This is a genomic window from Nocardioides ferulae (genome assembly GCF_003660455.1).
In the GTDB taxonomy this organism is placed as follows: domain Bacteria; phylum Actinomycetota; class Actinomycetes; order Propionibacteriales; family Nocardioidaceae; genus Nocardioides; species Nocardioides ferulae.
The window spans coordinates 1-224,833 of record NZ_QZVR01000007.1 but is presented as its reverse complement, the minus strand read 5'-3'; the positions used below and the strand labels follow the sequence as shown (position 1 = coordinate 224,833).

The 224,833-nt window shown below is 72.5% G+C and carries 217 protein-coding genes, 4 tRNA genes, 1 other RNA gene and 1 pseudogene (1 of these 223 cut by a window edge); 142 read left to right on the top strand and 81 right to left on the bottom strand.

Features of this window, described 5'->3' with window-relative positions; genetic code table 11:
* Window positions 1-707: the 5' portion of a GNAT family N-acetyltransferase gene (locus D6B71_RS11185; protein WP_121254987.1), read on the bottom strand. 286 nt of this gene lie to the left of the window's left edge; 707 of the gene's 993 nt are visible here — the first part of the coding sequence; its start codon is at window positions 705-707; its stop codon lies off the left edge, out of view.
* Window positions 708-766: 59 nt separating this feature from the next.
* On the opposite strand from D6B71_RS11185, the gene fdxA reads away from it, so the two are divergent.
* A complete protein-coding gene (fdxA, locus tag D6B71_RS11180; protein ID WP_121254985.1) occupies window positions 767-1,096 on the top strand; it encodes a ferredoxin in 330 nt (109 codons plus the stop codon).
* A 5-nt stretch (window positions 1,097-1,101) separates the two neighbouring features.
* Entirely contained in the window at window positions 1,102-2,223 is a 1,122-nt protein-coding gene (dapC, locus tag D6B71_RS11175; protein ID WP_121254983.1) for a succinyldiaminopimelate transaminase, read from the top strand.
* Here the strand turns inward: dapC and D6B71_RS11170 are convergent.
* Window positions 2,213-3,364 carry an AI-2E family transporter gene (locus D6B71_RS11170; protein ID WP_164519624.1) on the bottom strand — a complete coding sequence of 384 codons (1,152 nt, stop codon included), beginning with the start codon at window positions 3,362-3,364 and terminating at the stop codon, window positions 2,213-2,215. The two genes, dapC and D6B71_RS11170, sit on opposite strands and share 11 nt — an antisense overlap.
* A gap of 70 nt (window positions 3,365-3,434) precedes the next feature.
* Between D6B71_RS11170 and D6B71_RS11165 the strand changes: the two genes are divergently transcribed.
* Both D6B71_RS11165 and D6B71_RS11160 read left to right on the top strand, forming a co-directional pair.
* Window positions 3,435-3,896 carry a nucleotidyltransferase domain-containing protein gene (locus D6B71_RS11165; RefSeq protein ID WP_206051685.1) on the top strand — a complete coding sequence of 154 codons (462 nt, stop codon included), beginning with the start codon at window positions 3,435-3,437 and terminating at the stop codon, window positions 3,894-3,896.
* Entirely contained in the window at window positions 3,893-4,252 is a 360-nt protein-coding gene (locus D6B71_RS11160) for a HepT-like ribonuclease domain-containing protein (protein ID WP_121254978.1), read from the top strand. The genes D6B71_RS11165 and D6B71_RS11160 overlap by 4 nt, the downstream gene beginning before the upstream one ends.
* A gap of 62 nt (window positions 4,253-4,314) precedes the next feature.
* Here D6B71_RS11160 and D6B71_RS11155 read toward each other — a convergent pair whose 3' ends face one another.
* Window positions 4,315-4,587: a GlsB/YeaQ/YmgE family stress response membrane protein gene (locus tag D6B71_RS11155; RefSeq protein ID WP_240641312.1), complete on the bottom strand. Its 273-nt coding sequence runs from the start codon at window positions 4,585-4,587 to the stop codon at window positions 4,315-4,317.
* Between the two features lie 117 nt (window positions 4,588-4,704).
* On the opposite strand from D6B71_RS11155, the gene D6B71_RS22475 reads away from it, so the two are divergent.
* Window positions 4,705-4,947: an LPXTG cell wall anchor domain-containing protein gene (locus tag D6B71_RS22475; RefSeq protein ID WP_126688242.1), complete on the top strand. Its 243-nt coding sequence runs from the start codon at window positions 4,705-4,707 to the stop codon at window positions 4,945-4,947.
* Window positions 4,948-4,991: 44 nt separating this feature from the next.
* Here D6B71_RS22475 and D6B71_RS11150 read toward each other — a convergent pair whose 3' ends face one another.
* The 4 genes from D6B71_RS11150 to D6B71_RS11135 are packed head-to-tail and all read right to left on the bottom strand — an operon-like array spanning window position 4,992 to window position 7,590.
* Window positions 4,992-5,954 (bottom strand): VldE C-terminal domain-containing protein, encoded by a 963-nt coding sequence (locus D6B71_RS11150; protein ID WP_121254976.1) that lies wholly within the window; start codon window positions 5,952-5,954, stop codon window positions 4,992-4,994.
* A gap of 53 nt (window positions 5,955-6,007) precedes the next feature.
* Window positions 6,008-6,973: a 2,3,4,5-tetrahydropyridine-2,6-dicarboxylate N-succinyltransferase gene (dapD, locus tag D6B71_RS11145; RefSeq protein ID WP_121254974.1), complete on the bottom strand. Its 966-nt coding sequence runs from the start codon at window positions 6,971-6,973 to the stop codon at window positions 6,008-6,010.
* A 57-nt stretch (window positions 6,974-7,030) separates the two neighbouring features.
* Window positions 7,031-7,396: a PIN domain-containing protein gene (locus D6B71_RS11140; RefSeq protein ID WP_121254972.1), complete on the bottom strand. Its 366-nt coding sequence runs from the start codon at window positions 7,394-7,396 to the stop codon at window positions 7,031-7,033.
* Window positions 7,393-7,590, bottom strand: coding sequence for a type II toxin-antitoxin system VapB family antitoxin (locus D6B71_RS11135; RefSeq protein ID WP_121254970.1), 198 nt, complete (start codon window positions 7,588-7,590; stop codon window positions 7,393-7,395). Before D6B71_RS11135 ends, D6B71_RS11140 begins: the two co-directional genes overlap by 4 nt.
* Before the next feature lie 138 nt (window positions 7,591-7,728).
* On the opposite strand from D6B71_RS11135, the gene D6B71_RS11130 reads away from it, so the two are divergent.
* The gene (locus D6B71_RS11130) at window positions 7,729-8,643 is read left to right on the top strand and encodes a hypothetical protein (protein WP_126688241.1); all 915 of its coding nucleotides are present in this window, start codon (window positions 7,729-7,731) and stop codon (window positions 8,641-8,643) included.
* Window positions 8,644-8,929: 286 nt separating this feature from the next.
* Window positions 8,930-12,238, top strand: coding sequence for an isoleucine--tRNA ligase (ileS, locus tag D6B71_RS11125; protein ID WP_121254966.1), 3,309 nt, complete (start codon window positions 8,930-8,932; stop codon window positions 12,236-12,238).
* Window positions 12,239-12,311: 73 nt separating this feature from the next.
* Here ileS and D6B71_RS11120 read toward each other — a convergent pair whose 3' ends face one another.
* Together D6B71_RS11120 and D6B71_RS11115 are read right to left on the bottom strand one after the other, a co-directional pair.
* Window positions 12,312-13,343 carry a CARDB domain-containing protein gene (locus D6B71_RS11120; protein WP_121254964.1) on the bottom strand — a complete coding sequence of 344 codons (1,032 nt, stop codon included), beginning with the start codon at window positions 13,341-13,343 and terminating at the stop codon, window positions 12,312-12,314.
* Window positions 13,344-13,347: 4 nt separating this feature from the next.
* On the bottom strand, window positions 13,348-14,391 hold the full coding sequence (locus tag D6B71_RS11115) for a CARDB domain-containing protein (RefSeq protein WP_121254962.1): 1,044 nt from the start codon (window positions 14,389-14,391) through the stop codon (window positions 13,348-13,350).
* A 380-nt stretch (window positions 14,392-14,771) separates the two neighbouring features.
* On the opposite strand from D6B71_RS11115, the gene D6B71_RS11110 reads away from it, so the two are divergent.
* The 6 genes from D6B71_RS11110 (at window position 14,772) to D6B71_RS11085 (ending at window position 19,377) form a co-directional block, all read left to right on the top strand.
* The gene (locus tag D6B71_RS11110; protein WP_121254960.1) at window positions 14,772-15,761 is read left to right on the top strand and encodes a PDDEXK family nuclease; all 990 of its coding nucleotides are present in this window, start codon (window positions 14,772-14,774) and stop codon (window positions 15,759-15,761) included.
* Window positions 15,762-15,868: 107 nt separating this feature from the next.
* A complete protein-coding gene (gene dapE / locus D6B71_RS11105) occupies window positions 15,869-16,939 on the top strand; it encodes a succinyl-diaminopimelate desuccinylase (RefSeq protein ID WP_121254958.1) in 1,071 nt (356 codons plus the stop codon).
* 8 nt (window positions 16,940-16,947) lie between these two features.
* Window positions 16,948-17,718 (top strand): LOG family protein, encoded by a 771-nt coding sequence (locus tag D6B71_RS11100; RefSeq protein WP_121254956.1) that lies wholly within the window; start codon window positions 16,948-16,950, stop codon window positions 17,716-17,718.
* Complete coding sequence (locus D6B71_RS11095; protein ID WP_121254954.1) at window positions 17,718-18,029, top strand: DivIVA domain-containing protein; 312 nt, start codon at window positions 17,718-17,720, stop codon at window positions 18,027-18,029. The genes D6B71_RS11100 and D6B71_RS11095 overlap by 1 nt, the downstream gene beginning before the upstream one ends.
* A gap of 15 nt (window positions 18,030-18,044) precedes the next feature.
* Window positions 18,045-18,470, top strand: coding sequence for a hypothetical protein (locus D6B71_RS11090; RefSeq protein ID WP_121254952.1), 426 nt, complete (start codon window positions 18,045-18,047; stop codon window positions 18,468-18,470).
* A gap of 1 nt (window position 18,471) precedes the next feature.
* Window positions 18,472-19,377 carry a M14 family zinc carboxypeptidase gene (locus tag D6B71_RS11085; RefSeq protein ID WP_121254950.1) on the top strand — a complete coding sequence of 302 codons (906 nt, stop codon included), beginning with the start codon at window positions 18,472-18,474 and terminating at the stop codon, window positions 19,375-19,377.
* A 28-nt stretch (window positions 19,378-19,405) separates the two neighbouring features.
* Here the strand turns inward: D6B71_RS11085 and D6B71_RS11080 are convergent, their stop codons facing one another.
* A complete protein-coding gene (locus D6B71_RS11080; RefSeq protein WP_121254948.1) occupies window positions 19,406-20,221 on the bottom strand; it encodes an enoyl-CoA hydratase/isomerase family protein in 816 nt (271 codons plus the stop codon).
* A gap of 138 nt (window positions 20,222-20,359) precedes the next feature.
* On the opposite strand from D6B71_RS11080, the gene D6B71_RS11075 reads away from it, so the two are divergent.
* From D6B71_RS11075 to D6B71_RS11065, 3 genes are read left to right on the top strand one after another with little or no spacing between them, the layout of a single operon-like run.
* Complete coding sequence (locus D6B71_RS11075; RefSeq protein WP_082574674.1) at window positions 20,360-20,527, top strand: DUF3117 domain-containing protein; 168 nt, start codon at window positions 20,360-20,362, stop codon at window positions 20,525-20,527.
* A gap of 5 nt (window positions 20,528-20,532) precedes the next feature.
* Entirely contained in the window at window positions 20,533-22,089 is a 1,557-nt protein-coding gene (locus D6B71_RS11070; RefSeq protein ID WP_121254946.1) for a leucyl aminopeptidase family protein, read from the top strand.
* 26 nt (window positions 22,090-22,115) lie between these two features.
* Window positions 22,116-22,457: a hypothetical protein gene (locus tag D6B71_RS11065; RefSeq protein ID WP_121254944.1), complete on the top strand. Its 342-nt coding sequence runs from the start codon at window positions 22,116-22,118 to the stop codon at window positions 22,455-22,457.
* Window positions 22,458-22,467: 10 nt separating this feature from the next.
* Here D6B71_RS11065 and D6B71_RS11060 read toward each other — a convergent pair whose 3' ends face one another.
* Window positions 22,468-23,121 (bottom strand): O-methyltransferase, encoded by a 654-nt coding sequence (locus D6B71_RS11060; protein WP_476739133.1) that lies wholly within the window; start codon window positions 23,119-23,121, stop codon window positions 22,468-22,470.
* A 211-nt stretch (window positions 23,122-23,332) separates the two neighbouring features.
* On the opposite strand from D6B71_RS11060, the gene sigE reads away from it, so the two are divergent.
* The 3 genes from sigE (at window position 23,333) to D6B71_RS11045 (ending at window position 25,763) form a co-directional block, all read left to right on the top strand.
* On the top strand, window positions 23,333-23,974 hold the full coding sequence (sigE, locus tag D6B71_RS11055; protein WP_121254940.1) for an RNA polymerase sigma factor SigE: 642 nt from the start codon (window positions 23,333-23,335) through the stop codon (window positions 23,972-23,974).
* Window positions 23,971-24,438: an anti-sigma factor family protein gene (locus D6B71_RS11050; protein ID WP_121254938.1), complete on the top strand. Its 468-nt coding sequence runs from the start codon at window positions 23,971-23,973 to the stop codon at window positions 24,436-24,438. Before sigE ends, D6B71_RS11050 begins: the two co-directional genes overlap by 4 nt.
* Window positions 24,439-24,665: 227 nt before the next feature.
* Window positions 24,666-25,763: a S1C family serine protease gene (locus D6B71_RS11045; protein WP_121254936.1), complete on the top strand. Its 1,098-nt coding sequence runs from the start codon at window positions 24,666-24,668 to the stop codon at window positions 25,761-25,763.
* A gap of 9 nt (window positions 25,764-25,772) precedes the next feature.
* Here D6B71_RS11045 and D6B71_RS11040 read toward each other — a convergent pair whose 3' ends face one another.
* Window positions 25,773-26,015: a helix-turn-helix domain-containing protein gene (locus D6B71_RS11040; protein WP_121254934.1), complete on the bottom strand. Its 243-nt coding sequence runs from the start codon at window positions 26,013-26,015 to the stop codon at window positions 25,773-25,775.
* Between the two features lie 100 nt (window positions 26,016-26,115).
* On the opposite strand from D6B71_RS11040, the gene D6B71_RS11035 reads away from it, so the two are divergent.
* Together D6B71_RS11035 and D6B71_RS11030 are read left to right on the top strand one after the other, a co-directional pair.
* On the top strand, window positions 26,116-26,835 hold the full coding sequence (locus tag D6B71_RS11035) for a CpaB family protein (RefSeq protein WP_126688239.1): 720 nt from the start codon (window positions 26,116-26,118) through the stop codon (window positions 26,833-26,835).
* 31 nt (window positions 26,836-26,866) lie between these two features.
* Window positions 26,867-28,174 carry a CpaE/TadZ family protein gene (locus D6B71_RS11030; protein WP_121254930.1) on the top strand — a complete coding sequence of 436 codons (1,308 nt, stop codon included), beginning with the start codon at window positions 26,867-26,869 and terminating at the stop codon, window positions 28,172-28,174.
* Here the strand turns inward: D6B71_RS11030 and D6B71_RS11025 are convergent.
* Entirely contained in the window at window positions 28,137-29,516 is a 1,380-nt protein-coding gene (locus tag D6B71_RS11025) for a hypothetical protein (protein ID WP_240641311.1), read from the bottom strand. The two genes, D6B71_RS11030 and D6B71_RS11025, sit on opposite strands and share 38 nt — an antisense overlap.
* Before the next feature lie 10 nt (window positions 29,517-29,526).
* Entirely contained in the window at window positions 29,527-29,886 is a 360-nt protein-coding gene (locus D6B71_RS11020; RefSeq protein ID WP_121254929.1) for a cupredoxin domain-containing protein, read from the bottom strand.
* A 171-nt stretch (window positions 29,887-30,057) separates the two neighbouring features.
* Between D6B71_RS11020 and D6B71_RS11015 the strand changes: the two genes are divergently transcribed.
* The 4 genes from D6B71_RS11015 (at window position 30,058) to D6B71_RS22745 (ending at window position 33,851) form a co-directional block, all read left to right on the top strand.
* Window positions 30,058-31,521: a WS/DGAT/MGAT family O-acyltransferase gene (locus tag D6B71_RS11015; RefSeq protein WP_121254927.1), complete on the top strand. Its 1,464-nt coding sequence runs from the start codon at window positions 30,058-30,060 to the stop codon at window positions 31,519-31,521.
* Window positions 31,518-31,922, top strand: coding sequence for a DUF6912 family protein (locus tag D6B71_RS11010; RefSeq protein ID WP_206051683.1), 405 nt, complete (start codon window positions 31,518-31,520; stop codon window positions 31,920-31,922). The genes D6B71_RS11015 and D6B71_RS11010 overlap by 4 nt, the downstream gene beginning before the upstream one ends.
* Window positions 31,923-31,968: 46 nt before the next feature.
* Window positions 31,969-33,597, top strand: coding sequence for an L-glutamate gamma-semialdehyde dehydrogenase (gene pruA, locus D6B71_RS11005; RefSeq protein ID WP_121254923.1), 1,629 nt, complete (start codon window positions 31,969-31,971; stop codon window positions 33,595-33,597).
* Between the two features lie 77 nt (window positions 33,598-33,674).
* Entirely contained in the window at window positions 33,675-33,851 is a 177-nt protein-coding gene (locus tag D6B71_RS22745; RefSeq protein WP_164519623.1) for a hypothetical protein, read from the top strand.
* Here the strand turns inward: D6B71_RS22745 and D6B71_RS11000 are convergent.
* Window positions 33,848-34,330, bottom strand: a complete 483-nt coding sequence (locus tag D6B71_RS11000) for a DUF2505 domain-containing protein (RefSeq protein WP_121254921.1) — start codon at window positions 34,328-34,330, stop codon at window positions 33,848-33,850. The two genes, D6B71_RS22745 and D6B71_RS11000, sit on opposite strands and share 4 nt — an antisense overlap.
* Before the next feature lies 1 nt (window position 34,331).
* Window positions 34,332-34,814: a DUF2505 domain-containing protein gene (locus D6B71_RS10995; protein ID WP_121254920.1), complete on the bottom strand. Its 483-nt coding sequence runs from the start codon at window positions 34,812-34,814 to the stop codon at window positions 34,332-34,334.
* A gap of 39 nt (window positions 34,815-34,853) precedes the next feature.
* Here D6B71_RS10995 and D6B71_RS10990 point away from each other — a divergent pair, with 39 nt between their 5' ends.
* Genes D6B71_RS10990 through D6B71_RS10975 form a run of 4 tightly spaced genes read left to right on the top strand, consistent with a single transcriptional unit; the run spans window position 34,854 to window position 41,957 of the window.
* Entirely contained in the window at window positions 34,854-35,660 is an 807-nt protein-coding gene (locus tag D6B71_RS10990) for a tryptophan 2,3-dioxygenase family protein (RefSeq protein ID WP_121254918.1), read from the top strand.
* Between the two features lie 35 nt (window positions 35,661-35,695).
* Window positions 35,696-40,594 carry an NAD-glutamate dehydrogenase gene (locus D6B71_RS10985; protein ID WP_121254916.1) on the top strand — a complete coding sequence of 1,633 codons (4,899 nt, stop codon included), beginning with the start codon at window positions 35,696-35,698 and terminating at the stop codon, window positions 40,592-40,594.
* Window positions 40,591-41,181, top strand: coding sequence for a DUF2238 domain-containing protein (locus D6B71_RS10980; RefSeq protein ID WP_206051682.1), 591 nt, complete (start codon window positions 40,591-40,593; stop codon window positions 41,179-41,181). Before D6B71_RS10985 ends, D6B71_RS10980 begins: the two co-directional genes overlap by 4 nt.
* A complete protein-coding gene (locus tag D6B71_RS10975; RefSeq protein ID WP_121254914.1) occupies window positions 41,178-41,957 on the top strand; it encodes a glycosyltransferase family 2 protein in 780 nt (259 codons plus the stop codon). The genes D6B71_RS10980 and D6B71_RS10975 overlap by 4 nt, the downstream gene beginning before the upstream one ends.
* Window positions 41,958-41,967: 10 nt before the next feature.
* Here D6B71_RS10975 and D6B71_RS10970 read toward each other — a convergent pair whose 3' ends face one another.
* From D6B71_RS10970 to idi, 7 genes are read right to left on the bottom strand one after another with little or no spacing between them, the layout of a single operon-like run.
* On the bottom strand, window positions 41,968-42,858 hold the full coding sequence (locus D6B71_RS10970; RefSeq protein WP_121254912.1) for a prenyltransferase: 891 nt from the start codon (window positions 42,856-42,858) through the stop codon (window positions 41,968-41,970).
* The gene (locus D6B71_RS10965; RefSeq protein WP_121254910.1) at window positions 42,855-43,160 is read right to left on the bottom strand and encodes a lycopene cyclase domain-containing protein; all 306 of its coding nucleotides are present in this window, start codon (window positions 43,158-43,160) and stop codon (window positions 42,855-42,857) included. The genes D6B71_RS10970 and D6B71_RS10965 overlap by 4 nt, the downstream gene beginning before the upstream one ends.
* Window positions 43,157-43,510, bottom strand: a complete 354-nt coding sequence (locus D6B71_RS10960) for a lycopene cyclase domain-containing protein (protein WP_121254909.1) — start codon at window positions 43,508-43,510, stop codon at window positions 43,157-43,159. Before D6B71_RS10960 ends, D6B71_RS10965 begins: the two co-directional genes overlap by 4 nt.
* Window positions 43,507-45,168, bottom strand: coding sequence for a phytoene desaturase family protein (gene crtI / locus D6B71_RS23110; RefSeq protein ID WP_206051681.1), 1,662 nt, complete (start codon window positions 45,166-45,168; stop codon window positions 43,507-43,509). Before crtI ends, D6B71_RS10960 begins: the two co-directional genes overlap by 4 nt.
* Window positions 45,165-46,082 carry a phytoene/squalene synthase family protein gene (locus D6B71_RS23105; RefSeq protein ID WP_206051680.1) on the bottom strand — a complete coding sequence of 306 codons (918 nt, stop codon included), beginning with the start codon at window positions 46,080-46,082 and terminating at the stop codon, window positions 45,165-45,167. The genes crtI and D6B71_RS23105 overlap by 4 nt, the downstream gene beginning before the upstream one ends.
* Complete coding sequence (locus D6B71_RS10950; protein ID WP_121254907.1) at window positions 46,079-47,158, bottom strand: polyprenyl synthetase family protein; 1,080 nt, start codon at window positions 47,156-47,158, stop codon at window positions 46,079-46,081. Before D6B71_RS10950 ends, D6B71_RS23105 begins: the two co-directional genes overlap by 4 nt.
* Window positions 47,155-47,781, bottom strand: a complete 627-nt coding sequence (idi, locus tag D6B71_RS10945; protein ID WP_121255108.1) for an isopentenyl-diphosphate Delta-isomerase — start codon at window positions 47,779-47,781, stop codon at window positions 47,155-47,157. The genes D6B71_RS10950 and idi overlap by 4 nt, the downstream gene beginning before the upstream one ends.
* Before the next feature lie 83 nt (window positions 47,782-47,864).
* Between idi and D6B71_RS10940 the strand changes: the two genes are divergently transcribed.
* From D6B71_RS10940 to D6B71_RS10915, 6 genes are all read left to right on the top strand, one after another.
* Window positions 47,865-48,380, top strand: coding sequence for a MarR family winged helix-turn-helix transcriptional regulator (locus tag D6B71_RS10940; protein ID WP_121254905.1), 516 nt, complete (start codon window positions 47,865-47,867; stop codon window positions 48,378-48,380).
* 156 nt (window positions 48,381-48,536) lie between these two features.
* A complete protein-coding gene (locus tag D6B71_RS10935; protein ID WP_126688238.1) occupies window positions 48,537-49,400 on the top strand; it encodes a hypothetical protein in 864 nt (287 codons plus the stop codon).
* A gap of 20 nt (window positions 49,401-49,420) precedes the next feature.
* Window positions 49,421-50,842: an amidase gene (locus D6B71_RS10930; protein ID WP_121254901.1), complete on the top strand. Its 1,422-nt coding sequence runs from the start codon at window positions 49,421-49,423 to the stop codon at window positions 50,840-50,842.
* A 21-nt stretch (window positions 50,843-50,863) separates the two neighbouring features.
* Window positions 50,864-51,763, top strand: a complete 900-nt coding sequence (locus tag D6B71_RS10925) for an ABC transporter ATP-binding protein (protein WP_206051679.1) — start codon at window positions 50,864-50,866, stop codon at window positions 51,761-51,763.
* Window positions 51,760-52,869, top strand: coding sequence for an ABC transporter permease (locus tag D6B71_RS10920; protein WP_206051678.1), 1,110 nt, complete (start codon window positions 51,760-51,762; stop codon window positions 52,867-52,869). Before D6B71_RS10925 ends, D6B71_RS10920 begins: the two co-directional genes overlap by 4 nt.
* Window positions 52,866-53,795 carry an SDR family NAD(P)-dependent oxidoreductase gene (locus D6B71_RS10915; protein ID WP_240641310.1) on the top strand — a complete coding sequence of 310 codons (930 nt, stop codon included), beginning with the start codon at window positions 52,866-52,868 and terminating at the stop codon, window positions 53,793-53,795. Before D6B71_RS10920 ends, D6B71_RS10915 begins: the two co-directional genes overlap by 4 nt.
* Here the strand turns inward: D6B71_RS10915 and D6B71_RS10910 are convergent.
* Both D6B71_RS10910 and ku read right to left on the bottom strand, forming a co-directional pair.
* Window positions 53,761-54,549 (bottom strand): VOC family protein, encoded by a 789-nt coding sequence (locus tag D6B71_RS10910; RefSeq protein ID WP_121254900.1) that lies wholly within the window; start codon window positions 54,547-54,549, stop codon window positions 53,761-53,763. The genes D6B71_RS10915 and D6B71_RS10910 overlap by 35 nt on opposite strands.
* Before the next feature lie 88 nt (window positions 54,550-54,637).
* Entirely contained in the window at window positions 54,638-55,621 is a 984-nt protein-coding gene (gene ku / locus D6B71_RS10905; protein WP_121254898.1) for a non-homologous end joining protein Ku, read from the bottom strand.
* A gap of 117 nt (window positions 55,622-55,738) precedes the next feature.
* On the opposite strand from ku, the gene ligD (D6B71_RS10900) reads away from it, so the two are divergent.
* The 7 genes from ligD (D6B71_RS10900) (at window position 55,739) to D6B71_RS10870 (ending at window position 61,541) form a co-directional block, all read left to right on the top strand.
* A complete protein-coding gene (ligD, locus tag D6B71_RS10900) occupies window positions 55,739-56,650 on the top strand; it encodes a non-homologous end-joining DNA ligase (protein WP_121254896.1) in 912 nt (303 codons plus the stop codon).
* Window positions 56,650-57,552 (top strand): non-homologous end-joining DNA ligase, encoded by a 903-nt coding sequence (gene ligD / locus D6B71_RS10895; protein WP_121254894.1) that lies wholly within the window; start codon window positions 56,650-56,652, stop codon window positions 57,550-57,552. Before ligD (D6B71_RS10900) ends, ligD (D6B71_RS10895) begins: the two co-directional genes overlap by 1 nt.
* 134 nt (window positions 57,553-57,686) lie before the next feature.
* Window positions 57,687-58,181 (top strand): hypothetical protein, encoded by a 495-nt coding sequence (locus D6B71_RS22740; RefSeq protein ID WP_164519621.1) that lies wholly within the window; start codon window positions 57,687-57,689, stop codon window positions 58,179-58,181.
* 285 nt (window positions 58,182-58,466) lie between these two features.
* The gene (locus D6B71_RS10885) at window positions 58,467-59,024 is read left to right on the top strand and encodes a S24/S26 family peptidase (RefSeq protein WP_121254892.1); all 558 of its coding nucleotides are present in this window, start codon (window positions 58,467-58,469) and stop codon (window positions 59,022-59,024) included.
* Window positions 59,025-59,071: 47 nt separating this feature from the next.
* Window positions 59,072-59,761 (top strand): response regulator transcription factor, encoded by a 690-nt coding sequence (locus D6B71_RS10880; protein ID WP_121254890.1) that lies wholly within the window; start codon window positions 59,072-59,074, stop codon window positions 59,759-59,761.
* Window positions 59,754-60,959, top strand: coding sequence for a sensor histidine kinase (locus D6B71_RS10875; protein ID WP_121254887.1), 1,206 nt, complete (start codon window positions 59,754-59,756; stop codon window positions 60,957-60,959). Before D6B71_RS10880 ends, D6B71_RS10875 begins: the two co-directional genes overlap by 8 nt.
* 102 nt (window positions 60,960-61,061) lie before the next feature.
* Window positions 61,062-61,541, top strand: a complete 480-nt coding sequence (locus tag D6B71_RS10870; protein WP_164519620.1) for a CAP domain-containing protein — start codon at window positions 61,062-61,064, stop codon at window positions 61,539-61,541.
* Here D6B71_RS10870 and D6B71_RS10865 read toward each other — a convergent pair.
* Window positions 61,520-62,152: a TetR/AcrR family transcriptional regulator gene (locus D6B71_RS10865; protein WP_121254883.1), complete on the bottom strand. Its 633-nt coding sequence runs from the start codon at window positions 62,150-62,152 to the stop codon at window positions 61,520-61,522. The two genes, D6B71_RS10870 and D6B71_RS10865, sit on opposite strands and share 22 nt — an antisense overlap.
* A gap of 49 nt (window positions 62,153-62,201) precedes the next feature.
* Window positions 62,202-62,804, bottom strand: a complete 603-nt coding sequence (locus D6B71_RS10860; RefSeq protein ID WP_126688237.1) for a hypothetical protein — start codon at window positions 62,802-62,804, stop codon at window positions 62,202-62,204.
* A 112-nt stretch (window positions 62,805-62,916) separates the two neighbouring features.
* Between D6B71_RS10860 and D6B71_RS10855 the strand changes: the two genes are divergently transcribed.
* Window positions 62,917-63,795, top strand: a complete 879-nt coding sequence (locus D6B71_RS10855; protein WP_121254879.1) for an oxygenase MpaB family protein — start codon at window positions 62,917-62,919, stop codon at window positions 63,793-63,795.
* Between the two features lie 89 nt (window positions 63,796-63,884).
* Entirely contained in the window at window positions 63,885-64,394 is a 510-nt protein-coding gene (locus tag D6B71_RS10850; RefSeq protein WP_126688236.1) for a hypothetical protein, read from the top strand.
* A gap of 91 nt (window positions 64,395-64,485) precedes the next feature.
* Here D6B71_RS10850 and D6B71_RS10845 read toward each other — a convergent pair whose 3' ends face one another.
* Window positions 64,486-66,420 carry a glycoside hydrolase family 9 protein gene (locus D6B71_RS10845; protein ID WP_164519619.1) on the bottom strand — a complete coding sequence of 645 codons (1,935 nt, stop codon included), beginning with the start codon at window positions 66,418-66,420 and terminating at the stop codon, window positions 64,486-64,488.
* A gap of 307 nt (window positions 66,421-66,727) precedes the next feature.
* Between D6B71_RS10845 and D6B71_RS10835 the strand changes: the two genes are divergently transcribed.
* The 10 genes from D6B71_RS10835 to D6B71_RS10790 all read left to right on the top strand — a co-directional run bounded on the left by D6B71_RS10835 (window position 66,728) and on the right by D6B71_RS10790 (window position 74,450).
* The gene (locus tag D6B71_RS10835; protein ID WP_164519618.1) at window positions 66,728-68,149 is read left to right on the top strand and encodes a hypothetical protein; all 1,422 of its coding nucleotides are present in this window, start codon (window positions 66,728-66,730) and stop codon (window positions 68,147-68,149) included.
* A 68-nt stretch (window positions 68,150-68,217) separates the two neighbouring features.
* The gene (locus D6B71_RS10830) at window positions 68,218-69,063 is read left to right on the top strand and encodes an HAD-IIA family hydrolase (protein WP_121254869.1); all 846 of its coding nucleotides are present in this window, start codon (window positions 68,218-68,220) and stop codon (window positions 69,061-69,063) included.
* Between the two features lie 256 nt (window positions 69,064-69,319).
* On the top strand, window positions 69,320-70,558 hold the full coding sequence (locus D6B71_RS10825) for a TadA family conjugal transfer-associated ATPase (RefSeq protein WP_240641309.1): 1,239 nt from the start codon (window positions 69,320-69,322) through the stop codon (window positions 70,556-70,558).
* The gene (locus D6B71_RS10820; protein WP_121254865.1) at window positions 70,558-71,412 is read left to right on the top strand and encodes a type II secretion system F family protein; all 855 of its coding nucleotides are present in this window, start codon (window positions 70,558-70,560) and stop codon (window positions 71,410-71,412) included. The genes D6B71_RS10825 and D6B71_RS10820 overlap by 1 nt, the downstream gene beginning before the upstream one ends.
* A complete protein-coding gene (locus D6B71_RS10815) occupies window positions 71,409-72,350 on the top strand; it encodes a type II secretion system F family protein (protein WP_121254864.1) in 942 nt (313 codons plus the stop codon). The genes D6B71_RS10820 and D6B71_RS10815 overlap by 4 nt, the downstream gene beginning before the upstream one ends.
* 41 nt (window positions 72,351-72,391) lie before the next feature.
* Window positions 72,392-72,601 carry a hypothetical protein gene (locus D6B71_RS10810; RefSeq protein ID WP_121254862.1) on the top strand — a complete coding sequence of 70 codons (210 nt, stop codon included), beginning with the start codon at window positions 72,392-72,394 and terminating at the stop codon, window positions 72,599-72,601.
* Window positions 72,601-72,981 (top strand): TadE family protein, encoded by a 381-nt coding sequence (locus tag D6B71_RS10805; RefSeq protein ID WP_121254860.1) that lies wholly within the window; start codon window positions 72,601-72,603, stop codon window positions 72,979-72,981. Before D6B71_RS10810 ends, D6B71_RS10805 begins: the two co-directional genes overlap by 1 nt.
* Window positions 72,978-73,454, top strand: a complete 477-nt coding sequence (locus D6B71_RS10800) for a hypothetical protein (RefSeq protein ID WP_121254858.1) — start codon at window positions 72,978-72,980, stop codon at window positions 73,452-73,454. Before D6B71_RS10805 ends, D6B71_RS10800 begins: the two co-directional genes overlap by 4 nt.
* The gene (locus D6B71_RS10795; protein WP_121254856.1) at window positions 73,441-73,914 is read left to right on the top strand and encodes a pilus assembly protein TadG-related protein; all 474 of its coding nucleotides are present in this window, start codon (window positions 73,441-73,443) and stop codon (window positions 73,912-73,914) included. Before D6B71_RS10800 ends, D6B71_RS10795 begins: the two co-directional genes overlap by 14 nt.
* 47 nt (window positions 73,915-73,961) lie before the next feature.
* Window positions 73,962-74,450 (top strand): GNAT family N-acetyltransferase, encoded by a 489-nt coding sequence (locus D6B71_RS10790; RefSeq protein ID WP_121254854.1) that lies wholly within the window; start codon window positions 73,962-73,964, stop codon window positions 74,448-74,450.
* Window positions 74,451-74,483: 33 nt separating this feature from the next.
* On the opposite strand, the gene D6B71_RS10785 is transcribed toward D6B71_RS10790, so the two are convergent.
* Window positions 74,484-75,218, bottom strand: coding sequence for an AIM24 family protein (locus D6B71_RS10785; protein ID WP_121254853.1), 735 nt, complete (start codon window positions 75,216-75,218; stop codon window positions 74,484-74,486).
* Window positions 75,219-75,359: 141 nt separating this feature from the next.
* On the opposite strand from D6B71_RS10785, the gene D6B71_RS10780 reads away from it, so the two are divergent.
* Both D6B71_RS10780 and D6B71_RS10775 read left to right on the top strand, forming a co-directional pair.
* Entirely contained in the window at window positions 75,360-75,821 is a 462-nt protein-coding gene (locus D6B71_RS10780; protein ID WP_121254851.1) for a hypothetical protein, read from the top strand.
* 37 nt (window positions 75,822-75,858) lie between these two features.
* The gene (locus tag D6B71_RS10775; protein WP_121254848.1) at window positions 75,859-77,166 is read left to right on the top strand and encodes a cation:proton antiporter; all 1,308 of its coding nucleotides are present in this window, start codon (window positions 75,859-75,861) and stop codon (window positions 77,164-77,166) included.
* On the opposite strand, the gene D6B71_RS10770 is transcribed toward D6B71_RS10775, so the two are convergent.
* A complete protein-coding gene (locus tag D6B71_RS10770) occupies window positions 77,163-78,020 on the bottom strand; it encodes an SGNH/GDSL hydrolase family protein (protein WP_121255100.1) in 858 nt (285 codons plus the stop codon). The two genes, D6B71_RS10775 and D6B71_RS10770, sit on opposite strands and share 4 nt — an antisense overlap.
* A gap of 186 nt (window positions 78,021-78,206) precedes the next feature.
* Between D6B71_RS10770 and mptB the strand changes: the two genes are divergently transcribed.
* Window positions 78,207-79,673: a polyprenol phosphomannose-dependent alpha 1,6 mannosyltransferase MptB gene (mptB, locus tag D6B71_RS10765; RefSeq protein ID WP_121254847.1), complete on the top strand. Its 1,467-nt coding sequence runs from the start codon at window positions 78,207-78,209 to the stop codon at window positions 79,671-79,673.
* On the opposite strand, the gene D6B71_RS10760 is transcribed toward mptB, so the two are convergent.
* Together D6B71_RS10760 and D6B71_RS10755 are read right to left on the bottom strand one after the other, a co-directional pair.
* Window positions 79,628-80,755 (bottom strand): glycosyltransferase, encoded by a 1,128-nt coding sequence (locus tag D6B71_RS10760; RefSeq protein ID WP_121255098.1) that lies wholly within the window; start codon window positions 80,753-80,755, stop codon window positions 79,628-79,630. The genes mptB and D6B71_RS10760 overlap by 46 nt on opposite strands.
* A gap of 30 nt (window positions 80,756-80,785) precedes the next feature.
* On the bottom strand, window positions 80,786-81,916 hold the full coding sequence (locus D6B71_RS10755; protein ID WP_121254845.1) for a glycosyltransferase family 4 protein: 1,131 nt from the start codon (window positions 81,914-81,916) through the stop codon (window positions 80,786-80,788).
* A 150-nt stretch (window positions 81,917-82,066) separates the two neighbouring features.
* Between D6B71_RS10755 and prfB the strand changes: the two genes are divergently transcribed.
* Complete coding sequence (prfB, locus tag D6B71_RS10750; protein ID WP_121254843.1) at window positions 82,067-83,185, top strand: peptide chain release factor 2; 1,119 nt, start codon at window positions 82,067-82,069, stop codon at window positions 83,183-83,185.
* Here the strand turns inward: prfB and D6B71_RS10745 are convergent.
* The gene (locus D6B71_RS10745; protein WP_121254841.1) at window positions 83,182-83,802 is read right to left on the bottom strand and encodes a hypothetical protein; all 621 of its coding nucleotides are present in this window, start codon (window positions 83,800-83,802) and stop codon (window positions 83,182-83,184) included. The two genes, prfB and D6B71_RS10745, sit on opposite strands and share 4 nt — an antisense overlap.
* A gap of 107 nt (window positions 83,803-83,909) precedes the next feature.
* Between D6B71_RS10745 and ftsE the strand changes: the two genes are divergently transcribed.
* The 5 genes from ftsE to D6B71_RS10720 all read left to right on the top strand — a co-directional run bounded on the left by ftsE (window position 83,910) and on the right by D6B71_RS10720 (window position 88,367).
* Entirely contained in the window at window positions 83,910-84,599 is a 690-nt protein-coding gene (ftsE, locus tag D6B71_RS10740) for a cell division ATP-binding protein FtsE (RefSeq protein ID WP_121254839.1), read from the top strand.
* A gap of 80 nt (window positions 84,600-84,679) precedes the next feature.
* Window positions 84,680-85,585, top strand: coding sequence for a permease-like cell division protein FtsX (ftsX, locus tag D6B71_RS10735; RefSeq protein WP_121254837.1), 906 nt, complete (start codon window positions 84,680-84,682; stop codon window positions 85,583-85,585).
* A 55-nt stretch (window positions 85,586-85,640) separates the two neighbouring features.
* Window positions 85,641-86,894, top strand: coding sequence for a M23 family metallopeptidase (locus D6B71_RS10730; protein WP_121254836.1), 1,254 nt, complete (start codon window positions 85,641-85,643; stop codon window positions 86,892-86,894).
* A gap of 50 nt (window positions 86,895-86,944) precedes the next feature.
* Window positions 86,945-87,424 (top strand): SsrA-binding protein SmpB, encoded by a 480-nt coding sequence (gene smpB, locus D6B71_RS10725; RefSeq protein WP_121254834.1) that lies wholly within the window; start codon window positions 86,945-86,947, stop codon window positions 87,422-87,424.
* Window positions 87,417-88,367 carry an amidohydrolase family protein gene (locus D6B71_RS10720; protein ID WP_240641308.1) on the top strand — a complete coding sequence of 317 codons (951 nt, stop codon included), beginning with the start codon at window positions 87,417-87,419 and terminating at the stop codon, window positions 88,365-88,367. Before smpB ends, D6B71_RS10720 begins: the two co-directional genes overlap by 8 nt.
* A 3-nt stretch (window positions 88,368-88,370) precedes the next feature.
* Here the strand turns inward: D6B71_RS10720 and D6B71_RS10715 are convergent, their stop codons facing one another.
* Window positions 88,371-88,688 (bottom strand): hypothetical protein, encoded by a 318-nt coding sequence (locus tag D6B71_RS10715; protein WP_121254832.1) that lies wholly within the window; start codon window positions 88,686-88,688, stop codon window positions 88,371-88,373.
* 141 nt (window positions 88,689-88,829) lie between these two features.
* Window positions 88,830-90,101, bottom strand: a complete 1,272-nt coding sequence (locus D6B71_RS10710; RefSeq protein ID WP_121254830.1) for an HNH endonuclease signature motif containing protein — start codon at window positions 90,099-90,101, stop codon at window positions 88,830-88,832.
* A 207-nt stretch (window positions 90,102-90,308) separates the two neighbouring features.
* Here D6B71_RS10710 and D6B71_RS10705 point away from each other — a divergent pair, with 207 nt between their 5' ends.
* Together D6B71_RS10705 and ssrA are read left to right on the top strand one after the other, a co-directional pair.
* Window positions 90,309-90,815 carry a hypothetical protein gene (locus D6B71_RS10705; protein WP_121254828.1) on the top strand — a complete coding sequence of 169 codons (507 nt, stop codon included), beginning with the start codon at window positions 90,309-90,311 and terminating at the stop codon, window positions 90,813-90,815.
* 89 nt (window positions 90,816-90,904) lie between these two features.
* Window positions 90,905-91,274, top strand: a transfer-messenger RNA (tmRNA) gene (gene ssrA / locus D6B71_RS10700).
* A 140-nt stretch (window positions 91,275-91,414) separates the two neighbouring features.
* On the opposite strand, the gene D6B71_RS10695 is transcribed toward ssrA, so the two are convergent.
* Both D6B71_RS10695 and D6B71_RS10690 read right to left on the bottom strand, forming a co-directional pair.
* Window positions 91,415-93,382 carry a transposase gene (locus tag D6B71_RS10695; RefSeq protein ID WP_121254826.1) on the bottom strand — a complete coding sequence of 656 codons (1,968 nt, stop codon included), beginning with the start codon at window positions 93,380-93,382 and terminating at the stop codon, window positions 91,415-91,417.
* A 132-nt stretch (window positions 93,383-93,514) separates the two neighbouring features.
* Window positions 93,515-95,572 (bottom strand): hypothetical protein, encoded by a 2,058-nt coding sequence (locus D6B71_RS10690; RefSeq protein WP_126688235.1) that lies wholly within the window; start codon window positions 95,570-95,572, stop codon window positions 93,515-93,517.
* Between the two features lie 202 nt (window positions 95,573-95,774).
* Between D6B71_RS10690 and D6B71_RS10685 the strand changes: the two genes are divergently transcribed.
* The 7 genes from D6B71_RS10685 (at window position 95,775) to D6B71_RS10655 (ending at window position 105,435) form a co-directional block, all read left to right on the top strand.
* Window positions 95,775-96,179: a hypothetical protein gene (locus D6B71_RS10685; RefSeq protein WP_121254822.1), complete on the top strand. Its 405-nt coding sequence runs from the start codon at window positions 95,775-95,777 to the stop codon at window positions 96,177-96,179.
* 373 nt (window positions 96,180-96,552) lie between these two features.
* Complete coding sequence (locus D6B71_RS10680; RefSeq protein WP_121254820.1) at window positions 96,553-98,298, top strand: type I restriction-modification system subunit M; 1,746 nt, start codon at window positions 96,553-96,555, stop codon at window positions 98,296-98,298.
* Complete coding sequence (locus tag D6B71_RS10675) at window positions 98,295-99,476, top strand: restriction endonuclease subunit S (protein ID WP_121254818.1); 1,182 nt, start codon at window positions 98,295-98,297, stop codon at window positions 99,474-99,476. The genes D6B71_RS10680 and D6B71_RS10675 overlap by 4 nt, the downstream gene beginning before the upstream one ends.
* A complete protein-coding gene (locus tag D6B71_RS10670) occupies window positions 99,476-100,435 on the top strand; it encodes a DUF4268 domain-containing protein (RefSeq protein ID WP_121254816.1) in 960 nt (319 codons plus the stop codon). The genes D6B71_RS10675 and D6B71_RS10670 overlap by 1 nt, the downstream gene beginning before the upstream one ends.
* Complete coding sequence (locus D6B71_RS10665) at window positions 100,435-103,563, top strand: type I restriction endonuclease subunit R (protein WP_121254814.1); 3,129 nt, start codon at window positions 100,435-100,437, stop codon at window positions 103,561-103,563. The genes D6B71_RS10670 and D6B71_RS10665 overlap by 1 nt, the downstream gene beginning before the upstream one ends.
* Before the next feature lie 241 nt (window positions 103,564-103,804).
* Window positions 103,805-104,932: a hypothetical protein gene (locus tag D6B71_RS10660; RefSeq protein WP_126688234.1), complete on the top strand. Its 1,128-nt coding sequence runs from the start codon at window positions 103,805-103,807 to the stop codon at window positions 104,930-104,932.
* A gap of 95 nt (window positions 104,933-105,027) precedes the next feature.
* A complete protein-coding gene (locus D6B71_RS10655; RefSeq protein ID WP_121254811.1) occupies window positions 105,028-105,435 on the top strand; it encodes a hypothetical protein in 408 nt (135 codons plus the stop codon).
* 358 nt (window positions 105,436-105,793) lie between these two features.
* Here D6B71_RS10655 and D6B71_RS10650 read toward each other — a convergent pair whose 3' ends face one another.
* On the bottom strand, window positions 105,794-107,473 hold the full coding sequence (locus tag D6B71_RS10650) for a formate--tetrahydrofolate ligase (RefSeq protein WP_121254809.1): 1,680 nt from the start codon (window positions 107,471-107,473) through the stop codon (window positions 105,794-105,796).
* 338 nt (window positions 107,474-107,811) lie between these two features.
* On the opposite strand from D6B71_RS10650, the gene D6B71_RS10645 reads away from it, so the two are divergent.
* Window positions 107,812-109,473 carry an FAD-dependent oxidoreductase gene (locus D6B71_RS10645; protein WP_121254807.1) on the top strand — a complete coding sequence of 554 codons (1,662 nt, stop codon included), beginning with the start codon at window positions 107,812-107,814 and terminating at the stop codon, window positions 109,471-109,473.
* 26 nt (window positions 109,474-109,499) lie between these two features.
* Here D6B71_RS10645 and D6B71_RS10640 read toward each other — a convergent pair whose 3' ends face one another.
* Window positions 109,500-110,375, bottom strand: coding sequence for an AraC family transcriptional regulator (locus tag D6B71_RS10640; RefSeq protein WP_121254804.1), 876 nt, complete (start codon window positions 110,373-110,375; stop codon window positions 109,500-109,502).
* Between the two features lie 519 nt (window positions 110,376-110,894).
* Here D6B71_RS10640 and D6B71_RS10635 point away from each other — a divergent pair.
* From D6B71_RS10635 to D6B71_RS10625, 3 genes are all read left to right on the top strand, one after another.
* Window positions 110,895-112,496 (top strand): AAA family ATPase, encoded by a 1,602-nt coding sequence (locus D6B71_RS10635; RefSeq protein WP_126688233.1) that lies wholly within the window; start codon window positions 110,895-110,897, stop codon window positions 112,494-112,496.
* A 63-nt stretch (window positions 112,497-112,559) separates the two neighbouring features.
* The gene (locus D6B71_RS10630; RefSeq protein ID WP_121254800.1) at window positions 112,560-113,279 is read left to right on the top strand and encodes a hypothetical protein; all 720 of its coding nucleotides are present in this window, start codon (window positions 112,560-112,562) and stop codon (window positions 113,277-113,279) included.
* Window positions 113,276-113,986, top strand: a complete 711-nt coding sequence (locus D6B71_RS10625) for a hypothetical protein (RefSeq protein WP_121254798.1) — start codon at window positions 113,276-113,278, stop codon at window positions 113,984-113,986. The genes D6B71_RS10630 and D6B71_RS10625 overlap by 4 nt, the downstream gene beginning before the upstream one ends.
* Before the next feature lie 23 nt (window positions 113,987-114,009).
* Here D6B71_RS10625 and D6B71_RS10620 read toward each other — a convergent pair whose 3' ends face one another.
* Together D6B71_RS10620 and heR are read right to left on the bottom strand one after the other, a co-directional pair.
* On the bottom strand, window positions 114,010-114,885 hold the full coding sequence (locus D6B71_RS10620) for an alpha/beta fold hydrolase (protein ID WP_121254796.1): 876 nt from the start codon (window positions 114,883-114,885) through the stop codon (window positions 114,010-114,012).
* Between the two features lie 68 nt (window positions 114,886-114,953).
* Complete coding sequence (gene heR, locus D6B71_RS10615) at window positions 114,954-115,769, bottom strand: heliorhodopsin HeR (protein WP_164519617.1); 816 nt, start codon at window positions 115,767-115,769, stop codon at window positions 114,954-114,956.
* A gap of 128 nt (window positions 115,770-115,897) precedes the next feature.
* On the opposite strand from heR, the gene D6B71_RS10610 reads away from it, so the two are divergent.
* From D6B71_RS10610 to D6B71_RS23455, 3 genes are all read left to right on the top strand, one after another.
* Entirely contained in the window at window positions 115,898-116,305 is a 408-nt protein-coding gene (locus D6B71_RS10610; RefSeq protein ID WP_121254794.1) for a hypothetical protein, read from the top strand.
* Window positions 116,306-116,425: 120 nt separating this feature from the next.
* Window positions 116,426-117,181, top strand: a complete 756-nt coding sequence (locus tag D6B71_RS10605) for a DinB family protein (RefSeq protein WP_121254792.1) — start codon at window positions 116,426-116,428, stop codon at window positions 117,179-117,181.
* A 249-nt stretch (window positions 117,182-117,430) separates the two neighbouring features.
* The gene (locus tag D6B71_RS23455) at window positions 117,431-118,249 is read left to right on the top strand and encodes a resuscitation-promoting factor (RefSeq protein ID WP_240641307.1); all 819 of its coding nucleotides are present in this window, start codon (window positions 117,431-117,433) and stop codon (window positions 118,247-118,249) included.
* Window positions 118,250-118,327: 78 nt separating this feature from the next.
* Here the strand turns inward: D6B71_RS23455 and D6B71_RS10595 are convergent, their stop codons facing one another.
* The 3 genes from D6B71_RS10595 to D6B71_RS22735 form a co-directional block, all read right to left on the bottom strand.
* On the bottom strand, window positions 118,328-119,311 hold the full coding sequence (locus D6B71_RS10595) for an ECF transporter S component family protein (protein WP_121254790.1): 984 nt from the start codon (window positions 119,309-119,311) through the stop codon (window positions 118,328-118,330).
* A gap of 190 nt (window positions 119,312-119,501) precedes the next feature.
* The gene (locus D6B71_RS10590; protein WP_164519616.1) at window positions 119,502-121,052 is read right to left on the bottom strand and encodes a CYTH and CHAD domain-containing protein; all 1,551 of its coding nucleotides are present in this window, start codon (window positions 121,050-121,052) and stop codon (window positions 119,502-119,504) included.
* A gap of 83 nt (window positions 121,053-121,135) precedes the next feature.
* Window positions 121,136-121,348, bottom strand: coding sequence for a three-helix bundle dimerization domain-containing protein (locus D6B71_RS22735; protein WP_164519615.1), 213 nt, complete (start codon window positions 121,346-121,348; stop codon window positions 121,136-121,138).
* 102 nt (window positions 121,349-121,450) lie between these two features.
* On the opposite strand from D6B71_RS22735, the gene D6B71_RS10585 reads away from it, so the two are divergent.
* The 7 genes from D6B71_RS10585 to D6B71_RS10555 all read left to right on the top strand — a co-directional run bounded on the left by D6B71_RS10585 (window position 121,451) and on the right by D6B71_RS10555 (window position 128,017).
* Window positions 121,451-122,302, top strand: coding sequence for an acyl-CoA thioesterase domain-containing protein (locus tag D6B71_RS10585; RefSeq protein WP_121254786.1), 852 nt, complete (start codon window positions 121,451-121,453; stop codon window positions 122,300-122,302).
* A 74-nt stretch (window positions 122,303-122,376) separates the two neighbouring features.
* Window positions 122,377-123,555 carry a glycerophosphodiester phosphodiesterase gene (locus D6B71_RS10580; RefSeq protein WP_121254784.1) on the top strand — a complete coding sequence of 393 codons (1,179 nt, stop codon included), beginning with the start codon at window positions 122,377-122,379 and terminating at the stop codon, window positions 123,553-123,555.
* A gap of 112 nt (window positions 123,556-123,667) precedes the next feature.
* A complete protein-coding gene (locus D6B71_RS10575; protein ID WP_126688232.1) occupies window positions 123,668-123,964 on the top strand; it encodes a hypothetical protein in 297 nt (98 codons plus the stop codon).
* 49 nt (window positions 123,965-124,013) lie between these two features.
* Complete coding sequence (locus tag D6B71_RS10570) at window positions 124,014-125,504, top strand: M15 family metallopeptidase (RefSeq protein ID WP_126688231.1); 1,491 nt, start codon at window positions 124,014-124,016, stop codon at window positions 125,502-125,504.
* Window positions 125,505-125,541: 37 nt separating this feature from the next.
* Complete coding sequence (locus tag D6B71_RS10565; protein WP_121254778.1) at window positions 125,542-125,961, top strand: HIT family protein; 420 nt, start codon at window positions 125,542-125,544, stop codon at window positions 125,959-125,961.
* Window positions 125,962-126,064: 103 nt separating this feature from the next.
* Window positions 126,065-126,832 (top strand): SDR family NAD(P)-dependent oxidoreductase, encoded by a 768-nt coding sequence (locus tag D6B71_RS10560; RefSeq protein ID WP_121254776.1) that lies wholly within the window; start codon window positions 126,065-126,067, stop codon window positions 126,830-126,832.
* Window positions 126,833-127,012: 180 nt separating this feature from the next.
* Complete coding sequence (locus D6B71_RS10555; RefSeq protein WP_164519614.1) at window positions 127,013-128,017, top strand: DUF3048 domain-containing protein; 1,005 nt, start codon at window positions 127,013-127,015, stop codon at window positions 128,015-128,017.
* 151 nt (window positions 128,018-128,168) lie between these two features.
* Here the strand turns inward: D6B71_RS10555 and D6B71_RS10550 are convergent, their stop codons facing one another.
* Complete coding sequence (locus tag D6B71_RS10550; RefSeq protein WP_121254773.1) at window positions 128,169-128,891, bottom strand: TetR/AcrR family transcriptional regulator; 723 nt, start codon at window positions 128,889-128,891, stop codon at window positions 128,169-128,171.
* 130 nt (window positions 128,892-129,021) lie between these two features.
* On the opposite strand from D6B71_RS10550, the gene D6B71_RS10545 reads away from it, so the two are divergent.
* The 5 genes from D6B71_RS10545 (at window position 129,022) to D6B71_RS10525 (ending at window position 133,094) form a co-directional block, all read left to right on the top strand.
* The gene (locus tag D6B71_RS10545; RefSeq protein ID WP_240641306.1) at window positions 129,022-129,612 is read left to right on the top strand and encodes a hypothetical protein; all 591 of its coding nucleotides are present in this window, start codon (window positions 129,022-129,024) and stop codon (window positions 129,610-129,612) included.
* A gap of 76 nt (window positions 129,613-129,688) precedes the next feature.
* Window positions 129,689-130,258 carry a YqgE/AlgH family protein gene (locus tag D6B71_RS10540; protein WP_121254771.1) on the top strand — a complete coding sequence of 190 codons (570 nt, stop codon included), beginning with the start codon at window positions 129,689-129,691 and terminating at the stop codon, window positions 130,256-130,258.
* Window positions 130,259-130,283: 25 nt separating this feature from the next.
* Complete coding sequence (locus tag D6B71_RS10535) at window positions 130,284-130,559, top strand: DUF3039 domain-containing protein (RefSeq protein WP_206051694.1); 276 nt, start codon at window positions 130,284-130,286, stop codon at window positions 130,557-130,559.
* A complete protein-coding gene (locus D6B71_RS10530; protein ID WP_121254766.1) occupies window positions 130,556-132,355 on the top strand; it encodes a DEAD/DEAH box helicase in 1,800 nt (599 codons plus the stop codon). The genes D6B71_RS10535 and D6B71_RS10530 overlap by 4 nt, the downstream gene beginning before the upstream one ends.
* Before the next feature lie 34 nt (window positions 132,356-132,389).
* A complete protein-coding gene (locus D6B71_RS10525) occupies window positions 132,390-133,094 on the top strand; it encodes an IclR family transcriptional regulator (RefSeq protein ID WP_121254764.1) in 705 nt (234 codons plus the stop codon).
* Here the strand turns inward: D6B71_RS10525 and D6B71_RS10520 are convergent.
* From D6B71_RS10520 to D6B71_RS10510, 3 genes are all read right to left on the bottom strand, one after another.
* Window positions 133,091-134,710, bottom strand: coding sequence for a methyl-accepting chemotaxis protein (locus tag D6B71_RS10520; protein ID WP_121254762.1), 1,620 nt, complete (start codon window positions 134,708-134,710; stop codon window positions 133,091-133,093). The genes D6B71_RS10525 and D6B71_RS10520 overlap by 4 nt on opposite strands.
* Before the next feature lie 181 nt (window positions 134,711-134,891).
* Complete coding sequence (locus D6B71_RS10515; protein WP_121254760.1) at window positions 134,892-136,520, bottom strand: methyl-accepting chemotaxis protein; 1,629 nt, start codon at window positions 136,518-136,520, stop codon at window positions 134,892-134,894.
* A 76-nt stretch (window positions 136,521-136,596) separates the two neighbouring features.
* Window positions 136,597-137,106: an Lrp/AsnC family transcriptional regulator gene (locus D6B71_RS10510; RefSeq protein WP_121254758.1), complete on the bottom strand. Its 510-nt coding sequence runs from the start codon at window positions 137,104-137,106 to the stop codon at window positions 136,597-136,599.
* An 83-nt stretch (window positions 137,107-137,189) separates the two neighbouring features.
* Here D6B71_RS10510 and hppD point away from each other — a divergent pair, with 83 nt between their 5' ends.
* The 3 genes from hppD to D6B71_RS10495 all read left to right on the top strand — a co-directional run bounded on the left by hppD (window position 137,190) and on the right by D6B71_RS10495 (window position 141,095).
* On the top strand, window positions 137,190-138,413 hold the full coding sequence (hppD, locus tag D6B71_RS10505; RefSeq protein ID WP_121254757.1) for a 4-hydroxyphenylpyruvate dioxygenase: 1,224 nt from the start codon (window positions 137,190-137,192) through the stop codon (window positions 138,411-138,413).
* Between the two features lie 54 nt (window positions 138,414-138,467).
* Window positions 138,468-139,040, top strand: a complete 573-nt coding sequence (locus D6B71_RS10500; protein ID WP_240641305.1) for a DUF1697 domain-containing protein — start codon at window positions 138,468-138,470, stop codon at window positions 139,038-139,040.
* A gap of 135 nt (window positions 139,041-139,175) precedes the next feature.
* Window positions 139,176-141,095, top strand: coding sequence for a bifunctional metallophosphatase/5'-nucleotidase (locus D6B71_RS10495; RefSeq protein ID WP_240641304.1), 1,920 nt, complete (start codon window positions 139,176-139,178; stop codon window positions 141,093-141,095).
* A gap of 25 nt (window positions 141,096-141,120) precedes the next feature.
* On the opposite strand, the gene D6B71_RS10490 is transcribed toward D6B71_RS10495, so the two are convergent.
* A complete protein-coding gene (locus tag D6B71_RS10490; protein WP_121254753.1) occupies window positions 141,121-142,368 on the bottom strand; it encodes an MFS transporter in 1,248 nt (415 codons plus the stop codon).
* The gene (locus D6B71_RS10485) at window positions 142,365-142,898 is read right to left on the bottom strand and encodes an ArsR/SmtB family transcription factor (RefSeq protein ID WP_121254751.1); all 534 of its coding nucleotides are present in this window, start codon (window positions 142,896-142,898) and stop codon (window positions 142,365-142,367) included. Before D6B71_RS10485 ends, D6B71_RS10490 begins: the two co-directional genes overlap by 4 nt.
* 298 nt (window positions 142,899-143,196) lie before the next feature.
* On the opposite strand from D6B71_RS10485, the pseudogene D6B71_RS23930 reads away from it, so the two are divergent.
* A pseudogene (locus D6B71_RS23930) lies at window positions 143,197-143,337 on the top strand (type IV toxin-antitoxin system AbiEi family antitoxin domain-containing protein); the annotation flags it as partial.
* Between the two features lie 408 nt (window positions 143,338-143,745).
* Here D6B71_RS23930 and D6B71_RS10475 read toward each other — a convergent pair.
* Window positions 143,746-144,516, bottom strand: a complete 771-nt coding sequence (locus D6B71_RS10475) for an enoyl-CoA hydratase-related protein (RefSeq protein ID WP_121254749.1) — start codon at window positions 144,514-144,516, stop codon at window positions 143,746-143,748.
* A 99-nt stretch (window positions 144,517-144,615) separates the two neighbouring features.
* Window positions 144,616-145,785: an ROK family transcriptional regulator gene (locus D6B71_RS10470; protein ID WP_121254747.1), complete on the bottom strand. Its 1,170-nt coding sequence runs from the start codon at window positions 145,783-145,785 to the stop codon at window positions 144,616-144,618.
* Between the two features lie 206 nt (window positions 145,786-145,991).
* On the opposite strand from D6B71_RS10470, the gene D6B71_RS10465 reads away from it, so the two are divergent.
* The 4 genes from D6B71_RS10465 (at window position 145,992) to D6B71_RS10450 (ending at window position 150,376) form a co-directional block, all read left to right on the top strand.
* Entirely contained in the window at window positions 145,992-147,275 is a 1,284-nt protein-coding gene (locus tag D6B71_RS10465) for an ABC transporter substrate-binding protein (RefSeq protein ID WP_121254745.1), read from the top strand.
* An 89-nt stretch (window positions 147,276-147,364) separates the two neighbouring features.
* Window positions 147,365-148,255 carry a carbohydrate ABC transporter permease gene (locus tag D6B71_RS10460; RefSeq protein WP_121254743.1) on the top strand — a complete coding sequence of 297 codons (891 nt, stop codon included), beginning with the start codon at window positions 147,365-147,367 and terminating at the stop codon, window positions 148,253-148,255.
* Entirely contained in the window at window positions 148,252-149,154 is a 903-nt protein-coding gene (locus tag D6B71_RS10455; RefSeq protein WP_121254741.1) for a carbohydrate ABC transporter permease, read from the top strand. The genes D6B71_RS10460 and D6B71_RS10455 overlap by 4 nt, the downstream gene beginning before the upstream one ends.
* Window positions 149,155-149,164: 10 nt before the next feature.
* Window positions 149,165-150,376 (top strand): AGE family epimerase/isomerase, encoded by a 1,212-nt coding sequence (locus D6B71_RS10450; protein WP_121254739.1) that lies wholly within the window; start codon window positions 149,165-149,167, stop codon window positions 150,374-150,376.
* 48 nt (window positions 150,377-150,424) lie between these two features.
* Here D6B71_RS10450 and D6B71_RS10445 read toward each other — a convergent pair whose 3' ends face one another.
* A complete protein-coding gene (locus D6B71_RS10445; protein WP_121254737.1) occupies window positions 150,425-151,708 on the bottom strand; it encodes a nicotinate phosphoribosyltransferase in 1,284 nt (427 codons plus the stop codon).
* A 126-nt stretch (window positions 151,709-151,834) separates the two neighbouring features.
* Here D6B71_RS10445 and clpS point away from each other — a divergent pair, with 126 nt between their 5' ends.
* The 3 genes from clpS to D6B71_RS10430 are packed head-to-tail and all read left to right on the top strand — an operon-like array spanning window position 151,835 to window position 153,202.
* Window positions 151,835-152,080, top strand: coding sequence for an ATP-dependent Clp protease adapter ClpS (clpS, locus tag D6B71_RS10440; protein WP_240641323.1), 246 nt, complete (start codon window positions 151,835-151,837; stop codon window positions 152,078-152,080).
* The gene (locus D6B71_RS10435; protein ID WP_121254733.1) at window positions 152,077-152,664 is read left to right on the top strand and encodes a DUF2017 domain-containing protein; all 588 of its coding nucleotides are present in this window, start codon (window positions 152,077-152,079) and stop codon (window positions 152,662-152,664) included. The genes clpS and D6B71_RS10435 overlap by 4 nt, the downstream gene beginning before the upstream one ends.
* A 55-nt stretch (window positions 152,665-152,719) precedes the next feature.
* The gene (locus D6B71_RS10430; RefSeq protein WP_121254731.1) at window positions 152,720-153,202 is read left to right on the top strand and encodes an NUDIX domain-containing protein; all 483 of its coding nucleotides are present in this window, start codon (window positions 152,720-152,722) and stop codon (window positions 153,200-153,202) included.
* Between the two features lie 122 nt (window positions 153,203-153,324).
* Here D6B71_RS10430 and gdhA read toward each other — a convergent pair whose 3' ends face one another.
* The gene (gdhA, locus tag D6B71_RS10425) at window positions 153,325-154,671 is read right to left on the bottom strand and encodes an NADP-specific glutamate dehydrogenase (RefSeq protein WP_121254729.1); all 1,347 of its coding nucleotides are present in this window, start codon (window positions 154,669-154,671) and stop codon (window positions 153,325-153,327) included.
* 101 nt (window positions 154,672-154,772) lie between these two features.
* Here gdhA and D6B71_RS10420 point away from each other — a divergent pair, with 101 nt between their 5' ends.
* The 3 genes from D6B71_RS10420 to D6B71_RS10410 all read left to right on the top strand — a co-directional run bounded on the left by D6B71_RS10420 (window position 154,773) and on the right by D6B71_RS10410 (window position 156,512).
* Entirely contained in the window at window positions 154,773-155,210 is a 438-nt protein-coding gene (locus tag D6B71_RS10420; RefSeq protein WP_121254727.1) for a M67 family metallopeptidase, read from the top strand.
* Between the two features lie 65 nt (window positions 155,211-155,275).
* Entirely contained in the window at window positions 155,276-155,554 is a 279-nt protein-coding gene (locus D6B71_RS10415; RefSeq protein WP_121254725.1) for a MoaD/ThiS family protein, read from the top strand.
* A gap of 10 nt (window positions 155,555-155,564) precedes the next feature.
* Entirely contained in the window at window positions 155,565-156,512 is a 948-nt protein-coding gene (locus D6B71_RS10410; protein ID WP_121255086.1) for a PLP-dependent cysteine synthase family protein, read from the top strand.
* Between the two features lie 14 nt (window positions 156,513-156,526).
* Here the strand turns inward: D6B71_RS10410 and D6B71_RS10405 are convergent, their stop codons facing one another.
* On the bottom strand, window positions 156,527-157,633 hold the full coding sequence (locus D6B71_RS10405) for an alkaline phosphatase family protein (RefSeq protein ID WP_121254723.1): 1,107 nt from the start codon (window positions 157,631-157,633) through the stop codon (window positions 156,527-156,529).
* A gap of 214 nt (window positions 157,634-157,847) precedes the next feature.
* Here D6B71_RS10405 and D6B71_RS10400 point away from each other — a divergent pair, with 214 nt between their 5' ends.
* Window positions 157,848-158,615, top strand: a complete 768-nt coding sequence (locus tag D6B71_RS10400; RefSeq protein WP_121255083.1) for an MBL fold metallo-hydrolase — start codon at window positions 157,848-157,850, stop codon at window positions 158,613-158,615.
* A 23-nt stretch (window positions 158,616-158,638) separates the two neighbouring features.
* On the opposite strand, the gene D6B71_RS10395 is transcribed toward D6B71_RS10400, so the two are convergent.
* Together D6B71_RS10395 and D6B71_RS10390 are read right to left on the bottom strand one after the other, a co-directional pair.
* A complete protein-coding gene (locus D6B71_RS10395) occupies window positions 158,639-159,328 on the bottom strand; it encodes a response regulator (protein ID WP_240641303.1) in 690 nt (229 codons plus the stop codon).
* Window positions 159,325-160,503, bottom strand: a complete 1,179-nt coding sequence (locus D6B71_RS10390; RefSeq protein ID WP_121254721.1) for a sensor histidine kinase — start codon at window positions 160,501-160,503, stop codon at window positions 159,325-159,327. The genes D6B71_RS10395 and D6B71_RS10390 overlap by 4 nt, the downstream gene beginning before the upstream one ends.
* A gap of 131 nt (window positions 160,504-160,634) precedes the next feature.
* Between D6B71_RS10390 and D6B71_RS10385 the strand changes: the two genes are divergently transcribed.
* From D6B71_RS10385 to rdgB, 5 genes are all read left to right on the top strand, one after another.
* Window positions 160,635-161,564 carry an ABC transporter ATP-binding protein gene (locus D6B71_RS10385; RefSeq protein ID WP_121254719.1) on the top strand — a complete coding sequence of 310 codons (930 nt, stop codon included), beginning with the start codon at window positions 160,635-160,637 and terminating at the stop codon, window positions 161,562-161,564.
* On the top strand, window positions 161,561-162,358 hold the full coding sequence (locus D6B71_RS10380; RefSeq protein WP_121254718.1) for an ABC transporter permease: 798 nt from the start codon (window positions 161,561-161,563) through the stop codon (window positions 162,356-162,358). Before D6B71_RS10385 ends, D6B71_RS10380 begins: the two co-directional genes overlap by 4 nt.
* A gap of 179 nt (window positions 162,359-162,537) precedes the next feature.
* The gene (locus tag D6B71_RS10375) at window positions 162,538-163,950 is read left to right on the top strand and encodes a hypothetical protein (protein WP_121254716.1); all 1,413 of its coding nucleotides are present in this window, start codon (window positions 162,538-162,540) and stop codon (window positions 163,948-163,950) included.
* A 61-nt stretch (window positions 163,951-164,011) separates the two neighbouring features.
* Entirely contained in the window at window positions 164,012-164,734 is a 723-nt protein-coding gene (gene rph / locus D6B71_RS10370; protein WP_121254714.1) for a ribonuclease PH, read from the top strand.
* Window positions 164,735-164,745: 11 nt separating this feature from the next.
* A complete protein-coding gene (gene rdgB / locus D6B71_RS10365) occupies window positions 164,746-165,390 on the top strand; it encodes an RdgB/HAM1 family non-canonical purine NTP pyrophosphatase (RefSeq protein WP_121254712.1) in 645 nt (214 codons plus the stop codon).
* Window positions 165,391-165,397: 7 nt separating this feature from the next.
* On the opposite strand, the gene D6B71_RS10360 is transcribed toward rdgB, so the two are convergent.
* From D6B71_RS10360 to bcp, 3 genes are all read right to left on the bottom strand, one after another.
* Window positions 165,398-166,210, bottom strand: coding sequence for an SDR family NAD(P)-dependent oxidoreductase (locus tag D6B71_RS10360; RefSeq protein ID WP_121254710.1), 813 nt, complete (start codon window positions 166,208-166,210; stop codon window positions 165,398-165,400).
* A 43-nt stretch (window positions 166,211-166,253) separates the two neighbouring features.
* Window positions 166,254-166,335 (bottom strand) — tRNA-Leu (locus tag D6B71_RS10355).
* A 91-nt stretch (window positions 166,336-166,426) separates the two neighbouring features.
* Complete coding sequence (gene bcp / locus D6B71_RS10350) at window positions 166,427-166,915, bottom strand: thioredoxin-dependent thiol peroxidase (protein WP_121255079.1); 489 nt, start codon at window positions 166,913-166,915, stop codon at window positions 166,427-166,429.
* A 186-nt stretch (window positions 166,916-167,101) separates the two neighbouring features.
* Here bcp and D6B71_RS10345 point away from each other — a divergent pair, with 186 nt between their 5' ends.
* The 8 genes from D6B71_RS10345 (at window position 167,102) to D6B71_RS10315 (ending at window position 175,344) form a co-directional block, all read left to right on the top strand.
* On the top strand, window positions 167,102-167,806 hold the full coding sequence (locus D6B71_RS10345; RefSeq protein ID WP_164519613.1) for an energy-coupling factor ABC transporter permease: 705 nt from the start codon (window positions 167,102-167,104) through the stop codon (window positions 167,804-167,806).
* Window positions 167,803-168,183 (top strand): PDGLE domain-containing protein, encoded by a 381-nt coding sequence (locus D6B71_RS22730; RefSeq protein WP_164519612.1) that lies wholly within the window; start codon window positions 167,803-167,805, stop codon window positions 168,181-168,183. The genes D6B71_RS10345 and D6B71_RS22730 overlap by 4 nt, the downstream gene beginning before the upstream one ends.
* Window positions 168,183-168,908, top strand: a complete 726-nt coding sequence (cbiQ, locus tag D6B71_RS10340; RefSeq protein ID WP_121254708.1) for a cobalt ECF transporter T component CbiQ — start codon at window positions 168,183-168,185, stop codon at window positions 168,906-168,908. Before D6B71_RS22730 ends, cbiQ begins: the two co-directional genes overlap by 1 nt.
* The gene (locus tag D6B71_RS10335) at window positions 168,905-169,654 is read left to right on the top strand and encodes an energy-coupling factor ABC transporter ATP-binding protein (protein WP_121254706.1); all 750 of its coding nucleotides are present in this window, start codon (window positions 168,905-168,907) and stop codon (window positions 169,652-169,654) included. Before cbiQ ends, D6B71_RS10335 begins: the two co-directional genes overlap by 4 nt.
* Window positions 169,655-169,736: 82 nt before the next feature.
* Window positions 169,737-169,994 (top strand): DUF3618 domain-containing protein, encoded by a 258-nt coding sequence (locus tag D6B71_RS10330; protein WP_121254704.1) that lies wholly within the window; start codon window positions 169,737-169,739, stop codon window positions 169,992-169,994.
* Between the two features lie 36 nt (window positions 169,995-170,030).
* Window positions 170,031-170,354: a GroES family chaperonin gene (locus tag D6B71_RS10325; protein ID WP_240641302.1), complete on the top strand. Its 324-nt coding sequence runs from the start codon at window positions 170,031-170,033 to the stop codon at window positions 170,352-170,354.
* Between the two features lie 80 nt (window positions 170,355-170,434).
* Window positions 170,435-172,846, top strand: a complete 2,412-nt coding sequence (locus D6B71_RS10320) for a penicillin acylase family protein (RefSeq protein WP_240641301.1) — start codon at window positions 170,435-170,437, stop codon at window positions 172,844-172,846.
* A gap of 83 nt (window positions 172,847-172,929) precedes the next feature.
* A complete protein-coding gene (locus tag D6B71_RS10315) occupies window positions 172,930-175,344 on the top strand; it encodes a penicillin acylase family protein (protein WP_240641300.1) in 2,415 nt (804 codons plus the stop codon).
* A gap of 319 nt (window positions 175,345-175,663) precedes the next feature.
* Here the strand turns inward: D6B71_RS10315 and D6B71_RS10310 are convergent, their stop codons facing one another.
* Together D6B71_RS10310 and D6B71_RS23100 are read right to left on the bottom strand one after the other, a co-directional pair.
* Window positions 175,664-177,160: an FAD-dependent oxidoreductase gene (locus D6B71_RS10310; RefSeq protein ID WP_121254700.1), complete on the bottom strand. Its 1,497-nt coding sequence runs from the start codon at window positions 177,158-177,160 to the stop codon at window positions 175,664-175,666.
* A 146-nt stretch (window positions 177,161-177,306) separates the two neighbouring features.
* Window positions 177,307-178,521, bottom strand: a complete 1,215-nt coding sequence (locus tag D6B71_RS23100) for a hypothetical protein (protein ID WP_206051676.1) — start codon at window positions 178,519-178,521, stop codon at window positions 177,307-177,309.
* A gap of 236 nt (window positions 178,522-178,757) precedes the next feature.
* Here D6B71_RS23100 and D6B71_RS10300 point away from each other — a divergent pair, with 236 nt between their 5' ends.
* Together D6B71_RS10300 and D6B71_RS10295 are read left to right on the top strand one after the other, a co-directional pair.
* Window positions 178,758-178,961, top strand: a complete 204-nt coding sequence (locus tag D6B71_RS10300; protein ID WP_121254698.1) for a DUF6767 domain-containing protein — start codon at window positions 178,758-178,760, stop codon at window positions 178,959-178,961.
* Between the two features lie 94 nt (window positions 178,962-179,055).
* Complete coding sequence (locus D6B71_RS10295; RefSeq protein WP_121254696.1) at window positions 179,056-180,102, top strand: zinc metalloprotease; 1,047 nt, start codon at window positions 179,056-179,058, stop codon at window positions 180,100-180,102.
* An 11-nt stretch (window positions 180,103-180,113) separates the two neighbouring features.
* Here the strand turns inward: D6B71_RS10295 and D6B71_RS10290 are convergent, their stop codons facing one another.
* The 4 genes from D6B71_RS10290 to D6B71_RS10275 all read right to left on the bottom strand — a co-directional run bounded on the left by D6B71_RS10290 (window position 180,114) and on the right by D6B71_RS10275 (window position 183,800).
* On the bottom strand, window positions 180,114-180,245 hold the full coding sequence (locus tag D6B71_RS10290) for a methionine/alanine import family NSS transporter small subunit (RefSeq protein ID WP_121254694.1): 132 nt from the start codon (window positions 180,243-180,245) through the stop codon (window positions 180,114-180,116).
* Window positions 180,242-181,834 carry a sodium-dependent transporter gene (locus D6B71_RS10285; protein ID WP_121254692.1) on the bottom strand — a complete coding sequence of 531 codons (1,593 nt, stop codon included), beginning with the start codon at window positions 181,832-181,834 and terminating at the stop codon, window positions 180,242-180,244. The genes D6B71_RS10290 and D6B71_RS10285 overlap by 4 nt, the downstream gene beginning before the upstream one ends.
* A gap of 154 nt (window positions 181,835-181,988) precedes the next feature.
* Window positions 181,989-182,064, bottom strand: a tRNA-Lys gene (locus D6B71_RS10280).
* 143 nt (window positions 182,065-182,207) lie between these two features.
* Window positions 182,208-183,800, bottom strand: coding sequence for a phytoene desaturase family protein (locus tag D6B71_RS10275; RefSeq protein ID WP_121254690.1), 1,593 nt, complete (start codon window positions 183,798-183,800; stop codon window positions 182,208-182,210).
* A 172-nt stretch (window positions 183,801-183,972) separates the two neighbouring features.
* Here D6B71_RS10275 and D6B71_RS10270 point away from each other — a divergent pair, with 172 nt between their 5' ends.
* From D6B71_RS10270 to D6B71_RS10260, 3 genes are read left to right on the top strand one after another with little or no spacing between them, the layout of a single operon-like run.
* Window positions 183,973-186,087, top strand: a complete 2,115-nt coding sequence (locus D6B71_RS10270; RefSeq protein WP_164519611.1) for a PAS domain-containing sensor histidine kinase — start codon at window positions 183,973-183,975, stop codon at window positions 186,085-186,087.
* A gap of 11 nt (window positions 186,088-186,098) precedes the next feature.
* Window positions 186,099-188,216: a penicillin acylase family protein gene (locus tag D6B71_RS10265; protein WP_121254686.1), complete on the top strand. Its 2,118-nt coding sequence runs from the start codon at window positions 186,099-186,101 to the stop codon at window positions 188,214-188,216.
* A complete protein-coding gene (locus tag D6B71_RS10260; RefSeq protein ID WP_121254684.1) occupies window positions 188,213-188,764 on the top strand; it encodes a GNAT family N-acetyltransferase in 552 nt (183 codons plus the stop codon). The genes D6B71_RS10265 and D6B71_RS10260 overlap by 4 nt, the downstream gene beginning before the upstream one ends.
* Before the next feature lie 13 nt (window positions 188,765-188,777).
* On the opposite strand, the gene D6B71_RS10255 is transcribed toward D6B71_RS10260, so the two are convergent.
* The 4 genes from D6B71_RS10255 to D6B71_RS10245 form a co-directional block, all read right to left on the bottom strand.
* Complete coding sequence (locus D6B71_RS10255) at window positions 188,778-189,572, bottom strand: sigma-70 family RNA polymerase sigma factor (protein ID WP_121254682.1); 795 nt, start codon at window positions 189,570-189,572, stop codon at window positions 188,778-188,780.
* A 202-nt stretch (window positions 189,573-189,774) separates the two neighbouring features.
* Window positions 189,775-189,978, bottom strand: coding sequence for a YgaP family membrane protein (locus D6B71_RS10250; RefSeq protein ID WP_121254680.1), 204 nt, complete (start codon window positions 189,976-189,978; stop codon window positions 189,775-189,777).
* Between the two features lie 21 nt (window positions 189,979-189,999).
* A complete protein-coding gene (locus D6B71_RS22725) occupies window positions 190,000-190,161 on the bottom strand; it encodes a hypothetical protein (protein ID WP_164519610.1) in 162 nt (53 codons plus the stop codon).
* Between the two features lie 124 nt (window positions 190,162-190,285).
* Window positions 190,286-192,457 (bottom strand): MMPL family transporter, encoded by a 2,172-nt coding sequence (locus D6B71_RS10245; RefSeq protein WP_121254678.1) that lies wholly within the window; start codon window positions 192,455-192,457, stop codon window positions 190,286-190,288.
* A 210-nt stretch (window positions 192,458-192,667) separates the two neighbouring features.
* Here D6B71_RS10245 and D6B71_RS10240 point away from each other — a divergent pair, with 210 nt between their 5' ends.
* Window positions 192,668-194,443 carry a peptidoglycan recognition protein family protein gene (locus tag D6B71_RS10240; protein ID WP_121254676.1) on the top strand — a complete coding sequence of 592 codons (1,776 nt, stop codon included), beginning with the start codon at window positions 192,668-192,670 and terminating at the stop codon, window positions 194,441-194,443.
* On the opposite strand, the gene D6B71_RS10235 is transcribed toward D6B71_RS10240, so the two are convergent.
* Window positions 194,436-196,022: an AMP-binding protein gene (locus tag D6B71_RS10235; RefSeq protein ID WP_121254674.1), complete on the bottom strand. Its 1,587-nt coding sequence runs from the start codon at window positions 196,020-196,022 to the stop codon at window positions 194,436-194,438. The genes D6B71_RS10240 and D6B71_RS10235 overlap by 8 nt on opposite strands.
* A 323-nt stretch (window positions 196,023-196,345) precedes the next feature.
* On the opposite strand from D6B71_RS10235, the gene D6B71_RS10230 reads away from it, so the two are divergent.
* Window positions 196,346-197,155: an IclR family transcriptional regulator gene (locus tag D6B71_RS10230; RefSeq protein WP_121254673.1), complete on the top strand. Its 810-nt coding sequence runs from the start codon at window positions 196,346-196,348 to the stop codon at window positions 197,153-197,155.
* 153 nt (window positions 197,156-197,308) lie between these two features.
* Window positions 197,309-197,917, top strand: coding sequence for a TetR/AcrR family transcriptional regulator (locus tag D6B71_RS10225; RefSeq protein WP_121254671.1), 609 nt, complete (start codon window positions 197,309-197,311; stop codon window positions 197,915-197,917).
* Between the two features lie 83 nt (window positions 197,918-198,000).
* Here the strand turns inward: D6B71_RS10225 and D6B71_RS10220 are convergent, their stop codons facing one another.
* The 3 genes from D6B71_RS10220 to orn form a co-directional block, all read right to left on the bottom strand.
* Window positions 198,001-199,200 (bottom strand): hypothetical protein, encoded by a 1,200-nt coding sequence (locus tag D6B71_RS10220; RefSeq protein WP_121254669.1) that lies wholly within the window; start codon window positions 199,198-199,200, stop codon window positions 198,001-198,003.
* Between the two features lie 155 nt (window positions 199,201-199,355).
* Window positions 199,356-199,431, bottom strand: a tRNA-His gene (locus D6B71_RS10215).
* 46 nt (window positions 199,432-199,477) lie between these two features.
* The gene (gene orn / locus D6B71_RS10210; protein WP_240641322.1) at window positions 199,478-200,092 is read right to left on the bottom strand and encodes an oligoribonuclease; all 615 of its coding nucleotides are present in this window, start codon (window positions 200,090-200,092) and stop codon (window positions 199,478-199,480) included.
* A 133-nt stretch (window positions 200,093-200,225) separates the two neighbouring features.
* Between orn and D6B71_RS10205 the strand changes: the two genes are divergently transcribed.
* From D6B71_RS10205 to D6B71_RS10190, 4 genes are all read left to right on the top strand, one after another.
* A complete protein-coding gene (locus tag D6B71_RS10205) occupies window positions 200,226-200,693 on the top strand; it encodes a DoxX family protein (RefSeq protein WP_240641299.1) in 468 nt (155 codons plus the stop codon).
* On the top strand, window positions 200,693-201,415 hold the full coding sequence (locus D6B71_RS10200) for a DsbA family protein (RefSeq protein ID WP_121254663.1): 723 nt from the start codon (window positions 200,693-200,695) through the stop codon (window positions 201,413-201,415). The genes D6B71_RS10205 and D6B71_RS10200 overlap by 1 nt, the downstream gene beginning before the upstream one ends.
* A gap of 71 nt (window positions 201,416-201,486) precedes the next feature.
* A complete protein-coding gene (locus D6B71_RS10195) occupies window positions 201,487-202,524 on the top strand; it encodes an adenosine deaminase (RefSeq protein ID WP_121254661.1) in 1,038 nt (345 codons plus the stop codon).
* A 135-nt stretch (window positions 202,525-202,659) separates the two neighbouring features.
* Window positions 202,660-203,313: a response regulator transcription factor gene (locus D6B71_RS10190; RefSeq protein ID WP_121254659.1), complete on the top strand. Its 654-nt coding sequence runs from the start codon at window positions 202,660-202,662 to the stop codon at window positions 203,311-203,313.
* A gap of 19 nt (window positions 203,314-203,332) precedes the next feature.
* Here D6B71_RS10190 and D6B71_RS23780 read toward each other — a convergent pair whose 3' ends face one another.
* The 3 genes from D6B71_RS23780 to D6B71_RS10180 all read right to left on the bottom strand — a co-directional run bounded on the left by D6B71_RS23780 (window position 203,333) and on the right by D6B71_RS10180 (window position 204,245).
* Complete coding sequence (locus tag D6B71_RS23780; protein WP_276310996.1) at window positions 203,333-203,455, bottom strand: hypothetical protein; 123 nt, start codon at window positions 203,453-203,455, stop codon at window positions 203,333-203,335.
* Between the two features lie 119 nt (window positions 203,456-203,574).
* Window positions 203,575-203,651 (bottom strand) — tRNA-Arg (locus tag D6B71_RS10185).
* Between the two features lie 222 nt (window positions 203,652-203,873).
* Window positions 203,874-204,245, bottom strand: coding sequence for an MmcQ/YjbR family DNA-binding protein (locus tag D6B71_RS10180; RefSeq protein ID WP_121254657.1), 372 nt, complete (start codon window positions 204,243-204,245; stop codon window positions 203,874-203,876).
* Between the two features lie 128 nt (window positions 204,246-204,373).
* Between D6B71_RS10180 and hemG the strand changes: the two genes are divergently transcribed.
* The gene (gene hemG / locus D6B71_RS10175) at window positions 204,374-205,771 is read left to right on the top strand and encodes a protoporphyrinogen oxidase (RefSeq protein WP_164519609.1); all 1,398 of its coding nucleotides are present in this window, start codon (window positions 204,374-204,376) and stop codon (window positions 205,769-205,771) included.
* Window positions 205,768-206,961 carry a TIGR04053 family radical SAM/SPASM domain-containing protein gene (locus D6B71_RS10170; protein WP_121254652.1) on the top strand — a complete coding sequence of 398 codons (1,194 nt, stop codon included), beginning with the start codon at window positions 205,768-205,770 and terminating at the stop codon, window positions 206,959-206,961. Before hemG ends, D6B71_RS10170 begins: the two co-directional genes overlap by 4 nt.
* An 80-nt stretch (window positions 206,962-207,041) precedes the next feature.
* Here D6B71_RS10170 and D6B71_RS23775 read toward each other — a convergent pair whose 3' ends face one another.
* A complete protein-coding gene (locus tag D6B71_RS23775) occupies window positions 207,042-208,682 on the bottom strand; it encodes a methyl-accepting chemotaxis protein (protein WP_121254650.1) in 1,641 nt (546 codons plus the stop codon).
* 286 nt (window positions 208,683-208,968) lie between these two features.
* Here D6B71_RS23775 and galE point away from each other — a divergent pair, with 286 nt between their 5' ends.
* The 4 genes from galE (at window position 208,969) to D6B71_RS10145 (ending at window position 214,385) form a co-directional block, all read left to right on the top strand.
* On the top strand, window positions 208,969-209,949 hold the full coding sequence (gene galE / locus D6B71_RS10160) for a UDP-glucose 4-epimerase GalE (RefSeq protein WP_121254648.1): 981 nt from the start codon (window positions 208,969-208,971) through the stop codon (window positions 209,947-209,949).
* Window positions 209,950-210,054: 105 nt separating this feature from the next.
* Window positions 210,055-211,284 carry an MFS transporter gene (locus D6B71_RS10155; protein ID WP_121254646.1) on the top strand — a complete coding sequence of 410 codons (1,230 nt, stop codon included), beginning with the start codon at window positions 210,055-210,057 and terminating at the stop codon, window positions 211,282-211,284.
* 9 nt (window positions 211,285-211,293) lie between these two features.
* A complete protein-coding gene (locus tag D6B71_RS10150; protein ID WP_206051675.1) occupies window positions 211,294-212,583 on the top strand; it encodes an MFS transporter in 1,290 nt (429 codons plus the stop codon).
* 2 nt (window positions 212,584-212,585) lie between these two features.
* Entirely contained in the window at window positions 212,586-214,385 is a 1,800-nt protein-coding gene (locus tag D6B71_RS10145; RefSeq protein ID WP_240641319.1) for a glycoside hydrolase family 2 protein, read from the top strand.
* Between the two features lie 22 nt (window positions 214,386-214,407).
* Here D6B71_RS10145 and D6B71_RS10140 read toward each other — a convergent pair whose 3' ends face one another.
* Window positions 214,408-215,865 carry an aminopeptidase P family protein gene (locus tag D6B71_RS10140; RefSeq protein WP_121254642.1) on the bottom strand — a complete coding sequence of 486 codons (1,458 nt, stop codon included), beginning with the start codon at window positions 215,863-215,865 and terminating at the stop codon, window positions 214,408-214,410.
* A 59-nt stretch (window positions 215,866-215,924) separates the two neighbouring features.
* On the opposite strand from D6B71_RS10140, the gene D6B71_RS10135 reads away from it, so the two are divergent.
* From D6B71_RS10135 to ettA, 5 genes are all read left to right on the top strand, one after another.
* Entirely contained in the window at window positions 215,925-217,067 is a 1,143-nt protein-coding gene (locus D6B71_RS10135; protein ID WP_240641298.1) for a PrsW family intramembrane metalloprotease, read from the top strand.
* Complete coding sequence (locus tag D6B71_RS10130) at window positions 217,064-218,824, top strand: dynamin family protein (RefSeq protein ID WP_240641297.1); 1,761 nt, start codon at window positions 217,064-217,066, stop codon at window positions 218,822-218,824. The genes D6B71_RS10135 and D6B71_RS10130 overlap by 4 nt, the downstream gene beginning before the upstream one ends.
* Before the next feature lie 84 nt (window positions 218,825-218,908).
* Window positions 218,909-220,564, top strand: coding sequence for a YfjP family GTPase (locus D6B71_RS10125; RefSeq protein ID WP_121254640.1), 1,656 nt, complete (start codon window positions 218,909-218,911; stop codon window positions 220,562-220,564).
* 122 nt (window positions 220,565-220,686) lie between these two features.
* Window positions 220,687-221,142 carry a single-stranded DNA-binding protein gene (locus tag D6B71_RS10120; RefSeq protein WP_121254638.1) on the top strand — a complete coding sequence of 152 codons (456 nt, stop codon included), beginning with the start codon at window positions 220,687-220,689 and terminating at the stop codon, window positions 221,140-221,142.
* Between the two features lie 130 nt (window positions 221,143-221,272).
* The gene (gene ettA / locus D6B71_RS10115) at window positions 221,273-222,955 is read left to right on the top strand and encodes an energy-dependent translational throttle protein EttA (RefSeq protein WP_121254636.1); all 1,683 of its coding nucleotides are present in this window, start codon (window positions 221,273-221,275) and stop codon (window positions 222,953-222,955) included.
* Window positions 222,956-223,020: 65 nt separating this feature from the next.
* On the opposite strand, the gene D6B71_RS10110 is transcribed toward ettA, so the two are convergent.
* On the bottom strand, window positions 223,021-224,115 hold the full coding sequence (locus D6B71_RS10110; protein ID WP_240641296.1) for an aldo/keto reductase: 1,095 nt from the start codon (window positions 224,113-224,115) through the stop codon (window positions 223,021-223,023).
* 105 nt (window positions 224,116-224,220) lie between these two features.
* The coding region (locus D6B71_RS10105; protein WP_164519608.1) for an HNH endonuclease signature motif containing protein at window positions 224,221-224,833 on the bottom strand (613 nt) is incomplete at its 5' end.

Sequence of the window (224,833 nt, the reverse complement as noted above, 5' to 3'; positions counted from 1 at the left end):
GGGGTCTCGGCAAGCTCGACCACCGGGGCGCGGGCGACCGCCGGCGTCTCGGCAAGCTCGACCACCGGGGCACGCCCGACCACCGAACGACGAGCCGCCCGCAGCGCCCGTGCCACCCCGGCGATCTGGAACACCGTGTCGGCGTCACTGCTCTCAGCCACCCAGCCGCGCGAGAGGAACAGTGCCTCCTCGTCGGAGCCGGGCAGCACCGCCGCGATCGGCCGGCCGGTCGTCGCCCGGTAGTGCGCGACCACCCGGTCGTAGGCCGGCTCCACCTCCGGGCCCGGCGGCCCGAACGCCAGCACCGAGTTGGCCCGCCGGGCCGTCTCGCCGGGGCAGGTGCGCAGCAGCCAGTCGCCCACCGGCTCGGTCACCACGTCGGGGAACAGCGCCGTGCCGCGCAGTTGCGCCTCGCGCGGGCCCACCCGGTGCCGGACCGCCGGCCGCGGCGGCACCGGCTTGCCGGAGACGATGTCGGCGACCGCGATCCGCACCGGGTCGCCCGACTCCGGCTGCACCACGCACCAGCCGTCCGCCCAGGCCAGGCACACCCCGAGCTGGTCGGTGAACGCCGGCCCGCCGGTCGGTCCGCGCTCGCCCCGCAGCACCCGGCGTACGACGACGCGCTGGCCGACGACGTGCGGGCCGAGGCCGTGCGCACCGAGGGTCTCGGTCTCAGGGATGTCGGGTACCGGAAACTCGGCCATGTCGGGATACTAGGGTTCGTGTGAGCACCCGCTCCCGCCCGCGTTCTCAGGAGGACCTGGTGACCTACGTCATCGCCCAGCCGTGTGTCGACGTCAAGGACCGTGCCTGCGTCGACGAGTGCCCCGTCGACTGCATCTACGAGGGCAAGCGGATGCTCTACATCCACCCCGACGAGTGCGTCGACTGCGGCGCCTGCGAGCCGGTCTGCCCGGTCGAGGCGATCTTCTACGAAGACGACACGCCGGAGGAGTGGAAGGACTACTACGACGCCAACGTGAACTTCTTCGACGACCTCGGCTCGCCCGGCGGCGCGGCGAAGATGGGCGAGATCGACAAGGACCACCCGTTCGTGGCGGCGCTGCCCCCGCAGAACCAGGACAACCACTGACGCCTGTGTCTCGGCGGTCTCGGCCTTCGGTCTCAGGCCGGCTGCCGGACTTCCCCTGGGACAAGCTCACCTCGTACGCCGAGCGGGCGCGCGCGCACGCCGGCGGCATCGTCGACCTCTCGGTCGGCACCCCGGTCGACGCCACCCCCGAGGTGGTGCAGGCCGCGCTGCGCGCCGACGCCGACTCCCCGGGCTACCCGCTCACGATCGGCCGCGCCGACACCCGCCAGGCATGCCTGGACTGGCTGGCCCGCAACCACGGTGTCGAGGGGGTGGGCCTCGGCCTCGACGGGGTGCTGCCGGTGATCGGCTCCAAGGAGCTGATCGCCTCGATGCCCGGTCACCTCGGCCTCGGTGCGGGCGACCTGATCGTCTACCCGGCGCTGGCCTACCCGACGTACGAAGTGGGTGCGGCGCTGTGCGGCGCCCGCGCGGTCGCCACCGACTCGCTGACCTCGCTGGGCCCCGAGGCGCCGGCGCTGCTGTGGCTGAACTCGCCGTCGAACCCGACCGGCCAGGTGCTGCCCGTCGAGCACCTGCGCAAGGTCGTCGACTGGTGCCGTGAGCGCGGCACGATCCTGGTCTCCGACGAGTGCTACCTCGAGTGCGCCTGGGAGGAGCCGGGGCCGATGTCGGTGCTGCACCCGCAGGCCAACGGCGGCTCGCTCGAGGGCATCCTCTCGGTGCACTCGCTCTCGAAGCGCTCCAACATGGCCGGCTATCGCACCGCGTTCGTGGCCGGCGACCCGGCTCTGGTCGGCGAGCTGCTCGCCGTCCGTAAGAACCTCGGGCTGCAGATGCCGGGCCCCCAGCAGGCCGCGATGATCGCCGCCCTCGACGACGACGACCACGCCCGCGAGCAGCACGACCGGTACGCCGCCCGGCGGGCGCGGCTGCTGCCGGCCTTGGCCGAGGCGGGTTTCCGCATCGACCACTCCGAGGCCTCGCTCTATCTGTGGGCCACCCGCGGCGAGGACTGCTGGACCACGGTCTCCTGGTTCGCCGACCGCGGCATCCTGGTCGCGCCGGGCGCGTTCTACGGCCGCGCCGGCCACGAGCACGTGCGGGTGGCGTTCACCGCCACCGACGAGCGGGTCGAGCAGGCGGTCGCCCGGCTCAACGCCTGATCGGCGCTGCGGCAGGCGGGGTCGGCTCGGCCTGAGAGCTGAGGTAGCGCAGCACCACCGCGGCCATCGCCGCCACCGGCACCGCGAGGAACGCCCCGGCGACCCCGAACAGGGTGGAGCCCAGCGTCACGGCCAGGATCACCACCCCCGCGTGCAGCTGCATCGCCTTCGACTGCAGCCACGGCTGGAGCACGTTGCCCTCGAGCTGCTGGACCACGACGATCGCGGCCAGCACCATCAGCGCGCCCTCCCAGCCCACCGAGACCAGGGCGACGAGGACCGCCAGCCCGCCGGCCACGAACGCGCCGAGGATCGGCACGAACCCGCCGATGAAGGTGAGCACGGCCAGCGGCAGCGCCAGCGGCACCCCGATCACCACCAGCGCGACGCCGATCAGCACCGCGTCGAAGAAGCTGACGATCGCCTGGGTGCGGACGAAGCCGCCGAGCGTCGCGAACACCTCGCTGAGCACCTTCTCGAGGTGGACGCCGGCCCGCGGGCCGCTGGTGCGCCGCACCCAGCCCGGGAACCGGTGGCCGTCCTTGAGGTAGAGGAAGGTCAGCACCAGCGTCAGCACCAGCGTGACCAGCCAGTTCGTGACGGTGTTGACCCCGGTCAGTACACCGCTGGCGATCGACCCGGCGCTGCTGGAGAGCCGGCTGCGGGCGTCGGCCAGCGCGTCGTCCACCTGCTCCTGGGTGACCAGCTCGCGCTCGGCCGCCCAGTCGCGCAGCTGGTCGATGCCCTGCCACGCGTCGTCCACGATCTGGCTCCACTGGCCGCCCACGAACGGCGCCATCGCCGCGCCGAGGCCGACCAGCAGGCCCAGCGAGCCCACCAGGACGACGCCGGCCGCGGCGGCCCACGGCAGCCTCGCCCGCTCGCGCAGCCAGCGGGTCGCCGGGCTCAGCACCGAGGCGAGGATCAGCGCCAGGAACGCCGGCAGCACCACCACCCACAGCACGCCGACCAGCCACCCGAGCAGCCAGGCGGCGATCGCGATGCCGACCCAGCGCCACGACCAGGTCGCCGCCCAGCCGAGTCCACGGCCGATCCGCTCCTCGCGACGCTCCGGTCGTGGCCCGGGGGAGGCCTCCTCGGCTGGCTGTGGGGCGGGTGCCGTCCGGAGTCGTGACCACATGGGCACCCGGTACCCGCTCGCGCTGGCTGGACGTAGCCGGCGTCCATAGAACGCGTCTATGCTCCGTCTCATGGACGGGAAGAGGCTGCGGACCTACCGCACGCAGTACGGCCTCACCCAGGCTGCGGTGGCCGCGCGGGCCGGCATGCGGCAGCCCGACATTGCCGCACTGGAGAGCGGACGGCGCACCAGTGCCGAGGCGCTGCGCCGGGCCCGTGATGCGGTCGTGAGCCTCGCCCGCCCCAGCACAGGGCTGGCGGACCCAGAGATCCGTGCCCGGCTGCGGGCGGTGCTGGAGGCGGCCGGGGCCACCGACATCCGGGTGTTCGGGTCGGTGGCCAGCGGGTCCGACGCACCCGGCAGCGACGTCGACCTGATCGCGCGGTTCCCCGAGACCACCGACCTCTTCGACGTGATGCGCGTGGAGGAGGAGCTCGAGGACATTCTCGGGGTGCCCGTCGACGTCGTCTCCGACGACCCTGAGGTCGACTACGCGCTCTTGGACGCGAAGAGCCAGGCCGTGCCGCTGTGACTGGCCCGAGCCTTGTCGACGACGCCGACCGGCGGCATGTCGCCGAGCTGGCCCGTCTGATGTCCGAGGCCGCGCGCATCGTCGAACGCGGGGAGCAGACCTTCTTGGCGCAGGGGAACCCTGTGGAGTTCCTGGCTGGGCGGATGCTCATCATCGACGTCGACACAGCCGCGGAGCGGATCTCGGCAGACTTCAAGGCCGCCCATCCCGGGGACTGGAGAGCCTTGGCTCGTGCTCGCGACAAGTACGCACACCACTACGACGACATCGACCGGGTGCTCGTCTGGCGGGTGCTCGCCAACCGGTTCCCCGCGTGGCGTGAGCAGTTGCTGACCGCGATCGGCGAATCGGACTGAACGCAGCGGGCCCCGGCCGAGACGCTGCTCGGCCGGGGCCCGGGGTGTCTGTCCGCCTTGCGTCAGGCGTGCGAGCGGCTCTTGCCGCCGCTGAGCGTCTCGGCCACGCCGATCAGCGCGACCGCGGCGATCACCGCGACGATGAAGCCGATGATGTTGAGCTCGAAGATGTCGCCGGTGCCGATCGCGCTGGCCACGATGCCGCCGATCAGGGCGCCGGCGACGCCCAGGAGCATGGTCCACAGGAACGACAGGTGCTGTTTGCCGGGCTTGATCAGCCGGGCCAGCACTCCGATGACGATGCCGACGACGAGCAGTCCGATCAGGTTGAACATGATGTTCCCTCTCCGTGTCCCCCAAGTGTTGTGTCCGACCGGGCGGTACCCGACTCGTGCCCTCGGCATGTGTGTCTGTGCAGGTCAGGCCGCGTTGCCGGGCCGAGGCGCCGGCGCATGAAGCGGTCCCGGATGGGCAACCGGACCGAGAACCGGGCTCGCCCCGGACTCCGAGGAGGGGACAAGACGATGACCTGGCTGGTGCTGATGGGACTGGTCGCGGTGGGCGCGGCGCTCGTGGTGCTCTACCTGGCCCGAACGGCCACGCCCGTGCCCGACTACGCAGACCCCGACGTCGACGAGGTCCCGATGGAGGAGTTCCTCGACGAGACCTCCCACAAGGCGCCGCGCCACCCGTAGTCGGTGGTCGATCCTGCCGATCCGGTGGTCGAGCCTGCCGAGACCTAGTCGAAGACGTCCACGTGCACGTGGTCGCGGTGCTCGAGGATCGCCCGGTCGCCCGACCGTGACGGTGGGTCGTAGTCCTCCCAGCCGTCCGCGGAGTCGCGCGCCTGCCAGATCCGGTCGTCGAAGATGATCGTCTGGATGTCGAGCCGCTCGGCCTGCGCGACCAGGTAGTGCGCGATCGCCCAGCCGCGCACCCGGTTGGTCTCGTTGACCGGCCGCACGAAGATGTCGACCGCCCGTCCGTCGTAGTGGGTGGAGCCCTCCATGTGGCCCTCACGCACCCCGCCCGGCGCGAAACCGCCCAGCGGCACGTCGCCGAAGACCCCCTGCACCTCGCGGCGTACGACGTCGGCGCGGCGGGTCAGCCCCGAGTCACGCAGCCGGTCGGACGCCTCGTCCGCGTCGGCGTCGATCTCGCACCAGAACGCCTCCGGGGAGTTGCCGGTGAGCGCCGAGGCCAGCGCCCGCCCGTCGGCCTCGTGGTCGGCGTAGGCGTCGGGGAACCCCGAGCGCTGCACCGCCTGGGCGGCCTCGGTGACCTCCATCGACTCGTAGCCCTCGACCTGCACCAGCGCGTCGTAGAACGCGTTCGTCGCATAGACCGGGTCGAGCACCTGCTCGGCGCTGCCCCAGCCTTGCGACGGCCGCTGCTGGAACAGGCCGAGCGAGTCGCGGTCGCCGTAGTCGATGTTGGCGAGCTTCGACTCCTGGTACGCCGTGGCGAGCGCGATCGAGGCAGCCCGTGCCGGCAGCCCGCGGCGCACCGCGATCGCGGTGATCAGCCCCGCGTTCTCGGCCTGCTCGAGGCTGACCTCGACCTCGTGGCCGTCGACGGACGCCACGCACTGCTCGCCGCGCAGGAACGAGGGCCCGCCGTCGGTGAGCACGGCGTAGCCGACCGCTCCGGCGACACCGAGTCCGGCGAGCGCGAGCAGGGCGGCGCCGGTGCCGCCTCTCACCGCCGGTGTCCCGCGCTCATGCGTCCAGTGTCGGTGACGGGGCCAAGCGTCACTCAGTTCGCGTGCAGCGCCGCGTTGAGCACGACGCCGTCACGCTTCCACGGCACCGCCTCCATCGCCCCGGTGACCGAGTTGCGACGGAACAGCACGTTGTCCTGGCCCGACAGCGTCGCGGCCTTGACCACCTGCGGCTTGCCGTCCATGTCGCGCACGGTGACCTTGGTGCCGGCGGTGACGTAGCAGCCGGCCTCCACCACGCAGTCGTCGCCCAGCGAGATGCCCAGCCCGGAGTTCGCCCCCAGCAGGCAGCGCCGGCCCACCGAGATGACCTCCTTGCCGCCGCCGGACAGCGTGCCCATGATCGAGGCGCCACCGCCCACGTCGGAGCCGTCGCCGACCACCACGCCGGCCGAGATCCGGCCCTCCACCATCGAGGCGCCGAGCGTGCCGGCGTTGTAGTTCACGAAGCCCTCGTGCATGACCGTGGTGCCCTCGGCCAGATGGGCGCCCAGCCGCACCCGGTCGGCGTCGGCGATGCGCACCCCGGCCGGCACGACGTAGTCGACCAGCCGCGGGAACTTGTCGACGCCGAAGACGGTCACGTGGTCCCCGCTCGCCTTGAGCCGGGCCCGGGTCAGCTCGAAGCCCTCGACCGCGCACGGACCCGCCGAGGTCCACACCACGTTGGTGAGCAGGCCGAAGACGCCCTCCATCGAGATCGAGTGCGGCACGACCAGGCGGGTGGACAGCAGGTGCAGCCGCAGCCACACGTCCTCGGTCGACGCGGGCGCGGCCTGCAGGTCCGCGACCTCGACCAGGCGCACCTCGCGGACCACCCGGCGTACGTCGTCGGCGCCGGCCAGCGCCGCCAGCTCGGCGGGCGCCTGCGCGGCATCCGGCTTCTCACCCAGCGCCGGCTCGGGGAACCACACGTCGAGGACGGTGCCGTTCGCGTCGATCGTGGCGAGGCCGAAGCCCCAGGCGGACGAGGGAGCGGGGGTGGAGGACGCGTCAGTCACGGGGGACGAGTGTAGGCGCGGGGGGCTGTGTCGCTCTCACCGGCTGAGCCCCGCGGCTCACTGGTGAACGGGGACGCCGCAGTCGTCGGCCGCCGTGCGCAGCCGCCGGTCACGCGTCCAGAGGCCGGCATGGGGGGTGAGTCGGACCGACGCCAACAGATGTGCGTCGACCCAGCCGACGCCGCGCCCCCACAGGCCGGCAGCCTCGACCAGCGCGAGCACTTCGCTGTCCGTCGCGGCAGTGGCCGCGGGCAGCTGGCCGAGCAGGTGCAGCACCTCGGTCCGGTCGGCGAGCGTGCCCAGCGCCAGCTCGCCCCGTACGGCCGGGTGCATCAGGACCCTGCCAGCATCGAGCATCGCGGCGAGTTCGAGGTCTCCGGCACGGAGGTGGTCGACCCACACGGACGTATCGACCAGGATCACGCTGAGGCGCTCCGGCGCCGGGGCGGCACCTCCAACGTCGGCTGCGAGCCGCCGAGGCGGGCCAGTCGTCGTGCGCTCTCGCGCTCGATCAGCGCCCGCAGCGCCTCACGCAGCAGCGCGGAGCGCTCCGTGGTGCCGCTCAGCCGCTGCGCCTCGGCGAGCAGGTCGTCGTCCAGCACCACCGTCGTGCGCATGGCATCTCCTCGGGCATCACTCGATGACGAAGTCGATGCTACGCCTTCTCTGCGAGGCGTTCGCGAACGCTCCCGGCTGTCCGGGGTTAGCGTGGATGACCGGCCTCTCGGGTGAGGCCCCGTCCCCTGGGGGCAGCCATGCCACAGCGACCATTCCGTACGCCGACCCGCCTGGGGATCCTCGCGTCTGCGGCGGCGCTCCTGCTCGGGTCGTTCGCGGTCCCGTCACCTGCGGCCGCCGACGTCTATCTCGAGTGGGACTTCGTGGAGCGCCCCGTGGGGCTGCCGGCCAGCGACGTGGCCGCCCGGACGCTCGAGTCGGTCGAGCTGTGGCACAACGTCGCGGGGTGGCAGAACAACGTCGCCCTGACCGTCACCCTGGGCGCGACTCCGGACGAGACCAGCGACGCCGACCTGCACCTGGCCCTCGGGGTCCGCGACGACACCGGCGCCTGCCGCACCCGCTGGCAGATCGTCGTCCCGACCCTCGACCCCGGCCCGTTCGGCCAGCGCGAGGAAGCGGTGCTGACCAGCCGGCAGTCGGTGAGTGTGAGCCAGCTGGACTGGAAGTGCGGGAGCGTGTCGCTCACCGCCGCAGGAGACCCCGGCACCGTCTACGACCGGCTCGACGGTCGTCCGCAGACCGGCGCCGTCATCGGCGACCCCCTCCCGATCGTGGTCGTGCGCTCGGTCGACACCTCCAAGGTGCGTGTGCGTCGGTGGTCGCCGGTGCGGGTGCGGCTCGTCTCGGCCGGCCTGGATGTGGCGGTCGCCCGGGTCGCGGCCCGCCGCATCTTCCTGCAGAGCACCCCGACCGCCAGCGGCCCGATCCCACCCTTCGCCGAGCGGACCGTGACGTTGTGGGTGCGGCCGCGCAGCTGCCGGGCGACGATGCTGCGACTGCGCGGCACCGCGTTCACGACCGACGGCCAGTCGCGCGACTTCAGCAACAACTACCGGATGCGGCCGTGCCGGGGCCGGTCCGCGGGCACCGGGCCCGGGTTCGGGCACGCCGAGCGATTCGCACCGCCGCGGCGGCCCGCCGTACCATGACCCGCACAGGCGTCTGAGCCGTCATCAGCGGCGAGCCTCCGGAAGAATAGGTCTCGGCAAGCTCGACCACCGAGGAAGAGCTCGACCAGCGAGACCCCAGTAGAACCGGACGGGTAGGCCCGTCACAGCCGTGAACGAGTGGCCGGCGTCCGACCAGCACCATCGGCGGGGCAGGCAAGCAGGGTGGTACCGCGGTCCTCACCGATCGTCCCTGCGGGGTTTCGACAGGCTCAACCACCGTTGCGCCAAGCCAAGCACCGCAGACGACCACCGCAGGAGCCGTGCCATGACCTACCCGAAGGCCTCGAGCAACGCCGCAGGCAGCAGCGTCCCCTCCTCCCCGCGGTTCCCCGAGATCGAGGAGCAGGTGCTGGCCTACTGGGAGGCCGACGACACCTTCCGCGCCAGCGTCGAGCAGCGCGACCGCGGCGAGCACGGCGAGAACGAGTTCGTCTTCTACGACGGCCCGCCGTTCGCGAACGGGCTGCCGCACTACGGCCACCTGCTCACCGGCTACGTCAAGGACATCGTCCCGCGCTACCAGACCATGCGCGGACGCCGGGTCGAGCGCCGCTTCGGCTGGGACACCCACGGGCTGCCCGCCGAGCTGGAGGCGATGCGCCTCAACGGGATCAAGACCACCGACGAGATCCACGAGCTCGGCATCGAGAAGTTCAACGCCGCCTGCCGCGCCTCGGTGCTGAAGTACACCGGCGAGTGGCGCGACTACGTCACCCGGCAGGCCCGCTGGGTCGACTTCGACAACGACTACCGCACGCTCAACCCCGACTACATGGAGTCGGTGATCTGGGCGTTCAAGACGCTCTACGACAAGGGCCTGGTCTACGAGGGCTTCCGGGTGCTGCCCTACTGCTGGAACGACGAGACGCCGCTGTCGAACCACGAGCTGCGGATGGACGACGACGTCTACCAGAACCGCCAGGACCCGGCCGTCACCGTCGGCGTCCGCCTGGAGACCGGCGAGATCGCGCTGGTGTGGACGACCACGCCGTGGACGCTCCCGTCCAACCTGGCGATCATGGTCGGCGCCGACATCGACTACGTCGTGGTCGAGTCCGACGTCACCGGCCGCACCGAGCGCTACGTCATCGCCGAGGCCAGGCTGGAGTCCTACTCCCGCGAGCTGCGCAACGAGGACGTCGAGGACGTCGACCTGCAGATCGTGGCCCGCTTCAAGGGCAGCGAGATTGCCGGCCGCTCCTACACCCCGCCGTTCTCCTACTACCTGGGCCACGAGAACGCCTTCCGCGTCGTCGAGGCCGAGTTGGTCACCACCACCGACGGCACCGGGCTGGTGCACACCGCCGGCGCCTTCGGTGAGGACGACAAGGTCGTCACCGACCGCGAGAACATCGAGCCGGTGATGCCGGTCGGCAAGGACGGCCGGTTCACCCACCCGGTCAGCGAGTACGCCGGGATGCTGGTCTTCGACGCCAACCTGCACATCATCGACCACCTCAAGGCCGCCACCCGGGGGGCCTCGGCAGGCTCGACCACCGAGGACGCAGGCTCGGTGACCCCCGGCACCGTGCTGTTGCGCCGGGAGAGCTACGAGCACTCCTACCCGCACTGCTGGCGCTGCCGCGAGCCGCTGATCTACAAGGGCGTCTCGTCGTGGTTCGTCGAGGTGACCGCGTTCAAGGACCGGATGCTGGAGCTCAACCAGCAGATCCGCTGGGTGCCCGAGCACATCAAGGACGGGCAGTTCGGCCGCTGGCTGGAGAACGCCCGCGACTGGTCGATCACCCGCAACCGGTTCTGGGGCAGCCCGGTGCCGGTGTGGAAGAGCGACGACGAGGCCTACCCCCGCATCGACGTCTACGGCTCGTTCGAGGAGATCGAGCGCGACTTCGGCCGGCTGCCGCGCGACGCCGACGGCAACCCCGACCTGCACCGCCCCTACGTCGACGACCTGGTGCGGCCCAACCCCGACGACCCGACCGGCCGGTCGATGATGCGCCGGGTCACCGACGTCCTCGACGTGTGGTTCGACTCCGGGTCGATGAGCTTCGCGCAGGTGCACTACCCGTTCGAGAACGCCGAGTGGTTCGCCGGCGCCGAGGACGGCTCGTCGGAGGCGCACTTCCCGGCAGACTTCATCGTCGAGTACATCGGCCAGACCCGCGGCTGGTTCTACACCCTGCACATCCTGGCCACCGCGTTGTTCGACCGGCCGGCGTTCAGCTCCTGCATCAGCCACGGCATCGTGTTGGGCTCCGACGGCAACAAGATGAGCAAGTCGCTGCGCAACTACCCCGACGTCACCGAGGTCTTCCACCGCGACGGTGCCGACGCGATGCGCTGGTTCCTGATGGCAAGCCCGATCCTGCGCGGCGGCAACCTGGTCGTCACCGAGCAGGGCATCCGCGACGCGGTGCGCCAGGTGATGATCCCCCTGTGGAACAGCTGGTACTTCTTCCAGCTCTACGCCAACGCCGCCGGCGAGGGCGGCTACGACGCGCAGTGGTCCACGGCGTCCACCGACCCGCTCGACCGCTACCTGCTGGCCAAGACCCGGCAGTTCGTCGAGACGATGACGACCCAGCTCGACGACTACGCGATCGCCGACGCCTGCGAGACCACCCGTGGCTTCGTCGACGTGCTCACCAACTGGTACATCCGGCGCTCCCGGGAGCGGTTCTGGGCGACCGGCCGCGACGCCGACACGAGTGCGTTCGACACGCTCTACACCGTGCTCGAGGTCGTCACCCGCGTCGTCGCGCCACTGCTGCCGCTCGCCACCGAGGAGATCTGGCGCGGCCTCACCGGCGGCCGCTCGGTGCACCTGGCCGACTGGCCCGCCGCCGACGACCTGCCCGCCGACGACTCGCTGGTCGCCGCGATGGACGAGGTGCGCGACGTCTGCTCGGCCACCTCGGCGCTGCGCAAGGCCGGCAACCTGCGCAACCGGCTGCCGCTGGCCACGCTGACCGTCGTCGCCCCCGACGCCGCCTCGCTGGCCGACTTCACCGGCATCGTGGCCGACGAGGTCAACGTCAAGCAGGTGCGGCTGCTCGACGCCGACGCGCCCGAGGCCGCGTCGTACGGCGTCTCGCAGAGGCTCACCGTCAACGCCCGCGCCGCCGGACCCCGCCTCGGCAAGGACGTGCAGACCGCGATCAAGGGCTCGAAGTCCGGCGACTGGTCGGTGGCCGACGACGGCACAGTCACCTCCGGCGGCCTGGTGCTGGTCGAGGGCGAGTACTCCCTCGAGACCGTCGCCGGCGCTGCCGGCGACGGCACCGCGGTCGGGCTGCTGCCCGGTGGCGGCTTCGTGGTGCTCGACACCGAGGTCACCCCCGAGCTCGCCGCCGAGGGCCTGGCCCGCGACCTGGTGCGCGCGGTCCAGCAGGCCCGCCGCGACGCCGGACTCGACGTCTCCGACCGGATCACGCTCACGATCGGCGGCCCGGCCGCCGTGCAGGAGGCCGCCCGCACCCACGAGGCGCTGGTGGCGGGCGAGACGCTCGCGACGGCGTACGACGTGGTCGACGCCTCGGCGCTGAACGGCGAGGGCACCTCGGTCACCGTCGGCGACGGCGAGAAGGCGGTCGTGCGGGTCGTCCGGGCCTGATCAACGGTGCGGGGGAGAGGCGCCGGCCCGCCGTGTGGGGGGACGCGGGCCGGCGCCGGTCGGTGGCTGCCGCTCAGTCGTCGAGCAGCAGGGTCACGGTCCCGGAGACGGTGTCCCACGGGCCGGTCTCGGCCGGGGAGCCGGTGAAGGAGGCGACGCGGTAGGTGATGCGGCGGCCGGTGCGGGACTCCTGCACGAGCCGCAGGTCGACGCCCCCGGCGGCGGTCTCCTCCCACGTGTCGCCGCCCTCGCAGAGGTCCTGGGTGATCGTGGACCCGTAGCCGAAGACCACCGCGACGTTCAGCCGCTCCAGGCCGGGGTCGCGGAACGAAGCGACGAGGGCGTTCCCCCCGCCGTCCTCGAACGCGCCCGACCCCGCCTCGTCCCGGTGGGTGGTCACCGTGCACTCCTCGGTGTCGAAGAGCGTGTCCCACACACCAGCGACGTCGTAGGTGCTGCCGGTGTCCGTGACCGCCATGCTCGGCAGATCGCCCTCCCGGCCCCGGACCGCCAGCGAGAGGTCGAGCTGGCCGGTCCGGTCCCAGGTGTGCTGGAACATCGAGTCCCCGAGCTCACCGGCGTCGGTGAGCTGGAGAGTGCCCGACAGCTCGCCCGCCAGTGGCTCGAGGATGCGCACCCGTCCAGCGGAGAAGCCGCAGTTGTCGCGCTCGCTGGACTCCGCGACCTTGCGGGTCGCGTCGGCGCAGACCAGCACGTGGTAGACGCCGCTCGCCGAGGACGGGACGGCGACCCGGACCGTCTTGTCCCGCACGGAGAAGCGGGGCATCCGGACCAGGGGTGCGTGGCCCACGACGGCGTCGCCGGCGGACTGCTTGCGGTCACGGGAGAGGTAGGCGGTGAGTCGTGTCGGCGGCGCCGTCCCCTCGCCCTGGTTGACCACGAACGCGCCGACGGCGAACCGGCCGCCCTTCTCGATCGCCTCGGGCACCCCGGTGACGGTCTGGACGGCCAGGTTCGGGCGCTTCGCCGGGGCCGCGGTCGACTGCGGCGCGGTGAGGGCGGCGGTGGCGGCGGTGAGGCCCAGCAGCAGGGCGAGGACGCCGCCGGTCCGGGCAGCGCGGCGTCCTGCTCTCGTAGTGGTCATCTCGTCACTTCTTGATCTTGAGGACCAGCCGGCCCTCGACGGTGTCCCAGTGGGAGGGGATGCCGAAGTCCTGCCACCAGGAGTCGACCGTGTAGACGACCTTGCGCTTGGTACGGGCCACCTCGACCAGCTGCACCAGGTTCATGTCGGAGTTCTTGCCCGACATGTCCCACGACTCCCCGTGGCAGTCGGTCGTGGTGGCGGTGAAGTCCAGGTCGAGGCGGAACCGGACGCCGAGGCTCGACATCTTCTCGGCCAGCCCGGCGGCGAGCTTCGAGGACCCGCTGGAGTGGTCGAAGTCGCCCTGGCCCTCCTCGTCCTCCACGGTGGTGTAGGGACAGAGCTCGTCGTCGACCTCGCGCGTGATCTCACCCATCCAGGAGTAGGTGCTGTCCTTGTCGGCCAGCCGAGGGTCGGCGCTGTGGCCGCCGAGCTCGGCGACGACCTGCACCTGGGCGAAGCGCTCCAGCGTCTCGGTGGTGTTGCCCTGCTCCGTGAAGCCGGACTCGTAGAGGTTCAGGGTGCCGGTGAGGGTGCCCTCGAGGTCGCGGATGATCGTGACCTGGGACCGCGACCCGATGCAGTTGTCGCCCTCCTGGATCTCGTCGATCTCGTTGCGCACGTCCGCGCACACGACGACGTGGTACTTCCCCTCGGGGAAGCCGTCGGGCACGCGCACGGTGATGCCCACCGCGCCGAGGCGACCGGGCTCCATCGCCTGCACCTGCGAGGCTCCCACCCGCTTGTCTCCGTCAGAGAGCCGCCGGTCCTTGGACAGGTGGGCGGTCATCACCGACATCGGGGCCCGGCGGCCGCCGACGTTCGCGACCATGCCGTCGATCTGGAACGTCGACCCGGTCTTCGCCTCGCGCGGCACCCACCGGACCTCGTCCATCATCAGGTCCGGCTTGTCTCGAAGCGGCGCGGCGGCGGCGAGCTGGCCCGGGGCGGCGAGCAGGCCGACTCCCACCGCGAGGGCGGCGCCCAAGGCGGCGGTACGTCGTCGGGCTCGGCTCTGCGGTCGGGTGCTGGGCGGTGCGACGGGCATGGCTCCTCCTGGAGGGTGGCTGTCCGGGGACACCGGCCGGATGACGGCCAGCAGGGGATGACGCTCGGCGTGGCCGCTCGGTTGCGCCGCGTCTGCTGGTCTGGTCCGGCCGGGGGTGGCGGTCCGGCCACGCTGCCCGGCCCGGTGTCCCGGGCGACAGGGACGGTTGTCCCGTCTCGTCGGCCCCGGCGTCCCCTGCCCTCTCCTCACGTCTGCGCTGTCTTTCGGGTGCCAGGACGACGCAGACGTGAGGAGCTATGAGCGACTCCGGAGACCACGTCTGTGGAGAGCCGATCGCGTGCGGTCATCGGCGTGGGCAACATGACGGCATGCCCCATCGCTGGGACCCCCGCTGCCCGCCACCTCGAATCGTCCACCCCGTGCGGGTGGACCCAGCCGGGCAGCTCGGACCGAGCCCGGCCCAAGCTCGAGGCTGGCGCTGGCGGCGGATCGGTCCCGGCCTCTACGTCCCCGCCACGGCCGACGGCACGGCACCGGAGCAGCGCGCCGCCGAGGCAGCGGCCCGGCTTCCCGTCGGGGGCGCGGTCGGCGGGTGGGCTGCCTGTCGCCTGCACGGCGCGGCGTTCTTCGACGGGCTCGCCCCCGACGGACGCACCGTGCTGCCCGTGCCGCTCGTGCTCGGCCCGGCCGGCAACATCCGCCCCTTCCCGGGGGCGACGCTCGCCTGGGACCGGCTCGAGCCCCACGACGTCGCCCGCTGCTACGGCGTGCCGGTGACCGTCGTCGAGCGGGCCGGGTTCGACGCGATGCGGTGGGCCGGGTCGGTGCGGGAGGCCACGGTCGTGGCCGACATGCTGTGCGCGGCCCGGCTCACCTCGCTGCGCCGGCTGGCCGACTACGCCGCCGTGCATGCGGGCTGGCGTGGGTTGCCGCGCGTGCACCGCGCGCTCGGGCTGGCCAGCGAACACTCCCGGTCACCCCAGGAGACCAGGCTCCGGCTGATCTGGTCGCTGGACGCTGGGCTTCCCGACTCGGTGCTGGTCAACTGCCGGGTCGAGGACCGGCTGGGGCGGCTGCTCGGCGTCGCCGACCTGCTCGATCCGGAGTCGGGGGAGGTCGTGGAGTTCGACGGTGCCGACCACCGGAGTGCCGGTCGGCACACCGACGACCTGGACCGGGAGGACCGGTTGCGCCGGCACGGGCTCGAGGTGGTGCGGTTCACCGGCCTCGACCTGCTCGACCCGGACCGGGTCGTCGACCGGCTGCGGGCAGGTCGGCAGCGTGCGGCGTTCGAGACGCCGGCCGACCGGGCCTGGGTGGCACGGCCGGCTCCGGCCGGTGCACTCGACGCGCTGCTCGACCGGCAGGACGACGAACGCTGGCTGCGCGAGCAGCGCGCCGACTGGTGAGCCGCTCCTCACGTCTGCGTTGTCGAAACGGGTTGTTCACGCCGCAGACGTGAGGAGCGAGCGTGGCTCGCCGCCGTGGCCCACTGACCGGCTGGTTGGATGGGGCCATGCCCACGCTGGACCTGACCGCCGACGCCGTGACCCTGACCCGGCAGCTGGTCGACATCGAGTCGGTGAGCTTGCACGAGGAGCAGATCGCCGACGCGGTCGAGGCCGCGCTGCGCACGCTCGGCCACCTGGAGGTGATCCGGCACGGCCACACCGTGGTCGCGCGCACCCACCTCGGCCGGGCCGAGCGGGTCGTGATCGCCGGCCACCTCGACACCGTGCCGGTCAACGACAACCTGCCCAGCAGGCTCGACGACGGCGGCCTGCTGCACGGCCTCGGCACCTGCGACATGAAGGGCGGCGACGCGGTGATCCTGCGGCTGGCCGCGACCGTTCCCGAGCCGAACCGCGACGTGACGTTCGTGCTCTACGAGGCCGAGGAGATCGAGGCCGAGTTCAACGGGCTGCGGCTGCTCGCGCAGACCCACCCCGACCTGCTCGACGCCGACTTCGCGATCCTGATGGAGCCGTCGAACGCCGTCGTCGAGGCCGGCTGCCAGGGCACGCTGCGGGTCGAGGTGACCACCACCGGCGAGCGCGCCCACTCCGCCCGCTCCTGGCGCGGCGTCAACGCGATCCACGGTGCCACCGAGGTGCTGCGCCGGCTCGAGGCCTACCAGCCTCGCAAGCCGGTGATCGACGGCCTGGAGTACCACGAGGGCCTCAACGCCGTCGGCATCCGCGGCGGCGTTGCCGGCAACGTGATCCCCGACGAGTGCGTGGTCACGGTCAATTACCGGTTCGCCCCCGACCGCTCGGAGAAGGAGGCGCTCGCCTACGTGCGCGAGGTCTTCGACGGCTACGACGCGCGCGTCACCGACACCAGTCCCGGGGCCCTGCCCGGGCTGTCGGTCCCCGCGGCCGCGGCGTTCGTCGAGGCCGTCGGCGGCGAGGTGAACCCGAAGTTCGGGTGGACCGACGTCTCGCGGTTCAGCGCGCTCGGCGTGCCCGCGGTCAACTTCGGCCCCGGCGACCCGATGCTGGCGCACAAGCAGGACGAGCACGTGCCGGTCGAGCAGATCCTGCGCTGCGAGGCGCAGCTGCGCCGCTGGCTGGGCGCGGGGGAGTGAGGTCGGCCGTGGTGCGAGCGAAGTTCAAGGGCCCGGTGCTGCAGCGCCGCGCGCAGGTCGACGGGTCGACCACCGACCAGCGACTGCTCGACTCCCGCGGGCCCACCGACTGGGTGCACGCCGACCCGTGGCGGGTGCTGCGCATCCAGGCCGAGTTCGTCGAGGGCTTCGGCGCCCTGGCCGAGCTGGGGCCCGCCATCGCGGTGTTCGGCTCCGCGCGCACCGCCCCCGACCACCCGTCGTACGAGCTGGCGGAGCGGGTCGGGCGGCGCCTGGTCGAAGAGGGCTTCGCGGTGATCACCGGTGGCGGACCGGGCGCGATGGAGGCGGCCAACAAGGGGGCCAGCGAGGCCGGCGGCCTCAGCGTCGGGCTCGGCATCGAGCTGCCCTACGAGGACCAGCTCAACGACTGGGTCGACGTCGGGGTCAACTTCCGCTACTTCTTCGCCCGCAAGACCATGTTCGTGAAGTACAGCCAGGGCTTCCTGGTGCTGCCGGGCGGCTTCGGCACCTTCGACGAGCTGTTCGAGGCGCTCACGCTGGTGCAGACCCAGAAGGTCACCCGGTTCCCGATCGTGCTGATGGGCGTCGACTACTGGAGCGGGCTGATCGACTGGCTGCGCGGCACCGTGCTCGCCGACGGCAAGATCGGTGAGCGCGACCTGGGCATGCTCACGCTCACCGACGACGTCGACGAGGCCGTGTCGCTGATGACCGCGGCCCGTGCCGCCTCCGCCGCGGGCCCCGAGCCCGTGACCGACCGGGGTGACCCGTCGTGATGTGGCTCTTCGCGATCCTGATCGTGCTCGCGATGGGCGTGGTCGCGGTGGTCGCCGCCGGCCGCGGCGAGCCGCTGGCCCCGGCGTACGACGACCGGCCCGACGCGCGGGTGCCCGCCGACGGCCCGCTCGTGGCCGACGACCTGCGGCGGGTGAGGTTCTCGCTGGCGCTGCGCGGCTACCGGATGAGCGAGGTCGACGCGCTCCTGGACCGGCTCGCCGCCCAGCTCGAGCAGGGGCAGGCAGCCGCCGAGGTGTCCGGTGACACACCACCGGATCCGGAGGTTCGTGGCGAGCACCACACCGAGTAGGGCACACTGCCCACCGTGTCGACCCAGGTCATCGTCTTCGTGCTCACGGGACTGGCGGCGGTCGTGGTCGTGCTGACCCGGGTCCGCCTGGGCCGCGCCGACCGGGCCGCGGGCCGGCTCCAGGTCTCGCCGGTGGTGCTGCGGGTGCACACGGTCGCCGGAGCGCTGGCCCTGGCCGGGTGGGTGCTGTTCCTGGCCGCGCCGGAGGACACGCCGGCCGGCAGCGAGGAGCTCGGCATCGTCGCCCTCGCGTTCTGGTGGATCGTGGCGGTGGCCGGGCTGATGATCCTGGTCCGCTGGCTGCCCTCGCGCGGACGGCACGCCCACGAGGGCACCTCCGACAGCTGGTCGGAGGGCCCGGGGCTCTCGATCCTGGCGCACGTCGGGATGCTCGTCGGCGTGCTGGTCTTCACCTGGGCCTACCTCACCTCGGTGGTGTGACGTGGCCGGCCGCGGGCGGATGCTCCCGGCTCTGCTCGCGCTGCTCTGCGTCGTAGCGATCTCGTCCTCGGTGGTGGCGGTCTCGGCAGGCTCGACCACCGCGGCCGACTCGACCACCGAGTCAGCGGAGCAGTCCGCGGTCGTCGCCCGGCGGCTCATCGGCAGGTCGGTGCAGGGCCGACCGATCTTCGCCTACCGGCTCGGCGAGCCGGCGGGCAAGGGCGTGCCCAAGGTGCTGCTGATCTCGGGCATGCACGGCGACGAGGGCGCGCCGCGGAAGATCCTCACGGCGCTGCGCGACGGGCTGCCGGTGATGGGCGCCGAGCTGTGGCTGCTGCCGGCGTACAACCCCGACGGACTGGCCGCCGGCACCCGGCGCAACGCCCACGGCGTCGACCTGAACCGCAACTTCCCCCACGACTGGGCCGACCTCGACGGCAGCTACGAATCGGGTCCGCGCCCCGGCTCCGAGCCGGAGACCCGTGCGGTGATGCGGTTCCTGACCTCGCTGCGGCCGCGCTGGCTGATCAGCTTCCACCAGCCCCTCTACGGCGTCGACACCGACACCAAGCGGCCGAGGTTCTCGCGCCGGGTGGCGCGGGCACTGGACCTGCCGCGCAAGCGGTTCGACTGCGGCGGGGTCTGCCACGGCACGATGACCAGCTGGTTCAACGCAACCTTCAAGGGCGCGGCGGTCACCGTCGAGTACGGCTACCGGCCCTCGATCCGGACGCTGCGGCGGCAGGCGCCGCGGCGGCTGCTGCGGCTCTTCGGCGCCTTCCACGGCACCGCCGACTGGGTCGACCCGCACCCGGGACTGCCGCCGCAGCCCTCGCCCTCCCCGACGCCCACCGGCTCGCCGAGCCCGACGCCGACCGCCGAGCCGTCGACGCCGACCCCCTCCTGACCGTCGTCGCGACGCCCGGCGTGGAGCCTCACCGGCCCTCGAAGACCGGCTTCTGCTTCGCCACGAACGCGGCGACGGCCGACTCGTGGTCGTGGGTGGCGCCGGTGCGCTGCATCATCGTGCTCTCCAGCGCCAGCGACTCCTCGAACGAGTGCCCGGCCGCGTAGGCCACCGACTGCCGGATCGAGCCGAGCGCCACGGTCGGGCCGGCCGCCAGCCGGGCAGCCAGGTCGGCGACCGTGTCGGTCAGCTCGGCGGCCGGCACCACCTGCGTCGCCAGGCCCAGGTCGAGGGCCTCGGCGGCCGGCACCGTCCGCGGGAAGTAGAGCAGGTCCAGGGCCTTGGCCTTCCCCACCAGGCGCTGCAGCGTCCAGCTCGCGCCGGTGTCGCACGAGAGCGCCACGTTGGCGAAGGCCAGGTTGAAGCCGGCGGTGTCGGCGACCACGCGCAGGTCGCAGGCGAACGCGAGGCTGGCCCCGGCCCCGGCGGCGACGCCGTTGACCGCCGCCAGCACCGGCTTCGGCATCGAGGCCAGCGTTGAGACGATCGGGTTGTAGTGCTCGTCGACGGTGCGGAACAGCTGCTCGCTCGAGGAGCTGTTGAGGATCTGCACGTGCTCCTTGAGGTCCTGCCCGGTGCAGAAGGCCCGACCGGTGCCGGTCAGCACCACGCACCGCACCCGCGGGTCCTCGGCGACCTGCTGCACGGTCTCGCGCAGCAGCACCTTGGTCGCCACGTCGAGACTGTTCATCGCCTCCGGGCGGTTCAACGTGATCGTCGCGACGCCCTCGCTGAGGTCGAGCAGAACGGGGGCGGCGGCGGGCTGGCTGGGCTCTGAGGTCATGGGCGGCAGTCTGCCGGAGACCCACCTCACGCACCTGTGGTCGGCGTCACGTTCGACATGGGGGATAATGGGGACGCTACGGCGCGTGCGGGCGAATCGGTTCGTCGTGCTCTCGAACTCGTGAGGAAGAGGTGCCGGATGGCGGCGATGAAGCCGCGGACGGGCGACGGTCCGCTGGAGGTCACCAAGGAAGGGCGCGGCATCGTGATGCGCGTCCCGCTCGAAGGCGGTGGCCGTCTCGTTGTCGAACTCAACGCCGAGGAGGCAGGCGCTCTCGGCGACGCACTCAAGGACGTCGTCGGCTGACGACCGTGTCCGCCGCCCCCGCACCAGCCCTCCCACCTCAACCCGCGCCACCGCGGTTCGCGCTCGACGCGGCCCGCCCCGGTGAGGTCCCCGGTGTCGACGTCGTCGCGCTCCCGGTGCTGCCGGGCGCGCGCGGCGACGACCGGGCCGACGGGCTGCTGCTGGGCCCCGGCGCCGCCGAGGTCTCCGAGGCGCTGGGGCTCGACCTGCTCGCGCTCCTGGAGGGGCAGTCGGCCACCGGCGAGGCCGGCGAGGTGACCGCGGTGCCGGTGGCCCCCGCCGACGGATCGCTGCGCCTGCTGCTCCTGATCGGCGTCGGCGAGCAGCGACCCGGCGACCTGCGCCGGGCCGGTGCGGCGCTGGCCCGGGCCGCCCGCGACCGGGCCGCCGTCGCGACCTCGATCGCGGCGCTGGACCCCGACGACGGGCTGACCGCGTTCGTCGCCGGCGCCACCCTCGGGTCGTTCGCGTTCCAGTGGCGCTCGCGCCCACCCGAGCACCGCCCGGTCGGGCGCATCGTCCTCGCCGGGCTCGCGCCCACCCGAGACCAGCGGCGGCTGCTCGACCGCGCCGTGGCGATCGCCGGCGCGGGCTGGCGCTCCCGCCAGATCTCCACCGTGCCCTCGAACCTGAAGAACCCGCCGTGGCTGGCCGAGCAGGCCCGCTCGATGGCCGCCGAGACCGGCCTCGACTGCACCGTGTGGGACGAGCGTCGGCTGGCCGACGACGGCTTCGGCGGCATCCTCGCCGTCGGCCGGGCCTCGGCCACGCCGCCGCGGTTGATCCGTCTCGACTACTCCCCGCGCCGGGCCGGCCGGCGCACCCCCACCGTCGTGCTGGTCGGCAAGGGCATCACCTTCGACAGCGGCGGGCTCTCCATCAAGCCCGGCGAGGCGATGTCGACGATGAAGCGCGACGTGACCGGCGGGGCCGTGGTGCTGGCCACGATGGCGGCGCTCGCCGACGTCGGCTGCCCGGTGCGGGTGGTCGGGCTGGTCGCCGCCGCCGAGAACGCCGTCTCCGGCGACGCGCTGCGCCCCGGCGACGTGATCCGCCACTACGGCGGCCGCACCAGCGAGGTGACCAACACCGACGCCGAGGGGCGGCTGGTGCTCGCCGACGCCCTCGCCTACGCCGTCGACCGGCTCGACCCCACGGTGATCGTCGACGTCGCCACGCTCACCGGTGCGATGAAGGTGGCGCTGGGCCAGCAGATCGGCGGGTTCTTCGCCAACCGCGACGGGCTCGCCGCCACCATCGCCACGGCCGCCGAGCAGGCGGGCGAACCGCTGTGGCGGATGCCGCTCGCGGCGGCGTACCAGGACAAGCTCGCCTCGAAGGTGGCCGACGCCGACAACGGTGCCGGCGGTCCGGGGGCGATCACGGCCGCGCTGTTCCTGCAGGCGTTCGTGGGCGACGTGCCGTGGGCACACCTCGACGTCGCCTCGGTGGGCGACGCCCCCCACGACGTCTTCGAGTGGACGCCGGGCCCCACCGGCTACGGCGCCCGGGCGCTGCTGCACTGGCTCGGCGGCGCGGAGCCGCTGGCCGGCCTGGACTGACGGCCTCGACCGACTGGAGTGAAGCGATGCTGGGACTGACCGTGCGCTGGTCGCTGACCGAGGCCCCCGACGGAGCCGCGCAGGAGCTGGCCGACTATGTCGAGGGCACCTCCCACGCCCGGTTCACCGGCATGGCGGGGCTGCGCTTCAAGACCTGGCGGATGCGCGCGGGGGAGTGGTTCGAAGGCTGCTACGTCTTTGCCACCGACGCCGCCCGTGAGGAGTTCCAGGCCACGTTCACCGCCGGCGCGGCCGACTCGCCGGTCTCGCGGATCGTGGGCAGTGCGCCCACCTGCATCGAGCCCTGCCAGGTCGTCTCGGTCGCCGAGGGCTGGGAGGGCTTCGCCGCCCCGGCACGCCTCGAGTAGCCGCACGCCGTCAGTCGGCGGGGGCCCACTCCTTCTTGGCCAGCAGCAGGCCGTCGCCGACGGGCAGCAGCACCGGCACCAGGCCCTCGTGGGCGGCGACCTCGCGGCCGAGCTCGCGGATCGCGACCGTCTCCTCGTCGCGCCGCGCCGGGTCGGCCACCCGGTCGTGCCACAACGCGTTGTCGAAGGCCACGACGCCGCCCGGGCGCAGCAGCCGCAGCGCCTCGCTGAGGTAGGCGGCGTACTCGGCCTTGTCGCCGTCGCAGAAGACCAGGTCGTAGTGGCCGTCGGTGAGCCGCGGCAGCACGTCGAGAGCCGCGCCGGAGATGGTGCGGGCCCGCTGGGTCGGGAAGCCGGCTTCGGTGAAGGTCTGCCGGGCCAGCCGCTGGTGCTCGGTCTCGATGTCGACGGTGGTGAGCACCCCGTCGGCACGCATGCCGCGCAGCAGCCAGAGCCCCGAGACGCCGGTGCCGGTGCCGACCTCGACCACCGCCCGGGCCTCGAGCACCGAGGCGAGGAACCGCAGGGCGGCGCCGCCGCCGGGACCGATCGGCACCACGCCGACCTCCTCGGAGCGCGCCCGCGCCGCGGCGAGCACCTCGTCCTCGGCGACGAAACCCTCGGCGTAGGTCCAGCTCGCGGGGGTGATCGGCGTGGTGGTGATGGCAGCCTCCTGGGGACAGCGTGGTGATGCTCACCGTATCGCGGACCGGCCCGCTGCCGGCGCACCAACGCGGGCGGGAACCGCGGCGGGAACCGGGCGGGAGCCGCAGGAACACAGCCGGCCTTCCGATCGTTCAACAGTCACAGGGTCCTCTCAGCGAAGAGGCCTACGGTGAGGAGGTCAGACGCTGATCGTGAGACGAGGAGCTCCCATGCGCGAGCGGGTGGACAGTCAGGCAGACGGCCCGTCGAATGCCGCCGCGTCCGAGCCCGCCCTCGCGCCGGACGACGGCGTCCCCACCTGGGAGCAGATCGTCGAGCGACACTCCGACCGGGTCTACCGCCTCGCCTACCGCCTCACCGGTGACCGGCACGACGCCGAGGACCTCACCCAGGAGGTCTTCGTGCGGGTGTTCCGCTCCCTCGACACCTACACCCCGGGCACCTTCGAGGGCTGGCTGCACCGGATCACCACGAATCTCTTCCTCGACCAGGCCCGCCGCCGCCAGCGGATCCGCTTCGACGCGCTCTCCGACGAGCGGGCCAGCCGGCTGACCAGCAACGCCCCCACCCCCGACACGGCGTTCGCCGACCGCACCTTCGACGACGACATCGAGGCGGCCCTGGCGACGCTGCCGCCCGACTTCCGCGCCGCGGTCGTGCTGTGCGACGTGGAGGGCCTGACCTACGAGGAGATCGCCGAGATCCTCGGCGCCAAGCTCGGCACGGTCCGCTCCCGCATCCACCGAGGGCGCGCGATGCTGCGCAAGGCGCTCGCGCACCGGGCTCCCGGCGCCGGGCGGGCCCGCTACTCCGGCGCCCCCGAGATCCTCTCCGGATGGGGGAGTGCGTGATCGGACACCTCGGCTCGCACATCAGCGCGCTCCTCGACGGCCAGCTCTCGGCCGAGGAGGAGGAGCGTGCCTGGGCGCACGTCCACGTCTGCCATCTCTGCCGCGACCAGGTCGAGCGTGAGGGCTGGGTCAAGACCCGGCTGGCCGGGTTGACCCACGACCCGTCCGGCATCCCCGACCGGCTCAAGGGCCACCTGCTGGGCTCCCTGTCCGGCTCGCCGATCGGTCTGCCGCCCGGCGACACCTACCTCGCGCTCAGCGCCCCGTCCGATCACCGCCCGCGCCGCGTCGCCGGGCTGGCCGCGATCGGCGGCGGCGCCCTGGGTGCAGCCGTCGTCGGCGTGCTGGCCCTCGGCGCCGCGCCGGCCGACGCCCCGAGCATCGACCGGCGGCCGCCGGTGACCCAGATCAGCCCACCCCAGTCGCCGGCGCCGACGCCCGGCGTGCCGCTGCGCACCCGCTGACCGCTCACCGGCCGTCCCGGCCAGGTTCACCGGGCAGGCGGCACAATGGCGGGGTGAACGACCACGCCCGCCCGACCTGGGTGCCTCCGGTGAACCAGCCGCCCCCGGGCCATTGGGCGAGCGGTCCGACCGGGCCCGCGCCCGCGGGGCCGCCCGGCTCGTCGGGCTCGGTCGCACCGCCGCCGGGTTCGCCGGTCCCCGCTCGGCACGCCGCGCCGCGGGCGCGGATGAGCGCGTGGGTGTGGCCCGTGGTGAGCGTGCTCGCGCTGGCGCTGGGCGTGGTGGGCGGGGTGGGCGGCAGCATCGCCTACGAGCGCCTCACCGACGACGACACCGTCGGCACCGTCGCGGGCGGGCTCGGGGCGGTCGACACGGTCTCGGCGCCGCCCATCAAGGCAGAGGACGGCTCGGTGGCGGCGGTCGCGGCCGAGCTGCTGCCCAGCACGGTCCAGATCGCCGCGGCGTACGACGGGGAGGCCGGTGGCGCGACCGGGTCGGGGTTCGTGCTGGACAAGCAGGGCCACGTGATCACCAACAGCCACGTGGTCGAGCAGGCCGACAAGGAGGACGGCCCGATCGAGATCGTCGACGACCAGGGCAACCGCTACCCGGCGACCGTGGTCGGTCGCAGCGCCGTCTACGACCTGGCGGTCCTCTACGCCGAGGACGCGACCGGTCTCAAGCCCGCGGCGCTGGGCTCCTCGACCGCGCTGCAGGTCGGGGAGGGCGTGGTCGCGATCGGTTCTCCGCTCGGGCTGAGCTCCACGGTCACCTCGGGCATCGTCAGCGCCCTGCACCGGCCGGTGACCACCGGTGACGCGGGCGACGACTCCTCCTACATCAACGCCGTGCAGACCGACGCCGCGATCAACCCCGGCAACTCCGGCGGCCCGTTGGTCAACCTGCGCGGCCAGGTGGTGGGCGTGAACTCCGCGATCGCCACCACCGGCGGCGGGTTCGGCTCCGAGGCCGGCAGCATCGGGGTCGGCTTCGCCATCCCGGTCGAGCAGGTGCGGATCACCGCCGACCAGATCCTGCGCACCGGCGAGGCGAGCTATCCGGTGATCGGGGCGAAGGTGAACGTGGGCCGCGAGGACGGCGAGGGCGCCGAGATCGACCAGGTGATGCCCGACACGCCCGCCGAGGAGAGCGGCCTGCTCAAGGGTGACCTGGTCGTCGCGCTCGACGGCGAGCGGATCACCGACGGCATCGCGCTGATCGTGGCGATCCGCACCCACCAGCCGGGCGAGACCATCGAGTTCACGATCCGGCGCGACGGCGAGGAGCGCACCATCGAGGTGACGCTGGGCTCGCAGACCGGCTGACCCGAGGCCTCAGGCCTCGGGGGCCTGGTCGGCCTCGACGTAGGGGTGCTGGTCGACGAACGAGCGGGTCTCGGCGTACATCCGGGCGATGTACTCCTCGAGCTGGCTGGCCTCGACCCGCCACTGGCCGCGGCCGCCGATCTTGATCGCGGGCAGGTCGCCGCGGCGCACCAGGGCGTAGACCTGGGCGCTGGAGGTGTTGAGCACCTCGGCGACGTCGGTGAGGGTCAGGAAGCGGGGCGTTCCGGCCATGGGGCCATCGTCGCACCTCGGTGCGCCGCGGGTGGTCAGCCGGTGCCCGCCTGTGGACGAAGGGGTGACCGGAGGCCGCCGGGGCGTCATGATGGGCGGCGTGTCCACCGATCTCGGAGGCCCGGGCACGCACAGCGCCCGTCCCGTGACCTCGCCCGCGCCCGTCCCGCCCCACCTCGAGCCGCCCCGCGCCCTGCGGTCGCGGCCTCCGGGGTGGCGCGATCCGCGGCTGTGGGTGGGCGTGGCCATCGTCGCCGGGTCGGTCGTCGCCGGCGCGCGCCTGCTCGCCGCTGCCGACGACACGGTGACCGTCTGGACGGCCGCCGGCGACCTGACCGCGGGCCGGCAGCTGACCGCCGAGGACGTGGTGGTGGAGCGGGTCCGGTTCGCCGACGCCGGCGAGCTGGAGCGCTACTTCACCACCGACGACGAGCTGCCCGCCGACCAGGTGCTGACGCGGCCCCTCGGCGAGGGAGAGCTGGTGCCGCGAGCCGCGCTGGGCGCGCCCGAGGACGATCGCACCGTCGAGCTGCCGGTGGCCGTCGAGCCGGCACTGGTTCCGGGGTCGGTCACCGAGGGCTCCGTGGTCGACGTCTTCGTGCTGTCCGGTGTGCCCGAAGCCAGGGCCGGGCGCAGGGGTGCGGCCGCCCCGGCCCTGGAGGCGGTGCGGGTCGTCGCCGCTCCCGGCCTCGACGAGACGCTCGGCTCGACCGGGCGCCGCCAGCTGGTGCTCGAGGTCCCCGAGGACGCCGTCGGCGGGTTCTTCGGACTGCTCGGCGCCGTCGAGTCCCCGGTGCTCCACGTCGTGCGGCGCGACTGAGCGGCTCGGTCGAGGAGAGGAGGACCAGCTCGTGGTCATCGTGCTGATCGTCGCCTCGGGCGCCGCCTGGGAGTCCACGGTGCTGCAGCTGCTCGGCGAGCATCCCGGCGTGGTGGTGCTCAAGCGCTGCGTCGACGTCGACGACCTGCTCGCGTCCGCCGCCTCCGGTCAGGCCGACGTCGCGGTCGTCGGCCTCGACGCCCCCGGCCTCGACCTGGCCGCGGTCGACCACCTGCGCCGCCACGGCGTCCGGCCGGTCGCGATCGCGCCGGGTGACGCCTCCCACGACGCCGCCCGGCTGCGGGCCTCGCGCATCGGCGTCCCCGCGGTCGTGCCCGACACCGAGCTCGCGCGGGTGCCCGAGGCGGTCACCGCGGCCGGCTCCGCGCCGTCGGCCGGCGACCTCGACGCCGCGGTGGGTGTCGGCGACCCCGTCGTGGGTCTCGTCGACGGGGCCGAGGATGGGGTCCCGCCCGGCCCGCCCGGCGGCCGGCCCGGGCGCGTGATCGCGGTGTGGGGCCCGGCCGGGGCCCCCGGGCGCACCACGCTGGCGGTGACGGTGGCGGCCGAGCTGGCCCGCCGGCGGCGCCGCACGGTGCTCGTCGACGCCGACCCGTGGGGTGGCGCGGTCGCCCAGCAGCTCGGCATCCTCGACGAGGTCTCCGGGCTCCTCGCGGCCGCCCGGCTGGCCGGCAGCGGAGCCCTGGCCGACCGGCTCGGCACGGTGCTGCGGGCGGTCGACGGCCACCTGGCCGTGGTCACCGGACTGCCTCGGCCCGACCGGTGGGCCGAGGTGCGGGCCGGGTCGCTGGAGCACCTGCTCGACGTCGCCCGCGGTATGGGCGAGGTCGTCGTCGACACCGGCTTCTGCCTCGAGGACGACCCGGTGGCCGAGCTCGGCTCCCGCCCGGGGCGCAACGCGATGACGCTGGGCGCGCTCGACGTCGCCGACCTGGCGGTCGTCGTCGGCGCCGCGGACCCGGTCGGGCTGTCCCGGCTGGCGCGCGGCCTGGTCGACCTGCGCGATCGGGCACCGGGGCTCCCGGTGCACGTCGTGGTCAACCGGATGCGCCCCACGCTCGGCTGGTCCACCCGCGACATCGCCGGCATGGTCTCGGGCGTCGCCCGGGTCGCCGGGCTCCACTTCCTGCCCGAGGACCGAGCGGCCGTCGACCGGGCCCTGGTCACCGGGCGCAGCCTGGTCGAGGTCGGCGACAGTCCACTCGCCCGGGCCGTGGCCGGCCTGGTCGACGTCCTCGAGCCGGCCGGCGCCGGAGCAGCGGCCGGCCGGACCGGCCGGGTCAGGCGGCGAAGAGCAGGTACAACCCGCCCACGGTGAACGCCACCATCGCGAAGAGCAGCGGCAGCTGCCCGGTCAGCTGGTGCCGCCGGGGCAGCAGCTTGATCGCCCGGTCGTGTGCGGCGATGACGCCGAGCACGTGCCCGATCACCACGGCCAGCACCTTGATCGAGGCCAACAGCGTCGGGTGGTAGGACAACCAGTCGTTGGGGCGCAGGTCGGCGGTGCCGAAGTAGTTGCTGCCGTCGCTGAACGGGTCGCTGGCATAGATGACGGTGCGCTGCGCCCAGTCGATGAAGAACGTCAGGTAGTGCGCCACGATGTAGCCGACGATGATCGGCACGATCGAGTGCGCGAACTGGTTCGGCAGGGCGGTCCGGCGCTGGTCGGGTCCCACCCCGGTGAGCACGCACCCCAGCCAGAACAGCAGGCCCACGCCGACGCAGAACGCCAGCAGGCCGAGGTTGGTGAGCGCGTTCTCGGCCCAGCCGTTCTCGGCGACGAAGTCGCTGCCCTGCAGGAAGCGCACCCACGGCGGGGAGTCGGCGAACGAGTCGAAGGCGGTGCTGCCGAACAGCACCGCACCCACGGCCACGAGGCCGGGGGCCACCGGCACCGTGTCGAGGTTGGCCAGCGGGCTGCGGACGAGCAGCCGCCCGTCGCGGCGGTGCCACACCGACATCCGCGCGACCAGGCCGGAGTAGACCTCGAACGGGTCGGCGCGCTCATAGAAGCGGTTGCCGAACAGGGCGCCGCCGACCAGCATCACCGCGACGTAGGTCGCCGCCCACAGCCGGACCGGGCCCAGCTCGGTGGAGTAGGGGTAGACCAGCTCCATCCACACGAACGCGTAGAGCCCGAAGGCGGCCGGCCAGTAGCCGAGCCGCTCGGGGTAGGTGAAGACCCCCTGATCGGGGTCGCCCCCGGTCGCCTTGGCGAAGAGCGCGTTGATGGTGCGCACCGGGCTGATCGCCTTCCAGACCGGGCCGAGCAGCAGCGAGAGCGGCACCAGGCCGATCCACCACCACACGTAGAAGATCCCGAAGAACGGGTTCAGCAAGACGTCCTCGCCGAACACGGCGGTCACCGCGGCGAAGAGGAAGACCACCATCCCGACGGTGCGGGCGCCGATCCCGAACCCGGGGGAGTCGACCAGGCGCTGCAGCCAGGACGGCACCGGACGGCCGCCGGTCGCCGCGTCGTAGCGCGGGCTGCGCCACGCGACCGCGAGCACCGTGAACGAGATCGTCAGCGCGGCGACGGCGCCGGCGATCGCCAGCTCGGGCGAGAGCGGCAGGTCCTCGCCGCCGCCGATGCCGTGGGCCAGGGTGACCCCGTCGGTGGAGGTGAGGGTGGCGAAGGAAGGCGTCAGGGTGACCACCGCCGGCGACTCAGCTGACTTCGAGCTGGACCAGCATCAGCGCCGGCTCGTGGAGCTCGACCTCCACCACCCCGGGCTTGTCGATCGGGTCGATCTCGTAGGTCGAGGTGCCCGGCTGGATCTCCAGGGACTGCTCGGGGTCGGAGTGCACGTGGATCTCACCGGCCTGGTCGGACTTCACGACCAGCTCGACGGGCTGGCCGGCGGGAACCTCCACCCGCTCGCCGTTGGGGGTCACCCTCCCGCCCTCGAGGGTGAGCTCGATGCTCACGGGCTCGTCGGTGCCGGTCTGGTCGGGCTCGTCCTCACCGCACGCGGCGAGCGCGAGCACGCAGCCGAGGGCCGCCAGGGTCGCCATGAGTCGGCGCATCGCTTTCCTCTCGTCCGGGCCGGGCCCGGGCAGGTGTGTGCTGGAGCTGGTGGTGGGTACCGCGGGGCCGCTCCCTGGACGGGAGCGAGGTCCGTGGTCGCCCGTGTCAGAATCCCATGCGGGCAAAGCGCGGGCCGCGGGGGTCCGCGACCGGACGGGAAGGCAGGGCGGATGGGCGAGCGACTGCGGCCCCGGGACCTGGCGTTCCTGGCCGCCGAGAGCGCGGCGACACCGATGCACAACGCGACGGTCGAGATCTTCGACCCGGGCGACCCCGGTGGCCCGGCTTTCGACCACGACCGCCTGGTCGAGCTGATCTGCGACCGGATCTCGTTCGTGCCGCGCTACCGCCAGCGCATCCAGCAGGTCGCCGGCGGGGTCGCGATGCCGGTGTGGGTCGACGACCCGCACTTCGACGTCGGCTACCACGTACGCCGCTCGGCGCTGCCCCGGCCCGGCTCCGAGGACCAGCTGCGCGAGCTGGTGGCCCGGATCGTCTCCCGCCCGCTGGACCGCAGCCGCCCGCTGTGGGAGGTCTACTTCATCGAGGGGTTGGCCGACGGCCGGGTCGCGGTGCTCTCGAAGTCGCACCAGGTGCTCGTCGACGGGGTGCACACCGTCGACCTCGGGCAGGTGATGCTCGACGTCTCGGCGGAGCCCAAGGAGCTCGGCGGCGACGAGTGGCGACCGACGCGGCGCCCTTCGCCGACGGCGCTCGCCCTCGACGCCCTGCACGACGCGGTGACCCGCCCGGAGACCGCGGTTCACGCTGCCCGTTCGACCATCGGTGCGGCCGTGCGCACGACCGACGCTGCGCTGAGCCGGGCCGGCCGGGTCGCCGGCGCGCTCGCCGGGCGCCGGCCGCAGCGCCCCGGCCCGCTCACGGGCCCGCACTCCCAGCAGCGGCGCCTGGTCGGGGTGCCGACGAGCCTCGCCGACCATCGGCTGGTCCGGTCCGTGCACGGCGGCACCGTCAACGACGTGGTGCTGGCGACGATCGCCGGTGGCCTGCGGGCCTGGCTGATGTCGCGACCCGAGGCGTTGGGCGGGCTGCGCCAGGTGCGGGCCGTGGTGCCGGTGTCGGTGATCGACGAGGAGCTCGAGGCCACGTCGCTGGGCAGCCAGATCGCGGCCCACTTCGTCGACCTGCCGGTCGGCGAGCCCAGCCCGGTGGTGCGGCTGCATCAGGTGTCGTACTCCTTCAAGGCCCACAAGGAGACCGGGCGTGCGGTGGCGGCGAACCGGCTGGCGGGCATCGCCGGCTTCGCGCCGGCGACCTTCCACGCCATCGGCACCCGGGTGGCGGCCGGCGAGCTGCGCCGGGGGTTCCAGCTCTGCGTGACCAACGTGCCCGGCCCGCAGTCCCCGCTGTACGCCGCGGGCGCGCGGATGCGGGCGACGTTCGCGATCCCGCCGTTGCTGCCGGGCCAGCTGTTGTCGGTGGCGGTGACCTCCTACGACGGGCAGGTCTTCTACCACCTGACCGCCGACCGCGACCTCGAGCCCGACCCGGACCTGCTCGGCACCTGCATCCGTGAGGCGCTCGAGGAGCTGGTCGAGACCGCGTCCGGTGTCCGGCCCCGCGCTCCCCGCGGGCGCAAGCGCAAGCCGGCCCGGTCGGAGGGGTCGAAGTGAGAGTGCGGGTCTATGTGCCGGTGACCTCCTCGACCCTGGCCACGATGGTCGCCGAGCGGCGGCTGGTCGGTCCGCTGCGGGCGCACGCGGTCACCGAGGCCCTGTGCGAGGCCTGGCCCGAGGGTGACGACGAGGGTTGGGAGTACGCCGCGCTGATGGCGGCCGCGGCCGACTCCACCCGGCTGCGCGCCGAGGGCGACGCACCCCGTCGCGTGGTCCTGGCCGCCGACGTCTCGGGGGCGACACCGGTGGGCGGGGAGGACGACGCCACGCTGGTCGAGGTCGCCGGCGACCTGCTGTGGAAGCACCTGGCCTCGGGTCACCTCGACACCGTCGACGACGCCGCGGACGACGACGACCTCGCGTGGTACGCCACCCAGGAGCTCGCCGACCTGGTCTGAGCCGGTCTGGTGTGACCGGCCCGGGCTCGGGCCGTAGTCTCGGTCCATGGACGCCATCAGCCTCCCGCCCGCCCCCGTCAACGAGCCGAACCAGACCTACGCTCCGGGCAGTCGCGAGCGGGAGGCCCTGCTCACCGAGCTCGAGGCCCTGCAGCGCGAGCAGCACGAGTTCCGGGCCCACATCGGTGGTCGGCAGGTGACCGGCGACGGCGAGCTGATCGAGGTGGTGCAGCCGCACGACCACCGCCACGTGCTGGGCGTGGTCCGCCAGGCCAGCCACGCCGACGCCGAGGCCGCCGTCCGGGCCGCCGCCGAGGCGGCACCGCAGTGGCGGGCGATGGACTTCGACGACCGGGCCGCGATCCTGCTCAAGGCGGCCGACCTGCTCGCCGGGCCATGGCGCCAGCGGCTGAACGCGGCGACGATGCTGGGCCAGTCGAAGACCGCCTTCCAGGCCGAGATCGACGCGGCGTGCGAGCTGATCGACTTCTGGCGCTTCAACGTCCACTACGCGCGGCAGATCCTCGCCGAGCAGCCGATCGCGAACAGCCCCGGGGTGTGGAACCGCACCGACCAGCGACCGCTGGAGGGCTTCGTCTACGCGATCACCCCGTTCAACTTCACCGCGATCGCGGGCAACCTCCCCACCGCGCCGGCGCTGATGGGCAACACGGTGATCTGGAAGCCCGCGCCGACCCAGCAGCTCGCCGCCAGCCTGACCATGGCGCTGCTCGAGGAGGCCGGCATGCCGCCGGGCGTGATCAACATGCTGCCCGGCCACGGTGCCGCGGTCTCCGAGGTGACCCTGGCCCACCCCGACCTGGCCGGCATCCACTTCACCGGCTCCACCCCGACCTTCCAGCACCTGTGGCGCACGGTCGGGGAGAACATCACGAGCTACCGCTCCTACCCGCGGATCGTGGGGGAGACCGGCGGCAAGGACTTCATCGTCGCCCACCCCTCGGCCGACCCCGACGTGGTCGCGACCGCCATGATCCGAGGCGCGTTCGAGTACCAAGGCCAGAAGTGCTCCGCGGCCTCCCGCGCCTACGTCGCCCGGTCGGTCTGGGAGCGGATCAAGGACCGCCTGGTGGCCGAGGTCGAGGACATCGCCATGGGCGACGTGCGCGACCTGTCGAACTTCATGGGCGCGGTCATCGACCGGCGGGCGTTCGTCAAGCACCAGGCCGCCATCGCCCGCGCCCAGGAGACGTCCGGCCTCGAGGTGCTGGCCGGCGGCAGCTGTGACGACTCGGTGGGCTGGTTCGTCCGGCCCACCCTCGTCGTGGGCGGCGACCCCACCGACGAGATGTTCTCCACCGAGTACTTCGGCCCGATCCTGGCGGTGCACGTCTACGACGACGCCGACTTCGAGTCGGCGGTCGACCAGATGGAGTCGTTCGCGCCCTACGCGCTCACCGGCTCGATCATCGCCCAGGACCGCCGGGCGATCGCCTGGGCTCAGGAGCGGCTGCGGTTCGCGGCCGGCAACTTCTACATCAACGACAAGCCCACCGGGGCGGTCGTGGGCCAGCAGCCGTTCGGCGGCGGCCGCGCGAGCGGCACCAACGACAAGGCCGGGGCCGCGGTCAACCTGCTGCGCTGGACCAGCCCGCGCAGCATCAAGGAGACCTTCGTGCCGCCGACCGACTACCGCTACCCGCACATGGGCTGACGCGCTCCGCAGGCTTCCAGCGGGTGTGGCCGGACTCACGGAGAGCGGACGCCGGGCCGGAGGCACAATGGCTGACCATGGCCTTCCCCGTCTCGGCGCTCCCGCTCCTGCTGGTGTGGCACATGGGCTCGCTGCACCCGCTGGAGAAGGTCCTGACGCTGGTGCTGGCCTTCGGGCCGTTCCTGGTGCTCGCGGGCGTGATCTGGCTGCGCCGCCGCGCCGACGAGCGGGAGGGTGAGCGCGAGGACGCCTAGCGGGCGAGGTACTCCTGGCCGGCGGCGTGCTCGACCTTCAGGGCCTTGGCCAGGTTGTCGGCGACCAGCCTCTCCAGCTTGCCGCCGACCAACGGCACCCGGACCCGGACCTCGAGGTCGACGATCTCGGTGGTGGCGCCGTCGGCCTCGACCAGCTCGTTGGTGCCGATCATCTCGCCCGGCTTGTGCGGGATCGTCACGTGCACGTCGGCGTGCGTGGTGGAGGTCCAGGTCTCCTCCTGGACGATCTCGATGGTGTCGCCGACCAGCTTGGTGGCGATCGACGGCAGCCCGCCCGCGTGCTGCACCTGCTCGATGACCACCCGGGTGCCGGTCGCCACCGGCTCGACCGTCACCGCTCCGCGCACCACCTTCATCCGCTCGCAGACCTCCTCGCGGAAGGCGGCGTCGGTCAGCATCGCGTGCACCTGCTCGGCGGAGCCGTCGTAGCGCAGCTCGTGGCGGACCCGGGTCGACATGTCAGCGGCTTCCTTCCAGGTAGGCGCGGCCCACCTCGTGCTCGGTGTCGATGCCGGCGGCGACCTTCTCGGCCAGCAGCTTCTCGATCTTCCCGCCGATCAGCGGGACCTTGACCTTCAGCTCCAGCTCGACGATCTCGCGGGTGCCGGACCCCTCGGGGCGCAGCGTGATCGTGCCGCGCATGTCGGCGGGCTTGCCGGGGGTCTCGATCTGCAGGGTTCCCCCGGTCGAGTCGGCCCATTCCTCCCGCTGGACCGCCCGCGTGGTGTCACCGGCGAAGGTGCGGGCGAACGACGGGAGGTCGGTGGTGCGCTGCTGCTGGTCGACGACGAGCGAGAAGCCGTTGCCGGTGCGCTCGAGCTCCACCTCCACCGACACCACGTCCTGGGCGGCGCAGACCGCCTCCCGGAACGCCGGGTCGGCCAGCATCGCGAAGACCTGGTCGGGGGTGGCGTCGTAGTCGATCTCGTGTCGGAACCTCATGAGGTCATCATGACCCAATCCGGCGTACCGTCTGCTCGCATGACTGAGCAGACCGACGTCTCCTTCGGCGAGCAGGGCGCCCAGCTCACCTACGGCAGCTATCTCGCGGTGCCCGAGCTGCTGTCCTGCCAGCGGCTGCGGTCACCCGCGCACGACGAGCTGCTGTTCATCACCGTCCACCAGGTCTACGAGCTGTGGTTCCAGCAGCTGCTGCACGAGGCCGCCGCCGCCCGCGACGCGATGTTGGCCGGCACAGCCGGCGAGGACGGCGACCTGTGGCGGGCCCAGCACCTGCTGCGCCGGGTGGCCACGATCGAGCAGGTGCTGGTGCAGCAGATCGACGTTCTCGAGACCATGACCCCCCAGGACTTCTTGCAGTTCCGGCAGCTGCTCGCCCCCGCCAGCGGCTTCCAGTCGGTGCAGTTCCGCGAGCTGGAGTTCCTCTCCGGCGCCAAGGACCCCGCCTACGTCGACCGGTTCCGCGGCCTCACCGACGACGAGCGGCAGCGGCTGGCCCGGCGGTTGGCCGAGCCGTCGCTGTGGGACGCCTACGTGAGCGTGCTTGACCGAGCCGGCCTGCCCACCGGCGACGAGGGCGCGCTGCTCGGCTCGCTGCGCGAGGTCGCCCACGACCGCGCGTCGTACGCCGCGCAGTGGGAGCTCGCCGAGAGCCTCCTGCACCACGACGAGCTGGCGGCCGCCTGGCGCGCCCGGCACGTGGTCATGGTCGAGCGGATGATCGGCGCCAAGTCCGGCACCGGCGGCTCGACCGGCGCCGGCTATCTGCGATCCCGGCTGGACCTGCGCTACTTCCCGCTGCTCTGGGAGCTGCGTTCGCGGCTCTGAACGGCGCGCTGTGCGGGGCGGCTAGGGTCGGGCCTGTGTCAACGACGACGCCGCCGACCCAGCCCACCCCGCAGACCCTGACGCCCCAGCAGCGGGCCAAGGTCGACCTCGTCCGAGCGGCCGTTCGGCTCGCCGGCGACGACGCCGAGCTGGCGGGCCTGGTCGACGCCTTCTATCGGCACGTCGCGCCCGAGGACATCGCCGGGCGCGACGCCGAGGACCTGCTCGGCGCGGTGCGGTCCCACCGCGAGCTCGCCCAGGAGCGCCCCCAGGGGACGGCCCGGGTGCGGGTGGTGGCGCCCACCAAGGACGGCGACGGGTGGTCCGCCGCCGGCCGCTCGGTGGTGGAGGTCGTCGTCGACGACATGCCGTTCCTGGTCGACTCGCTGACGATGGAGATGGCCCGCGAACGACGCTCCGTGCACGTGGTCGTGCACCCGGTGATCGACGTGGAGCGCGACATCGCCGGTGCGATGCGCTCGGCGCGGCCGGTGCTCGACGGAGCGCGGCCGCCGCACTCCGACGCGGTGCGTGAGTCGTGGATGCACCTGGAGGTCGACCGCATCCGCGACGCCGGGTCCGGCACCGGCCCCGACGACGTCGCGCAGGCGGTGCAGAAGGTGCTGCGCGACGTGCGCGAGTCCGTCGAGGACTGGGGCAAGATGCACGAGCGGATCAGCGCGATCGTGCACGAGCTCGCGCAGACCCCGCCGCCGCTGCCGGCCGAGGAGGTCCGGCAGGGCCGCGAGCTGCTGTCCTGGCTGGCGGCCGACCACTTCGCGTTCCTCGGCTACCGCGAGTACGCCCTCGAACGCGACGGCGACGCCGAGGTGCTGCGCGCCCGGCCCGGCAGCGGCCTGGGCATCCTGCGCTCCGACCCCGACCTCGCCCACGGTGCCTACCGGCTGCCGACGGCCGCGGCCGACCGCGCCCGGGAGAAGACCCTGCTGGTGCTGACCAAGGCGAACTCGCGCTCGACCGTGCACCGTCCGGCGTACCTCGACTACGTCGGCGTGAAGACCTTCGGCGCCGACGGCGAGGTCACCGGCGAACGCCGATTCCTCGGCCTGTTCTCCAGCACCGCCTACACCGAGTCGGTGGTGCGCATCCCGCTGCTGCGGGAGAAGGTCCGCGAGGTGCTCGAGCGCAGCGGCTTCGACCCGCTCAGCCACGACGGCAAGGCGCTGGTCAACACCCTCGAGACCTGGCCGCGCGACGAGCTGTTCCACACCCCGGTCGACGAGCTCACCGAGATGGCCGAGGCGGCGTCGCTGGCCCGCGAACGGCGGGCCGTGCGGCTGTTCCTGCGCCCCGACACCTACGGCCGCTACGTCTCCGCGATCGTCTATCTCCCGCGGGACCGCTACAACACGGGTGTCCGCGAGCGGTTCGCCAGCCTGCTGGTGGAGCGGCTGCAGGGCGAGACGATCGACTACACGGCCCGGCTCGACGAGTCCACCACCGCCCGCGTGCACTTCGTCGTGCACCTGGGGCGCGGCACCACCGTGCCGAAGGCCGACCCCGAGCTGGTCTCCGAGCTCGAGAGCGACCTCGCCGCCGCCGCCCGCTCGTGGCGCGACGCCTTCGCCAACGCCGTCGTCGACGAGCGTGGCGAGGAGGTCGGCGTCGGGCTGGCCCGGCGCTACGCCGAGTCCTTCCCCGAGGCCTACAAGGAGGACTTCGACCCCACCACGGCCGTCGCCGACGTCGGGCGCCTGGAGAGCATCGACGGCGACGAGGGGCTCGACCTGGCGCTGACCGGGCCGGTCGACGCCGAGCGCGGCCAGGCCCGGCTGAAGGTCTACCGGATCGGCACGCCGCTGTCGCTGTCGCGGATGCTGCCGATGCTCGCCTCGATGGGCGTCGAGGTGGTCGACGAACGCCCCTACGAGTTGACCGGGCTTGAGCGCCCGACGTTCGTCTACGAGTTCGGGCTCCGCTACGCCGGCAGTGTGCCCAGGGAGGCCGGACGGCAGTTCGAGGACGCCCTGCACGCCGTGTGGAGCGGCCACAACGAGGTCGACGGCTTCAACGCGCTGGTGCTCGCCGCCGGTCTCAACTGGCGCCAGGTGACGGTGCTGCGCGCCTACGCCCGCTACCTGCGGCAGGGCGGCACGCCGTTCTCGATGATCTCGCTGCAGGACGCGCTGCGACACAACGTCGACCTCGCCGCGCTGCTGGTGCGGCTCTTCGAGGCGCGCTTCGACCCCGGCGAGCGCTCCCTGCCCGCCGACGCCGAGGCCCGCCAGACCCGGGTCGAGCACCTGCGCGAGCGGATCGCCGCGGGCCTCGACGACGTGGCCAGCCTCGACCACGACCGGATCCTGCGCTCCTACCTCGCCCTGATCGAGGCCACCCTGCGCACGAACTTCTACCAGCGTGCCGAGGACGGCGGCCCCAAGCCGTACCTCTCGGTCAAGCTCGACCCCTCCGCGGTCCCCGACCTGCCCGAGCCGCGCCCGAAGTTCGAGATCTTCGTCTACTCGCCCCGGGTGGAGGGCGTGCACCTGAGGTTCGGCTCGGTCGCCCGCGGAGGGCTGCGCTGGTCGGATCGGCGCGACGACTACCGCACCGAGGTGCTGGGCCTGGTCAAGGCGCAGATGGTGAAGAACACCGTGATCGTGCCGGTCGGCGCGAAGGGCGGCTTCTACTGCCGACACCTGCCCGACCCGAGCGACCGCGACGCCTGGATGGCCGAGGGCGTGGCCTGCTACCGCTCGTTCATCAGCGGCCTGCTCGACGTCACCGACAACCTCGTCGACGGCGAGACCGTGCCGCCCCCGCGCGTCGTGCGGCACGACGGTGACGACTCCTACCTCGTGGTGGCGGCCGACAAGGGCACGGCCTCCTTCTCCGACATCGCCAACGAGGTCGCGGCGTCGTACGGCTTCTGGCTCGGCGACGCCTTCGCCAGCGGCGGCTCCGCCGGCTACGACCACAAGGCGATGGGCATCACCGCCCGCGGCGCCTGGGTCTCGGTGCAGCGGCACTTCCGCGAGCGCGGCATCGACTGCCAGCGCGAGGACTTCACCGCCGTCGGCATCGGCGACATGTCCGGCGACGTGTTCGGCAACGGCATGCTCTGCTCCGAGCACATCCGGCTGGTGGCCGCCTTCGACCACCGCGACATCTTCCTCGACCCCGACCCCGACGCCGCCACCTCGTTCGCCGAGCGCAAGCGGCTCTTCGAGCTGCCCCGCTCCAGCTGGGCCGACTACGACAGCTCGCTGATCTCCGAGGGGGGCGGCGTCTGGTCGCGGCAGCGCAAGTCGATCCCGCTCAACGACGCGGTACGCCGCGCCCTCGGCATCGACGACGGCGTGCAGAAGATGGCGCCCACCGAGCTGATGCGGGCGATCCTGCGCGCCCCGGTCGACCTGCTGTGGAACGGCGGCATCGGCACCTACGTCAAGGCCTCGACCGAGACCAACGCCGACGTCGGCGACAAGGCGGGCGACGCGATCCGGGTCGACGGGCGCGAGCTGCGCACCCGCTGCGTCGGCGAGGGCGGCAACCTCGGCTTCACCCAGCTCGGCCGCATCGAGTACGCCCGGACCGGCGGCCGGATCAACACCGACTTCATCGACAACTCCGCCGGCGTCGACACCTCCGACCACGAGGTCAACCTCAAGATCCTCCTCGACCGCGTGGTCAAGGAGGGCGAGCTGCGCCCCGAGCAGCGTGACTCGCTGCTCGCGGAGATGACCGACGAGGTCGCCGCGCTGGTGCTGCGCGACAACTACGAGCAGAACCTGGCGCTGGCCAACGCCGCCGCGCACGCACCGGCGATGCTGCACGTGCACGAGGACTGGATGCGCCGGCTCGAACGCGACGGGGTGCTCGACCGCGACCTCGAGGGGCTGCCCTCGCGCAAGGAGGTGCGCCGCCGGCTCGAGCAGCGCGAGGGGCTGACCGTGCCCGAGCTGTCGGTGCTGCTGGCCTGGACCAAGATCACGCTGGCCGAGAGGCTGCTCGACTCCGACCAGCCCGACGACCCGTTCCTGCGCAGCGACCTGTTCGCCTACTTCCCCTCGCACATGCGCCAGGGCTACCGGCCGCAGATGGAGACCCACCCGCTGCGCCGCGAGATCATCGTCACCCAGATCGTCAACGACCTGGTCAACGGGGCCGGCATCACGTTCTGGCCGCGGCTGGCCGCCGAGAGCGGGGCCGGCCCCGCCGAGCTGACCATCGCCAACTTCGTCGCGCGCGAGATCTTCGGCTCGCTCGTGCTGCGCGACGAGCTCGCCTCCTACGACAACCGCCTCGACGCCGCGGTGCAGACCCGGATGCGCCTGGAGATGCGCACGCTTGTCGAGCGCGGCTCCCGCTGGCTGGTCGCCAACCGGCGGCCACCGCTCGACTCCGACACGGTCGTCGACGCCTTCGAGGTGCCGGTGCAGCGGGCGATGGCACAGCTGCCCGAGCTGATGACCGGCCGGGAGCTGGCGGCCTTCCACGCCCGCCGCGACGCGCTGGTCGAGCAGGGGGTCCCCGAGCAGCTGGCCACCCGGGTCGCCGTGCTGCCCCCGGCCTACATGCTGCTCTCGATCGTCGAGGTCGCCCGGCGCGAGGGGCTCGATCCCGAAGCGGTCGCGCGGGTGCACTTCGCGCTGGGGGAGCGCCTCGGCCTGCCCACGCTGGTGCAGCGGATCCTCGCGCTGCCCCGCCAGGACCGCTGGCAGGCGATGGCCCGCGCCGCGCTGCGCGACGACCTGCACGCCGTGCACTCCCAGCTCACCGCTGCGGTGCTGGCCCACGGGGCTGCCGACGACCCGGCGCCCGCCCGGGTGGCGGCCTGGGAGGAGCACAACGCCGTGGTCGTCGGGCGGGCCGCCGCCACACTCGAGGAGATCTGCACCGACGAGGCCGCCGACCTGGCGCGGATGTCGGTCGGGCTCCGGGTGGTGCGAGGACTGCTGGAGAACGGGTGACGGCCGTGACGTCGGGCGAGCACGCGCCCGGCGTGCCGTTGGTGCCGGCCGACGCGGTCCGGCTGGCGGCGCTGGTCAGCGTCGTGGCGGGCGGGCTCGGCTGGGGGTTCGTCGGGTTCGCGCTGTTCATGCTGGTGCTGGGCGGCTCGATGATCCCCCGCGCGCTCGGGGCGTCCGCGGCGCTCGACGCGGCGTACTCGGTGAGCATCGTGTTCGCCGCCTGGGCGGCCCAGCTCGACTGGTACGCCGCGGTGCCCTGGCTCGACGTCGTCGTGCACGTTGCCGCGACCGGACTGGTCGCAGCCGTGGTGCACTTCGCGCTGGTGCGGGTCGGGGCGCTCCCCGCTGTCGACGAGCCGAGGCTGCCTCGTGCCCGGCTCGGCGGCGGTCTGGTGACCGTGGCGCTCGGCCTGGCGTTGGCAGTGCTCTGGGAGCTCGGCGAGTGGGGTGGCCACACCTATCTCGACGACCGCATCCAGGTGGGCTACGCCGACACCATGGGCGACCTCGCCGCGGGCCTGCTCGGGGCCGTGGTCGCCGGGCTGATCCTGGCCCGCGGGGCGCTGCTGGCGGGCGAACGCCGGTGAACGGAGCCCTGCCCAGCGTGTCGGTGGTGATCCCGGTGCGCGACGACGCGGAGCTGCTGCGGGCCTGCCTGGAGGCGCTGGCCCGCCAGAGCGTGCCGCCACTGGAGGTCGTGGTCGTCGACAACGCCTCGGTGGACGACTCGGCGGCGGTGGCCCGCTCGTTCGGCGCCCGGGTCGTGGTCGAGGACCGGGTCGGCATCCCGTCGGCCGCCGCGACCGGCTACGACGCGGCGTGCGGCGAGGTGATCGCCCGCTGCGACGCCGACTCGGTGCCGCCGCGGCGGTGGGTGGAGCGGATCGCCCGCACGCTGGCCGACCCCGAGGTCGACGCGGTGACCGGCACCGGCTGGTTCCGCGACGTGCCGCCGGTGCTGAGGTGGGGTCTCGAGGCGGTCTACCTCGGCTCCTACTACCTGCTCAGCCACCTGGCGCTCGGCCACCGGCCGCTGTGGGGCTCGAGCATGGCGCTGCGCCGCAGCAGCTGGCTCGCGGTGAGCGACGACGTGCACCGCGACGCCGACGTGCACGACGACATGGACCTCGCGTTCGTGCTCGGCCCGAGCGCCCGCATCCGGTTCGACCCGCGGCTGCGGGTGGGCGTCTCGGCGCGGTCGGTGCGCGGCGCGAGCCAGCTGCGGCGCCGGTTCGCCCGTGCCGTCACCACGCTTCGGCTGAACTGGACGCTGCAGCCGCCGTGGGAGCGGTGGCAGCAGCGGATCCGGCGATCGAGTCGTCGATCGTTCCCCGACACGCTGCGAAAAGGCGGGAATCAGTGACGGCTCGGCGTCAGAGGGCCATCCAGAGGAACAACTGGGTGACCAGGAACCCGGTGAGGTAGTTCAGCCACAGGAAGCGCCGCCAGCCGGCGTTCGCCTGCTCGCACTCGGCGTCGGTGAGGTGCAGGAACCGCGCCACGTTGGCGGCGTACGGCAGGGTGAGCAGGGCGGCCAGCGCCGCCGGCCAGCCGAGCGTGGCGAGCAGCCCGCCGGCGGCCAGGTAGGAGACCAGCGCGAACCAGGTGGTGGCGCGGGCCCCCAGCACGGTCGCCACCGAGCCGATGTCGGCGGCCCGGTCGGCCTCGATGTCCTGCACCGCCCCGAACGCGTGCGAGGCCACGCCCCAGGCGAAGAAGCCGCCCAGCGCCGCGAGCGCCGTGGCGTCGAAGGCCCCTTCGGCCAGCGCCAGGCCGAACACGGCCGGGCTGACGAAGTGGGTGCTCGAGGTCAGCGAGTCGAGGAACGGCCGCTCCTTGAACCGCAGCCGGGGCGCGGAGTAGGCGATGACCGCGAACACGCTGACGGCCAGCACCGCGTTCGACACCGCGTCGCCGAGCAGGGCCAGGGCCACCAGGAAGGGAAGGATCGACACCGCGGCCGCGACGATCGTGGTGCGGTGCACCCGACGGTCGAGCACCACCCCCTCGACCCCGCCCTTGCGCGGGTTGCGCAGGTCGGACTCGTAGTCGAAGACGTCGTTCACGCCGTACATCAACAGGTTGTAGGGCACCAGGAAGTAGAAGCAGCCCAGCACCAGCACCAGGTCGAGGCCGCCGCCGGCCAGGAGGTACGCCGCGCCGAACGGGTAGGCCGTGTTCACCCACGACAGCGGCCGCGACGAGGCCAGCACCTGGCCGGCCACCGACCCGCGGACGGACCCGGTCTGGGTCGAGGCGGTCACCGATCCCGCCTCCCGAGCAGCAGCCACAGCGCCGGCAGCAGCGCGACCGACGCCAGCGGCCAGGCGAAGTCCTCCACCGGCGCCAGGCCGAGGTGGACGCCGGAGAGGGCGTCCTCGTCGAAGCGGAACAGGTCGGCGGCGATCATCACGTTGTCGAAGACCGCGGTCAGGACCACCAGCGCGGCGGCGGTCACCAGGGTCGCGCCCCACCAGCGGCGTCCCGGCCGGAGCGCGGACGCGACCGCGGCGAGCACCAGCAGGGCACCCAGCAGGAACAGGCCGGCGAGAGCGGGGTAGGTCATCGGCTCGCCTCCTGCGGCTCGCGGGCCGACGGCGCCGCCCGACGCTCCAACAGCATCGCGACCAGGCCGTGCAGCACCATCGTGAGGTAGCAGAGGAACACGATGAAGAAGAGCTCCTCGATCGGCAGCTCGTGGGCGACCTCGATGCCGGTCATCGCCGGGGACTCGCCGCGGCTGTAGAGGTCGAACGCGATCGCGGCGAGGTCCCACCCCAGGAACCACACGAACCCGGCGGCCAGCACCACCAGCGCGCGGCCCGGCCGACGGAACAGGAACAGCCGCCAGCGGTGGTCGACCAGCCCCATGCACAGCGTCGAGGCGACCACCGAGGAGAGGTAGAGCCAGCTCACCCCGTCCGCCCCGTCCGCCCCGGCCGGGCCGGCTCGGGCAGCGGCCCGGTGGTGCGGTCGCCGCGCAGCCGCTTGAGCACCAGCTCGGCGCTGATCAGGCACATCGGCAGGCCGATGCCCGGGATCGTGCTCGAGCCGGCGTAATAGAGCCCCGCCACCCGTCGCGAGACGTTGCCGGCCCGCAGGAACGCGCTCTGCCGCAGCACGTGGCCGGGGCCGAGCGCCCCGCCGGACCAGGCGTTCAGGTCGGCCGCGAAGTCGCCGGGGCCGACCGTGCGGCGCACCACGACCCGCTCGGCCAGGTCGGGAACGCCTGCCCACTCGGCGACCTGGGCGATCGCGGCGTCGGCGGCCTTCTCGACCATCGGGTCGCCGGCGCCGTCGACGCCGCCGCGGCCGATGGCCACGTCGGCCGGCACCGGCACCAGGACGAAGAGGTTCTCGTCGCCGTCGGGCGCGACCGTGGGGTCGGTCGCCGAGGGGCGGCAGACGTACGCCGACGCCGGCTGCGGCACCCGCGCCGGACGACCGTCGCGGCCGAACACGTCGCCGAAGTTCTGCTCCCAGTCGCGGGTGAAGAACAGCGAGTGGTGGGCCAGCTCGGGGACGCGGCCGCGGACGCCGAGATAGGCCAGCACCGCGCCGGGGCCGGCGTCGCGGCCGTCCCACCAGCGCTGCGGGTAGGTCTGCAGGTCGGAGGGCAGCAGCTGGGTCTCGACGTGGTGCAGGTCGGCGGCGGCGACCACCACGTCGGCCTCGACGACGTGCTGCTGCCCGTCGCGGTCGACGTACCGGACACCGCGGGCCTGTGCGCGAGGGCCGCGCCGTCGGGCGCCGACCAACGGGGCGTGCTCGATCGCGGTCACCGTCGCGCCGGTGCGGACCTTCACGCCCGCACCGATCGCGAGGTCGGTGATCGCCTCCACCAGCCGGCTGAACCCGCCCTGGGGGTAGAGGACGCCGTCGGCGAGGTCCATCCAGCTCATCAGGTGGTACATGCTCGGCGTGCGGTCGGGGGAGGAGCCGAGGAAGACCGCCGGGTAGCCGAGCACCTGGCGCAGTCGAGGGTCGGCGAACCGGGAGGCAACGTGGGACTCCAGCGAGCGGGTGAGCAGGCCGAGCAACCGCGGTGCCCGGGTGAGCACCTCGCGGTGCGCCAGGGCGGTTGGCGACTCGAAGCTGGTGTAGAGGAAGTGCCGCACCGCGAGGTCGTAGGCCTCGCGGGCGCCGTCGAGGTAGCTGTCGAGGCGGGCGCCCGCCCCGGGCTCGAGCGACTCGAACAGGGCGATGTTCGCGGCGCGGTCGGCGCGCACGTCGACCGGGTCCGTCGCCCCGGTGCGGCCGCCCTCGAAGAACACCCGGTAGCCCGGGTCGAGGCGCTCGAGGTCGAGCTGCTCGGCGGCGCTGGTGCCGAGCATCGCGAAGAAGTGGTCGAACACCTCGGGCATGAGGTACCACGAGGGGCCGGTGTCGAAGCGGAAGCCGTCGGCCGCCCAGCTGCCGGCGCGTCCACCGAGCTCGTCGCGCTGCTCGAGCAGGTCGACCGTCCAGCCGTCGCGGGCCAGCAGGGCGGCGGTGGCCAGGCCGGAGATGCCGCCGCCGACCACCGCCGCGCGGCGGCCGGCGCCCTCGCGCCCGGCCCCGTCGTGGCCGGTCACCGGGACGTCCGCAGCAGGGAGCGGGCCAGCACCCGGGCCTTCACGGGGTCGGGCACCCGCACCCGCTGTCCGCGCAGCTGGTCGGCCGGGATCCGGCGCATCCGCCGCGACAGCTCCGCGAACAGACCGTGGGCCAGCCACACCGCGCGCCGGCTGTCGGCCGGCAGCAGGGCCACCGCGACCGCGGACACCGCGAGGTCGGCGTCGATGTCGTCGAGCAGCCGGTCGCGCACGGCGTCGTCGAAGGCGTGCGGGTCGACACCGGGGAAGTAGCGGCGACCCAGCCCGTTGGCGTCGGCGCCCAGGTCGCGCAGGAAGTTGATCTTCTGGAAGGCCGCGCCGAGCCGGCGCGCCCCCGGCGCCAAGGCGTCGTACGCCGCGTCGGCGCCCGGCCGGCCGACCAGGAACGCGCGCAGGCACATCAGCCCGACCACCTCGGCGGAGCCGTGCACGTAGCGGTCGAAGCTGGCCTGGTCGTGCTCGGCGCGGAACAGGTCGGTGCGCATCGACTCGAAGAACGGGGAGAGCAGCTCGGGGCCGATGCCGCAGGCACGGGCGGAGCGCGCGAACGCGTGCACGACCAGGTTGGCGCTGTGGCCGGTGCGCAGCGCGGCGACGGCGTCCGCCTCGAGGGCGTCGAGCAGCCGCGCCTGGGTGGCCCGGCTGCCGTCGGGGCGGGGGGCGTCGACGAGCTCGTCGGCCACCCGCACCAGCGCGTAGATGTTGCGCACGTGGGTGCGCACCGGCTCGCGCAGCAGCCGGCAGGCCATGCCGAACGACGTCGAGTAGTGGCCGATCACCAGGGCGGCGCTGGCCTCGGCGACCCGGTCGTAGAGGAGGTGCGGCGCCTCCGGGGCGGGCGGAGGGGCGGCCGTGGCCAGCCGCGGCTCCCGGTCGGCGTCCAACGCGCTCATGCTGCCCCCTCGTCATCCACTGTCAGCAACTGCCCCAGCCCCGGCACGTCGGCCAGGTCCAGGCCCAGGCCGGCGGCCTGGGCCAGGGCGGCCTGGAGGTACCCCGCGGCGAGCGCCTGCACGAACGCGCGCGATCCCGACGCCTCGAGCGTCTCACGGACCGCGGCCGCCTGCTCCTCGGTGAGGTCGGGATCGCCCAGGTGGGCGGCGATCTCCGGCCAGTGGTCGCTCGTCCGGGCGTGCACCACCAGCGGGGTCTGCTTGCCCTCGCGCAGGTCGCCGCCCGCGCTCTTGCCGGTGCGGGCCGGGTCGCCGAACGTGCCGAGAAGGTCGTCGTAGAGCTGGAAGGCCAGGCCGAGCTGCCGGCCGACCAGGCCCAGGGACGCCACCACGGACTCGTCGGCACCGGCCAGGACCGCGCCGCACTGCATCGGCAGCGCGAAGGAGTAGACGGCGGTCTTGTGCTCCTCCATCGTCAGCGCCTCGGCCAGGGTCGGCACCTCGAGCCCGAGGCCGAAGCGGATGTCGGCGAGCTCGCCGGCGGCGGAGACCTGCACGGCGTGCTCGAAGAGGTCCAGGAGGCGGGCGACCACCTCGGGAGGCGCCCCGCAGGTGGCGACGGCGCGGAGGGCGCCGGCCAGGGCGAGGTCGCCGGTGAGCACCGCGCCGGCCGTGGCGTAGGCCCGGGCCTGCGCGGGCGCGCAGCCGGAGGCCTCGGCGTCGGCGAGGAAGCGTCCGGGCGCGCTGGGGCGGCCCCGGCGCACGTCGTCGCCGTCGAGCACGTCGTCGTGGATGACGAAGGCGGTGTGCAGCAGCTCGACCGCCGCCGCCACCGCGGCCACCTCGGCCGGGGGCCGCTCGCGCTCCAGCTCGCCGCCCATGGCGCGGAACGAGGTCAGCACCAGCTGCGGACGCAGCCGCTTGCCGCCGGAGCTGGCCTCGGACAGGGCCTCGAGCAGCAGCCGGTAGTGCTCACCGCCTGCCCTGGCACCCCGGGCGAGCTGACGATCCAGGGCCGCCTGCACCCAGTCGGCGGTGGCGTGGCGCGGCCGCGGAAGGGTCGCCGGGCCGATCATCGGTCACCGCCTCGGGCGGCCCGGGTGACCCGGGCCGGTGCCCAGCCGTCGGTGGAGGCCTCGACCTCGCCGACCTGCTCCACCAGCCACGGGCTGAGCGCCCAGGGCGCCAGGCCGACCAGGACGCGGAGCTCGTCGAGCTCCACCCAGCGGGTCTCGGCGACCTCGTCGGCGTGCGGCCGGGGCTGCTCGCCGGTGTGCGCGGCGTACACCGGGCAGATCTCGTTCTCGACGATGCCGCCCGGGTCGACGGCGCGGTAGCGGAAACGGGGCAGCAGGCAGGTCACGCCGGTGACGGTGACCCCGAGCTCGTGGGCGGCGTAGCGGTGCAGGGCGGCCACGGTGTCCTCGCCGGGGCGCGGGTGGCCGCAGAAGGAGTTGGTCCACACGCCGGGCCAGGTGCGCTTGGTGACCGCGCGCCGGGTGAGCAGCAGGCGCCCGGCCGGGTCGAAGAGGTAGCACGAGAACGCCAGGTGCAGGGGGGTGTCGGCGGTGTGCACGGTCGCTCGCGGGGCGGTGCCGCTGGGCTGGCCGGCGTCGTCGAGGAGCACCACCAGGTCGTCGGTGGCTGCTGGCACTGCTGCTGGCACGGCGGGGGGCTTCCTGGTCGCGCGGTCGGTCATGGGGGTCATGGCACCTTCATTCGGAGCGGCCACCCGAGTGGGATTGCTAGATAAACTAGTAACTAGGGGACTAGAGTAACCCCATGACTGATGGTCCTGTCCAGAGCAGTTCCCGGATGACCGCGGGTTACACCGTCGCGGAGCGGGAGCTGCTGCGGGCCGTGCGCGACCTGGTACGCGCCGACCGCGACATGCGCCGGCGGCTGGGCGCCTCGATGCACATGAACCTGACCGACCTCCAGGCGTTGCGGCACGTCATCGACGCCCAGGACGCCGAGGGCTTCACGACTCCCCGCCGGCTCGCCGACGCCCTCGGCATCTCCACCGCCTCCACCACCACGCTGATCGACCGCCTGGTCACCTCCGGCCATCTCCAGCGCTCGCCCCACCCCCGCGACCGGCGCTCGGTCGTGGTGACCGCGACCCAGCACGCGCGGGAGGAGGTCCAGGAGCACCTCGGCGACATGCACGAGCGGATGCGCCGCCTCGCGGCCCAGGTGCCGGCCGAGGCCCGGCCGCACCTGGTCACGTTCCTGCGCGCGCTCACCGACGAGATGGAGCGCGGCCTGCTCGACATCGGTGGGCCGCAGGGGACCTGAACCGGCCTGGACCGGCCTGGACCGGCCAGAATCGGCCCGGACCGGGCGAGTCCGGACAATCCCGGACAGCTGGGTGTCGCCGTTCCTGGCCCCAGACGCCGTCGGCCCTGGTGGACTGCTGCCGCGGCCGGAGCCTCCGGCGCGGGAGGGGTGATCATGAGCGGCTCGACGACGCGACGACGACACCGGGGCCTGCTCGGCCTGGTCCTATCGCTGGTAGTGGCGCTGGCCGCGTCGCTGGCCTGGACGGTGCCCACGGCCGCGTCGCCAGGTGCGCCGGCGGCGGACGCCGGGGCGGACCGGGCCGTGAAGAAGCTCAAGATCACCGACGTCGACCTGAGCTGCGAGTGCGGCGGAGCCGGCTACCTCTGGGGCTGGCGGGTGGTCTCGGTCAGCTTCGACGGTGGCCGCGAGGGCTTCACGTACAAACTCCAGGTCAAGGGCGGGCCGACGGTGCCCGCCGGTTGGTCCGGCTACGCCTCCGTGTCCCAGGACCAGGCGGGCTTCGAGCACGGCAAGACCTACCGGTTCCGGATCCAGGAGCTCAAGCGCGGCAAGATCACCCGCGCCACCGACTGGCGCCGGTTCCGGATCCCCAAGCCGGTCTCTCACCCGACCTTCGGGGGGCTGGAGACAGTCACCCTCGGCGACCAGGAGGTCCTGGTCGCCGGACGCACCCACCGGATCACCTTCGAGGGGGAGTGGGCCGAGGGCACGCGCTTCGCCAGCGGGGTCGACTGGTTCCGCGGGACCGAAGACGGCGACGATCGCTTCGGCTACTACGAGCAGGACGACTACCCGCTGCCGTTCCGCATCGGGACCGACGCCCCGATCCTGGAGTTCACCCCGGGCGAGGAGTACGTCGGCACCACCTGGAGCATCGAGGTCGTCGGCTATCGGCCCGCGCCGAAGGCCGACCGCGCGGAGGGGATCAAGAAGGGCGACCCGGTCCCCGGCTCGGAGTGGGGATGGTCCTTCTCGGTGCCGGTCGTCTCGGCGGACGAGGTCCCCGCCGACTGACCCACTACTAGGGTGCGGCCATGACCGACCTGAGCCGTGCCACCGCCGCCGAGACCGCCCAGCTGACGACGTCGGGCTCGGTGACCGCACGCGCCGTCACCGAGGCCGCGCTCGCGCGGATCGGCGCACTCGACGGGCCGCTGCACGCGATGTCGACGGTGCTCGCCGAGGCGGCGCTCGCCGAGGCCGACGAGCGGGACCGGGCGCGGGCAGCCGGCGAGCCGGCCGGCCCGCTGCACGGCGTACCGGTCGTGATCAAGGAGGAGAACGACGTGGCCGGCGCGGTCACCACCTTCGGCGGCCGCGGCAACAGCACCCCCGCGGCGACCGACGGCACGGTGGTGCGGCGGCTGCGGGCAGCCGGCGCGGTGGTGGTCGGCAAGACGCTGATGCCCGAGTTCGGGGCCTGGCCGTTCACCGAGTCGGTCGCCCACGGGCTCACCCGCAACCCCTGGGACCCCGCCCGGAGCCCCGGTGGCTCCAGCGGCGGCACCGCCGTCGCGGTGGCCGCCGGCATGGTGCCGGTCGGCATCGGCGGCGACGGGGGCGGCTCGATCCGGATCCCCAGCGCGAGCTGCGGGTTGTTCGGGCTCAAGCCCCAGCGCGGCCGGGTCACCTCCGCGCCGGCCGCCCACCTGTGGTGGGCGCTCGGCACGGTCGGGCCGCTGAGCCGCACCGTGCTCGACAGCGCCCTGGTGTACGACGCGATCCGCGGCGGCGAGCCGGGCGACCGGTTCTCGGCGGGCGAGGCGGGCTCCTTCGTCGAGGCGGCCGGCCGCGAGCCGGGTCGGCTCCGGATCGGCTGGTCGGCCCAGCCGGTGACCAAGGGCGTGCGTCCCGACCCCGCGCACGTCCGCGCGCTCGAGCAGACCGCGCGGCTGCTGAGCGACCTCGGCCACGACGTGCGGGAGGTCGACCCGCGCTACCCCGATCCGACGGCGGCGTTCGTGCCGCAGTTCTTCGGCGGCCTGCGCGCCGAGGCCGAGCTGGTCGAGCACCCCGAGCTGCTGGAGCGACGCACCCGGGAGACCCTCCGGCTGGGCCGCTGGGTGACCCCGCGCGTGGTCGAGGCGGCCCTGCGGCGCACCGAGAAGGTCTCCGCGGCGGCCAACCGGGTCTTCGAGGGCGTCGGCGGCCAGGGCGCGGTCGACGTGCTGATGACGCCGACGACCGCCCACCGCCCCCGGCCGGTCGGCGTCCTCGACGGCGTCGGCACCGTTCGCGCGGCCCTGCGCTCGATGCCCTCGATCGCCTACTGCGCGCTGTGGAACGTCGCCGGCAACCCGGCCGCCTCGGTGCCGTGTGGGCTGGCCGAGGACGGCCTGCCGGTCGCGGTGCAGCTGGTCGGCCGCACCGACGACGAGCCGACCCTGCTCTCGCTGGCCGCCCAGCTCGAACGGGCCCGGCCCCTCCCGGTGTGGGGTGCCGACGCGCACCGGTGAGGCACCACTAGGGTCAGGATCGTGGCAGCCATCGAGGTCCGAGACCTGGTGATGACCTACGGCGACCTGCGCGCCGTCGACGAGGTCAGTCTCGACGTCGGCGAGGGGGAGTTCGTCGGTGTCGTGGGTCCGAACGGGGCCGGCAAGACCACGCTCCTGGAGATGATCGAGGGGCTGCGCAAACCGGACAGCGGCTCGGCGCGGGTGCTCGGCGAGCCGGTCTGGCCGCGCAACCCGCGGCTGCTGCCCCGCATCGGCGTGCAACTGCAGGCGTCGTCGTTCTTCGAGCGGCTTACCGCCCGCGAGCAGATCCGCACCTTCGCCGCGCTCTACGGCGTCCCCGCCGGGCACGCCGACGAGTGGCTCTCCCGGGTCGGCCTGGACGAGAAGGCCGACGCCCGGGTCGAGGACCTCTCCGGTGGGCAGGCCCAGCGGCTCTCCATCGCCTGCGCGCTCGTGCACGACCCCGAGGTGCTCTTCCTCGACGAGCCCACCGCCGCGCTGGACCCGCAGGCGCGCCGCAACCTGTGGGACCTGCTGTCCGGCCTCAACGAGTCCGGCCGCACCGTGGTGCTCACCACCCACTACATGGACGAGGCCGAGGCGCTCTGCGACCGGGTGGCGATCATGGACGCCGGCCGGATCCTGCAGTTCGACACGCCCACCGCGCTGGTGCGCGGGCTGGACGCACCGGTGCGCATCGTGGTGGCCCCCGGCCAGCTCGGCCGGGACGAGGTCGCGAGGCTGCCGCACGTGCTCGACGCCGAGGAGAGCGAGGACGGCACCGTGCTGACCACCCGCGAGCCGGGGGCCGTGATCGGCCACCTGGCCGAGCACGACCTCCTCGACGGCGTACAGCTGCGCACCGGCACCCTCGAGGACGTCTTCCTCGCCGTCACCGGCCGGGACTACCGCGCATGAGCGCCAGCACGAGCGAGCGCCTCGGCGCCCGCACCACCGCGTTCGTGGCGCTGTCCCGGGCGATCCTCAACGGGTTCCTGCGCGACCGCTCCTCGGTGTTCTTCTCGGTGATCTTCCCGCTGATGTTCCTGGTCCTGTTCGGCGGCGTCTTCTCCAACCAGGGGCAGTCGCGCGTGGACATGATCCAGGTGGGCGACGTGGCGCTGCTCGAGACCATGGACGCCGAGACCCGCGAGGACTTCGAGGCCACCTTCGAGGTGACGGAGTCCGACGATCTCGACGCCGCCCTCGAGGAGGTCCGCGCCGGCGATGCCGACGTCGCGATCGTGATGGACGACGGCGTGCTGGTCGCCCACTACACGCTCACCGACCAGACCAAGGCGGCCACCACCGCCGGAGCCCTGCGCGCCTTCGTCGATGGCGCCAACGTCGGGGCCCTCGCCGAGGAGAGCGGGGCCGACCCGCCCTTCGCCGTGCGCTTCTCCTCCGTCGAGGACGAGTCGCTCGAGGTCATCCAGTTCGTCACCCCCGGCCTGCTCGGCTGGGCGGTCGCGATGTCCGCGGCGTTCGGGGCCGCCGCGACGCTGCAGGGCTGGCGGCAGTCGAAGCTGCTGCGCCGGCTCCAGCTGGCGCCGGTCTCGACCCGCACGGTGGTCGCGGCCCGGATCGTGGTCACCGTCGGCATCGCGCTGGTGCAGATGGCGATCTTCGTCGGACTCGGGGTGGTGGCCTTCGGGTTGGAGCTGTCCGGGGCGTGGTGGATGGCCGTGCCGCTGCTGGTCGTCGGCACCCTGTGCTTCATGTCGCTGGGCCTGCTCGCCGGCGCGGTCACCAAGACCCAGGAGGGAGCGGTGAACGCCGCGAACTTCCTGGTGCTGCCGATGGCGTTCCTCTCCGGCTCCTTCTTCCCGCTCGACGGTGCGCCGGGCTGGCTGCAGGCGATCTCGCTGGCGATGCCGCTGCGGCACCTCAACGACGGGATGATCGACGTGATGGTGCGTGGCGAGGGACCCGCCTCCGCCCTGCTGCCGATGGGCATCCTGGCCCTGTTCGCGGTCGTGGTCACCCTGATCTCGGCCAGGCTGTTCCGCTGGGACAGCACGTGAGCCCGCTGCCCCGGTCGCTCGGGCTGCTCCTCCAGTCGCCGACCGCCCCGGCGCGACGCCTCGCCCGGACGCTGACCGGAGCCCCCAGCCCGCTGGCCGGCCGCACGGTCCTGGTCACCGGCGCCTCCTCCGGCATCGGCGAGGCGACCGCCCGCGCGGCGGCGGCCCGCGGCGCCCGGGTGCTGCTGGTCGCCCGGCGCGCGGAGGAGCTGGAGCGGCTCCGCGGTGAGATCGAGGAGGCCGGCGGCAGCGCCGCGGCGTACCCCTGCGACCTCACCGACGGGGAGAGTGTCGACGCCCTCGTCGCCTCGGTGCTGGCCGAGCACGGTGCCGTCGACCACCTGGTGAACAACGCCGGGCGCTCGATCCGCCGCTCCCTGCACCTGTCCTACGACCGGTTCCACGACGTCGAGCGCACGATCGCGGTCAACTACCTCGGGCCGGTGCGGCTGACGATGGGGCTGCTGCCGGCGATGCGCGAGCAGGGCTCGGGCCACGTCGTGAACGTCGTGACCTGGGGCGTGCAGATGAAGGCACCCAAGTTCGGTGCCTACATCGCCTCCAAGACCGCCCTCGACACCTGGTCGCGGATCGCGGGCCGGGAGACCTGGGGCGACGGCGTCACGTTCACGAACATGCGGTTCGCCCTGGTGCGCACCCCGATGGTCGCGCCCACCGAGGCCTACGCCGACCAGCGGGCGCTCACCCCGGAGCAGGCGGCGGCCAAGGTCGTGCGGGCGATGGAGGACCGGCCGCTGACCGTCGACACCCTGCCCGGCCGGGTCGGCGAGGTGCTGAACCTGGTCGCGCCGCGGCTCTCGGACTACCTCTTCCACCTCCTCGACCGCGCCCAGCCGGACTCGGCTGCGGCGCGGTCGGGGGCGGCGTCGCTCAGGAGCGGTTCGGACCCAGCACCCGGAAGCTGAGCCCGGCGGGGTCGGCGATCTCCGCGATCCGGCCGTACGGCGTGTCCGCCGGCTCGGCGGTGACGCTGCCGCCCAGCGCCCGGGCCCGCTCGGCGGTCGCGTCGGTGTCGGCCACCGCGAGGTAGACCACCCAGTGGGAGGGGCGCCCGCCCAGGCTGGCCGCGGCGTCCTCGATGCCGCACAGCGCCGCCTCGTCCGGGCCGTTCGTGGTGAACCGGAAGTCGGGGCCGTCGCTGTGGGTGCGCGCGTCCCAGCCGAGCGCGTCGCGGTAGAACGCCACGGCGGCGTCGTAGCCGTCGGTGTGCAGCTCGAACCAGGCCGGCGCGCCGGGCTCGCGCAGCGCCACGAAGCCCGGGTGGTCGGCGGGCTGCCAGAGCCCGACCGCTGCGCCGGCCGGGTCGGAGATCCACGCCATGGTGCCGGCGTCGCCGACCGGCATCGGCTCCACGTCGACCTTGCCACCGTGGGCGGCCACCGCGGCGACCGTGGCGGCGGCGTCCGGCGTGTGGAGGTAGGTGCCCCAGGCGCTGGGGCCGCCCATCGTGCCGTCGTTGGGCATGCAGCCGGCGACCGGGGCGCCGTCGCGCGCGAACATGAAGTAGCCGCCGAACTGGGGGTCGGCCTCCCACGCCTCCCAGCCGAACAGCTCGGCGTAGAACCGGCGGGCGCCGTCGGTGTCGTGGGTGAACAGCTCGATCCAGCAGGGCGCGCCGGGGGTGCCTGCGGGGGTGCCTGCGGGGGTGGTGGAGGTCATGGTGGCTCCTCGGGCCTGGAGGTCTGGGCGGTCACCTGGACCGACCGGGCCGAGGGCCGGGACTCATCGGTTCGCCCAGCCCGGCCGCTCAGCTGGCCTTGCGCGCCGCGGCCTTCTTCGTGGTCTTCTTCGCCGTGGTCCCCTTGGTGGTGGTCTTCTTCGTCGAGGCGGACTTCTTGGCCGCGGACTTCTTCGCGGGTGCCTTCTTGGCGGCGCCCTTCTTCGCAGTGGGCTTCTCGGCGCCCTCCTCCGCCTCCTCGGCGCCCTCGTCCTCGTCGACGGACTCCCCGCGACCCTTCTTCGCCGCGTTCACCGAGCGCTGCAGCGCCGCGAGCAGGTCGACGACCTCGCCGGAGGACTTCGTGGCGGTGGCGGTCCGCTTGACCTCGCCGCCCTCGATCTTGGCCTTGACCAGCGCCTCGACCGCCTCGGCGTAGTCGTCCTCGAACTCGGCCGGGTCGAAGTCGCCGGCCAGCGTCTCGACCAGCATCTGGGCCATCTTGACCTCGGCGGGCTTCACCTCGCCGCCGTCCACGGCGAAGTCGGGGGTGCGGATCTCGTCGGGCCACATCATCGTCTGGAGCACGATCACCGGACCGCCCTCGAAGTCGCGCACCCGCAGCACCGCGACCGACGTGCGGTTGCGCAGCGCCACCGTCACCACGGCCATCCGGTCGGCGTCCTGCAAGGCCTGCACCAGCAGCGCGTAGGCCTTGGCCCCGCTCTTCTCCGGCTCCAGGTAGTAGGACTTCTCGAACAGCATCGGGTCGATCTGGTCGCTCGGCACGAACTTCTCGACCGAGATCTCGCGCGAGGAGGCGGACGGCAGCTCGGCGAAGTCGTCGTCGCCGAGGATCACCATCTCGCCGTCCTCGGTCTCGTAGCCCTTGGCGATGTCGGCGTAGGGCACCTCCTCGCCGTCGATCGAGCACACCCTTTGGTACTTGATCCGGCCGCCGTCCTGGGCGTGCACCTGGCGGAACGAGACGTCGTGGGACTCGGTGGCGGCGTAGAGCTTGACCGGCACGCTGACCAGCCCGAACGACACCGCGCCCTTCCAGATCGCACGCATGGGGTTGCCTTCCGCTCGTGGGGTGACGGTGGACCCGCCGCCGTCGTCCCGCTGTAGTCCACAGTGTGACCGGTGGGGGCAGTTCTATGCATCGGTCAGGATGGACCCGTGCGCCCCATGCTCGCCACCAAGACCGCCACCGTGCCCACCGGCGCGGCCTGGACGCACGAGGTGAAGTGGGACGGCGTGCGGATCCTCGCCGACCTCACCGGCGACGAGCTGCGCCTGATCAGCCGCAACGGCAACCAGGTCGCGACCGCCTGGCCCGACATCGTGGTGCCGCCCGACGGCCGCGACCTGCTGGTCGACGGCGAGATCATCGCGCTCAACGAGTCCGGGCTGCCCGACTTCCGGGTGCTCCAGGACCGGATGCACGTGCGGAAGGCGGTCACGGCGGCCCGGCTCGCCGAGCGGGTCCCCGCGACGTACATGGTCTTCGACCTGCTCCGGCTCGACGGCCGGGACCTCACCGGCGAGCCGCTCGAGCGGCGACGGGAGCTGCTGGCCGGTCTGGACCTGCCGCGGCCGACCTGGCAGGCGCCCGAGGGGTACGACGACGGGGCGATGCTGCTGGAGGCCACCCGGCAGCAGGGGCTCGAGGGCGTGGTCAGCAAGCGCCGCGACTCCCGCTACGTGTTCGGCGAGCGCAGCCCGCACTGGCTGAAGCTGGCGCACCGGCTGCGCCGCTCCTACGTGGTGGGCGGGTGGCGGCCCCAGGAGGGCACCACCGGCCGCCTCGGCGCGGTGCTGGTGGGCGAGCCCACCGCGGCCGGACTGGCCTACCGCGGCCGGGTCGGCAGCGGCATCGGTGGGGCGGTGGCGCGCGTGCTCGGTGGGCTGCTCGAGCCGCTGGGCCGGGCCGACAGCCCGTTCTGCGACGAGGTGCCCCGCGTCGACGCGCGCGGCACCCACTGGGTGGACCCGGTGATCGTGGTCGACGTCGACACCCACCACACATCCCGTGACCAGCGGCTCCGCCAGCCGTCGTACCAGGGCGTCCGCACCGACCTGACCCCGGAGGACCTCTGATGGCCGAGCGTGAGGAGGTCTCGGTCGAGGTCGAGGGGCGGGTGCTGCGGCTGAGCAACCTCGGCAAGGTGCTCTACCCGCGCACGGGAACCACCAAGGGGGAGGTGCTGCACTACTACGCCCAGATCGCTCCGACGATGCTGCCGCATCTCGCCGACCGGGCGGTCACCCGGATCCGGTGGCCGCACGGGGTCGGCGACGGCAGCTTCTTCGAGAAGAACGTGCCGCAGGGCACGCCGTCGTGGGTGCGCACGGTGACCGTGCCGACGACCGGGTCTCGCGGCCCGTCCCGGGGAGGGGACACCCTGGAGTTCCCGGTCGTCGACGACCTCGCCACGCTCACCTGGCTGGTCAACCTCGCGGCGCTGGAGCTGCACGTGCACCAGTGGACCGTCGACGGCCGCGGTCGGCCGCGCGACGCCGACCGGCTGGTCATCGACCTCGACCCCGGCGAGCCCGCGGGTCTGCACGAGTGCTGCCAGGTCGCGCTGGCGGTGCGGCACAAGCTGAACGAGCGGGGGTTGCGGCCCAGGCCGGTGACCAGCGGCAGCAAGGGCCTGCACCTGTACGCCGACCTGCCGGACCGGCTGCCCTCGGAGGAGTCCACCGCGCTGGCCAAGGAGGTCGCCGAGGAGCTCGCCCGCGAGCAGCCCGGCCAGGTCACGGCGACGATGACCAAGGCGAAGCGGCCCGGCAAGGTCTTCCTCGACTGGTCGCAGAACGCGGGGTCGAAGACCACCGTGGCGCCGTACTCGCTGCGCGGCCGGGAGCTGCCGACCGTTGCCGCGCCCGTCTCCTGGGCCGAGGTCGAGGCCGGCGCCGAGGACCCGATGGGGCTCGAGCAGTTCCGCTTCGAGGAGGTCCTGGACCGGGTCGCCGACCTCGGCGACCTGTTCGCCTGACCTCCCTTTCGGGGCCCGCGACCGGGCTGGATGCCTTGTTACCCAACGGTGCACGCAGCGTGGAAGGTGCGTGGAGCGCTCCCTCATACCTTCGGAGATGAGAGGAGCCGGGTCACACTGACCCGGGAGCAATCATGGGTATCGCGTACAAGCGGAGGCTCGTCCTTCCGCTGGTTTCCGTGCTCGGCGCGGGGCTGTTGGCCCTGGTCGTCGGCAGCGTGGAGCTGAGCAGCGCGAGCGACTCGTCCTCGGGCATCCGACTCGTGGCCAGCGACGGTCAGGGCGCGACCCTGTCCGTCACCGACATCGAGCCGGGCGACACGATCACCCGCACCGTCACCATCCGCAACGACGCCGACGTGAGCTCCCGGCTCTCCTTCGCGGAGGACGCCGAGCCCGCCGACTTCGACAACGGCCGCCTCGAGTTGCAGATCAGCCGCGACGGTCAACAGCTCTTCGCCGGCCAGTTCGGCGCGATGAGCGACTTCGCCCAGGACATGGGCTTCCTGGAACCGCAGGAGGAGACCACCTTCACCTTCACGGTCTCGCTGCCCGACGACGCACCCTTCGTGCGGCCCGGCACCGAGACCGCGACGGCCGAATACACCTGGCTGACCAGCCAGCCGTGAGCCTGTACGGCGCGGTCCGGCTCCGGCCGGCTCGCGCGGGGGAGACAGACCGGGTCCCGCGACCGAGAGGGAGCGGAGCCCGGGACAACTGAAGAAAGAGAAGGACCGGACCCGTAGGAGGGGGCGGGGGCACGAGGGGGTGCCCGGTGCGAGGGGAGCGCGCCGACCGGGCTTTCGAGGGGGGCGGCCAGCCCGGGTCTTGTAGGGGACCCGGGCCGGCGGCCCTTCCTTGCGGTCCCGGTGCCCCGGGGCCGCGTCACCCTCTGATCTCTCGGGAGGACGGTCATGGAGATCTCCCCGGTGCCACGGCACCGCTCGTTGTCCGGTTCGGGCATCACCCTGCTCGTGGTGGTGGTGCTCACTCCGGTCATGCTGCTGGCGCTGCTGCCGACGATGTTCGGGCTGCAGCGCTTCGTCGTCGCGTCCGACGCCATGTCCGGCTCGAGGGCCGGCAGCGTCGACCGTGGCTCGGTGGTCTTCGAGCGCGAGGTGGCCTCCAGCGAGCTGGAGGTCGGCGACGTCATCACCTTCGAGCCGCCTCCCGGTCACGGCGTCGACGGCCTGGTCACACACCGGATCGTGTCCATCAGCCCCGAGGGACTCCGCACCCAGGGCGACGCCCGGCCCTCGGTCGACCCGTGGGTGCTGCCGCGCGACGTGCCGACCCGCTCGCGGGTGCTGTTCGCGGTGCCCTACGTCGGCTACCCGTTCCTGCATGGCGGGGGGCGCTGGGCGCTGTTGGCCGGTGTCGCAGTCTCGACCGCGGCCGCGACGGCCCTGCTTCTCGGGCGCGCGCATCGGCGTCCGCGGACCCATCCGGGGGCGCGCGTCGTCGCCGACTGAAGGGATCTGCACCCGACCCGACCCCCGGTGCAACTATGCTCACCCTTATGGGGCACACAGTGCTGATCGTCGAGGACGAAGAGGACATCGCGTTTCCTCTCGTCCGCACCCTCGAACGCGAGGGCTACGACGTGCTGTGGGTCGACAGCGGCCAGCGCGCGCTCGACGAGCTGGGCAACCGGCCGCGTGAGGTGGTGATCCTCGACCTCGGCCTCCCCGACATGGACGGCCTCGAGGTCTGCCGCAAGCTGCGGGAGTCGCAGTTCGACGGCGCGATCATGATCGTCACGGCCCGCGCGGGCGAGCTGGACCGGGTCGTGGGCCTCGACTACGGGGCCGACGACTATCTCGCCAAGCCGTTCGGCCTGGCCGAGCTGCAGGCCCGGGTGCGGGCCCTGTTGCGGCGCACGGCGGCGACCTCGGTGGCGGGCATGCCCGAGGGGATGCTGCGCATCGACGTCGGGGCGCGCCGCGCCTACGCAGGCGACGAAGAGGTCCCGCTGACCAGCAAGGAGTTCGACGTGTTGAGCCTGCTCGTGGCCAACCGCGACAAGGTGGTCTCCCGCGGGCGGCTGATGGCCGATGTGTGGGACGAGAACTGGTACGGCTCGACCAAGACGCTCGACGTGACGATCGGCCGGCTGCGCCACAAGCTCGAGAGCGTGGGCGTGACCGACCGGGTGGTCGCCGTTCGAGGCGTGGGGTTCCGCCTCGAGGGCAGCCCCGTCGATGCGTGAGCGGATCACCCTCGCTTTCGTCGTCGTCTCCCTCCTCCTGCTCTCCGGCGCGGCGGTGGTGCGCGCCTTCACCCTCGACCAGGCCGTGGTGGCCCGGGAGAGCGCCCACCTCCAGCAGGAGGTCCGGGTGCTCGGCGAACTCGTCGAGAACCGGATGCAGAGTGGCGCGGTCATCGACGAGGCCTTCCTGCAGGGGCTGGTCATGGACGACAACGAGCTGCTCCTCGACCTCGGAGCCCGTCAGGTCGTGGCCGTCGGCGCCGGCTACGACCACTCCGACGACGACCTCGAGGCGTCCGAGGTGGTGCAGGACGCCACGCTGACGCTGCGCCAGGACGACGACGTGGTGCCCCGGCTGTTCACCCACCACCTGCCGTCGCTGGTGGTGCTGGTGCTGGTGCTCACGGCGTTGGCCGGTGTGCTGGGCTACCTGATCGCCCGGGCCATGTCGGCGCCGTTCCGCCGGCTGGCGGTGGCCGCCGGGGCGCTGGGTCGCGGCCGGTTCGAGCTGGAGCTGCCGCGCACCCGGATCCCCGAGGCGCAGGCGATCGCGCAGGCGCTGCGGACCAGCGCCGGGCAGCTGCAGGAGCGGCTGCGGCGTGAGCAGAGCTTCGCCGAGCACGCCTCGCACCACCTGCGCACCCCGCTCACCGGACTGCGCCTGGAGCTGGAGGACCTCGCCCTGCGCGACGACCTCCCCGAGGACGCCCGCGAGACGGCGACCCGCGGCCTGGCCCGGGTGGACGCCGTGAACGCGGTCGCCGGGGAGCTGGTCGAGCTCTCTCGCTCCGGGGCCCTGGTCCAGGGTGCGGAGATCCCGCTGCGCGAGCTGGCCACCCAGCTCGCCCAACGCTGGGCCGACGCGCTGGGCGAGCGGGACCGCCAGGTCACCGCCGGGGTCGAGGGGGCGCTCGACACGCCGTACACCCCCGGCCCGATCGAGCACGTGCTCGACCTCGTGCTCGCGGAGGTGCAGCGCGGCACCTCCGGCCCGGTGCGGCTGGCGTTCGACTGCCATCCGGGCGGGCACCTGCGGGTGCGGGTGATCACCGAGCAGCCGCGCCGCCCTGCCAAGCCCTCGTCGGCCGGGAAGGAGCAGCCCCTGGAGCGGGCCGCGGCGGTCGCCGAGGTGCTGGGGGGCCGGCTGCGTCGCGACGAGCACACCGGCGACCTTGAGGTGCTGCTACCGCGACGCTGAACCGGAGTCGGGCGCATGGGGCCGACTTGACCCAGCGGCATCGGCGTCTACGGTGGAAGGACTCGTCCTCCACGCGGCTCGGGCCGCAGAAGCGAGGTGAACGTGGCTTCCCTTCCACGGACCGCAGCCGGCGTCGGCGCCCTGCTGCTGCCCCTCCTCTCGGTGGCGCCGGGCCCCGCCCACGCGCGGCAGGCTCCGGACGCTGCTCAGGGCGGTGCCCGGGACTACGCGAGCGGCGCGGTGAGGGCGACCAACCAGCAGCGTGCCGACCACGACCTGGTCCGGCTCGATCCGGGGCGCTGCCTGCAGCGCAAGGCCGCCCAGCAGGCACGCAAGATGGCGCGCCGGGGCGAGATCTTCCACCAGGACCTCCAGCCCGTGCTCGAGGACTGCGGGCTCACCAGCACCGGCGAGAACGTCGCCTCCGGCTTCCCGACCGGCCGCGCGACCGTGAACCGCGGGTGGATGCGCTCGGCGGGGCACCGCGCCAACATCCTCGAGGCCGACTACCGCCTGATGGGGCTGGCCGCGCGCAAGTCTCAGGGCCGGTGGTACGTCGCTCAGGTCTTCGGGGCACGCTGAGCAGCGCCTTCGGTGACGATCGCCCGGACCGCTCGGGCCACCGCGTCGGCGAGCTGGTCGTGCGCCAGCGGACCGGGGGAGATCTGGTCGTCGGTGAAGAGCGCCTGCGAGGCACCCAGCGCGAACAGCATCCGATAGGCCGCCTCGGCATCGGCCGCGGCGGCGTCGAAGCGGTGTCGCAGCCAGCCGGTGACGGTCCGCGCGAGCAGGTGGCTGCTGCGTACGCTGCGCTCTTCGATCGCGGCGTGGTCGGGGGCGCCCGGGGCCTCGACCAGGAAAGCCCGCATCGCGCCCCGGTGCTCGACGAAGATGTCGAGCGCGGCCCGGGCCAGCAGCGCCACGGCCCGGTCGTCGTCCGGTTCGGCGTCGGCGCGGGCGAAGGCGTCCGCCGTGGCGGCCTCGATGGTGCCGAGCGCTCGCTCCTGCGCGGCGAGCAGCAGCCCGGTGCGACCCCCGAACCGGTGGTAGAGCGAGCCGTTGGAGGTGCCGGCCGCCGAGGCGACGGCGGCGACGGTCACCGCCGGCAGGCCCCCCTCGGCCAGCAGCGCCAGGGTCGCCTCGAGCATCCGGTCGGCGGAGACCTCGCTGCGGGACTGGACCGGGGTGCGCACCCGCCGAGTCTACGAGCTGGGGGACGGCTGGGGTCGGGACCGTGCTGCGTCAGTCGGCGATGGAGGCGAGCTCCTCGGCGGAGACGGCCGGCGCTGTCTGCAGGGCCGTCACGGCGGCGTCGAGAAGCCCGGGATTGGCCTCGACGACCAGGCCACGGAGCACCAGGAGCGTCCCGCCGCGAACCACGGCGAGGGTGGCCATCTCCTCCATCGACGAACGCAGGACGCCGTCGCCGACCGTGCAGTCGCTGCCTGCCGGCTGTGCGACGGACTGGCACAGCGGTCCGACCGGGACGGTCTGCTGGGTCAGCGTGTAGGTGGGGCGCCCCGACACGGTGTAGGTGACGAAGACGACGCCCTTGGTGACCCGCACCTGCGTGGGCCTCGGCTGGTCGCCGCCGCCAGGGTGGGCGGGGGCCGGGTCCTGGTCGTCGACGCCGGGTTCCACCTCGTCGACGACACCGGAGGGCAGGTTCCCTGCCAGCTCCGGCAGGTAGAGCGTCAGCCCCACCTCGCTCAGTTGTGCCGCCCGCTCGGCTTCCGGGTCTCCGCCCCGGCCGAGCCAGAGGCCGACCAGCAAGGCGAGGACGGCGGCAACAGCCAGCACCCCGGCAGCGGCCCTCATGCTCCTCGCAGGGCCCTCCTCGGTCATGGTGCGTGATTGTGTCTGACCCCGGCCCGGAGATCGGTCATCGCCCCGGCGTCGTGGTGGCCCGGGGGGCTGGGTCTGTACGAAGTGGAGTTGACGCTCTAGTTTGGTGGCCATGCGCCGGGACCACTGGAGAAGGCTCAACGACACCCTCGACCCCGAGGTCGACTACGTCGACATCTACCGCAACGTCGTCCAGCACGAGTTCCCCTGGGACATGAACCAGGCGCTGAGCTTCGCGCTGTTCCGCACCTACGCGGTGCCGGGCATCGGGCGGCTGCTCGACGAGACCGGGGCGTTCACCACCGCCACGCAGAAGCGCTACGACGACACCGCGCTGCTGCTCGAGGTGCCGTTCAGCAAGGGGTTCGACGACCCGGAGGCGCGCACGGCGATCCGCCGGATCAACCAGATGCACAAGAGCTACGACATCCCCGACCACGAGATGCGCTACGTGCTGAGCACGTTCGTGGTGGTGCCGAAGCGGTGGATCGACGACTACGGCAAGCGCCGGCTCACCCCGGCCGAGCTGCGCGCGTCGGTCAACTACTACCGGCGGCTCGGCAAGCACATGGCGATCCCCGACATCCCGGAGACCTACGAGCAGTTCGCCGACCTGATGGACTCCTACGAGCGCGAGCACTTCGGGTTCGACCCCGGTGGCCGCCGGGTCGCCGACGCCACCCTCGCGCTGCTGCTCACCTTCTACGCCAAGCCGCTGGCCCGGCCGGTCGAGGTGTTCAGCCGGGCGCTGATGGACCAGCCGCTGCGCGAGGCCTTCGGGTACGCCGCGCCGCCGGCGCCGGTCGTCGCGCTCTCGCGCGGCGCGCTGAAGGCCCGCGGGCTGGTGCTGCGCCTCGCGCCGCCGCGCCGGGAGCCCAAGCGGATCGAGGACCTCGACTGGATCCGCAGCTATCCCGACGGCTACCGGGTCGAGGAGCTCGGCACGTTCCCGCGCGGCTGCCCGGTCACCGGCGAGACCGCGTCGTCGTGATCGCATCGTCGTGATCGCGCCGTCGCGGCCCCCCGTCGTCCGCCCCGGCCGTTCGGCGGAGGCCGCCGGGAGCCCGTAGGGTCCGCGGTGTGGCGAGACTCTCGGGGGTGGCGTGGGGCCTGCTGATCGTGGCGGTCGACTTGCGGTTCGACGACTTGGACGTGGTGCCCGACCCCCTCGGCTGGCTGTTCGCGCTCGCGGCGCTCACTTCGCTGGCCGGCCGGCACCGCGCGTTCGGCCTCGCCTCGTCGGCCGCCTTCGTCGGGCTGGTGGTCTCGGTGCCGCTGTGGTTCGGCGGACAGGACGCGCTGGAGCTCGTCCACCTGGTCGCCGAGCTCGTGGTGGTGTTCTCGGTCTGCACCGCGGTGATGGCGGTGTGCCCGGCGCACCGGGCGTCGGCCGACCGGCTCCGCTGGTGGACGCTGGGGGTCACCGCCGCGGGTGCGATCACGGTCGTGCTGGCGCGCGAGGATGACGCCCTGGCACCCTTGGCCCTGGTCGTCGTCCTGGCCGGCCTCGTGGTGTTCGTGCTGGTCGTGCTCCTGCTGTTCCGGGCCGCGCGTGAGCCGGCGCCGGGCCGGGACCTCTCCGGAGTGTGACCCGTCCCGCCGTCGTGGCTGATCCCGACGGCTACCGGGTCGAGGAGCTCGGCACGTTCCCGCGGGGGTGCCCAGTGACCGGCGAGACGGCTCAGCCGGTGGCGTCCGCCTCGAGCACGAACGCCAGCACCGAGACCGCGACGTAGTCCAGCGCCGGCTCGGTCGCGGCGTAGGCGCGCACGTCGTCGAGGTAGCGGGCGCCCTGACCGTCGAACCGCGCCCACCCCGCGCCCGCCGAGCACGGCTCGGCGTACGCGCCCGGTGCTCCGAGACCGCGCAGGTAGCCGGCGGCCACCGGGCCGTTGGACACCGCGCCGACGAGCTCCTCTCCGAAGCCGGGACGGGAGCCGAGAATGTTCGCGACCTGGTGGTGGGGGCAGTGGGGATAGGTGCTGCCGGCCCCGATCACCAGCGAGGTGCCCCAGGCGTTCGCGCCGAGGGTCCAGTCGCGGAGCTCGGCGCCGATCGCGGCCGGGACGGAGCCGCCGGTGAGCCGTTGGCGCAGCCGGGCGGTGACGGCCGCGCCGAGCGCGAAGTCGGCGCCCGGGTCCTCGCGGCCGCCGAAGCCCAGCGGCGCGGCGTACCGTCGCCGCGCGATGCGCAGCTGCGCCTCGAGGTCGCCGACCAGCTCCTCGCGGCCGACGGCCAGCGACAGGTCGGGGTGGGCGGCCATCGCCTGCACCAGGTCGGCATGGGCGAGAGCCGACTGGTCGTCTCGGGCCAGCGTGTACCAGCCGTGCCGGGGGCTGCGCAGGTAGGCGCGCGCCCAGCGTGCCGCGAGCCGCAGATCGGCCCGTTGCCGGCGCGGTGGAACCCCCAGGGCCTGGCCGGCCAGGGCGATCTCGACGGCCCCCAGCTCGAGGTCGTCGCGCCACTCGTCCTCCTCGTAGTAGGAGTGCGGCGAGGTGGTGAGCAGCCGGCCCACGTCTCGGGTGCGCGCCCGGGAGAGGACAACGCGGGCCTGGCGCAGCAGGGCCCGCGCCCGTGCCGGGTCGCGGTCGGCGGCGAGCTGGGCCGCCAGCGCGAAGACCGCGGCGGTGCGACCGGCCAGGTTGGGACTGATCCGCTGGTCACGGCCTCCGGTGACGAAGGCGGGCCGGTGCTCGAGGTAGTAGTCCGGGTCGCCGGGCCGGACCTGCCGTCGGTCGTCGGTCTCCGGCAGCCGCCACGCGTCGTGGTCGCCGAGCAGGCCGGGACGGCCGTCGCCGAGCCCCACCTGGTAGACGAGCCTGCGGGAGCGGTCCAGCCACGCGCGCTCCAGCCAGTCGACGCCGTACGCCGCCTCCTCGCGCAGGCCGGGGACGGGCTGCGCGGCGTCGCGGGCGGCGACGAGCAGGAGCGCGGCGGCATAGCTGGTGGTCTCGACGAACTTGAGGTAGTCGCCGGCGTCGAACCAGCCGCCGGAGACGTCGACGCGGCCGCCCGCGGGGCGGAGCCGGCCGAGGAGCCGGCCGTCGCGGTAGCGCGGCGGTGCGTGCAGCCGTGCCGACCGGTCGGCGAGGTGGCTGGGGCGGCGCCGCATCACCTCGGGGAGCACGTCGGCCCCGTCGCGCTGGGCCTGGAAGAACCGGACGCCGTTGGCGGCCAGCGGCCGGTAGAGCTCGCCGGCCGGCGCCACCTCGAAGACCGGGGACGACACGTCGTCCTCACCGGCGAGCACGAGCCGGTAGTGCCCCGGGGCGAGGGAGGGGGCCTCGGCCCGGTGCACGTGCGGCCAGCGCGGGCTCCACGGCCCGACGTCGGGACCCAAGGGACCGGTGGAGACGACGTCGCCGGCCTCGTCGACCACCTCGATGCGGGCGTCTCCCAGCGGAGCGCTGGCCATGACCTGCGCGACGATCGGCTCGCCGGTCGCGTAGCCGACCTGGTTGACCCGGATCACCGGCGCGGTCGCTGCGGGGCCCGCCGACGTGGCGGCGTCCCCTCCTCCGGTGGCCGCGGCCGACGACAGCAGGGCGGGCGGGGTGAGGACCAACGCCAGCAGGACGGTGAGCAGGCGGCGGGACGGCCTGGGAGGAGACGGCACCAGGTCATGCAACACCACGCGTGCCCGCTGGGTTGCAGCCTCGTGCAAACTCGAGCGCCCGGCCGCGGGTCGGGTGTGATCGGGCGCCGGACGGGGGAGGGTGCCGGTCGTGTCCGCACCGTTCCCGCCGCCGCCACCGCCGCCTCACCGCCCGCCGCACGGACCCTCGGGCCCGCCCCCCACCGGACCGCCCCCGGGGTTCGCGCCGCCGGGCTTCCCACCCCCGGGCTTCCCACCCCCCGGCGCCCCACCTGGGCCCGGGCACTCGGGTGGGGCCGGACCGGGCGGGCGACGCCGCTGGCCCTGGGTGCTGCTCGCGGTGGCCCTGGTCCTCTCGCTCGCCGGCGGCGGCACGGCGTACTGGGTGCTGCGCGACGACGGCGGCGCGTCCACCGCGTCCGGCCCGGCCGGCGTGCAGACCACGGCCACCGCCACGGCCGACCCCAGCGCCGACCCCACCGAGGAACCCACCGCCGAGCCCACCGAGGAGCCGCGCCGGTTCCGCGACTGGCTGCCGGTGCGGGAGAGGATCCGGGTGGGCAAGCGCCCCTACGTCAGCCCCTGTCAGCTGTTGACGCGAGACGACCTGACCGCCGTCCACGACTTCCCCGAGACCGCCGAGATGGACGAGCTGATGATGGAGCGGTCGCTGCCCGTGCAGGGTGTGGTGGACACCGGGCAGTACACCGCCTGCACGATGGACCCGTTCGCCCTCTACATGGAGCAGCACGGGTCCGCGGACGCCAACCTGTTCTACGCCTCGCGCACCGAGGGCGACGAGCTCACCCCGCGCAAGCTCCGGGTCTTCGAGCAGGCGGCGGCCGCCAGCGGCCAGCCCGAGCTGATCGAGTTCGTCGCCGAGCTCGCCGCGGGCCCGCGCGTGGTGGAGAAGTGGCGCAACGACTACACGGGCAAGGCGCAGCGAGCCGACGAGCGCGGCGTGTTCCTGCCGGTGGGCACGGACGCCTACTCGATCGAGCTGCTGCGCGGCACCATCCGCTACACGCTGATGTTCGACACCGACCGCAAGGCGAAGGTCGACCTCGCCGACGACCTCGAGGTGATCGCCGAACGGCTCGACACGATGCGCCGGCTCTTCGAGATCATCCTCGAGCGGGTCGACGACCCGCGGCTGCCGCAGCGTCACCTGCCGACGATCCTCGGCGAGGAGGACCACAACGGCAGCACGCCCGTGCTCGACGCCTGCAGCGTCTTCGACAGCGAGGCGTTCCGGCGCATCGCCGGGGAGCCGGACAACCAGCCCGCCTGGCACACCGTCCCGGCGTTCGGTGTCGACGTGGTCGAGGAGGAGCTGCTCGACTCCACCGAGGAGCAGGCGTACGCCGAGACCGGCTGCTCCCGCTCCCGGTGGACCCTCGACGACAACCTCGACGTGTCGGTCTACATGTACCTGACGCTGGAGATGCCGCCGTCGGTCGCGGCCGCGAAGGAGCGGTTGCGCAGCGGCTACCTGAACCGGGACAGCACCCGCCTGCGCACCAGTGCCGACTGGGCGGCCCGGGTGGTCTACGGAGCGAAGGGGGGCGAGGACGTCGTCGCCTTCCGGGAGGGCCCCTACATCGGCACGCTCTACCTGCTCCGGACCGGCTACCGCGACGGGGACCTCGACCGCTCCTGGGACGAGGAGGGTTCGCAGGCCGACTACGAGCGGGCCATCGACGTGTTCGTCGACGCGCTCCGGCGAGACCTGCGGATCGCGCGGCGCTGAGCCGCTCCCTGCCGCTCCGCGCCGCGGCGACACGCCACGCTGCCCGGCCGCACTGCCAGACTGGACGCATGAGTGACCGTGTGGTGGAGCGCCCTGTCGAGACCTGGCTGACCGACATGGACGGCGTGCTCGTGCACGAGGAGGTGCCGATCCCGGGAGCACAGGAGTTCATCGAGAAGCTCAAGGCCAGCGGCCTGCGGTTCCTGGTGTTGACCAACAACTCGATCTTCACCCCGCGCGACCTGCGAGCGCGGCTGCTGGGCAGCGGCATCGACGTGCCCGAGGACGCCATCTGGACCTCCGCCCTGGCCACCGCCCAGTTCCTGGCCGAGCAGCGGCCGAACGGGTCGGCGTACGTCGTGGGCGAGGCGGGGCTGACCACGGCACTGCACGACATCGGCTACGTGATGACCGACCGCGAGCCCGACTACGTGGTGCTGGGGGAGACCCGCACCTACTCGTTCGAGGCGATCACCCGGGCGATCCGGTTGATCGACGACGGGGCCCGGTTCATCGCCACCAACCCCGACCCGAGCGGGCCTAGCCAGGCCGGCAAGCTGCCCGCCACGGGCTCGGTGGCAGCGCTGATCAGCACCGCCACGGGGCGCACGCCGTACTTCATCGGCAAGCCGAACCCGTTGATGATGCGCAGCGCGCTCAACCGCCTCGAGGCGCACTCGGAGACGACCGTGATGGTCGGTGACCGGATGGACACCGACATCATCAGCGGCCTCGAGGCCGGACTGCGGACGGTGCTGGTGACCACCGGCTCGACGAGCGCCGACCAGGTGCCGACCTTCCCCTACCGGCCCACTCGGGTGGTCGACTCGATCGCGGACCTGGTGGAGCTGGTCGACGCCGGCATGCCGGCGCGGGCCGAGGACGCCGACGGGTCCGCGTCGTCGGTGGGCTGAGCCGAGGTCGCGCCCGGGCAAGCGAGCACGGCCGAGGCGCGGGGCGACTCCTGGGGCCGGCGCGGCTGGTGTGATCCCTGTTCTCCACAAGGCCGGGATCTCCTCTAGCGCGACCCGGATTCTCTGGCCTACCTTCTGCTGCATCGTCACCTGACTCGGGAACCGGGGACCGCGCATGACCTTGACCTCACCTGCGACACCACCGGTGCCGCCGCCTGCGATGCCGCCGCCTGCACCGCGGCGGCAGGTCGACCGCGTGGTCGGGCGCGACCAGGTCGTCGAACGCCTCGACACGCAGCTGCGCGACCTGGTGCGCCGTGAGGGCATCGACCCGCAGCGCGACGCGCACGTCGTACGCCGCCTGGCCGAGCAGGTGGTGCGGGCCCACGACGAGCGCAGCCTGACCGGGGCGGTCGAGCCGGTGCCCGACGTGGCCCCGGTGGTGGCCGAGCTGGTGGCCCGGGTGTCGGGGTTCGGGCCCCTGCAGCCGTTCCTCGATGATCCGGCGGTCGAGGAGATCTGGATCAACGCGCCCGACCGGGTCTTCATCGCCCGGCATGGTCGGCACGAGCTGACCAACCTGGTGCTCACCGTCGAGCAGGTGCGTGAGCTGGTCGAGCGGATGCTGAAGTCCAGCGGTCGTCGGCTCGACATCTCGCAGCCGTTCGTCGACGCGATGCTGCCCGAGGGGCACCGGCTGCACGTGGTGCTGGAGGGCATCAGTCGGGGGTTCCCCGCGATCAACATCCGCAAGTTCGTGCTGCGCGCCACGCGGCTGCGCGACCTGGTCGACCTCGGCTCGCTGTCTCCGGCCGCCGCGCTCTTCCTCGACGCCTCGGTGCGGGCCGGTCTCAACGTGCTCGTGGCCGGCGGCACCCAGGCCGGCAAGACCACGATGCTCAACTGCCTCGCCGCCGCCATCCCCGGTGGCGACCGGGTGGTGTCGGCCGAGGAGGTCTTCGAGCTTCGCTTCCCCCACCCCGACTGGGTGCCGTTGCAGACCCGGCAGTCCGGGCTCGAGGGCACCGGTGAGATCCGGCTGCGCGACCTGGTCCGCGAGACCCTCCGCATGCGGCCGAGCCGGATCATCGTCGGCGAGGTGCGTGCCGAGGAGTGCCTCGACCTGCTGCTGGCGCTCAACGCCGGGTTGCCGGGCATGTGCACGATCCACGCCAACAGCGCCCGCGAGGCGCTGGTGAAGATGTGCACGCTCCCGCTGCTGGCCGGAGAGAACATCTCGGCCAGGTTCGTGGTCCCCACGGTCGCCTCCTCGGTCGACCTGGTGGTGCACCTCGGCATCGACCACCACGGCGTACGCCGCGTCAACGAGGTGGTGGGCGTGCCCGGGAGGGTCGAGCAGGACATCATCGAGGCGGAGCCCATCTTCGAACGGCGCGGCGGCGAGCTGCGCCGCAGCACCGGCATGCCACCCCGTCCGGAGCTCTACGAACGGGTCGGCGTCGACGTGCACCGGATCCTCGCGGAGGCCCGCTGATGGGAGCGCTCCTCGGGCTCACCACGGGCCTCGGTCTGCTGCTGATCTGGTCGGCGTTCTTCCTGCCCCGCGACGTCCAGCGCGAGCGGCGCACCGACGGCCGGCTCACGGTCCTGCTGGCCCGGGCCGGCATGTCGAACGTCTCCGCCCGGTCCCTGCTGGCGCTGTGCCTGGGCTGTGCGGCCGGGGCGGGCCTGGTGATGCAGGCCGTCTCGGGCACCGTGCCGATCGCGGTGGCGTTCGCGGCCATGGCCGGCTACGCGCCGGTGCTCGTGGTCGCGGGCCGGGCGCGACGTCGGCAACGCGAGTTCGCCGAGGTCTGGCCCGAGGCCGTCGACCATCTGGCGTCCGCGGTGCGGGCCGGGATGTCGCTGCCCGACGCGCTCTCCGCGCTCGGGGTCCGCGGACCCCTGGCCCTGCGCGACGCCTTCGCGCAGTTCGCCCTCGACTATCAGCTCACCGGACGGTTCGGCGACTGCCTCGACCGGCTCAAGGCGCGGCTCGCCGACCCCGTCGGCGACCGGGTCGTGGAGGGCCTCCGGGTGGCCCGCGAGGTGGGCGGCGGCGACCTCGGCCGGCTGCTGCGCAACCTCTCGGGCTATCTGCGCGACGAGGCGCACACCCGTTCCGAGCTCGAGGCCCGCCAGGCGTGGACGATCAACGGAGCCCGCCTCGCCGTCGCGGCCCCATGGATCGTGCTGCTGTTCATGTCGTTCCAGACCGAGATCGTGCACCGCTACGCCTCACCCGGTGGGGTCCTGGTGCTGGGCATCGGCGCCGGGGCCTGCGCGCTGGCCTACCGGCTGATGATGCGCATCGGTCGGCTGCCCACCGAGCGCCGGATCCTGTCATGACCCCGGCCGTGTGGGGAGGGCTGCTCGGTCTGGCGACGGCCGCGGGCCTGATCCTGGCGGCGGCCCGGGTCGCCGCCATCCGGAGGCCGCCACTCTCCATTCGAGTGCTGCCCTACGTGCGCGACGTCACCGCGCTCCAGTCCGCGCCCGGTGCTCGCCCGGCGACCCAGGCCTCCGGCAACCCGGTGCGGGCGGTCTTCGGCCCCTCGGTGCAGCGTGCCGCCGAGATGATGGGACGGCTCCTCGGCGGGCACGAGTCGGTGCGCCGCCGCCTCGAGCGCGCCGGCTTGGAGCGCACCGTCCACGACTTCCGGGTCGAGCAGCTGCTGTGGGGGCTGACCGCGTTCGCGGTCGCCGCGGCCTACGGGGTGCTCCGCGCCCTCGCCGACCCCGGCAGTGCGGTCGCCTCCGCGATGCTGTGCGTGTCCGCCTTCGCGTGCGGCGTCGTCGCGCGCGACCAGCGCCTCTCCGGCCAGGTCAAGACGCGCGAGCGGCGCATCCTCGCCGAGTTCCCCACCATCGCCGAGCTGCTGGCCCTGGCGGTCGCCGCGGGGGAGAGCCCGGTGGTGGCACTCGACCGGGTGGTGCGACGCAGCCGCGGCGAGCTGTCTCGCGACCTGGAGCGGCTGCTCGCGGCGGTCCGCACGGGCGAGCCGGTCAGCGCCGCCTTCGACCGGCTGGCCGCCACCAGCGGACTGCCGCTGGTCTCTCGATTCGCCCAGGGGGTCGCCGTCGCCGTGGAGCGTGGCACGCCCCTGGCCGACGTCCTCCACGCGCAGGCCGCCGACGTCCGGGAGGCCGGGCGTCGCGAGCTGATCGAGGTTGCTGCGCGTCGCGAGGTCCTGATGATGGTCCCGGTGGTGTTCCTCGTGCTCCCGGTGACCGTGCTCTTCGCGTTCTGGCCAGGAGTGGTCGGGCTCAGCCTGACCACCCCATGATCCGCACCAACTCAATCGCTCCGACCGATGGGGGAACACCGATGGAACACCGCGATGCCGCACTCCTGCGGCTCTACGTCATGCTCGACACCCTCGCCCGACCGCTGCGGCAGCGGCGCGACGAACGCGGCGACGTGCCCGGGTGGGTCTTCATCACCGTGATGTCCGTCGGCTTGGTGGGTGCGATCGGCTCGGTGGCTCGCGGTGAGCTCCAAGGCATCCTGAGCGCCGCTCTGGGGCAGGTGCGCTAATGCTTCGCGGCCGCGAGCAGGGCTCCGCGGTCGTCGACTTCGTGCTCGTGCTGGTCATCCTGGTGCCGATGGTGCTCGGGATCCTCCAGCTCTCCCTGGTGTTGCTGGTGCGCAACACCCTCGCCGCTGCGGCGTCGGAGGGCGCACGGTACGCCGCCACGTCCGACCGCGGACCGGACGAGGGCGCTGCGATGACCCGCCGCCAGATCAGTGGCGCCCTGACGGGAAGGTTCGCGCGCGACGTGTCCGCCCACGTAATCACCGTCGACGGGGCGCCTGCGGTCGAGGTGACCGTCCGGGCCGAGGTGCCCGCGCTCGGGCTGGGCGGCCCCGCGGTGGCGCTGGAGGTGTCCGGGCGGGCGATCGAGGAAGAGCCGTGAGGCCGGGTCGCCGGCGCCGCCGCCGACCGGACGAGCGGGGCAGCGCGCTGGTGGAGTTCACCTGGCTCGGCATCCTGCTGCTGATCCCGATGGTCTGGATCGTGATGTCGGTCTTCGAGGTGCAGCGCGGCGCGTTCGGGGTCAGCGCGGCGGCCCGCGCCGCCGGTCGTGCCTACGCGCTGGCGCCCGACGACGCCGAGGGCCAGCGCCGCGCCGAGCAGGTCGCCCGCCAGGCGCTGGCCGACCAGGGTCTCGACGACGCGCCGCTGCGGGTGAAGGTCTCCTGCTCCCCTTTCCCAGGTGACTGCCACGCCGGCACCTCGGTGATCACCGTGCGCATCGAGTCGCAGGTCGACCTGCCGCTGCTGCCCGACTTCCTCGGCGGCGGCGCACCCTCGTTCGCCCTCGATGCCACCCACGCGGTGCCGATCGGGCAGTACCAGGAGATCGGGGACGCCGATGCCGCGCGCTGACGCCCGGCCTCGCCGCCGCGACGAGCGCGGCCAGGTGACGCTGCTGATCATCGGCTTCGCGTTCGTGCTGGCCGTGGGGATCGCGGTGGTCGTCGACGCCACCGCGGCCTACCTGCAGCGCCAGGGCCTCGACACGCTCGCCGACGGGGCGGCCCTGCACGGCGCCGACCTGGGCGCCACCGGTGAGGAGGTCTACACCCAGGGGCTGCCACCCGAGCGGCTGCGGCTCTCCGAGCCGCAGGTGCGGGCCGCGGTGGCGCGCTACCTGCAGGACGCCGGTGCCTACGCGAAGTACCCCGGTCTGCGCTACGACGTCGCCGTCGACGCGGCCGCGCGCAGCGTGACCGTCAGCCTCGAGGCCCCGCTCGACCTGCCGCTGACCGTGCCCGGGTCGCCCGGCACGGCCATGGTCGGTGCCGACGGGGCGGCGGTGGTGTCCCCCGACGATGCCCCGGGCTGATGCGAAACCAGTGGCGGAGGGGCCGGGCGGCCCGCCAGGATCCTCGGGTGATCGACCTCCGCGTGCTCACCCCCGACGACTGGCGCGCCTGGCGCGAGCTGCGGCTCGCCGCCCTCGCCGACGCACCCGACGCCTTCGGCTCCCGGCTCGCCGACTGGCAGGGCGAGGGAGACCGGGAGGAGCGCTGGCGCGACCGGCTCAGCATCCACGGCGCCCACGACGTCATCGCGTCTCTCGACGGCACCGACGCCGGCATGACCACCGGTGTCCCGACCGCGGACGACGGCACGGTCGAGCTGATCTCGATGTGGGTCGCCCCCGGCGCCCGCGGCCGCGGCGTCGGGGACGCGCTCATCGGCGAGGTCGAGCGGTGGGGGCGCTCCACCTCCGCCGCCGTGCTGCGGCTCACTGTGATGGACCAGAACGCCGCGGCCGCCGCGCTCTACCGCCGGAACGGGTTCGAGCCGACCGGCGAGGTGGAGGTCGACGACGACGGACGTCGCGAGCTGGTGCTGGCCAAGCCGCTGACCGGCTGACCGCACCGGCCGGCGACCGGCCGGTGCCCTCCCTCAGCCGCCGAACAGGCCGCCCAGCCCGCCGCCGCCACCACTGGGAGTGCCGCCGGCCTGCGCGCCGCCCTGGAGCACCGACTCGCTGGGCTGGACCAGCACGTAGCCCTGGCCGCCGAACGACATCTGCAGCAGCTCGCCGGTGCCGCCGCGGAGCATCGACTTGATGCCGCCGGTGTCGACCTTGACGTCCATGCTCACGCCGGCGGTCCACAGCACCACGGCCTGAGCGTCGCCGAAGGTGGGGGCCGAGGCGACGTCGAGCGCGACGGGCTCGCCCTCGGTGGTGATCGCGACATAGCCGGTGCCGCGCAGCGACACGTTGTAGAGCCCGCCGGTCATCGCCGCGCCGCGCGCCTGCACCCGGTGGATGTCCCACTCGATCGAGGACGAGAACGCGAGCACGTTGTTGCCGTTGACCGAGACCATGTCGTTCTCGAGATAGATGATCTGCACCTCGCCGGCCCGGTCGGCCACGAACAGCTCGCCGGTGCCGGTGCACTGCATCATGTCGACGCCCTCACCGGTCATCGCCTTCTTGACGATCTTGCCGAACCCGCCCGAGCCGGTGTTCTCGAAGCGGATGTCGCCTTGGTAGGCGACCATCGAGCCGGTCTTCGCCCAGACCGGGCCGTAGCCCATCTGGATCTTCAGCATCTTCTTGTTCTGCAGCGAGAACGGGTCCTGCGAGGTGTTCTCCTGGTGCGCCTGGAACAGCGAGCCGTGGATGGCCATCGGTGTCCTCCTCGTGGGGTTCGTGTGGTTGCGGCCCGATGGCGGGTCTGCGCCGAAAACACTATGGCGACCCGGGCCTCGCGCGTAGTGTCTTGGCTCGAAGAGCCGGGACCCGAAACAACTCCCGACAGGAGAGTCACGATGGGCTTCCTCGACAAGGCCAAGGCCGCGGCCGACCAGCTCGCCGCCAAGGCCGACACCGCGCTGTCGAACTCGGGTCTGAGCGGCCCCGCCGCCGCCAACCCCGAGAAGCTGCTGCGCGACCTCGGTGTGCTCGCCTACCTCGAGGAGACGGGCCGACCCGCCTCCGCGGAGGAGCGCGAGCGGGTGCTCACCGCGCTTCGTGGGCTCGAGTCCGGCGGCGCCCAGCTCAACTTCACCCTGCACACGGCGGCCCCGGCCCCCGGCACCGTTCCGCCTCCGCCGGGTGCCGGCACCGCGGCCCCGCCCCCGCCACCCGGTGGGTACGCCGCGCAGGCGGCCGACCCGGTCGCCGCGCCGGATGCGGGCCAGGCGCCCCCACCCCCCGTGCCTCCGGCCGCACCCACCACGCCGCCCCCGCCGCCGCCGTCGTGGGTGACCAAGGACGACGGCTCCGCCTGAGCGATTCGACGGAGGCCTCGCCGGGTACCCGCCGGCAGTGACTGCCGACCTGGTCTACCTGGTGGCGGGCGGCAGCCTGCTGCTCGCGATCGTGCTGCCCGCACTGCTGGACCGGTGGGCGGTCTCCGCGCCGATGGTGCTCGTCGCCGTCGGCATGCTGATCGGCGTCACGCCGCTGCCCGACGGCCTGCCGCTGGACCCGCAGCAGAACCAGCCCACCATCGAGCACGTCACCGAGCTCGCGGTGATCGTGGCGTTGATGGGCGTCGGGCTGGCCATCGACCGGCCGCTGGAGATCCGCAACCCGCGCACCTGGCGACCGTGGGCGCCCACCTGGCGGCTGCTGCTGATCGCGATGCCGCTCTCGATCGCCGGCGTCGCGCTGCTCGGCTGGTGGGCGGGGCTCGCCCCGGCCGCCGCCGTCCTGCTCGGTGCCGCCCTGGCCCCGACCGACCCGGTGCTCGCCTCCGACGTGCAGGTGGCCGGCCCCCAGACCGGCGACCACGAGGTCGACGAGACCGACGAGCTCCGGTTCACCCTCACCTCCGAGGCCGGGCTCAACGACGGGCTGGCGTTCCCGTTCGTCTACGCGGCGATCCTGCTCGCCACCGAGGGCGCCGTGACCAGCTGGGGGCTGGAGTGGCTGGGCTTCTACCTGGTCGGCAAGGTGGTGATCGGGGTGGTGGCCGGCATCCTTGTCGGGCGGCTGCTGGCCTACGTGGCCTTCCGCTCCCAGAGCCCGTCGCTGCGCGTCGCCGAGCGCGGCGAGTCGCTGCTGGCGCTGGCCGCTCTGGTCACGGCGTACGGCGTCACCGAGGTGCTGCAGGGCTACGGCTTCCTCGCGGTTTTCGTCTGCGCGATGACGTTCCGCTCCGCGGAGCGCTCGCACGACTACCACGCGGCGATGCACGAGGTGGCCGAGCGGCTGGAGCGGCTGCTCACCCTGTTCGTGCTGCTGGTGCTCGGCATCGCGGTCACCCGCGGCCTGTTCGACTCCCTCGACTGGCGTGGGGTGGCCGTCGGCCTGGCCCTGCTGCTGGTGATCCGGCCGCTCGCCGGCATCGTCGCGCTCGCTCCGTTCGCCCGCCGCACCCACCAGACCGGGGGCCTGAGCCGCCCGCAGATGTGGGCGGCGGCCTTCTTCGGGGTCCGCGGCATCGGGTCTCTCTACTACCTCGCCTACGCCGCCGGCGAGCACGAGGTGCTCGCCCAGGACTGGCTCTGGTCGACGGTCACTTTCACCGTCATCGCCTCGGTGCTGCTGCACGGGGTGCTGGCCACCCCGGTCATGGACCGGATCGACCCGGACCGGGGGCCGGGTCGACCGGCCGACTCCCTGGGTTAGCGCGCCGCAGCGGTGCCGTCGGCCCGGTGGTGCCCGAACGGCAGCCGCTGCTCGTGACCCAGCGCTGCGAGCACACTGGGCAGCAGCGCCTTGGCGGTGCGCTGGTAGCCGTCGTCGGAGGGGTGGAACCGGTCCTCGGCGAACATCCGGTCCGGCTGGGCGACGAAGAACGGGCCCACCACGTGGGCCAGCGACACCGCATAGGCCCCCTCGGCGAGCACCGCCTCGCGCTGGGCGGCGGCCAGCTGCCGGGAGGCCACCCCGCCGAGGGCCCGCAGCGGCTGCGGCACCGCCGTGAGGGCACCCAGGTCGGGGCAGGTGCCGACGACGACCTCGGCCCCGTCGGCGCGCAGCGCCCGGACGGCGTCCGCCAGGTGCGCCGCCGAGCTGGCCGGGCGGACCCGGTGGGTGACGTCGTTGCCGCCGACCACGACCACCGCCACGTCGGCGCGGTAGCCCGCGGGCAGCTCGGCCAGCTGGCTGCGCAGCATCGAGCTCTCGGCTCCGACCTGGGCGACCGTCCGCAGCCGCACCGCCCGCCGGGTACGCCGCGCCAGCCGGCGGGCGAGCTGCCCACCGAGGGTGCGCTTGCGGTGGCTGGCCCCCAGGCCCGCCGCGATCGAGTCGCCCAGCAGCAGCAGCTCGACCGGGTCGCCGTAGGAGCGCTTCCAGGTGCGGTCGGCGTCGGGGGTCTGCTCGCCCAGCGGCTTGCCGATCACCCGCCGTGCCGTCGCGGCCTGCCGGCGCAGCAGCTGCCGGGCGCCAGTGACCAGCACCGCCGCCGTGACCGCGACCCCGCCCGACCAGAGCACGGGGCCGGCGACCGGTTGCCGCCCGGGGGATCGGATCGCCATGGGGCCACCGCACGGCACCCCGGTGTCGCGGCGGTGGCCACGAGGCGAGGTGCCGGTGACCGCCACGGGATCGGAAGGCGACGAGATTGCGTGCCACCGCCCTCCCCACCGGCCGGTCGGGGCGAGTTGACCGACCGTTCACGTGCCTGCCGCCGGCACGGTCATCGCGGTGGCGAGCATGCCCTCGTGATCAAGCGAGGCGTGGTCGGCTACCTACTCGTGCTCCTCGGGGGGCTGATCGTCTCCGTGCTGCCCGAGTCGACCCCGGTGGCGGGCCTCCCTCTGGTCTCGGACCTGCGCGGGTCGACCGCGGGGCGGATGGTCGGTCTCACGGTCGTCGTCGCCGGCCTGGGCCTGGCCGGGGCCGCCTGGCTGGAGCTGGTCCGTCTCACCCGCGGCGACGGCACGACGACGGCCGACGAACGGCTGGCAATGGTGCGGCGGGCGGCCGCGACGTGGTCGCTGCCGCTGCTGGTGGCCCCGGCGATGTTCAGTCGCGACGGGTGGAGCTATGCGGCGCAGGGCGAGATGGTCCGGGTCGGCATCTCGCCCTACGAGTACGGGCCGGGCTGGCTGGGCGGGGAGCTCGTCGAGGCGGTCGACCCGATGTGGATGTGGACCCTGACGCCGTACGGGCCGATCCCGCTGCTGTGGGGCGCCCTGGCCGGCGGCGTCACCGGCGACCCCTGGTTGCTGGTGCTGGCGCACCGGTTGCTGGCGCTGGCCGGCCTCGCGATGCTCGCCTACGCCGTCCCCCGGATGGCGCGCTGGTCGGGGCACGACCCGGCCCGGGCGTCGGCGCTGGTGCTGGCCAGCCCGTTCCTGCTGGCCCACGGGGTCGCGGGGCTGCACAACGACGTCCTGATGGTGGGGGTGATGGCGGTGGCGGTCGTCGTCGCCGTCGAACACCACTGGCTGGCCGGCGCGGTGGCCGGCGGCCTCGCGGCGGCGGTCAAGCTGCCGGGCGGGCTGGCCTGCCTGGCGGTGGTGCTGCTCTCGCTGCCGGTGACCGCCACCGTGGGCGACCGGCTGCGCCGCGGGCTCGCGGTCGCCGCCGCCTCGATCGGCACGCTGGGCGGTGTCGGGCTGCTCTCCGGGCTGGGCGTCGGCTGGGTGCACGCCCTCGACGTGCCCGGAGTCGTCCGCACCCCGCTGTCGCTGACCACCCAGCTCGGTCGCCTGCTCGCCGGCCTGCAGGACCTCACCGGGATCGCCCCGATCGGCGACCCGGTCTCGCTGGTGCGCGACGGCGGCACGCTCGGCGCCCTCGGTGTCGCCGTCTGGCTGGGGCTCCGCGCCCCGACCGGGGTGCCGGGCGCGGCGGTGCGAGCGCTCGCCCACGCCTCGCTGGCCGTGGTGGTGCTGGGGTCGGTGGTGCACCACTGGTACGCGCTGTGGACGGTGCCGTTCCTCGCGGCGATCCACCTCGGCCCCCGGGCGACCGCGGCGCTGGTCGCGTTCTGCGGCCTCGCCGGGCTGGTCGCGCCGCTCGACTCCTCGCTGAACGGCGCGATGGCCGAGATCGGGCTGACCGTCGCGTTGGTCGCGGGGGTGGCGATCGCCCAGTCGACCGCCCATCGCCGGGCGCTGGACCGGCAGGGCCCGGCTCAGGCGGTGCGCCGACCGACCGAGGACCTCGCCGACGCGGCGTGAAGCTGCAGCATCGCTTCGACCGTCGCCGACCACGGGTAGCGCTCGGCCCGGCGGCGGGCCGCCGAACGCCGCTCCGCCACCGGCCGGGCGGCCACCTCCAGCACGGCGTCGGCCAACGCCTCCGGCTCGGCGAGCGCCCACGCTCCCGACGCGGTGTCGACGAGCTCGCGGGCGCCGCCGACGTCCGCGGTCACCACCGGCAGCCCGCACGCCAGCGCCTCGAGCACCGCCAGCCCGAACGTCTCGCCGGGGCAGACCGACAGCGCGACGTCCGCGCCGGCCAAGCGCCGGGCCAGGGTGCGGCGGCCGGCGACGTAGCCGTGGAACCGCACCGGTGACCCGGCGGCCAGTCGTTCCAGGCGCGCCCGCTGCGGACCGTCGCCGTACACGTCCAACTGCATCGGTACGCCGCGCCGGTGCAGCGCCACCGCGGTGGCGACGGCCAGGGCGGGGCTCTTCTCGCGGGAGAGCCGGCCCGCGTGCACGAGCCGGAGCGGGCCGGGGGAGCGGGCCGGTGACCCCGCGGGCGGCCGGAACGTGGCCAGGTCGACCCCCAACGGCACGCGGTGCAACGGGATGCCGGCCTCGGCGACCGCGGCGGCGAACTCGGCGGCCGCGAAGGCCGAGGTGACCACCACCCGGTCGTAGCGCTGGGCCAGCACCCTGTTGAGCGCGGCCACCGGGGCGCCGAACCCGGCGCCCAGGCCGGTGCGCAGGGAGAGCATCGCGTCGAGCCGCTCGTGGGAGAGCAACAGCGTGGGCACGCCCGAGCGTCGCGCCCACGCCGAGACCGGGAGCATCGTGGACTTGTCGGAGACCTCCAGCGAGGTGGGTGCGAAGCGCTCCAGCACCTCCACCACCCGCCACGGCTCGACGATCAGCCGGTAGCCGCCGCCCACGCGGGGCGCCCGCAGCTCCACCACCCGGCCCGCGGCGGTCTCGGTGACCCGGTCGCGGGGCCCGGGCACGACGAGCAGCCGGTCCACGCCGGCGGCGGCGTAGCCCCGGCCCAGCGCGGCCAGCGCGGTGCGCATGCCGCCGGAGGTGGGGCCGACGAAGTTCGCCAGCTGGGCGATCCGCACCTGCGCGTCCGCCCGTGCCCAGGGCCGCACTCAGGCGGCGAGCCGGTCGGCGGGACGCTCGACCACGGCCGCGTAGTGGTGGCGCACCAGCTCGTCGACGGTGCGGCCCCAGCCACGCTCGGCGACCGCCTGCAGGCCACCGATGGCCAGGTGGCCGCGCAGCCCCCGGGAGGCGACCAGCCGCTCGACCTGGCGGCGCAGGTCGGCCCGGTCCGCCGGGTCGTGCAGCAGGCCGGTGACACCCGGCTCGACGAGGTCGAGCGGGCCGCCGGCCGCCGGGGCGACCACGGGAACCCCGCTGGCCTGCGCCTCCTGCACGGTCTGGCAGAACGTCTCGGCCTCGCCGAGGTGGACGAACACGTCGAGGGAGGCGAACGCGCGGCCCAGCTCGGCGCCGCCGAGCATGCCGGTGAACTCGGCGCCGGGGAGCCGCCGCTCGAGCCACGGGCGCTCGGGGCCGTCGCCGACCACGACCAGCCGGACCCCGGGCAGGTCCGCCAGCTCGGCCAGGCGGCGTACCTGCTTCTCGGGGGCCAGCCGGCCGACGTACCCGACCGCCAGACGCTCTCCGGTACCGTCACCGACGCCCCAGGCCCGGCGCAGGTCGGGGTCGCGCCGCTGCGGCCCGAACAGGTCGTGGGAGACCCCGCGGCGCCACACGTGCAGGTCGGTGACGCCGAGCGCGGCGAGCTGGGCGTAGGAGGTGGTGGAGGGCACCAGGGTGCGGGTGGCGCGGCGGTGCAGGTGGCCGACCCAGCGGGCCACGGTGCTCTCCGCGCGCAGGCCGTACTGGCGGGCGAAGCCGCCGATGTCGGTCTGGTAGACCGCCACCGTCGGCACGCCGAGCCGGCGCGCGGCCCGCAGACCGACCGCGCCCAGGCAGATCGGCGAGGCCAGGTGCACCACGTCGGGGGCGAACCGCTCCAGCGAGCGGTGCACTGCGGCGTCGGGCAGGCCGACGGGGAAGGAGCGGTAGCCGGGCAGGCCGACCGAGCGCACCCGCACCACGGGGACGCCGCGGTGCCGGTCGGGGCCGGGGCCAGGGGCGATCACCAGGGGTTCGTGCCCGGCGGCCTGCAGCCGGTCGGCCACGTGGCGCACGGTGTTGGCGACACCGTTGACCTGGGGGAGGAAGGACTCGGTCACGATCGCGACGCGCATGGCTCCACCGTGGCGGCGGGCGGTGAACCCCCGGTGACGGCGAGGTGGGTGTCGGCCGAAGCGTGGCCGCACGGTGCGCACCGCGGTCCGCGTGCTCACCCGGACCTCGGGGTTGGGCCGTGCTCCTGTGGGGCCGTACTGTTGACCCTTGTGGCGGGCCCCGACTTCGACGTAGCGATCAAGCAGCTCCTGGCGACCATGCGCACCATCGAGCAGGTCCTCGACATCGACGCGATGCGCAGTGAGATCGCCGAGCTCGGCGAGCAGGTGGCCGCACCCGACCTGTGGGACGACCAGGCGAACGCGACCCGGATCACCGGGCGGCTCTCGGCGCTCCAGGGTGAGGTGGACCGCTTCGCCGCCCTGCACTCCCGGATCGAGGACCTCGAGGTCATGGTCGAGCTCGGCCAGGAGGAGGGTGACGCCGACTCGATCGCCGAGGCCGAGGTCGAGCTCGGCAGGCTGCAGAAGGCGGTCGAGGCGCTCGAGGTGCGCACCCTGCTCTCCGGCGAGTACGACGCCCGCGAGGCGCTGGTGACGATCCGCGCGGGCGCCGGTGGCGTCGACGCCGCCGACTTCGCCGAGATGCTGATGCGCATGTACGTCCGCTGGGCCGAGCAGCACAAGTACCCCGTCGAGGTCTTCGACACCTCCTATGCCGAGGAGGCCGGCCTGAAGTCGGCCACCTTCGCCGTGCACGCCCCCTACGCCTACGGCACGCTCTCGGTCGAGGCCGGCACCCACCGCCTGGTGCGGATCAGCCCGTTCGACAACCAGGGCCGCCGGCAGACCAGCTTCGCCGCCGTCGAGGTGGTGCCGGTGCTCGAGCAGACCGACGAGATCGACGTGCCCGACGAGGACATCCGGGTCGACGTCTACCGCTCCGGCGGTCCGGGCGGCCAGTCGGTCAACACCACCGACTCGGCGGTGCGGCTCACCCACATCCCGACCGGCACCGTGGTCAGCTGCCAGAACGAGAAGAGCCAGCTGCAGAACAAGGCCAGCGCGATGGTGGTGCTGAAGGCCAAGCTGCTGGCGCTGAAGAAGGCCGAGGAGAAGGCCCACCTCGACGACCTGAAGGGCGACGTGCAGGCCAGCTGGGGCGACCAGATGCGCAACTACGTGCTGAACCCCTACCAGATCGTGAAGGACCTGCGCACCGGCTACGAGGTCGGCAACCCCTCCTCGGTGTTCGACGGCGAGCTCGACGGGTTCCTCGAGGCCGGCATCCGCTGGCGGCGGGGCGCCGAGAAGGCCGACGCCAACTAGCCGGCGCCGGCCGCGGCGAGCACCATCCCGCACCAACGGTCCGCGGTCTCGGCGAGCTCCGCCCGGGCAGCGGGCCCGGTGACCCGGCAGGTGAGCCAGGCGTCGCCCAGCAGTCCGGCGTACGTCGCGGTCGACTGTCCGTGCGGAGCCCCGCAGGTGAGCGCCACGGACGGGGACCCGAGGGCGGCCGCTGCGGGGAGCGGCGTGCAGCCGGTGGTCTCGCGCGCGGCGCCGACCAGCTCGCGGGCGCGGGCGGCGGTGACCGGGGGAGCGAAGACCCAGCCCTCGACGGCGAGATCGCCGGCGGCCCACCGGCAGCCGAACTCGTGGGCGACGTCGCGGACGCCGGCGGCTGCGGGCAGCGTGTCGCCGTTGCCCCAGGCCTGGGCCTGCGACGGCTCGCTGCCCAGGACGTCCTCGACCCAGGCGGCCGGAACGGCGTCGCAGAACGCGGCGCGGGCGGCGACCAGGGCGTCGGTGTCGAGCCCGCTGAGCGGGGTGGCCGCTGCCGGCGGCTGCTGCCGGCCGGCCTCCTCACCGGGCAGCAGCAGCCCACACACCACCAGGCCGGCGGTGACCGTGAGGGCGACCGTGAGCAGGATCAGGGGGCGGCGCACCCGACCAACCTACGGAACTGGCCGACGGGCGCGGGCGCGGGGTGAGCGGCACCACGCCGCCCGCGAGGGGGCTCGGCGGCACTGGGCGGCTCGACTACCCTCGCTGCGTGATCCGCTTCGAGAAGGCCACGATGGCCTACCCCGGCACGGGCCGGCCCGCCCTGGACCAGGTGACGGTCGACATCGAGAAGGGCGAGTTCGTCTTCCTCGTCGGCACCTCCGGCTCGGGCAAGTCGACGGCCCTGCGGCTGGTGCTGCGCGAGATCCGGCCCACCTCCGGGCGGGTCTACGTGGCCGGCAAGGAGATCAACCGGCTCGCGGCCTGGAAGGTGCCGCGGCTGCGGCGCCAGATCGGCACGGTCTTCCAGGACTTCCGGCTGCTGCCGAACAAGACGGTCTCCGAGAACGTCGCGTTCGCGCTCGAGGTGATCGGCAAGTCCCGCTCCGAGATCCGCACCACCGTGCCGGAGACGCTCGAGCTGGTCGGCCTCGAGGGCAAGGGCGACCGGATGCCCGACGAGCTCTCGGGCGGTGAGCAGCAGCGGGTGGCGGTGGCCCGCGCGTTCGTGAACCGGCCGATGATCCTGATCGCCGACGAGCCCACCGGCAACCTCGACCCGTCCACCTCGGTCGGCATCATGAAGCTGCTCGACCGGATCAACCGCACCGGCACCACGGTCGTGATGGCCACCCACGACCACGGCATCGTCGACCAGATGCGCAAGCGCGTCGTCGAGCTCGAGGACGGCCACGTGGTGCGCGACCAGGCACAGGGCGTCTACGGCTTCCAGCACTGACGACCGCCACCGGGACCCGTCCCCACCCGACCTTCCCACTCCCCGCACCGCACCCATAGCAAAGAGGTCTCCCACCCGTCATGCGCTATGTCTTCTCCAACCTGGGCCAGGGCCTGCGCCGCAACCTGTCGATGCACATCGCGGTGGTGCTCACCCTGTTCGTCTCGCTGACCCTGGTCGGCCTCGGGCTGCTCCTCAACCAGCAGGCCGACAAGGCCGCCCAGCAGTGGGGCTCGCAACTGCAGATCACCGTTTGGCTGTGCAAGGCCGACGACGACAACCCGACCTGCACCGGCGAGGTCACCGACGCCCAGAAGGACGCCATCGCCGAAGTGGTCGAGGAGAACCCCGAGGTCGCCGACCACCACTTCGAGTCCAAGGAGGAGGCATTCGAGAAGATCAAGGAGCTCCTCGGACCGGAGAAGTTCGACGGGCCGAACCCCGCCGCGACCGCCGACGACATGCCCGAGTCGTTGTGGATCACGCTGGAGGATCCCGACGAGTACGAAGGCATCACGAGCGCGGTGATCGGGCTGGCCGGCGTCAGCGACATCCGCGACGCCCGAGAGACGCTGGAACCGATCTACGACTCGATCTCGGCGCTGCAGCTGGGCGCGCTCGGCACGGCGGTGTTCCTGGTGCTGGCCGCACTGCTGCTGGTCGGAAACACGATCCGGCTGGCCGCCTTCGCGCGGCGTCGCGAGATCGGGATCATGCGCCTCGTCGGCGCCTCGACGATCTACATCACGATGCCGTTCCTGCTCGAGGCGGTGGTCACCGCCTTGGTCTCCGTGGCGCTGGCCGGGGGAGCGCTGGCGGCCTTCGTCTACTTCGGTGTCGAGGAGCGGCTGGCCGACAACCTGGGCTTCATCCCCTGGGTCGGCTGGCCGGAGTACCTCAACGCGCTGGGCCTGGTCGCGATCGTCGGCCCGGTGCTGACCCTGCTCCCGACACTCCTACTGACCCGCAAATACCTCAAAGTCTGACCGCTGGCGTCTACCGTCGAGGCGTTCTCTTCCCCGAACATCGAAGGCTGACCCGGTGCGTCTCTTCCCCCGTACCGCCCGCCAGCGTGCCGTCGCGTCGTTCGCGACCGGCGCGGTGCTGCTGGGCGCGCTCGCCTCGCCACAGGCGAACGCCCAGGACGACCTCAAGCAGGAGCAGAAGCAGGTCGAACGCGACCTGCACGAGGCGGCGGAGGAGCTGGAGCACTCCAGCGACCGGTTCCGCCGCGCCACCGCCCGGTTCGAGGCGGCGCGCGCCAGCCTCGCCGAGGCGCAGGGCGAGCTGGACGCCGTCCGCGCCCGGCTCGACGAGGCCCGCGCCCGCGACGAGCAGATGCAGGTCAAGCTCGAGGAGGCGGTGCAGCGTCTCGCGGAGGCCCGGGAGGAGCTGGCGAGCGGGCAGGCGGCGCTGGCCGACCAGCGCGAGGTCGTGGCCGACACCGTCACCGACATCTATCAGCAGGGCGACCCCGAGCTGCTGGCGTTCGCGTCGCTGCTCAACGCGGAGACGCCCGCCGACCTGACCCACCGGATGCAGGCCCAGGACGTCATCGTGGGCCGCGAGACCCGCGCCTACGACGACCTGCACGCCGCCGAGGTGCTGCTCCAGGTCAACGAGGACGAGGTGGAGGACGCCCGCGACGAGGTCGCGGTGCAGCGCCGGGAGGCCGCCGAGCACCTGGAGACGATGCGGGCGCTCACCATCGAGGCCCGCTCCGCGAAGCAGCGGGTGCGCGAGATGGTGGTCGACCGTCGCGACGCCCGCGCCGCGGCGGCGAAGGCGCGCCAGCGCGACCAGGCGGTGCTGGCCCGGCTCAAGGAGCGCGAGCAGCGGATCAAGGAGCGCATCCTGCGCCAGTCCCGCAACGCGGCGGGCGGCTACCGGGGCGCCACCAACGGTCTGCTGATGCGTCCGGTGGACGGCTACGTCACCTCGCCGTTCGGCTACCGCACCCACCCGATCTACGGCTACTACGGCCTGCACGACGGCACCGACTTCGGCGCCGGCTGCGGTGCCCCGATGTACGCCGTCGCGGACGGCACCGTGATGTCGCGCTACTACTCGAGCGTCTACGGCAACCGGCTCTACCTCAACGTGGGCCAGGTCAACGGCAAGAACCTCACCGTCGTCTACAACCACGCCTCCGGCTACCAGGTGGGCGTGGGCCAGCGGGTGCGGCGTGGCCAGTTGATCGGCTACATGGGCGACACGGGCTGGTCGACCGGCTGCCACCTGCACTTCAGCGCCCTGCAGGACGGAAACCCGGTCAACCCGCTGCCGTTCTTCTGAGGCCGCCCTCCCCGCACAACCCGGTTGCCACCGGTTGAGAGGATGGGCCCATGGCCAGGGAGCAGGGGCAGAAGATGATCGCGCAGAACAAGAAGGCGCGTCACGACTACGCCATCGAGGACACCTACGAGGCGGGTCTCGTGCTCCAAGGCACCGAGGTGAAGTCGCTGCGGATGGGCCGGGCCTCGCTGGTCGACGGATTCGTCGACATCGACAACCACGAGGCGTGGCTGCACGGCGTGCACATCCCGGAGTACTCCCAGGGCACCTGGACCAACCACGCCGCCCGCCGCAAGCGCAAGCTGCTGCTGAACCGTCAGGAGATCGACAAGATCGAGCGCCGGGTGTCCGAGAAGGGGCTGACGGTGATCCCGCTGGCGCTCTACTTCAAGGACGGCCGGGCGAAGATCGAGATCGGGTTGGCCAAGGGCAAGAAGACCTGGGACAAGCGGCAGACGCTGGCCGCCCGGCAGGCGGACCGTGAGAAGGAGCAGGCCCTGGGTCGCCGGCTCAAGGGCATGAGTGACTGAGCCGGGCCGCCCGGTGGTCGAGCCGCAGTCGGTGGTTGAGGGGCCGTCGGCGGTCGAGCTCGCCGAGACCGACGTCGCCCCGGTCCGGGCCTTCTGGGAGGGTCTCGGGCTCCCGGGCCTGTTCGACGTGCACGTGCACTTCCTGCCGCCGAACATCCAGCGCGCGGTGTGGGCGGTCTTCGACTCTGCCGGGCCGAAGATCGGCCGTGAGTGGCCGATCCGCTACCGGCAGGCGCACGAGGAGCGAGTGTCGCTGCTGCGAGACATGGGGGTGCGCCGCTTCCCGACGTTGCCGTATGCACACAAGCCGGGGGTCGCTGCGTACCTCAACGACTGGTCTCGTGACTTCGCCGCCGGAGTGCCGGAGGTGTTGTGGTCGGGCACGTTCTTCCCCGAGCCGGGGGCCGGCGGCTATGTCGCGGACCTGGTCGGCGGGGGCGTGGAGGTGTTCAAGGTGCACCTGCAGGTGGGGGAGTTCGCGGCCGACGACCCGTTGCTCGACCCGGTCTGGGGCGTGCTCGAGGACGCCGGCACGCCGGTGGTGCTGCACGCCGGCTCGGGGCCGGTGCCGGGCACGCACACCGGACCGGAGTCGGTACGCCGGCTGCTCGCGCGCTTCCCGCGGCTCACGCTGCTGATCGCGCACATGGGCGCCCCGGAGTTCGAGCCGTTCCTGGAACTGGCCGAGGCGCACGAGCGGGTGCACCTGGACACCACGATGGTCTTCACGGACTTCTTCGACACCGACGCGCCCTATCCGGCGGAGCTGTTGCCGCGGCTGGCCGACTTGGGGGAGAAGGTGCTGCTCGGCAGCGACTTCCCGACGATCCCGTACCCCTACGCCCACCAGCTGGAGGGCCTGGCCCGCCTGGATCTGGGCGACGACTGGCTGCGGGCGGTCTGCTGGCACAACGGGATGCGGCTCTTCGGCGACCCGCGGTGACGGTCAGGCCGTGCCCGGCGGGGTGGGGGGAGCGTCGGGGCTGCTGCGGCGCCCGGTCACGAACCCGACGACGAGGGCGGCGAGGCCGGTGACGACCAGGATGAGGCCGGCGATCCGAAACGGCTTGGGCGAGGTCTCGTAGTCACGGATCTCCGCGTAGCTCTCCTCGGACATCGGGCAGTCGCTGATCACCCAGCCGGAAGAGGGGGCTCCTTCGGGGACGCACTCGCCGTCCGGAGGTCCTGGCTGGAGCAGGAACACGACGACGCCGAGCAGCATCAGCAGGAGCCCGAGCGCGAGCCAGATGCGGGTCTTTGCCATGGGACATGCAAACACGCTGGTCGGGGGCTGTCGAAGGCCACAGCCGGCTGGTGGCCGCGAGATGGCGCGCCAGTAGCCGGCAGGGGCGAGTCGCCATGCCGTGACGGTCTCCGCTCGCGGGTCCGGTCGTGCCGGCGAGGCCTATTGGCGGAGTCGGGTGAAGGTGACGGTGCCGTCGGGTGCCCAGCTCTGTTGGTAGCGATCATCGTGGGCGCGGTGGTGGTGCCAGGGGCAGAGGAGTGCGCCGTCGGCGAGGTCGGTGGTGCCGCCTTTGACCCAGGGCTTCTTGTGGTGGGCTTCGCACCATTCGGCGGGCACGGTGCAGCCGCGTGCTTGGCATTCGTGGTGGACCAGGCCCATCGCGATGCGTTGTGCCCCGTCGAAGAACCGTTTGCCGCGGCCCAGGTTGAGCACCTCGCTCTCGCCGTCGAGGACAGCGGGGAGGATCGAGTGCTCACAGGCCAGGCGGCGGACCTCGCTGATGGAGATCTGGTCGCCGGTGGAGAGGCCCGCGGCGCCGAGGTCGTCGCGGAGCTGTTGCTGGTCGATCTGGGCGACGACCTTGACCGGGGTCCTGCCCTGGGTGGGGAGCCGATCGACCGGGATGTGCTCGACGAGGGCGCAGAACGCGAGGCCGAGGAGCTGGTCGTGGGGGATGCGTTCGCCGGTGTCGGGGTCGGTCCTTGGTAGCCCATCGGCAACTTCCTGGTGGTGGTCGAGTCTGGGGCTGGTGTAGGCGTGGAGGGCGGTCTTGAAGATCGCGGCGACGGCGTCGGGGATGTCGGCGACGATCCGGGTGCGGCCATCACCCAACGGCTTGAACACCAAGCGCGTTCTGGCGCGGGCTGCGCGTTCTTCGTCTTCGAGCCGCTTGCGTTCTTCTTCTTCGGCGATGTCGGGGGCGACGACCTCGAGGATCCGGCGGCCCAGCACCCGGAGGTCGCGGGGGTTGTGGATGCCCGCGAGGCGGACGAGCTCAGTCTCGGCGGCGGCGATGACCTCGGCGCCGACGCGGCGAGGGAGGTCGTCGAGCGATCGGGCGATGACGGTGACCTGGTTGCGGTTCACCGCGCCGGTGGCCCACGCGGACGCAAGGACGGCGTATTTGCGGTCGAGGGTCTTGGCGAGCTTCTCTTCGGCGGCGCAGCAGGCGGGTTCGTCGCGGGTCTCGACCGCGAGCCAGGAGGCCACCGAGCGGGCGCCGCGGTCGTCGGCGAGGTCGCCGGAGGCAGCGATCACCCTGGCCTTGAGCGCGCCGAGCCGTTCATGAGCCTGGGCCAGCTCGATCAACACGTCGGCTTTGGTGTCGATGGGCAGCCAGGTGGGGTCGAGGTCGACGACGTCGGCGAGCGCCGCGGTGATCGCGGTGGCGCATGCCTGGAGCGGATGCTCCCGGGTGTTGGTCGTCGTCATGGCACTACGTTAGAGGCGACCGCCGACAGTCGTGTTCGTGCAGGTGTTCGATCTGTGGATGAGGTCGTGTGGCTGTCGGTTGTGGACAACGGGGCACGATGCGGGGGTCTCGGCCGGCTCGACCACCGGGCGGCTCACCACCGGGGGCGGCGGAGCCGGCCGATCCGTCCCTCGTTTGTGCCTGCGTCAGGTGGGCAGTCTCGGGTCGTGGAGGTCGTCGCCTTGGCCCTGGTGCTGCCGCTCATCGTCGGAGTGCTCTTCGTCGGTCTGCTCGTGCTCGTGCTGACCCGCTCGCGTGCGGCGGCACCGCAGCCGCTCGTGGCGCCCGGCCCGCACGGGCTCGCGGCGGCCCCGAGCAGCTGGAGCGCGCAGGTGCTGGGCCCGAGCGGGCTCGGACCCATCGGCGGCGCGCTCGGCTCGACGTACGGCACCTTCAGTCTGCGGGAGGGGCGTCTCGCCTTCACCCCGGACGGCGACTCCGCGCCCGCCTGGGATGTGCCGTGCTCGCAGCTGTGGGTGCGCCGGCAGGGGGTGGGGCCGTTCACGTTCGCGGCGGTGCAGCTGCACGGCCCGATGGGTGAGGTGTCGTGCAACGTGAGCCGCGAGCACATCAACCGGTTCGCGACGAACACGCTCAAGGACTTCCGTCAGGCCGGGTACGCCGGGCAGTTCGTCGCCGCCGTGCAGGCCCACGGCGCGCGCGTGGCGGCGTGAGGACCGGGGCCGGAATAGCCGGTGCGCAGGGGTGGTTGGACCCCGTAGACTGCAGATGCGGCTCGCGCCGCGCAGGACACAACTCAAGAGGGGCTGATCGGTTTCGACTTGGGACGTTAGTTCCAGGGGAAGCGGGTCGAGAAGCCAGCGTCATCTCGTTAACGATCGCTGGAAACCAATAACTGCCAACGCTAAGCGCAGTTCCTTCGCTCTCGCCGCCTGAGCGGTGATCGAAGCGTCAGACCGGGCATCCGTCTCCGTCCCGGACCCTGGCGTCATCTAGGAGACTTGCTGATCGACTGCCGTCGGGGTGGTTGATCGGGACTCAAACCCGACTGAGTCTGTCGGCGACGTGTTCGTGCGAGCGCCGGGACTGAGAAGACGACATCACGGACTGCACCCGGAGAAGACCTGGTTCGACGCTCGAGGACGCGGGTTCGATTCCCGCCAGCTCCACCACGAGGGCTTCCCCGAAATGGACCCGAACAGTTTCCCGAAATGGGAGACGGTTCGGGAGGCCCTCACAGCCCCCTCTAGCAACAGTAGGGCCCCCACCACGCTCGTGGTGGGGGCCCTGCTGCTTTTTCAAGCGGGTGTTCTCATGCGGCGGTTCGCTCGAGGTGCTCGAAGACGTCGTCGCCGCGGAGAACGAGGCTCTCGATGAGCTCTCCCTCGACGGGGTGGTTCATCAGCGGACTGGCGAACTGCTCGCCTGACTCGCGGCCGTGCTTCTCAAGGATGCGGATGTTGTAGCAGGCGGCTGCTGCAGCAACGGCAAGCGTCACGAGCGGCAGGCCGACGACCTGGACGAACCCTCGCCGGACGTCCTCGGTGCCACGGTTCTTGATGTTGCCGAAGACGGCCTCGACCGCCGAGCGCAGGGCGTAGACGAGTCCCCATTCTTTGCTGCCCCAGTACTCCTCCTGCAGGTACTTCATGGGCGTGCCGGACTCGATCTGGATTGTCTGCTGGGTGCAGCACCGCGGAAGATCCTGGGCGACCTCGGCCTCAGGGGGATGGGGGACGACGGGTGCTCCCGCCTGTCGGGCCAACCCCACGGTGCCCGGGCGGAGAGGGCAGCCGACGGTGCCAGCGACGGCAGGACACTGCCACCGAGTGACTCCCACCTTGGGGTCGTGTTCACCTGCTGCCGTCTTGCCCGGAGAAGCCAGGGGGCCCTTGACCATGCGCAACGCGAACTTCTCTCGTTCCGCGATCTGCCGCCAGAACTCTGCCTGCTTCTTGGGTTCGTCAGACGGGATGAGCGTCTCCAGGTGGGTGCCCATCCCGGGGCAGTGGGGGCGGCCGTCGATCACCTTGGACCCGTACTGGTCCATGACTCCGGGCTTGTCGGCACGCAGGTCGAGGACTTGGTGGATCCGCCGTCGCCACAGCTCCATGGCCCATCGGTCGTATCGCTTGTAGCCGTAGTGCCGGTCGCCGATGAGCCGGACGAAGGGTGCGCGTTCCCGGATCTGGTCGATGAGGCGCAAAGATACGTCGACGACGTCGGCGTTGGCCGGGGTGAGCTCGAGCGCCTGGATCAGGATGGGAAGTGCCTGTTCGCTTCCTGGCTCCTTGGTGTTGACGATGACGTGGGCCTTGTACCCGTAGATGCCGACCTGGGCACCGTTCTTGGCGGTCTTCCCGCCCCATGCGGCGTCGGGACAGAGCCACGGTGCAGGATCCTGGGGTTCCTTGTCCTGCCCCTCGGCCTTCGCCTTGGCCTCGGTTGTCTCCGTTCCGGAGGGTTCCGGGTCCTCCGCGTTGGCTGGGGTCGCTTCCTCCGGTGGCGCCGGTGCTTCCGCGGCGGGGATGGAAGCGTCGTGCGGGGGCGCGTCAGCGGTGTCTTCGTCGGCTAGGGGCCGGTCCTGGCCACCTTCCAGGTGTCGAGAGCTGCGAGGAGCCTTGGACCATGCCCAGATGCTGGTGTCGTCGATGGCGTAGGTGCCGTGCTCGATGTCGATGAGGTGCGTCCCCTTGAGCAAGCGGGTGACGATGTCGGTGACCACTGCGCGACGTTCGGTCCGCCGGGCGTGGATGAGCGCCTCCTGCTCCTCTTCTGGGAGGCGTCGTTCTGCCGCGGTGAGGCAGTCGGTCGAGTACGACAGGTTCTTCCCGAGGCCTTCGGTCATCGTGTAGAGCTGCTTGCGGGTGAGCTCGCGGACCTTCTTCTTGTCCTTGTAGACGACGATCCCGAACTCGACTCGGGTGGGGAGAGGGAGCGACTGGGCGACCACGTACATCTGCTCGATGGTGGCCTGTCCGGTGGTGAAGACGGCGGTGAGCTGCAGGGCGTAGTAGAGCGCGCCGTCCAGTCCTGCCTTCTTGCGGCCACGGTTGGAGCTGCGGCAGTGGCGGTCCAGGAGCTCTCCGACCCCGGTCGACTTCACGAGCCAGTGGTGGCGTCGGAAGGCGGCGTCGAGCTGAGCCAAGAGGTTCGGGTGGAGACGAACGATGGCGGAGATCTTGGGCTCCTTTGTGTCGCGCGTCGCGAGGAGAGACGCAAAGTCCGGGTCGGTTCCCTCTGCGGTGTTCGAGTTGTTCGTGGGCGTGGAGCTGGTCATGGGGGTGGGTCCTGTCGTCGTGGGTTGGAATGACGACCGGGACCGTGAGGACCGGTGAGATCGGGGCAATAGCGACACCGGCTGGGCCGCCGGCGAGACGGGTGAGGTCCGTCACGCCAGCGGCGCGCGGGGTCAGCGCATGCCTCGCACGTCCCCTTCGGCAGGCAGGTGCTCCATGAGCTCGACGAGACTGCGAGCCGTGGTCAGGCCGGCTGCCTGCAGCAGCACATGCAGGGGAGTGGTGCGCTGCAGGTGGGTGGCCAGCCACGTGGAGCGCAGCCGTGCCTGAGCTAGGTCCGGGACCTCCTTGCTCAGGACGGCTCGGGAGAAGACGGCGGCGGCGACGTTGGCGCGCTCGGCATCGCGACCGAGCAGCAGCCGCCCACGCTTGGCGCCTTGGATGCCGATGCGCACCAGGTCCTCGTACTCGCGCAGGACCCAGACCGTGCGGTGGTGCCGGTTCTCGGTGTTGTCCTTGGTCCTGCGGAGGTTGGTCACGTGTACCTCGATGCCCGTCTCGGGGCCGTGGTCGATCACGTCGTCGCCCCTGAGTCGCTTGAGGTCGCTGGAGTCGATGCCAGCGCCGGCTCCGAGTCCGACGAGCAGACACATCTGACGCACCAAGAGGTCGCTGGGCTGGACCCGGGCCACCCGTCGGATCACCGCCATCTCCGCCAAGGAGTACGGCGGGGCGACAGTGCGGTGAGCCAGCGGAGGCCCCTTGACCGGCGCCTCGTCGGGGTGGATCTGGTCGGCCATGGCCATCAGCCGCGATCGACGGGTCTGACGGGTGGCCCGGCCGACGCCCACCAGCACCTCGTTCTCGTAACGGGCCACGTGCGCCCGGGTGAGTGTCGAGGGGAGCAGGGGCAGTTCGACGGTGTAGGCCCAGTGGAAGAAGTACGCCAGGTGGGTCACGTGCTTGCGCATACTGTCGTCGCCGCGAACCTGGGAGGCCGCCAGGGTGGCTTCGACGGCTTCCTTTAGGTGAGCCCACTGCTGCCTGACTGGCTCGAGCGGAACGTACTCGGTGCGGATGAACGTCTTCATCGACTGCGGCAGGGACGCTGCTCTGGTCTCACGTTCGGCGTTGGCGGCGGCGAGTGCGAGCCGCATCTGGCGCGCAGACGTCTTGCGACGACGGAGCTGGGGCGTCGGTGTACTGGCACCGGTGCCGGGGTGGTCACTGTGCGGTGCGGGCTGTGGGACGGCGGACACGATGGGCGAACCTCCGGGTGTCGGGTGGACGGGTCCCTCGACGCCGGCGACCGGGTCGAGGTGCCCGCCACCGTGCCTGCGTCCCGCCCCGGTGCAGTCGTCGACGACTGCGGCGGCGCCGCCAGGTCCGGGGATGGATTCCGGCCCCTCCTCGCGCAAGATCGCGCGGTAGCTGGCCTCATCGATCGGTGGCAACAGCGGCGCAACCTCAGTGGCGGTGCGACGCGTCGCACCGAGGCTGCGGAGGGTTCCGTCCAGGGACTGCCGCATCGGGTGGCTCAAGGCGTGCACGTGGTGGGTTCGCCGCACCTGGGCCTTCGTCAGGTTGACGCCCAACTTGGTGGCGACCCCGTGCGCGTGCGCCCACTCGCCGGCGCTGACGTCGTCGGGGCGAGCGAGGGATGCCGCGAGGACAACGTCCTCCCGGGCGGCCACTCCCAGGACGGCCCACGTCTCGTCGTCGTACACGGCTGCGGCGGAGCTGGCCGGTGCGGGCTCGTTCGGGGTGGGCGCCTGGCGGTCATCGGTCTCCGAGTCCTCGACGTTGCTCGTTGGCTCGGTAACCGGAGGCGCGTCGGTCACGGTGATCCGGGCCTTGAGGACGCGGCGTACCCGTCCACGGATGTTGCCCAAGGCGCCGTCCCCCAACCCGGTGGGGTTGGCGCGGATGAACCGCTGCAGGGAGTCCTCGGACAGTGCCGCGTCCAGGTCGTTGACCAGCGGCATGGCCCACGCGAGGAGCTCCAGGACGGCGCTGGCGATACGGCGTGCCTCGGTGACGCCTGCGGCGGGTGCGGCTGAGATCAAAGGCTCGAGGTCGTCGCGGCACGCAGTCCAGACGGCCGCGGCGCGCTCGCTGCGCGGGTTGTAGCCGTCGGCCCAGCTGCTGAGGTCACCCGCTGCGCGGTCGTGCCAGGCCTTCGTGGTCTGGGTAGTAGGGACGTTCTTCTCGGTGTCGTTGTGGTTGCTCATGCCGCGGACCGTCCCGAGCCGCAGCGAGAACGCCAACCGCTACACCCAAGATCTTCGACGACAGTTGAGGGCGGCTCCGGATTCCGGTTGTGAGCCCCGAAGTCGCCACGACTGGTAGACCCGGGTCACAAGCGACTTCGACCCCCGCAGACGTCGGGGCAACGGGCTCAGACGCTGCGGTGAGCCAGCTGGAGCCACATTGATGAAGAACCAGCCGTCACCGCTCGCCTCCACGAGCGTGACCAACACCGGCCGCGGCGGCGCCGGCGTCCGGACGTTCGCCGCCGAGGTGGTGCTCATCCGCAACTGGGTGGAGCTCATCCGCCAGTGCGCGAGCGTCACCGCCCACGGCCCGCTCGGAGGGCAACTGCCGAACTGCGAGGAGCTCCTCGGACTCCTCGATGTCGTCGAGGACGCCATCCGCTGCGACATTCGTGACGGAGCCGCCCTCCTCGACCGCCTGGCCGACTGGGAGACGAGCCTGCTGCACGTCGCCCCGCAGGTGCCGCCGTCGGACTGCCTGATCTGTCAGCGGGCCAAGGCCATCCCGGAGGCGATGCCCGCCGAGTACGCCTGGGCACTCCGGGTGATCGACGAGGCATCCTGAGATAGCGAAGAGGGGTCGGAGAACCAGCTGGTTCTCCGACCCCTCGTTGTCCGCGTCCTTCCCCTCGTGGCAGTGACTGCGCGTTCGTAGCCGTGCCGAACGATGAAGCGCACTGGCCGGGCGCGTTCCTCCCGAGGCAACACCCGACTCAGCAGGCAACTTGAGAACTCAACAGAGCAACGGCGTGCTCGGCGCAAGAGCAAGCTGGCAGGCGAATGGAAGGAGGTGACACGTCGTAGTCTGCCGGCTCTGTCTCGGCTTCCGCTGTTGGCGAAGAGGGGATGGACCAAGATGGACCCATGCCGAAGCGGGGAGACATCAGCATGCGACCAGTTCAGCGCCGAGCGCTCATGGGACGCAGCGAGGCGGGTCGATGAGCACGCTTGGCAGCTTCATCTGGTCGATCGCCGACCAGCTCCGGGGCCCCTACCGGCCCAACCAGTACGGCACCGTGATCCTGCCGTTCACGATCCTGCGCCGCCTCGACTGCATCCTCGAACCCGACCGCGACACCGTCCGGGAACTTGCCGCGAAGTACGACAACCCCAACCGACTCAAGGTCGAGGTCACCAAGGCCACCGGCCGGCCCTTCTACAACACCTCGAACTACGGGTTCGCGAACCTACTGGCCGACGCCGACGGGCTCGCGGACAACCTCACCGACTACGTCGACCGGTTCTCCGCAGACGTCGATGTGTTCGAGTACTTCGACTTCAAGAAGGAGATCCTCGCCCTGGAGAAAGCCGGCCTTCTCCGCGAGATCGTGAAGTCCTTCGGGGCTGTGGACCTGCACCCGGCCAAGGTGTCCAACTCCGACATGGGGGACGCCTTCGAGTACATCATCCGGAAGTTCAACGAGGCCGCGAACGAGACCTCCGGTGACCACTACACGCCGCGCGACGCGATCAAGCTGCTGGTGGACCTGCTCTTCGCGGAAAAGGACGCCGACCTGACCGAGGCCGGGATCGTCCGCACCCTCTACGACCCCACCGCTGGCACCGGCGGGATGCTGTCGCTGGCCGAGGAGCACCTGCTCGCCCAGAACCCCGACGCCCGGCTCACGCTGTATGGACAGGAGTACAACCCGCAGTCCTACGCGATCTGCAAGTCCGACCTGCTCGCCAAGGGCCACGACGCCACCAACATCGCCTTCGGCAACACCCTCACCGACGACGCGTTCACCGGCCGCCGCTTCGACTTCTCCATGTCGAACCCGCCGTACGGCGTGGACTGGAAGCAGTACGCCAAGGCCATCACCAAAGAACGCGACGAGGCCGGACCCTACGGCCGCTTCGCCCCCGGTCTACCGGCCACCTCCGACGGGCAGATGCTGTTCCTGCTCCACCTCGCCCACAAGATGCGCGCACCCGAGGACGGCGGCGGCCGGGTCGGCATCGTCATGAACGGCTCGCCTCTGTTCAACGGCGGCGCCGGCTCTGGCCCCTCCAACATCCGCCAGTGGCTGCTGGAGAACGACCTCGTCGAGGCCATCGTCGCGCTGCCGACCAACATGTTCTTCAACACCGGCATCGCTACCTACATCTGGATCCTCGACAACAACAAGCACCCCGACCGCAAGGGTCTTGTGCAACTCATCGACGGCACCTCGTTCTGGACCAAGATGCGCAAGAACCTCGGCTCCAAGGGACGCGAGATCAGCGACCAAGACCGCGCCCAGGTGGTCCGGCTGTACGCCGACTTCACCGAGGCCGACCCCGACTACTCGAAGGTCCTGCGCAACGACGAGTTCGGCTACTGGACCATCACCGTCGAGCGACCCCTCCTCGACGAACAGGGCAACCCGGTCGTCGATCGCAAGGGCAAGCCGAAGCCGGACAGCAAGAAGCGCGACACCGAGAACGTGCCGTTCACCTATGGCGGCTCCACCGCCGGTGCCTCCGGCATGAGGGAAGTCGTCCAGGCCTACTTCGACGCCGAGGTGAAGCCGCACGTCCCCGACGCCTGGATCGACTGGGGGAAGACCAAGACCGGTTACGAGATCCCCTTCGCCCGGCACTTCTACAAGTACGTCCCGCCCCGTCCCCTCGCCGAGATCGACGCCGACCTTGAGAAGCAGGTCGCCAAGATTCTCGAACTCCTCCGCGAGGTCGAGGGATGACGTGGCGTGAGCAACGGGTGCAGGAGATGGCCGACTTGATCAACGGTCACCCATTCGACTCGGCTGACTTCACCCACGACGGTGAGCTTCCGCTAGTCCGAATCCGAGACATTCTCGGCTCCTCGTTCGAGACTTTCGTGTCTCGCGACGTTGTTCCAGAATCGGCCCTCGTTAGGGACGGGGACGTGGTGATCGGCATGGACGGCGACTTCAACGTCGTCTACTGGACACGTGGCGAGGCAGCGCTGAATCAGCGCCTCTGCCTTCTCCGAGCGAACGGCCGAGCAGACATGCGATTTGTCGCATACGCGCTCCCAACGCATCTCAAGGTCATCAACGACCTCACGTATGCAACGACGGTCAAGCATCTGTCCTCCGGCCAGGTGCGTGCTGTCCGCATGTTGGCGCCTGCTCCGGCGGAGCAGCGGGCCATCGCCGACTACCTCGACCGCGAGACCGCCCGCATCGACATCCTCATCGAGGAGCAGCAGCGTCTGGTCGAGATGCTCCGCGAGCGGCGAGTCGCAACCATCACGGATGCGCTGGATGGATACGACACCGTTCCCCTCCGGCGGCTGGTTGATCGCCAGCGTCCGATGACGTACGGGATCCTGCAGGCAGGCGAGCCGGTCGAGGGCGGGGTTCCCTACATCGGACCGTCAGACATCACGGGTGAAGGGACTTCGCCGGAGAGGGACGCTCTACGAACCACATCAGCCGAGATTGCGCGCGTGTATCACCGCTCGGTCTTGGGCGGCGGGGACATCGTTGTATCGATCGGCCCTGCGTATGGGAAGGTGGCGGTTCTTTCCGATGACCTGGCGGGGGCGAACCTGACGCAAGACACGGTCCGCGTCGCGCTGCTGCCAGAGCTGGCACACACGAGGTTCGTCGTGTGGGCGCTGCTGTCTCGTCAGACCGCCGACTACTGGGACTACCAGATCATGGGAGCGACGTTCCGTCGTCTGAACCTCGGCACTCTCGCCCGCACGCCCATTCCGCTCCCGCCGCTCGATGAGCAGCGTCGCATCGCGAGGTACCTCGACGAGCAGACCACCAAGATCGACTCCCTCATCGCGGCGACTGAGCGGTTCATCGATCTCTCGAAGGAACGCCGTGCTGCGCTCATTACGGCAGCGGTCACGGGGCAGATCGACGTACAGAGCGAGGTGGCCTGATGGCTGATCTGAGCAGGCTGCGGGTTGTCCCGGTCCGTGAGGTGTGGAAGCACGAGGCCTACGACTTCACGCAGTGGATGCTGGAAAACGCCGACGTGCTCGCTGACGTGCTGGGAATGGAGCTGGAACTCACCGCGGCCGAGCACCCGGTCGGCGGATTCTCGTTGGATCTGATCGGCAGAGAGGTGGGCACCGGCAACGTTGTGATCGTCGAGAACCAGCTTGAGCAGACCGACCATGGCCACCTGGGCCAGATCATGACCTATGCCGGCGGCACCGACCCGCAGACCATCGTGTGGTGCGCCCCGTCCTTCCGCGACGAACACCGGGCTGCCCTCGACTGGCTCAACGAACGCACGGACGAGAACACCCGCTTCTTCGGGGTGGAGATCACGGCCGTCCGGATTGACGACAGCCGGCCGGCGCCCCTGTTCAGCGTGGTGGCGCAGCCGAACGAGTGGACGAAGCAGGTGCACGCGGAAACCTCCGCGACACCGAGCACCGAACGAGAACTGGTCTATTTGGAGTTCTGGACTGAGTTGCTGCGCCGGATTCGCGAGCGCCACCCGGAGTGGACACGGTCGACCAAGGGCGCGAAGGGCAGCTGGATCACCCTCCCGTTCGGCTCGTCCGTGGGCTGGTACGGGCTGGTGTTCACCAGGAACGGTCCCCGGGTCGAGCTCTACTTCGGGTCCTCCGATGCTGAGGAGAACCGCTTAGGTTTCGAGCGGATCGCTGCACATCGAGACCAGCTCGACGCCGACTTCGGAGCACCGCTGTCCTACGACCCGTTGCCCGGCAAGAAGGCATGCCGGATCCACGTCGACCGGATCGAAGGCGGCGACGTCATGCAGCTCGACACCCACGACGAACTGATGGACTGGTTTATCGCCACACTGGAGCGCTTCCGGATGGCAACACAGCGCGCACGGATAGCCAGCGAGACCGGGGGCCTGTGATGGCAGACCACAACGAGGTCGTCTTCGAAACCGAAATCTGCGAGCACCTCGCGGCCCACGGGTGGCTGTACTCCGCCAACGATGCCGGCTACGACCGGGAACGGGCGCTGTTTCCCGAGGACCTGTTCGCTTGGCTCGAGGAGACACAGCAGGCGGCGTACGAGAAGGCGCTGAAGGCGGCCGGGTCGCAGGCCAAGTTCCTCGACGTGCTGACCACGGCACTGGACAAGCCGCTCGAACACGGCGGCGGCACGCTGAACATCCTGCGCAACGGGGTGCAGTACATCGGCGGCGGCCGGCTGAAGATGGCGCAGTTCCGTCCCGAGACCACCCTGAACGAGACGACGAACGCCCACTACGCGGCGATGCGGGTGCGGGTCATGCGGCAGGTGCGCTTCTCCACCGCGGACCAGCGAAGCATCGACCTGGTGTTCTTCGTCAACGGCCTCCCGGTGGCGACCGTGGAGCTGAAGACGCACTTCACCCAGTCGTTGGACGAGGCGATCCAGCAGTACCGCAAGGACCGCCACCCGATGACAAACGGGCGGCCCGAGCCGCTGTTGTCGTTCGGGCACCGGGCGCTGGTGCACTTCGCAGTCTCCAACGACCTGGCGGCGATGACTACCAAGCTGGAAGGGGAGAAGACCCACTTCCTGCCGTTCAACACCGGCCACGACGCCGGCGCCGGCAACCCTCCCGGCTCCGATGGCCAGTCGGCGACGGCGTACCTGTGGGAGCGGGTCTGGCAAAAAGACGCCTGGCTCACGATCATCGGCCGGCTGATGATCGTGGAGACCAAGGAGGAGTGGGACGTCGCCACCGGCACCTCGGTGCGCCGCACGAGCATGCTGTTCCCCCGGTTCCACCAGTGGGAGGCGGTCACCAACATCGTGGCCGCCGTCGCCGAGGAGGGTGTCGGGCAGCGCTACCTGATCGAGCACTCGGCCGGGTCGGGAAAGACCAACACCATCGCGTGGACCGCGCACCGGCTGGCCCGGCTGCACGTCGACAACGTGAAGGTCTTCGACTCCGTCATCGTCGTCGTCGACCGCACCGTCCTCGACGGGCAGCTCCAAGATGCGATCCGGCAGATCGACGGCACCGGCAAGATCGTCGCCACGATCAGCCCCGAAGACGTCCGCAAGGCCGGCGCGAAGTCCAAGTCCAGCCTGCTCGCGACCGCGTTGAAGAACGGCGAGCTGATCATCGCGGTGACCGTGCAGACCTTCCCTTACGCGCTCGAGGAGATCCGAGCCGACGCCGGCCTGAAGGGCAAGAAGTTCGCTGTCATCGCCGACGAGGCGCACTCGTCGCAGTCCGGGCAGATCTCCTCCAAGCTCAAGCAGGTCCTCACCGCCGAGGAGCTCAAGGAGATCGAGGACGGCGGCGAGGTCGACGTCGAGACGATGCTGGCCGCAGAGATGGCCGAGCGGGCGGAGTCGCCGAACATCTCCTACCTCGCCTTCACCGCCACCCCGAAGAACAAGACCCTCGAACTGTTCGGCCGCAAGGGCCCGGACGGCAAGCCGTCTGAGTTCCACCTCTACTCGATGAAGCAGGCGATCGAGGAGGGCTACATCCTCGACGTCCTCCAGGGCTACCAGGCCTACGAGACCGCGCTGAAGATCGCCGGCAACGCCGAGAGCGACGGCGAGGTCGAAGAGGGCGCCGCGCGCAAGGGCCTGATGCGGTGGGTGCGACTGCACCCCACGAACATCAGCCAGAAGGTGCAGATCATCGTCGAGCACTTCCACGCCAACGTCGCCCACCTGCTGGAGGGCAAGGCGAAGGCGATGGTGGTGACCGACTCGCGCAAGGCGGCGGTGAAGTACAAGAAGGCCATCGACGCCTACATCGCCAAGCGGGCCGCCGAGGACGCGTCGTACTCCTACCGGACCCTGGTCGCGTTCTCCGGCTCGGTGCGGTTGGACGAGGACGAGGTGTGGGCCGAGGACTGGGGGCCGGCACCGGACAAGGACGATGAGTTCACCGAGGCGAACATGAACCCCGGCGCCGGGGCCGACTTGGCGGCGGCGTTCAAGGGCGAGACCTACAAGGTCATGCTGGTTGCCAATAAGTTCCAGACCGGGTTCGACCAGCCGCTTCTCTCGGCGATGTATGTCGACAAGAGGCTCTCCGGTGTGACCGCGGTGCAGACGCTGTCGCGGCTCAACCGCACCTACCGCACCGCTGCCGGTGAGCTGAAGCGCAAGACGTTCGTCATCGACTTCGTCAACAAGCCTGAGGACATCAAGGCCGCGTTCGAGCCGTACTTCAGGAACGCCACCCTGGAGACCGAGACCGACCCCTACGTCGTGGTGCACCTGGCGACCAAGCTCGCCCAGGCCGGCATCTACACCGAGGGCGACGTCCGCCGGGTCGCCGAGCTGTGGGTCACCCGTAAGGGCAACAACGCGCTCTCCGCGGCGATCAGCCCGGCTCAGCACGGCTTCGCCCGCCGCTACGCGCGGGCGCTGGAGGAGGACGACAAGGTCACCCTCAACGAGCTCGACCTCTTCCGCAAGGACGTCTCCACCTACGTGCGGCTTTACGACTTCATGAGCCAGATCGTCGACTACGGCGACCCCTACCTGGAGATGCTGTCGATCTACCTGCGTCTGCTGGAGCGTGTCATCGGCGAGGCCACCGTCTTCGCGCCGGTGGACCTGTCCGACGTCGTCCTGGTCGGCGTCAAGCACACCAAGAGCACGTGGGTGGACATCTCCCTCACCGGCGACGGGCAACTCAAGGGCATCGGCGCTGCGGGCACCGGCACGCGCAAGGAACCGAAGTACGTCGCCCTGCAAGTGGTCATCGACAAGATGAACGATCTCTTCGGCGCCGAGGCGTTCACCGAGTCCCAGGTCCGGGAGTTCGTCAACGGCCTCGTGCAACGACTGCTGGCGTACCCCGACCTGGTCAAGCAGACCAAGGTGAACTCCAAGAAGCAGTTCCTGGAGTCTCAGGACTTTCAGGCCGCGGTCACCGAAGCGGTCATCGACAACCAAGGCGCCCACAACACCATGGCCGACTACTTCTTCAGCGACGGTCCTGGGGTCAACGGCGTCGTCATCGCGCTGGCAGATGCCTTCTACGAGGCGGCGATCGACGAGCCGTCGACTGCCTGACTAAGCGCGATCGCTGTGACCCCGTCTGCTTCGCTCCCGGTTGTAGGCGCAAGGCCCTCAGGCGACACTGCACGAGATCACGTGCTTCGTCGGCGAATGCCGCCAGACTGTGGATCGATGCTGACGCGCTGAGCCTGGTCATCGGACCACCTACCAGCCGGCACGGGGCGGTGGCAGGACTACGGCACACAGGCATCGGAGAACCCCGACAGCAGGGTTGGGGGAGAGGGGGTTCTTGGAGATGGCTAGGTACGGCTTCAGGGTCTACTCGGTGCAGGCTTGGCGCGGGTCGAAGCACAAGGGCGTCGAGCCGGAGCAGGTGAATGTGGGCTCCGACACCGCTTCGCACATCGCTGACGTGCTCAATTTGCTGAGCCTGGAGGGTGCGCTCTTCATCCCAATCCGGCAACGAAGACCGGACCCCACCGCTGCGGAGCCACGACCGCTGACGCTGTCGATCCTCGATGTGGTGGAACGACCGGGGTTCATCGGGCTGGTGCTCCAGTCCGGGCAGGTAGGGGCGCATCCGCGGGCTATCAATGAAAAGTCGGAGATCATCCCCCTGTCGGACTGGGCGGCCGAAAGCGAGTTCAGGCTCGGCTTCTACTTCTCGAAAGCTGAGTCCAGCGACCCACGCTTCCTGATCACCACCGAGGTGATCGGCAATCACGATCCTGTAGCGCTGCTTCTGCGCTGTGTACGCGCGCGCAGCATCATCGAGCAGAGGGCCCTTGAGGAAACCGAGAAGGCGTGGCGCGAGCAGAACGGTCGGCGTCCTGCAGGGCAGAAGCCGACCTTCTGGCACGTGTCCTTCGACAAGAGGCAGGCAGCGGACTCGGCATACCTGCAGGCCATCATTACTGAAGCCAAGAGCGCGACAGCGAAGTTCTGGGACACTGTCTCGTCCTCACGCGGCCCCGGACACGAGGTTGTCAGGAAGGTGCTCCGCGTGCGCCTTGACGTGCACGAGGAGGGTCTTGGCCTAGCCGGGCGCTTCGCGCAGATGTGGACGACGCGCCAACGCGCGGATGAGCCTGTGCCGATGTCGGAGGCTGTGTCGGCGCTCGGTGCTGAGATGGCCGACATAGGCCTCCTCGTAGAACACGAGATCGACGACTACGAGGCGACCTCGGTTGAAGTCGTTGGCAAGGAAGCTCGAGCCACGTTCGCCGCGGACAACATCCGTGAGGTCTTCACCTATCCCGTGAAGAAGGACCTGCGTCCTCACACCGCCACACTGTGGGATCGCATCAACCAGAGGCTGCCTCTCATCGCGCTCGAGGAGGGAATCGAACTCGAGCTGATGGACCCAGTGGAGGTGGAGCAGTGGCTGGTCGATTCGACTTTCGACCGATCTTCCATGGCGTAGTTGCCGGCCTTCGGCATCGTCGCCCCGCAGGTGATGAGCCTGCGGACTGGGGCACTCGGCTAGTCCTGCTCGCGGTGCCCACGGTTGCAGCGACGATGGCCATTGTGCTGGATGTGCAACTCATCGACCCCGGGCAGTTGCTGGCAGCCACAGCGCTCTTCGTCGGCGCCATGCTTACAGCCTTCTCGCAGATCGCGGCTTGGCGTGAGCGCATCCTCGACCGAGACCTGAAGATCGAGCGCTCAGCGGGCAGGGCTCTTGAGGAGGCTGGTGCGCACGTGCTGACGTCGGTCTTGCTCAGTGTCGTCGTCTCGGCAGTAGTGCTTCTCGTCGGTGCGACTGCCAACCTACCGTCCGTGCTCAACGAGCATCGCGAGACCACGATGCGTGTCCTGACCGGGCTAGCCACTGGTCTCCTCACATACATCGGCCTTGCCCTGGCGATAGTGGTGAATCTGATGTGGGATGCGTTCTCCCGCGACCGGCGCGCACGCGACCAGTAGCCAGGATGGCGCGACGTCAGGGAAGGACTCGTGGAGCAAAGGGGGATGCCGGCACTGTCGCCTGAGATCGAGGGACCCTCAAGATGGCCTGGACTGGGCCGTGTGCAAACGAAGCTCCGACCGTGTGCACGCGTCTCGCTCAGCTGGTTGGGTGGCGGCACCTCCAAGCGCGAAAGACGATTTCGGGAAAGCTCTCACCACCACCACCACCAGCTGATCACCTCTTGAACGAGAGCCGCTCCGACACCAGTCGGGGCGGCTCTCGTGTCATGTCCGGTGGCCGGGGTGCGCCATCGAGGTGGGCATCGACCGCGTGGACGAGCATGCACACCGCCTGAAGTGTGCGGCCCGGCCGCGCTCACGACAGCCCGATGATCGTCCCGTCGTCGGCGAGGTCGATCCGCGACGCCGCGGGATGGCTGGGCAGCCCCGGCATCGTCATCATGTCGCCGCAGACCACGACCACGAACCCGGCGCCCGCCGAGAGCCGGACCTCACGGACCCGGAGCTCGTGACCGGTGGGGGCGCCGAGCAGGGTCGGGTCGGTGGAGAAGGAGTACTGCGTCTTCGCGATGCAGACCGGGAGGCCGCCGTACCCGTCCCGCTCGATGCGTGCCAGGCGCTTGCGGGCCTTGCTGTCCCAGGTGACCCGGCCGGCGGCGTAGATGCGCGTCGCGACCGCCTCGACCTTCTCGGTGAGCGACAGCTCGTCGGGGTAGGTGAACGAGAACTCCGACGTCGCCGCCTCGTCGAGCGCCTGCAGCACGCACTTGCCAAGGTCCTGGGCCCCGAGGCCGCCGTCGCTGAAGTGCGTGGCGGGGTACGCCGTGACGCCGCACGCCTCGCTGAGCTCGACCACCCGAGTCACCTCGGCGTCGGTGTCGGCGGGGAACCGGTTGACCGCGACGACGCACGGGATGCCGTGCACCTCGCGCAGGTTGTGCAGGTGGCGGCGCAGGTTCGCCATCCCGGCCTCGACGGCGCCGAGGTCCTCGGTGTCGAGGTCGGCAAGCGCCACGCCGCCGTGGTACTTCAGGGCGCGCACGGTCGCCACGACGACGGCGATGTCGGGGCGCAGACCGGACATGCGGCACTTGATGTCGACGAACTTCTCTGCGCCCAGGTCGGCGCCGAAGCCCGCCTCGGTTACGACGTAGTCGGCCAGACGCAGGCCGGCCCGCGTGGCCATCACCGAGCTGCAGCCGTGGGCGATGTTGGCGAACGGGCCGCCGTGCACGAACGCCGGCGCGCCCTCCAGCGTCTGTACGAGGTTGGGCGCGATCGCGTCGCGCAGCAGGACCGCCATCGCGCCGGCGGCGCCGAGATCGCGGGCGGTGACCGGCGTCCCGGCTCGGGAGTAGCCGATGACGATGTCGCCGAGGCGGCGCTTGAGGTCGGCCCACGACTCCGTCAGGCAGAAGATCGCCATCAGCTCCGAGGCGACCACGATGTCGAAGCCGTCCTCGCGGGGGAACCCATTGATCGGGCTACCCAGCCCGACGACCACCTCACGCAGCGCCCGGTCGTTGGTGTCGAGCACCCGCTTCCAGGTCACGCTGCGCACGTCGATGTCGAGCTCGTTGCCGTGGTGGACGTGGTTGTCGATCAGGGCTGCCAGCAGGTTGTTGGCCGCGGCGATCGCCGCGAAGTCGCCGGTGAAGTGCAGGTTGATGTCGGTCATCGGCACGACCTGGCTGTAGCCGCCGCCGGCCGCACCGCCCTTCATGCCGAACACCGGTCCCATCGACGGCTCGCGCAGGCAGGCGATGGCCCGGTGGCCCATCCCGTGCAGGGCGTCGGTCAGGCCGACCGACGTGGTCGTCTTGCCCTCTCCCGGCGGCGTCGGCGACAACGCCGTCACCAGGATCAGCCGGCCGAGCGGCCGGTTCGCGAGCGAGGTCAGGTAGACCGGGTCGACCTTCGCCTTGAAGTGTCCGTACGGCACCAGGTGATCGGCCTCGATGCCGAGTGACTCCGACGCCACCTCGGTGATCGGGCGCAACGTGGCGGCATTGGCGATCTCGATGTCCGACAACACTGTCGGCCTCCCTTCGTACCTCTTGGCACGCTAACGCCAACCTCAACGGAGAAGTGCCAAACGGCCTCTCCTCAGCGCTCGGCGTCCAGTCGTAACCCCGGACCGTGGCCGAGCTCGAACAGCTTCCCGCGTCCGCCGGGCCTGGGGATCGCGACCGGAGCCGGCCGGTGGGATCGACCTCGGTCGCTGACCTGCGACTTCTGGCTTCACCGAAGGCCCCACCCACCACCTGATCACCTCTCGAGCGAGAGCCGCTCCGACATCCGTCGAGCGGCCCTCGTGCGTCCCGGTTGGGACGCTTGCTGCGCGCGGCTGCCTGGTTGGGCTTCAATGCGTGCGTGCCCGGCGAGAACGTCTCCTCCTACGACGTCGTCGTCATCGGGTCCGGCTTCGGCGGCAGCGTCACCGCGCTCCGGCTCACCGAGAAGGGCTACCGGGTCGGCGTGCTCGAGACAGGTCGTCGCTGGACCGACCAGGACTTCGCCGAGGCAGGTTCCCGAGACGGCATGTGGGCGCCGAAGTTGGGCATGTTCGGGCCGATGCGGATGAGCCTGCTCGGCGAGATCTCGCTGTTCAGCGCGGTCGGCGTGGGTGGCGGGTCGCTGATCTACGCGAACACGCTCTACGAGCCGCACGACGCGTTCTTCGACGATCCGTCGTGGTCCGGCATCACGGACTGGCGGGCCGAGCTGGCGCCGTACTACGAGCAGGCGAGGCGGATGCTCGGGGTCACCACCAACCCGCGCCTGTGGCCGGCGGACGAGCTGCTTCGCCGGGTGGCGACCGACCTCGGAGTGGGGGAGACGTTCCGGGCCACCGACGTCGGGGTGCTGTTCGACGAGAGCGACCCCGGGCGCAGCGTCCCCGACCCGTTCTTCGGCGGCGTCGGACCCGACCGGAACGCATGCGTGCACTGCGCCCGGTGCACCACCGGCTGCCCGTTCAACGCGAAGAACACCCTGACCAAGAACTACCTGTACCTCGCCGAGGCAGCGGGGGCCGAGGTGCACCAGCTGACCGAAGTCGTCGACGTTCGCCCGCGAAGCGATGGTCGGTACGAGGTGATCGCCCGGCACCCGGGGAAGCGAGCGGCGCCACAGCGGACGTTCGTTGCGGACCAGGTCGTGTTCGCGGCCGCAGCGCGGGGGACCCAGCTGCTGCTGCACCGGCTCCGGGCAAGCGGCTCGCTCCCGAACATCTCCGCGGTCCTGGGCGAGCGGTCCCGGTCGAACTCGGAGGCGATCGTCGCCGCGGTCGCGGCGGCTCCCCAAGGGTTCGACCACGGTGTCGCGATCACGTCCTCGTTCCACCCGGAGGCGGCTACGCATGTCGAGCTCTGCCACAGCAGCCCGACCCAGGACGCGATGGCGCTGATGAACGTGCCGCTCATCGACGGGGGCCCGCACCGCTTGCTCCGGTTCCTCACCGACCAGCTCCGCCACCCTGCCCGGTTCCTCCGCACCCGGCGGCTCAAGGACACCTCGAAGCGGACGGTCTCGCTCCTTGTGATGCAGTCGCTCGACAACTCGTTGACCTCGTACCTGCGCCGGGGCAGGTTGCGCACGCGTCAGGGCATCGGTGCGCCCAACCCCTCGTGGATCCCGCTGGCCCACGATGTCGTGCGCCGGTACGCCGCCGCGTTCGGGGGCCAGCCGATGACGCTGGCCAGCGATCTGGCGGGCAAGCCCGCGACCGCGCACTACATCGGGGGCGCGGTGATCGGCGCGACTCCCGAGACCGGGGTCGTCGACGCCTATCACCGGCTGTGCGGTCACCCGAACCTGCACGTCATCGACGGCTCGACCATCGGCGCCAACCTGGGCGTGAACCCGTCCCTGACGATCACCGCCATGGCCGAACGGGCGACCGCGCTGTGGCCGAACAAGGGCGAGCCCGACCCGCGGCCGCCGCTCGGAACGGCGTACGAACCTGTCCGTCCGGTGGCCCCCCGGCGGCCAGCCGTTCCCGAGGATGCTCCGGCTGCCTTGCGAATCGGATAGCCGGAGCCGACTGCACGAGCTGATCGCTAGGCGGGCTCGACCGGCAGCCAGAGCTCGCAGGTCGCGGTCGCGGCTTCCGGGTCGAAGGCGAGCATCGCCACGATCTCCGGCCCGGGGCGCAGCCGCCACGGTTGCGACGGGAACCACGTCGTAGCCGTCGCGGCCCAGGCCTCCTGGAGCGCGGCCGGATGAGGTCCCTCGGTGCGGAAGACCGCCCAGGTGCCCGCGGAGACCTCGATGACGTCGAGCCCCTCGGGCGGCGCGGCCGTGGTGGCCACGCCGTGGAGATGGGTTAGCTCGCTGCCCTCCTCGCGGTCCGGGTCGAGGTCGTTGCTGACCGACAGCACCCCGAAGGGCTCGACGTCGCCCAGGCCCTTGAGCCGCACGACCTCCTCGACCGGGATCGACGCGACGTGCTCGGCGATGTGCGGGTTGACGCCCTCGTGGATGAGCGGCACGCGCCTGGCGTGACCGACGAGGCGGAAGGCGGGCAGCCCGGCGATGCGGGTGTCCATGGGGACGCTCCCTTCGACGGTCAGGTGGAACCTGATCCGTGGTTGTGTGCGTAGGGGACCGCCATCGCGGCGTACGTCGCCGGGGCCGGCCCCGTGGACCGCCCGGAACGCGCGCCCGAACGCCTCGGTCGAGCCGTAGCCGTGACGCACCGCGACGGCCAGCAGGTCGTCACCGGTGCCGACCATGTCGGCTGCGGCCAGCGACATCCGGCGCCGCCGGACGTACTCCGACATCGGCATCCCGGCCAGCGACGAGAACATCCGTCGCAGGTGGTGCTCGGTGGTGCCGGTGCGGGCAGCCAGGTCGGCGACGTCCACCGGGGTCGACGGATCGGTCGCGAGCTGCGACTCGATCTCGTCCACGGCGAGGTTGAGCACGGCGATCATCGGTGGTCCCTCCTGTCGCGTCCCAGCCTGCTGGCTCCGAGGCTCCCCGCGCCCGATGATCCCGGGCCGATGCGATCGGTGTCTGCGTCAGGACACAGTCCTGCACACGGCAGCGCTGTTCGGAGTTGTCCGAGGTTGACCGATCCCGCTGCTGGCGCCTGGCGTGGTGCGGAAGTCTCGCAAGGACACCGGACTCGCGGCCGCTGCCGTCGCGCGCCCGACATCGACGACAGCTCTGGAGGACCTGTGGAAGAACCGCAGTGGGCGCACGCTTCGCTGGCGATCGTCGTGCCCGTCGTTCGCACGGACAAGCACGTCCTGCCGGCTGGTCGCTCCGAGTGGAATCTCCAGAAGCTGTTCCCGGGTGAAGACGCGTTCACGAACCCCAACCAGGTGGTGTGGGACCCCGTTGCCGACGAACGGATCCGCTGGGCCCTCGACCCGGTGTGCGACGGGCGGACGGCTCATGGTCACGAAGGGCTCACCGATGCGCGGAGCGGGAAGACCAAGGGTGAGCCATTGACCTTGGCGAGCCTGTCCGATGCGGCCGGGTGGACTGCGGCTTCGGCTGCGGCTCAGTCCGAAGAGGAAGGGGCAGTCGAGGTCGCCAAGCGGCGGCCGGCGGCCGCGCTGCCGCCCGGGTGCGTGGTGCGGGCGATCGAGGTTCTGCACTTCCCGAACTACTCGCGCCCGACCACCGCCGACGGCCAGGAGCCGGAGGTGCGGAAAGGCCACGGCGATCTCGACTCCTTCGTCGTCGTGCACGTGATGCTGACCGGTCAGGCGCTGGCCGACCCCGGCGCCGCGGCTGCCTACTTCGCCCTGCCCGCGGCCAATACGGACGTGCGGCTCGGTTACGGGTCGAAGGACCCACAGGGCATGGGCCAGCCGCTCCGGGTGATGACGTTCCAGCAGTGGGCTCGGCTGCTGAGCGCCCTCGGCTTCGACCCCATCGGGCCGACTGGGACGAAGGTCGACCCATGGCGTACGAAGTGCGCCCTGCGCGCCTGGCGCCCGTTCGTCCTCTCCCACCTGGTCCCCGAGGGCGAAGTGCCTCCCTCGCCATTCCGCCCGCGCGGTGGGGCAACGCAGTGGTCGGCGGAGCAGGAGTGGGCCTGGCGGATGACGGGCGGCCAGCGCCTCACCCAGGCATGGGAGCCGGGAAGAGGCGTCGACGACGCGGTCCGCGACGGGCTCTGGCTGGGATCGACCTGGGCGCGAGCCACTGCGACCGGGATGGCCTTCGTGGGGACCCGGGGCGTCGGGGAGCGAGGCACCGTCCACGAGCGGGAGGGCGCGGTCTGGTGGCGGAAGGGGTTCCACAACGTCGAGCACGCACGGACAGCCGGCCTGGTGCACCGCAACGCGGTGCGGCTGGCCGCGTTGACGATCCGGCAGTCGGAGAAGCTCCAGACCCACGCCGAAGAGCTGGCGACCGGTGTCACCTGGCCGAGCCCGCCACCGGCCGGCGCGGCACCGGACTCCCCAGAGGTGCTGGGCTACCTCGCGGTGTCCGAGGAGGTCGCGGAGCAGGCGCTCGCACTGGAGCTGAGGCTGATCCGGGCACGCAACCAGGTGTGGTTCAGCCAGCTGCCGGGCCGTCAGGAGGAGACCGGCGTGCTCCGGTCGCTGCAGTCCGCGGCCGGCGTCCCGGAGCTGCTGGCCGACATCGAGGTCGAGCAGACGCAGGTGACCAGGGTGCTCGAGCAGCAGGCGTCTCGGGTTCGTGCGGCGCACGACAAACGGTCCGCCGCGGCCGCAGCGGCGGCCGCGGAGGCCGCAGCGGAGCGGCTCAGGCTGGAGGACCTCGCGCGACAGGAGCGTCGCGAGGCGGACGCCGCGGCGCGGCAACAGACCATCGACGCCGCGCAGGACGCCAAGGATCGTCAGGAGAAGCGCGACAGGGAGGTCGACGCGAAGCTGACCAAGATCTCGCTGATCATCGGTCTGTTCTTCATCGCCGACCTCGCCTTCGCGATCGCCCAGGTCCAGGCGGGCGGCGGATGGGGCGACGTCTGGATCACGGCCGCGGTGGCCGGGCCGCTCATGGCGGTTCTCGGGGTCGTCTTCTGGCAGTACTCGGACATCGGGTCGTCGCCGGGCGACGACGGCACGACCTGAACCCGTCCGCCCGCCCGGCTGTCGCCTTGACTTCCGGGCCCCACAGCCCGACCTGAGGACCCGATGCCCGACCTGTTGACCACGATGGCCGCCTACGCCGACTCCTCCTCCTGGGCGGTCTGGGGGCCGGATCCGCACCCCCGTGCCGAGTTCACCAAGGACAGCGACCTCTCCTTCCCGCCCGACCACGTGGCGCACGGTCTGGTGCACGCCGACGTGCTCCTGGTCGCCCTCAACCCCGGCATCGCCGCGGCCGGACACGTCCGAACCCCGTGGCACAACTTCCACGCCGGTCCCCGCCACCGCGACCACTCCCTCGCCGAGGCGTGCCGCGGCACGCGGCTGTGGGGGGCCTACATGACCGATGTGCATCCCGACATCACCGAAGGCGACTCGACGCGAGTCTCCACCGGGGCCGATCTCGTGCGCGCCGCGGTGGAGTCGCTCGCCCGCCAGATCGAGCTCCTCGGCGCGCGCGACCCCGTGATCGTCGCGCTCGGCCACTCGTCCGACCCGAGCCCCCGCAACGCCTCGACCTACCGGCGCCTGATGAACCACGTCGACGTGCTCGCCCAGGTCGGCGTCACCCCCGAGCGGATCGTCGGCGTCTACCACTACTCGCCGACAGCGGTGGGCCACTACAAGCATGAGCCGGGTGAGCGGGTCGAGCAGCGCTACCGCGCTCACGTGCACCGGCGCCTGGCCGAGGCCGGCCTGGCAGAACTGCTGACGCCGAACGTGGCCGATGGTGCGCCCGGTGGACGCGAGGGGGGCACGCCATGACGTCCAGCGAGGACCGAGGGGCGAAGTCCAGGCCCGGTGGCGCGGTCGACACCTGGATCCACCTCACCCGGTTCGGCACGAACGTGCTCGAGGTGGCGGTGTGGCCGCGGCACCACATCGCGCGCGCCGGCGCCGTGTTCGAGACGATGGGCCTGACCTGGATCCCGGTCCTGCTCGACCGGGACGGCCAGCCGCGTGCCCTGCTGCTCTTCACCCCCTCGGCGTTCACCGACGACGACGTCGCCGAGCTCGTCGACCGGATCTCGGAGTCGCCGGGCATGCAGGCCCTCGCACACCTGCCCTTCCACGACCACGAGTTCGGCCACACCCATCTCTTCCGACCAGCGGGGAGCCCTCCGCGGGACGCGGCGAACGCCCCGGTGTTCGCGCAGGCGGTCCAGTACGCCGCCGACGACGAGCCGCCGGAGAGCCCGGCAGGCGTACCGCTCGACGAGCCCCGAATCGAGGTGTGGCTCTTCGGGACGCACCAGCCGTTGATGCAGGTCAGTGAGCAGATGCAACGCTACTTCGAGGTCGAGGTCACCCCTGTCGAAGGCCCCCACGGCTGGACGTCGGCCGCTTGCACCATGACCGGTCGGGACGCGCCCGATGACTACGCCTGCATCGAGGTCGCTCTGGGAGCCGAGGGGTGCGCCGTCCACGTCCGACCCCTCCAGCGCCCCGATCGCCGGCGATCGTCTGGATGAGTCGGTCCCGACGTTTGGAGGCGTCAGGCCCCCGGCCGGTCCGGCCGCTCGGCCTCCGCGTCGTCGGCGATGAACTCCCGCAGCACGCGCGCGAACCGGTCCGGGTCGTCGAGGTGCGGGAAGTGGCCCGCGCCCTCGAACAGCTCGACCCGGCACTCGGGCACCGCGCGCTGGGCGCTGATCGCGTGCCAGGCCGGGATCATCCGGTCCTTGGAGCCCCACACGATCATCGTGGGGCAGGGCACGACGTCCTCGAGGTGACCGTGCGCGCTGATGGTCTGCCCACCGATGTCGATCACGGCCCGGGTGGTGGCCAGGAAGGCCTGCCGGCTCTCCCGGTCGCCGAGCGAGCTGAAGCCGCGCCAGATCGCGTTGATGTCGGACCCGGGCCGCCAGCCGACCTTGGTCGCGCCGCGGCCCAGGGCCTCCATCCGGGAGAGCACCGGCGCGGAGGCGATCACGCTGAGCACCTGGGCGGCGCCGGGGAGCGTCGCGGAGCGCAGGACCAGGTTGACCTCGCGGCCCAGGCCACCGCTGGCGACCAGCACCAGGCGGTCGACCCGCTCCGGGAAGAGGTAGAAGAACTGCATCGCGATGCCGCCGCCGAGCGAGTGCCCGACGAGGGTGACCCGCTCGATGTCGAGGTGGTCGAGCAGGTCGCGCAGCGTCGCGGCGTGCGCGCTGAGCGAGTAGTCGCCCACCGGCTTTGCCGACTCGCCGTGGCCGAAGAGGTCGGGGATGAGCACCCGGTGGTCGTCGTCCAGGTCGTCGACCAGGTGGGTCCACTGTCGCTGGGAGCCGAGGATCCCGTGGATGAAGAGCAGCACGGGGCCGGAGTCGGATCCGCTGTCGACGTAGGAGAGCTCGTGGCCGTGGAGCACGACCTGGTGCGGAGCCATGTGCGCCATCGTGGTCACCCTCGGGGTGGTCGTCGGACCGGAACGCCCACGGTAGCCGCCTCCGCGCCCTACCCGGCGAGCGTCCCGCCGAAGACCTGCCAGGCCAGCAGCGACTTCGCCACCAGGCTGAGCACGATGTAGACGTTCTCACCGAACAGGTAGTCGGCCCAGCGCCCGCGAGCGCGGTACTGCAGCCACTGGTTGAGCGCGAAGATGTTGAAGAAGCAGAACAGCGAGACCACGATCGCGTAGACGAAGCCCGGCGGGCTCGCCTCCGACGGCGACTGCGGCGCGACGACGTACACCACCACCGCGATCCAGGGCACCGCGCCGGCGATGCAGCCGAACCAGAACGGCAGCCAGCCACCCGTGCCCGGCGCCTCGTACTTCTCCTGCAGCCACCCGAACAGGATCATCGACGCGTTCACGCCCACGATCGCCAGCAGTGCGGTGACGTCGGCGATCCCCACCAGCTGGGCGATCACCACCATCATCAGCGAGGACGACAAGGAGTACTCCACCCAGCGCGCCCGGTTGATGCCCCGTGCCAGATCGCCGACGTAGCCGCGCCACCACAGCGTCGAGACCAGGACGTGGGCGAGCGAGGAGAGCGCCAGGAACGCCGCCACCGCCAGGCCGGTCGGCAGGTCGAACAGCACCGTCGGCTCCTGCGGGTCGGTGCCCGGCGGGCCGGCCAGGTAGCTGGCCGTGACCGGCAGTGCGAAGTCGGTCGCCAGCGCGACCACCGCGACCGCCTGCACCAGGTGCAGCGCCGCGGCGACCAGGTTGAACCTGCGCAGACCCCGCTGGCGCGCCGCCGGGATCGGATCCGGGATCGAGCCAGCGGTCGAGCCAGCGGTCGAGCCAGCAGTCGAGGAGGTCATGAGCCGACCGTAGTCGGCCCGGGTCCGCACGACTTCGATTCGAGACGTAACAACGGCGATGGTCCACGACAGGCATGAGGTGAAGGCGCTTTCGCGCAGAGCACCGCCCCCAACGAGGAGTCCCAAACATGCACCGCATTCGTCTCACCACCGCCGCCCTCGTCTCCGGCGTGGCCCTCGCCGTCGCCGGCCCGGTCGCGTACGCCGACGAGGCCCCTGCGCCCGCCCCCGAGGAGAACCCCTGCGCCACGGAGGAGACCCAGGTCGAGAAGGCCGAGGCCGCCCTCGCCCGGGTGACCGCGGTCTTCGAGAAGCAGAAGGAGAAGGTCGCCGAGGCCAAGGAGGACGTCGCGGAGGCCGACAAGCGCTCCGAGAAGGCCGAGGCCCGCGCTGCGCTGCGGGAGGCCAAGGAGAAGAAGGAGAAGGCCGCCAAGGCCAAGAAGGCACAGGTCCAGCGGCTCGCCAAGGCGAACGAGCGCCTCGAGCAGTGCACCGCCGAGCAGGAGGGAGAGGACGAGGTCGAGACCACTCCCTGATCGAGCTGATCAGGACAGAGTGATCTGCTGAGTCCCGAGCGGCCCGGCACCCGGAGGGTGCCGGGCCGTTCGCCTGTGCAGCTCTGGATCCCGCGCGGTCAGGGGTGCGAGATTGGCGCCATGGACACGACCACCGATCCCGCCGGATCCCAGCCCCGAGCGTTCGTCGACGCCGACCTCAGCGGGGCCCGCTTCGTCAGAGCCGACCTGTCCGGCGCCGTCATGCGCGGCGTCGACGTCCAGGGCGCCGACATCGACGCCCCGTGGCTGGGCGAGGTCGGCGGCTCCCTGCTGGTCAACGGCGTCGACGTCGCACCGTTGGTCGACGCCGAGCTGGACCGCCGCTTCCCCGGCCGCGACCAGCGCCGCGCCGAGACCCCGGAGGGCCTGCGCAGTGCCTGGGCGGCGGTCGAGCGCACCTGGGCGGCGACCCTCGACCGGGTCGCGGCCATGCCGCCCGGGACCGTCGACGTCTCGGTCGACGGCGAGTGGTCCTTCGCGCAGACCCTGCGGCACCTGGTCATGGCCACCGACGTGTGGCTGGGCCGGGCGATCCTCGAGCGCAGCCAGCCCTTCCACCCGCTCGGCGTCCCGAACGCCGAGTACGAGACCGACGGCTACGACCTGTCGGTCTTCGCGACCGAGCAGCCGTCGTACGCCGAGGTGCTGGACGCGCGAGCCGGCCGCGTCGCCGCCGTGCGTGGCTTCCTGGACTCGATCACCACCGAGTTGCTCGACGAGCCGCGTCGCAATCCCTGGAACCCCGAGCACCCCGAGACCGTGCGCTCGTGCCTGCACGTCATCCTGGGCGAGGAGTGGGAGCACCACCGGTACGCCGTGCGCGACCTCGCCGCGGCCGCCGACCCGCCGGCCTGAGCCGCCAGCCTGGCCCGCCGCCGGGCAGCCCGGTGCGTCCCAGGTCACGTCACGAGACGGAATGCCCTGGTCTGGACCGGGTGTTGTGGCCAGTCGTGCCCGGACGCCTGCCGGGGGCCCACCGTCGTGCCCCCGGGGACTCACCGCAGTCGGCAGGCGTCGAGAACGACACAGAGCGAGGTCAGCGCATTGTCTCTGCGCCCCCACACCCCTGCCCGACCGTCCACCACAGGCCAGCTGCGACGCGGCATGGCGGCGATCGCCGCGGCCGCCGCCGGCATCACCCTGGCTCCCGGCGCCGCCTCGGCGCAGGAGCCGACGCCCAGCCCCGAGCCGGCTCCGGCCACCGAGGCTGCCGACCCGCAGGCCGCCGAGGCGACCGTCCCCACGACCCTGGTCCGGCTGAAGGTCGGCCGCCAGCCCGTCCGGCGGGTGCAGACCAGCCGCAGCTTCCCGGTCTACCTGGTGCGCTCCGAGGGCGTCGAGGTCGGTCGAGGCGACCTGGTGCGCCTGCTCCGCGACGGCCGCCGCGTCCCGCACGGGCCGCGCCGCAAGCTGCGCGACGGCGACGCCGTCCAGGTGATCAGGGTGCGCACCGGCGTCACCGAGCGCCGTGAGCGGTTCCGCCAGCGCACCATCACCCGGGCCGTCGACCACCTCGCCCCCGGCGAGCGCCGCGTGGTCCGCCCGGGCCGGGCCGGCATCCGAGTGGTGCGGATCAAGCGCACCTTCCACAACGGGGTCAAGGTCGACACCGACATCCGCCGCCAGCAGGTCCGTTCGCCCCGGCCGCGCCGCGTCCTGGTCGGCAAGCGGTGGGGGAGCGTCCCCGGCGCCGACGGGCTGAACTGGCGGGCGCTGGCGAACTGCGAGTCCTCCGGCAACCCTCGCGCGGTCAACCCGGCCGGCTACTACGGGCTCTACCAGTTCGACGCCGGCACCTGGCACAGCGTCGGCGGCAGCGGCCTGGCCCACCGCGCCTCCGCGGAGGAGCAGACCTACCGCGCCAAGCTGCTCTACAAGAAGCGCGGCCGGTCGCCGTGGCCGCACTGCGGCCGCCTGCTGTGACCCTGCCGCCGCGGCGTCCCTGACGCCATCATCGGAGGCCGGGGAGCCGCTCCCCGGCCTCCGGTGGTCCCGAGCTGGTCAGCGCCGGTCGCCGGCGTCGGCGAGGACCAGCGGCAGCCCGGCTCGCATCGCGAGCGGGAGGGCCGAGATCGCGACCAGCGCGACGAACCCGCTGATCAGCTTGTCGGCCATCGACACCAGCAGGTTGGAGACGCTCACCGCCAGGTAGAGCTGCTGGGTCAGCTCCAGGAACGTGGCCACGATGTGCTCGTCGCCGTGCCCGCTGGTGAAGCCTCCGTAGAGGAAGACCAGGATCGGCACCGCGACCAGGCTGCACGCCACCGCGGCCAGCACGCTGAGCAGGAAGAACCGAGCCAGGGTCAACCCGAGCCGGAACCGGTGCACGCCATAGCCCCAGACCAGCGCGCCCAGCACGTTGACCGCGGCGAACGGGATCGACTCGGCGCCGCTGGGCAGCACCCCGATGAGGTTGGTGGCCAGGCCGACGGCGGCGCCGCGCCAGGGGCCGAGTGCGATCGCTGCGATCGCGGTGCCGACCATGTCGAGGAAGATCGGCAGGTGGAAGAGGTCGACGAAGGACCGCCCGAGCAGGTTCACCGCGACGCAGGCCAGCATCAGCAGCAGGACGTGGCGGCGGGCCGGGGGCGGAGCCGGTTCGGGCACGTCGATGGTGGCCGCTTCGGCCGGCACCGCCACCGGGACCGACACGCCTGTGGCCTCGGCCGGACGGTCGTCCTCCCGGCAGCGGGCCACCCACCCGTCGACCAGGGCGTCGTCGGCGCCGAGCGCCGAGGCGATCTCGCGGACCAGGCCGAGGTTGACCCGCGCGCGCCCGGTGCGGAAGGCGTCGTAGACGGTGGTGCGGGCGACGCGGGCCGCGTGCTCGGTCGCACCGTCGCCCAGCCGTCGCTCGCTGATCCGGCGTGCGATCTCGGCGTACGACGGGTCGCCGGCGCTCCGCCGCAGGGACTGCAGCTCGGTGGCCAACAGGTCCCAGGTGACGCGGTGCGGGGAGTCGACCTGTGTCTCGCTCGTCTCCACCGTTCGCCCCGCCTTCACCTGTGGCCTCCACCTGCCTCTGGGGGGATCCTAACCAGCGGCGCGCCGGCTCACCGGCTGTTCGGGATTGTCCGGATTGCCCGTTTCCGCTGGTCGGTGAGGCCCGTGGGGCATACGAATTCAGATAGCGGCCTCGCGAGCCTGGGGGGAGGCTCGCGGGCCGCACATCCGCTCATCCGCTCAGCCAGGAGCGCAGCCCCGAGGTGGGCGGCAGATCGTCGTAGACACCCGGGTAGCGGCCGGCCAGCTCCGCGGCCCGCGCCTCCTCGAGGGCGTGCAGCCGCCCGAACGTGAACCCGTTCTCGCCGGCCAGGTGCGCACGCACCCCCAGGTCACGCAGCACGCGGCGGGCCACGACGGTGTCCTGGTGCTCGCCGAGCAGCTGCTGCAGCGCCTTCGCCCGCGACGACAGCTGCGCGGCCTGCCCCCCGACGATCGGGCCGGCGGACTCGGCCGAGTAGCGCAGCCGCTTCGCGGCCTTGCGCACGTCGTGCAGGGCCACCTCGCGCCGAGCCGGGGAGTCGGCGGCCAGGTAGGCGCGGTGTCGGCGCTTCACCCGCCGCAGGTCGCGGCGCAGCAGTGTCGCCAGCATCCGGTCGGCGGGCTGCCGGGCGTCGGGCCGGGTCGGCGGCTCGTCGAGGAAGCGCTCGAGCCGGTCGAGCAGCCGGAAGTAGCGCGAGCCGTCGAGCTGCTCCTCGGCGGCGGCGCGGGCCGCGGTGAAGGCCGCCCGCAACTCGTCGTCGATGCGCCGGGCGACCGGGCCGAGCACCAGCTCGTCGGCCTGCTCGCCCACGAGGCCGAGCAGGCGCTCGCGAGACACCTGCGCGTCGCGCGCCGCCGACAGCACGCCGCCGAGCCAGCGCAACTCCTCGCGCAGCGCCAGCGCCTCACCCCGATCGAGGACAGGCGCGTACGACGCCAGGGCCGAGCGCAGCCGGCGGGCCGCGATCCGCAACTGGTGCACGCCCTCCTGGTCGCCCGTTCGCAGCCGCCGGTCCTCCTCGTGCAACCGATGCAGGTGCTCGGCCAGGTAGCCGACCAGAACCTCGCCGGTCGAGGCGTCCGCGCCGACCGGGCCCGCGCTGCGCCACGACGGGGTCGGCGGCAGCGCTTCGGCGAGCACCCGGCCCAGCTTCGAGGCGCTGGCCGAGGGGTGCGCGCCGGCCGCAAGCAGCAACGGCTCGGCGTCCTCCAACAGCTCCGGCGGACCGTCGACCAGCTCGAGCTCCCACTCCCGCCAGCGCTCGACGCCGGCCCCGGTCCGGGCGCTGCGGGCCTCTACGCGGTCGTCGCACAGCTCGGCCAGCACCTGCCCGTCGGCGTCCAGGAGCCGGTGCGCGACGCGGTGGGTGCGCAGCTCGGCCGACACGAGCATCGGCCGGTCACGCACGATCGCCCGGACCCGGGTCAGCAGCTCGGCGGGCACCGTCTCGTCGGCATCGTCTGGGTCCGCGATCGGCACGTGGACCTCCTCGCGCCGTCCCTCGCCGGCGGGCAGCTTCAGGTGCCAACCGTCGTCGACCCCGCCGACCCGGCGGCGCAGCGTGACGCGCGCCGCGAGCAGCGAGAGTCCGTCGGTGTCGAAGTAGGTCGCGACCTGGTCGAGCTCTTCGGCGGGCGCTACCTCGGCCACCTCCGGCAGGCCGGAGAGGTCCGGGACCTCGCCGCCGTCGGGCGCGACGTCGTACTTGCGCTCGACCTCGTACTGCCGGTTGGCGGACACCGCCGTCACCTCGCCCTCCGCTGGTCCGATAGCCCGTCGTCGCGATCCTGGCACAGCGACGTGACGGCGCCGGACGGGCCAGATCAGACCAGGCGGTTCATGACCTCGCGCTCGACCAGGATCGGCAGGAACTCGCGCACCCGGCAGTCGCGGTACTCCTCGTACACCCGGGCGACCTGCTCCTCGATCGCCTCGACCGGGTGGTCGGGCAGTCGCTCGTGCAGAGACTCGTGGAGTCGGAGGATCTGCTTCTGCTCGTGATCCTGGGGGTCGCGCGGGCGCGGCAGCGTCGTCATGGCTCCCGTCTACGCTCCCGCCTCGGCGTGTCAGAAGGGTCTTCGGTCCCAGACGTCGGGTGTGCGTGCTCACGCTGCCGGACGTTCGGGGAGGATGAGCGCGTGCAGATCAGCTACTTCCACCTCGACGGCGACGACGACACGCTCCTGGTCCCCAACGACCTGGCGTGCAGCGCCTGGAGCAAGGACCAGATGCACGGCGTCGCCGTCAGCGGCGCGCTCGCCCGCGGCGCCGAGCAGGTCACCGACGCCCTCGGGCTCGGCGCGTTCGTGCCGGCCCGGTTCACCGTCGACCTGTTCCGCCCCGCCCGGATGGTGCCCGGCCGGGTGAGCGCCCAGGTGGTGCGGCAGAGCTCGCGGCTGTGCCTCGTCGACGTCGACCTCACCCAGGGCGAGGACCGCGTGGCCCGGGCCAGCGCCCTCTTCCTGCGGCCGACCGAGTCCGGCACCGGCGAGCTGTGGAGCCCGGCCGAGCGGCCCGGACCGCCGCCGGAGGACGTCGTCCCGCCCAGCGACCGGCCGCGGGTGCCGTTCATGCACAGCTCCGCGGAGTGGTCGCAGAACTTCCTCGAGCACCAGAACGGCGCGCGCAAGGAGTCGTGGAGCACCGCGGTGCCGGTCGTGCACGGCGAGCCCGCCACCCCGTTCCAGGCGGCGGCGGCCAGCGCCGACGGCGCCAGCCTGGTGCTCAACTGGGGCTCGAAGGGCGTCGAGCACATCAACACCGACCTCACGCTCACCCTCGCGCGACGCCCGGTCGGTGTCGAGATCGGCCTCTCCGCGGTCGACCGGGTCGAGATCGACGGCGTGGTCGTCGGCACCGTCGCGGTGCTCGACCGCGAGGGCCCGCTGGGCAACGTCGTGGTGACCGCCCTGTCCAACCTCAAGCGCGCCATCGACTTCGCCGACGTGCAGTACGACGACGACGGCCAGCGGGTCGCGCCGAACGTCTGATCCGCCGCCGGCACGACCCCCCGCCGTCACTCGGGGCTCACCGGCCGGTCACCCGCGGTCGATGGGCTGCGGGCATGCACTCTCGGACCACGCCCCTGCGGCGCACCGCCGCCACCCTCACCGCCACCCTCACCGTCGGCCTGCTCGCTACCGGAACGCTCGTCACCCTGACGGGCACGGCCCATGCCGAGGCCCCCGCGCCGGCCGCGCAGGCGCGGCCCGACCACCGGCAGGCCACGCCGATCGTCATCGCCCACCGCGGCGCCTCCGGCTACCGGCCCGAGCACACGCTCGCGGCGTACCGGCTGGCGATCCGGCTGGGTGCGGACTACATCGAGCCCGATCTGGTCGCCACCAAGGACGGCGTCCTGGTGGCCCGTCACGAGAACGAGATCAGCGGCACCACCGACGTCGCCGACCACTCGGAGTTCGCCGACCGACGCACCACCAAGACCATCGACGGCCGTCCGGTCACCGGCTGGTTCACCGAGGACTTCACGCTCGCCGAGCTCAAGACGCTGCGCGCCGTCGAACGGCTGCCGGAGGTCCGTCCCGACAACACCCGCTACGACGGTCGCTTCGAGGTGCCGACGTTCGACGAGGTGCTCACGCTCGTCCGGGAGGAGTCGCGCCGCACGGGACGCCGGATCGGCGTCTACCCCGAGACCAAGCACCCGACGTACTTTGACTCGATCGGCCTCTCGCTCGAGGAGCCGCTGGTCAGGTCGCTGCGCCGCCATCGACTCGACCGGGCCAAGGCCCCCGTCGTCGTGCAGTCCTTCGAGACCGCCAACCTGCGCGACCTCGACACGATGACCAGGGCGCCGCTGGCGCAGCTGCTGAACGGCTCCGGGGCGCCCTACGACCTGCAGGCCATGGGCGACCCGCGCACCTACGCCGACCTGGCCACCCCCGCCGGACTCGCCGAGATCGCCGAGTACGCCGACGGCATCGGTGTCCACAAGGACCTCGTCCTGCCCCGCGACCCCGCCACCGGAGCGGCCTTCGAGCCGAGCGCCCTCGTCTCCGACGCGCATGCTCGGCGCCTGGTCGTCCACGTGTGGACGATCCGCGACGAGAACCAGTTCATGGCCACCAACTTCCGCCGCGGCACCGACCCCGACGCGAAGGGCGACGTGCACGCCGAGGTCACCGCGTTCCTCGAGGCCGGGGTGGACGGGGTCTTCGCCGACCACCCCGACTCGGCGGTCGACGCCCTCGAGGACTGGCTCGGCGCTGCCGGCCGAGGCTGATCACCATGGCCCCACGGGGCATCGCGTGACCCCGGGACGGGTACCTGCGTTGACGATGAGGGGGGTCACTCCACCTGGACACGGAGGGAGAGGACCCATGCGCAGGAACTGCTTGAGGCATGAGCTCGCGATGCTTCGGATGGTCGGCGCCTCGCTCAGGGGCGCCACGGAGGCGGGCGACCACACCGCGCAGCACGCCCGGGTGCTGCGCGAGATCCACGACTGCCCACGCTGCCGGCGTCGGCGCGGGGAGGTGAAGACCATGACGCTGCTGGTCACGCTCACCTGCACCGACGACGCCGACGTCGCCGGCCTCGGCGACCTCGAAGACGTGGCCACCGTGGTGGAGGAAGCGCTGCCGGCCCGGCTGCCGGAGTCGGTCGAGGCGGTGACGGTGAAGGTTGCCTGACCGCGATCGATGACCCCTGGACTGGACCAGGTGAGGCACACTGCCCTGCATGGAACTCGGTCCATCGACGACAGCCGGCGAACCCGCACCACCGAACGTGCCGGGCCGGGCTCGGCGCTGGCAGGCGGGTGCGGTGGTCCTCGCCGTCGTCCTGAGCCTGGCTGCCGCGGCACCGGCCACCGCTGGCGAGGGCGACCCGGGCGACCCCGGCGAGCCGCCCACGGAGCCGGCGCCCACCACGCTGGTGCTCGACGGAACCCGCGCCCACGCGGGGTCCGTCAGCACCCTCCGGGCGACGCTCACCGCGGAGACAGGCGAGCCCGTGCCCGGTGCCGCGGTCACCGTGGAGCGGCGGGTCGACGGGCAGTGGTCGACCTTCACGGTCCTGACCACCGACGAGGCCGGGGCCGCGACCGCCGAGGCGACGTTGCGCAAGACAGCCGGCGACAACACCTTCCGGGCCGGCTATGCCGGCGACCCGGCCTGGGCGCCGAGCAGCAGCGGCCGGGTGGGCGTCGAACTGCGCAAGGTCCGCACCCGGGTCACCATCGGTGGACCGAAGCGGGTGGTCGACGGCCGGACGGTGACCCTGCGGGTGCGGGCGCGGACCGCCGGCGGCGACCCCCTCGCCGTACCCGTCCGGGTGCAGCACCGCCTGGCCGGCACGAAGCGGTGGCGCCACTTCCGGACCATCCGCACCGGCGGGCAGGGCAAGGCCGAGCTGCGCGTGCGGCCCCGAGTCGACAGCCGCTGGCGGGCGCGCGTGCGGGCGACCGACTGGCTCCGCCGTGACCAGAGCCGGGTGCACCGCCTCGACAACCTGCCCCCCGGCGACCCGGTCCGGCTGCCCGCGGGCGCGCCCCGGCCGCGGGTGAAGCTGCCGCGGCAGGCGCGCGCGGTGGGGCAGGGCGCCAACCCGGTCATCACCACCATCCCCGACACCGTGTGGCGCTCGATGGTCGGCCGCAGCTGGCACGCCGGCTGCCCGGTCGGCCGCTCCGGGTTGCGTCTGCTGCGCATCAACTACTGGGGCTACGACGGCTACCGCTACCGCGGCGAGGTCGTCGCGGCCTCCGGAGGGGTCGGCCAGATGTCGGCGGCGCTCGCCGAGATGTACCGGCGCAAGCTGCCGATCCGCTCGATGTACCGCGTCGACCGGTTCGGCTGGTCCCGGCGCCTGCAGGGAGCCGACGACTACCGCTCGATGGCGGCCGGCAACACCTCGGCCTTCAACTGCCGCCACGTCGTCGGCCGGCCCGGCGTCCGCTCGCCGCACTCCTACGGGCGGTCACTCGACGTCAACCCGTGGGAGAACCCCTACCGTGCCTCCCACGGCTGGACCCCCAACTCCTGGTGGGTCGGGCGCAGCCATCCCCGGGTGGCCTGGCGCTCGCGCAGCCACCCCGTCGTCGCGCTGATGTCGCGCCACGGCCTGCGCTGGACCTACGGCACCAGCGACTCCCACCACTTCGACGCCACCGGCAGCAGCGGCCGGGTGTTCGTGCCTCGCGGGTGCGCCGGCGCGGAGACCTGCAAGTGATCCGGCCGCGCACGGCGTCCGGGAGGCCGAGCCGCTGATGGGGGAGCAGGGCTGCGTCTTCTGCGCCATCGTCGCGGGCGACCTGCCGGCCGACGTCGTGCTCGACGAGGCCGAGCTGGTCGCCTTCCTCGACCAGAGACCGGTCTTCAAGGGCCACCTGCTGCTCGTGCCGCGCGCGCACGTGGCCACGCTGACCGACCTGCCGACGTCGCTGCGAGACCCCTTCCTGGAGGCCGCGCAGCGCCTGGCCGCCGCCGTCGTCGACGGGCTCGGAGCCCAGGGCAGCTTCGTCGCGATGAACAACGTGGTCAGCCAGTCGGTGCCGCACCTGCACCTCCACGTCGTCCCCCGCACCAGGGGCGACGGGCTGCGCGGCTTCTTCTGGCCACGGCACAAGTACGCCGACGCGACCGAGCGCTCGGCGTACGCCGCGAGACTGCGCGCGGCCCTGGGGTGAGCCTGTCCTAGGGTGTGGTCTCGGCAGGCTCGACCACCGGGGGCAGGCTCGACCACCGGGGGAGCCACCTCGACCATCGCAGGAACGTCTTCAGGAGGACATCATGGGTCGCTTCGACGGGCGCGTCGCCGTCATCACCGGTGCGGCACGCGGCATCGGCTTCGGCACCGCCAAGCGGTTCGCCGAGGAGGGCGCCTCGGTCGCCGTCATCGACCTCGACGAGGCCGCTGCCGTCGAGGCCGCCGGCCGGCTGCCGCTCGCCGACGGCGCCAAGGCCGTCGGCATCGGCTGCGACGTCAGCGACGCCGCCTCGGTCGACGCGGCCATCGCCCGCACCGTCGCCGAGCTCGGCGGCATCCACGTGCTGGTCAACAACGCCGGCATCACCCGCGACAACCTGCTGTTCAAGATGTCCGAGGACGACTGGGACCTGGTCATGAACGTCCACCTCAAGGGTGCGTTCTTGATGACCAAGGCCGCCCAGAAGCACTTCGTGGAGCAGAAGTACGGCAAGATCCTGAACCTCTCCAGCGTCTCGGCGCTCGGCAACCGCGGCCAGGCCAACTACTCCGCGGCGAAGATGGGCGTGCAGGGCTTCACCCGCACCCTCGGCATCGAGCTCGGCCCGTTCGGCATCAACGCCAACGCGATCGCCCCGGGCTTCATCGCCACCGAGATGACCGACGCCACCGCGGCCCGGCTGAAGATGGACGTCGAGGAGTTCCGCAAGCTCAACGCCGAGGCCAACCCCGTCAAGCGGGTGGGCTTCCCCGAGGACATCGCCGCCGCGGCGGCGTTCCTCTGCAGCGACGAGGCGTCCTACATCACCGGCCAGACCCTCTACGTCGACGGTGGCGGCAAGCTCGGCTGAGTCGCCACCGACCGCGCGGCCCCGCCGCGCGACCCGCGCCACAGGTGGGCGCGCCTCCCCGGCCGGGGACCGGCGCGCCCACACACTTGAGGTCGCGTTCCACCGCAACACCGCAAGCCCCCGCAAGTGCAACCGCAAGCCCCGCGCCGCACCGGCGCGCCACACCCTGGGAGTCCCGTCGTGCGCCGTGCCCGACTCTTCGCCACCGCCCTGATCGCCACCAGCGTCCTGCTGGCCGGGTGCGGGGGAGGCGACGACGAGGAGAAGGCTCCCGCCGCGGGCGAGCCGACGCCGGCCACCCCCGAGGAGCCGCAGTTCTGGCCGCTCACCGGCCTGGAGGTGCCCACCGGTGACAGCGCCGCGAAGAAGCACCCGGTCATGGTCGTCAAGATCGACAACTCGCCCTCCAGCGCCCCGCAGGTCGGGCTCGGCTCCGCCGACCTGGTCGTCGAGGAGCTGGTCGAGGGCGGCACCACCCGGCTGGCGACCTTCTTCTACTCCGAGCTGCCCGAGGTCGTGGGCCCGGTCCGCTCCATGCGGGCCACCGACATCGGCATCGTCTCGCCGGTCGAGGGATCCGTCGTCACCAGCGGCGCCGCCGGCGTCACCATCACCCGCATCAAGGACGCCGGCATCGAGTTCTTCGCCGAGGGCGCGAAGGGCTTCTACCGCGACGACTCGCGCAGTGCCCCCTACAACCTGTTCACCGACCTCAAGGAGACGGCGACGCTGGCCGCGGGCAAGCCGGCCCGACCCGGCGACTACCTGCCCTGGGGAGAGGCCGGCGACCTGCCGCAGGGCCAGCCCGCGAAGACCATCGCGGCCAGCTTCGGCAACCACACCACGAACTGGACCTTCCAGGGCGGCAGCTACACCCAGGTCGACGGCTTCGCCGCCGACGGCGACGAGTTCGCCGCCGACACCGTGCTGGTGCTGCGCGTCGAGGTCGGCGACGCCGGCTACCTCGACCCCGCGGGCAACTCCGTGCCCGAGAGCAAGCTCGAGGGCAAGGGCGACGCCATGATCTTCCACGACGGCCGCCTGGTCCGCGGCGCCTGGTCGAAGGCGGGCCTCGATGCACCCATCGAGCTCTCCACGCAGGCCGGCCCGCTCACCGTCCCCGCCGGACACACCTGGATCGAGCTGGTGCCCGCCGCCAACGGAGACGTCACCTTCACCAAGTAGCACGCCGGGACTCCGTCCCACACCGCTGCGCGGCGCCGGGAGAGGCTTGGAGCTCGCTGCGCTCGACGTCAGTGATTCCCGCCGTTTCGCGGCGGGTCGGGGAAACGATCGACGCGTCGGCGGTGGTCGGCCTGGAAGTCAGTCGCCCGCGTCAGTCGTCGGCCGCGGCCTCGGGCAGCTGCTGGGGCTCGTCGGCCCCGGTGCCGGGCAGCGGGACGCCCTGGTCGGCGAGCGCCTGGAAGCCCTGCAGGATGAAGGCGATCGCGGTCTCGACGCGCTGGGCGGCGGCCACCGGGTCGTCGGCGCTCGAGACCGACTCGCCGGCCGACGACATCGCGCCGAAGAAGATCCGCGCGAAGGTCTGCAGCATGTCCTCCTCGAGCTCCCACGTGCCGGCGCTGAGCACCGAGCGGACGATCTCGAGCACGTTCGCGAACGTCGAGCGCTCCTCCTGCTCGCGGTAGCGCTCGTAGCCGAGCACCGAGGGACCCTCCTGGATCACGATCCGGCGATAGCTCGGCTCGCGCACCACGGCCAGGAACGCCTGCAGGCCCGCGAGGGCCTTCTCCCAGGGGTCCTTGCTGCCGCGCAGCGCCTTCTGGATCGTCTTCGACGCATCGGTCTCGACCCGCTCGAAGACCGCCTCGAACAGTGCCTGCTTGCCGCTGAAGTGGTGGTAGAGCGCCCCCTTGGTGACCCGGGCGCCGGCGACGATCGCGTCCAGCGACGTGGCGGCGTAGCCGTTGGTGGTGAACAGCTCTTCGGCGACGTCGACCAGGGCCCGCTTCGTCGAGGCGGAGTACTGCTGGCGGCGGCTGACGCCGGGGACCCCCGGCACCTTCGGCACGAGTTTGGACGCCGTCGACTTGGCCATTCGCGCAGTCTATGACCGACCGGCGGTATGCGTGAGCACCGTCACCAGGGCAGGGCGTTTGGATACCGATAGTCGAAGTCATACTCTGGGTACGTACTCGCGGTATGTGAGTCGACGACGAGGAGCCGACATGAGCCCGACCCCCCGTGCCACCACCCGTGCCAACCCCCGAGACACCAGCCCCTCGACCCGCCGCGGCCGAGCTCCGCGGCCCAACCGCGGCGACACGCTGCGCCGGGTGATCGCCGTCGCCGACCAGCGATGCGACGGTCGGCTGCCCCGCGACGTGCCCGGCGTCGCCGAGACCTTCGAAGACCAGCTCAGCCTGGTCGGCGCGCTGCAACTGCGCTGGCACACCCGGCTGTCGGGGCGCATCGAGCGCGAGCTGATGGCCCAGCCCCTCGACCTCGAGGACGCGGTCGTGGCCGCCTGGCGCGGCGCCGCCGCCGAGATGCCCGGCGTCCGCGCCATCCTCGACCGACAGCGCAGCCAGCCCGGCGATCGTGCGACCGCCGCCGCGATGGCCCGCGCCACCATCAAGGAGCGCACCATGCTCGCGGTGATGGCGGGGCGGGTGAGCGCCGAGGACGCCGCGGCGCTGCGCATCGGCGAGCAGATCGAGCTGCGTGCCCGCGCCGGCCTGACCCCGCCTGCGGCTCCCACCCGCCGGCACCACCGGGCCGGTCTGCTCGACCGGCTCAAGGCGGTCCTGCCGGCCTGACCACCTCGCCGCCCCGTGCCGAGCGCCGAGCGGGACGAGCCTGGGACCGAGCCGGCCGGTGAGCCATGATGGGCCCATGAGCGAGCTGCGGGCCGGGATGCTGCTGGTCGCCACGCCTGCCCTGCTCGACCCCAACTTCGCCGAGACGGTCGTGCTGCTGCTCGACGTCGACGAGCAGGGGGCTCTGGGCGTCGTGCTCAACCGGCCCTCGCCGGTGCCGGTCGCCGAGGTCCTCTCCGACTGGGGAGAGCTGGTCGCCGAGCCCGAGGTGCTCTTCCAGGGCGGCCCGGTCAGCACCGAGGGCGCACTCGCCGTCGCGCGGCTCGGTGACGCCAGCGACGTGCCCGTGGGCTTCCAGCAGCTCGCGCTGGACGGTGCCGGGCGCCTCGGCCTGCTCGACCTGGACACCCCCGTCGAGCTGCTCGCGGGCACCATCGACCGGCTGCGGATCTTCGCCGGCTACGCCGGCTGGGGGGCCGAGCAGCTCGTGAACGAGGTGGAGGAGGGCAGCTGGTACGTCGTCCCCGGCGAGGAGGCGGACGTGTTCCGCCTCGACACCCGCGACCTGTGGCGCGGGGTGCTGCGTCGCCAGCCCGGGGAGCTGGCCTGGCACTCCACCAGGCCCGCCGACCCCGAGCTCAACTGACGTACAGTGGGGCCCCGTGACCACCATCGGATTCTCCACCGACACCGACGTCCGTGAGGACCGCCGGACCGTCCCGACCGATGAGGGCGACCACGAGCGGTTCTCGCACTACGTGGACAAGTCCAAGCTGACCGAGGCCATGGTCATGGGCACCCCGGTCGTCGCCCTGTGCGGCAAGGTGTGGGTGCCGAGCCGGGCCCCCGAGAAGTACCCCGTCTGCCCGGACTGCAAGGAGATCTGGGAGGGCCTGGGCCCCGGCGGCTCGGGCGACGGGTCCGGCGGCTCGGGCTCCGACGCGTGACCGGGCGGCCCGAGGTCGCCCCCCAGCCCAACGCGCTCACCCCGGCCTGGCCGGAGCGGGCCGCGTGGGGGACGGCGCCGTCGCTGCGCGCCTGGCAGTCCGCGGCGATGCGGAAGTACTTCGACACCCTGCCGCGCGACTTCCTCGCGGTCGCCACGCCCGGCGCCGGCAAGACCACGTTCGCGCTGTCGGTGGCCGCCGAGCTGCTCGGTCGCCGGCTGGTCGACCGGCTGGTCGTCGTGGCGCCGACCGAGCACCTCAAGACGCAGTGGGCCGAGGCGGCGGCGAAGGCGGGCATCCCGCTCGACCCGGCGTACGCCGCCGGCAAGGGCCGCACCTCCAAGGACTACCTCGGCGTCGCCGTGACCTACGCCGGCGTCGCCGTCAACCCGCTGGCGATGCGCATCCGCACCGAGCGGTTCAAGACGCTGGTGATCCTCGACGAGGTGCATCACGCCGGCGACGCGCTGTCGTGGGGCGAGGGCATCCGCGAGGCGTTCGAGCCGGCGGCCCGGCGGCTCTCCCTGACCGGCACTCCGTTCCGCTCCGACGTCAACCCGATCCCGTTCGTGACCTACGAGCCCGGCCCCGACGGGATCCCGCGGTCGGTGGCCGACTACACCTACGGCTACGCGCACGCGCTCGCCGACCACGTGGTGCGCCCGGTGCTCTTCCTGGCCTACTCCGGGCAGATGCAGTGGCGCACCCGCGCAGGCGACGAGATCGCGGCCCGGCTCGGTGAGCCGCTGACCAAGGACATGACCTCGCAGGCGCTGCGGACCGCGCTGGACCCCAAGGGCTCCTGGATCCCCTCGGTGCTCGAGGCGGCCGATCGCCGGCTCTCCGAGGTACGCCGCCACGTGCCGGACGCCGGCGGGCTGGTGATCGCGACCGACCAGGACTCGGCGCGCTCCTACGCCAAGACCCTGCGCTCGATCACCGGTGAGGCGCCGACCGTCGTGCTCTCGGACGAGAAGGCGGCCTCGAAGAAGATCGCCCAGTTCAGCGAGGGCGACGCCCGGTGGATGGTCGCGGTGCGGATGGTCTCCGAAGGGGTCGACGTGCCCCGGCTCGCGGTCGGCGTCTATGCCACCACCACCGCGACGCCGCTGTTCTTCGCGCAGGCCGTCGGACGCTTCGTGCGCGCCCGCAACCGGGGCGAGAGCGCGTCGGTGTTCGTGCCGTCAGTGCCCTCGCTGCTCGGCTTCGCCTCCGAGATGGAGGTCGAACGCGACCACGTGCTGGGCAAGGTGGTCCGCGACGACGACGACATCTTCGCCGCGGAGCAGGAGATGCTCGACCGCGCGAACGCCGCCGAAGGCGCCTCCGACGAGCTCGAGGGCAGCTACGAGGCGCTCGGCTCCGAGGCCCGGTTCGACCGCGTCCTCTACGACGGCGGCGAGTTCGGCCACGAGGGCGAGGTGCACGTCGGCAGCGAGGAGGAGATGGACTTCCTCGGCATCCCCGGCCTGCTCGACCCCGGCCAGATGCGCGAGCTCCTCCAGGCCCGGCAGAGCGAGCGGCGCAAGAAGCAGCGGGCGACCGAGAGCGCGCCGGCGAGGCCACGGCCCGACACGGTCGCCGAGGTCTCCACCCACGAGCAGCTGGGCGTGCTGCGCCGGGAGCTGAACGGGCTGGTCGCCGCCTGGCACCACCGCACCGGCCAGGCGCACGGCATCACCCACGCGGCGCTGCGCAAGGAGTGCGGCGGCCCCGCCGCGGCCGTGGCGACCGCCGACCAGCTGGCCGCGCGGATCGACCGGATCCGCGAGTGGGCGACCCGCAAGTCCGGGTGACCCGGCCGGCCGCGGGCTCCCTACACTCCCGGGCATGGCCGCCGAGACCTCCCAGACCCTCGACCGGGGGCTGCGGGTCCTCGACGCGCTGGCCGCGGCCGACGGCGGGCTGACCGTCAGCGAGCTGGCGGCGCGCCTGGACGTCAACCGCACGGTCGTGCACCGGCTGGTGAACACGCTGGCGCAGCGCGGGCTCGTGCGGCGCGACTCCCGGGGCCGGCTGCACGTCGGGCTGGGCGTGCTGCGGCTCGCGGCAGCGGCCGGGCCCGTGCTGCGCGACGTCGCGACGCCGGTGCTGCGGGCGCTGGCCGAGGAGGTCGGCGCCACCGCCCATCTCAGCGTCGCCGACGGCGAGGAGGCGGTGGCGATGGTCGTCGTCGAACCGTCGTGGACCGACTTCCACGTCGCCTACCGGGTGGGCTCGCGGCACCCGCTCGGTGTGGGCGCGGCCGGCCGAGCGATCGGGCTGGCGGTGCCGGCCACCCCGGGCCCGGACGGCGAGCGGGCGGCGTACGAAGTCAGCAGCGGCGAGCTCCAGCCGGGGGCCAGCGGGCTGGCCGCCCCGGTGCTGGGCGTGGACGGATTGTCCGCCAGCGTCGGCATCGTGACGCTGGGCGCCCTGGACGCCGCGCTGGTGGGGCCGCGGGTCGTCGCGGCCGCCAGCGCGCTGGCCGAGCGGCTGACCGGCGCCGAGCCGGCCCAGCCGGATCAGCCAGGCCAGCCAGGTCAGCAGGATTAGTAGGAGAAACGCCCGACCAGCTGCTGCAGGTGGGCGGCCATGCCGGCGAGCTCGTCCGCGGCCTGCTTGGTGCTCTCGGCCGCGACCGTGTTGTCGACGGCGGCCTGGGACACACCCGCCAGGTGGCCGGCGATCTCGCCGGACCCCGAGGCGGCCTGGGCCACGTTGCGGCTCATCTCGTTGGTGGTGGCGGTCTGCTCCTCCACGGCCGAGGCGATGGTGGTCTGGCTGTCGCTGATCTGCGCGATGATCGCCGAGATCTCGCCGATCGCGACCACCGCGTCGCGGGTGTCGGCCTGAATGGCGTCGATGCGGCGGCTGATGTCCTCGGTGGCCTGGCCGGTCTCCCGGGCCAGCTCCTTGACCTCTCCGGCGACGACGGCGAAGCCCTTGCCGGCCTCGCCGGCCCGGGCGGCCTCGATCGTCGCGTTGAGCGCCAGCAGGTTGGTCTGCTCGGCGATCGCGTTGATCACCTTCACCACGTTGCCGACCTCGACCGAGGACTCGCCCAGCCGGGCGACGGTCGCGCTGGTCGCCTGGGCCGCGCCGACCGCCCGTTCGGCGACCGAGGCGGCGTCGGCGGCGTTGCGGGCGATCTCGCGGATCGACGCCGACATCTCCTCGGTGCCGGCGGCCACCGTCTGCACGTTCGTGGAGACCTGCTCGGCGGCGCCGGAGACCCGCTCGACCTGCGCCGAGGAGGTGGTGGCCGCGCCGGTGAGGTCACCCGACAGCGACGAGAGCCCCTCCGACGCGGAGGTGAGGGCCTCGGCGTTCGCGCCGATCTGGCGCAGGGAGTCCGAGAGGGAGCGGAGCACCTCGTCGAGGGCCTCGGACATCTGCCCGACCTCGTCGTTGCCGGTGACTCCCGAGCGGACGTCGAGCCGGCCCGACGCGACCAGCCGCAGCTCCTCGACGACCCGCTTGAGCGGCCGGCTGATCGACCGGGTCACCGACGCCAGCAGCAGGAGGGTGACCAGGCTCGCCAGGGCGAGGCCGATCAGCACGTTCCGCCGGCCCGCGGACTCCTCGCTCTCGGCGTCCGCGCGCAGGTCGTCGACCCGCGCCTGGATCGACTCGTTGAAGGCGGTGACGGCGTCGTAGACCGCGGACCAGGCCGCGCCGGCGTCGCCGCCGTTGACGCTGTCCATGACCGGGCCCATCGCCTTCTCGCCCTGGCTGGCCAGCATCGCCCGCAGCTTCGCGTCCTCGGCGAAGAACTCGCCGAAGGACTCCTCGGTGTCGGCGATGATCGCCTTCTCCGCAGGTGTCAGCATCGATAGGTCGGCCGTCGCGTAGAGCTCCTCGATGGCGGCCCGGGACTGCTCGAAGCCCACCAGGTTGTAGGCGTCCTCGGCGATGGCCGCCTCGACTCCGTAGGCGCCGACGTCGGCGAGGTAGAGCCCCTGCCAACCGGTGATCTCGTTGATGAAGACGAGCAGGTGGTCACCGATCTGCTGGCCGGCCTCCACGCGGTCGACCTCGTCGCGGGCGGTGGAGACGTCGGCCTGTGCCTTGAAGTTGAACGCCAGCGCGGCGCCGATCAGGGCGCCGCAGACCAGGAAGACCGCCCCGAGTCGCATCCCGATCCGTAGGTCACGCACTCGTCGCAGCATCCTGGGCACGCCCGTCTCCTCGTCCGCGAGGAGGCTCCGTTGCCCCCCGCTTCGTCCGAGAGCACCCATCGGCGGGGGAGTCGGTGCGACCGAGGGACCAACGTCCCGATCTGCCCGGACCGACAGCACCGCCCGCCGGAGGTGCCGGCGGGCGGTGTCTGGGTTCTGCCCGGATCCGGGTTCAGTAGGTGAAGCGGCCCACGAGGCGTTGCATGTCGGCGGCCATCCGGGCCAGCTCGTCGGCGGCCTGCTGGGTGCTGCCCGCCGCCGTGGTGGTCTCGGCCGTGCTGTGGGCGACGCCGGTGATGTTGTCGGCGATCTCGGTCGAGCCGCTCGCGGCCTCGGAGACGTTGCGGGCCATCTCGTTGGTGGTCGCGGTCTGCTCCTCGACCGCCGAGGCGATCGTGGTCTGGGTGTCGCTGATCTGGGCGATGATCGAGGAGATCTCGGTGATCGCGGTGACCGCGTCACTGGTGTCGGCCTGGATCGCCTCGATCCGGCGGCTGATGTCCTCGGTGGCCTGGCTGGTCTCGCGGGCCAGCTCCTTGACCTCGTTGGCGACGACCGCGAAGCCCTTGCCGGCCTCGCCGGCGCGGGCGGCCTCGATGGTGGCGTTGAGGGCGAGCAGGTTGGTCTGCTCGGCGATCGCGTTGATCACCTTGATCACGTTGCCGACCTCGACGGAGGACTCGCCGAGCTTGGCCACCGTGCCGCTGGTCGACTCCGCGGTGGTGACCGCGCGGGTGGCGACCCCGGCCGCGTCGGCGGCGTTCTTGGCGATCTCGCGGATCGACGCCGACATCTGCTCGGTGCCCGCGGCCACGGTCTGCACGTTGCGCGAGACCTGCTCGGCCGCGCCCGCGACCAGCTCGGTCTGCGCGGCGGCCTCCGCGCTGGTGCCGTTCATCTGGGCCGACACGCTGGAGAGCTCCTCGGACGCGCTGGCCAGCGCCTGGGCGTTGGCGTCCATCTGGCGCATCGAGTCGGTCAGGGTCTCGAGCGCCTCGTCGAGCGCGGTCGACATCTGGCCGACCTCGTCGTGGCGGCCCAGCGCGGTGCGGGTGTCCAGGTGCCCGGCAGCCACCTCGCGCAGCTGCTCGACCATCCGTCGCATGGGGCGGCTGATCGAGCGGGTGACCATGACCAGCAGCACCACGGTCAGCAGCATGGCGAAGCCCAGGATCGAGTAGACGCGGGTGCGCTCGTAGGAGGTGCGGTCCTCGATGGCCTTCTCGAGCTTCTCCACCCGGGCGTCGATGAGCTGGGAGTAGCGGTCGCTGGAGTCGTACGTCGCCGACCAGGCCTCGCCGGCCGCGCCGTTGTTGATGCTGTCCATCACGGCGGGCAGGGCGTCGAGACCGTCGCTGCGCAGCATGTCGCGCAGGACCAGGTCCTCCACGAAGAACTGGTCGAAGCTGGCCTGGACCTCGTCGATGATCGCGTCCTCGTCCGCGGTCAGCTCGGAACGGTCCATCTCGGCGAACATCTGCTCGATGCCGGCCTGCGCCTCGGCGAAGCCCTGGACGTTGTAGCCGTCGTCGGCGAGCCCGTTCTTCACGCCATAGGCCGCGACATCGCCGATGTAGAGGCCCTGCCAGCCGGTGATGTCGTTGATGGCGATCAGCAGGTCGTCGGCGATGCCCTGGGCCTCCTTGACCCGCGCGATCTCGTCGCGGTCGCTCTCCGTGCCGGCCGACGCGTAGGCGTAGAACGCCACCGCCGTGCCGATGAGCAGCCCGCAGATCGAGAACACGGCGGCCAGCCGGACTCCGATCCGCAGGTTGTCGAAGCGTCGCAAGAGTGCGCGCATGGGGGGCCTCCTCTGGGACGCGGCGCCGGTCGTCCGGCGGCCATCTCGACAGGTCGTCGAGAGTCCCATCGGCCGCTCACCGGTCGCGCTGAGCCGGTGAAGGTAAAGAACCCCCGGGGGGACCCCCGCGGGCGGCGAGCGGCAGCACCCGGTGCGGCACCTGGGTGGCCAGTGCGATCACCGTCGTGCACCGGGTGATGGCGGGCTCGGCGAGCACCTGGTCGATGACGCGCTGCAGGTCGGCGTTGGAGCGCGCCACCACCCGCACCAGCATGTCGCCGGCCCCACTCGTCGTGTGCGCCTCGAGCACCTCGGCGATGGCGGCGAGGTGCCTGCCGACGGCGTCGTGGCCGCCCTGACGGGCGGCCTGGCGGATCTCCAGGGTCAGGAACGCCGTCACCGGATAGCCGAGGGCGGCGGGGGAGAGGTCCGGGCCCCAGCCGATGATCACGCCGGAGCCGGCCAGCTTGTCCAGGCGCGCCTGGACGGTGCCGCGGGCCACCCCCAGCCGCCGGGAGGCCTCCAGTACGCCGATGCGGGGCTCGGCGGCGAACAGGGTGAGCAGATTGCGGTCGAGGTCGTCGATGGTCAGCCTCCGGACTGCTCAGATTGCTCAGTGATCTGGGTCACTGTTGCACAGGTTGCCGTGGTCTCGGCAGGGTCGCCGCCATGACTGTCACCTCGGGAGCACCCCAGACCCGCGCCCTGACCACCGAGGAGCTGCGCGCCGACCTCACCCTGGAGCAGCTGCGCCAGCTCGTCGGGCTCGTCGAGTACGACGACAGCAGCGACCCGTTCCCGGTCACCGGCATGGACGCCGTCGGGTTCGTCGTCGGCAACGCCACCCAGGCGGCCGCGTGGTACCAGCTCGCGTTCGGCATGGACCTGGTCGCCTATCGCGGCCCCGAGACCGGCACCCGTGACTCGAAGTCCTACGTGCTGCGCTCCGGCAGCGCCCGGTTCGTGCTCAGCGGCGGCGTGACCCCCGACAGCCCGCTGCTCGACCACCACCGCCGCCACGGCGACGGGGTGGTCGACCTGGCCCTTGAGGTGCCCGACGTCGACCGCTGCGTCGACCACGCCCGCGCGAGCGGGGCCACCGTGCTCGAGGAGCCGCACGACGTCTCCGACGAGCACGGCACCGTGCGGGTCGCCGCGATCGCCACCTACGGCGAGACCCGGCACACCCTCGTCGACCGATCGGCGTACTCCGGTCCCTATCTGCCCGGCTACGTCGCGGCGCAGTCCACGATCACCCGCCCGGAGGGGCACCCCCGGCGGCTGTTCCAGGCCGTCGACCACTGCGTCGGCAACGTCGAGCTCGGCCGGATGGACGAGTGGGTCGACTTCTACCGCCGGGTGCTCGGCTTCACCAACATGGCCGAGTTCATCGGCGATGACATCGCCACCGACTACTCCGCCTTGATGAGCAAGGTGGTGGCCAGCGGCAACCACCGCGTGAAGTTCCCGCTCAACGAGCCGGCGGTGGCCCGCAAGAAGTCGCAGATCGACGAATACCTCGAGTTCTACGCCGGCCCCGGCTGCCAGCACATCGCCCTGGCGACCGGCGACATCCTCACCACCGTCGACGGGATGCGCGCCCAGGGCGTGGAGTTCCTCGAGACCCCCGACTCCTACTACGACGACCCCGAGCTGCGCGCCCGGATCGGCGAGGTGCGGGTGCCGATCGAGGAGCTCAAGCGGCGCCGGATCCTGGTCGACCGCGACGAGGACGGCTACCTGCTGCAGATCTTCACCAAGCCGGTCGGCGACCGGCCGACCGTGTTCTACGAGCTGATCGAGCGGCACGGCTCGCTGGGCTTCGGGAAGGGCAACTTCAAGGCGCTGTTCGAGGCCATCGAGCGCGAGCAGGAGGCGCGCGGCAACCTCTGACTGCTGCGTCCCAGGCGTGGCGGACGTCGCCCCGCGTCGGCCATCATGGCGGTCGTGAGACCCACGACGTACGTCGCGTTCCTGCGGGCGATCAACCTCGGCGCGAAGCGGAAGTTCCCCAAGGCCGACATCGCGCGGGCGGTCGAGGCCGCGGGTGGGGCTCGCGTCGAGACCTACATCAACACCGGCAACGTCCGCCTCGACTTCGCGTCGCGGTCGGTGCGCAAGGTCGAGACGGCACTGGAGGCGGCCTTCCACGCCGACCGCGGGTTCGAGGTGCCCACGATCGTGCTGAGGCCCGCCGAGCTCGTCGCCATCGACGCCGACGCCGAGCGGTTCGCCGCCGAACACCCCTCCGATCAGCCCGGGCGCCACTACGTCTCGCTGCTCAAGCAGGCGCCGGACGACGAGGCGCTCGAGGCGTTCCGCGCGGCCGTCGCGCCGCTGCAAGACGTCGGGCAGCTCGCGCGCGTCGGCGGCCGGGCGGTGCACCTGATGATCGACGGCGACTACCACACCTCCCAGCTCACCAACGCGCTCGTCGAGCGCCATCTCGGGGTGGCCACCAACCGCAACCTCACCGTGCTGCGCACCCTCGCGGGCCGCTGGGGCGAGTCGTCGGCGTGACGTCCGGCACCCGCTGAGCGGCGCCGTCCACCCCGGCGGGTGAAAGTGACCTGTCCGTGACCCACGCGTGCGGCGGGAGGAGTAGAACGTGATGGCCGGCGACCGTCGGCATCCCTACCCTTCGGGAAGAGTGTGATGAGCTCACCTGACTCCACCCCCACCGCCCCTGCCGCCGTCGACGCCACCGCGCCGATGCCCGCTACCCGCCGGGCGCTCCTGACCGGGGCGCTCACCGGTGGCGCCGCCCTCGCCGCCGCCGGCTACTCCCCGGCCGCGTGGGCCGACGAGGACGTGCAGCGAGGCACGCCGGGTCGCCGGATCCGGGTCACCGTGCTCGGCACGACCGACCTGCACGGCAACGTCTACAACTGGGACTACTTCAAGAACGCCGAGTTCGACAACAAGACCCACGACGACATCGGCCTGGCGAAGGTGGCCACGCTGGTCAAGGGCGTGCGAGCCGAGCTGGCCGCCAAGCGGAACCCGCACCCGGTGCTCACGCTCGACGCCGGCGACACCATCCAGGGCACCCCGCTGGCCTACTACTACGCCAAGATCAAGCCGATCGGGGGCGACGTCGTCCACCCGATGGCGACCGCGATGAACCTGGTCGGCTACGACGCCGCGGCGCTGGGCAACCACGAGTTCAACTACGGCCTCGACCTGCTGCGCACCTTCGAGGACCAGCTCGACTTCCCCCTGCTGGGCGCCAACGCGGTCGACCCGGCCACCAAGCGGCCGATGTTCCCGCCGTACGTCATCAAGCGCTACCGGGTGGGCCGCGGGCGGACCCTCACCGTGGGCGTCCTCGGCCTCACGAACCCCGGCATCGCGATCTGGGACAAGGCCAACGTCGAGGGCAAGATGGAGTTCCCGGGCCTGGTGGAGCAGGCGCAGAAGTTCGTGCCGATCATGAAGAAGAAGGGCTGCGACCTGGTCATCGTCTCGGCCCACTCCGGCGCGGACACGTCCTCCTCCTACGGCGACGCCCTGCCGTTCCCCGAGAACGCAGCCTCGCTCGTGGCCGAGCAGGTGCCCAACGTCGACGCGATCCTGGTGGGCCACGCCCACAAGGAGATCCCGCAGCGGTTCGTCCGCAACGCCGAGACCGGCCAGCAGGTCCTGCTCGTCGAGCCCTACTACTGGGGCATGCGGCTCGCGGTGATGGACTTCGTCGTGCAGGAGACCTACAGCCGCAAGGGTCGGCTGAAGTGGGTGCTGGTCTCCTCGGGCGGGCAGGTGCTCAACTCCAACACCGTCGAGGAGGACGCCGAGGTGGCCGCGGCGCTGCGCGAGCAGCACGACACCGTGGTGGGCTACGTCAACTCGGTCGTCGGCACCTCGGTGAGCGAGCTGCGCGCCGAACGCGGCGTCGTCGAGGACATCGCGATCATGGACTTCGTCCAGTACGTCCAGGCCGGGGCGGTGAAGGCCGGGCTCACCGGCGCGGACGCCGCGCTACCGGTGCTGTCGATCGCGGCGCCGTTCGCGCGCGGGGCGGTCTTCCCCCAGGGGGAGGTCAGCGTGCGCGACGTGGCCGGCCTCTACATCTACGACAACACCCTGCTCGGAGTGCGCATCACCGGCAAGCAGCTCGCGGAGTACCTCGAGTTCTCGGCGCGCTACTTCAAGACCGTCACCACGACGACCGCACCGGTCGGCGAGGTCACCAACGCCGTGACCGAGACGGCGCCCAACGGCACCCCGGACTACAACTTCGACTCGGTCGCCGGGCTCGACGCGCCGCTGACCTACGACATCGACCTGGCCCAGCCGGTCGGCTCCCGGATCAAGAACCTGGCCTACGACGGCACCGCCGTCACCGACGACCAGCAGTTCGTGATGGCGGTCAACAACTACCGGCAGTCCGGTGGCGGCGGGTTCCCGCACGTGCCGACCGCGCCGGTCGTCTACAACCGGCAGAACGAGATCCGCCAGCTCCTCATCGACTGGGTGCTGGAGCACAAGGTCATCGACCCGGCCGAGTTCGCCTCGGTCGATTGGAGGCTCGTGGTCGGCGGCGAGCCGCTGACCGTCACCTTCCCGGCCGGCTGACCGCTCGCGACGAGGGCCGGCGGGGCTACACCGGTAGCCCCGCCGGCTCCGTCACGTCGGCGTCCGGGTGGCGGGGCAGCGTACGCACCGACCGGCTCAGCAGCATGGCCAACGCGATCAGGGTGTACGCCGCCCCGGCGACCAGGATGACCGGCTGCAGGCCGTGGGCCGCGCCGAGCGGCCCGAACGCGAGCTGGCCCACCGGGATCGCGACGAACGAGCCGAGCATGTCGTAGGAGTAGACCCGCGACAGCATCCCGTCGGGCACCTGCTCCTGCATGGTGAGCTCCCACGCCACCCCGAACACCTCGATGCCGGCCCCGCCGACGAACGCGGCGAGCGCGACCACCCACAGCTCGGTGGTCAGCCCCAGCGCGACCATCGGGGCGCCGTACAGGGTGCAGCCGAGCACGCCGACGAGCAGCGGCCGCCGCAGCGGGACCCGGAGCAGCACCAGCGAGGTCACCACCAGGCCGGCGGCGCCCGCGGAGAGGATCAGCCCCCAGCCCTTCTCGCCGAGCTCGCTGCCGTCGGCCAGGGCCGGGCCGAGCGTGCGGAAGCCACCGCTGTAGACCGCGTTGAGCACGCCGAAGGCGACCACGACCACCCACAGCCACGTCGTGCTCCGCACGTAGGTCCAGCCCTCGCGCAGGTCGGCGACCACGCCGTTCCCGCTCGTGGTCCGCGGCGGCAGCTTGATCGGCGCGAGCAGGGCGGCGGCCACGAAGTAGGTCACGCCGTTGACCGCCACGGCCCACCCGGCCCCGACGGTGACCACGAGCAGACCGCCGAGCGTGGGGGCGATGACCAGGCTGAGGTTGCGCAGCAGGGCGTTGAGCGCGTTGGCCGACTGGAGCTGGTCTCGTGGCGCCAGCTGGGGGAGCAGCCCGGCCAGGGCCGGCTGGTTGGCGGCCGCGGCCACCCCGTTGAGCGCGGTCAGGGCCGCCAGCTGCCAGATCTCGGCGGCTCCGGTGATGATCAGCGCGGCCATGGCCAGCTGGGTGGCGCCGGCGGTCAGGTTGCTGACCTGGATCACCAGCGTCCGCCCGAACCGGTCGGCCAGCACCCCGCCGATCAGCAGGAGGACCACCATCGGGATGCTGTGCGCGGCGAGCACGATGCCCAGGGCGCTGGGGGAGTCGCTCACCGCCAGCACCGCGAAGACCAGGGCGATGCCGCCCATCACGTCGCCGATCAGGTCGACCGCGCGCGAGGCGAAGTACCACCGGAATCGCCGGTCGCGCAGCGGGCCGAACGAGCTGCGCCAGGTCATCGGTCCGTCTCCATCGTGAAGGCGGCGGCGGTCAGGTTGACGCGCACGGTCCCCTCGGCGTGGGGTGGTCGGGCCTGGTCGTGGAGCAGGGCGGCGGCGTCCATCACCAGCCCCCGCACCTGCTCCCACACCTCGGGCTCGACCCACAGCTCGGCGTCGGTCAGCGAGGCCGGTGCGCCCGCCCGCCGCCGGTCGAAGCGGCGTACCAGCTCACTCGACATCGCCCGCACCTGCATCCGGGCGTGCTCGGGGCTGACCCGCCCGGGCTGCGCCGACTCGCCCTCGAACACCTCGCGCCAGGGGTGCCGGTAGCGCTTGGCCACGCCGCCGCGGATGCGCTCCTCGCCGGCCTCGACCACCTCGCCGGCCGCAGCGAGGACCCGCAGGTGGTACGAGGCGTTGGCGTGGGTCAGCTCCAGCTCGCGGGCCACCTCGGCGGCGCTCATCGCGGTGCCGGTCAGCAGCGACAGGATCTGCAGCCGCACCGGGTGTGCCAGGGACCGCAGGGCTGCGGTCTCGTCGTCGGCCATGGTGACCCCCCAATCGTTGTTGGAGAGTTTGGAGCCACCCCAAGCCGACTGTCAAGGATCTGTTGGGGAGTCGTAGGTCGTCGGCCCCGCCGCTTGTAACGCGGTGTCCGGGTATCCACCGCGGTGGATACCCGGACACCGCGTTACAGCTGGCGGCGGCCCGCGTCAGCCCACTCAGGGGTCGGGCCCAGGGACGGGCGCCCGCAGCGATCCACAACAGTGCGGTCGGCTCGGTCGTCCACAGGTGAGCCGGGCGAGGAAGGCGGCTGGAGGCCGTTGGCGGTCACCCTCGCTGTTCATGGACCCGAGAGTCGTTGCGATCTTCGCCCAACACGGGCAGCTGCTGACCCGCAGGCAGGCACGCCAGGCCGGACTCGGCGAACAGCAGATCCACGAGGCGGTCAGACGTGGCCAGTGGGTCGCTGTCAGGCGCGGGGTCTACGCCCTCGCCCCGTTCTGGGAGCAGCTCGGAGAACGCGACATCGCCCGCTATCGAGCACGCGCTGCGAGCGCAGCGATGAGCTCCCCTCACGTCCTCAGCCACGACAGCGCGGCGCTGGAGCTTGACCTGCCGTTCTGGACTCCTCGCAACTCGCTCGTGCACATCACCCGCCCCGACGTGCGTGGAACCCGCGCCGAGCACGGCGTCAAGCACCACCTCGCGCCGTACCCTGCCGACCAGGTTGCCATCGTCGGGGGACGCCGTGTTCTGGGTGTAGCCCGCACGGCGGTCGACATCGCCCGCGAGCACGGCGTCCCGGCCGTCCTCGCGCCAGCTGACCCTCGAGCAGACAGCCAGTGGCCGGCAGATAGCGATCGCGGCACCGGGGCAGTCGCGCTCAGCCCCTCACTCCCCGCGGAACACTGGACGCCGCCGCTCCGTGAAGGCGCGCATGCCCTCGGCGACGTCGGCGGTACGCAGCAGCACGGCCTGGCCGGTGCGCTCCCGTTCGAGGGCGGCGTCGAGGCCGGCCAGCGTCGCGGCGTTGATCGCCTTCTTGGTCGCCGCGAACGCCAGCGGCGGGCCGGCCGCCAGGCGGGCGGCGAGCTTGTCGACCAGGGCCGGGAAGTCCGCGTCGCCGGCCACGTGGGAGACCAGTCCGGCGTCGTACGCCGCGCGGGCGGCCAGCGGCTCGGCGAGCAGCGCCATCCGCATCGCCCGGGCCCGGCCGACCGCGGCCGCGACGGTCGCGCTGGCCCCGCCGTCGGGCATCAGCCCGATCCGCGAGAACGCCAGCACGAACGAGGCCGACTCGGCGGCGACGGCCAGGTCGGCGGCCAGGGCGATCGAGCAGCCCACCCCGGCGGCCACGCCGTTCACCGCCGCGAGCACCGGCTTGTCCAGCGAGACCACCGCGCGCACGATCCGGTTGGCGCGGTCGAGTGCGGTGATGTCGAAGTTCTCGTGGGCGTCCTCGCCGGAGATGTCCGCGCCGGCGCTGAACGCGGCCCCGGTGCCGCTGATCACCACCACGCGCACCTCGTCTCGGGCCCGGGCCCCCTCCAACAGGTCGGCCAGCCCGTCGGCCATGACGTCGTTGAGCGCGTTGAACGCCTCCGGCCGGTTGAAGGTGAGCCGCAGCACCCCGTCGCTCAGCTGCTCCTCGAGATCAGGCACCGGCCTCACCTCGCGCGCGGTCGACGGGGCGGGGGGAGGTCCGTGGGTCGGTCACGGCACGGAGTCTGGCAGCACCCACGCCCTCCGGCGAGGGTGAGGTCAGCGAGGGATCGCCGGCGGCGCCCCGACCTCCAGTGCCACCGAGATGGCGCCGCGGAGCTCGGCGTCCTCACCCAGGGCGCCGGGCGCCACCTCAACGGCGGCCGCGGCGGTGGGCTGGGCGTGCCGGTCGATGGCGTCCCGGACGCCGGCCAGGAAGGCGGGGGAGGCGCCGATCGCGCCACCGGTCACCACCAGCTCGGGGTTGAGCAGGTTGCACATGTCCGCGAGCACCCGGCCGATCCGGCGGCCGACGTCGCCGAGTGCCCGGTTCGCCCCGGCGTCGCCGTCCTCGGCCAGCGCGATCACGCGAGGGATGGTCAGCGGCTCGTCGTAGGCGGGCTGCAGCAGCTCGACCAGCTTGGGCCCGGACACCTCTGTCTCCAGGCAGCCGCGGCTGCCGCAGCGGCAGATGATCCCGTGCTCGTCGACCTGGACGTGGCCCAGCTCTCCGGCGATGCCGGTCGCGCCACCGACCAGCTTGCCGTCGATGATGATCCCGCAGCCGATGCCGGTGGAGGTCTTGACGTAGATCACGTCGCGCCGCCCGCGGGCGGCGCCGTAGGCCAGCTCGCCCCGTGCGCCCATGTGAGCGTCGTTGTCGACGCGGGCGACCAGGCCGGTGCGGGCGGTCAGCGCCTCGCCGGGTCGGGTGCCCCGCCAGCGCGGCAGGATGCCCGACGTCATCGTGCCCGTGCGGTCGACCGGCCCCGGGATCCCCATCCCGACGGCGCGGACGTCGGCACGGTCGTGGCCGGACTCGTCCAGGAGTGCCTCGACCAGTCCGGCCACCCGGTCCAGCGATGCCGCGGGCGAGGCGTCGACGTCCAGGGCGAGCAGACGCTCGGCCAGCATCGTGCCGTCGAGCCGCGCCAGGCCGGCCCGGATGTGCCGGTGGCCGAGGTCGAGGCCGAGCACCACGCCGGCCGGCTCGGCCAGCTCGAGCAGGATCGGCGGCCGCCCGCCGCGACCGTTCAGCGGCGTACCGCGGTCCTGGCGCTCGACCAGCACCTGCTCGGTCAGCAGTTGGGCCACGAGCGTGGTGATGGTGGACCGGGAGAGGCCGGTGCGTCGCACCAGGTCGGACCGCGACAGTGCCCCCTCGGTGCCGAGCACGTGCAGGAGTCGGTCGCGAGCGGTCAGTCGCGGCCACTGCGAGGATCCGGCCATGCCGGAAGACTACCGGAATTAGTCCCAATGATGTGCATAACGATCTGGAGAAGGTTGCGAAATTATGTCTTGACCGGCAGTAACGTCACTCCTACCGTGCAACACACGGGTGGCGAGACCGCGTCACCCGGACAAGAAGTCCACGGTGAGCACATCGCTCGCCCTGGCGGGTCCGGCCCTCACTGGCCGGCGGATCTGGAGGAGAGATGACACGCACGCGACGTGTGGTGACCGCGATCGTGGCCGCCGGTGCGCTGATGGCGCCGATGGCCTGCGGTGACGACGACGACAACGGTGGTGGCAGCGGCTCGGCGTCCGGCAAGGTCGAGGTCTTCACCTGGTGGGCCGAGGGCAGCGAGAAGGCCGGCCTCGACGCCCTGGTCGAGGTGTTCAACGACCAGTACCCCGACATCGAGTTCGTCAACGGCGCCGTCGCCGGCGGCGCGGGCAGCGACGCGAAGAACGTGCTCGCCTCCCGCCTGCAGACCAACGACCCGCCCGGCACCTTCCAGGCGCACGCGGGGGCCGAGCTCACCGACTACATCGAGCAGGGGCAGATCGAGGACATCAGCGGCCTGTACGAGGAGAACGGCTGGACCGACTACTTCCCCGAGCCGCTGCTCGAGCGGCTCACCGTCGACGGCGCGATCTACTCGGTGCCCTCGAACATCCACCGCGCGAACGTCGTCTGGGCCAACCCGGCCGCGCTCGAGAAGGCCGGGCTCGACCCCGCCGCCGAGTACGAGACGCTCGACGACTGGATCGCCGACCTCGAGAAGGTCGAGGACGCCGGCCTGATCCCGCTCTCGATCGCCACCGACTGGACCCAGGTCCACCTGCTCGAGACCGTGCTGCTCGCCGACCTCGGTGTCGAGGGCTACAACGGCCTGTGGGACGGGACGACCGACTGGGCCGGCGACGACGTCAAGGAGGCGCTCGCCGACTACGACACCCTGATGGGCATGACCAACCAGGACCGCCAGTCCCTCGACTGGCCCGACGCCACCCAGCTCGTGATCGACGGCGACGCCGCGTTCAACGTGATGGGCGACTGGGCCGTCGCGGCCTTCGAGGAGCAGGGCAAGGTGCTCGACACCGACTACCTCGCCTACCCGGTCCCGGGCACCCAGGGCGTCTTCGACTTCCTCGCCGACTCCTTCACGATGCCCGTCGGCACCCCGGAGCCCGACTCCACCGAGGCCTGGCTCGACACGCTGGCCAGCCCCGAGGGCCAGGAGGCGTTCAACAAGGCCAAGGGCTCCATCCCGGCCAACGTCGAGGCGGACACCTCCGACTTCGGCCCCTACCAGCAGACCGCGATCGAGTCCTATGCCCAAGACGACATCGCCTCCTCGCTGGCGCACGGCGCAGCCGCTCCGATCTCGTGGCTGACCGACATCACCTCCGCCGTGGCCAAGTACGGCTCGACGGGTGACGTGGACGGCATGCAGTCCGACCTGGCCGCCGCCGCCGAGAAGGCGCTCGGCTGACGGTTCGGCCGGCCGGCCCGGGTCCCCCTACCGGGCCGGCCGGCCGGCACCACCGCTGCTGCCGACCCAACGACTCGAGGAGTGCGCCGGTGCTACGCAAGTGGAGGTCCTGGGGACCCCCGGTCCTGTTGATCCTGCCGTCCCTGACGCTCGTCGGCGTCTTCGTCTACGGGCTGATCGGCGCGAACCTGAAGACCTCGTTCACCGACCAGCACACCCGGGCCACCGAGGGCAGCTTCGTCGGCTTCGAGAACTACACCGCGCTGTTCGGCGACGAGACGTTCCGCTTCGCCCTGCGCAACCTGCTCCTCTACACCGGCGCGTTCGTGCTCGGCACCCTGCTCATCGGCTTCGTGTGGGCCTGGCTGCTGGAGAAGGGCGTCAAGGGCGAGGGGTTCTTCCGCGCCGTCTACCTGTTCCCGATGGCGGTCTCGTTCATCGCCTCCGGCGTGGTCTGGCGCTGGCTGCTCAACAACGCCGAGGGCGAGCGGGCCGGCGGCCTGAACCGGTTCTTCGACCAGATGGGGGTCGGGTTCCTGCAGAACGAGTGGTGGACCCATCCACGGTGGGGCATCGTCGCGATCGCCATCCCCGCGATCTGGCAGCTGTCGGGCTACGTGATGGCGCTGTTCCTGGCCGGCTTCCGCGGGATCCCGCTCGAGCTGCGCGAGGCCGGTCGCGTCGACGGCGCCAGCGAGTGGCAGCTCTACCGGCACGTGATCTTCCCGCAGCTGAGCCCGGTCGCCCTCTCGGCGATCGTGATCGTCGGCCACATGTCGCTGAAGGTCTTCGACCTGATCATGGCGATCGCCGGCCAGACCAACTACACCACGCAGGTGCCGGCCACCCAGATGTGGATCGAGTTCACCCGCGGTGACTACGCCAAGTCGGCGGCGATCGGCACGGTCCTGCTGCTGATCGTGGCCGTGCTGATCATCCCCTACCTCGTCTACACCTACCGGCAGGAGCGCAGCCGATGACGACCACGTCCGCGACTCCACTGCCCGTCGGCGGCGCGGCCACCGCTGCCGACCCGATGGCTCCCCGTCCCCGCCGCGACCGCGGCAGCATCGCCCCGCGCACGATCCGCTACCTGCTGCTGGTCGTGTTCGCGGTGTTCGTCCTGATGCCGGCCTACGTGCTCTTCGTGACCTCGTTCAAGGGGCTCGGCGACGCGACACCGACCCGTGCTTGGTACCTACCGCAGTCGTGGGAGACGGCCGGCTGGGAGCGGGCCTGGGAGGTGCTCTCGCCGGCGCTGGTGCGCACCTTCTCGATGGTCATCCCGGCCTCGATCATCTCCGCGGTGCTCGGGTCGATGAACGGGTTCGTGCTGGCGCGGTGGCGCTTCCGCGGGGCCGACATCGTGTTCACGCTGATCCTGTTCGGCATGTTCATCCCCTACCAGGCCGTGATGATCCCGCTCGTCACGCTCATGCAGGACCTCGGCGTCCCGAGCGGCGTCCCCAGCCTGATCGTGCTGCACGTCGTCTACGGCATCCCGATCACGACGCTGATCTTCCGCAACTACTACGCCTCGGTGCCCGACGAGCTCATCGAGGCCGCACGGGTGGACGGCGCCGGCATGCTGCGCACCTATGCTTCGATCATCCTCCCGATCTCGGCCCCCGCGTTCGTGGTGGTGCTGATCTGGCAGTTCACCTCGGCCTGGAACGACTACCTGTTCGCGCTGTTCTTCTCGAACTCCCGCAACGGCCCGGTCACGATCTCGCTGAACTTCCTCGCCAGCGGTCAGTTGCAGGACTACTCCGCGAGCATGGCCGGCGCGCTGATCGCCTCGCTGCCGACCCTGGTCGTCTACATCATCTTGGGCCGCTGGTTCATCGGCGGGCTGATGGCCGGGTCGGTCAAGGGCTAGCGACGCCGTCATGGACCTCGACCGAGAGGGGCGCCGGCTGCTGGCCTTCGCCCGCGGCAGCGTGCTGCCGGGCACCGGCTTCGGGTGGCTCGACGACCACGGCCGCATCGACCCCACCCAGCCGGTCCCGACCTACCTCACCGCCCGGATGACCCACGTGTTCGCGCTGGCCGCGCTGCGCGGCGAGCCGGGCGCGGAGCACCTGGCGGCGACCGGCGTCGAGGCGCTGGCCTCCGGACCGCTGCGCGACGTGCGGTACGGCGGGTGGTGGGGCGCGGTGCACCGCGACGGCACCCCCGTCCCCGGCCCCAAGCTGGCCTACGACCACGCCTTCGTGGTGCTCGCGGCCAGCAGCGCGGTGACGGCCGAGGTGCCCGGCGCCGACGCGCTGCTCGACGACGCCGTCGCGGCCCTGGACCGCTGGTTCCTCGACGACCGGGGCCGGGTCGTCGACAGCTATCCACGGGACCTGTCGCGACCGGACGACTACCGCGGCGCCAACAGCAGCATGCACACGGTGGAGGCGCTGCTCGCGCTCGGCGACGTCCGCTCCGACCCGCGCCGGCACGCGATGGCCCTGGACATCGCCGCCCACCTGGTGCACGAGGTGGCGGGCGGGTTCGGCCACCGGCTCCCGGAGCACTTCGGGCCGGACTGGACGCCGCTGCCCGACTACAACGCCGACCGGCCCGACGACCAGTTCCGACCGTACGGTGTGACGCCGGGCCACCTGCTCGAGTGGGCGCGGCTGCTGCTCCAGCTCGAGGCGAGCCTCGACGACCCGCCGCCCTGGCTGCTCGCCGACGCCCGGGCGCTGTTCGCGCGCGCGGTCGAGATCGGATGGGCGGCCGACGGTGAGCCCGGGTTCGTCTACACCACCGACTGGCGCGACCGGCCGGTCGTGCGGAGCCGGATGCACTGGGTGCACGCCGAGGCCGTCGCGACCGCCGCCGCGCTGGGGCGGCGTACCGGAGAGCAGGGGTACGCCGCGTGGGAGACCGTGTGGTGGCAGTTCCTCCTCACGCACTTCATCGAGGAGGACGACCCCGAGGCGACCGCGACCGCCGGGGAGCCGGCCGCGAACTGGCGCCACGAGCTCGACGAGCACAACCGGCCCTCGGGCCGGGTCTGGTCGGGGCGCCCGGACGTCTACCACGCCTACCAGGCCACCCTGCTGTGCCAGCTGCAGACCGCTCCGTCGCTCGCCGTCCAGCTCGCCTGATCCCGGTCTCTCGTCGCGTCGGCGCTGGTGCTGGTGGCCGACTCGGCGTCAGAGGTGGATCGTGGGGATGACGGGTTCGCCGCGGGACATCGCCTTGGCCGCCACCGGCAGCTCGGCGCGGGCCATCGCGTGGCGCTCGCGGGCGGCGTCCAGCGGCTCGCGGCCGACGACCTCGCCGTCGCGGACCAGCGGCACGAGTAGGGCGCGGTCGTCGCCGTCGTCGAGGGGCGGCCGGCCCACCCCGACCACCTCGGCCTCGGCGACCCCGGCCGCGTTGCGCCGGCGCAGGGCGTACTTGCGGCCGCCGATCGAGCCCTTGTCCTTGCTCTTCTTCGCCACCGGGGCCAGCACCCCGTCGGCGCCGGCCCGGGCCACCAGCTTGTAGACGAACCCGCTGGTGGGGTGGCCGCTGCCGGTGACCAGCTGGGTGCCCACGCCGTAGCCGTCGACCGGCGCCGCCGCCATCGCCGCGATCGCGAACTCGTCGAGGTCGCTGGTGACGATGATCTTCGTGTCGGTCGCGCCGAGCGAGTCCAGCTGTTCGCGCACCTCGGTGGCGAGCACCACCAGGTCGCCGGAGTCCAGGCGGACCGCGCCGAGCCCCGGACCGGCCACCTCCACCGCCAGCCGCACCGCGTCGCGGACGTGATAGGTGTCGACGAGCAGGGTGGTGTCGCGTCCGAGCGAGTGCACCTGGGCCCGGAACGCGTGCTCCTCGGTGTCGTGCAGCAGCGTGAAGCTGTGCGCGCTGGTGCCGGTCGAGGGCACGCCGTACCGCTGCCGGGCCGCCAGGTTCGAGCTCGCGGCGAACCCGGCGACGTACGCCGCGCGCGCGGCCGCCACCGCCGCCTGCTCGTGGGTGCGCCGCGAGCCCATCTCGATGCACGGCCGGTCGCCGGCGGCGCAGGTCATGCGGGAGGCGGCCGAGGCGATCGCGGAGTCGTGGTTGTAGATCGAGAGCAGCAGGGTCTCGAGCACCACGGCGTCGGCGAACGTCGACTCCACGACCACCAGCGGCGAGTAGGGCAGGTAGACCTCGCCCTCGGGGTAGCCCCAGATGTCGCCGGAGAAGCGGTAGCCGGCCAGCCACTCCAGCGTCGCGTCGTCGACGACGTCCTGCAGTGCCGCCAGCACCTCGGCGTCGAACCGGAACGCCTCCAGTGCGTCGAGGGCCCGGCCGACGCCGGCGACCACGCCGTAGCGGCGCCCCTCGGGCAGCCGGCGGGGGAACAGCTCGAACACCGCCCGCCGGTCGGCGGTGCCGGCGGCCAGCGCGGCCTGCACCATCGTCAGCTCGTAGTGGTCGGTCAGCAGCGCCGTCGAGCGGGTCACGCAGGCCAGTGTGCCAACCCGGCCCAGGACGGCCGTGGGTCAGTCCTGGGCCGGGCGTGTGTCAGCATGGGCGACGTGTCCGCTGCCAGTCCCGTGGAGGTCGATCCCACCGGCGTCCCCGACGAGATGACCCTCGCCTCGCGCCCGTGGGTGACGATCGTGTGGAACGACCCGGTGAACCTGATGTCGTACGTCACCTACGTCTTCCGCAGCTACTTCGGCTACTCCAAGGCGAAGGCCGAGAAGCTGATGATGGAGGTGCACCGCGACGGGAAGTCGGTGGTCAGCACCGGCAGCCGCGAGGAGATGGAGCGGGACGTCCAGGCCATGCACGAGTACGGCCTGTGGGCCACGATGGAGCACGACGAGTGACCGGCTTCGCCCGCCACCGCCGCAGCGGCCGAGTGATCGCCAACTTCAGCGGCTTCGAGGCCGACCTGCTGCGCTCGCTGGCCTCGCAGCTGGTCGAGCTGCTGCGCAACGAGGAGGCCGTGCCTCACGACGACCGCGACCCGCTGGAGGCGATGCTCGACTTCTCCGGCCCCACGACCGAGCCCGAGGACCCGGTGCTCGCCCGGCTGTTCCCGACGGCCTATCCCGGTGACCCGGAGGCGGCCGGGGAGTTCCGGCGGTTCACCGAGGGGGCGCTGCGCGACGGCAAGGCCCGGGCGGCGGCCACGATCATCGACAGCCTCGAGGAGGCCGGGCTGCCACCGGAGCTGACCGAGGACGGCCTGGTCATCGACGTCGAGCTCGAGGAGCCGGCGGCCGTGACCTGGCTGCGCTCGTTCACCGACATCCGGCTCGCCCTGGCCACCCGGCTGGGGGTCGAGGAGGACGACGAGGACTACTGGGCAGCGCTGCCCGACGACGACCCGCGGGCCCAGGCCCACGACATCTACGAGTGGGTCGGATATCTCCAGGAGACCCTGGTCGAGGCGCTGTCCTCGCGATGACCTCGCCCCGGTGACCCTCGCGCGCCGACGCGCGGCGCGCCCGTAGCCTGGGCGCATGCCGATCCCGCCGTTCGTCGCCGAGCTCAGGAGCCTCGTCGGCACCCGTGAGCTGTGGCTGCCCGGAGTGACCGCGGTGGTACGCCGCGTGGCCGCTGCCGGCGAGGAGCAGTTGCTGCTCACACTGCGGGCCGACAACGGCCGCTGGGCCCCGGTCTGCGGCATCGTCGACCCGGGGGAGGAGCCCGCGGCCGCCGCGCGCCGCGAGGCGCTGGAGGAGACCGGGGTCGAGGTCCGCGTGGACCGGCTGGCCCGGGTGGGCGTGACGCCGACGTCGGTCTACGACAACGGCGACCGCAGCGTCTACCTCGACCTGACGTTCTCGTGCACCTGGGTCTCCGGCGAGGCCCGGGTGGCCGACGACGAGAACACCGACGTGCGGTGGTGGCCGGTCACCGGACTGCCCGACATGGAGCCCGACCTGCGCTCGCGGGTCGACGTGGTGCTCGCCGACGAGGCGGCCGCCCGGTTCGCGGTCTGACCCCGCCCACCATCAGCCGGTCCGCTGGCGCGTCCCGGTCTCGACCCGCCGGTCGCCGCTTCGCAGGCTCAGCGGCGCGGCTCGCTCGACCACCATCAGCCGGTCCGCTGGCGCGTCCCGGCTCAGACCACACCCAGCGCCAGCATGGCGTCGGCGACCTGCAGGAAGCTGGAGATGTTGGCGCCGGCGACGTAGTTGCCGGGGGTGCCGTACTCGTCGGCGGCGGCGGCGCAGCGCTCGTGGACGCCGACCATGATCTCGCGGAGCCGCTCCTCGGTGTGCTCGAAGGACCACGAGTCGCGCGAGGCGTTCTGCTGCATCTCCAGCGCGCTGGTGGCCACGCCGCCCGCGTTGGCGGCCTTGCCGGGCGCGAACAGCACCTTCGACTCCTGGAACAGCCGCGTGGCCTCCGGCGTGCACGGCATGTTCGCGCCCTCGGCGACCGCCAGCACGCCGTTCTCGACGAGCGTGCGGGCGGCGTCGCCGTCCAGCTCGTTCTGCGTGGCGCACGGCAGCGCCACCTCGCAGCGCACGTCCCAGACGCTGCCGCCGGCGACGAACTCGGCCTTCGGACGCTGCTCGGCGTAGGCCGAGATCCGGGCCCGGTCGACCTCCTTGACCTGCTGGAGGAGCCCAATGTCGAGTCCGTCCTCGTCGACGACGTAGCCGGAGGAGTCGGAGCAGGCCACCACGTGCGCGCCGAGCGCGGCGGCCTTCTGCGCGGCGTAGATCGCCACGTTGCCGGAGCCGGAGACCACCACGCGCCGGCCCGACAGCGAGCTGCCGGTGGCGGCGAGCATCTGCTCGGTGAAGAAGACGGTGCCGTAACCGGTGGCCTCGGTGCGCACCTGCGAACCGCCGTAGGAGAGGCCCTTGCCGGTGAGCACGCCCGACTCGTAGCGGTTGGTGATCCGCTTGTACTGGCCGAACAGGTAGCCGATCTCGCGGCCGCCCACGCCGATGTCGCCGGCGGGGACGTCGGTGTACTCGCCGAGGTGGCGGTAGAGCTCGGTCATCAGCGACTGGCAGAAGCGCATGATCTCGGCGTCGCTGCGGCCCTTGGGGTCGAAGTCGGAGCCGCCCTTGCCGCCGCCGATCGGCATGCCGGTGAGCGCGTTCTTGAAGATCTGCTCGAACCCGAGGAACTTCACGATGCCGAGGTAGACCGACGGGTGGAAGCGCAGCCCGCCCTTGTAGGGGCCGAGGGCGGAGTTGAACTCGACCCGGAAGGCCCGGTTCATCTGCACCCGGCCCTGGTCGTCGGTCCACGGCACCCGGAAGATCAGCTGGCGCTCCGGCTCGCAGAGGCGCTCGATGACGGCCTCCTCGACGTACTCCGGGTGCTTGCGGACGACCGGCCCGAGGGACTCGAGGACCTCCAGCACCGCCTGGTGGAACTCGGCCTCGCCGGGGTTGCGGGCGAGGACGATCTCGTAGTGCGGCTGAAGCGCGGCGTCGAGGCGACTCATGCCCCTGACGATATGCGGCCGCGAAACGCCTGTTTCAGCCGCCCCGTCCGCAGGCTGGCCGGCTCGCCCTCCTCGCTGCCCCGCGTCCTACCCTGGGGCGCGTGCTCACCATCGACCGTGCGACGTACGACGCGATCGTCGACCACGCGAAGCGGGACCACCCCGACGAGGCGTGCGGCATCGTCGCCGGCCCTGAGGGCAGCGACCGGCCGACCCGGCTGGTCGAGATGGTCAACGCGGCCGGCAGCCCCACGTTCTACGAGTTCGACTCCACCGAGCTGCTCGCGCTCTACAAGCAGATGTGGGCCAACGACGAGGAGCCGGTGGTGATCTACCACTCCCACACCGCCACCGAGGCCTACCCCAGCCGCACCGACATCGGGCTGGCCAGCGAGCCGGGCGCGCACTACGTGCTGGTGAGCACCCGCGAGCACGGGAATAACCCCGGCCCGGTGGAGTTCCGTTCCTATCGGATCGTCGACGGCGAGGTCACCGAGGAGGACGTCACCGTCGTCGACGAGCTGCCCGCGGTCGGCTGAGCCCCAGCCCCACGGATCGAACACCGTCGCCCCCGGCGCCATCCCCCTAACCGAAGGAAGTACCCATGGCCATCGAGGTCCGGATCCCGACCATCCTGCGCACCTACACCGGCGGCGAGAAGGCCGTGACCGCCGAGGGCGCCAGCCTGGCCGCGGTGATCGACGACCTGGAGACCAACCACCCCGGCATCAAGGAGCGGCTGATCGACGCCGGCGACCTGCGCCGGTTCGTCAACGTCTACGTCAACGACGAGGACGTCCGCTTCATCGGCGGCCTCGAGGCCGAGCTCAGCGACGGCGACCAGGTCGTCGTGCTGCCCGCGGTCGCGGGTGGCGCGGGCTGAGCCCCCACTCGTGCGCTTCGACAACCTGCTCGCCTCCGTCGGCGGCACGCCGCTGGTGGGGCTGCCGCGGTTGTCCCCGAGCCCGGACGTCCGGCTGTGGGCCAAGCTCGAGGACCGCAACCCGACCGGGTCGATCAAGGACCGGCCGGCGCTGCGCATGGTCGAGGAGGCCGAGAAGGACGGGTCGCTGCGCCCCGGCTGCACGATCCTCGAGCCGACGTCGGGCAACACCGGCATCTCGCTGGCGATGGCCGCCAAGCTCAAGGGCTACCGCCTGGTCTGCGTGATGCCGGAGAACACCTCCGAGGAGCGGCGCCAGCTGCTGCGCATGTGGGGCGCCGAGATCGTCTCCTCGCCGGCGGCCGGTGGCTCCAACGAGGCGGTGCGGGTGGCCAAGCGGCTCGCCGACGAGCACCCCGACTGGGTGATGCTCTACCAGTACGGCAACCCCGCCAACCTGCTCGCGCACGAGGAGGGCACGGGCCCCGAGCTGCTCGCCGACCTGCCCTCGATCACCCACTTCGTCGCCGGGCTCGGCACCACCGGCACCCTGATGGGGGTCGGCCGGTTCTTCCGCCGGGCCAAGCCGGGGGTGCGGATCGTCGCGGCCGAGCCGCGCTACGGCGAGTTGGTCTACGGCCTGCGCAACCTCGACGAGGGGTTCGTGCCGGAGCTGTACGACGCCTCGCTGATCGACTCGCGCTTCTCGGTGGGTCCGCGCGACGCCGTGCGCCGGGTGCGCGAGCTGCTCGAGCTCGAGGGCATCTTCGCCGGCATCTCCACCGGCGCGATCCTGCACGCCGCCCTCGGCCAGGCCGCGAAGGCGGTCAAGGCCGGAGAGCCTGCCGACATCGCGTTCGTGGTCGCCGACGGCGGCTGGAAGTACCTCTCCACCGGCGCCTACGAGGGCACCGTCGACGACGCCGAGGACCGGCTCGAGGGTCAGCTCTGGGCCTGACCGGCGCACGCCGGTCAGCGCAGCACGGCCTCGGCGAGACGCTCGGAGCGGCCGAGCTCGCTGCCGGGCACGGCCCCGAGGCCGAGGGCGCGGGTGACCAGGTTGGCCAGGTCGGCGTTGCGCACGGGCTGCCGCCCGGCGTAGGTCGTGCGACGACGCTCCGGGTGGCGGTAGTCGTCGTCGAGCTCGTAGAGGTCGCCGGCGCGCACGTCTCGGCCCCACACCAGGAACGGCACCCGGAAGTTGACGCGCTTGGTGGCGTCGCCGTGGGTGGTGCCGCGGCCACCGTGGTCGGCGGTGAGCACCACGACCAGGTGCCGGCGCAGCGCCGGCCGCTTGCGGATCGTGGCGACCAGGCGCCCCAGCCAGCGATCGGTCGTCGCGATCGCGTCGTCGTACGCGTCGGTCTGGTAGCCCTCCTCGTGGCCGACCAGGTCGGGCAGCGACACATGCAGGAACGTCAGCGCGCGGCGGTGCCGCACCAGGTCGCGGCGGGCGGCCCGGACCAGGCGCTCCTGCTCCTCGTCGGCCCGGAACCGGACGATCCCGCGGGGCCAGGAGCGGTCGAAGAGGCTGAACTTCGTCTTGGTGCTGAACAGCGCGGTGCTGCCGCCGGCCCGCCGCACGGTCGTGAACACCGACGCCACCGGGTGACCGGCGCCCTGCTGGACGGTGCTGCCCTCGATCTCGTGGTTCCAGGTGACGCCGTGCCCGCCGCGCTCCGCGTCGACGCGGCGGCCGGTGAGCATCGAGGCGTGGTTGGGCAGCGTCTCGGTGCGTTCGCGGACCGTGCGCGCCTCGAGCGTGCTGGCGCCCTCGCGCAGCAGCCGGTGCAGGGTGGGGGTGCGTTCGGCGCCGAGGCGGCGGATCGCGACCGGACTCAGTCCGTCGACCGAGATCGCGAGGACCCGGGTGTCGGTGTCCAGCCCGCGCGGCGCCGAGGTCTGCGACGGGGTGCCGACGGCAGGGCGGGAGGACGGCTCACCGCTGCACCCGGTGCTCGACCAGGCCACGAGGAGCGCCGTGGACAGCGCCCACGCGAGGCCGCGGACGTACGCCGCGCGGGGACCGCTCCGGCCGCCTGGCGGCAGCGGAGAGGTGGCGGTCCCGTCGCGAGCCATGTGATCCACAGTAGGACGTCGCGGACGTGACCTCCATCGCTGATCCAGCGGATCGGGGGTGCGACGATCTAGCCTTGCGTCTTGTGCCCGACCTGTCCGACCGTCCGAGCGGCGTGCTGCGCGACGCGCGCCTCGGGCGTGGAGGTCACGGCGCTGTCGACACCGGCCGGCCGGTTCGCGGGCGGGCTGGCATGATCGACGGATGGGGGGCGCGATGAGGCTGACCGTGGTGGGCTGCTCGGGCTCCTTCCCCGGACCCGACTCACCTGCCAGCTGCTACCTGCTCGAGGCCGAGCACGACGACGGTGACGGCGCCCGCACCTGGCGGGTCCTGCTCGACCTCGGCAACGGAGCGCTCGGGGCGCTGCACCGCTACGCGGACCCGCTCGCGATCGACGCCGTGCTGCTCAGCCACCTGCACGCCGACCACTGCCTCGACCTGTGCGGCTACTACGTGTTGCGCAAGTACCACCCGCGCGGTGCCCAGCCGCCGATCCCGGTCTGGGGCCCCGAGGGCACCGCCGACCGGATGGCCCGGGCCTACGACCTGCCCGCGCAGCCCGGGATGAGCGAGGAGTTCGCGTTCCGGGTGTGGAGTGGTCCGGTCGCGATCGGTCCGTTCACCGTCGAGCCGGTCGAGGTCGACCACCCGGTCCCCGCGTTCGGCATGCGGGTCTCCGCCGACGGGTCGACGATCGGCTACACCGGCGACACCGGCCCCTGTGAGGGGGTCGACCGGATCGCCGAGGACGTCGACCTCCTGCTCGCGGAGGCCTCGTTCCGGCACGGCGACCCCAACCCGCCGAACCTGCACCTCACCGGCACCGACTGCGGCGACGTCGCCCGCCGGATGCGCTCGCGGCGCCTGGTGCTCACCCACGTGCCGCCGTGGTACGACCCGCAGGTCAGTCTCGGCGAGGCGTGGGGCGTCTTCGACGGCCCGATCGAGCTGGCTCGCTCCGGGGCGGTCTACGAGCTGTAGGCCCCGTCTGGATCGACCGGCTGCTACAGGAGTCCCGCGTCGTGCACGCAGATCGCGATCTGCACGCGGTTGGTGACGCCGAGCTTGTCGAACAGGCGGGACACGTGCGCCTTCACCGTCGGCACCGAGAGGAAGAGCTCGGCGGCGATCTCGGCGTTCGACAGCCCCCGGCCGACGGCCAGGGCGACCTCCCGCTCGCGGTCGGTCAGCTGGGCCAGCCGGTCCTCGGCCGCGGCGGCACGATCGGAGGTGCGGTCGCTGCGGACCCGGTCGATGAGGGTGCGGGTGACCGACGGCGAGAGCATCGGCTCGCCGTCGGCGACCCGTCGGATCGCGGCGACGATCTGCGGGGGAGGGGTGTCCTTGAGCAGGAACCCGTCGGCTCCGGCGGCCAGGGCCCCGACGACGTGGTCGTCGGCGTCGAAGGTGGTCAGCACGATGACCCGCGGAGGGTCGGGGCGCTGGTGCAGCAGCCGGGTGGCGTCGAGACCGTTGAGGCCGGGCATCCGGATGTCCATCAGCACCACGTCGGGGTGCAGGCGGCCGGCCTGCTCGACGCCGGCGGCGCCGTCGTCGGCCTCGCCGACGACCTCGAGGTCCGCCTGTCCGCCGAGCATCAGGCTCAACGCCGACCGCACCAGCGGGTCGTCGTCCACGACCAGCACCCGCACGGGCGCCCCGGCCTCCGGCATCGGCTCCCGCACCGTCGTCATGCCGCCCACGGTATCCATCCGTGGAGCACGAACGACGAGCCGTCCCGGCGGTGCTCGAGACGTCCGCCGCGCAGCTGCGCGCGCTCGACGAGCCCGACCAGGCCGAGTCCGGCGCCCGGCGTCTCGGTCACGCCGAAGCCCAGCGGGTTGCGCAGCAGCACCTCCAGCCCGTCGTCGGGCGACCCGCTGATCCGGATGGTCAGCACGCTGCCCGGGGCGTGCTTGCGGGCGTTGGTGATGCCCTCCTGCACGATCCGGAACACCGTGCGGCCGACCACGTCGGGCACCTGCTCGGGAGCGACCGACACCAGGTCGGTGTAGTCGATCCGGGCGCCGCCCTGCTGGGCGTCGGCGACGAGCTTGGCCACGTCGGCGTACGTCGGCTGGGGGCCGTCGAGCGGCTGCCCGGTGCGGTCGTCGCGGAGCACGCCGAGGACCCCGCGCAGGTCGGTGAGCGCCTCGTGGGCCTTCTGGCGGATCACCGCCGCGCTGCTGCGCATCTCATCGGCGGTGAGGTCCTCACGGTAGGACAGCGCCCCCGCGTGCAGCGAGATCTGCGAGATCCGGTGGGCGAGCACGTCGTGCATCTCGCGGGCGATCCGGGCCCGCTCCCCGTCGCGGGCGTGGGCGACCCGCAGCTCCTGCTCGGCCTCGGCCTTCTCGGCGCGCTGGCGCAGCGTCCAGACCAGCTCGCGACGGGATCCGATGTACATGCCCCACAGCAGCACCGCGACCGTGAAGATCACGTTGAACACCAGGTCGAGCCACATCGGGTCGGCGGTGTAGTCGGTGTAGATCCCGAACACCGTCGCGCAGCCGATGACGAGCACGCCGAGCGCGACCACCTCGGGCACCTTGCGGCGGGTGGCGACCGAGACGGCCGCCAGCGTGGCCGGACCCGCGATGGTCGCCGACACCATGGTGCCGAGCGTCAGCAGCACCACGACCGTGCGTGGCCAGCGCCGGCGCCAGTGCACCAGCACCAGCCCCAGCACGCCGAGGGTCGCGTCGAGCGCCCACTGCGGCTTGGAGAGCGCCTGCCGCTGCTCGGCCTCGGCCTCGGCGGCGACCGCGAAGAGGACCGTGGCATTGATGAGCAGCATCAGCAGCAGCCGCCAGGTGTGCCCCCACCAGGTCAGCCGAGGCTGGTACTCCTCGGGGCGGGGCCGGTCCACGCCGCCAGGCTAGGGGGTCGCCGCCGGCGTCCGCACCGGGCCACGGTCGCGGGCCGACCCCTACTTTGGTCTCCGCGGGCGCGCCGCGCGTCCGATGCGCGCACCCGGTCGATTGCGGCAGGGTAGGCGCCATGATCAAGGTCGAACGACTCACCAAGACCTACGGCGGGTTCACCGCGGTGGACGACGTCAGCTTCGTCTGCCAGCCCGGCCGGGTCACCGGATTCCTCGGGCCCAACGGCGCGGGCAAGACGACCACGATGCGGGTGATGGTCGGGCTCACCCCGGCGACCCGAGGCGAGGTCACGATCGGCGGGCACCACTTCCGCTCGATCCCCAACCCGGGCCGGCACGTCGGCGTCCTGCTCGACGCCTCGGCCCAGCACGCCGGCCGCAACGGCCGCGAGGTGCTCTCGCTGGGCGCCCGCACCATGGGGCTGCCCGACTCTCGCGTCGACGAGATGCTCGCGCTGGTCTCGCTCAGCGACGACGAGGCCAAGCGTCGGGTCCGCAACTACTCGCTCGGCATGCGGCAGCGGCTCGGCATCGCGCACGCGCTGCTGGGCGACCCGTCGGTCCTGATCCTCGACGAGCCCGCCAACGGCCTGGACCCGGCCGGCATCCGGTGGATGCGCGGGTTGCTGAAGTCCTACGCCGACCGGGGCGGCACGGTGCTGCTCTCCAGCCACCTGCTCAACGAGGTGGAGCTGATCGCCGACGAGATGATCCTCATCGGCCGCGGCAAGATCGTGGCCCAGGGCGACAAGCAGACGCTGCTGGCCCAGCACGGACCGGCCGCCACTTTCGTGACCTCGCTCGAGAACGACCGGCTCGCGGGGGTCCTGCGTGATCGCGGTGTCGCGGTGGCGCCCGCCGGCACGGGCCTGCGGGTCGAGGCCGCGCCGGTCGACGTCGGCCGGGCCGCCGCGGAGAACACGATCGTCCTCACCGACCTGCGCGCCGCCCAGGAGGGGCTCGAGGACCTCTTCCTCGCCCTCACCTCCGACACCCAGCGCGACGCCCGGTCCGAGGCCGGCGCCCCCGAAGGAGCCTCCGCATGAGCACCTCCAGCACACAGCCCGCCGCGACTCCCGAGCCGCTGGACATCGACGTGATGCACGCCCCGAAGATCCCGTTCTGGCGGCTGGTCTCGGTGGAGCTGCGCAAGATGGCCGACACCCGGGCCGGCCTCTGGCTCCTGATCACGATCGGCGTGCTGACCGCTGCGATCGTGGTGATCTTCTTCTTCGCCGCCGACGACTCCGAGCTCACCTTCTACAACTTCCTCGGGGCGACCACGACGCCGCAGGGCTTCCTGCTACCGGTGCTCGGCATCTTGCTGGTCACCAGCGAGTGGAGCCAGCGCACCACGCTCACCACGTTCACGCTGGAGCCCTCCCGCACCCGCATCGTCGCGGCCAAGACCGCGGCCGCGGTCGCCTTCGGTCTGGTGGCGATCGCCGTCGCCGTCGTCGTGGCTTGGCTCGCGGCCTTCCTGGGCGGCACCGACGACGCGTTCCGCGACGTGGGGCTCGAGGACTTCAGCCGGTTCGCCCTGCTCCAGATCATCGCGATCGTGTGGGGCCTCGCCTTCGGCCTGCTGTTCTTGAACTCCCCGGCAGCGATCGTCCTCTACTTCGTCGTCCCGATCGCGTTCAACGTCCTGGTGTCGCTGGTCTCCTGGTTCCAGGAAGCCGCGCCGTGGATCGACCTGAGCACAGCCCAGGTCCCGCTGTTCGACACGGACCCGCTGGTCGGCGAGGAGTGGGCCCAGCTCGCCGTGTCCTCGCTGATCTGGATCGTGGTGCCGTTCGTGGTCGGCCTGCTCCGGGTGTTGCGCTCGGAGATGAAGTAGGCCGAACGGGTGCCGGCGGTGTTCGCAGTCGCCGGCACCACCGGCACCCCGGCGGTACGTCGGCGAGTCGGGTGGCCGCCACCGTCCCCATCTCCGGCGCCGACGAACGTCCTGGAGCGATCCAGGTTTGCCCGCCGTGATCCGGGGTAGGCCCCGGGGGACCGCTGGGGGAAGGAACCATGGCTGAGTACTCCGAGCTCGACTCGCTGATCGGCAAGATCAAGCGGGCGGCCATCGACGTCTACATGACCAGTCCCGAGAACTACTACGAGATCGAGGGCGACCGCTACCGCTACCGCGGGTCGGGGCGGGGGATGACCCAGTGGTGCACCCGGCCGGGCGAGGACGGTCAGGGGGGCGGCGACGTCTCCATGGACGGGATGCCCGACTTCCTGGTCAACCACCTCGACGACGACTTCCGAAATGCCTTCGACACCGTGCGCGACCGGGTGGACGAGGTGTTCGCCGACCTCAAGGACATCCCGAGGGGCGACATGCTCTTCTTCGAGGAGGAGCGCTCCATGGAGGCGGCCCAGACGCTGACCCCGCAGGGGGCGTCGACCGCCCTCCCGCCCGGTGGCGGCTCGGCGCTGGAGCTCAACAACGCGGTGCTCTCCCAGCGGGTGAACGCCATCCACGGCTACTGCTACCGGCTCTCCTCCCAGACCATCGACGCCTTCCGGCTGGCCTACGCCGATCGTCTCGGCGCGATCCTCGACGGACAGGCCGCCCTCGCCGCGATGATGGGCATGGCCGCGGCCGGACAGCGCGCGGTCTTCAAGAAGGCACAGGAGGACGTCGCCGCTCTCGCCGGCAACGCGCTCTCCTCGCTCGAGGCCCTCGCCGGCCAGCAGGCGAGCAGCGGTGGTCCGAGCGGCGGGGTCTTCGCGGTCGGTGGGGCCCTGCTCAGCATCGCCGGCCTGGGCAGCGGTCCTGGCGCCGTGGCCTTCGCGGCGGCCGGGGCGGTGAGCGGCCTGATCTCCGACCTGTGGCCCGACAAGCCCGACGAGGTGAAGGTGAGCCTGTCCGGGTCGGACCTCGACGGGATGCTCCAGTCGATGCACGAGGTGAAGGGCAAGCTCCTCCAGGCCGCGGTCGACGACGAGACGGTGATCCAGTCGGCGCTGGTCAACGCCTCCGGCGCCGTGCGTGAGTCGCCCGGCTCCTTCGACCTGAGCCGGCCTTCCTACCCGCCCGCGGGCACGGGCCGCGAGCAGGTCGGCGGCCCCGGCACGATCGAGCACAACTACGACGACATGCAGCGGCTCGCGGCCACGTGCCAGCTGGTCTCCGACATCGTCGACGAGGCGAGCGGTCGGGTCGCCGGGGCCGACGCCGGCAGCGGCGACTGGTCACGCCCCGCCGGCATCGGCATCGGCACCAGCGGGCCCTACCAGGAGTTCAGCAACCTCGCCGACGACGTCCTGGCCCTGACCCGCAACACCGCGGCCGAGCTGGCCGAGGCGGCAACGAAGCTCATCGCCGCCTCGCTGGACTTCGCCGCGACCGACGCCGACATCACCCGGGCCCTGGGCCGTGAGATGCGCGAGCTGCGGGAGGCCGAGCGCGAGGGCGACCTGCTCTTCGACTGACCCCCGGTCCGAGCCCGGGCTGCGCACGGGAGCGACCTCGGGCGCGGCTAGGGTCGGGCCCATGACGACACGAGCCGACGGCCGCGCCGACGACGAGCTGCGCCCGATCACGATCACCCGCCACTGGCTCGACCACGCAGCCGGATCGGTGCTGGTGGAGTTCGGCGGCACCAAGGTGCTGTGCGCGGCCTCCGCCAGCGAGGGCGTGCCGCGGTGGCGCCGGGGCTCGGGGCTGGGCTGGGTCACCGCCGAGTACGCCATGCTCCCCGCCTCCACCAACACCCGCTCCGACCGCGAGTCGGTCAAGGGCCGCATCGGCGGTCGCACCCACGAGATCAGCCGGCTGATCGGGCGCTCGCTGCGGGCGATCGTCGACTACAAGGCGCTCGGCGAGAACACGATCGTGCTCGACTGCGACGTGCTCCAGGCCGACGGCGGCACCCGCACCGCCGCGATCACCGGCGCCTACGTCGCGCTCGCCGACGCCGTCACCCACCTCGGCAAGCTCGGGGCGCTGACCGGTCAGCCGCTGACCGGGTCGGTGGCCGCGGTCAGCGTCGGCATCATCGACGGTGCGCCGCGGCTCGACCTGCCCTACGAGGAGGACGTGCGCGCCGAGACCGACATGAACGTCGTGATGACCGGCGCCGGCAAGTTCGTCGAGGTGCAGGGCACTGCCGAGGGGGCGGCCTTCGACCGGGCCGAGCTCGACGCGCTGCTCGGCCTCGCCGAGAAGGGCTGCGCCGACCTCACCCGGCTCCAGCAGGAGGCGCTGGCCCGGTGAACGCTGGCCCGATGAGCCCTCCCCGGGTCTTCCTGGCCTCGCGCAACGCCAAGAAGATCGCCGAGATGGAGCGCATCCTGCGCGAGCACCTGCCGGCGGTGCAGGTGGTCGGCCTCGACGACGTCGCGGCGTACGACGAGCCCGTCGAGGACCAGCCCACCTTCGAGGGCAACGCGCTGCTCAAGGCCCGGCGCGGCTTCGAGGTGACCGGACTGCCGACGATCGCCGACGACAGCGGGCTGTGCGTCGACGCGCTGAACGGCATGCCGGGGGTGCTCTCCGCCCGGTGGGGCGGCCCGCCGCACCCGGGCGAGAGGGACTCCGCCGACCTGCGCAACAACCGGCTGCTGCTCGCCCAGCTCTCCGACGTGCCCGACGAGCGGCGAGGCGCCCACTTCGTGTGTGCGGTCGCCTTCTGCCACCCGGGCGGTGAGGAGATCGTGCACGGCCGGATGGACGGCCACGTGATCCGCGAGCTGCGCGGTGCGGGCGGGTTCGGCTACGACGTGCTGTTCGTCGCCGACGAGCATGCGGCGCAGGGCCGCACCTCGGCCGAGCTGAGCCGCGAGGAGAAGGACGCGATCTCCCACCGGGGCCGGGCGCTGCGCCAGCTGGCGCCGATCGTCGCCGGCGTGCTGCGCCCCTCGGGAGCCTGACCTCGCGCTACTGCTTCGGCTTGGTCTGGGCGGCGAAGGCCGCGGTGCCGACCCGGTCGGGCAGGTGGGTGGCGACCTCGGCCAGCACCCGGTTCTTCAGGGAGCCGGCGACGACGTGCGGTTTGCCGGCCATCAGCGCGGCGAAACCGTCGGCGGCGACCTGCTCGGGGGAGTCCTTGCTCCCCTGCGCGAGCGGCGTGGCCTCCATGTCGGCGCGTTCGAAGAACTCGGTGTCGGTAGGACCGGGCATCAGCGAGGTGACGGTGACGCCGGTGCCCTTCAGCTCGTGACGGATCGCCTCGGCGAAGGAGTGGCCGAACGCCTTCGAGGCGTTGTAGGTCGCCTGGTAGGGGCCCGGGGCCACGGCGGCGACCGACGAGGTGACGAGGATCCGGCCCTCGCCCTGGGCGACCATGTGGTCGACCAGCAGCTTGGCCAGGTGCACCGTCGAGCGGACGTTCAGGTCGACGAGGGCCAGGTGCCGGTCGAGGGCGGTCTCGGCGAAGGTGCCGCCGCCCACTCCCACTCCGGCGTTCAGCGCCGCGGCGGTGATCGGCCGGCCCAGGGCCGTCGCCTCACGCCACAGCTGCTCGACCTCCTCGGGACGGGTCAGGTCGACCTGCACGGCCAGGACCTGCCGGCCGGACTCGCGCAGCTGGGCCGCCGCGGTGTGCAGCTCGGCGTCCTCGGCGGTGACCACCACGTCGTACCCGTGGTCGACGAACTGCTGCACCAACGCGCGGCCGATGCCGCTCGAGGCGCCGGTGACCAGCGCCAGGCCGGCCGCGGTGTCGGTGTTCGGGCTCGTCTCCTCGCTCATGGGCGGCCGGTACCCGTGGTGCGCGTGGGTACGCCGGCCAGCGTGCCGAAGGGGGGACTCGAACCCCCACGCCCGAAGGCACAGGTACCTAAAACCTGCGTGTCTGCCAGTTCCACCACTCCGGCTGGGCGGGCGCCAGTCTAGGGAGGACGCCCCGAACTGGTCGTCCGGGCGACCACAAGGTATGTCGTCCCCAGGGGACCACCGCCGGTCAGGTCAGGCGTTGCGGGTGTCCTCGTTGACGTCGATCTCGCGGCGCAGCTTCGCGACGTGGCCGGTGGCGCGCACGTTGTAGTGGGCGAGGAAGACCTTGCCGTCCTCGTCGACGACCACGGTCGAGCGGATGACTCCCTCGACGGTCTTGCCGTAGAGCTTCTTCTCGCCGAACGCGCCGTAGTCGCGCAGCACCTGCTTGTCGGGGTCGGAGAGGAGCCGGATGGTCAGGCTCTCCTTCTCCCGGAACTTCGCGAGCTTCTCGGGCTGGTCCGGGGAGATGCCGAGCACCTCGTAGCCGGCGGCGTGCAGCGCGTCGAGGGAGTCGGTGAAGTCGCAGGCCTGCTTGGTGCAGCCCGGGGTCATCGCGGCCGGGTAGAAGTAGACGATCACCTTGCGGCCGAGGAACTCCGAGAGGGAGACCTGCGCGCCGGTGTCGTCGGGGAGGGTGAACTCCGGGGCGGTGTCGCCGGGGGAGAGACGCGTGGGCAGCTGGGTCAACGGGGCTCCTGGGGCCGGGGGCTTGTTGCAAACGACTTGCAACAGCGTAGTCTGGGCGGTGGCGCAGGCGCCGTCGGGCTCGGGCCCGCGACGACCGCCTCCAACCTACGTCCCCAGCCATGGGAGAGCGGTCGGCGCATCGCGAACGCCGCCGTCCTCCAGCACCCGAGGAGTCACATGCACGTCCCCGACGGCTTCCTGGACGCGCCGACGTCCGTGGCCACCGGCGCGGTCGCCGCGGCCGGCGTCGCGATCGCACTGCGGCGGGCTCGCGACGAGCTCGACGACCGCACCGCGCCGATGGCCGGCCTGGTCGCCGCGTTCGTGTTCGCCGGGCAGATGATCAACTTCCCGGTCGGGGCCGGCACCAGCGGACACCTCATGGGCGGGGCGCTGGCGGCGGTGCTCGTGGGCCCCTGGGCGGCGGTGCTGTGCATCAGCGTGGTGCTGCTGGTGCAGGCGCTGTTCATGGCCGACGGCGGCGTCACCGCGCTCGGCACGAACGTCACCCTGCTCGCGTTGGTCGGCGCCGGCGTCGGCTGGCTGGTCTTCCGCGGGCTGCAGGCGGTGCTGCCGCGCCACCTGGCGATGGTGGCCCCGGCGGCCGCCATCGGGGCGCTGGCGTCGGTGCCGGTCGCCGCGACGGTCTTCACGGGCCTGTTCGCGATGGGCGGCGTCGCACCCGTGGAGGTCGGCACCGTGCTCACCGCGATGCTCGGCTGGCACACCCTGATCGGAGTCGGAGAGGCGCTGATCACCGGCCTGGTCGTCGGCTCCATCGTCGCGGTGCGCCCCGACCTCGTCTACGGCGCGCGGCGTCTGCTCGCCGCCCGCGAGCTCGAGATCCGCACCCCCGCTTCCACTCCGGAGGTGACCGCGTGACCGGCGCGAACCGGCGGGTGTCGACCCGGGCGCTCTGGGCCGGCCTGCTGGTGGCCGCGCTGCTGGTCGCCGGGGTCGCCAGCTACTACGCCAGCGCCCATCCCGACGGTCTCGAGCACGTCGCGGAGCAGACCGGCTTCCTCGACACCGCCGAGGACTCCCCGGTCGCCGACAGCCCGCTGGCCGATTACCAGACCGACGGCGTCGACGACGAGCGGATCAGCGGCGGCCTGGCGGGGGTGATCGGCGTCGTCCTGGTGCTCGTGCTGATGGGCGGGCTGGCCTGGCTGCTGCGCCGTCGCGGCCCCACCGGCCGCGAGCGCGCCGAGTCCGACGAGGCCGGCCACGACGCCGACGCCTCTGCGAGCGCCTCCTAGTGGGCGCCGGCCACGGCCACCGGCTGCACTTCCACGGCCACAGCGCCGTCCACCGGGCACCGGCCCACCTGAAGATCCCAGCGCTGCTGGCGTTCGTGCTGGTGGTCGTGGCGACCCCGCGCGAGTGGTTCGCGGTGTACGCCGTGCACCTCGCCGTCCTGCTCGGGGTCATCGCCGTCTCGCGCGTGCCGCTGCGCTACCTGGCGCCCCGGATGGTCGTCGAGGTCCCGTTCGTGGTGTTCGCCCTGCTGATGCCGTTCGTGGCCACCGGTCCCCGCACCGAGGTGCTCGGCCTGACCGTCTCCGAGCCCGGACTGCTCGCCGGGTGGGCGCTGCTCGCCAAGGGCACCCTCGGCGTGCTGGCCTCGCTGACCCTGGCCGCGACCACGGAGCCGGCCGACGTTCTGCGCGGCCTGCGGCGGCTGCGGCTGCCGTCGCTGCTGGTGGAGATCATGGGCTTCATGGTCCGCTACCTCGACGTGGTCACCGCCGACCTGACCCGGATGCTCACCGCGATGCGCTCCCGCGGCGTCGACCCCCGCTCGCCGCGGCACTGGCCGGTGCTGGCCCGGTCGCTGGGGTCGCTGTTCATCCGCTCCTACGAGCGCGGCGAGCGGGTGCACCTCGCGATGGTCTCCCGCGGCTACACCGGCGAGCTGCCCGACCTCGCCGACCTGGGCCGCGGCGTCCCGGCTCACCACCACCACGCGCAGGCGGCGTCGTGAGCACGCCCGTTCTCGACGTCCGGGGCCTGGCCTACGCCTACCCCGACGGCCACCAGGCGCTGTTCGGCATCGACCTGCACGTGCACCGCGGCGAGCGGGTGGCGCTGCTGGGTCCCAACGGCGCCGGCAAGACCACGCTCGTGCTCCACCTCAACGGCATCCTGACCGCGGGTGCCGGCTCGGTGGCGGTGAGCGGTCTGCCGGTCGAGAAGGGGAGCCTCAAGGAGGTCCGGCGCCGTGTCGGCGTCGTCTTCCAGGACCCCGACGACCAGCTGTTCATGCCGACCGTGCGCCAGGACGTCGCGTTCGGCCCGGCCAACCTCGGAGTCCGCGGAGCCGAGCTCGACCAGCGGGTGCACGACGCGCTGGCCCGCGTCGGCATGGCCGACTACGCCGACCGGCCGCCGCACCACCTCTCGTTCGGCCAGCGGCGCCGGGTGGCGGTGGCCACGGTGCTGGCCATGCAGCCCGAGATCCTGGTCCTCGACGAGCCGTCGTCGAACCTCGACCCGGCCTCGCGGCGCGAGCTGGCCGACATCCTCCGCTCGCTCGACGTGACCGTGCTGATGGTCACCCACGACCTGCCCTACGCCCTGGAGCTGTGCCCCCGCTCGGTGGTGCTCTCCGGGGGCACCGTGGTCGCCGACGGGCCGACGCTCGAGGTGCTCACCGACGAGCCGTTGATGCGCACGCACCGCCTGGAGCTGCCCTTCGGGTTCGACCCGCGCACGGTGCGGCCGCGGTGAGCCGAGCCCCGCGGTGAGCGCCGGTGGCCACCCGGTTGGTAGGTTCTGCCCGAGACGACCCCGGATCTGAGGAGACGAGCCAGTGACCCAGCAGGGCAGCGACACCTCGGCCCTCGAGCGCGAGATCGAGGAGACCCGCGAGCGCCTGGCCTCCACGATCGACCAGCTCGTCCACCGCAGCAGCCCGAAGACGATCGCGAGCCGCCAGATCAGCTCGGTCAAGGCGCACTACGTCGACCAGGCCACCGGGCAGCCGCGCACCGACAACATCCTCAAGACCGCCGGCATCGTGGCGGGTGTCGTGGTGCTGCTCGTGGTCGTCCGCAAGGTCGCCGGCTGACCCTCAGCCGCCTCGCCGGAAGGCACCGCAACAGTCGTGACTGAGAAGACCCCCATCAAGATGCTGCACGACCGGATCCTGGTCGAGGTCGACCGGGAGGCCGGTGAACGGCGCTCCTCGGGCGGCATCGTCATCCCCGCCACCGCGGCGATGGGCGCGCGCCGGCTGACCTGGTCGAAGGTGGTGGCGACCGGGCCCCAGGCCCGGGCGGTCGTCGTCGGCGACAAGGTGCTCTTCGACGGTGCCGAGAAGGCCGAGGTGGAGGTCAACGGCGAGCTCTACGTCGTGATGCGGGAGCGCGACGTGCACGCGGTGGCCGCCGACCGGCTCGGCGACGAGGCGACCGGTCTCTACCTGTGACACCGGTTGCTACCCGCGCGTAACCCCGGGCCGCCGGCGCCCGTTGTGCGGGCATGCGTCGTCGCCTCACCCTCCCCGCGTTGACCGGTCTCGCCGCCCTGGTGGCCACCGCCCTGGTCGTCCCGTTCGCTCCGCCCGTCACGGCAGGAAGCGCGGCGCCACGAGGCGCCGCGGCGGCGGGCCCGGCGCCGTCCGCCAACGGCTACACGGCGACCGTGCGGCGTACCACCCACGGCATCCCGCACGTCACCGCGAGGAACTGGGGCTCGCTGGGCTTCGGCAGCGGCTACGCCGCCGCCGAGGACTCCCTGTGCACGTTGGCCGACACCCTGGTCACCGCCCGCGGGCAGCGCTCGCGCTGGTTCGGGGCGGAGGCGGGCTACAACGACCAGGTCACGCTCGAGGCCTCGAACCTCCAGATCGACGCGTTCGTCACCGACCTGCGCGAGCGCGAGGTCGTCGAGCAGCTGCTCGCCGACCCGGTGGCCGGGCCCAGCCGCCGGGCCAAGCGGCTGGTGAGTGGCTACACCGCGGGGGTGAACGCCTACCTGCGCGACACCCCTGCCGACCAGGTGACCGACCCGGCCTGCGCGGGAGCGGGCTACCTGGTGCCCGACGCGACGCCGGTGGACCTCTGGTACGGCGTCTACCTGGCCAACCTGCTCGCCTCCTCGGGGGTGTTCGTCAAGGAGATCGTCGACGCCTCGCCGCCCTCGCTCGACGACCCCGGCCTGCCCGAGCTGCCGCTGCGGGCCCGTGACGTCGATGTCGCGGACCGCGAGGCGCTGCTGAAGGCGCTCGGCCGCGACCCCGAGGCGCCGTTCGGCTCCAACGCCACCGCGGTCGGCGGCCGGGCCTCGACGACCGGGCGCGGGATGCTGCTCGGCAACCCGCACTTCCCGTGGCGGGGGCGCTACCACTTCACCCAGCAGCACCTCACGATCCCCGGCAAGTACGACGTCGCCGGGGCGTCGCTGATCGGCTCGCCGGCGGTGAACATCGGCTGGAACGCCGACGTCGCCTGGAGCCACACCGTCTCCACCGCCTACCGGTTCACTCCCTACGAGTTCGTCACCGCCGGGCCGAGCACCTACCTGACCGCCGACGGTCCGCAGCAGCTGGAGCGGCGCGAGGTCGAGGTGACCGTGCTCCTCGAGGACGGCTCGCTCGGCACCGTCACCGAGGACCTCTACCGCACCGAGGTCGGCTACGTGATCGACTCGCCGGCCACGCTGATGCCCTGGGGGCCGCTGAGCCTGTGGTCGATCCGCGACGCCAACGGCGAGCACCTGCGCACGATCGACACCTTCCTCGACATGGGGCGGGCCACCGACGTGCGCGACCTGCTGCGCCGCCAGGACGCCGGCGGCGGGATCCCGTGGGTCAACACCATCGCCGCGGACCGCGCCGGCCGGGTGCTCTACGCCGACCACTCGGTGGTGCCGAACGTGCCCGACGACCTCGCCGAGCGGTGCATGACGGTCGTCGGCCGGGTGGTCAACGAGGTCGCGGGGCTGCCCGGTCTCGACGGCACCCGGGCCGGCGGCGCGTGCGCCTGGCGCGACGACGAGGACGCCCAGCGGCCCGGCATCTTCGGTCCGGCCAACCTGCCCGCGGTGGTGCGTCGCGATTGGGTGATGAACGCCAACGACTCCTACTGGACCCCCAACGACCAGGTGCGCCTCGAGGGCTACGCCGGGATCATCGGCTGCGAACGGTGCGAACGCACGATGCGCACCCGGATGGTCGGCCAGTACGTCGTCGACGCCCTCGCCGACGGTGGTCAGGAGTCCCCGGCGAGCCTGCGCGGCCACCAGCACGAGAACCGGCTGCGCGCCGCCGAGGTGATGCGCGAGGGAGGCGCGCTCGACGCGGTGTGCGAGGCCACCGGCGAGGCCGCGGCCTGCGCCGTGCTGAAGGCCTGGGACGGCCGCTCGGAGACCACCTCGGTCGGCACCCACATCTTCGAGGAGTTCGTCTCCCGGCTGCCCACGATCGGGGTGTGGACCACGCCGTTCTCCGCCGACGACCCGCTGCACACGCCGCGGGGGCTGAATCCGCTGAACCCGCTGGTCGTGCAGGCGATGGCCGACGCGATCGCGCACCTGCGGTCGCAGGACATCCCCTTCGACGCCACCTGGGGATCCCTCCAGGTCGCCGGCGACCGGGGCGCGCCCCCGATCCCGCTCGGGGGTGGCACCGGCGACAGCGTCGGCAACGCCAACGCGCTGGCGTCGCGCTGGCCCGACGACAACACCGCGGCGTACCGCCCGGTGACCTTCGGCTCCTCGCACATCCAGGCGGTCTCGTTCCTCGACCGGGGGCGGGTCGACGTGCGCACGATCCTCACCTACGGGCAGCGTGAGGACCCCACCTCGCCGTGGTCGAGCGACCAGACCGAGATGTTCTCCCGCGAGCAGTGGGTGCGCTTCCCGTGGACCGAGCGGCAGATCCGGCGGCACCAGGTGGAGAGGTACGTCGTGCGCGGCTGAGCGCGGCTGACCGCCGCCGATGCCGGACCGGCTCCGGCGATTCCGCCTCCCCGACACCATCCGGTGCCTTAGGGTCACCCCTCGTGCCGTCCCGTCTCGCAGCGCTCGCCGCTCTCGCCGTCATCGCCCCGCTCGCCCCGGCCCTCAGTGCGACCGCGCCCGCGGTCGCCCGACCGGCCGCCACCACCGCCGCCAGCGCCGCAGGCCCACTGGCGGAGGGTGGCTACGACGCCACCATCCGGCGTACCGAGCACGGCATCCCGCACATCACCGCGTCGGACTGGGGCTCCCTCGGGTTCGGCAGCGGCTACGTCGCGGCCCAGGACTCCACCTGCACGCTCGCCGAGACGCTGCTCACCGCCCGCGCCCAGCGGTCGCGCTGGTTCGGCGCGGACGGCACCTGGGACGACCGGACCACGCCCGCGGCGTCGAACCTGAAGATCGACGCGTTCGTCACCGACCTGCGCGACCGCGAGGTCGTCGAGACCCTGCTCGAGGACCCGGTCGCCGGTCCGAGCAAGCGGGCCCGGGAGCTGGTCGAGGGCTACACCGCCGGCATCAACGACTACCTCGCCGAGGTCGGCCCCGACGGGGTCACCGACCCGCAGTGCGCCGGGGCGGGCTACCTGGTGCCCGACGTGGAGCCGGTGGACCTCTGGTACGGCGTCTACCTGGCCAACCTGATCGCCTCCTCGGGCCGCTTCGTCAACGAGATCGTCGACGCCGAGCCGCCGGCCGGCGCCGCCCGCGCGGAGGCACCCGCGGTGCCGGAGCTCGGCGACGTCGACGCCGACGAGGTGCGCCGCGCGCTGGGCCACGACCCCGAGGCCTCGTTCGGCTCCAACGCCACCGCGATCGGCTCGAAGGCGTCCACGACCCGGCGCGGCATGGTGCTGGGCAACCCCCACTTCCCGTGGACCGGGCGCTACCGGTTCACCCAGCAGCACCTCACGATCCCCGGCAAGTACGACGTCGCCGGGGCGTCGCTGATCGGCTCGCCGGCGATCAACATCGGCTGGAACCGCGACGTGGCGTGGAGCCACACCGTCTCCACCGCCTACCGGTTCACCCCCTACCAGTTCCCGACCCCCACGCCGACCACCTACGAGACCGAGTCGGGCCCCCGGCCGGTCGAGCGGCGCGAGGTCGAGGTGACCGTGCTGCTCGAGGACGGCTCGCTCGGCACCGTCACCGAGGATCTCTACCGCACCAGCGTGGGCTACGTCCTGCACGCACCCAAGATGCTGATGTCGTGGACCCCCTCGAGCCTGTGGGCGATCCGCGACGCCAACGGAGAGCACCTGCGCACGATCGACACGTTCTTCAACATGGGCTTCGCCAAGGGCGTGCGGGCCCTGCTGCGCCGCCAGGACAACGGCGGCGGGATGCCCTGGGTGAACACGACCGCCGCGGACCGCGACGGGCGGGTGCTCTACGCCGACCACTCGGTCGTGCCGAACGTGCCCGACGCCATGGCGAAGAACTGCATGACCCCGACCGGCGCCCTGATCGCCTCGTTCTCCGGCCTGCCCGGGCTCGACGGCACCCGTGCCGAGGGGGAGTGCGCCTGGCGCACCGACGCGGGCACTCGTCCGGGCGTCTTCGGGCCGGAGAACCTGCCCGCCGTGGTCCGTCGCGACTGGGTGATGAACGCCAACGACTCCTACTGGACCCCCAACGACCGGGTGCGGCTCGAGGGCTACGCCGGCATCATCGGCTGCGAGCAGTGCGGCCGCACGATGCGGACCCGGATGGTCTCGCGCTACGTCACGGATCGGCTCGACCGACGCCGGGAGTCGCCGAGGAGCCTGCGCGGGCACCAGCACGAGAACCGCGTGATGGCCGCAGAGGTGACCCGCCGTGGCGGCGCGCTCGACCGGGTCTGCGCGGCCACCGGTGAGACCGACGCCTGCGCGGTGCTGGCCGCCTGGGACGGCCGCTCGGACGCCGACTCGGTCGGCGCGCACCTCTTCGAGGAGTTCTACTCCCGGCTGCCCGCCACCGGCGTGTGGCGAGTCCCGTTCGACGCCGAGCGTCCGCTGGCCACGCCGCGCGGACTGGACGCGGCCAACCCGAACGTCGTGCAGGCGATGACCGACGCGATCGCCTCGCTGCGCGAGCGCGACGTCGCCCTCGACGCGCCCTGGGGCTCGCTGCAGGTGCCGGGCGACCGCGGCGCGGAGGCTTTCCCCCTCGGCGGCGGCAGCGGCCCGGCCGGCAACGCCAACGCGCTCACCTCCCGCTGGACCGACACCGAGGCTGGGTGGCGCAAGGAGGTGCTCGCCGGCTCGTCCCACATCCAGGCGATCTCGTTCCTGGACCGCGGTGGCCTCGACGCCCGCACGATCCTCACCTACGGGCAGCGCGAGGACCCCACCTCGCCGTGGTCGCAGGACCAGACCGAGCTGTTCTCCGCCGAGCGCTGGGTGAGCTTCCCCTGGACCGACGCGCAGATCGAGGCCGCGCTCGTCGAGGAGTACGCCGTCAGCGGCGGCTGACGTCGGCAGGGCGGTGACCGGCGGTCGGCCTGCCCCCCGGTGGTCGAGCTTGCCGTCGGTGGTCGAGCTTGCCGAGACCCGGTGCGGTGTGCAGGGCGGTGACCGTGGTCGCCGTCGCCTGGAACCTCACCGGGTTTCGACACGCTCCGTCGCGGCCTCGTCCCTCGGCCGCGGTCGCTGCTCAACCACCAACGATCCGGTCGGCTGGCGCCGCCCGGATCACCGGGTCTCGACACGCCGGTCGCGGGCTCGCAAGCTCGCCCGCACGGCTCGCTCGACCACCATCAGGCGGTCCGCCCTCGTCCCTCGGGCGTCCCGGCTAATGCTCCTTGAGCGGGCAGGTGGCCACGCCCTCGAGCACCCGCCCGTCGGGGCCGAAGCGCGAGCCGTGCAGCGGGCAGTCCCACGACGCCTCGGCGTCGTTCCAGCGCAGCACCCCGCCCAGGTGGGTGCAGACCGCCGAGACCCGGCGCTCGACCCCGTCGACCCGGGAGACGGCGGTCGGGCGTCCGGGCCCGTCGTACCGCACGAAGCCGTCGCCCTCGCCGGGGGCCGCCCCCTGGGCGCCGGCGTGGCGCAGCGGGCGCAGGTAGCCCCAGGTCAGCTCGAGGCCCACCTCGGCGTTGAGGTACGCCGACTGCGGCAGGCCGGTGAGCTCGCGCGGCGTCCAGCTGCGGAACGCCCGGGCCCACGTCATGTGGCCGCCGAGGAGCTGGCCCGACAGCGCCAGTGCGGCCGCGACCCCGTTGGTCATGCCCCACTTGGAGTAGCCGCCGGCGACCAGGATGTCGTCGCGGCCGGGTAGCAGCGGCCCGACGTAGGGGAGTCCGTGGTGCGGCACGTAGTCCTGGGCGGACCACGCGTGGGTCTCCACCGCCTGCGGGTAGTGCTCGGCGGTCCACGCCCGCAGGTCGTCGATGCGCGACTGCTCGGAGATCGGGGCCCCGACCTTGTGGCCGTTGCCGCCGACCAGCAGCAGGTGTCCGCCGTCGTCCGCGGGGGCGTCGCGCAGCGACCGGGACGGGGCGTCGGCGGAGAGGTACATGCCGTCGACCGCCTGGACGGGCGTGCGGTAGGCCAGTCCGTAGGAGCGGGCGGGCTTGGCCCGGGCGAAGAACCCGCCTCGGTCGAGGATCGGGAGGTTGGTGGCGACGATCAGGTTCTCCGCGGTGGCGGCGCCGTGCTCGGTGATCACCCGGGTGGGCTCGTGACCGTGCACCCGCTGCACCCGCGCGCCCTCGACGAGGGTGACCCCGTGCGCGACGGCGTCGGCGGCCAGCGCCTCGAGCAGCTCAACCGGGTCGACCTGGCACTGGTCGTCCATCCGCACCCCGCCGCGGGTGGGGTAGGGCAGGGACAGCTCGTCGACCCACTCGGCGTCGAGGCCGGCCTTGCGCACCGCCTTGAGCTCGGCGCGCGCCATCCGCTCGCCGATCGCACCGTGGGCGTAGGTGTAGGCGGCGCGGCGCTGCATCGCGACGCCGTGGTCGCCGCAGAACCGGGCCAGCCAGGCCTGCGCCTCCCGGTTGCCCTCGGCGTAGTCGCGCAGCACCCCCGTGGGCTGCCGGCGCGAGATGCGGGAGAACTGCAGGCCCTGCAGCAGGCTGATCTTCGCCGTGGAGCCCTGGGTGGTGCCGGCGCCGACGTGGCGGGCCTCCAGCACGAGCACCGAACGGCCGGCGCGGGCCAGCAGTCCGGCCGTGGTCAGGCCGGTCAACCCGGCGCCGATCACCACGATGTCGTAGTGGCCCCCCACCTCGGGGGCGTCGGGCTCGGTGCGCGGCCGGCGTGCTCGCCACACTGAGGTCAGCGTCATGTCGTCTCCCAAGGTCGGTGCCGCCGCCCGGGTACCCCCGCCCGCGGCCGGTCACACCGCCGCGATGCCCTCAGTCTCGTCCCGGCACGGGTCGAGTGGAAGGGGCCGTGCCCTGGAGCACGTGACGAGAGAGTTCCCTCGACGGGTCAGCGGACCCTGACGGTGAAGACGGCCGAGCTCGCGCCGGTGACCGACTCGGTGCCCGGCAGCACCAGCCGGTAGGCCGACGTGCCGCGCCGCCGCTCGCGAGGGAAGGCCACCCGGGCGGTCCCCGCGTCGCTGGGTGTGACGGTGGCGACGGGCGCCCAGGCCCCGCCGAGGAGCCTCTCGAGCGTCAGCGCGGACAGGCCGGCGTTCTCGACCACGACGGTGTCGGCAGGCGCCGCGGAGCCGCGCCGGACCGTCGTCCGGCCGCTGCGCCAGCCCTCGATCTCGCTCACCGCGAGCCGCGCGTCGTACGTCGTGGGGTCGCCGTCGTCGACCGCGACGCAGCGCAGCGTCCCCTGCCAGTGGTAGTTGGTGCCGGCCACCTGGACCCACTCGACCTGGTAGTCGGTGGTGCCGGCGGGCCAGCGCGGGTGCTGGGCGTAGGGGAACGCCATCGACCCCGACCAGGTGCCCTCGTTGTTGTGGTAGTTGAGGGTGATCTCGCCATCCGCGGTCTCGAGGCGGATGTTGACGTCGTTGGCCTGGCCCGAGGGCAGGTCGGCGGGGTAGTCGACCACCAGCGCGTCACAGCTGGGGTCGCCGTAGCGCCAGTCCCAGTCGAACGGTCCGGAGGAGGTGGGTGTGGCGGTGGGGGCCGTGCTCGGCGGCGCGGTGGGGGCCGTGGTGGGTGGGGTGCTGGGCGGCGCCGTGGGTGGGGTGCTGGGCGGCGCCGTGGGTGGGGTGCTGGGAGGCGTCGTGGTGGGGGCGGTCGTGGGCGGGGTGCTGGTCGGCATGCTGGGCGAGGAGCTCTCGCCGGGCGTGGGTGCCGACGGGGTGGGGCTGGGGGGCGCGGTGGGGCCGGCGTCGACGTAGGTCACCGACCAGTGCGAGATGTCCCTGTCGCGTTCGCCCGGGTACTTGAACGTCAAGGTGGTGACGGGGACTGCGAGGTCGGTGTACTTCGGTCCGTCGCCGTGCTTCGCGCTGCCGGCCTTCACGCAGTAGCCGGTGATCACGGTGCCGGGCGGGGCGTCGAAGGTGATGCTCTGCAGCGTGCCGCTCACGTCCTGCTTCCCGGTGGTCAGCGGGGCACACACCTGCTCGGAGTCCGGCCCGGTGGCCGTGGCGCTGCCGGGCAGCACGAACGCCAGGGTGCCGAGCCCGGCCGCGGCGGTGGTGAGCGCCGCGACGGCGGAGGCGAGGGGTCGGTTCACGGTGCGGGCTCCTGGGATGCGGGCCGGGATGGCAGGGCGAGGTCGGTCCACGAGAACCTTCCCAGCGGCGTCAGCCGCGGCGCCGGGCCTTCAGGCGACCTTGGGGGAACCCTGGGCGTTCCTTGAGCAAGGCCGAGCCAGTGCCTCCCGGTGGCCTCGGGTCATTGGGCCCTGGGGAGTGCGCTGACCGGCTCCTACCGTGGAGGCGAACAGCGAAGCGGAGGAAGTGGAACGAGATGGCCAAGCAGGCCCGCCAGACGACATGGTCCGGTCCGGTCCCGAAGTGCGCGGTGCGGATCGGTGAGCCGTGCACCCTGTGCCAGCCCGGCTCGCACGGTCCGGAGGACTGCGGCCTGGTCTACCTGGTGATGAACGACCCGGAGCTGCGCGAGCGGCTCGGCGAGATCCGGGCCGAGGCCAAGGCGGCCTCGGCTTCCTGACGCGCCCGGGTCACCGGCAATAGACTCACCGCTCAAGCGGGCTCGCGACCCGCCGATGAGGACCTCACATCGTTCGAGTGAGGGAGGAGCGGGCGTGGCCAGACGTCTCGGGCGGCCAGCCGCCCTGCTGCTGGCGGCGGCGCTGCTTGCCGCCGGCGGCTCGGCGCCCGCCCAGGCGGGAGCCGAGCGCGCTGGGCGCACCGACCCCTCGGCGACCGAGCTCACCGTCGTCTGGCCCGACGACGCGGCCGTTCCGCGTGGCGCGCGCGTCACCGTCTCGGGCACCGTGAGCGGCGGGCCGCGCGAGGTGGTCCTGCAGCACCGTTCCCGCCAGCGCGGCTGGGAGACCCTGCGCGCGCTCACCTCCGACCAGGACGGCGCCTGGAGCCTCGCCGTGCCGACCACCTGGTTCACCACGCACACGCTGCGGGTCCGCGCCCCCGAGACCGTCAGCCACGACGAGGGAGCCGCCGCGACCAACGGGCGGCTGGCCGTCGAGCCCGGCTACGACCCGCTCGGGCTCGCCGCGTCCTTCACCCTGTCGGGCTATCGCTGGAACCCCTGCCAGGTCATCGCCTACCGCGTGCGCGGCCGCCGGCTCCCCTCGGGCGCCCTCCCGGAGGTCAAGCGGGCGCTGCGTCTCGTGGCCCAGGCGACGGGCCTGCGGTTCCGCTATCGGGGCACCAGCCGGCAGGTGCCCTGGCGCGACGACGAGGCCGCCGACGTACGCCGGGCGGACCTGCTGATCGGCTGGGCCACCGAGCGCGAGGTGCCGACACTGCGCGGCAACGTCGCCGGGGTCGGCGGCGTGACTCGCGGGGTCTGGTCACAGGTGCCGGGACAGCTGCTCATCACCGACGGCATGGTCGCGCTCGACGTCGACGCCCGTGCGGCGGCCGGCTTCGGCGCCGGGTGGACCCGCGGCGAGCTGCTGCTGCACGAGATCGGCCACGCCGTGGGGCTGGGGCACTTCTTCGCCGATACCGCCCAGATCATGGCCTACGCGACGCGGGACCGTGACCGGTTCGGGGCCGGCGACCTGGCCGGCCTCCGGATGGTCGGCCGCTCGGCGGGCTGCCTGACGGAGCCGGACGGCGGACTGGCGAGGTCGGCCGTGCTGCGCCCGGCGCCGCAGGTCTGAGCTGCGGTCGGCTACGACCCGTTGGCGGCGTCGTCCTCGAAGGTGGAGGGGTCATCTCGCCAGAGGTTGGCGATGGCGCCGACCAGCCCACCCCAGATGACCATCATCGCGACCACCATCATCACCACGGCCTCCATGCTCATCGCGACTCCTCCTCTCGGTCGCGGACCCGAGCCCCGGGCGGGCTCTCGCCTCCCGGTGCGAGCGAGACGCTGCGGTGCCAGGGAACCAGTGTCGCAACCACCGCGAAGACGATCACCAGACCCGCGGCCCCCCAGCCGAACGTGAACTGCATCCAGGAGGGGTACGTGCCGTAGCCGTCGGCGACGGTGTCGATGAAGTCCTTCACCAGCACCAGGGCGAGGCCGACCGGTGCCACGAAGCCGACGAGGACGTACCACGGGAGGCCCAGCCGGATCGAGCCGTGGTGGTTGAGGTGCTCGGCGAGCCCGGGCAGCGCGCGCAGGAGCCAGGCCAGGATCACCATCGCGACCACGGCGACCAGCAGGATGCCGAACCGGTTGATGAAGTTGTCGACGATGTCGAGCACGTGCAGGCCGCTCGTGGTCGAGAACAGCACCAGGCTCAGCAGCGCCGCGGGGACGCCGACGACGGCGACGGCGACCTGGCGGGAGAGCTCGAACTTGTCGCGGACCGCCGAGATGACCACCTCGATCACGCTGACCAGGGAGGTGAGCCCGGCGATGACGAGGGAGCCGAAGAACAGCACGCCGATGAACGCGCCGCCCGGTGCCTCGCTGATGATCGCCGGGAACGCCACGAACGCCAGCCCGATGCCGTTCGCGACGACGTCCTCCACCGCCTTGCCGCTGGCCTGGGCCATGAACCCGAGCGCGGCGAAGACCCCGATGCCGGCGAGCAGCTCGAAGCCGGAGTTGGCGAAGCCGACCACGAAGCCGGAGCCGGTCATGTCGGTCTTGCGCCCGACGTAGGAGGCGTAGGTGATCATGATGCCGAAGCCCACCGAGAGCGAGAAGAAGATCTGGCCCAGGGCCGCGGCCCACACGTTGGCGTCGAGGAGGGCCGACCAGTCCGGGGTGAACAGCGCGTCGAGCCCCTCGCCGGCGCCCGGCAGGAAGAGCGAGCGCACCACGAGGGCGCCGAACGCGATCACCAGCAGTGGGATGAAGACCACCGCCGTGGCGCCGATGCCCTTCTGCACGCCGAGCGCCATGATCAGGAGGACCGCGGCCCACACGATGATCAGCGGCACCAGCACGCCGGCGACGACGTCAGCGGTGACGCCGGGGTCGCTGACCTGGAGGAACTCCTCGAAGAAGAATGCGTCCGGCTTGCTGCCCCACGCCTGGTCGACCGAGAACAGCGTGTAGCGCAGTGCGTAGGCGATGATCGCGGCGTAGTAGATCGCGATCATGAAGCAGATGCCGACCTGCCACCAGCCGAGTGGCTCGCTCCCGCGGGCCTGACGGGCGAACGACAGCGGGGCCGACCCGCGATGCTTGTGCCCCATCGCGTAGTCGAGCAGCAGGAACGGCATTCCGGCGCAGAGCAGGGCCACGAGGTAGGGGACGATGAACGCCCCGCCACCGTTCTCGTAGGCGACGTAGGGGAACCGCCAGATGTTGCCCAGCCCCACCGCCGAGCCGATCGCGGCCAGGATGAACACCCGGCGGGAGGAGAAGGCTCCACGTCGTTTCGCCTCGTGGGCGTGCGGGTCGTGGTGCCCGGGGGAGTGGGTGCTCGTGCTCACGGTTGCCTCCTGCTCGTCGGTCGACCGCCCCCCGTGGTCGCATTGAGGCAATACCCCGGGACGCGCCGGCTAACCCCGGCAGAAGGCTCCGACTTCGCGCGGCCCCGAACGACGAAGGCCCCTGACCGCGTTTCCGCTGGTCAGGGGCCTTGTGTGGTACGCCATCAGGGACTCGAACCCCGAACCCGCTGATTAAGAGTCAGCTGCTCTGCCAATTGAGCTAATGGCGCGTGCCGAAGCGACGCCAAGACTACACGCGAGTGACCGGGCGCGAAAATCGGGCCGGTCTCGGCAAGCTCGACCACCGGCGCTGGGGCTCGGCCACCGGCGCTGGGGCTCGGCCACCGGCGCTGGGGCTCGGCCACCGGCGCCGTCACAGCGAGGCGAGCACCGCCTGCGCGGCGTTGTGTCCGCCCAGACCGGAGACGGCGCCACCCCGGCGGGCGCCGGAGCCGCACAGCAGCACCGACGGCACGTGGGTCTGCACGCCCCATTGCTGGGCGGGGGTCTCGAGCCGGCTGCGGTTGGGCGCCCACGGCCAGTCGAGATCGCCGTGGAAGATGTGCCCGCCCGGCATCGCCAGGTCTGCCTCCACATCCTGGGGCGTCTTCGCCTCCAGGCACGGGTTCCCGTGGGAGTCGCGGGCCAGGCACGACTCGAGCGGCTCCTCGAGGTGCTCGTTGAGCGCGGCGATGGCCCGCGAGACCGCGAGTGCCTTGCTGCCCGCCGGGTCGGACTCGAACAACGCAGCCGGGGTATGCAGCCCGAAGTAGGTCAGCGTGTGGGTGCCGGGGGACTCCGAGCCCAGGATGCTCGGGTCGCTCAGCGAGTGGCAGTAGACCTCGCCGGGCAGCACCGAGGGCACCTGCCCGGCGGCCGCCTCGGCGTAGGCGGTCTCGAGCCGGGAGTACTCCTCGGCCAGGTGCAGGGTGCCGGCGAAGGCCACCGCCGGGTCGACCCCGGAGCGCAGCCGCGGCAGCCGGTCGAGCAGGAAGTTGATCTTCAGCTGGGATCCGGCCGGCTTGGTCTCCGGCTCCTCGGGCTCGCCGAGCAGGATGCCGAGCACCCAGGGGGCGACGTTGGCGAGCACGAACCGCCCCCGCACCGTGTGTGCGGCGTCGCCGTCGTGCCAGGTGACCTCGGCTCCGTCGCCGCTGTCGCGGATCGCACTCACCCCGGCCGAGGTGCGGATCTCGGCCCCTGCCGCGGTGGCCGCGCGGGCCAGCGCGTCGGTGACCGCGCCCATGCCGCCCACCGGCACCCGCCACTCACCGGTTCCGTTGCCGACCAGGTGATAGAGGAAGCACCGGTTCTGGGCCAGTGACGGCTCGTGCAGCGAGGCGAACGTGCCGATCAGTGCGTCGGTCGCCACCACACCGCGCACCAGGTCGTCGCGGAAGCGCCGCTCGACCGCCTCGCCCAGCGGACGCTCCACCAGGTCGCGCCACAGCTCGGCGTCGACCTTCGCGCGCAGGTCGCGCTCCAGCGGCAGCGGCTCCATCAGCGTGGGCGCCACCACCTGGGCCAGCTCGCCGACGTCGGCGTAGAACCGCTGCCACGCGGCGTACTCCTCGTCGCCGCCGGTGAGTGCCCGGAACGACGCGCGGGTGGCCTCGCCCTCGGGGCGCTCGACCAGCAGGCCGCCGGCGACGCCGTCGCGCAGGTACGGCGTGTAGGAGGCCGTGGTGCGCGAGGTCAGCCGGACGTCGAGCTCCAGCTCCTCGACGAGGCGCTGCGGCATCAGCGAGACCAGGTAGGAGTAGCGGGAGAGACGGGTGTCGTGGCCCGCGAACGCCGGCGCCGACACCGCCGCCCCGCCGACCCGGTCCAGCCGCTCGAGGACCGCCACCGACAGTCCCGCCCGGGCCAGGTAGGCCGCGGCGGTCAGGCCGTTGTGCCCGGCCCCGACCACCACCACGTCGTACTCACCGCGCGTCAGCTGACCCTGGTGCGTGCTCGTGCTCATCCGGTCAACCTAGGCCATCGACCCAGCCGCCCCGGTGCTCCACCCATAGCAGCAGGGTCGCGGGCGGGTCCGGCTAATGCCACGCCGGGGGTGTGCCGATGGGGTCTCCATGAGGCATGGCTCCGCCTCCCTGAGAGACCGAGCCCGTGCGCCGGGAACTCGGGCGGTGGCGGTGGGCGCGCTGCTCGCGGGGATCACCCTGATCGCGGTCGCGGGCGGTCAGACCGCGCCCGAACGCGGCCAGGGGCTCGGGGCGTGGCCCATGGGCCTGGCCTCCTCGATGCTCGTCCTGTGTGGGAGACGGTGGGCTCTGGCGCTGCTGCCGCTGGTCCTCACGGTCGCGGTCAGCACCATCGACGTCTACCGGCCCTTCGAGGTGGCACTCGGCTACGGGTTGAGCATCACCGCCGAGACCGCGCTCGTCTGGTGGATCCTGACCCGCGGACGGGACGAGCGGCCGACGCTGCAGGAGAACCGCGACCTGCACACGCTGCTCGGCGTCGCGGTCGGTGGAGCGGGGCTGGGCGCCGCGGGCGGGATGGCGACCTCGGCGCTCACCGGCTTCGGCAGTCCGGCGCTGGTGGGCATCTCGATGCTCACCGCGCACGCGGCCTCCCAGTTGGTCCTGCTGCCGCTGGTGGTGCTGCTCGCCGAGCACGAGCCGCTGGCCGGACGCGCCGAGCAGGTCGCGCAGTGGGCGGTGGTCGCGGTGGCGACGCCCCTGGCGTTCTGGTCCGCCGAGGTGCCCTCGTTGGTGTTCGCGGTGATCCCGCTGCTCACCTGGGGAGCCCTGCGGGCCAGCCCACGCGTGGCCATGGGCCAGATGGTGCTCATGATCATGCTCGGGGTGACGATGACCGTCACCGGCCGCGGCCCCTTCGCCGCTGCCCCCGAGGTCTTCGAGCTGCCGGTGGAGGCGCGCGGCATCCTGCTCGCCGTGTTCGCGATGACCTGCGCGCTGATGGTGGTGCCGATGGTGGTCTCCGTCGGACTGCAGGAGCTCACCTCCCGCGCCGTGGCGGGGGAGCGCGACAAGGTGCGGCGCATCGTCGACGGCGCGACCGGCGTCGCGATCGTCGTCACCGACGAGCGCGGCCTGGTCACCACGTTCAACCCCGGAGCGGAGCGGCTGCTGGGCTGGCGGGCCGACGAGGTGCTCGGCGGACCGACCACGCACTTCCACACCGAGCGGCAGCTCGAGGAGAAGGCCAGGGAGCTGGGCATCCCGTGGCGCGGGCAGCCGAGCGTGGTCGAACTCGTGCACCGGCTCACCGAGGCCGACGCCGGCGACACCCTGCTCGGCTTCCTCCGCAAGGACGGCGCCGAGCGGATGCACACGGTGACGGTGCGCAAGCTCCACGACGACCACGGGGCGGTCGTCGGCTACCTGTCCACCTCCGAGGACGTCACCGAGCAGATGGCCACCCAGCGGGCCCTCGAGGAGGCGCTGGCGGTGGAGCGGAACGCGGTCGAGCGGCTGCGCGAGGTCGACGCCGTCAAGGACGCCTTCGTCTCCAGCGTCAGCCACGAGCTGCGGACGCCACTGACCAGCATCCACGGCTACCTGGAGATGCTCGAGGACGGTGCCTTCGGCGAGCTCACCGCGGCGCAGAGCCAGGCGGTGCGCAAGGTCGCGGCCAACGGGACCCGGCTGATGTCGCTCATCGACGACCTGCTCACGCTCTCGCGCCTGCAGGAGAACGGTCTCGGGATCGCCGCCGACCGGCTCGACCTGGCCGAGGCGGTGCGCACCGGCTGGGCCGTGGTGGCCCCGGCCTGGGCCGACCGTGACCTGAGCCTGCGACTGCGGCTTCCCCTCGCGCCGGTGCCCTTCGACGGGGACCGCGACATGCTGGAGCGGGTGGTGGTCAACCTGCTCGGCAACGCCGTCAAGTTCACCCCCGACGGCGGCTCGGTGAGCGTCGAGCTCGACGTCGAGCCCGAGACGGCCACGCTGACCGTCCGCGACACCGGCATCGGCATCCCCGCCGAGGAGCAGTCGCAGCTGTTCACCCGCTTCTTCCGGTCCAGTCTCGCCCAGAAGGGCGCGATCCCGGGCAGTGGGCTGGGGCTGTCGATCGCGGCCGCGATCGTGGAGCAGCACGGAGGGTCCGTCGACGTCCGCTCCGCCGAGGCTGCCGGCACCACCTTCATGGTGCGGCTGCCGCTGCGCGGCGTCGCGACCGCCGACCCGACCGCCCGCTCGGGGGACGCGGCGGCGGACCCCGCGACGGCCGGATCGTCCGCGGAGGAGGCGACCCCCGAGCGGGACTGGGCGCTAGGTTAGGGTCCCCTCACATGGCCCGGATCTACCGCGACGCCTGGGGCGTCCCCCACGTGCGCGGCCGCGATCTCCTCGACGTCGCCCGCGGCCAGGGGCGGGTCACGGCGCGTGACCGCACCTGGCAGCTGGAGCACCTGCGCCGCCGGGCGACCGGCACCACCGCCGAGCTGTTCGGACCCGCCGCGCTCGGTTGGGACCGACTGGCCCGGCGTGCCGGACTGGTCGGCATCGCACACCGCGCCCACGCCTGCCTCGACGACGAGAGCCGGGCGTTCGTCGCGGCGTACGCCGAGGGGGTCGGGGCCGGGCTCGCAGAGTCCGCGGTGCCGCCCGAGCTGGTCGCGCTCGACGCGGCTCCCCAGCCCTGGGAGCCGTGGACGCCGCTGGCGGTCTTCCTCGCCCAGCACCTGCTCTTCGGCGCCTTCCCCGGCAAGCTGTGGCGGCACCGGGCGCGGGCCGTGCTCGGGCAGGACGCGGACCTGCTCTCCCACGAGTGGCCCTCGGCCGCCGGCAGCAACGCGTGGGCCGTGGCGGGTGGCCGGACGGCCACCGGGCTGCCCCTGGTCGCCGGCGACCCGCACCGGGTCATCGAGCAGCCCGGCGTCTACCTGCAGGTGCGGCTGGCCAGCGAGGACCCCGGCGACACCTTCGACGTGACCGGCTTCGCCCTCGCCGGCGTGCCCGGCGTGCAGCACTTCGCGCACGCCGTGACCGGAACGGGCGCGTCCCAGGGCTCCGTCGCCTGGGCGATCACCAACGCGATGGCCGACTACCAGGACGTGTACGCCGAGTCCTTGCGCCGCTGCGGCGGGTCCGGGGGAGGCGTCGAGGCGCTGGGACCCGAGGGCTGGGAGCCGGCGGAGGTGCGCCTCGAGCAGGTGCCCGTGCGCGGTGCCTCCCCGGAGCCGCTCGAGATCGTCACCACCGCCCGGGGTCCGGTGTTCCAGGGCGGCCCCGACGAGGGCGGTGGTCTCAGCCTCCGCACCGCCTCCGACGTGCTGGGCGACCTCGGCTTCGCCGCGCTGGTGCCGCTGCTGCGGGCGCGCAGCGTCGACGACGTCGACGCCGCGCTCGACCGTTGGGTCGAGCCGGTCAACAACGTGCTGCTGGCCGACTCGGGTGGGGCGGTCCGCTACCGGCTGGCCGGCCGGGTGCCGGTGCGTGCCGAGGCGAACCGGCAGGGCGTCGTCCGCGCGGAGGACCCCGCGTCGGCATGGTCGGGCTGGCTGCAGCCGCTGCCCCGCACCGAGGTGCCCGCCGACGGTCAGGTGGTGACGGCCAACGAGCGCCGGGGAGCCGAGAGCGACGCCGTCGGCGCGGTCTTCGCCGCGCCCTGGCGGGCCCGGCGCCTGCACCAGCTCCTCGAGGGGCGCACCGGGCTGACCGCGGCCGACTTCGAGGCCTTCCACAACGACACGCTGCTGCTGCCGGTGCCGGGGATCCAGCAGTACGTGCGCACCCTGCGGCCCGGGGCCGGAGGCACCGAGGTGCAGCGAGCGGTGCTGGCCTGGGACGGCCGGATGGAGGCGGCCTCGATCGGGGCCGCGGCCTTCGCCGCCTGGCGCTCGGCCCTGGTCAGCAGGATCGCGGCGGAGCCGGTGCTCGCGCCCCTGGCCGAGCCGGACCCCGCCTCCGGACACGATCCGCTCTTCGCGCCGTGGCTCGACCTGACCGGCCGCGTCGCGCTCGCCCTGCCGCGGCTGCTGGCGGCCGGCGAGCCGTTCGGCATCGACCTGACCCGGCTGGCGACGCTCGCCCTCGACGATGCCGCCGGGCATCCGGCCACCTGGGGCGAGACCCACGTGGCCACGCCCGTGCACGTCTTCGAGGTGCTCGGCGGCGGCCTGGGCCTGAGACCGCCGGACCTGCCGCGGCTGCCGGTGTCGGGCGACGGAGAGTGCGTGCGCTGCACCGGATCGCTGCCGGGGCAGAGCGACGAGTGCTTCCGGGGCTCCGTCGCCCGCTACGTCTGGGACCTCGCCGACCGGCAGTCCGGTGGCTGGGTCGTGCCGACGGGCGCGAGCGGTGACCCGGGGAGCCCGCACCACGCCGACCAGGCGGCCACCTGGGCCGAAGGCGAGCTGATCGAGCTGGTCACCGACTGGGACCGGCTCACCGAGGAGGAGCGGTGAGCAGGCAGACGCACCAGTTCGACGGCAGCCCGCTGTGGCTCGACCCGGTCGTCCCCGACCGCGACGCCGACCTGCTGCACCACTGGGTGGCGCAGGAGCGGGCCCGGTTCTGGATGATGCAGGAGCACAGCCGCGACGAGGTGCACGCCGTCTACACCTGGATCGACGAGCAGCCCACCCACCACGCCTGGCTGGTGCGCCTCGGCGAGGAGCCGGTGGCGCTGCTGCAGGACTACCAGCCCACCGCCGAGGAGGTCGGTGAGCACTACGAGGTGCTCCCCGGCGACCTCGGACTGCACTTCATGCTCGCACCGGCCGACACCCCCCGGCACGGCCTGACCGCGGCGGTGTTCCGGTTCGTGCTCGCCACCGCTTTCGCCGACCCTGCCGTGCAGCGCCTCGTGGTCGAGCCCGACGCGCGCAACGACAAGGCCGTCGCGCTGGTGCGCCGGATCGGCATGCGATTGGGACCGGTGGTGCCGCTCTCGGCGAAGCCTGCGCAGTTGGCCTTCCTGACCCGCGCGGCGTACACCGCGGCGTACGGGTGAGGCCCGCGGGGGATCAGCCGATCTCGTCACGCAGCCGGGTGAGGATGCGCGAGAGCAGGCGCGAGACCTGCATCTGGGTGACCCCGAGCTCGCGGCCGATCTCCTCCTGGGTGCGGTCCTCGAAGAACCGCAGGTAGAGGATCCGCCGGTCGCGCGCGCTGAGCCGGCGTACGACGGGGGCGAGCGTCACGCGCGCCTCGCTCGCGCCGAGACCGCTGTCACCGTCCTCGGGCAGCAGTTCGGCGACGGTGGTGACGGCCCCGCGGGAGACCGGCTGGTCCAGCGAGGCTGGGGTGAAGCAGCCGAACGCCTCCAGCGCCTCGGCGTAGTCGTCGGCGCTGACGCCCAGCTCGGCGACGACCTCGGCGGGGGTGGGCTCCCGCCCGTGCTCCTGGGAGAGCCCCTCGACGGCCTGGCCGGCTCGCCACTGGAGCTCCTGGATGCGCCGGGGCGGGCGGATGGTCCAACCCTGGTCGCGGAAGTAGCGCTGGAGCTCCCCGCGGATGGTGGGGACGGCGTAGCTCAGCAGGTCGTTGCGCAGGCCGGCGTCGAACCGGAGCACGGCCTTGGTCAGCCCTTCGTAGGCGACCTGGTTCAGGTCGTCCTGCGACAACCCCCGACTGCGGTAGCGGGCGGCGACGGCCTCGGCGACGCCCCGGTTGGCGACGACCACCTGCTCGAGCAGGTCGCGGCGACGGTCGGCGTCGGTGCAGTCGGCCGCCTCACGCAGCAGGCGGTCGGTCAGCTCGGAGCGATGCTGGCGGGTGCGGGGCCGCTGGGTCTCGGGGGCGCTGGTCGGGTGGGTCATGGGCGTCCTCCCATCTCCAGGCGATGGATCCGCCGGGTGCTGCCATGGCGGTGTGAAGCTCTCCCGGACTGGTGACGTTACCCACATCTCGGCGATGCGCAAGGGCAGGGCGGAGCGCCGACAGGGAGCGGCGCCGCGGAGAGATCCGCGGCGCCGCTCCCTGTCCGGACGCCGTTCTCCGGCCGCTCGGCCGGGTGGTCGATCAGCGGAACGCGCAGCCGCTGGTCAGCCCGAACCGCCGGAAGACCAGGGCGGCCGGGCAGAAGCCGGTGATGCTGGACTGCAGCAGGTTCAGCCCGACGAAGGCGGTCAGCAGGAGCCACCAGGTCGAGACGGTGACGGCGAGCAGCACGCTGACCAGGATGAAGACGCCCGCCATGGCGAACACCGCACGGTCGAGGTTCATCTCTCTCCTCCTCGCGCCGGCTCAGCGCCCGAAGAGGCGCTTGAGCATGCCCCCGGACTGCTGGTCGGGGTGGCCTTCGCAGCGCTGGGCCTTCGGCACGCCGGCCATTATCTGCTGGACGTGCATGCCGCAGCCGGCCCAGGAGGTCTTGCCGCAGGTACGGCAGGTGGTGGGACGACACATGGTGGTTCTCCTTCTCGATGGAAGCTCGGATGGACTCGATGGAGGCTCGGGTTGATGCTCGGATGAGAGCCGGTGGGGCGGGGGAGGGGCGGGCCGGTGGAGGCCGGCCCGCCCTCCCGCGGGGTCAGCCGTGCGAGAACGTGATGTTCGGCAGCACCTTGCGCAGCCAGGCGGGGCTCCACCAGGCGGCCTTGCCGGTGAGCCGGAGCAGCACGGGCAGCAGCACCAGGCGCACCAGGAACGCGTCGAGCAGCACGGCCACGCCGAGCACGATGCCCATCTCCTTGGGCGGCAGCGGGCCCGACAGGGCGAAGGTGAAGAACACCGCGACCATGACCGCGCCGGCGGCGAAGATCACCCGGCCGGAGTGCGCGACGGAGCCGACCATGGCCTCCTGCGGGTCGTGGGACTTCTCGTAGTGCTCCTTGGCCGAGGCGAGCAGGAACACGGTGTAGTCCATCGCGATCGCGAAGATCATCGCGAAGAAGAACACCGGCGCCCAGGCGTCGAGGAAGCCCTGGCTCTCGAACCCGAAGAAGTCGGCGCCCCAGCCCTCCTGGAAGATCAGTCGGGCCACACCGAACGCCGCCGCGGTGGACAGCAGGCTGACCAGCGTTCCCAGCAGCGAGATCAGTGGCGCCTGCAGGGCGACGAGCAGCAGCAGGAAGCCGAGCACCATCACCACCGCGATCACCAGCGGGGTCGACTCGTCGAGCTGGGTCTTCAGGTCCAGGTTCTCGACCGCGGCTCCGCCGACCAGGGCCGAGTCGGGAAGGTCAGCGCGCAGGCGGTCGACCGTCTCGCCCAGCGTCGGGTCGGAGGGGTCCACCGTTGGCACGGCCTGGATCAGCACCAGCCCGCTGTCGTCCGCGGCCGGCATGGGGGGCATGGCTCCGGCGATGCCGGGATCGTCGGCGAGGGCGGCACCGGTGGCGTCGGCCTCCTCGGCGTCGGCGACCACCTGGAGCGTGCCCGGGGCGCCTTCGCCGAACTGTTCCTGGACGATGTCGTAGCCGACGCGGGCGGAGGCGTCCTCGGGCAGCACCTTGATCGACGGCATGGCGGTCTTGAGGCCGAAGATCGGGGCGGCCAGGGCCACGAGCACGATCAGCGAGCCGAGGCCCCAGACCAGCGGGCGCTTCCACAGCCGCTCGCCCCAGGCAGCGAACTTCGGCGAGCGGTGCTCACCGGTGTGCACCCACTTCAGGGCGAACTTGTTGATCCGGTGGTCGAGCTTGAACAGCACCAGTGGCAGCAGGGTGAGCGTGGCGCCGAGCACGAAGATCACCGAGAGCATGATCCCGCCCGCCATCGAGCGGAACGAGGGCGAGGGCACCAGCATCACCGCGGAGAGCGACACGAGCACGGTCAGGCCGGAGAGCAGCACGGCCTTGCCGGCGGTGTCCATGGTCTCGGCGATCGCCTGCTGCTTGGACTCGTGCCAGCCCATCCGGGCGGCCCGGTAGCGGACCACGATGAACAGGGCGTAGTCGATGCCGAGGGCCAACGCGAACATCATCGCGAAGTTCATCGCCCAGATCGAGACCGGCACCAGCTCGTTGATCAGCACCAGCGACCCTGCCGACGCGACCAGCCCCGCCAGGGTCAGGATCAGCGGCAGGCCCGCCGCGACCAGGGCACCGAACGCGAGCACCAGGATGCCCAGCGTCACCGGCCAGGAGACCATTTCGGACTTGAGCATCGCCTCGAGGTTCGCCTCGTTGAAGTCCGACCAGAGCAGCGAGGAGCCCGTGGGGTTCACCTCGACCCCGTCGATCGAGAGGTCCTGCAGGTCCTCCTTCAGGTCGGTCGCGACCCGCACCATCTCGTTGGTGTCGGCGCCGGCGCCCGCCAGCACGATCGCGGTGCTGCCGTCGGCCGAGAGCGTGGCTCCGGGCTGCGGGGCCAGCACGTCGGCGATCCGCGGCTCGGCCTCCAGCATCCGGGTGACCTCGGCGAGCACCTGCTTGCCCTCACCCTCGGTGACCGGGCCGTCGGTGGACTGCACGACCACCTGGATCGCCGAGCTGGCGTTGCCGCCGAAGTGCTCGCGGGCCAGCTCGCGGGCCTCCACGGACTCCGAGCTGTTCGCCTGCCAGCCCGCGCCGGAGAGGTTGTGCTCGACCTTCGGCGCGAAGATGCCGAGGCCGACGATGAGCAGCACCCAGACCAGGGAGACCAGTCGGGCGTGGTCGGTGACCCAGACGCCGAGGCGTCCGAGCGGGCCGGGTCGGAAGCCCGGGTCGAACTCCGGAGGTGGTGCGGTGGCGTGGCGGCGGGTGGCCGTCGGCGTCATGGCGTTGCGTCTCCCATCGACGTCAGCATGTTCTGGTAACCCCCCGAGGGGATCGGACGGAACCGTAACATGAACCCCCCGGGGGGTTATTCCGACAGGGTGCGGAGTGGACCAGTCAGGCGTCGGCGGGGTGCCCGCGGGCGCGGATGAAGGAGTGACGCGCGGCCCCGGATGTGACAGGCGGGACCGGTGTGACGTCACAATGGAGCGATGACGTCCGCTCCACGCCCTGACGACGACGCGGCCCTGCTGCGCCGCGCGCGGCGGCGTCCCCTGCTGCTGGCCGCCTCCTCCGGGGCCGCGGCCGTGGCCGGGCTCGGTGTCGCCGCGCGCCTGGGGGTCGGCGCCGACGACCAGCCAGGTGGCCACGACCCCCAGGGGGTGCTGCAGCTCAGTGGCGGCGGCGAGATGGGCGTCGCGTCGCTGACCCTGCCGCTGGACGACGCGGTGCTCGAGCAGGTCCGGCCCGGGCTGTGGCAGAGCGGCCGGCTGCCGACGAGCACGCACTCGATGGTGGCCTTCACCTGGGACGCCGGCGGCGCCGAGCCCCGGCTCGAGACCAGCTCCCGCATCGGCGGGGCGTGGCGGTCCTGGCAAGCGGTCCCCCGCGCCCACGAGGCCCCCGAGGCCGCCTCCGGCGAGGGCGCGACCACGGTCGGCACCGACCTCTCCTGGGTCGGCGCGGCCGACGGCGTCCGGGTCCGGGTCCGCGGCTCCCGCCCGCCGGGGCTCTCCCTCGTCCTGCTCCATCCTCGGCCGCTGCCGGGCGACGACGCGGAGACCCCGAGCGCACCCGCTGCGCGTCAGCGTGCCGGCGACCCCGAGGAGGGCGTCCCGGCGCCCACCCTGCGCACCCGCAAGGACTGGGGCGCCAACGAGTCCTGGCGCGACAAGCCGACCTTCGAGCGGACCATCCGGCAGGTGCACGTGCACCACACCGTCAACAGCAACGACTACAGCCGCCGCGACGTGCCCGCACTGATCCGCGGCATGTACGCCTACCACACCCAGTCGCTGGGCTGGTCCGACCTCGGCTACAACTTCCTGGTCGACCGGTTCGGGCGGGTCTGGGTGGGCCGGGCCGGCGGACCGCACCGGGCGGTCCGCGGGGCGCACACGCTCGGCTTCAACTCCGACTCGACCGGTGTCTCGGTGATCGGCAACTTCGAGCAGGTCGTCCCGAACAAGGCGATCCTCGCCGCGGTCGCCGACGTGGCGGCCTGGAAGCTGGACAAGTACGGCCGCAAGGCCCGCGGCCGGGTCGCGGTCGTCAGCGAGGGCAGCGACCGGTTCCGGTCCGGCCGGCGGGTCAAGCTCCCGGTGATCGACGGGCACCGCGACACCAATGAGACCGCCTGCCCCGGCCGCCACCTCTACGACGCCCTGCCGAAGATCCGCCGGCGCGCCGCCCGGCGGATCGAGCGCGGCCGGCAGCCGGCGGCGAGCATCGCCAAGCCGTTCGCGGGCAGCGGCACCGCGGTCGAGGGCTCGAAGCTGCGGGTCGACGCCGGACGCTGGGAGCCGGCCGACGCGCGCCCCCGCTACGCCTGGCTTCGCGACGGCAAGGAGATCGCCGGCGCGACCTCCGCGGCGTACCTGCTCCAGCCGGCCGACGTGGGTGCCCGCCTCGCCGTGCGGGTCGAGGTCGCGCCGGAGGGTCACCTGCCGGCCCGGCAGACCGTCACCTTCCCCGAGCGGGTCCGGGCCCGCACGGTGCTCCGGGTGCGCGCCACCGGTCGCCGCGGCAAGGCCACGGTGGTCGTCGACGGCGACGCCGCCGGGCTGCCCGGCGGCCACCTGACCGGCGCCGTCGAGATCTCGCTCGGCGGCCGCAGCCGCACCGTCCAGCTGGCCGACGGCCGGGCCCGCGCCGTGTTCAAGCGCCTCGAGCCCGGGTCCTACCTCGCCCGGGCCGTCTTCGCCGGCAGCGACGTGGCCGTGCCCGGCAGCGCCGACGACGTGGCGAGAGTGCGGCGGGTCAGGTAGCCCGCCGCCGATAGCGGTAGGACCGCCCCTCCCGCACCAGCACGTCGTCGGCGTCCACGCTGAGGTCGATCCGCCGCTTGACGACCTTGCTGGTGGCGGTGCGCGGCAGGTCCGCCACCACGCGCAGGTAGCGCGGCACCCACTTGGTGCCGAGGTCCGGCTGCTCGGCGAGGAACCGGGCGAAGGCGTCGGCGTCGAAGGCAGCGCCCGGGGCGAGCTCGGCGACGGCGAGCACCTGGTCGCCGACCTCGTCGGGGACGCCCAGCACGGCCACCCCGGAGAACGCCGGGAACCGGGCGAGGAGCCGCTCGACGGGTGCGGTCGCGATGTTCTCGCCGTCCACCCGCAGCCAGTCACCGGAGCGGCCGGCGAAGTAGAAGAAGCCGTCGGCGTCCCGGTAGGCCAGGTCACCCGACCACACCCAGCCGTGCCGCAGCCGCCGGGCCCCCGCCTCCGGGTTGTTCCAGTAGCCCTCGAACAGGCCGGCGCCGGTCTGGTTGACGATCTCGCCGACCGCCTCGTCGGCGTTGAGCAGTCGGCCGGCGGCGTCGAACCGCGCCGGCGGGCACTCGGCGAGCGTCTCCGGGTCGACCACGACCGTGCCCTCGGGGGCGACGCCGAGCGAGCCCGGAGGGGTGTCCGGGGTGCGCATGATCCGGACCTCGCCCTCGCTGGAGCCGAACGAGTCGACCACCTGGCAGCCGAAGCGGCGGCCGAACTCGGCGATGTCACGCTCGGAGGCCTCGTTGCCGAACGCGATCCGCAGCGGGTTGTCCGCGTCGTCGGGCCGCTCGGGGGTGGCCAGCAGATAGCTGAGCGGCTTGCCGACGTAGTTGAAGAACGTCACGCCGTGCCGGCGCACGTCGGGAAGCCACTGCGAGGCGGAGAACCGGCGCCGCAGCACCAGGGTGCCGCCGGTGCGCACCGCCGGCGCGATGCCGGCCATGATCGCGTTCGAGTGGAACATCGGCATCACCACGTAGAAGACGTCGCGCGAGGTCAGCCGGCGTCGCTCGGCCTGCTGTACGGCGATCCGGCCCATCCGTCGCTGGGTGCAGATCACCGCCTTGGGTGCCGAGGTGGTGCCGCTGGTGAAGACCAGTGAGTACGCCGTGTCCGGGGGCACGGCGTCGACCCGCGCGAGGTCGCGGGGCCGGGCGGCGGCCAGCCGCTCGGCGTACTCCGGCTCGTCGACGAGGAGAGTCCGGTCGTCGGGGACGCCGGTGTCGAGTCCATCGAGAAGGGGACGCCGGCTCTCGTCGGCGACGAGCAGCTGACACTCGGTGAACGTGAGGTCGCGAGCCAGGTCGGGGCCGCGCCGGGTCGGGTTCACGCCGACGACGGTGGCACCGGCCAGAGCGGCGCCCAGCCACCAGAACAGGTGCTCGGCGGTGTTCTCCAGCGCCAGACCGACGTGCCAGGGCCCGTCGAGCCGCAGCCCCTCCATGAGGTCCGCCCGGCGGCGGGACTCCTCGACCACCTCACGCCAGGTCCAGTGCCGCTCCTCGAACCACAGTCCGGGAGCCTCGTCCTCGGCTCGATCGGCCACCAGCCGGCCGAAGGTCGGTTCGCCGGTCACGGTGTCTCGCCGGGGGCCCCGGGCGCCAGCAGGGCGGGCGCCTCGCGGCCGCCGGCGGTCACCGGCCAGGGGCCGTGGTGTCGGGTGGCGATCACGCGGAGGGCACCTCTTCCGGAGTCGGGGAGGGGGTCTGCTGCCTGGTCGGCCGGGCCGCGGTGTCCGAGTCTCGCGGTCCGGTGGTTCGGACGAGACCACCGATCCCGTTCACCGGGGACGGTCGGCCGGGAGAACTGCAACAAGTTCTACTCGATCGCTTCCGCGGCGAGCGGTCGGGGGCTACCGTGAGCAGACACTAGAATTTGTTTCAGTTTTCCGGAGGTCCGATGAGCGTCACCCGCGTCGAGAGCGACGAGCGCCGGCAGCTGCCGCCGTCGATGGTCGAGCGGATGACGCTGATCCTCGACGCGTTCCCTGGGCGGACCGTGCAGCTCACGCTCGAGGACGTCGCCCGGCTCACCCACCTGCCGCGCTCGACCGCGCACCGCATCCTCGACCAGCTGGTGCGACTGAGCTGGTTGGAGCACTCCAGCCTCGGCTACCGCCTCGGCTCGCGCGCGCTCGAGCTGGGCGGGGAGGCCGACGACCTGTCCGCGATCCGCTCGGCAGCCGCGCCACACCTGCACTCGCTGATGATGCGCACCGGCCTCACCGTGCATCTCGCGGTGCTCGAGGGCGGACGCGTCCGCTACCTCGACAAGATCGGTGGCCGGCAGGCCGCCTCGGTGCCGTCGCGAGTCGGCGGCGACGCCCCGGCCCACTGCACCGCCCTCGGCCGGGCGATGCTGGCGTGGCTGGCGGCCGAGGACGTCGACGAGCGGGTCGCGGGCGAGCCCTCGATCCGCACCGGACATCCGGCCGGCGACCTGTCGGCCCTGCACCTCGAGCTGCACCGCGTCCGCGGCCGGGGCGGAGTGGCCGTCGAGCGAGGCGAGTGCTTCGACAACATCGCCTGCGTGGCGGTGGCCGTCCGCGGCCCCGACGGACCGATCGCCGCGATCTCGCTGACCGGCGATGCGAGCACGCCGTTGGAGCGAGTGGCTCCGCTGGTGGTCCACGCCGCCCGTCGCGTGTCCGCCGAGCTGCACCCCGACCCGGGCCCAGCACACGGCGGCCGCGGCCTGCGGTCGGTGTGAGGCGTCGCACTGCCCCTCAGCTCTGTGCCTCAGCACTGTGCCTCAGCCCGGTCCCGCTGACCGGTCGCGGGCCCGGCGACCGTGCGGACGGCGACGCAGGATGGTGGGCAGGATGGTGGGCAGGATGGTGGGCAGTCGACGTCAGGGGGGCCCTTGCCACGCGTAGCCGCGGACCGGCCGGCCGCCGAGCCGGCATCGCCGGAGCAGAAGGAGCGCCACCGGCGGATCCTGCGCACCGCGGCCAGGCACGGCGCCGCCCACGGCTTCGATCGGGTGCAGATGCACGATGTCGCCCGCGACGCCGGGGTCGCCATCGCCACGCTGTATCGGTACTTCCCGTCCAAGGTGCACCTGTTCACCGCATTGATGCGCTCCCGGGTCGAGCAGATGGCCGCGCAGCCGATAGAGCCGGGACCGGGCGCGGCAGCCGCGGACGGCATCGGCCGACTTCTCGTCCGCGCGGGCCGCGACCTGCTCGAGACGCCACTGCTCGCCCAGGCGATGCTGCAGGCCAACAACGCCACGGTCGCCCACTCCCCGGAAGACGGCGTCGGCGCCGCGTTCCGTGAGCTGATGCTGCGGGCGGGAGGCATCGCCGAGCCGACGGCGTACGACCAGCGGCTGCTGCGCCTGCTCGAGCAGGCGTGGTACGGCCTGGTCATCTCCGCGCTCAACCGGCACACCACCGCGGCCGAGCTCGAGGCCGACACCGTGCTGGCCTGCCGGCTGCTGCTGCGTGACCGTGAGGGCGAGACCGACTGAACGAGGCTGCCCGGGTCACTCGCTGCCGCGCGTCGCCCTGACTCAGCTGCCGAGCCGGCCGCGGCCGGCCCGAGTTGGGAGGGTCAGGGGGATCCGTCAGCGACCGGGGGGAGGGCGCTGCGGGCCACCGGGTCGCCGTACGGCAGGACGTACCACTCCTCGGGAGCGCCCAGCCAGTCGACCGGGCGCGGGCCGCCGTTGGTGAAGTCCTGGGACCGGACGGCGATGCGGATCTCGGCAGGTTGGCCCAGGCAGCTGGTGGGCAGCGAGAACCATGCCCGAGACGACCCGTGGGGTGTCATCAGGCCGTCGACCGCACACTGCTCCGGTTCCCATACCTCGTCACGAGACCAGGAGGTGACCCGGGACAGGTACTTTCCACCGCCGGCGTCCACGACGTCCACCCGCCAATCAGGCACGGCGTCCGCATCGACGTCGAGGAAGGTCTCGAACAGGCCGTACTGCCCGGTCGGCTTCACCCGGTGCCGGATCTCCAGGTCGAGGCTGGTCGGGGTGTGCTGGGCGCTCACCTCGAGCAGGTCGGACCACCAGCGGACCGGGTCGGGGCCGTCGGTGAAAGTACCGCTTCCCACCGCGCGCTGCGGTCCGGGCGGGGGCGGGGACGGTGTTCCGGTGCCACGTCGCGTGACCCAGGCAGTGAAGCTGCGGTCTCCGTTGGGCAGGTCGTCGCGGACCCGGGACGGCCACCTGTCGTACTCACTGTCCGAGCCTCCGTCGAAGGCATCGGTGGTGGTGTGCAGGTGAACGCGCGCTCGTGCCGTCGTGATGCACCCCGGCTTCTTGCGGATGGTGATCGTGACGGGGGTGAAGCCGTGCTCCCACCGGGAGTCGGTGCGTACCGTGCGGTCACAGCGGCCCACCCGGGTGTAGTCGGGGCTCCACTTGCGGCGTGCGGCCTTCGAGGTGTCCCGCTTCCATCGGCGCAGGGGCATTACCCAGCCCTCGCTGTAGCGACCGAAGCCGACCTCGAGCTCGGGGCCGGGGCGCTTGGGTGTCGTGTCCAGCCAGAGGGTCTCCGCCCCGCGCCGGTTTCCGGCGCTGCGGGTCGTGTAGGTGACCCGGATCCGCTTCGCGGTGTTGGTGACCCTCACCCGTCGCAGGTCGAGGTAGCCCAGCTCACTCACATCGTCGGGTGCATCGGTGAAGGCCGAGGCTCCCTCGCGGGCCGAGGCTCGGTCCCCTGGCTGAGGCGAGTCCGGTGCCGGTGCGACCAGCAGGGCGAGGGCCAGAGCAGCGGCGGTGGCGGACGCGACTGACAGCATGCTGCGGAGGCTAGGCGGTCGTCCGCCGAGCTGAGAGCGTTTCCCGACAGATCGCTGCCGGCGAGGGCCGCAGAGCCGGCGTCCGGGGTGCTCGGCCCCGAGACTGCTCGGGCCCCTGACCGCGAGGTCAGGGGCCCGATCGTGCTTGTTCAGCGTGGGGTGAGTGACGGGACTTGAACCCGCGGCCACCTGGACCACAACCAGGTGCTCTACCAGCTGAGCTACACCCACCAAGGGCGTCACCGGCGGAGCCGGGGACGCGGAGAGTGTACGGGAATCAGGTGCCGGGCGCGGAATCGGGGGCGGGGTGCTCCTCGGGTGCGCCGGTCAGCGCCCCTCCGTGCCGAGCGGCGATGGCGCGCGAGGCGTCGCTGTCCGGCCCGGGGGCCGGCACGAAGATCGCCTCGCGGTAGTAGCGCAGCTCCTCGATGCTCTCTCGGATGTCGGCCAGGGCACGGTGGTTGCCGCGCTTCTCCGGCGCCTGGTAGTAGGCCCGGGGGTACCACCGGCGGGCGAGCTCCTTGATCGAGGAGACGTCGACGATCCGGTAGTGCAGGAACGACTCGAGGTCGACCATGTCGCGGGCCAGGAACGCCCGGTCGGTGGCCACGGTGTTGCCCGCGAGCGGGGGGCGGCTGCCGTCCGGGCAGTGCTGCTTGACGTAGGCGAGCACCTGTTCCTCTGCCTCGGCCAGGCTGAGGCCCTGGTCGAGCTCGGTGAGCAGGCCCGAGGTCTCGTGCATGGTGCGGACGAAGTCGCCCATCTGGTCGAGCGCCTCGGCGGGCGGCTTCACGACCAGGTCGACGCCCTCCCCGAGCACGTTGAGCTCGAAGTCGGTCACCAGGGCGGCGACCTCGATCAGCGCGTCGGAGCGCAGGTCGAGGCCGGTCATCTCACAGTCGATCCACACGAGTCGGTCGTTCACGGGGAGCCACGATAGGCCCTCGGGCACGGGCAGCGGTCCCGCAAGGACGGGACCTTCGCCTCTCAGCCCCCGCTCAGGGCGGCGGCCTAGCGTGGACTCCGTGAAGGAGTGGCTCGGCCTACTGGCGCGTCTCGTGGTCGGTGGCGTATGGATCGTCGCGGGGGCGTTGAAGTTCCCCGACCCTGCTGCCAGCGTCCGCGCCGTGCGCGCCTACGACCTGTTGCCGCCGTCGATCGAACCCACCGTGGGTCACCTGCTGCCCGTGCTGGAGGTGGTCGTCGGCGCCATGCTGGTGTTCGGCCTGTTGACCCGCACCGCGGGCGCCGTCTCGGCCCTGCTCTGCGTCGCGTTCATCATCGGCATCTCCTCCGCGTGGGCGCGCGGGCTCGAGATCGACTGCGGCTGCTTCGGCGGCGGCGGGCTCGAGGAGGGCGCCTCCTCGAAGTACCCGTGGGAGATCGCCCGCGACGTCGCGCTGCTCGCGGCCTCCCTGTTCCTCGTCTGGGTTGGACGGACCCGGATCGCGGTGGACAACCTCTTGTTCCGTCCTGTGCCGGAAGGACCCTGATGTCGAAGAAGACCGAGCGCGACTCACGCTCCCAGCGAGCCGCCGCGGCCATCGCCGAGCAGCAGCGCAAGGAGCGTCAGCGCCAGTCGATCATCGTCGGCGCCATCGTCGCCGTGCTGCTCGTGATCGTCGTCGGGATGTTCATGGTGCTCTCGGGTCAGGACACCTCCGGCGACGAGGCGGACAGCGTGCCGGCCGGCGTGACCGACGACTACGGCGTGGTCATCGGCGAGGAGGACGCCCCGCTGGAGGTGGTCATCTACGAGGATTTCCAGTGCGGGGTCTGCGCGCAGTTCCACGCGGCGATGGGCGACCAGTTGAACGCCGCCGCCGAGGACGGCCGCGCGAGGGTCGAGTTCCGTGTCGTGTCGTTCCTCAATGACTACTCGGATCGGGCGCACAACGCCGCGATGGTGGTCCTGGACACCGCGGGCGAGGAGGCCTTCCTGGAGTTCCACGACGTCCTCCTCGAGAACCAGCCGCAGGGCGGCGACGGGCTCTCCGACGACCAGCTGGTCGACTACGCCGTCGAGGCGGGCGCCGACGAGGACGCGGTGCGCTCCGGCATCGAGGACATGACCTTCGAGCAGTGGACCGTCAACGCCACCGACGAGATGTCGAAGAACGACGTCTCCGGCACCCCGACGGTGTTCATCGACGGCGAGGTCACCGAGAACCCGGCCGACGCCGTGGCGCAGCTGCAGGAGGCGCTCGGCGAGTAGGGCGAGCCACCGGCGGCGACGGCGGCGTCGACGTTTCGGTGCGCCCGTCGGGTCGCTGCCATGATCGGTTCATGGATGCGAGACGCTTCATCGCCGGGCTGCCCAAGGCCGAGCTGCACGTGCACCACGTCGGCTCCGCGTCCCCGCGGATGGTCGCCGAGCTGGCGTCCCGGCACCCCGGGACGGTGCCCAGCGACCTCGACGAGCTGCGCCGCTTCTACGAGTTCCGCGACTTCGCCCACTTCATCGAGGTCTACCTCGCGGTCGTCGACCTGGTCCGCACCCCCGAGGACATCCACTACCTCACCTACGAGGTGGCGCGAGAGATGTCGGAGGGCCAGCAGCTGCGGTACGCCGAGCTGACCTGCACGCCGTACACCTCCGTGCGTCCGCACGAGGAGGGCAAGGGCATGCCCATCGAGGCCTACACCGAGGCCATCGAGGACGCGCGGATCGCGGCGGAGCGGGACTTCGGCCTGGTGCTGCGCTGGATCTACGACATCCCCGGCGAGTTCGGGCTGCCCGCGGCCGAGGCGACCCTCGACTACGCGGTGAACCACCGCCCCGAGGGGCTGATCGGGTTCGGTCTCGGCGGCCCGGAGATCGGCGTGCCGCGCCCCCAGTTCGAGCCGTACTTCACCGCGGCCCGGCAGGCGGGCCTGCACTGCCTGCCGCACGCAGGGGAGACCACTGGCCCCGAGACGATCTGGGACGCCGTCCGGCTCCTCGGCGCCGAGCGGATCGGGCACGGCACGTCCGCCGCACAGGACTCCGCGCTGCTGGAGTATCTGGCCGAGAACGACATCCCGCTGGAGGTGTGCCCCTCCTCGAACATCGCGACGCGGGCCGTCGCCACGCTGGAGGAGCACCCGATCCGCGCCTTCCACGAGGCAGGGGTGCCGGTGACGGTGAACTCCGACGATCCGCCGATGTTCAACACCTCGCTGAACCGCGAGTACGAGATCGCCGCCGATCTGCTCGAGCTCGACAGCGACGGCGTCGCCGAGCTGGCCCGCACTGCCGTCCGCGCGTCGTACGCCGATGACGCGGTCAACCAGCGGGTGCTCGGCGAGATCGACGCCTACGTCGCGGCAGCGCCGGACGCCTGATCGAGATCGTCCCGGCGCAGGGACAGCAGCGGCCCCGCGAACTCATACTTCGCGGGGCCACCAGGTTTGTATCCCCTCCGCCGGTGCCCCATGCGGACCCGAGCCGGCGTGTCGCCGGCGGGTTAGGGTTCCGCCATGAGCCAGGGCAAGCCGATCCGCATCGCCGTCGTGAACGACTACGAGATCGTGGTCGCGGGAGTTGCTGCTGCGCTGGAGCCCTACGCCGACCGCGTCGCCGTGGTCGAGATCGACAGCCGACTGCCGGTGGCGAGCGACGTCGACGTGATCCTCTACGACACCTTCGGTGCCGCGCAGGGTGCCTCGGTGGACGTGGAGGCCGTGCGCGCGGGCGGTGACGCTCGCTTGGTCGTGTTCAGCTGGAACACCCACCGCGAGCTGGTCGAGGGGGCCCTGCGGGCCGGCGCCACCGGCTACCTGTCGAAGGCGCTGCCGGCCGAGGAGATCGTCGCGGCGATCGAGCGGATCTTCGACGGAGAGACCGTGCTCCCCGAGCACGAGGAGCCCGTCCACGAGGAGGTCGGCGCCTGGCCCGGCCGCGAGCACGGGCTGACCGCCCGCGAGGCCGAGGTGCTGGCGCTGATCACCCAGGGCCTGAGCAACCAGGAGATCGCGCAGCGCACCTACCTGAGCATCAACTCGGTGAAGACCTACATCCGCACCGCCTACCGCAAGATCGGTGTCGAGCGGCGCTCACAGGCTGTGGGTTGGGGCATGCGCCACGGCTTCGAGCCGGACCGGGTGCGCAGCATCGACGACACCTTGGGCTGACCTTTCGAGGGCGGTCCGTTCAGGACCAGTGGCCGGTGAGCGCGAGCACCAGCATCACGACCAGCCCGACCACGGTGCCAGCGGCGGCGACGGCTCCGACGTACAGCCCGGTGCGCTCGGCGGCGCCTCGGCGCAGCTTCAAACCCGACTGCTGCGCGACCCCGGCCCGTTCACCATGGTCCCTCCCGGGTGTGGTCTCGCCGGGGCGTGGTTACCGGTCATGCCCGTCCCGAGGGTCAGCGGACCCCGACGAGTGCGTCGTGGCGCCCCCGGCAGGATTCGAACCTGCGACCGGCGGATTAGAAGGCCGCTGCTCTATCCAGCTGAGCTACGGAGGCGGGGGATGGGCATGCGCGGCGACGGCAACCGAGGAACGGCAGTGCTGTGGTTCCGTCTCCGCGAGGACCCACCCGGGGCCAAGTATGGCGCATCGCGGTCCATTGGCTGTGTAGTGCCGCCATCGAGCCCGTCCAGGGTCCACGCAGCGGACGCCGCCACTTGGTGATGTGTCGTTCGCTGCCAACAGGTGGCAGCGAACGACACACCTCCCGGCCGGCACCTCAGTCGTCGGGCCGGTCGACCTGTGCCGCGAGGCGATCGGGCGCCTGGAGGCAGTAGGAGTCGGTGAGCAGCTCGGCGAGCTCCTCCCAGTCGGTGTCGTCGTCGAGGAGGATGCCGACGACGTTGTCGCCCCAGTCGACCTTGAAGTACGGCGCGCCGAGGTGCTGGAAGGCGAGCACCTCGTCGGGCTCGGCGCGGAAGGTGATCCGGAACCGCTGGTCCTCCCCGCCGAACACGTGGGCCACGGTGCGGCCCTGCACCCGCCACCGCACTCCCGCCCAGGCGTCCTCCTCGCGGCACTGCGGGAAGCCCTGCAGGATGCCGCGCAGGCGGGTGACGTAATGCTCGGGGACCGGGGGACGGTTGGACACGGCAGGAATCTGCCACACGGCGCGGACACCCTGGCCCGGGACGGCCGTGCCGACCGCGGACCTGCGTCCCGAACCCGGGTGACCAAAGGCCCCGGTCCGGGCCGGCCCCGCTGCCTAGGCTCGAGGACGTGGATTCTCGCCCGCCTCGCAGGGTGGCGGTGATCGGGGCAGGAGTGTCCGGGTTGGTCGCCGCGCGGCGACTCGCCCGCTCCGGCGCCCGGGTGCTGCTGCTGGAGTCGGCCGACCGGATCGGCGGTCAGGTGGAGTCCGTCGAGGTCGCGCCCGGGCTGCACCTCGACGTCGGCGCCGAGGCGCTCCACCTCGCGGCCCCCGGCGTCGCCGACCTGATCGAGGAGCTCGGCCTGGGCGACACCATGGTCCGCTCCGCCCCGCTGGGCAGCAGCCTGCTCACGCCCCGGGGCCTGCGGCCGCTGCCGGCCGGCGTCGGCCCGGCCGGACCCAGCCGGCTCGGCCCGGTGCTGAGCAGCCGCACGCTGACCTGGACCGGGCTGGCCCGCGCCGGACTCGAGCCCGTCGTCGCCCGGACCACCCCTCCGCTGGCCGACGACGCCGACGTCTCCGTCGGCGACTTCGTCGGACGCCGCTTCGGCACCTCGGTCGTGCGCACCTTCGTGGACCCCCTCCTCGGCGGGCTGCACGCCGGCGACGTCTCCCGGCTCAGTCTGCGCGCCTGCGCGCCCGCGTTGGTGCCCGCGGCCACCGGCCGCCGCTCGCTGGTGCTGCGGCGCCCCCCGCGCAACGGCCCCGCCCCGACGATGAGCTTCGCGACCTGGCCCGAGGGTCTGAGCGCGCTGACCTCACGGCTCGTCGCAGACTGCCCGGGCGTGGAGGTCCGGACCGGGGTCACGGTCACCTCGCTGGCCGCGGCGCCCGGCGGTGGGTACGAGGTCACCACCGAAGGCGTGCGCGGCGGTGCGGACGTCGTGGACGCCGTCGTCCTGGCCGTGCCGGCCCCGACCACCGTCCGCCTGCTGGACACGCTCGTTCCCGCTGCGGGCCGGAGCCTCGACCCGGCCGAAGCCGCCGACGTGGCCACCGTGCTGGTAGCCGTGCCTGCCCGGGCCGCCGAGGCCGCGCTGCGCGGCACCGGCATGCTCGTGCCCGCCGGCAGCGGTCGGCTCCTCAAGGCTGCCACCCATCTCACGCGCAAGTGGCCCCACCTCGACACCGGGAACGACTTCTGGCTGCGGCTGTCCGCGGGCCGGGCCGGTGAGCACCGTGCCTGTGACCTGGGCGACGACCAGTTGGTCGCCGCGCTCCTCTCCGACCTGCGCGCCATCACCGGTCTCGGGGCCGAGCCCAGCGCGAGCATCGTCCGCCGGTGGCCCGCCGCGCTGCCCCAGCTCACCGTCGGGCACGTCGCCCGGCTCGCCGCGCTGCGCGCCGCCCTGCCGCCTGGCGTCGTCCTCGCCGGCGCGTCGTACGACGGTCTCGGCATCGCCTCCTGCCTTCGGTCCGGCACCGCCGCCGCGGCCGCTCTCACCCCCTCCGAGGAGACTGCATGACCGTCCAGAGCCGTGCCGAGACCCGCCCCGCGGTGCGTCAGCTGCACCACGACCCGGGCGACCGGCCGATGATCACGATCTGGGAGGTCACCCGCGCCTGTGCGCTCGTGTGCCGGCACTGCCGTGCCGACGCCCAGCACCGCGCACACCCGCGGCAGCTCACCACCGTCCAGGGCAAGGCCCTCCTCGACGACATCGCCGGGTTCGGCAAGCCGTTCCCGATCGTCGTCCTCACCGGCGGCGATCCGTTCGAGCGGCCCGACCTGCCCGAGCTGGTGCGCTACGGCACCGGGCTGGGCCTGCACGTGGCGCTCTCGCCGTCGGTCACCCCGCGGCTCACCCCCGACGTCCTGGCGGAGCTGCGCGACGCCGGGGCCGTGGCGCTCTCCCTGTCGCTGGACGGCGCGGTCGCCGGCACCCACGACTCGTTCCGCGGCGTCCCCGGCGTGTACGACGACACCATGCGCGCCGCGCGCTGGGTCAAGGAGGCCGGCTACCGGCTGCAGATCAACACCACCGTCACCCGCGGCACCGTCGACGAGCTGCCCGACGTGCTGCGCACGGTCCTCGACCTGGGCGCAGCGCTGTGGAGCGTGTTCTTCCTGGTTCCGACCGGGCGGGGTACCGCGCTCACGCCGCTGTCGGCGCCCGAGGTCGAGGACGTGTTGCACTGGCTGCACGACGTCTCCGACCTGGTCGCGGTCAAGGCCACCGAGGCTCCGCACTACCGCCGGGTCGCGATCCAGCGGGCCCGCGGGGAGCAGGTGGAGCTCGGAGACCTCTACCACCAGCTGAGCGCCGCCACCGCCGACCTGCGACAGGGCAGGGCGGGGCAGACGCGGCGGCCGCGACCGCCGATCGACGTGAACTCCGGGCGCGGCTTCGCGTTCATCGACCACGTCGGCGATGTCTACCCCTCCGGCTTCCTCCCGCAGCGCTGCGGCAACGTCACCGAGCGCAGCTTCCGCGAGATCTACCGCACCGATCCGGTGCTGACCTCGCTGCGCGACCCGGCCGGGTTCCACGGCAAGTGCGGGGTCTGCGAGTTCCGCGACTTGTGCGGGGGCTCCCGCTCCCACGCCTACGCTGTCACCGGTGACCTGCTCGGCTCGGACCCCACCTGTGTCTATGTGCCCCCCGGGGTGGACGAGCCGCACGCACGCCCGGGCCAGGCGGTTCACTCCTCCTGAGCCTGATGTGCGGTTCGGTGCCGGATGCCGACACCGAACCGCACACCTGGACGCTGGCGCGCAGCGGGCTGCTGGTTGCTCTAGTACTTGAACCCGCTGACGAGTCGTTGCATCTCGGCGGCCATGCGGGCGAGCTCTCCGGCGGCTTGGCTGGTGGAGTTCGCGGCGGCGGTGGTGTCGTTGGTGGTGCGGGCGACGCCGGTGATGTTTTGGGCGATGTCGCCTGCGCCGAGGGCGGCTTCGTTGACGTTGCGGCTCATCTCGTTGGTGGTGGCGGTCTGCTCCTCGACGGCTGAGGCGATGGTGGTCTGGGCGTCGCTGATCTCGGCGATGATGGTGGAGATGTGGGCGATGGCCTGCACGGCGGCCTCGGTGTCGGTCTGGATGGCCTGGATGCGGGTGCTGATGTCTTCGGTGGCGCGGCTGGTCTCCTGGGCGAGCTCTTTGACTTCGTTGGCGACGACGGCGAAGCCCTTGCCGGCTTCGCCGGCGCGGGCGGCTTCGATGGTGGCGTTGAGGGCGAGGAGGTTGGTCTGTTCGGCGATGGAGGTGATGACCTTGACGACGTTGCCGACTTCGATGGAGGACTGGCCGAGTTTGGCGACGGTGGTGTTGGTGGTTTCGGCGACTTCGACGGCTTGGGTGGCGACGCCGGCGGCGCTGGTGGCGTTGGTGGCGATCTCGCGGATGGAGGCGGACATCTCTTCGGTGCCGGCGGCGACGGTCTGGACGTTGCGGGAGACTTGTTCGGCGGCGGCGGAGACGAGTTCGGTCTGGGTGGCGGTCTCGCCGGCGGAGCCGGACATCTGGTTGGAGACGGCGGAGAGCTCTTCGGCGGCGGAGGCGAGGGATCCGGCGTTGTCGGCCATGTTGGTCATGGCTTCGGCGAGGCGGTCGCTGGCGGTGTTGAGGGCGGTGGCCATTTGGCCGACTTCGTCTTTGGAGTCGAGGTCGAGGTGTTGGGTGAGTTCGCCGGCGGCGAGTCCGCGTAGGGCGGTTGCGGTGGCCACGATGGGTCCGGCGATGCGGCGGGCGACGACCAGGGACAGGCCGATCGAGACCAGCAGGCCGACCCCGAGCACCAGGAAGAGCGTGGTGCGCGCGGCGGCGTAGGTGGCCTCGGCCTCCTCGACCGCCGCGACGGCCTCCCCGGCGATCATGTCCTCCAGCCAGTCCAGCGTCTCGTGCAGCGAGGTCGCCAACGGAGCGACCTCGGCCTCGCGCAGCTCGGCCAGCGCGGTCCAGCGGCGGTCGCGGGCCAGGTCGAGCACCGGCCCGCCGGCCAGCTCGGTGTACGCAGCCCAGTCCGCACGGAACTCGGCCAGCTTGGCCTGGTCGGTCTCGTCGAGGTCCACCTCACGCTCGAGGGTGGCCAGCGCCGCCTCCATCGCCTCGACGTCGGCGAGGTAGGCCTCGTGCGCGGGTCCCTCCTCGGTGGCCATCTCGTCGGCCAGGGCGTCCACCCGGGTCTGCAGGAACGCCTGCCGCACCAGCCCGATGTGCGCGATCGGCTCCAGGCCCTCCCGCTCGATCGCGGCGGCCTCGTCGGCGAGCTTCCCCATCTGCATCACCGACACGCCACCGATGCCGCCCGCGAGCAGCAGGCCCAGAGCGGCCACCAGGAGCACCTTGGAGCGCAGCCTGAGGTCGTCGAACCAGCCGACCAGACGCGAACGCCGGCGGTCGGCGGCGGGGCGGTCGGCGGCGGGGCGCGCTTGCATCGATGAGGTTGTGGGGGCGGACATGCCGGTGGACTCCTCCGTGCTGCCGCGCCTCCCGAGCCGGCCGGCCGAGTGATGGCCCGAGAACGAGGCTCGAGGGAGCCTCGACGGACCACCCCCCCCGGGCCGTCGCGGTGCCGATCGGCCGCCGGAGGACCAGCCTGACCGATGGTGTCCCAGGTCACGGGCCGCTCCTCGCATAACGAGCCGCGCTGACTGCGCAGTCGGGACATCCGAGTCGCGCGTCGTCCCCCGACCCGGCCGAGCCTCGCGATAGCGTGCCCAGATGACCTGGTTGGTGACCGGAGGCGCGGGCTACATCGGCTCGCACGTCGTGCGTGCGATGGTCGAGGCGGACCTGCCGGTCGTGGTCCTCGACGACCTGTCCACGGGGTTCGAGAGCTTCGTCCCGCCGGGCGTCGAGCTGGTGCAGGGCAGTGTGCTCGACGCCAAGCTGGTCGACCACACCCTCCAGGAGTACGAAGTCGACGGGGTCGTGCACATCGCCGGGTTCAAGTACGCCGGAGTCTCGGTCGAGCGCCCGCTGCACACCTACGAGCAGAACGTGTCCGGCATGGTCACGCTGCTCAGCTGCATGCAGGCGCTCGGCGTCGACAAGATGGTGTTCTCCTCCAGCGCCGCGACCTACGGCACCCCCGACGTGCCGGTGGTCACCGAGCAGACGCCCACCATGCCCGAGTCGCCCTACGGTGAGACCAAGCTGATCGGCGAGTGGATGCTGCGTGCCGCCGGTCGGGCGCACGGGCTGCACCACACCAGCCTGCGCTACTTCAACGTGGTCGGCTCCGGCTCGGTCGACCTGTTCGACGCCAGCCCCCACAACCTGTTCCCGCGGGTGTTCGAGATGCTCGCGAGCGGCCGGACGCCCCAGATCAACGGCGACGACTACCCGACGCCCGACGGCACCTGCGTGCGCGACTACGTGCACGTCGTCGACCTCGCCGAGGCCCACGTCGCGGCGGCGCGGCGGCTGGCGGGCGGCGAGCCGGTCGAGCGGATCTACAACCTCGGCTCCGGCGACGGCACCTCGGTGCGCGAGATCATGGACACCGTCCGTGAGGTCACCGGCATCGACTTCGACCCGGTGATCACGGACCGCAGGCCCGGCGACCCGGCCCGGATCGTCGCCTCCGGCGACCTGGCCGCCCGCGACCTCGACTGGCGGATGCGGCACTCCCTGCGCGAGATGGTCTCCTCCGCCTGGTCGGCCCACCAGGGGTCCGCGGTGCCGGCGGCGAAGCAGTAGCGACGCCGCCACGGCGCTAGACTTCACGGCGCACAGGGTCCCTGCGCGTCGTTGGAGGTGGGTTCGGCGCGCGCCTCCCTCTGCGCACCCTCCAAGGACCCACCCGTGTCACCCCTCGCCTCCTACCGGCGCCTGTTCGCGCTCACCGGACCCCTCTACGTGCTGGTCGCCTTCGTCGGGCGGCTGCCGCTGGCCATGAGCCAGATGGGCACGCTGCTGCTCGTCTCCGACGCCACCGGCAGCTACGGCACCGGCGGGCTCGCCGCCGGAGCCCTCGCGGTCACGAACGCGGTCGGGGCGCCGTTCGCCGGCATGCTGGCCGACCGGCACGGCCAGCGGCCCGTGGTGCTGACCCAGTCGCTGGTCGGCGCGGCCGCCCTGGCCGGGCTCGTCGCTATCGCGGGCAACGACCGGCCCGCGCCGGTGCTGGTGGCGGTCGCCGCCGGCGCCGGGCTCGCCCTGCCGCAGGTCGGCCCGCTCGCTCGCGTCCGCTGGCGGCCGATCACCGAACGCCCCGGCCAGCCGCGGCTGCGGCTGATGGACGCCGCGTTCTCCTACGAGGGCGCCGCCGACGAGGCCTCCTTCGTGCTCGGCCCCGCGCTGGTCGGCATGCTCGTCGTGCTGGTCTCGCCGCCCGGGGCGGTCCTCACCGCGGCCGTCCTGCTCGCGGTCTTCGGCACCGCGTTCGCGCTGCACCCCACCGCCCGGATGACCCGGGCCTCGGGGCCCCGGACCGCCGGCGGGGGCGGGCTCCCGAGGCTGCTGTTCGCGCTCCTCCCGGCGATGCTGTGCGTCGGCATCCTCTTCGGCGCCACCCAGACCGGCACCACCGCGCTCGCCGCGGAGGTCGGCCGTCCCGGCGTGGCCGGCCTGGTGCACAGCCTGCTGGGCGTCGGCAGCGTGCTGGCCGGCCTGGCGACCGTGCTGCTGCCCGAACGGCTCGGTCACGAGCGCCGGCTGCTGGTCGCGGCCGCGGCGCTGCTCGTGCTCTCCGCCCCGCTGCTGGCCGTGGACTCGCTCCTCGCGCTCGTGCTCGTGGTGCTGGCCCTGGGCTTCGGCGTCGCGCCCTACATGATCAGCGTGTTCACCCTGGGTGAGCGGATCCTGCCCGGCGCCCGGGTGGCGATGGGGATGACACTGATCGCCGGCGCCGCCGGGGTCGGGTACGCCGTGGGCGCGGCGGTCGCCGGGCAGCTCGCCGACCGGCACGGCCACCAGGCCGCGTTCGCGGTGACCGTGGCCGCGACGGTGCTGGCGGTGCTGGTGAGCGCGGCCCTGCAGCGTCCCGCACGTCACGCGCTCGAACGCGCCCGCGCGGAGCGTGCCTCCCTCTAGAGTCCGACCGTGACTCGCCGCACGTGGACCCTCGTCGTCGTGCTCGGCCTGGCTGGCCAGCTCGCCTGGACGGTCGAGAACATGTACCTCAACCTGTTCGTCTACGAGACGATCACCGACGACCCGACCGTCACAGCGGTGCTGGTGGCCGCCAGCGCGGTCACCGCCACGGTGGCGGCGATGCTGGTCGGTGCCGCCTCCGACCGGGCGGGCACCCGGCGCCGGTTCATCGCCCTCGGCTACGTCGCCTGGGGGCTGACCACCGCCGGCTTCGGCCTCCTCAGCGCCGACGCGGTCGCGACCTGGGCTCCGGTGGGCGACGCGGTGGCGTTCGCGGTGGTCGCGGTCGTGCTGCTCGACTGCCTGATGTCGTTCCTGGGCGCCGGCGCCAACGACGCGGCGTACCAGGCCTGGATCACCGACATCACCACCCCCGACGTCCGTGGCCGCGTCGAGGGGGTGGTCGCGCCGCTGGCCCTGGTGTCGATGCTGATCGTCTTCGGCGGGTTCGACTGGCTGGCCCAGCGCGACGACTGGCGGGCGTTCTTCGGCTCGATCGGGCTGCTGGTGGCGGCGGCCGGGGTGCTCGCCTGGTTCACGGTGCGCGACGCGCCGGCGCTGCGGCGCAGCCCCGAGGGCTACCTCGGCTCGGTGCTGCACGGGCTGCGCCCCTCCGCCGTGCGCGCGAACCCGGTGCTCTACCTGGCGTTGGTGATGTGGGCCGTGGTCGGCACCGCGACCCAGGTGTTCCTGCCGTTCCTGATCATCTATCTGCAGAAGACGCTGCGCATCGACGGCTACGCGCTCGTGCTGGCCGTGGTGCTGGGCGGTGCCACCGTGGTGGCGGTGCTGGGCGGCCGGTTGATCGACCGGATGGGCAAGCTGCGGGCGGTGTTCCCGGCGGTCGCGATCTATGCGGCCGGGCTGCTGCTGATGTTCCCGGCCCGCGGCATGGCGGCGGTCATCCTCGCCGGACTGGTGACGATCGGCGGGATGATGCTGGTGCTGGCCGCCGTCGGCTCGTTCGTGCGCGACCACACGCCGCGCGACCGCGCCGGCCAGGTGCAGGGCCTGCGGATGGTCTTCGCGGTGCTGGTGCCGATGGTGGTCGGGCCGTTCCTCGGCGCCGCGGTCATCCACGGGTCCGGGCGCACCTACACCGATCTGGGGGTGGAGCGGCAGGTGCCCACTCCGGGCATCTTCCTGGCGGCCGCCGCGGTGCTCGCCGTCGTGCTGCCGCTCGCGCTGCTCGCCCGGCGCCTCGAGCTGCGGGCCGCGGCGCTGGAGCCGGTCTCGTGACCATGCTGACCCGGTGGGGTCGCGCACTCGACCCGGACGCCACCCTGCCCGAGCACCCTCGACCGCAGCTGTTCCGGGAGCGCTGGCTCAACCTCAACGGCCGCTGGTCCTACGCGATCGTGGCGGGGCGGCTCGACGACCCCACGCCCGCGACCTGGGACGGCGAGATCGTGGTGCCGTTCTCCCCGGAGGCGCCGCTGTCGGGCGTGGGTCGCGCGCTCCGACCCGGCGAGACCATCTGGTACCACCGCACCGTATCGCTCCCCGCCCCGCTGCGAGCGGCCGCGGGGGAGCGGGTGCTGCTCCACCTCGGCGCCGTCGACCAGGTCTGCCGGGTGCTGGCCGGCCCGGACACCGACCGGTTGGACGAGGTGGGCCGGCACGAGGGTGGCTACCTGCCGGTGCGCTGCGAGGTCACCGACGCGGTGGCCCCCGATGGCTCGCTCACGGTGGTCGTCGCGGTCGAGGACGAGACCGATGCCGGCCCGCGCTCGCGCGGGAAGCAGCGCACCCGCCGCGGCGGCATCTGGTACACCCCCCAGTCCGGCATCTGGCAGACGGTCTGGCTCGAGACCGTGCCGGAGACGTACGTCGAGCGGCTGGTGCTGACCCCTGACCTGGCCGCCGGAGAGCTCGAGGTCACCGTGCATCTGGACGGGCCCGCCCCGGTCCCGGCCGAGGTGGAGGTGCGTGCCGGCGAGCGGGTGACCGGCCGTGCCGAGGTGGTCACCGGCACGCCGACCCGGGTGGCGCTCGACGAGATCCGGCCCTGGCACCCCGACGACCCGTTCCTCTACGAGGTGACCGTCCGCGCCGGCGCCGACCGGGTGACCGGCCAGGTCGGGATGCGCTCGTTCGGCGTCGGGCCCGGCGCCGACGGCCGGCCGCGACTGCTGCTCAACGGCGAGCCGTTCCTCCAGGTCGGCGTGCTCGACCAGGGCTACTGGCCCGACGGTCTCTACACGCCGCCGGCCGATGCGGCGATGGTGCACGACATCGCCGAGATGAAGCGGCTCGGGTTCACGATGCTGCGCAAGCACATCAAGGTCGAGCCGCTGCGGTGGTACCACCACTGCGACCGGCTCGGGATGCTGGTGTGGCAGGACGCCGTCAACGGCGGCGCGGCCTACCGTCCCGGCGTGGTCACCGCGCCGGCGGTCGCGCCGTTCGTGCGGCTGCGTGACACCGGTGCGCGTGGCCACCGGCGGTTCGGCCGGGCAGACAGCGCCGGCCGCGCGGCGTACGAACGGGAGCTGCGCGAGCTGGTCGAGCACCTGCGCAGCGCCACCTCGCTGGCGGTGTGGGTGCCGTTCAACGAGGGCTGGGGGCAGTTCGACGCCGCCCGGATCGCGGGCGAGGTGGCGGCGCTCGACCCGACCCGGCCGGTCGACCACGCCAGCGGCTGGCACGACCAGGGCGCGGGCGACCTGCGCAGCCTGCACGTCTACTTCCGCCCCTTCCGGGTGCCGAGGGCGGTCCGGCGGCGCCGGGAGCCGCGGGTGCTGGCGCTCACCGAGTACGGCGGCTACGCGCTGGCCGTGCCCGGGCACACGTGGGGGGAGAAGAGCTTCGGCTACCGCCGGATGCGCGACGCGGGCGCGCTGGCCGAGGCGTTCCTGCGGCTGCACCGTCGCCGGCTCGCGCCGGCGGTCCGGCAGGGACTGGCCGCCACGGTCTACACCCAGCTCAGCGACGTCGAGGACGAGATCAACGGCCTGCTCACCTACGACCGGGAGGTCACCAAGCTGCCGGCCGAGGTGGTGCGGGCGGCCGTGGCCGCGCTCGCCGACGCGGCCCCCTGATCGCCGTGGGAGCGGTGGCGGGTCAGCCGCGCAGCCGCCCCATCCACTCCTCGATGTCGGCGGCGGCCCGGGGGAGCGCGGCGGACAGGTTGCGGGCACCGTCGGCGGTGACCAGCACGTCGTCCTCGATCCGGATGCCGATGCCGCGCAGCTCCTCGGGGACCAGCAGGTCGTCCTCCTGGAAGTACAGCCCCGGCTCGACGGTCAGGCACATGCCCTCGGCCAGGGTGCCCTTCGCGTAGGACTCCGGCGCGGCCCGGCCGCAGTCGTGGACGTCCATGCCGAGCATGTGGCTGGTGCCGTGCAGGGTCCAGCGGGCGTAGACCCGGCTGTCGGGGTCGAGCGCCTCCTCGGCGGAGACCGGCAGCAGGCCGAGACCCTCGAGCCCGTGCGCGAGCACGGTCATCGAGGCCTGGTGCACCGAGCTGAACTCGACCCCGGGCCGGACCGCCTCGATGCCCGCCTGCTGGGCGGCGAGGACCAGGTCGTAGAGCTCGCGCTGCAACGGCGTGAACCGGCCGTCGACCGGGAGGGTGCGGGTGACGTCGGCGGTGTAGAGGTCGCGGCCCTCGACGCCCATGTCGAGCAGCACCAGCTCACCGGGGGTGATCGGGCCGGTGTTGTCGATCCAGTGCAGCGTCGTGGCGTGCTTGCCGCCGCCGACGATGGAGTCGTAGCCGATGTCGTTGCCCATCGCCCGCGCACGGCGGAAGAAGGTGCCCTCGATCCAGCGCTCGCCGAACTCGAGCACGCGGTCCCACTCGCGCACGGAGTCCTCGAAGCCGAGCGTCGTGACGTCGCAGGCGGCCTGGAGCTCGCCGACCTCCCAGTCGTCCTTGACCAGGCGCATCTCCGAGACGACGCGGGCCAGGTCGCCGTCGAGCGCGTCGTCGCCGTCGACGAGTGCGTCGACCTGCGCCGACACCCCGCGGTGCACGCGGGTCTTGCCCGACCCCGACAGCGCGGCGGGCAGCTCGTCGACGTGGCGCACCTCCAGCCCCAGGGACGCCGACATCTCGCCGAGCGAGGGCCGGCGGCCGGCCCAGAGCTCGCCGTACTGGCGGTCGCGGAAGAACTCGTCGGTCTCGCGGCTGGACCGCGGTCGCGCGTAGAGCACCGCCTCACCGTCGTCGAGCACCAGGACCGCGTCGGTGGTCTGGTTGAGGGTGAAGTAGGTGTGGGCGGTGTCGGAGCGGAACCGGTAGTCGGTGTCGTTCGAGCGCACCTTGAAGGTGCCGGCGGGCAGCACGAGCCGCTCGCCGGGGAACGCCGCCGCGAGCTGTGCCCGCCGCCGGGCGGCGTGCTCGGTCGCCGGGTGCGGCGGCAGGTCGAGCTCGCGGTCGCCCCAGCCCTGCCGCATGAACGCGGCGTACGCCGCCGGCACGGCCGGGTCGTGCGACTCGGTCTTCGCCTCGGTCTGCCCGGCCTCGGCAGGCGGGTTCTTGGGCTCGGTGCTCTCGGGGGTGACCTGCTCACTCACGCCCGCCACTGTACGCGGCGATCGGCCCCGGAGCCGGGTCAGCCGATAGGCTGCGGGCCGTGTCAGCACCCCCCGTAGCAGTCCGGACGCGCCGCCGCGACGGCGTCGTGTTCACGGTCGTGGTCTCGGTGCTGGTCGCGGGCAGCGCGGCGTTGATGCTGCTGGTCCTGGCGCTCTCGGGTGCGCCGGGCACCCTCGTCCTGGCGACGGTGCTCGCGGCACTGCCGGTCGGCCCGCTGGTCGCTGCCTACCTGTGGCTGGACCGCTACGAGCCCGAGCCACGGTGGCTGTTGGCGTCCGGGCTGCTGTGGGGCGGATTCGTCGCCACGGCGGCCGCGATCCTGGTGCAGGGTGTCGGCGGCTGGGTGGTGGGGTTCACCGAGGAGGCCAGCCTCGCCGTGGTCGCCCCGGTCACCGAGGAGGCCAGCAAGGGCGCGTTCCTGCTGCTGTTGCTGTGGTGGCGACGGGCCGAGCTCGACGGCATCCTCGACGGCATCGTCTACGCCGGCATGGTCGGGGTGGGCTTCGCGTTCGTCGAGAACATCCTCTATCTCGCCGCCGCCTACGACGGCACCGACGGCATGGGGCCCGGCGGCACCACCGCGCTGACCACCACCTTCGTGCTGCGCTGCCTGTTCAGCCCGTTCGCGCACCCGCTGTTCACCACGTTCATCGGCCTCGGGGTCGGCATCGCGGTGGGATCCCGCAGCGGTGCGGTACGCCTGCTGGCGCCGGTTGGGGGGTACCTCCTGGCCGTGATCGCACACGGACTGTGGAACGGCTCCACGATCTTCGGCTTCGGCAGCTTCGCGCTGGTCTACCTGGTGCTGATGCTGCCGGCGCTGCTGGGGCTGGGCGGCCTGGCGTTCTGGGCGCGCCGCTCGGAGCGGCGGATGCTCACGATGGCGCTCGGCGACGCCGCCCGGCGGGGCCTGATCCCCGGCACCGACATCGGCTGGGTGGTCGACCTCGGCGCCCGGCGGCTGGCCCGCCGGCACGCCAGGGAGCGGGGCGGCCCGGACGCCGAGCGGGCGATGCGCGACTATCAGCAGGCCGCCGTGGAGCTCGGGTTCCTCCACCACCGCTATCTCCGGGGCACCCCGCCCCCGGACTTCGCCCTGCGTGGTCAGGAGTACGTCGCCAGGATCGGCGCCGTCCGCCCGTCCATCGCCTTCCCCGGACAGGTGGTCCCGACCCGATGACCCATCGTTCCAGCGAGACCCAGATGGACAGCACCCAGATGCTGACCGCGCTGGTGCGGCTGCGCGGGGCGCTGCAGGCGGCGACCCTGCCGCTGGAGGGGCCGAGCGTCGAGGCCCACCGCACGGCGCGCCGGGAGATGGTCGATCAGCTCGAGGACTACGTGATCCCGCGGCTGATGACGATCGAGGCGCCCCTGCTGGCCGTGGTGGGGGGCTCGACCGGGGCCGGCAAGTCGACGCTGGTGAACTCGCTGGTCGGCCGGCGGGTGACCCAGCCGGGCGTGCTGCGTCCGACCACCCGCAGCCCGGTGCTGGTGCACCACCCCGACGACGCCGAGTGGTTCGGCCAGGACCGCCTGCTGCCCGACCTCGAGCGGGTCTCCCACGCCACGACCGACCCGGGCGCCCTGCAGCTGGTGCCCGCCGACACGATCCCGCAGGGGCTGGCCATCCTCGACGCCCCCGACGTCGACTCGGTCGAGGAGCAGAACCGGCTGCTGGCCGCGCAGCTGCTCGCCGCCGCCGACCTGTGGCTGTTCGTCACCTCCGCCGCCCGCTACGCCGACCAAGTGCCGTGGGACTTCCTCAAGCAGGCCGCCGAGCGCTCCGCCGCGGTCGCCGTGGTGCTCGACCGCACCTCCGACGACGCGCTGCACACGGTCGCCACCCACCTGGCCCGGATGCTGGCCAGCCGCGGGTTGAAGGACTCCCCGTTGTTCACGGTGAGCGAGGGCACGGTCTCCGACGAGGGGCTGCTGCCTCCGGCGCTGGTGCGCGACGTGCGCGGGTGGCTGGAGTCGCTGGCCGCCGACAGCAGCGCCCGCACCGCGGTGGTCCGGCAGACGCTCGAGGGCGCCATCCGCACCGTGGCCCGGCGTGCCTACCCGGTCGCCGACGCCGCGGCCGAGCAGTCCGGGGTGGCCCGCCGGCTTCGCGAGGACGCCGACCGCGCCTACGACGAGGCCATCGAGGCGGTGGTGACCGCCTCGGCCGACGGCACCCTCCTGCGCGGCGAGGTGCTGGCCCGCTGGCAGGAGTTCGTCGGCACCGGCGAGCTGCTCAAGAGCCTGGAGAACCGGGTCGGGTGGCTGCGCGACCGCGTGGTCAACGCGGTGAAGGGCAAGCCCCAGCAGGCCGAGCGGGTCACGGTCGCGGTCGAGTCGGGCCTCGAGACGCTGATCCTGGAGCACGCCGAGGCCGCGGCCGAGCGGGCCGAGGCGTCCTGGCGGCAGCTGGCCGCGGGCCAGGCCCTGCTCGCCGGCGCCGACCAGGACCTCGGCCGCGCCTCCCGAGACCTGCGGCGCAACGCCGAGCGAGCGGTGCGCGACTGGCAGCACGACGTGCTCGAGATGGTGCGCACCGAGGGCGCCGACAAGCGGGGCACCGCGCGCTTCCTGGCCTTCGGGGTGAACGGGCTCGCGGTCGCACTGATGGTCGTCGTGTTCGTCCACAGCTACGGGCTCAGCGGCGCCGAGGCCGGCATCGCCGGGGGCTCGGCGGTGCTGGGCCAGAAGCTGCTCGAGGCGGTCTTCGGCGACCAGGCGGTGCGTAGCCTCGCAGAGCGGGCCCGGCGCTCGCTCGAGGAGCGGGTTCGGGCGCTGCTGGACGACGAGCGGCGCCGCTACCTGGCGCTGCTCGACGCGCTCGAGCTGACACCGGACGCCGCCGAGCAGGTGCGCGAGGCGGCGCGGCGGGTCGACGACCTGCGCTTCGCCGCGGCCCGGCCCGCCGCAGGTCAGGCGCCCGACGGGGCCTGACCGGCTACACCTAGGGTTGGTCCGAGGGACCGACCGCACCACCGACCGAACCCGAGCACACAGACGCAGCGTCCGAGGGAGAAGATGACGTCCTTGCTGGAGGGGGCCAAGAAGCTGGTCACCCGGGGCACCGACATCGGCAGTCGCCTCGAGGGCCTCGACGCCGCGCTCGGCGCGGCGCGGGGTCGCCTCGACGACCGCCTGCTCGACGACGCCACCCAGGTCCTCGACCGCGCCACCGGCCGGCTGCGGCTCTCGGCGCAGCACACCGTGGTCGCCATCGCGGGTGCCACCGGCTCGGGCAAGTCCTCGACGTTCAACGCGCTCACCGGGCTGGAGCTCTCCGCCGTGGGCGTGCGGCGGCCGACGACCTCGTGGGCCAGCGCCTGCGTGTGGGGTGCCGAGGGCGCCGAGGAGCTGCTCGACTGGCTCGAGATCCCCCCGCGCCACCGGACCACGCGCGACTCCCTGCTCGACAACTCCCGCGAGGACTCCGCGCTCGAGGGCGTGGTGCTGCTCGACCTGCCCGACCACGACTCCACGGAGGTCTCCCACCACCTCGAGGTCGACCGGCTCGTGCAGCTCGCGGACCTGCTGGTGTGGGTGCTCGACCCCCAGAAGTACGCCGACGCGGCCATCCACGACCGCTACCTCGCGCCGATGGCGGGCCACCACGAGGTGATGCTCGTGGTCCTCAACCACATCGACACCGTGCCCGAGGACCGCCGGCAGAGCATGGTCGACGACGTCCGCCGACTGCTGGACGCCGACGGCCTGCACGGCGTACCCGTGGTGCCGCTGAGCGCCAAGCACGGCTTCGGCATCCCCGAGCTGCGCGGCGAGATCGCCCGCCGGGTGGCGGCCAAGAAGACCACCCGCACCCGTCTGGAGGCCGACGTCCGGGCCACCGCCCTCCGGCTCGAGCAGGCCTCCGGCGACGCCAGGACCCGGGCGGTTCCCGCGGAGCGGGTCGCGGCCCTGGAGTCCGCGCTGGCCGACGCGGCGGGCGTGCCGACCGTGGTGTCGGCGGTGGAGCGCTCCACCCGGATGCGCGCGGGCCGGGCGACGGGCTGGCCGGTGGTCTCCTGGTTCTCCCGGCTCAAGCCCGATCCGCTCAAGCGTCTCCACCTCGACCTCGGGGCCGAGGGCGACCGGCTCACCGGCCGGGCGCGCACGTCGGTGCCGGAGGCCACCCAGGTCCAGCGGGCCCGGGTCGACACCGAGGTGCGGGCGCTGGCCGACGACGTGTCGGCGGGCTTGGCCCCGCCCTGGACCGAGGCCGTGCGCCGCGCCTCGCTGGCGCACCTTCCCGACCTCGGCGACCGGCTCGACCGCACCCTCGGCGAGGCCGATCTCGGCGTCGCGAAGCTGCCCGTCTGGGCGGGTGCCGTGCGCCTGCTGCAGTGGCTGCTGCTGCTCTCCGCCGTCGGCGGCTTCGGGTGGCTCGCGGCGCTCGCCGTGATGGGCTACCTGCAGGTCCCCGAACCGTCCACGCCGAAGGTGGCCGGACTGCCGGTGCCGACGCTGATGCTGCTCGGCGGGGTGCTGCTGGGGGTGCTCCTCGCGCTGCTGAGCCGGGCGCTGGTCGCGATGACCGCGCGCCGCCGGGCGGCGGCCGCGGACCGGCGGCTGCGTGGTGCGGTGCACGAGGTGGCCGCCGAGCTCGTGGTGGCCCCGGTCGAGGCCGAGCTGCAGGCCTACACGACCGTGCGCAACGGGCTGGCCAAGGCCCTCAAGTAGCCCTCGTCCACAGGCCCGGCCCGGAATCGCCTGTCCACAGGCCCCTGCGGTGGCCCGTGCGCTGCCCCGGCAGAGCGGGGCAGCCTGCTCCTCGACACACCACAGTGCGACGAGGAGACGAGATGAACGAGACCATGGTGACCCTGCAGGGCTACGTCGGAGGACCGGTGACGGTGCGCCGCGCCGGAGACTCCAACGTGGCGTCGTTCCGGGTCGGCAGCACCCCGCGCCGCTACGTGCGCCGCACCGACGAGTGGGTCAGCGGGCAGACCCAGTGGTTCACGGTGAACGCCTGGCGGGGCCTGGGTGAGCACTGCGAGGCCTCGCTCAAGGTGGGCGACGCCGTCGTCGTCCACGGCCGGCTGCGCACCAGCACCTGGGTCAACGCCAGCCAGGTCGAGGTGACCACGTTCGAGGTCGAGGCCGACGTCGTGGGTCACGACCTCAACCGGGGCACCGCGTCGTTCACCCGCGTCGGCGGTCAGGCCCGGCAGCAGGCGGACACCGGCGAGTCGCGCGACGCGCCGCAGCCGGCAGCCGCCACGCAGACCGCGCCCGCCGACAGCAGCGCCGCCTGATCGCGCACCGGGGCCCGGAGATGCCCAGGGCCCGTCGGGTCGGCCGGACGACCGACAGGCCCTGAGCCCTCCGGACGCGGCGAACCCCCGATCGGGTCTGGCCTGGCTCGGCCAACTAGGCTCTCCCACCATGGCGGAATATGTCTTCACCCTGCGCAACGTCCGCAAGGCCCACGGTGACAAGGTCGTCCTCGACAACGTCACGCTGTCGTTCCTGCACGGCGCCAAGATCGGCGTCGTAGGGCCCAACGGCGCCGGCAAGTCGTCGCTGCTGAAGATCATGGCCGGGCTCGACCACCCCAACAACGGCGACGCGATGCTCGACCCGGAGGCCACGGTCGGCATGCTCCAGCAGGAGCCGCCGCTGACCGAGGGCAAGACGGTCCTCGAGAACGTCGAGGAGGCGGTCAGCGAGATCAAGGGCAAGATGGCGCGGCTCGACGAGCTCTACGCCTCGATGGGCGACCCCGACGCCGACCTCGACAAGCTGAACGAGGAGGCCGGCAACCTCCAGACCGAGCTCGACCACGCGAACGCGTGGGATCTCGACAGCCGGCTGGACCAGGCGATGGACGCGCTGCGCTGCCCGCCGCCCGAGGCGATCGTCGACAACCTCTCCGGTGGCGAGCGGCGCCGGGTCGCGCTGTGCAAGCTGCTGCTCCAGCAGCCCGACCTGCTGCTGCTCGACGAGCCCACCAACCACCTCGACGCCGAGTCGGTGCAGTGGCTCGAGGGCCACCTCAAGAGCTACCCCGGTGCCGTCCTGGCCGTGACCCACGACCGCTACTTCCTCGACAACGTCGCCGAGTGGATCGCCGAGGTCGACCGCGGTGCCATCCACGGCTACGAGGGCAACTACTCCACCTACCTGGAGACCAAGAAGGAGCGGCTCAAGATCGAGGGGCAGAAGGACGCCAAGCGCGCCAAGATGCTCGAGAAGGAGCTGGAGTGGGTCCGCTCCAACCCCAAGGCGCGGCAGGCCAAGAGCAAGTCCCGGCTGGCCCGCTACGAGGAGATGGCGGCCGAGGCCGACCGGATGCGCAAGATCGACACCTCCGAGATCAACATCCCGGCGGGTCCGCGCCTCGGTGACGTGGTGCTCGAGGCCAAGGGGCTCACCAAGGGCTTCGGCGACCGCACCCTGATCCGCGACCTGACGTTCTCGCTGCCCCGGGCCGGCATCGTCGGCGTCATCGGCCCCAACGGCGTCGGCAAGACCACGCTGTTCCGGATGATCACCGACCAGGAGCAGCCCGACGCGGGCGAGCTCAACGTCGGGCAGACGGTGAAGATCTCCTACGTCGACCAGAGCCGCGGCGGCATCGACCCCAACAAGAACGTCTGGGAGGTCGTCTCCGACGGTCTGGACTTCATCAAGGTCGCGAACTTCGAGATGAACTCGCGCGCCTACGTGGCCTCGTTCGGCTTCAAGGGCCCCGACCAGCAGAAGAAGTCGGGCGTGCTGTCGGGCGGTGAGCGCAACCGCCTGAACCTCGCGCTCACCTTGAAGATGGGCGGCAACCTGCTGCTGCTCGACGAGCCCACCAACGACCTCGACGTCGAGACGCTCTCCTCGCTCGAGGACGCGCTGCTCGACTTCCCCGGCTGCGCGGTGGTCACCTCCCACGACCGCTGGTTCCTCGACCGGGTGGCCACCCACATCCTCGCGTGGGAGGGCGACGACGAGGACGACGCGAAGTGGTTCTGGTTCGAGGGCAACTTCGCCTCCTACGAGGAGAACAAGGTCGAGCGTCTCGGTGTCGAGGCCGCCCGTCCGCACCGGGTCACCCACCGCCGGCTGACCCGCGACTGAGCATCGGCAGCCCACTCCCGGCGGCGTCCCCGCCGGGGGTGGGCTGTGTCGTCGTCGTTGAGGCCCTAGTGGTCGCCACCGCTCGGTGCTGTGCGGGTCCCTGGCCGGATGCCCAGCCGCTGCCAGTGCCCCAGCTGGCAGAAGTCCTCGACCATTCCGTAGGGATACGGCGGCAGGCCGGGGTCGCTGACGCGGGTGAGCGCCTGGGTGTCGTCGTCCTCGAGCGTGAGGCCGACGGCGCCGAGGGTCTGCGAGAGCTGTTCGGCGGTCCGGGCGCCGAGCAGGACCGAGGCGACGCCGGGTCGGGTCAGCAGCCAGGCCAGCGCGACGTGCGCAGGAGGTCGGCCATATCGCTCGGCGATGCTCGTCACGGTGTCGAGGATCCGCCAGGTCCGGTCGGTGTTGCGCGTGTCGTAGGCCTCGACACCGCGGTCGGGATCCTCGCCGAGTCGGGTGGCGCCGGCGGGGCGGCTGTCCGGGCTGTACTTGCCGGTCAACCAGCCACCGGCCAGGGGCGACCACGGGGTCAGGGCGACCGACTCCTCAAGACAGACGGGCAGCACCTCCAGTTCGATGCCGCGGTCGAGGAGGTTGTACTGCGGCTGGAGGACGGTCGGGACGACGTAGCCGCCGAGCCGGGCGGTGGTGATGATCCGTTGAAGCTGCCAGCCGGTCACGTTGGACCACCCCACCTGGTGGATGGTGCCGGCCCGGACCAGCGCGGTGAGGGTGTCCAGGGTGTCCTCGATCGGTGTCTGTTCGTCCCAACCGTGCACGAAGTAGACGTCCAGGGCGTCGAGCCCGAGCCGGGACAAGCTCCCGGCGACGGCGCGACGCAGCTCGCGCCGTGAGGCCCCCGGTGCCCCGGCCGGCGCGCCGAAGCGCCCCTTGGTCGCGATCACCAGGTGGTCGTGCCCGCGATCAGCGAGCCACCGACCGACGATCCGCTCGGACTCGCCCGAGCCGTAGACATCGGCAGTGTCGATGAACGTGCCGCCTTGCTCGACGTAGTGATCGAGCTGTGCGAAGGCTGCCTGCTCAGCCGTCTCGACCCCGAAAGTCATCGTGCCGAGCGCAAGGCGGGTCACCGACGGGGCGCCTGGGCCGAGCATGGCGGTGCGGGCGCTGAGCGGATGGGTGGGCGTCGTGTCGTCGGGCATGTGACGATTCAAGACCCTGGAGTGCGCTCCAGGCCAAGGGGCAGGTGACTGCTCACGAGCCGGCCCGGAGATGAGTTGCTGATCCACCGTGTTGCGGTGGTCGGTCTATTGGCGGAGTCGGGTGAAGGTGACGGTGCCGTCGGGTGCCCAGGCCTGGTCGTAGTCGCGGTGGTGGTGCCAGGGGCAGAGGAGGGCGCCGTCGGCGAGGTCGGTGTTGCCGCCTTGGGCCCAGGGGTTCTTGTGGTGGGCTTCGCACCATGCGGCGGGGACGGTGCAGCCGCGTGCTTGGCATTGGTGGTGGGCCAGGCCCATCGCGATGCGTTGAGGGCCGGTGAAGAGTCGTTGGCTGCGGCCGAGGTCGAGGACCTGGGACTCGCCGTCGAGGACGGCGGGCAGGAGGCTGTGTTCGCAGGCCAGGCGGCGGAGTTGGCTGATGGAGATCTGGTCGCCGGTGGAGAGGCCGGCGGCGCCGAGGTCGTGACGGAGCTTGTCGTGGTCGATGGTGGCGACGACGTTGACCGGGGTCCGGCCTTGGGTGGGGAGCTTGTCGGTCGGGATGTGCTCGGTGAGCGCGCAGAAGGCGAGCCCGAGGAGCTGGTCGTGGGGGATGCGTTCGCCGGTGTCGGGGTCGAGGCGGGGGAGCCCGTCGGCGACTTCGTGGTGGTGGTCGAGTCGGGGGCTGGTGTGGGCGTGGAGGGCGGTCTTGAAGATCGCGGCG

Excerpts from the sequence above, each read along its gene's own strand:
- D6B71_RS10345 (WP_164519613.1), top strand. The coding sequence starts at position 167,102 with ATGCACGTCCCCGACGGCTTCCTGGACGCGCCGACGTCCGTGGCCACC.
- rdgB (WP_121254712.1), top strand. The coding sequence starts at position 164,746 with ATGAGCCCTCCCCGGGTCTTCCTGGCCTCGCGCAACGCCAAGAAGATC.
- D6B71_RS10120 (WP_121254638.1), top strand. The coding sequence starts at position 220,687 with ATGAACGAGACCATGGTGACCCTGCAGGGCTACGTCGGAGGACCGGTG.
- rph (WP_121254714.1), top strand. The coding sequence starts at position 164,012 with ATGACGACACGAGCCGACGGCCGCGCCGACGACGAGCTGCGCCCGATC.
- D6B71_RS10855 (WP_121254879.1), top strand. The coding sequence starts at position 62,917 with ATGCGCCGGGACCACTGGAGAAGGCTCAACGACACCCTCGACCCCGAG.
- D6B71_RS11045 (WP_121254936.1), top strand. The coding sequence starts at position 24,666 with ATGAGCGCGTGGGTGTGGCCCGTGGTGAGCGTGCTCGCGCTGGCGCTG.
- D6B71_RS10995 (WP_121254920.1), bottom strand. The coding sequence starts at position 34,814 with ATGAGGTTCCGACACGAGATCGACTACGACGCCACCCCCGACCAGGTC.
- D6B71_RS10965 (WP_121254910.1), bottom strand. The coding sequence starts at position 43,160 with ATGACCTACCCCGCTCTCGCCGGCCTGTTCCTGCTGGGTGCCCTGCTG.
- D6B71_RS10685 (WP_121254822.1), top strand. The coding sequence starts at position 95,775 with ATGAAGAACCAGCCGTCACCGCTCGCCTCCACGAGCGTGACCAACACC.
- D6B71_RS11120 (WP_121254964.1), bottom strand. The coding sequence starts at position 13,343 with ATGACCACTACGAGAGCAGGACGCCGCGCTGCCCGGACCGGCGGCGTC.
- D6B71_RS11020 (WP_121254929.1), bottom strand. The coding sequence starts at position 29,886 with ATGCGCCGACTCATGGCGACCCTGGCGGCCCTCGGCTGCGTGCTCGCG.
- smpB (WP_121254834.1), top strand. The coding sequence starts at position 86,945 with ATGGCCAGGGAGCAGGGGCAGAAGATGATCGCGCAGAACAAGAAGGCG.
- D6B71_RS10545 (WP_240641306.1), top strand. The coding sequence starts at position 129,022 with ATGAGCCCGACCCCCCGTGCCACCACCCGTGCCAACCCCCGAGACACC.
- D6B71_RS10170 (WP_121254652.1), top strand. The coding sequence starts at position 205,768 with ATGACCGTCCAGAGCCGTGCCGAGACCCGCCCCGCGGTGCGTCAGCTG.
- D6B71_RS11135 (WP_121254970.1), bottom strand. The coding sequence starts at position 7,590 with ATGCGCACGACGGTGGTGCTGGACGACGACCTGCTCGCCGAGGCGCAG.
- D6B71_RS11000 (WP_121254921.1), bottom strand. The coding sequence starts at position 34,330 with ATGTCGACCCGGGTCCGCCACGAGCTGCGCTACGACGGCTCCGCCGAG.
- D6B71_RS23455 (WP_240641307.1), top strand. The coding sequence starts at position 117,431 with ATGGCGGCGATCGCCGCGGCCGCCGCCGGCATCACCCTGGCTCCCGGC.
- D6B71_RS10400 (WP_121255083.1), top strand. The coding sequence starts at position 157,848 with ATGAGGCTGACCGTGGTGGGCTGCTCGGGCTCCTTCCCCGGACCCGAC.
- D6B71_RS10875 (WP_121254887.1), top strand. The coding sequence starts at position 59,754 with ATGCGTGAGCGGATCACCCTCGCTTTCGTCGTCGTCTCCCTCCTCCTG.
- D6B71_RS10560 (WP_121254776.1), top strand. The coding sequence starts at position 126,065 with ATGGGTCGCTTCGACGGGCGCGTCGCCGTCATCACCGGTGCGGCACGC.
- D6B71_RS11015 (WP_121254927.1), top strand. The coding sequence starts at position 30,058 with ATGGGCGAGCGACTGCGGCCCCGGGACCTGGCGTTCCTGGCCGCCGAG.
- D6B71_RS10380 (WP_121254718.1), top strand. The coding sequence starts at position 161,561 with ATGAGCACCTCCAGCACACAGCCCGCCGCGACTCCCGAGCCGCTGGAC.
- D6B71_RS11165 (WP_206051685.1), top strand. The coding sequence starts at position 3,435 with ATGGACGGGAAGAGGCTGCGGACCTACCGCACGCAGTACGGCCTCACC.
- D6B71_RS11130 (WP_126688241.1), top strand. The coding sequence starts at position 7,729 with ATGCCACAGCGACCATTCCGTACGCCGACCCGCCTGGGGATCCTCGCG.
- D6B71_RS10405 (WP_121254723.1), bottom strand. The coding sequence starts at position 157,633 with ATGGCTCGCGACGGGACCGCCACCTCTCCGCTGCCGCCAGGCGGCCGG.
- gdhA (WP_121254729.1), bottom strand. The coding sequence starts at position 154,671 with ATGAGTCGCCTCGACGCCGCGCTTCAGCCGCACTACGAGATCGTCCTC.
- ligD (WP_121254896.1), top strand. The coding sequence starts at position 55,739 with ATGCTCGCCACCAAGACCGCCACCGTGCCCACCGGCGCGGCCTGGACG.
- D6B71_RS10675 (WP_121254818.1), top strand. The coding sequence starts at position 98,295 with ATGACGTGGCGTGAGCAACGGGTGCAGGAGATGGCCGACTTGATCAAC.
- D6B71_RS10815 (WP_121254864.1), top strand. The coding sequence starts at position 71,409 with ATGACCCCGGCCGTGTGGGGAGGGCTGCTCGGTCTGGCGACGGCCGCG.
- D6B71_RS10145 (WP_240641319.1), top strand. The coding sequence starts at position 212,586 with ATGCTGACCCGGTGGGGTCGCGCACTCGACCCGGACGCCACCCTGCCC.
- D6B71_RS10885 (WP_121254892.1), top strand. The coding sequence starts at position 58,467 with ATGGAGATCTCCCCGGTGCCACGGCACCGCTCGTTGTCCGGTTCGGGC.
- ftsX (WP_121254837.1), top strand. The coding sequence starts at position 84,680 with ATGCGCTATGTCTTCTCCAACCTGGGCCAGGGCCTGCGCCGCAACCTG.
- D6B71_RS11040 (WP_121254934.1), bottom strand. The coding sequence starts at position 26,015 with ATGGCCGGAACGCCCCGCTTCCTGACCCTCACCGACGTCGCCGAGGTG.
- D6B71_RS10670 (WP_121254816.1), top strand. The coding sequence starts at position 99,476 with ATGGCTGATCTGAGCAGGCTGCGGGTTGTCCCGGTCCGTGAGGTGTGG.
- D6B71_RS10795 (WP_121254856.1), top strand. The coding sequence starts at position 73,441 with ATGCCGCGCGCTGACGCCCGGCCTCGCCGCCGCGACGAGCGCGGCCAG.
- D6B71_RS10470 (WP_121254747.1), bottom strand. The coding sequence starts at position 145,785 with ATGGCCGGATCCTCGCAGTGGCCGCGACTGACCGCTCGCGACCGACTC.
- D6B71_RS11065 (WP_121254944.1), top strand. The coding sequence starts at position 22,116 with ATGCTGGGACTGACCGTGCGCTGGTCGCTGACCGAGGCCCCCGACGGA.
- D6B71_RS10540 (WP_121254771.1), top strand. The coding sequence starts at position 129,689 with ATGAGCGAGCTGCGGGCCGGGATGCTGCTGGTCGCCACGCCTGCCCTG.
- D6B71_RS10515 (WP_121254760.1), bottom strand. The coding sequence starts at position 136,520 with ATGCGCGCACTCTTGCGACGCTTCGACAACCTGCGGATCGGAGTCCGG.
- D6B71_RS10130 (WP_240641297.1), top strand. The coding sequence starts at position 217,064 with ATGACCCATCGTTCCAGCGAGACCCAGATGGACAGCACCCAGATGCTG.
- D6B71_RS10695 (WP_121254826.1), bottom strand. The coding sequence starts at position 93,382 with ATGACCAGCTCCACGCCCACGAACAACTCGAACACCGCAGAGGGAACC.
- heR (WP_164519617.1), bottom strand. The coding sequence starts at position 115,769 with ATGACCTCCTCGACTGCTGGCTCGACCGCTGGCTCGACCGCTGGCTCG.
- sigE (WP_121254940.1), top strand. The coding sequence starts at position 23,333 with ATGCGCGAGCGGGTGGACAGTCAGGCAGACGGCCCGTCGAATGCCGCC.
- clpS (WP_240641323.1), top strand. The coding sequence starts at position 151,835 with ATGACCCTCGCCTCGCGCCCGTGGGTGACGATCGTGTGGAACGACCCG.
- D6B71_RS10990 (WP_121254918.1), top strand. The coding sequence starts at position 34,854 with ATGACTGAGCAGACCGACGTCTCCTTCGGCGAGCAGGGCGCCCAGCTC.
- D6B71_RS10565 (WP_121254778.1), top strand. The coding sequence starts at position 125,542 with ATGGGGGAGCAGGGCTGCGTCTTCTGCGCCATCGTCGCGGGCGACCTG.
- D6B71_RS22475 (WP_126688242.1), top strand. The coding sequence starts at position 4,705 with ATGAAGCGGTCCCGGATGGGCAACCGGACCGAGAACCGGGCTCGCCCC.
- D6B71_RS11075 (WP_082574674.1), top strand. The coding sequence starts at position 20,360 with ATGGCGGCGATGAAGCCGCGGACGGGCGACGGTCCGCTGGAGGTCACC.
- D6B71_RS10255 (WP_121254682.1), bottom strand. The coding sequence starts at position 189,572 with ATGACCCACCCGACCAGCGCCCCCGAGACCCAGCGGCCCCGCACCCGC.
- D6B71_RS10495 (WP_240641304.1), top strand. The coding sequence starts at position 139,176 with ATGAGCTCACCTGACTCCACCCCCACCGCCCCTGCCGCCGTCGACGCC.
- D6B71_RS10940 (WP_121254905.1), top strand. The coding sequence starts at position 47,865 with ATGACTGATGGTCCTGTCCAGAGCAGTTCCCGGATGACCGCGGGTTAC.
- D6B71_RS22740 (WP_164519621.1), top strand. The coding sequence starts at position 57,687 with ATGGGTATCGCGTACAAGCGGAGGCTCGTCCTTCCGCTGGTTTCCGTG.
- D6B71_RS22725 (WP_164519610.1), bottom strand. The coding sequence starts at position 190,161 with ATGTGTCGTCCCACCACCTGCCGTACCTGCGGCAAGACCTCCTGGGCC.
- D6B71_RS10360 (WP_121254710.1), bottom strand. The coding sequence starts at position 166,210 with ATGAGCGAGGAGACGAGCCCGAACACCGACACCGCGGCCGGCCTGGCG.
- D6B71_RS10655 (WP_121254811.1), top strand. The coding sequence starts at position 105,028 with ATGGCCATTGTGCTGGATGTGCAACTCATCGACCCCGGGCAGTTGCTG.
- D6B71_RS11080 (WP_121254948.1), bottom strand. The coding sequence starts at position 20,221 with ATGACCTCAGAGCCCAGCCAGCCCGCCGCCGCCCCCGTTCTGCTCGAC.
- D6B71_RS10490 (WP_121254753.1), bottom strand. The coding sequence starts at position 142,368 with ATGACCTGGCGCAGCTCGTTCGGCCCGCTGCGCGACCGGCGATTCCGG.
- D6B71_RS10485 (WP_121254751.1), bottom strand. The coding sequence starts at position 142,898 with ATGGCCGACGACGAGACCGCAGCCCTGCGGTCCCTGGCACACCCGGTG.
- ku (WP_121254898.1), bottom strand. The coding sequence starts at position 55,621 with ATGCGTGCGATCTGGAAGGGCGCGGTGTCGTTCGGGCTGGTCAGCGTG.
- D6B71_RS10125 (WP_121254640.1), top strand. The coding sequence starts at position 218,909 with ATGACGTCCTTGCTGGAGGGGGCCAAGAAGCTGGTCACCCGGGGCACC.
- D6B71_RS10250 (WP_121254680.1), bottom strand. The coding sequence starts at position 189,978 with ATGAACCTCGACCGTGCGGTGTTCGCCATGGCGGGCGTCTTCATCCTG.
- D6B71_RS10245 (WP_121254678.1), bottom strand. The coding sequence starts at position 192,457 with ATGACGCCGACGGCCACCCGCCGCCACGCCACCGCACCACCTCCGGAG.
- D6B71_RS10770 (WP_121255100.1), bottom strand. The coding sequence starts at position 78,020 with ATGGCGATCCGATCCCCCGGGCGGCAACCGGTCGCCGGCCCCGTGCTC.
- D6B71_RS22745 (WP_164519623.1), top strand. The coding sequence starts at position 33,675 with ATGGCCTTCCCCGTCTCGGCGCTCCCGCTCCTGCTGGTGTGGCACATG.
- D6B71_RS10830 (WP_121254869.1), top strand. The coding sequence starts at position 68,218 with ATGAGTGACCGTGTGGTGGAGCGCCCTGTCGAGACCTGGCTGACCGAC.
- D6B71_RS10525 (WP_121254764.1), top strand. The coding sequence starts at position 132,390 with ATGGCCGCCGAGACCTCCCAGACCCTCGACCGGGGGCTGCGGGTCCTC.
- D6B71_RS10375 (WP_121254716.1), top strand. The coding sequence starts at position 162,538 with ATGGCTGAGTACTCCGAGCTCGACTCGCTGATCGGCAAGATCAAGCGG.
- D6B71_RS10455 (WP_121254741.1), top strand. The coding sequence starts at position 148,252 with ATGACGACCACGTCCGCGACTCCACTGCCCGTCGGCGGCGCGGCCACC.
- D6B71_RS10785 (WP_121254853.1), bottom strand. The coding sequence starts at position 75,218 with ATGGCCATCCACGGCTCGCTGTTCCAGGCGCACCAGGAGAACACCTCG.
- D6B71_RS10630 (WP_121254800.1), top strand. The coding sequence starts at position 112,560 with ATGCCCGACCTGTTGACCACGATGGCCGCCTACGCCGACTCCTCCTCC.
- D6B71_RS22735 (WP_164519615.1), bottom strand. The coding sequence starts at position 121,348 with ATGACGACGCTGCCGCGCCCGCGCGACCCCCAGGATCACGAGCAGAAG.
- D6B71_RS10570 (WP_126688231.1), top strand. The coding sequence starts at position 124,014 with ATGGAACTCGGTCCATCGACGACAGCCGGCGAACCCGCACCACCGAAC.
- D6B71_RS10275 (WP_121254690.1), bottom strand. The coding sequence starts at position 183,800 with ATGAGCACGAGCACGCACCAGGGTCAGCTGACGCGCGGTGAGTACGAC.
- idi (WP_121255108.1), bottom strand. The coding sequence starts at position 47,781 with ATGACCGACCGCGCGACCAGGAAGCCCCCCGCCGTGCCAGCAGCAGTG.
- D6B71_RS10580 (WP_121254784.1), top strand. The coding sequence starts at position 122,377 with ATGCACTCTCGGACCACGCCCCTGCGGCGCACCGCCGCCACCCTCACC.
- D6B71_RS10640 (WP_121254804.1), bottom strand. The coding sequence starts at position 110,375 with ATGATCGCCGTGCTCAACCTCGCCGTGGACGAGATCGAGTCGCAGCTC.
- D6B71_RS10710 (WP_121254830.1), bottom strand. The coding sequence starts at position 90,101 with ATGACGACGACCAACACCCGGGAGCATCCGCTCCAGGCATGCGCCACC.
- ettA (WP_121254636.1), top strand. The coding sequence starts at position 221,273 with ATGGCGGAATATGTCTTCACCCTGCGCAACGTCCGCAAGGCCCACGGT.
- D6B71_RS10680 (WP_121254820.1), top strand. The coding sequence starts at position 96,553 with ATGAGCACGCTTGGCAGCTTCATCTGGTCGATCGCCGACCAGCTCCGG.
- pruA (WP_121254923.1), top strand. The coding sequence starts at position 31,969 with ATGGACGCCATCAGCCTCCCGCCCGCCCCCGTCAACGAGCCGAACCAG.
- D6B71_RS11115 (WP_121254962.1), bottom strand. The coding sequence starts at position 14,391 with ATGCCCGTCGCACCGCCCAGCACCCGACCGCAGAGCCGAGCCCGACGA.
- D6B71_RS10620 (WP_121254796.1), bottom strand. The coding sequence starts at position 114,885 with ATGGCTCCGCACCAGGTCGTGCTCCACGGCCACGAGCTCTCCTACGTC.
- D6B71_RS10660 (WP_126688234.1), top strand. The coding sequence starts at position 103,805 with ATGGCTAGGTACGGCTTCAGGGTCTACTCGGTGCAGGCTTGGCGCGGG.
- galE (WP_121254648.1), top strand. The coding sequence starts at position 208,969 with ATGACCTGGTTGGTGACCGGAGGCGCGGGCTACATCGGCTCGCACGTC.
- dapE (WP_121254958.1), top strand. The coding sequence starts at position 15,869 with ATGCCCACGCTGGACCTGACCGCCGACGCCGTGACCCTGACCCGGCAG.
- D6B71_RS10610 (WP_121254794.1), top strand. The coding sequence starts at position 115,898 with ATGCACCGCATTCGTCTCACCACCGCCGCCCTCGTCTCCGGCGTGGCC.
- D6B71_RS10860 (WP_126688237.1), bottom strand. The coding sequence starts at position 62,804 with ATGACCGAGGAGGGCCCTGCGAGGAGCATGAGGGCCGCTGCCGGGGTG.
- D6B71_RS10200 (WP_121254663.1), top strand. The coding sequence starts at position 200,693 with ATGTCGAAGAAGACCGAGCGCGACTCACGCTCCCAGCGAGCCGCCGCG.
- D6B71_RS10300 (WP_121254698.1), top strand. The coding sequence starts at position 178,758 with ATGGCCAAGCAGGCCCGCCAGACGACATGGTCCGGTCCGGTCCCGAAG.
- D6B71_RS10605 (WP_121254792.1), top strand. The coding sequence starts at position 116,426 with ATGGACACGACCACCGATCCCGCCGGATCCCAGCCCCGAGCGTTCGTC.
- D6B71_RS23105 (WP_206051680.1), bottom strand. The coding sequence starts at position 46,082 with ATGAGCGCGTTGGACGCCGACCGGGAGCCGCGGCTGGCCACGGCCGCC.
- D6B71_RS10625 (WP_121254798.1), top strand. The coding sequence starts at position 113,276 with ATGACGTCCAGCGAGGACCGAGGGGCGAAGTCCAGGCCCGGTGGCGCG.
- D6B71_RS10950 (WP_121254907.1), bottom strand. The coding sequence starts at position 47,158 with ATGATCGGCCCGGCGACCCTTCCGCGGCCGCGCCACGCCACCGCCGAC.
- D6B71_RS10805 (WP_121254860.1), top strand. The coding sequence starts at position 72,601 with ATGCTTCGCGGCCGCGAGCAGGGCTCCGCGGTCGTCGACTTCGTGCTC.
- D6B71_RS23775 (WP_121254650.1), bottom strand. The coding sequence starts at position 208,682 with ATGCAAGCGCGCCCCGCCGCCGACCGCCCCGCCGCCGACCGCCGGCGT.
- D6B71_RS10910 (WP_121254900.1), bottom strand. The coding sequence starts at position 54,549 with ATGACCTCCACCACCCCCGCAGGCACCCCCGCAGGCACCCCCGGCGCG.
- D6B71_RS10715 (WP_121254832.1), bottom strand. The coding sequence starts at position 88,688 with ATGGCAAAGACCCGCATCTGGCTCGCGCTCGGGCTCCTGCTGATGCTG.
- hppD (WP_121254757.1), top strand. The coding sequence starts at position 137,190 with ATGACTGTCACCTCGGGAGCACCCCAGACCCGCGCCCTGACCACCGAG.
- D6B71_RS11095 (WP_121254954.1), top strand. The coding sequence starts at position 17,718 with ATGTGGCTCTTCGCGATCCTGATCGTGCTCGCGATGGGCGTGGTCGCG.
- ileS (WP_121254966.1), top strand. The coding sequence starts at position 8,930 with ATGACCTACCCGAAGGCCTCGAGCAACGCCGCAGGCAGCAGCGTCCCC.
- D6B71_RS10880 (WP_121254890.1), top strand. The coding sequence starts at position 59,072 with ATGGGGCACACAGTGCTGATCGTCGAGGACGAAGAGGACATCGCGTTT.
- D6B71_RS10265 (WP_121254686.1), top strand. The coding sequence starts at position 186,099 with ATGGCCCGGATCTACCGCGACGCCTGGGGCGTCCCCCACGTGCGCGGC.
- D6B71_RS10385 (WP_121254719.1), top strand. The coding sequence starts at position 160,635 with ATGATCAAGGTCGAACGACTCACCAAGACCTACGGCGGGTTCACCGCG.
- D6B71_RS10450 (WP_121254739.1), top strand. The coding sequence starts at position 149,165 with ATGGACCTCGACCGAGAGGGGCGCCGGCTGCTGGCCTTCGCCCGCGGC.
- D6B71_RS10820 (WP_121254865.1), top strand. The coding sequence starts at position 70,558 with ATGGGAGCGCTCCTCGGGCTCACCACGGGCCTCGGTCTGCTGCTGATC.
- D6B71_RS10310 (WP_121254700.1), bottom strand. The coding sequence starts at position 177,160 with ATGACGCTGACCTCAGTGTGGCGAGCACGCCGGCCGCGCACCGAGCCC.
- D6B71_RS10290 (WP_121254694.1), bottom strand. The coding sequence starts at position 180,245 with ATGAGCATGGAGGCCGTGGTGATGATGGTGGTCGCGATGATGGTCATC.
- D6B71_RS11170 (WP_164519624.1), bottom strand. The coding sequence starts at position 3,364 with ATGTGGTCACGACTCCGGACGGCACCCGCCCCACAGCCAGCCGAGGAG.
- D6B71_RS10690 (WP_126688235.1), bottom strand. The coding sequence starts at position 95,572 with ATGAGCAACCACAACGACACCGAGAAGAACGTCCCTACTACCCAGACC.
- D6B71_RS10780 (WP_121254851.1), top strand. The coding sequence starts at position 75,360 with ATGGGCTTCCTCGACAAGGCCAAGGCCGCGGCCGACCAGCTCGCCGCC.
- D6B71_RS10810 (WP_121254862.1), top strand. The coding sequence starts at position 72,392 with ATGGAACACCGCGATGCCGCACTCCTGCGGCTCTACGTCATGCTCGAC.
- D6B71_RS10110 (WP_240641296.1), bottom strand. The coding sequence starts at position 224,115 with ATGCCCGACGACACGACGCCCACCCATCCGCTCAGCGCCCGCACCGCC.
- D6B71_RS10195 (WP_121254661.1), top strand. The coding sequence starts at position 201,487 with ATGGATGCGAGACGCTTCATCGCCGGGCTGCCCAAGGCCGAGCTGCAC.
- D6B71_RS10415 (WP_121254725.1), top strand. The coding sequence starts at position 155,276 with ATGGCCATCGAGGTCCGGATCCCGACCATCCTGCGCACCTACACCGGC.
- D6B71_RS11155 (WP_240641312.1), bottom strand. The coding sequence starts at position 4,587 with ATGTTCAACCTGATCGGACTGCTCGTCGTCGGCATCGTCATCGGAGTG.
- D6B71_RS10430 (WP_121254731.1), top strand. The coding sequence starts at position 152,720 with ATGCCGATCCCGCCGTTCGTCGCCGAGCTCAGGAGCCTCGTCGGCACC.
- D6B71_RS10550 (WP_121254773.1), bottom strand. The coding sequence starts at position 128,891 with ATGGCCAAGTCGACGGCGTCCAAACTCGTGCCGAAGGTGCCGGGGGTC.
- D6B71_RS10755 (WP_121254845.1), bottom strand. The coding sequence starts at position 81,916 with ATGCGCGTCGCGATCGTGACCGAGTCCTTCCTCCCCCAGGTCAACGGT.
- D6B71_RS10395 (WP_240641303.1), bottom strand. The coding sequence starts at position 159,328 with ATGACGACGGTGCGGGAGCCGATGCCGGAGGCCGGGGCGCCCGTGCGG.
- D6B71_RS10665 (WP_121254814.1), top strand. The coding sequence starts at position 100,435 with ATGGCAGACCACAACGAGGTCGTCTTCGAAACCGAAATCTGCGAGCAC.
- D6B71_RS10240 (WP_121254676.1), top strand. The coding sequence starts at position 192,668 with ATGACGTCCGCTCCACGCCCTGACGACGACGCGGCCCTGCTGCGCCGC.
- D6B71_RS10920 (WP_206051678.1), top strand. The coding sequence starts at position 51,760 with ATGAGCGCCAGCACGAGCGAGCGCCTCGGCGCCCGCACCACCGCGTTC.
- orn (WP_240641322.1), bottom strand. The coding sequence starts at position 200,092 with ATGACCGGCCTCGACCTGCGCTCCGACGCGCTGATCGAGGTCGCCGCC.
- D6B71_RS10230 (WP_121254673.1), top strand. The coding sequence starts at position 196,346 with ATGAGCGTCACCCGCGTCGAGAGCGACGAGCGCCGGCAGCTGCCGCCG.
- D6B71_RS10220 (WP_121254669.1), bottom strand. The coding sequence starts at position 199,200 with ATGCTGTCAGTCGCGTCCGCCACCGCCGCTGCTCTGGCCCTCGCCCTG.
- D6B71_RS10465 (WP_121254745.1), top strand. The coding sequence starts at position 145,992 with ATGACACGCACGCGACGTGTGGTGACCGCGATCGTGGCCGCCGGTGCG.
- ligD (WP_121254894.1), top strand. The coding sequence starts at position 56,650 with ATGGCCGAGCGTGAGGAGGTCTCGGTCGAGGTCGAGGGGCGGGTGCTG.
- D6B71_RS10935 (WP_126688238.1), top strand. The coding sequence starts at position 48,537 with ATGAGCGGCTCGACGACGCGACGACGACACCGGGGCCTGCTCGGCCTG.
- D6B71_RS10190 (WP_121254659.1), top strand. The coding sequence starts at position 202,660 with ATGAGCCAGGGCAAGCCGATCCGCATCGCCGTCGTGAACGACTACGAG.
- D6B71_RS10520 (WP_121254762.1), bottom strand. The coding sequence starts at position 134,710 with ATGCTGCGACGAGTGCGTGACCTACGGATCGGGATGCGACTCGGGGCG.
- D6B71_RS10930 (WP_121254901.1), top strand. The coding sequence starts at position 49,421 with ATGACCGACCTGAGCCGTGCCACCGCCGCCGAGACCGCCCAGCTGACG.